This window comes from Flavobacterium chilense, assembly GCF_001602525.1.
GTDB lineage: Bacteria > Bacteroidota > Bacteroidia > Flavobacteriales > Flavobacteriaceae > Flavobacterium > Flavobacterium chilense.
The window spans coordinates 1-230,686 of record NZ_LSYT01000009.1 but is presented as its reverse complement, the minus strand read 5'-3'; the positions used below and the strand labels follow the sequence as shown (position 1 = coordinate 230,686).

Below are 230,686 nucleotides of genomic sequence, written 5' to 3'. Positions count from 1 at the left end.
AAGTAGTAAAAGGTTACGAAAATGCAGGAGCTTGCGGAATTTCTGTTTTAACCGACGGAAAATATTTTGGAGGTTCTCTTGACGATTTACTTTTAGCAAGAGCTTCAGTAAATATTCCGCTATTGCGAAAAGAATTTATTGTCGACGAATATCAGATTTTGGAAGCCAAAGCTTTTGGTGCCGATTTGATTTTATTGATTGCAGCCGTTTTAACCCGCGAAGAAATCAAATCATTATCTGAATTTGCAAAGAAATTAGGATTAGAAGTTTTATTGGAGGTGCACAATCAGGAAGAATTAGAAAAATCGATTATGCCAAGTTTAGATATGATTGGTGTAAACAATCGAAATCTAAAAACTTTTGAAGTAAGTCTTGATTTCAGCAAACAACTGGCTTCTCAGATTCCAAAAGATTTCGTAAAAGTTTCAGAAAGCGGAATTTCATCCATCGAAGCCATTTCAGAACTTAGACCTTACGGTTACAGCGGATTCTTAATTGGAGAAAACTTCATGAAAACAGACAACGCCGGACAAGCCGCAACAGAATTTATTAGTCAGCTTTAGGCTTTAAGCAATAAGCCTTCTTAACATTACTAATTTAGCCTAAAGCCTACAGCTTAAAGCTTAAAGCATTAAAAAAATGAAACTCAAAATATGCGGCATGAAATATCCTGAAAACATACTCGAAGTAGGAGCGCTCCTACCCGATTATATGGGATTTATTTTCTGGGAAAAATCCACGCGATATTTTAACGGAGTAATTCCGGAATTAATAGGAACAATCAAAAAAGTAGGTGTTTTTGTAAACCAAAGCCAGGAAGAAATTCTGGAGAAAGTTACAAAACACAACTTACAAGCAGTTCAGTTACACGGAAATGAGTCTGTTGATTTTTTATCAGAACTAAAAAGCAAACTTCCAAAAAAGGTCGAAATCATAAAAGTATTTTCTGCCGATGAAAATTTCGATTTTGAAGTAATCAAACCATTCGAATCGGTTTCAGATTTTTTCCTTTTTGATACTAAAGGAAAATTACCGGGTGGCAACGGAACCACTTTTGACTGGACGATATTAAAAAAATACAAATCTGATAAACCCTTTTTTTTAAGTGGCGGAATCGGAATCAATGAATTAAAAGCTATCGAAGAAATTTCAAAAACAAATCTTCCTATTTATGCTGTCGATATAAATAGTAAATTTGAAATCGAACCCGGGCTTAAAAACAAAAATCTATTTAGCAATTTCAAACGAAAATTTGATGTTGCCAACTTTTAAAATTGGAATAAAATGAATTTTAACGTTAACGAAAAAGGATATTACGGAGAATTTGGCGGGGCTTATATCCCTGAAATGCTCTATCCAAATGTAGAAGAATTACGCCAGAATTATTTAAAAATCACCAGCGAACCTGATTTTAAAGCCGAGTTTGATCAATTGCTAAAAAATTATGTTGGACGCCCGAGTCCGCTTTATTTTGCAAAACGCTTATCTGAAAAATACAATACAAAAGTCTACTTAAAAAGAGAAGACTTAAATCATACCGGAGCACATAAAGTCAACAACACAATCGGACAAATCCTTGTTGCCAGACGTTTAGGCAAAAAACGAATTATTGCTGAAACTGGTGCGGGTCAACACGGCGTGGCAACGGCAACGGTTTGTGCTTTAATGGGAATGGAATGTATCGTTTATATGGGCGAAATCGACATTGCCCGTCAGGCACCAAACGTAGCACGTATGAAGATGTTAGGTGCTGAGGTTCGTCCGGCACTTTCGGGTTCAAGAACTTTGAAAGATGCTACAAACGAAGCAATTAGAGATTGGATTAATAATCCGGTTGACACACATTATATTATTGGATCTGCGATTGGTCCACATCCCTATCCGGATATGGTAACACGTTTTCAAAGTGTAATTTCTGAAGAAATTAAATGGCAGTTAAAAGAAAAAGAAGGACGTGAAAATCCTGATTATGTTGTCGCTTGTATTGGTGGCGGAAGTAATGCTGCAGGAACCTATTATCACTTTTTACACGAACCTGAAGTTGGAATTATTGCCGTTGAAGCTGCAGGAAAAGGTGTTGATAGCGGTCATAGCGCCGCAACCAGCAAATTAGGAAAAGTAGGTGTTATTCACGGTTGCAAAACCCTTTTGATGCAAACACCAGACGGACAAATTACAGAACCGTATTCTATTTCTGCAGGATTAGATTATCCGGGAGTTGGTCCAATGCATGCACATTTGGCACAAACAGGACGCGGAGAATTTTTCTCAGTAACAGATGACGATGCGATGAATGCTGGTTTACAATTGACTAAATTAGAAGGAATTATTCCGGCGATTGAAAGTGCACACGCCTTTGCGGTTTTAGATCAGAAAAAATTTAAGCCTACTGATATTGTAGTAATAAGCCTTTCTGGTCGTGGAGATAAAGATTTAGACAATTATATCGATTATTTTAAATTATAAAATGAGTAATTTGGGCGTTCCCTTCGGTCGGGCTTTCGGCTAAATTCCCGATAAACAAAAACTACGGCTAAAAAGCCTTGTTTTTCTAAATCGGGAGATACCGCCTCAAACGAAGTTCACTGAACTCCATTAAAAAATAAGGTGACGTGAAGTAATCCCTAACGCAAAAAACAAACAACGAGAAAAATAGCAATTATGGAAAAATTATTTTCTTACGGAACATTAAGATCGAAACAAATTCAAATGCAGCTTTTTAATAAAGTTCTGTCTGGAACTCCTGACCAGCTGTTGGGTTATAAACTAAAAAGCCTGCAAATTGAAGAAGAATTTGGAATGGCAGATTATGTTGTAGCTGTACCCAGCGCAGATTCTTCAGATCCTATACACGGTGTTGCTTTTAATATTTCAGTTTCTGATTTAGCTAAAGTCGACACATTCGAATCTAATGCTTACAAAAGAGTTCAGGTCACATTAAAGTCCGGAACCGTAGCCTGGATTTATATAGAAAATAAATAACTTAACCTAAAATGATTCTAGCGGCAGCACAAACAAAACCAATCCGGGGAAATATCGAGGCTAATTTATCCGATCATTATAATCTGATCGAATTCGCTGTACAAAACGGAGCACAATTAATTGTTTTTCCTGAAATGTCGATTACGGGTTATGAAAGAGAAGATGCACAAAAGCTGGTTTTCAAAAAAGAGGATTCCCGTTTAGAACATTTGAAGAAACTGGCAGTCGAAAATAATATCATTATTATTGCCGGAGCCCCTATTCAAATAGAATCAGAATTGTTTATTGGTCAATTTATTATTACACCGGACAATTCCGTTTCTCTATATACAAAGCAATTTTTACACGAAGGCGAAGATGAGTTTTTTCAGTCTACTTTCGATTATAATCCAATGGTTGAAATTGAAAATCAGAAGATTTCTTTTGCGATTTGTGCCGATATCGATAATCCGTTGCATCCTGAAAACGCTTCAAAAAAAGAAACGGCTATTTATATCGCCAGTATTTTCTTTTCACCAAACGGAATTCCGAATGCGTATCGGGATTTACAAAATTATGCTCAAAAGTATAAAATGAATGTTTTGATGTCCAATTTTAGTGGTGAATCCTGGGGATCGCCTTCCGCAGGACAAAGTGCATTTTGGAACAACAAAGGAGAATTGATTGGACAAATGAATGACTCAGATTCAGGACTATTATTGATCCAAAATCAAAATAATAATTGGATTAGTAAGATTATAAAAAATAATGTCACAGATTAAAACAGATTTAATTAAAAAAAAATCTGTGTGAATCAGCTTAAATTAATTTAAATCTGCGTGAATAAATTTACGCTAATCGGTAAAATCTTTTATCCTGACTAGTATCGGGAGAGACAAAAAATAAAACTTAATAAATACCAGACAGGTTTTGAAAACGTGTTAGGATAAAAATAAAAATAATGAACAGAATAACTCAAAAATTACAAGAAGATAAAAAGATACTTTCTATTTATTTTTCTGCAGGATATCCTAATTTAAATGATACCGTTCAGATCATTCAGGATTTGGAGAAAAATGGTGTAGACTTAATCGAAATTGGTTTGCCTTTCAGTGATCCTTTGGCTGATGGACCAACAATTCAGGAAAGTTCTACACAGGCACTTCATAACGGAATGACCACTCAAATTCTTTTCGATCAGTTAAAGAACATCCGCGAAAGCGTAAAAATTCCGTTGATTATCATGGGGTATTTTAATCCGATGTTGCAATATGGTGTTGAAGCTTTTTGTGCTAAATGTGCCGAAATTGGTATCGACGGATTAATTATTCCGGATCTGCCTGTTGATGTTTATGCAGACGAATACAAAGCTATTTTTGAAAAACATGGTTTGATCAATGTATTTTTAATTACGCCACAAACTTCTGAAGAACGTATTCGTTTTATCGACAGTGTTTCAAACGGGTTTATTTATATGGTGAGTTCTGCAAGTGTTACAGGTTCTCAATCCGGTTTTGGAAATGTACAGGAAAGTTATTTTGAAAGAATTGCAAACATGAACCTGAAAAATCCACAGATTGTAGGCTTTGGAATTTCAAATAAAGAAACTTTTAATCAGGCTACAAAATTTGCTAAAGGAGCTATTATCGGAAGTGCTTTTATTAAACATTTGAGTGAGAATGGCAGCGAAAAAATTACAGAATTTGTTGGAGAGATTAGGTAGCTTTCTGCAATATTACATTTGATTTATCATTCTATCAAATAAAAAATATTTACAGGTTATGCCATAATATAAAGTCTTAACTCTTATCAATCTTGTAGCAGAGAATTCTCTTTTGTTTAAATAACAAGATTACAAAAAATAAAGCTGAAGTACTGTTTTTACAACAATACTTCGGCTTTTTTCATTTCTATAAAGCAGGTTCAAAAACCTAAATTCCTCCCAAAACAACTACACCGTTTTATGTTAATATTATGTTAAAATAAAATTAAACAACTGTTTAATTTAAACGCTTGTTTAATTTTGTACCCGATTAGAAACAATACCATGTCAAACTTCGAATTAAACGATAAAAAAATTCAGATTCTTGAGGTCGCTGAAAAGCTATTCTCTGAAAAAGGATTTGAAGGTACATCGATACGGGACATTTCCAAGGAGGCAAAAATCAACATTGCCATGGTTTCGTATTATTTTGGTTCAAAAGAAAGACTTCTGGAAGCTCTGATTTTCCACAAAACTGTTGATCTAAAACTCCAACTCGAAAATTTATTACAAGAAAGTATCGAACCTCTTGAAAAAGTCAATAAATTAATCGAAATTTACATTAACAGAATTTGCCTTAACAAAGGGATTTACAGGGTTTTACATTTTGAACTTTACAATAAAAAAAGAGAAAAAAGTCTGCAGGCTTTTACTGAGCTTAAAAAAGGAAATTTAAAATCAGTTGAAAGCATTATCAGGCAAGGACAATCTCAGGGAGTTTTTAGAACAGATATTAATATCCAGCTCATTACACCAACAATTATTGGAACCTTTTTTCACTTTCATATGAATCGCTCTTTCTTCGAAGAAATATTTGATTTAAAAACAGAAGAAATGTTTAACAATTACATTAAAAACGATCTTACAAAGCACATTCAACAAACTATAAAAGCGCTACTTGTTTATGAAAATTAGTCAATTAATGCTCTTTGGAGTATTCTTCATCGGAATATCTTCAATAGAAGCACAAGAAAAAACAAGTTTAACCTTAGACGAAGCCGTAAAAATGGCCTGGGAAAAAAGTAACGAAGTTACTCTTGCCAATACTAAGGTAAACACAAAAAAATACGAATTACAGGAAGTAAGAAACAATCAGTATCCGAACTTGAAAATTTCCGGACAATACCAACGATTGACAAAAGCTTCTATCGATATGCACAATAACGGTGATCAGGCAAGTGCTAATCCAATGCCATCTCCGGATCAGGCAATGCTTGGAATGGCAAATCTTAGTTTACCAATATTTGCAGGATTTAAAATTCAAAATAGCATTAAAGCTTCAGACAATTTATATGAAGCTGAAAGTTCTAATGCTGAAAAAACAAAAGAAGATGTTGCTTTACGCGTTATTACTTACTATACTGCTTTATACAAAGCACAAAAAACATTAGATCTTTTAAATGAAAATCAAAAACAGGCGAAACAGCGTGTTACTGATTTTACAGAATTAGAGAAAAATGGTATTATCCCAAGAAATGATTTATTGAAAGCGCAATTGTTAGTTTCAAAAACGCAATTATCTATTGATGAAGCTAATAACAATTTAAACAACATCAATTTCTATCTTACCACTTTACTAAAATTAGCTCCGGAAACGAAACTTCAGGTTAACGAAGCTGATTTTTTTAATCTCAAAACAACTAATGCTCCAACATCAGATATGTTAGCGTTAGAGAATAGAAAAGACTTAGAAGCAGTTCGTTTTCAACAAAAAGCGAGTGAAGCAAATGTGAAAATTGCAAAATCGGGCTACTACCCTTCTCTTTCATTATTAGGTGGTTATACGGCTTTGGATCTTAAAGACTTTATTACTGTAAAATATGCCATGAACTTTGGTGTTGGTTTATCTTACGATTTATCAGGAATTTTAAAAAACAGTGCCTCTGTAAAAGCTGCAGAAAGCAAAGCATTAGAGGTTAAAAATACTGAGGCTGTAATGACAGATCGTATAAAAGTTGAAGTTCAGAAATCTATTGAAGATTATGATCTTGCTATTAATCAAAGCGTGGTTTATGACGAAGCACTTCAGCAAGCATCTGAAAACTACCGCCTTGTAAAGGATAAATTCGATAACGGATTATCTGACACAAATGATTTGGTTGAAGCTGATGTGGAGCATTTAAGCGCCAAAATCAATACGGCTTTGTCTAAAGCAACTATCATTCAAAAATATTACGAATTACTTTCAGTATCAGGACAATTATCACAATCATTCAATCTTTCTAAAATATAATCGCTAGCTCTCATGGAAAAGAAAAAAACAAATACTAAATTCATCATTATACTAACCGTTTTGGTTTTAGTGGGCGGAACTTACGGAATAACAAAATACCTGCACTCTCAGGCTCATGAAGAAACGGATGATGCTCAAATTGAGAAAAAAATGAATCCAATTATTCCAAGAGTATCTGGATATATTAGTAAAGTGTATGTAAAAGATAATGACTTTGTAAAAAAAGGAGATACTCTTTTTACTATCGATAAAAGAGATTATCAGTTAAAAATCGACGAAGCAAATGCTGCCTTATTAGGTGCTGAAGGTCAATACGAGGCTGCAAAAGCAGATATTGGAAGTGCTAACGCAAGCATCTCAGTTTCTGATGCGCAAATGAAATCTGCAACAGGTTCTATTGAAAGTGCAAAAATCAGATTAAGACAAATTACAAACGATTACAACCGTTATAATAATTTGTACAAAACACATACCATTACAAAACAACAATATGAACAGGCTTTATCTGCAAAAGAAGAAGCTGAAAACCAGGTGCGTGTTTTACAAGATCAACAAAGAGCAAGTTCTTACCAAAAATCAGTAATTCAATCGAAATCAAAAGTTTCTGACAAACAAACTGAAGTAGCTTCTGCAAACATCAAAAAAGCAAAAACAATGTTAGATGTAGCACATTTAAATCTTAGCTATACTGTTGTAACTGCTGCAATTGATGGTCAGGTTTCTAAAGTTGATATTCAGCCGGGACAATTGGTTCAGCCGGGACAATCTTTATTCTACATCATCAACAATAATGAAGCGTGGGTAGTAGCTAACTTTAAAGAAACACAATTAAACAAAATGATTGTGGGACAAAAAGTAAGCTTAAAAGTAGATGCCTATCCAAACTACGAATTTAAAGGTACAGTAACTTCATTTTCTCCTGCTACAGGATCTCGTTTCTCTTTGTTACCACCGGATAATGCTACTGGTAACTTCGTAAAAACAATTCAAAGATTACCTGTAAAAATTAGCTTGGATGAATCTAACGATCCAGAAAAAGTAAAATTATTAAGACCAGGGATGAATGTTGATGTAGATGTACATTTAAAATAATATAATGACAGCAGTACAAGCAGACGACGACTTAGTAGAATACGGTTTCAGACGTGTGGTCATTACGATAACAGCAGTACTTTGTGCATTGCTGGAAATTGTAGACACTACGATTGTAAACGTAGCGCTAACAGACATGCGAGGTAGCCTGGGTGCTACTTTGACTGATGTGGCTTGGGTAATTACAGCATACGCAATCGCGAATGTTATTGTAATTCCGATGACGAGTTGGCTATCGCAACAATTTGGAAGACGTAATTATTTTGTGGCTTCTATCATAATATTTACAGTCTGCTCCTTTTTATGCGGTAACGCCACAAATATCTGGGAACTTGTAGCTTTCAGATTTGTACAAGGTATGGGTGGAGGTGCCTTACTGGTAACAGCCCAAACAATTATTACCGAAAGTTATCCCGTAGCAAAACGTGGTATGGCGCAGGCTATTTACGGAATGGGTGTAATTGTTGGTCCAACTTTGGGTCCCCCTTTGGGAGGGTATTTAGTAGATAATTATTCGTGGCCTTATATATTTTACATTAATATTCCGTTGGGAATTATCGCTACTATTTTAGCGCTTACTTTTGTAAGAAGTCCAAAATACGGTGAAAAATTAAAAGCAAATCAGGTTGACTGGTGGGGAATTATTTTATTGAGCGCCTTTATTGGATCTCTGCAATTCGTACTGGAACACGGACAACAAGATGACTGGTTTAACGATTCGACAATTGTAACACTAAGTGTTGTTACTGTTTTAGGATTAGTACTTTTTATCTGGAGAGAGCTTACATACAAACATCCAATTGTAAATTTAAGTGTTTTAAAAGACGGAAATTTAAGAATTGGTACTGTAATGTGTTTTATTCTTGGTTTCGGTTTATACGGATCAACTTTAATTATCCCAATCTACACGCAATCTATTTTAGGATGGACAGCAACAGATGCCGGGTTATTATTAATTCCGGGTTCGATTACAACTGCCATCATGATGCCTTTTGTTGGTAATATGATTCAAAAAGGAGTTCCGCAGGGATATATGGTTGGAGTAGGATTTTTAGTTTTCTTCTTCTTTACCTTTATGATGCAAACCCGCATGACTCCTGATACCGGTGTAGAACATATGTACTGGCCTTTGATTTTAAGAGGAATTGGTTTAGGATTACTATTTGTACCTATTACAACCCTTTCACTTTCAACATTAAAAGGAAAACACATTGGTGAAGGAGCTGCTTTTACCGGAATGATGAGACAATTAGGTGGTTCATTTGGTATTGCGATTATTACCACTTTTATTACCCGTTTGAGTCAGGAACACCGTGTAAATTTGCTAACCAATTTAGATCCTGCAAAATATGATGTTCAGCAGCGTATTGCAGGAATGCAAAGATCTTTTATGTCTAAAGGGTATTCTGCCGATGTTGCGCTTAAAAAAGCCTATCAGGCCATAGAATATTCTGTAATGAAACAAAGTACCGTAATGGCATACATGGATATTTTCATGTATTTAGGAATCATGTTTTTATGTTGTATCCCTATTATCCTTTTTATTAAGAAAGGAAAGAACAAGATTAGTGCAGCAGACGCAATGCATTAATAATAATAAATTTATAATACGCAGAAACGCCGAATTCTAAATGATGAATTCGGCGTTTATTTTTTTAAGCATTTTATTTAACCGCAAAGTGTGCAAAGATTTTATTCTTAAGATGTGATAAAATGCAAAGTTCGCAAAGCTTTGTCATAAAAACTTTGCGAACTTTACGTAAACCTTGCGACTTTGCGGTTAAAAAAAACTTAGCTTCTTAGTCTCTTAGAACCTCAGCACCTCAAAAAAACTATCTTGTAAAAACTAAATGATTCCCTTTAGAAAGATTGGCATCAAACTGATATCCTTCATAATTAAATCCTTTTAAGTCATCAATAGTTTCTGCATTGGTGTCGATGATATAACGTACCATCATTCCTCTTGCTTTTTTAGCAAAAAAACTAATCATTTTTAGTTTTCCGTCTTTGTAATCTTTAAAGTCGGGCGTAATTACAGGAACTTTCAAAGCCTTGACATCTACTGCCGAAAAATATTCGTTGCTCGCTAAATTTACAAATAACTCTCCTTTGGTCAATTCTTTATTTAAGGCTTTTGTAACAACAGGCTTCCAGAATTCATGTAGATTTTTATATTCACCAACCGGCATTTTTGTTCCCATTTCTAAACGGTAAGCCTGCATTAAATCAAGCGGTTTTAAAAGTCCATACAATCCTGATAAAATTCTGAGTTTATTCTGTAGAACTTCTAATTTTTCTAACGGAATTGTATAAGCATCTAAACCTGTATAAACATCTCCGTCAAAAGTATAAATCGCCGGACGTGCATTTTCTGGTGTAAAAGGAGTTTTCCATTCCTGATTTCGTTTCCAGTTCAAATCGGCTAGTTTGTCTGAAATCGACATTAATTCAGACAATTCAGATGGCTTTTTTTGTTTAACTACTTTATGAACCACTCTTGCTTCTTTTAAGAATGAAGGCTCAGTATATTCAGGAGTTGGTAATTCTTTTTCGAAATTTAATGACTTCGCTGGAGATATAACAATTTTCATGTGTGCTTTTTTCTATGTCTCAAAAATACAAATTGCATTTCTAAAAATTGATTATCGTAATTGATTTGTTTTATGAGGGTATAGTTTTTTTCGCCACGAATTCACGAATTTATTTTTTATAATCTTTGAGCATAATTTCGAATGAATTCGTGTAATTCATTACTCTAATATATCCGAAATGATTTAGATTAATTCGTGAATTCGTGGCGGAAAATTTAGATTATGTCAAAACCACGAATTATTTTTCATTCTTTGAATATAATTTCGAATAAATTCGCTTAATTCAACTTTGCTATTTTTTATTTTCATAAAATTCAATTGAAAAATTGTGAATTTACTCAAAAAAATAAGCTCTAGATTATAAAAGGCATTTTCTATGTTGTAAATTTGCAACCATAAAATTCCAAAAACATTTTCAATACAAAAATTGAAAGTTGTATTCTAAATAATAGCCACGAATTCACGAATTAACTTTTTAAAATTAATTAGAAAAATTCGTGAATTCGTGGCGGAAAAAAATTTAGATCATGACAAAAATTTTGTATCAGCTGGAAAGCTACCAGATAATGGGAATTTTATTTGATGTTCATAGAAACTTAGGTGGAGGCTTTTCTGAAATTGTGTACAAGGATGCTTTAGAATATGAATTTAAAAAAGTAAATATTCCATTTGAAAGAGAAAAAGAATATTTGGTTAATTATAAGGACATAATATTAAATCACAAATTTTATGCTGATTTTGTTTTGTTTGATAAAATTATACTTGAAATAAAATCAAGCGATTTTTTACATCCAAAACATATTTCGCAATGTCTTAATTATATAAAAGTTTCAAAAACGAATTTAGCAATTTTGGCAAACTTTAATTCTGTCTCACTTGAACACAAACGTATTATTTTATAAAAATTAGTGAATTCGTGGCTATACAAACAAATTATAAAACTGCTTTAGAAAATAAAATCTTCGATATCATTTCGAAAGCTTCTCAGGAACTCAACGTTGACAGCTATGTTATTGGCGGTTTTGTACGGGATTTACTTTTAAACAGAGGATCTAAAAAAGATATCGATGTCGTAGCAGTTGGCAGCGGAATCGAATTAGCACTTAAAGTTTCTGAGTTACTCCCAAACAAACCCAAAGTACAGGTTTTTAAAACTTATGGAACAGCTATGTTGCGTTTTGAAGATACTGATATTGAATTTGTCGGAGCACGAAAAGAGTCATATAATTTCGATAGCCGAAATCCTATTGTAGAAAACGGAACACTTCAGGATGATCAAAATCGTCGTGATTTTACGATCAATGCATTGGCGTTGTCTTTAAACCAAAACAATTTTGGAGATCTTCTCGATCCGTTTAACGGTTTAACCGATTTAGAAAATAAAACAATCAAAACACCTTTGGATCCGGATATTACCTATTCTGATGATCCTTTGAGAATGTTACGTGCCATTCGTTTTGCAACTCAGCTCAATTTTGAAATCGAAGAAAACTCACTAAATGCGATCACAAAAAACGCAGATCGTATCAAAATCATTTCGGGAGAAAGAATTGTAGACGAGTTAAACAAAATTCTTTCTACACCAAAACCTTCAACCGGATTTTTACTTTTATATCAAACAGGACTTTTAGACATTATTTTACCTGAACTAACAGCGCTGAATCAGGTTGAGGAAATCGAAGGGCATACTCATAAAAACAATTTTTACCATACGCTGGAAGTTGTTGACAATATTTGTCCAAACACAGATGATGTCTGGTTACGTTGGTCGGCTTTGTTACATGATATTGGAAAAGCACCAACAAAACGTTTCAACAAGAAACAAGGCTGGACTTTTCACGGACATGAGTTTTTAGGCGGAAAAATGGCCAAGAAGATATTCGAACGTCTGCATATGCCGTTAAATCATAAAATGAAGTTTGTGCAAAAAATGGTTATTATGAGTTCCCGTCCAATTGTTCTGGCACAGGATATTGTAACCGACAGCGCAGTTCGTCGTTTGGTTTTTGATGCCGGCGAAGATGTAGAGGATTTAATGACATTATGCGAAGCTGACATTACAACCAAAAATCCATCAAAATTCAAGAAATATCATAAAAACTTCGAAATCGTCCGCAAGAAAATTGTTGAAGTCGAAGAACGCGATCATGTTCGTAATTTTCAGCCGCCAATTTCAGGTGAAGAAATTATGGAAATATTCGATCTGAAACCTTCAAGAGAAATTGGCGTTTTAAAAGAAGCCGTAAAAGAAGCTATTTTAGAAGGTGATATTCCAAATGAATATCAGGCGGCTTATGATTTTGTGATCAAAAGAGCCGAAAAAATAGGCTTAAAAAAAGTAGAGAAATAAGTATTATTTAATAAAATGAAAAAAGAAAATAAATCAGTAATCATTTGGTTACTATCAGGTTGTGTTTTATTATTTTTAATGGTTGTTGTGGGAGGAATTACCCGACTGACAAATTCAGGTTTATCAATGACCGACTGGCATTTGGTTACCGACACATTTCCACCTTTAACCGATGCTAAATGGCAGGCCGCATTTGATGAGTATAAGAAGTTTCCTGAATACCAAAAAATTAATATTCACAACGATTTTCAATTGGCAGATTATAAATTTATTTATTTCTGGGAATGGTTTCACCGTTTTATTGGCAGAATCATCGGATTGGTTTTCTTTGTTCCTTTTGTTTATTTCTTAATTAGAAAAAAACTGGATCGTGAAACGATTAAAAAATGTATTGTTCTTTTGGCAATGGGAGCATTTCAGGGTTTTCTGGGTTGGTTTATGGTTCGTAGCGGGTTAATAGACAATCCTGATGTAAGTCACTTTAGACTTTCATTACACCTTACTTTCGCCTTTGTCACTTTTGCTTATACCTTATGGGTGGCACTGGATTTAATTTATCCGGAAAGAAATTATAATAAAATTGTTCCGCTTCGTAATATAGCACGTTTTGCTCTTGTGGCACTTTTAATTCAAATTATTTACGGTGGTTTTGTGGCAGGTTTAAATGCCGGATTAATTCACAATCACTGGCCATTAATGAGCGACGGACAATTTATCCACGATTCTGTTTTTATTGAGCAATCAACTTTAGTAAAAAACTTAATCGAAGGAAAAAGCGGTGTTCAGTTTGTACACAGAACTTTTGCTTATGTTGTTGTTGCTTTTATATTGTTCTTATATTATAAAAGCACTAAATTTTCGCTTAGCAGAACTCAAAAAAACGGAGTCAAAACTTTGGTTGTTTTTGTATTTATCCAGTTTGCATTAGGTGTTTTTACACTTTTATACAGTGTTCCTCTTGCTTTAGGATTAATTCATCAAATTATGGCTTTCTTCCTTTTGAGTGCCATGACTTTTACTTTACACCGTTTAAGCAAATAAAAAATAACTTTTATCAATAAAAAAATCCTTCAGTTGAAGGATTTTTTTATGTTTTATGGCGAACCCAAATCGGATTAATTTGTTAAAATTTAAATTAAGTAGTTTTTTTTACCCCAGCCAGGTTTTAAAATCCTGAACCTTTTCGCGGCTTACAATTACTTCATCTTCTTTATAAGTAGGCAAAATTACTTTTAAGCGAGAATTGGTATATACCTGAATTTCTTTTATTGCAGTAAGCGGAACAATGTACTTTCTGCTTACGCGAAAGAAATCCTTCATATCCAGCTCCTGTTCCAGAATTTCTAAAGTCGAGTCTATCAGATAATTTCGGTTATCAAAAGTATGAATATAAGTTCCTTTGTTCTCACTAAAGAAACATTCGATTTCATCTGTATTGATCACTTTGAGATGCTGCCCGATTTTAACGGTAAATCGCTTTTTATAATTCTTTTCGAAAGGATTTGACAGCATCTGGCGTATTTGCTCAAAATCAACCTGAAGATTTTGATTGCCGGAATCTGCTTTAGGAATTCGGGTTTTAAATTTTGTAACAGCTATTTCTAAATCATCTTCATCAATAGGTTTTAAAAGATAATCGATACTGTTTAATTTGAATGCTTTTAATGCATACTCATCATAAGCTGTGGTAAAAATAATAGCACTCTGAATATCTATTTTTTCAAAAATTTCAAACGATAAACCATCTGATAGCTGAATATCCAGAAAAATTAAATCCGGATGTTGATTATTACTAAACCAATGAACTGATTCTTCTACAGAATGCAGCATGGTTTCTACAGCAATATCCAGTTTTTCGAGTTTTCGCTGTAATAATCTCGCTGCAGGTTTTTCGTCTTCTATAATTAATGTGGTCATTTAATATGTTGCAAAAATTGAAAATTTCAGTCTAAAATTACTCCCATTTATTTTTATTTCCAGCATCCCTGTCCATATATTTTTGGATTTTCTTTTCTTCCCAATCTCTGCTAAAAAACACATCTGGTCCAAAAACTACAAACGCATGAATCAGTAAAGCTATTCCCCAATAAAATGCTGTTGAATAAATTTCCCAATTATTAAAACCTCTCACTACAAAATGACCATCTACTACATAAGGTCGATTAAGGCTGGATATAATGATGATAATATTCACCATAACATATACTCTTAAATGTGAATAAAAGCCTCTTATTTTTTTTACTTTTCTATAAGCAATTTCAAAGCTTTCATCATTTTTAAATTCGTGTCCATACTCTTCGTACATGCGTGTTCTACAACGTCCCATTTTATTTTAATTTAAAATTATTGCCATTTATTTCTGCTTTGTCTTTCTTTTTCCATCAATTCCTTGATTTTTTTTTCTTCCCAGTCTTTTCCAAGAACCGGAAATACTTTAAAAACTTTCAATCCATGAAAAACTACTCCAACTCCCCACCACATCAAAGGCCAATAAAACCATAAATGATTGGGTGATGTATATAGATTGATAAAAATCAGGACCACATTTACAGCAACAAATGCCGTTAAATTTCCGTAAAACCCTTTTATCTCCTCCACTCTTTTTTTTGCGAGATAATATTTGTCCTCTTCATTCAAATTTACTTCCATGATTACTCCCATTTTGTTTTTTTACTTTTTTTCTCCAGTATACTTTTCACTTTACGTTCTTCCCATTCTTCTCCAAAAATCCTGAATGATGCAAATATGTCAATTGCAGAAACTAAGAAGAAAACCGTCCAAATAGTCATTACAAACAGATTGATATATTTTAAAGGAAAGAAATTAAACGGAACTCCGAAATATTCCTTCAATATAAAAAAGATCACTCCTATAATGTAGACAAACATATGCGAATAAAAAGCCTTCAGTTTAACTACTTTTTTGCTTGCCAATTTTTGAAGTTCAAATTCCTCCAAACCATTATTAAAATTATTTTCCATGATTACTCCCAGGTTGTTTTTTTACCTTCTTTCTCTAAAATTTCTCTAATTTTCCTTTCTTCCCAGTCTTTATCAAAAAATGGCGGAAGGTTAAAAACTGTCAATCCGTGTAAAATCAATCCTATTCCCCAGCCCATCAAACACCAGATAAACCAAAGATATCCCGGAGAAGTCATAATATTCACCACTATCACAATTGGATTTACGAGAAGGTAAACCGTCAAATGTTCATAAAATTCTCTTATTTCTTTTACCTTTTTCTGTGCCTTATAATAACGTTCAGCTTCAGTATAATTTGGTTCCATATATGATTATTTCCAGTTTTTTTGATGCTTTTCTCTTTCCAGAATCTCTCTTATTTTTCGTTCTTCCCAATCTGAGCTATAACCAAAAACTTTAAAAGCATGCATTATAACTCCAAATCCCCAGCCTAAAGCCGAAAACCAAAACCACTGAAATCCAGGAGAATACCTCAAATTTATAAAAATTAAGAATGGAATCACACAACAATATGAAATTACATTTCCATAAAACCCTTTTAATTCTTCTACTCTTTTTTTAGCTCTGAAATAAGCTTTATTTTCATCGCTATATTCTGCACTTGTTTCCATAACTGTAACTTGTTTCGTTAAAATTGGAATTTTAACCGTGAAATTTTTCTCATTTTGTTCGATCACTACTTTTCTGTTGGTTACAATAGCATAACGATTAACAATGTTTTGTAAACCAACTCCTTGTCTGTCCTGTAAAACTTCTTTTTTCTGAAAATCGTTTTGTATTGCCAGATAATCTCCTTCAATAAAAATTCTGATATGCAATGGTTTTTGTTCACTCACCACATTATGCTTTACTGTGTTTTCGAGTAAAAGCTGCAATGATAACGGGACTACTTTTGCATCGGGGTTTATATCTGTTGTTGGCAATTCGTAAAACAAACTATTTTCGAAACGCATTTTCAGCAAATTCATATAGGTTTTAGCAAACGATAATTCATCTTCAACAGAAACGAGTTCTTTATCTTTTTGTTCTAAAACGTAGCGGTAAATTTTAGATAAAGAAGTTGTAAATCGTTGTGCATTATTCGGATTTTCTTCGATTAAAGAACTTAAAACATTTAAACTATTAAAGAGAAAATGTGGATCGATTTGATTTTTTAAACTTTCGAATTTAGCATTTGCTGTTCCTGCAATTATTTTTTGCTGTGTTACTTCAAATTTTGAGGCTTGTTTCCATTTTACCATAAAGCTTCTGGCTTGCAGGAAAGTTGAAACTCCCAGAGATAAAATGATATAGAAAACGTGGTTCCAAATCATTCTGTCGCTAAAAAACTTTTCTATCGGAAGTCCCTGAACCATTACAAAAATGATATAATTGATTCCCAGAACAGCCGGAACGGTATATAAAACTGTTACTAAAATTCCGTAATAGACTCTCAAATTAGTCTGCTCGAGCCAATCCCATTTGCGATCCAGAAGCACACTTAAGAAACCGTTTCCAAAACCAAGTCCGAAAGAATAAAGGCAACTTAAAAAGAATGTCAATAATACATTTTGAATCGTCAGATCGGCACCTAGAAAAGCAGAAAAGATAACTGTAAAGACCATAGAAATCTTGAAACATATTATTGTTCCACTTTTTAAATCAGCAAATGAATTTCTATAGTCTTCCATATTATACAGCTTATATCAGAGTTTTATTTTTTACAGTTTTTTTGCGTTTCAAGAGCTCTTTCTAATCCCCATTTAGGCGAAAAAGGAGTTGCTGGTTTAAAAGTAGCAAAAAGTTCAACAGCTTTATCAATTTGCGCACATAATGGTTTTGTATCTGCACCCGTCCATTTTGCACCACCAATCTGGTAATCAGCCTCACCAAAAACAATTCTTGGATTGTTTGGATCTATTGCTTTACCTTTTGCGTAAGTTTCCATTATTTTAGCTGAATATCTCATTCCGTTAGTCATTGGATCAGCCACAACCCAAGCCGTATAAATTAAAGCCTGCATCGCATAAAGTTCAGCGTTATTCTGATCTTTTATTAATTCTATATCCAATGCATCCTGAGCTTTAGTCAATAACAAATCAATTTTTGTTTTGTCTTTTTCACTAAATGCTGATGTAGTGTTGATTAAGGCTACATAATAATTTGGCAAATAACTTGTTTTGTCTGCCGCTGCAATTCTTTCGAACAATGCCGAAGCCTCAGTATTTTTCCCTTCTTTCCAAAGCCCAAAAGCTTTTCCCATTCCTTGCTCAAACTGCGTTTGTGCTGATAATAAACTGCAAATAAATAATGTAATCATTGTAATAGTCTTGGTCATGATTTCTTGTTTTTTAAGTTGTTAATTTTTTAAGTTACTAAAATTTTGAGATTCTAAATCTCTAAGTTTTGTTATTGATGATTAAAACTCTTTTTGTTTTAAGTTGCTAAGTATCTATTTTTTCCTTGTTGTTCAGAACCTTAGCATCTTATTATTGTATTTCAAAAGTATATTAGTTTTTACGCTTTAAAAATTAAATAATACTGAGTTGTTGATTTTGATGACTGAATTGTTTTTTTTAAGGTTCTAAGATTCTGAGTCGCTAAGGTCCTAAGCTTTTTTCTTAGCATCTTAGAACCTTAGTAACTTAGTATCTATAAATTTTTCAACTGATTCTCATTTTTATTCTGGCTGATTGTCCAGAAGAAGCCTACGAAGAAAAATCGGTCTGCGGTTGGTACAACAGCTTGTCTTTGGTAAACTCCGCTTGCATCCGGTACTCTGGCATAATCGTATCCAAAAACATTTTGAGTTCCTAATACATTTGAAACAGAGAAATACAGAATTTTTTGAGTGGTTAGTAAATATGCCCAGTTAAAGCTTAAATTGTTGTATGATTTTGTTTTTCCGTTCATAAATTGTGTCTGATTCGGGTCATTATATGGACGTCCGGAGCTGTAACTGTTTGTGAAACCAATTTGCGATCTCCAGTCTGTGATAAAATATTTAGTTACAACAGATAAACTATGGTTGGCAATAAAACTTGGAGTTGCCATGGTTGGATAATTCTTGTACAATCTTTCAGAATCGATATAAGAATATGAAATCCAATATTCTAAATTTTTATACAAATTGCTGTCTCTCCAATATAATTCTAATCCTTTTGCATAACCTGAGCCGTTGTTGTTGAAAACTGAATTGTATTGAATATCTCTTGTATTATACTCCACCAAATTGCTGTAATCTTTATAATAAAGATCTGCTCTAAAGATTTGTCCCGGTTTTGTAAACTGGTAATTCAAAATATAATGTCTTGCTTTTTCACTTTCAAACTGATGGTATTTAGAATACTTAATATAATCAACAACAGGAGTTTGAGAGAAATCACCATATGCAAAAGAAAGCTGGCTGGTTTTTGAAAATTTGTAGGCAATTGAAGCTCTTGGTGCAATTTTAGTTTCGTCTAATAAACTATTGTTAGAAAGTCTGAATCCTACTTTCATTGCCAGATTTTTTGAGAACAAAATATCTCCCTCTGTATAAAGAGCCGCGATATTAGAGTCGTAACCGTTTGCAACTTTTATCGAAACATTATCATTAAAGTTCTCATTGAATTTAGTAGCAAAATAATCTGCTCCAAACGATAATTTAAAATAGTTAGAAATATTTTTTCTCAATTTAAATTTTAGCTGAGCTGCATTTTCGTTACTATCGACGTCATTAATGTCGTATTTAAGTTTGTTTTTGCTATACCCGTAACTAATTCCTGTGGTAAGTTGCCAGCCGGTTCCAAAATCTCCTTTGTAAGACGCATTCAGATAAAAATTATTATTGTCTAAATCTGTTCTGATTGGATTTGCAAAATTTACGTTTTTCTGATTTAAGTCAAATTTTTCCGCATCAAAAGCAGCGTATAATTTAAAAATTCCTCTTTCAAAATGATAACGATAAACGGCTTCTCCCCCCAATGACTGATAAGGATTATTCCAGTCTACATTTTGAGGAATCAAAGCCTGATAAGGTGCCAGATTAACATAATTCGTATTGATACTAAACGAACTTTTTTTCCATTTTTGTGTATTTCCAACACCTAAACCTACAGACATTAAACCAATATCTGTTTTATTATGGTCTGCTTCATCTTGTGTGTTCAATAATAAAACGCTTGATAAGGCTTCACCATATTCAGCAGAATAACCTCCGGTAGAAAAAGAGATTCCGCTAAACAAAAAAGGAGAGAATCTGCTTCGTGTTGGCAAATTATTCGTAGTAGCACCGTAAGGTTGTGCTACACGAAGTCCATCAACAAAAGTCTGTGTTTCGCTGGCTTCACCTCCACGAACAAACAAACGTCCATCTTCACCAACAGTTTGGGTTCCCGGTAAAGTTTGCAAAGCAGCAATTATATTTCCTGCAGAACCCGCAGTGGTTACAATATCAAGAGGTTTTAAAACCGAAACTCTTGCTTTATCACCAGATTCTAATGTTCCGGCAGTAATTACAACCGCATCAAGCGCATTTACATTTTCTCTTAGTTTAACAGTCTGATCTTTAAAATTCGTTACATCAATTTCTTTTTTGAATGTTTCATAAAGTAAAAAACTCACTACTAATGTTTTGTTTCCTGTTTCAGATGTTTCAAAAGAAAAGTCTCCTGTTTCAGAACTTGTAGCTCCATCGTAAGTTCCGTCTATATAAATATTGGCTCCCGGAACCGGTTTTCCTTTTTGATCCAGAACTTTTCCGGAAATGACATTCTGGGCAAAAGTAAAAGTGCTTAGTAGTAATAAAATAAAAGTAATCTTGGTTTTCATGATATTGGTTTTTGATGGAGCAAATGTATTTTAACATTTCCTGTTAAAAAATATATAATAACCCAATTGTAGAATTTCGAGGATGAGTTGTAAAATACTTTATTTGTATATTAGCTTTTGAATTCCAAAATCATTGAATATGTCAGAAAGTAAAAGAGTTTCTAATCTGTATCAATCCATTTACAATGGAAATCCGTGGCTTGAAGTTACCTTGGCTCATACCTTAGAGAATGTAACGGCAGAACAGGCTTACAGAAAAATAAACCCAAAATTAAATACCATTTGGGAAATTGTCAATCATCTCATACAATGGAGAAGGAATATTTTAAGACGTGTTCAGGGCGAAACAATTATCACTCCGGATCATAATTATTTTGTACCGGTTCTGGATTCATCTGAAGCTGCCTGGGAACAATCACTTCAAAATCTGGCAAAATCACAAGAATTATGGAGTGCCTGTCTGAATGATTTTAATGATGCCGATTTCGAGAAAATAGATCAAAATAACAATCATAATTTTTATGAAGATATTCACGGAATCATTCAGCACGACGTTTATCATTTGGGACAAATTGTAATTTTGAAAAAACTTCTCTAAACGGTTGAAATGAAGAACATAGAGAAATTACAAAATTTACTTCCTTTAGGATACCTTTTTCTTATACTTTTAGGGATAACAAAAGAAAGCATATTCTATTATCAAATTGGAATAAACATTATTAGATATTCCTCTATTATGGATATTTTAATTAGTCCAATAGCGGCAGCTACTTCGCATCCTGTATTTTTTTTAACGATACTAATATTGTTTGTTTTTTATTATAATCTTCCTAAAATATTGCTCAGAAACGAAAATAAAAAGTGGATACATAATATTTTTGGTGTAAAAAGCAATCCTGAATTGCAAGCGTTATCAGAAAACGAAAGATTGGAATATTATAACACAACTTCAATAAAATCTCTTGGTGCTTTTTTAATCTCTGTTTTTTTAGGATATGGACTTGCCGACGGAAAATCGACATCTAACCAAATAAAAAACAATAAATTACACTATGATTACAAGTTAAATTACAGTGACGAAAAATCCGAAAACGTGTACATAATTGGCTCCAATACTTCCTACTATTTTTATACAACAGAAGGGAGTCCAATCATTAAAATTGCTCCTTTAGGAGCTATTAAGAATCTGGAATTAATAAAAAACAGAATGCTGGATCAATAACAATTAACCTGATTTTAAGATGAAAAAAATACTACTTTCAATTATAGCTCTTTTGCTATATAACTTTGGATTCTCACAGGAAAGTGAAACAAAATTTGATGAAAATCTGGCAAAGTCGCTACATGCCGATGATTATGGAATGAAGAAATATGTTTTTTGTCTTTTGAAATCAGGAACAAATACAACTGCTTCAAAAGAAGAATCTAAAAAATTGTTTGAAGGTCATATGGCAAATATTAATAAATTGGCGCAAGAAGGAAAACTGGTTGTTGCAGGACCTTTTATGAAGAATGATCGAAATTACCGTGGTATTTATATTTTTAATGTAGAAACAATCGAAGAAGCAAAAGCTCTCGTTGCCACAGATCCCGCTATAAAAGCCAACCTACTTGAAGCCGAATTAACGCCCTGGTATTCCAGCGCTGCTTTACAGGAGACTTCAAAAATTCATGAAAAAATTGCCAGGAAGAAAATGTAATACATTAATATGAAAACAGAAAAAGAAAAAATGATCAGTGGTGAGTATTATATTGCGGGTGATCCGGTTTTGGTAAAAGATCGCCGAAGAGCAAAAAATCTACTCCACCGATTAAATGTAACAGAATATCGCTTAACCAAAAAAGCAAAAGAAATTCTAAAAGAATTAATTCCAAACACAGGAAAAGGATTTTACATTGAGCCTCCGTTTCATTGTGATTATGGTTATAATATTTTTTGTGGTGAGAATGTTTATTTTAATGTAAACTGTGTTGTACTGGATTGTGCTCCTGTAAATATTGGATCGAATGTATTTATTGCTCCAAATGTTCAGATTTATACTGCCTCTCATCCGCTTGATGCAGAACTAAGAAAATCACTTGAAAATGCTTATCCGGTTACCATTGGAGACGACTGCTGGATTGGTGGAAATTCTGTTATCTGTCCGGGTGTAACCATTGGAAAAGGCTGTGTTATTGGAGCCGGATCTGTGGTAACAAAAGACATTCCGGAAAACTCGCTGGCAGTTGGAAATCCGGCAAAAGTAATTCGTAAATTAAATCAGGAACCTGAATCTAAATCATAATGCTTACCTTAAATAAAGTTCATCATATTGCTATTTTATGTTCTGATTATCAAAAATCAAAAGCTTTTTATACAGAAGTTTTGGGCTTAACCATTATCAGAGAAATTTACCGTGAAGAGCGTCAGTCTTATAAATTAGATTTGGCTTTGAATGGTATTTATGTAGTCGAATTGTTTTCGTTCCCCAATCCGCCGCAAAGACCTTCCAGACCTGAAGCTGTTGGACTGCGTCATTTGGCATTTGAAGTCATCAATTTAGAAGAAACAATTGCTTTTTTAGACACAAAAAATATCGAATCAGAGCCTATCAGAATCGATGAAACGACCGAAAAACGTTTCACCTTTATTGCTGATCCTGATTTATTGCCTATTGAGTTTTATGAAAGATAAGACGGAAAAGGTTAATCTCGCAAAGTCGCGAAGACGCAAAGCTTTTTTTAAGACACTGCCTAAAAAGATTTAAAGATTTATCTCTCGCAGATTGGGCAGATTATGGAGATTATTTCTTTTCCTTTTTTATCAAACCTGCTCAATCTGTCAAATTTGTGAGAACAAAAAACTTTGCGTCTTCGCACCTTTGTGGGAAAACCACAACTGAACGAATTTTCTTGTTTATATCGATTTTAACACACTAAATTAAAGATTTCCTATAAAAAACCGAATTTGATACTTAATTTTGTAATCCGCATAAAACAATGCGGCACTACAAATTTACTTCTGATGAACAAAACGGCGAAAATCAAAAAAAATCATCAATTCATTGTCCTTCAAAAATTAGTTATTGTTTCTGTTTTAATTGGCTTTCTTTCTGCCTTTTTAGGAATATCACTAAAAAAAATTACAGAGTATTACGAAGAAATCTTCTTTCATGAAGTTTCGGTTCACCCTTTATTTTATATCATTTTTCCGGTTTTCGGATTGTCTGTAATTTATTTTCTAAGACAATATCTTTTTAAGAAAAAAGAAAACAAAGGAATTAAAGAAGTATTTGAAAGCACAAAATCGAAATCAAAAAACCTGCCTTCTTATAAAATTCCGTCACATTTTATAAACGGATTAATTACGGTTGTTTTTGGTGGGTCAACAGGAATCGAAGTTTCAACTGTTGTAGCTACAGCAACCATTGGTTCAGTAGCTCATGAAAAAGAAAATGTCTTTCGTAAATATAAAACGGAACTAATATGTGCGGGAGTGGCTGCGGGAGTTACAGCCCTTTTTAGCAGTCCGATTGCAGGAATTTTATTTGCTTTCGAAGTTATTTCACGAAAAGTTACCCGTGCTTTTGTTATTTCAAATGTGATTGCGGTTTCGATTGCTTTTGGTTTGCTTTCAATTTTAAAAGAAGAACCTTTGTTTGCTGTTTCTATTACAACCTGGCATTTAAAAGCAATTCCATATTTTATTCTTCTTGGAATTTTAGCCGGAATGAACTCGGTTTACTTAACACGTTGTGTATTGTTTTTCAAATCACAATTCGGAAAAATAGATACGCATTATTACAAAATCATAATTGGATCTGCCATTTTAAGTATTTCACTATTTATTTTCCCTCAATTGTATGGAGAAGGTTATCATGCCATAAAAGGTATTTTTGGAAATTCGGCAGAAATTCCTTTAACTATAACACTGGCTTTGACTTTCATCGGAATTTTAATCCTGAAACCAATTGTAACTTCTGTAACCTTAGCTTCAGGCGGTGACGGTGGTGTTTTTGCTCCAAGTCTTTTTATTGGTGCATTTTTAGGATTATTACTGGCATCCATTTTAAATACCTTTTTTCAGGTTCATGTAATTCCGGTTAACTTTATGGTTATTGGGATGGCAGCTGTTCTGAGTGCCAGTATTCATGCTCCGTTTACGGCTATATTTTTAGTCTGCGGTTTAACAAATGATTATACCTTGTTTTTACCCATTCTTGTAGTATGCCTGATTTCAAAATATACTGCCAAAACAATTTATCCTTATACTGTATATAGTTATTCCCCAAGTTTAACAAAATAGAAAATGTTTCCGCTGTTGATTAAATTCGATTCAGCATAAAATACCACAACGAATATTAAAATACTTATGCCTGTTCAAAAAATAAAAAGAGGTTACCGCAAAACACGTTATATTCTTTATAAAGAAACCTTAATCAATTATAAAGAACATTTTTGGTCATTTCTAGGATCATTTGTTGGTATCGGAATTCTCTCTTATCTTGAATCCATCCATTTTAGAGGCAGCGATGTTGTTTATTTAATTGGTTCTTTTGGAGCTTCGAGTGTTTTAATTTATGGTATCATTCAAAGCCCGTTTTCCCAGCCCAGAAATTTGGTTGGAGGTCATTTAATTTCGGCCTTTATAGGTGTTACTGTAAATAAGCTCGTACCGGATATTGTCTGGATCTCTGCTCCTCTTGCTGTTTCTCTTTCTATTATTTTCATGCAGATTACCAAAACACTGCATCCGCCAGGTGGCGCAACTGCTCTTATTGCCGTTACAGGTTCAGCGCAAATAAAAGGTTTAGGCTATATGTATGTGATTTCGCCTGTATTAATTGGTGTTCTTATTTTACTTATAACTGCTTTAATCTTTAACAATATGACCTCAAGCAGAAGTTATCCAAGCCACAGTACATACCATAAACATTATCATAAAATACGAAAGCGATTAACCGGGAAGTAATGTCTTCATTTACGTTTCGCTTATCAGGCTGAGCGAAGTCGAAGCCCAATTTTAATTTGCCAGCCTTTGACTTCGGTCAGGATGACAATCGTATTTTTAAAGCTTATTTTTTTCTTCTTAAAATCTTTTCAACAAATCGTAATTCACAATTCGTATTTCATTTTTTATATTTTACCTTTGACCTCTCAATAAAAACAAAGATTATGGTTTATAAATTTAGAGTAATTCTAGACGCCGAAGAAGATATTTTTAGAGACATTGCAATTCTTGAAGACGATACTCTTGAGGATTTACACAATGCCATCTTCAACGCTTTTGGTTTTGACGGAATGGAAGTAGCTTCGTTTTATACTTGTGATGAAACATGGAACCAAGAAGACGAAATTCCGCTTTTTGATACTGGTGATGTTCCGGGTGAGCAAAGAACTATGGGCGATTATCCATTATCTTCGATCTTAGACAAGGAAAACACTAAAATTATCTATGTCTACGATTTTATCAATATGTGGACTTTCTTAGTTGAACTTGCTGCTATCGAAGAGCAATCTGTTGGAGCAATTTATCCGGAAACTTTATTCTCTCATGGAGAAATGCCAGACGAAGCTCTTGAAAAAAACTTCGAAGCAGATGATATGCACAACGATATCTACGGCGAATTTGAAGATGATCTGGATGAAGATGATCTGGATATGTTTGAAGGCGACGACAGCTTTGAAGATTACGGTTTTGAGGAGAATTGGAATTAGTTTTAAAGTTGCTAAGGTTCTGAGATACTAAGGTTCTAAGTTTTTTATATTGAAAGTTTTTTCTTATTTTTAGTTTTCGAAATTAAAAATATTAAACATGAGCAATTTTAGAAGTCTGCTTATATGGCAGAAATCAATGACCTTGACAACTAAGATTTATTTTTCAACAAACTCTTTTCCAAAAGAAGAAATTTTCGGATTAACTTCACAAATTAGACGTAGTTCAGTTTCTATTCCCAGCAATATTGCCGAAGGATTTGGACGAGAAAGCGATAAAGATCTTTTACGCTTTTTAAATATTTCTGTTGGGTCTTTATTTGAAATGCAGACTCAATTAGAAATCGCAAAAAATATATCGTATTTAAAAGAAGACGATTTTAATAACCTATATGAGGACAGCCGCGAAGTAGAAAGAATGTTAGTTTCTTTTATCAAAAAGATAAAAGACAGAAACTAAACCTTAGTATCTTAGCATCTTAGAACCTCAGCACCTAAAAAAAATGATCAACTTATTCAACACCCACATCGAGACGCTTGCGATACACCGCGTAGGAAACAAAAGCAGAAACGAAGCTATTTTTTTATCAGAACAGCCATTTAATCTAAATGATGAAATTGTGCCTCTGATAAAAGAGTACTTTTTTAAACCTTTTAGAGAAAAAGAAGAAAACTATTATCAGTTTGCACACGAAGTGGACTTGGATTACAACGATATGTTTAAATATGCTTCTGAGCTTTTTGATAATCCTGCGAATGCCCAGGAAATTTCAAAAAAAATCACCAGACACTTATATGAGCAGTCGAATCATCCGCACATTAAAAACGGAGAGGTTTATGTAACGTATCTGACCAACTTAAGTATTGATAATAATGTTGTTGATGCTATTGGAATTTTTAAAAGTGAGTTACAGGCTGACTTTTTACAATTTGAAGAAAAAGACAGCAACCTTGAAATGATTTTACAACAAGGAATCAACCTGAGTAAACTGGATAAAGGATGCTTAATTTTTAACTATAAAAAAGAAGAAGGATATAAAATCCTGACTGTAGACAGTAACCGTTACGATGCCCGTTATTGGTTAGAGCACTTTTTATCTGTTGATGCTTTTGAAGATGAAAACTTCATCACTAAAAAATATTTAAAATTCTGCCAAAACTTCGCAAAAGATGTGGTTTTACCAGCAGAAGACAAGAAAGAAGAAGTAATGTTCATGAACAGATCTGTGAATTATTTCGCTAAAAACGATCAGTTTGAAGAACAAAATTTCTTAAATGAAGTATTAGATAATCCTGACTTAATTCCTGAATTTAAAAACTATAAAGTTGATAAAGGAGAAAAATACAGCATCGAAGATGTAACCTCATTTCCAATTGCCAACTCAGCAGTTTCTGATGCCAGAAAATCGATTAAAAACGTAATTAATCTGGACACACACATTCAGATTAAAATGGATTTTATCAATCCTGAAAGTGCAGAAAAATTTGTTGAAAAAGGCTGGGATGAAGAAAAACAAATGTATTACTACTTAGTGTATTTCAATAAAGAAGAAAAAAGCTAAGAGTCATTCATTTTCTATTACTTACTTACTAAAACAAAAAATGGCAGTTACATCTTGTAATTGCCATTTTTTATTGGAATAGTTTCCACATTGCTATAAAATAGAGAATACTGCTTTTACAATATCATCATAAACCTGTTTATCTCTTTCTCCAGTGCGTGCCAAAACCCTAATTCCGGAATAATTGTTAAAAATAAACCGGGCTAAAACTCTTGCATCCTGCTGTTTTGAAATATGACCGGCTTCCTGCCCTTTCTTAACTGCATTAGTAAAAACTTCTTCCATTGTCTTACTGTTATCTTTTACAATTTTTGCAATTTCTTCATCATGCATCGCCAGTTCTACTGACGAATTGGTCATAAAACAGCCTTTTGTAATTCTGTCTTCCAAACTTTCTATAACAGCCTGTTTAAAAAGATCATGCAATGTTTTTTTGACATTTTCAGATTTCTCCAAAAGATCTTTTACTGCATCCTGCGCTTGTTTTTGGTAGCGCAACAGAGATTTTGAAAACAGTTTTTGCTTATCACCAAAAGTATCATACAAACTCGAACGGCTCAATCCTAAATGCGTTACCAAATCCTGAGCAGATGTTCCGTTGTAACCTTTATGCCAAAAAATTTCAATTGCTTTATCTAAAGCCTGCTCTTCATTAAATTCTTTCGTTCTAGCCATGATATCAAAATTAAATTTTAAACAAAGGTAATAATTTAACGGAACAATCGTTCCTGAATTAGTCAAAAAAATTATACAACCGCGTTTACAGTAAGTCCGCCATCAACCACGATTTCGGTTCCAGTAATAAATGATGAATCATCTGAAGCTAAAAACGCAACTGTTTTTGCAATTTCTGAAGATTGAGCAAAACGTTTCAACAGGATCTTTTCACCAAGAACAGTTCCAAATCCTTCAACTTCTTCTTTTTGTAAACCTAATTTTCCATAAAGCGGTGTTTCAACAGGACCAGGAGAAACAGCGTTTACCCTGATTTTTCTAGGTGCTAATTCTACTGCAAATACTTTATTAAAAGATAAAACTGCTGCTTTGCTTGCTGCATAAACACTTGAATTTGGCATTCCAACATGAGCATTTATAGAAGTATTAAAAATAATAGAAGCCCCGTCATTTAAAATTGGCAGTAATTTTTGAACAGTAAAATAAACGCCTTTAGTATTCACATTCATAATACTGTCATAATGATCTTCCGGAGCAGATTCCATCGGAGAAAAAGAGGCAATTCCGGCATTTAAGAATACGATATCAATTTTACCAAATTTTGCTTTTACTTCTTCTACCAAATGATCAATTGATTTTAAGTCTGATTGATCTGCAACAATTCCGGTAACGTTCAATTCCGTTTCGGCTTTCGCCAAAGCTTCTTTGTTTCTTCCTGTTACAATTACTTTTGCTCCTTTTGCGGCTAATTCAGCTGCGGCTGCATAACCAATTCCGCTGTTTCCACCTGTTACAATAGCTACTTTGTTTTCTAAATTTTTCATTTTATTTGTTTTTAAGTTATTGATTATTCAATTATTATGGTACAAAGATATAATAACGGAACGATCGTTCCGTTATTATTAATGTTAATATTTAGTTAAAATAACATTTTCATCAAAAAAGCGCCTGTTAATAAAGGATTTCATCTATTGAACCATAAACGAAAGAAATTACAAAATGTCAATGATTCTTAATTTATGCTTAATTTTGTAATCTAAAAACAAAAAACAGATGGATCGTCTTTTACACAACGAAAGTCCTTTCGAAACGATAATCTCCTTTCATAAATTAATTGAGTCATTTGAAGAAATTGCTTTATCTGATGTAGATTACCGCTCAAATTATGCCAAAGCTATTTTAAAAGAGGTCGAAGCATATCCGGAATTCAGAACCGGAATCAGTGATTACAGCACTATTAAAAACAATGCTGCTTTAATCAAAAATATAGTAGCTGACTTATTTCCTACTGCATTGACTAATAACGAAATAAAAGCGATTACAATTCCGTTTCAGAATCTATCTTTTAACTATACAGAGCGTTTTAAAAAAATACTAAAAAATGCCGGAGACGAATTCTATATGGAAATTCGTGATTTTGATGAGCATCAGTTTTATATCAACAATTGCTGTCTGATTCTCGCCATTTATTACAATCAGAAAATAGATTTCAATAAACCCTTTTTCTATGATATTCCGGATGAAGATGGCGTAGAAAAACATTATCGCATTCTTTATAATGCCGATTTTATGGAAATTACTCCAACTGAAAATGCCGTGCATTTAACTCAGGAAGATATTGACTTATTGATTGACAATTATAATGATATTACACTCTGGAAATCTAAATTCCCTAAAGGAAGCTGGATTTTAAAAGGTTTTGGAATTGTTTCTTTATTTGATGCCACTATAGAAAGTGCTATTTCAAATCTGAAAAGTAATTTACTGAAACCGGATGCCAAAACCGTGGCAACTGATGATATTATTACAAACATTTTTAAATCGATCTTTAAAATTTCTGATTTAAGAGTGGGGTTTATTATTTACAATCCGGAAGAAGAAAAATTTATAAGACCAGTTAAGTTTGACAATCAGCTGCAGAGTTTCTTACTGAAATCTGATCAGGAAGTTGATTGTAAAAATGCTTTTTTTGGATGTTCTTTTGAGAATCTTTTAGACAAAAAAGAGCCTTTGGTAATTTCGAATGTCAAAAAATTCATCGAAGAATCTACTAATAAAAGACTGGGTGAACATTTATTAAAACAAGGTATTCAAAGCTGTGTTTTTGCTCCGGTTATAAAAGACGGACATTTATTGGGTGTTGTTGAATTGGTTTCTGAAAATCCTCGAGAACTAAACAGCGTAAATGCCACAAAGCTCGAATTGATTTTACCTTATTTAACAGACACTATTGATCGCTACAATACAGATATGCAGCATCAGATTGAGGCTATTATTCAGCGGGAATATACTACGATTCACCCAAGTGTTTACTGGAAATTTAAAAAAGAATCTCAAAACTATTTTCAGAATATCAATCATACGAAAGATTATATTTTTAAAGAAATTGTCTTTAAGAATGTATTCCCGTTATACGGACAAATCGATATTAAGAGTTCATCTGAACATCGAAATGAAACGGTAAAAATTGATTTAAAAAATCAGCTTTCGGCTTTATTGGAAATCTTTAACAATCAGAAACCCAATTCAAATCTGGTTCTTTTAGAACAGAGAAAATTTGAACTGGAATCACTTCGAAATGAATTAGATTTTCCATTAAAGGCAGATACTGAACAGCATATTCAGCGTTATATCGAAGAAGAAATTCATCCGATATTAAAAAACACTAAAGAAAATGCTAAAAATCAAAAGCTGGAAGAATTGTACTTTGAAACTCTTGATGAAAAAACAGGCATGTTTTATCAGGAAAGAAAGAAATTCGACAATGCAATGTCTATTATCAATAAAAGGCTTGCTTCGGTTTTAGATAAAAAACAAGTTGAGGCACAACAAATCTATCCGCATTATTATGAGCGTTTTAAAACAGATGGTGTAGAGCACAATTTATATATTGGTGCTTCGATTTCGCCAACTAAACCATTTGATATTATGTATCTGCACAACTTGCGTTTATGGCAGTTGCAAACGTTATGCGAAATGGAATTAGAACATCATCAGCTAAAAGAATCACTGCCGTATGAATTGGACGTGACTTCATTGATTTTGGTTTTCAGTTCCCCGCTTTCTATTCGTTTCAGAATGGATGAAAAACGCTTTGATGTTGACGGAACTTATAATGCGAGATACGAAGTCGTGAAAAAACGAATCGACAAAGCGAACATTAAAGGAACTAATGAACGAATTACCGAAAAAGAAAAAATTACGATTGTTTATTCGCAAAACAGCGAAGAAGCAGAATATTTAAAATACATAAAATATTTGCAGCACACGAAAGTTCTTGAACCATCGATTGAACAATTTGAGGTCGAAGATCTTCAGGGTGTTTCCGGCTTAAGAGCAATTCGCGTAAAAGTGATTAATAATACCGGAAATCCAACGGCTAAAAAAATAACTTATCAGGATTTATTAGATGAGCTCAACTAAAAGTTGAGCTTTTTTTTAAACTAAATGTATTTCAACAGATAGGGATTAAATCGATTTAAATGCTATAACAAATGCAATTACGGTAATAATAATTCCCACCATAAAAAAGTTATACGCTATTCGTAGTAAATTGTATTTTCGCTGCAAAACCAATCCCAGATAATACAAATCTTTAATCATATTCGAATACAGATAATCGCGGTCTTTCATCATTTCGTTCATGGCCCAATCGTATTCTTCTAAAGGCATTTTATAGAAATTTCCAAAAAACAATAAATTAATCTTTTTGTTCTCAATATCTTCTCTTGTAAAAACTCCCGAAGTAACTTTTGGACGTGTAGAAAGGATAGCAAAAATTATGGTAATCACGCTTGACATTAGCATAATAAAAGTTGGAATGACCAAATGTGCATTTTTTGGACTGTCGAGTTTTGGAATAATCGAAGACAATGCAATCGAAATAATAATAGCATTTACAGACAATAAAATATTCGCTTTACTATCGGCAATTCCGCTTAAACGAGTGTGATTTCCAAGTGTAACACGAAATAATGTATCAACACCTCGATCCGGTTTTTCGATTTTTTCGTTCTTTTTATTTTCTTTTTCTATGGCTTCAGCAGCTTTCAATTCTTGTTTGTTGATTTTTTTCTGAATCAAAAGGAGGTTTTTTTCTTTTAATGGCTGCCATTTTTTTAAAGCATAATCAGTATAAAATCGATGTTTGTTCAATAAAAAATTCAGATTCTCTTTTGTCCATTCGGCATTAGAAAACGCAGCAATTCCGGTATTTTTGAGTTCAAGACGCAGTAATTCGCAGGTTGTAACATATTCTGTTCCCATCAAATGTGCATAATCTGCATCTTTTATAATTTTTTCCAAATGCGTTTTAGGCTCGTATTCTTTGGCTGTAGCCAAAATCAAATTCGAAACTTCTGCAATAAACTCTTCTGACTGGTCTTTTTTTCTTAAAAAATCAGCAGCAATTTTTACGCTTGTTTTTTCATGGTTTTCATAACCTTCAACATATCCGGTATCGTGAAACCAGGCTGCAACCAAAAGTGCCTGCTTATCATCGCCACTTACCTCTTCTTTTTTACACAGCTCTTTGACCGCAGTAACTACGGTTAAAGTATGGTTAAAATTATGGTAAGAATATAAACTAGAAAGTTTATCTTTGAGTAAATTACTGACGAAATCCTCGGATTGTTCTATTAGATTCATAAAGAATATTTTTATACCACTAAATTATGAAATTGTTTTTGGATAATCATTTTATTGCCAAGATTAAAAACTGTTGCTTAGCAATAACGACTATACTGCTCATCAATTCCTGTGCTACTCATAAGCCGCAATATGGAAAAAATGTTAGTGCCAACGAAACACAAAACGCAACAGACACCATAAAAATTGCCCATACTTTTTATCTTGTTGGCGATGCCGGAAATGCCGATGAAGAACAGGCACAGCAAACACTCGAACTTTTACACCAAAAGCTAAAAAAAGCGAACAAAAAATCGACCTTACTTTTTCTGGGTGATAATATTTATCCTAAAGGTTTTCCTGCTGATAAAAATGCAGAAGATGTTGCTTTGGCAGAAACAAAACTTACAAATCAATTAAAATTAGCCAAAGGTTTTAAAGGAAAAACAATTTTTATTCCGGGAAATCACGATTGGTACAGCGGTATCAAAGGCCTTGAACGTCAGGCTGACTTCGTGACTAAAAACCTGAATGATAAAAAAGCTTTTCTGCCAAGAAAATCCTGTGCGATCGAAGATGTAAAAATTGACAGTACCACTACTCTGGTTACAATTGACAGCGAATGGTTTCTGGAAGACTGGGACAATCATCCCACAATAAATGATAATTGCGACATTAAAACCAGAGAAGATTTTTTTGAGGAACTGGAAAGTATCTTAAATAAAAATCAGGAAAAAACGGTGGTTTTGGCCATTCACCATCCCTTATTAAGCAATGGAACACATGGCGGACAATTTTCTCTGGAAAAACAGTTATTTCCTTTAGAGAAAAAAATCCCACTTCCGGTAGTTGGGTCTTTTATTAATTTGTTGCGAAAAACATCTGGTGTGAGTCCGCAGGATCTTCAAAATAAGCAGTATACCATTTATGCAAAAAGAATTAAGACGCTTTTGCAAAAGCAGAAAAATGTAATTGTAGTTTCCGGACACGATCACAATTTGCAGTATATAAGTAAAGAAAATATTCAGCAGATTATCAGTGGTGCGGGATCAAAATCTGAAGCCGCCAGAGCTATAAATACATTTGATTTTTCATATGGAGGGAATGGTTATGTTACACTGACTTTGTTTAAAAGCGGTGATGCCAAAGTTTCTTTTTTTGGAAATGAAAACAATAAAGAAAAATTGCTTTTTGAACGTGAAATTATAAAAGCCAAAGAAATCAATTGGGCGGCGGATATTCCGAATAACTTTCCATCAAAAATTACAACTTCTATCTATTCAGAAAAAATGACGGATAAAAGTTGGTTTCATAAATTTCTTTTCGGGCAACATTACAGAAAATATTACAGCATGCCAATCGAGGTAAAAGTAGCAACTGTAGACACCTTAATGGGCGGTTTAAAACCTATTCGCGAAGGCGGAGGTCATCAGTCTGTTTCTTTAAGAATGTCTGATCCTAAAGGCCGCGAATATGTAATGCGTGCCATGAAAAAAAGCGCAACGGTATTTTTGCAATCGGTAGCTTTTAAAGATCAGTATGTTGTAAATGATTTTGAAAAAACGTATGCCGAAAACTTCTTGTTTGATTTTTACACTACCTCTCATCCTTATGCTCCTTTTGCAGTTGGAAATCTGGCTGATAAATTAGGAATCGCTCATACTAATCCGATTTTATATTATATCCCGAGACAAAATGGTTTGGGCGAGTTTAATGCAAGTTTTGGCGATCAGTTATATATGGTTGAAGAAAGACCTGCAGACAATCATCTTGATGGTAAAAACTTTGGAAATCCGGGCAACATAATTGGTACGGACGATATGATGAAGAATCTTCATAAGGATGAAAAATATGTAGTTGACGAAAAAGAGTATATCAAAGCACGTTTATTTGATATGTTAATTGGCGACTGGGACAGACATAGTGACCAATGGCGCTGGGCGGAATATAAAAAAGATGGTAAGGTCATTTACAAACCGATTCCGAGAGACAGAGATCAGGCATTTGTAAAATATGACGGAACGCTGCTTTCTATTTTAATGAATATTCCGGCGCTGCGACATATGCGTACTTTTAAGGATAAAATCGACAATGTAAAATGGCTTAACAGGGAACCTTATCCAATGGATTTGGCCTTTTTAAAAACTGCCGAAGAGAAAGACTGGGTTGAGCAGGCTAAATTTATTCAGGAAAATTTGTCTGACAGTGATATTGATGCAGCTTTTAAAAGTCTGCCTAAAGAAGTTCAGGATCAAACTATTGAAGAAATCAAAAGAAAGTTAAAAAGCAGAAAAAGAGAACTTCAAAAATATGCCATACGTTATTCTGATGTTTTAAGTAAAACGATTATGATTGCCGGAACAGACAAAAAAGACAAATTTGTGCTGAATCACAATCATAAAAAAGGCATTGAACTTCAGGTTTTCCGAATAAAAAAGGAAGGCGATGAATTGATTTATACTAAAAATATAAGCGATGCAAAAACCAGAAATTTGTGGATTTACGGTTTGGATGATAATGATGTTTTTGAGGTGAAAGGAGAGCAGAGATCTAAAATTAAAATTCGTTTAATTGGTGGTCAGAATAATGATACTTATAATATCGAAAACGGAAGAAAGGTGATTGTGTACGATTTTAAATCAAAGGAAAATACGTATAACTTAGATTCAAAAACACAAACACAACTCACGGATGATTATGATGTGAATTTATACAATTACGAAAAACCAAAATATAATGTGGTTTCCGGCCTTCCAAATATTGGTTACAATCCGGATGATGGTGTAAAACTTGGTGTTAACTTAAATTACACTGTAAACAATTTTAAACAAAACCCTTATACACAGCGACATGTTTTAAATGCTTTTTATTACTTTGCTACAGGCGGTTTAGAGTTTAATTATGCCGCTCATTTTCCGGGTTTATTGGGTAAATGGGTTATAGATGTTGAATCGCAATATACTACTCCTAATTTTGCTATGAATTATTTTGGTTACGGAAATGAAACTAAAAATAATGATGATGAATTTGGTATGGATTATAATCGTGTTCGTATTCGAAAATTTAATGTTTCCGGTGCTATCAGACATGTTGGACGATACGGAAGCGAGTTTAGTTTACAACCTATTTTTCAAAGGATGACAGTAGAGGAAACTGAAAACCGATTCATTAATATTCCCAATATTATAAATCCTGATGTTTTTGCTACTCAAAATTTTGGAGGTTTAAAATTAAAATATTCTTTTAGAAATTCTGATTTTGCAGCAAAACCAACTTTAGGAATGTATTTTATGATTGCGGGAACCTGGACTGCAAATTTAGACGAGACAAAACAGAATTTTCCAACACTGGAAAGTATATTAGGTTTTACGCATAAAATTGATCACAATGGAAAATTGGTTTTGGCGACTTACTTTAAAGGTAAAACAATCTTAAACAATAACTATCAGTTTTATCAGGGTGCTGCTCTGGGTGGCGATACTGATTTGCGTGGTTTTAGAAATGAGCGTTTTTTAGGTAATTCGTATTTTTCTCAAAGCTCAGATTTACGTTTAAGCCTTGGTAAAATCCAGCGTACTATTGCTCCTTTAACTTATGGAATTCTTGGTGGTTTTGATTACGGAAGAATCTGGCTTGACGGAGAAGATTCTAAAAAATGGCATCACGATTACGGCGGCGGACTTTGGCTAAATGCGATTAATGTGCTAACTGCCAGAATTTCTTATTTTAAATCTCCTGACGAAGTTGGAAGGGTTATTTTTGGAGCGGCTTATAGTTTTTAATTTTTTAAGATACTAAGGTACTGAGGTGCTAAGGTTCTAAGTTTTTTAGCCACGAATTCACGAATTTTAATTTAAAAATAATTTGTGAATTCGTGGCTAATCTTTTCTTAGCATCTCAGTATTTTAAATTCTTAGCGACTTAGAGCAAACTCATAAACGTTTCCTCCTATTTTATTTGACTTTTCGTCTGCAATTAGTAAAGTATTATTGTCTTTAAAAACAATAGCTTCTTTTTGTGAGAAATGATTCAGACTTATTTCGCTTTGTGAACCTTTATGAAATAAATCTCCTTTATAGCCTTTAAACACAACAATTTTATCGTGACTTAACAGTACTACTTTTTTTCCGTCGGGGCTAATTGTGGCACTTGTCAAAACACAATGATTGTAATTATCACAGGTTTTAAACTCTCCTATTCTAACCGCTTTTTGAGTACCGGCTGCATTTTTAATTTTGTAGATAAACGCTGTTCCGTCAAAACCTTTACTGCGGTTTTTCGTAAAAAGATAAAAATAACCATTCAGCTCAAAGAAACTTTCTACATCATAAAACAGTTCTTTTTTCTTTGGCGGAAATTCTGTTTGTTCCGGATATGAAAATGAGATTTTATATTCGGCAACAGCCTGATCTTTATTCAATTGATTTTTGGCGATTTTATAAATACACAGATCCTTGCGTTCATTATCATTATTTCCAAAATCTCCAATATAGATATTTTCATTTTTATCTTTTGTAATATCTTCCCAATCCACATTGGTAGCATTTGTAATGGTAATAGTTTTGGCAATTTTACCTTTAGCGTTTAAAGCATAAATTGCATTTTTATTTCCACTGTCTTCCAAAGTATAGATCATATTGGTTTCCGGGAAATAGGTAATTCCTGAAACTTCTTTTAATTTTTTCGGCAGCGAATAAAGCGTTTTAAAATTGGCATTTGATTGCTGCTGACAAGCTAATAGAACTATAGAAACGATTACTAAAAAAGATTTTTTCATAAGATTATATTTTTTCTTTTCAATTCTGTAAGTTAAGCTCATGTAAGAAGTTTCATTTTAATGAACTTATATAACTTATAGGCTGAAAACCTTTTTAAACTAAATTAGTATTTTTAAAATTACGGGTAATAAATTCGAAAGCGGCATGCATGATGTGTCCCATTGATCTGGCATTTTTAAATTTCATGTCATTAGTATATCGGTACAATTCCATTTTGAGCTGATTCAAATGTTCCTCTGTCGAAATTGTATCGTGGCACATAATATTCAGTAACTTTTTAACTCTGGTTTCGGCAGAATGTATACGTTTTGCCAAAATTGCTCTTTCTTCATCTTTATACTGAATAATAGAGCGCTCTTCCAGTTTCTCTTTTATAAGCTGAATCATCGGATAGTTTTCTTTGAAAAACTGTGGACGATATACTTTAAAATTTCCTTCATAACATTGCTGATCAAAATCGATTGGACGAATTTTATAGACTACCTGATCAAAATCGTGAATGGGAACAATAACATAATTATAGGCTCTCATGTCTCCCAAAAGCCTGATCATACAACGTTCGTTAAACTTAACAAACTCTTTGGCGATCTGTGCTTTCTCCATTTCGGTACATTTATCGAGTAAAGTATCCATAAAAACATCACCCGGAATTCCGATAATATGCTCTTCGATCAAAGTATCTTTATAAACCAGAAAGTTGATTTTATCCGGCGAGAGAATATCTTCTAATTCTAATCCGTAAATTCTTGATGCATCTGCTTTTTTAATATAAAAATGAACATAGTTGTCATTAAGAATATTTCGGACTTTAATTCGAAACGGTTTTGAATTTCCAAACGTGCAATAGTCAATTGCGTCAACATTCAGGAACTGAATAATCTCACTATTTCCATCAGAGTGCAAAAGTGAATATATTTTTTTCAGGTTTAGATCAATTTCATATCTCTCAAATTCGCTGTAATACACACGAATCCATAAAGTGTCTGTTTCATTTTTATCATAAACATTGACAGAACCGGAAAAACGCAATAAGTCATCATAGAATACAGATACTTTCGAAATTCGTTCGTATCGTTCTAAATAACTTAAAAGAGATTGCATTAAAGGATAAGATGGTTTTTTTAAAACCATTAAAGGTTCGCTCATTTTTGAATATCTTTATTACAAATTTACATTAAATAAAATTTAGCGTAACAATATTAAAGTTGAATCGTCATACTAAAAACTAAAACCAGAACGAATTTGGAAACCATTCTTACTATTGAAAATCTTCACAAAAGATACGGGCGCATTCAGGCGTTGAAAAATGTATCTTTTGAAATCCAAAAAGGCCGTGTTTATGGCATCTTAGGACCAAACGGAAGTGGAAAATCGACCACTTTAGGTATTGTATTAAATGTTGTAAATCGTACATCCGGAAGTTACAGCTGGTTTGGAGGACAAATACAAACACACGAAGCCTTAAAAAAAGTTGGCGCTATTATAGAAAGACCCAACTTTTATCCATACATGACTGCAGAAGAAAATCTGAAATTGGTTTGCAAAATAAAAAGCATCAACTATGCTAAAATCAATGAAAAACTGGATTTAGTAGGTTTGACCGAAAGAAAAGACAGCAAATTCAGTACTTTTTCTTTAGGTATGAAACAGCGTTTAGCAATTGCTTCGGCCTTACTAAATGACCCTGAAATTCTAATTTTAGATGAGCCAACCAATGGTTTAGATCCGCAGGGAATTCACCAGATTCGTGATATTATTAAAAAAATTGCTTCTCAGGGAACTACTATTTTACTGGCTTCGCATTTATTGGATGAAGTCGAAAAAGTATGTTCGCATGTAATTGTTTTACGAAAAGGTGAAATTTTATATTCAGGTTCTGTTGATGGAATGTCTGCTAATCACAGCTTTTTTGAAGTGATGGCAGATGATGTTCTTTCGCTAAAAAACATTCTGAGTTCGCATTCTGCTGTTGAAAAAGTGGTGGAAGAAGAAGGAAAAATTTTGGTTTATCTGACATCTGATTTATCTGCATCAGAGCTAAATCAGTTTTTATTTTCTAAAAACATTACACTGACCCATTTGGTTAAACGTAAAAACAGTTTAGAAGCCCAATTTTTAGAATTAACCAAAAATCGCTAAACCATGAAAAGACTTGTCTCTATAGAATTACAAAAAATCTGGAAAAACAAAGCCAGTCGTATATTAACCTTAACTTATTTTATTTTACTTTCTTTTATTGCCCTGATTGCTTCAATCAAATTTGAGTTTGGAATGGTTAAAATTCATTTTGCCGAAATGGGCATTTTTAACTTTCCTTATATCTGGCATTTCAACACGTATATTGCCAGTTTGCTGAAATTTTTCCTCGCTATTGTCATTGTTTCTATGATGGCAAATGAGTACAGTTATGGCACTTTAAAACAAAATCTAATTGATGGATTGAGCAAAAAAGAATTTATTTTATCCAAGTTCTTAACAGTAGTCCTTTTTTCTTTATGCTCTACTATTTTTGTTTTTGTCATGAGTTTAATTCTCGGATTATTCTTTTCATCTTATACTGAATTTGGAATTATCTTTTCGGAATTAAGTTATCTCTTAGCTTTCTTTGTCAAATTGGTTGGATTCTTCTCTTTCTGTTTATTCTTAGGAATTTTAATAAAACGTTCTGCTTTTGCTTTAGGTTTTCTTTTAGTATGGTTGTTTATTGAGTCGCTTTTAAAATTGCTTTTTGCATTTACCATTTTTCCAAATAGTGATAACGATAAATACTTTACGCAGTTTCTTCCATTAGAATCAATGAGTAACTTAATTGTAGAACCTTTTACAAGATTATCAGTTATAAAAAGCATTGGTAACCAAATGGGAGTACAAAACGTTAAAGATTACGGTGTACATCCTTTTAGTATTCTAATCGTTTTAGCCTGGACATTTTTATTCATATACTTTTCTTACAAGCTATTAGAAAAAAGAGATTTGTAGTATATTTGTGATACTATGAATTATTTTAAAGTCTCTTTAATTACTGTATTCATGTGCTTTTTTTCACTTGGACTAAAAGCACAGAATATTGTTGTAGATGCTACAAAAACACCCGAAGAATTAGTAAAAAACATTTTAATAAACAGTTCGTGTATCAATATCGAGACTGTTAATGCATCCGGAAATCCTGGCAGCTCAGGACAAAGTTATGCTTATTTTAATTCAGGAGGCGGCAGTTTTCCATTTTCTGACGGGATTGTATTGAGCACATCTCCCAGTAAATATGCAGCTGGTCCTTTTATTCAGGCAAACTCAATAGGCAATACAAGTAGTAACTGGCCGGGTGATGCTGACTTAAATAAAGCATTAAACAATCCTGTGAGCAGACAGGCTACGGTTTTAGAATTTGACTTCGTAGCATTAACAAATTCTATAAGTTTTAATTATGTTTTTGCTTCTAATGAATATCAAACCTATTACCCATGTGTGTATTCTGACGGATTTGCTTTTTTAATAAAAGAAGCCAATACGACTGATCCTTATAAAAATCTCGCCGTTTTACCCAATACTACAACACCGGTTTCTTCTACTACCGTTCATACCAAAATTAATCCGGTTTTTGCAAACGGAACCACCTATGCAGGATGTGAGGCTTCAAATGAGAATTTCTTTAATGGATACAACAATAGCACAAGTCCGATAAATTATGCCGGACAAACTGTCGTAATGAACGCTCATACTGATGTGGTACCAAATAAAACCTATCATTTAAAACTTGTTATTGCCGATGATCCAACAGGACAGTATAATTCTGCTGTTTTTATAGAAGCAGGAAGTTTTACTTCGACAATTAATTTTGGAGCTGATAAAACAATTGCAACCAATAATCCCGCATGTTTTGGAGAAAATATAACTTTAGATACTCATCTTGATAATACAAAATACACTTTTAAATGGTTAAAAAAGGATGCTTCTAATACTTATACTGAAATTATTCCTTTAGAAACCGGATCCAGTTATACCGTTCAATCAGCTGGAGATTATCGCGTCGAAGCCACTTTGGCAGGCACCACTTGTGTGGCTATTGGAATGATTAAAATTGAATATGCTCCTAAAATTCTCTCGACTGACACTACCATATTACAATGTGATAACGATACTGACGGGATTTCTGTTTTTAATTTAACAAAAGTAGATAATCTTATCAAAAACAATGTCACGACAATTTTAAACAAAGGCTACTACGAATCATTGGCTGATGCTCAGGCAAAAACAAATCCTATTTTAACTCCTGAAAAATACACAAACAAAACCTCAGGTCAGCTTGTTTATGCCAGGCTCGAAAATCAATATGGATGTTTTAAAATTGCCCAGGTAACATTGCAAATTTCAAATACCGTAATTCCGGATCAAAATCCCATTGTTACTTGTGATGGAGATAATATTCAGGATGGTTTATATCAATTTGACCTAAGTGCACAAGTTACACCACAAGTTGCTGCAGGTTTACCAGGTAGTCTGACCTTTAGCTATTATCTAAGTAGTGATGATGCTCTTAATGATGCTAATCCTCTGTCAAATATTTTTAAAAATACAACTCCGTTTAACCAGATTATTTACGTAAAAGCTACAAACGGACCGGATTGTTATGATATTACCCCAATTACATTAAAAGTAAACACTTTTGATCCGCCAAATTTTGAAGACGAAACAAGATATTTGTGTAAAAATGATGAGATTATTTTAAGTGTAGCTTCTGGTTATGATAAATATTTATGGGATGCAGGAAGTACAGATAATGCTATAACAGTCAATACTCCCGGTGATTATTCAGTATTGGTAACGGATACAAATGGTTGCCAAAAAACTAAAAAATATAAAGTGATTTTATCAGAACCTGCTGTAATAACAGATGCTGTTATAAATGATTTCTCTGGCGATGAAAATTCGGTTTTAATTAAATATACAGGAGTTGGTAATTATGAATTTTCATTAGATGGTACTGTTTATCAGGATGAACCTTTATTTAATGGTGTAAACCCGGGAATTTATACTGCTATTGCTCTCGATAAAAATGGTTGCGGATTATCTAACTCTTTTTCGGTTTATATTGCAGATTATCCTAGATTTTTTACTCCAAATGGAGATGGATATAATGATTTATGGGTTATAAAAAATGCTGATCACTTGCCCGATTTTAAAGTATTCATTTTTGACCGTTACGGAAAATTATTAAAACAAATGGATCAAAACAGTACAGGCTGGAACGGATTATTTAATAATCAGCAATTACCTTCTGATGATTATTGGTTTACGATAAACTTTGTAGATGGCAAAATTATTAAAGGTCATTTCAGTTTAAAAAGATAGTTTGTTTAAAGCACAAACACTAAATATCTATTGCTATTTTTCGATAAATTTTAGAGTTCAAAATTCAATTTTTCTCCTTTAAGAAGAAAAAAAACTTATTATTACAAAAAAAAACTAAAATAAAACCTATTTTGGCTTGAGCGTTTCAATTCATTAAAAAGCTACTAACCAAGCCAATGAAAAAAGTATTACATTTTATATTATTACTGTTTTGCACAGTAAATTGTTTTTCGCAGTTTAGCAAAACACATTATATCCCCCCATTAGTTTCAGTTGCCGGATTTGCCGAAGATCAGTATCTGTACATCTCAACTCCAAATGTCGCCAATGTCAATTTTAAAATCATTGCCAATGGCGGAAGTGTAATTACAGGAACTGTAAACAACACCAATCCTTATCGGTATTATATTGGAACAGGTCTTAATACACAATTATTTACACCTCTGAATAGTCTGGGAGTTGTAGCCAATCGCGGATATATTATTGAAGCTGAAGACTTAATTTATGTAAGCGCCAGAGTCAATGCCGGCCGAAACGAGCAAGGCGGCTATAACCATGCCGGAGGATTAGTATCTAAAGGAAACAGCGCGCTGGGCACTACTTTTAGATTAGGAGCAATGTTAAACCCGCTTTTTGATACAACATTATTGAATTTTGCTTCGATCATGGCTACAGAAAACGGAACTAAAGTAACCCTATCAGATATTCAAAACGGAACACAGCTTTTAGATGGAACTATTATTTCCGGGCCAATAACGGTAACCCTAAACAAAAACGAAAGTTATGTTCTCGCTTTAAAAAACTATAATAATATTACAAGTGTATCCAATAGTTCTAAAATGATTGGAGCATTGGTTGTCTCTGATAAACCTGTGGTAGTTAATTCTGGTTCGTTTGGAGGAAGCAACAGTATATTATTAGGGCAAGCTCAAAATGGTACTTTAAGCCCTGTGGGAAGAGATGTGGGTTTTGATCAAATTGTTTCATTAGAAAAAACAGGAAAAGAATACATTTTCATTAGAGGTCTTGGAACAGATGAATTAGAACGTGTTTTGCTAGTTGCACATTATAATAACACTGAAATTTTTCTTAATGGTTCTGCTACTCCATACAAAACACTCAATATTGGCGAATATATAGCTATAGATGGAAGTCTGTTTAATAATGGAAGTTTATACGTAAAAACATCTGCTAATGTATTTGCTTATCAAAGTATTGGAGGAAGCGAAAGTCCTGCTAACCAAAATTTATTTTTTGTCCCGCCTATAAATTGTGCTACACCAAATACAGTAGACAACATTCCTCAAATTCAATCTATTGGCAATAATACTTTTAATGGAGTTCTAAACATTGTGACTGAAACAGGTGCTACAGTCTTATTAAATAACAGCGCTATTAAGGCATCTCCCGTTGCAATTGATGGAACAACAGCATTTGTGCGTTATAACGTGGAAGCTTTATCCGGAAATATAGCAATCAAATCAACAAAACAGGTATATGTTTCATATTTTGGAACTAATGGAGCCGCAACTTATGGCGGTTATTATTCAGGTTTTGACCTAAAACCGGAGATTGTAAGTGGTAAAATCGCATTAACAGCTTCAGCATGCATTCCAAATGTATCACTAAAGATCAATTCTTTATCATCTTATGATACTTTTCAATGGTATAAAGACGATGTAATCATTCCAGGTGAAACCAAAAATAATTACACTCCTACCCAACCAGGTTTTTATCAGGTAAGAGGAAGTATTTCAGGCTGTTTGACTAATATTTTCTCAGACAAGATTCCGGTAAGCTTATGCCCAATTAATCTCGATAATGATTTAGTAAACGATAATATAGACATTGATTATGATAACGATGGTATAACAAACTGTACGGAATCTTATGGAGATATGGCAATAAATACCTCGAATCCAAATACAGGTACAGTAACAGTTGGAACTTATTCCAATTCATTTTCAGGTACTATTACTAATACAACACCTCCCGCCATAGCTCCTTTTGCCGGAAATGCAGATGGCAGTTTTGTTACTGAAGTTTTAGCCGGAAAAAGTTCTTCTGTAAGCTATACGCTGAATTTTGCAAAACCAATAAATCTTAGATTAGAATATGTTGCGACTGCAAATACAACTGATTTATTAAACTCAGATTCTGAGTACATAATCAACTCAGATGTTGACAAGACCATAACGGTTCTCAATCCCGATAATCAATTATTAATTGACACCAATTATGACGGAATTTACGAAAGTGGTGTTACGCAGTTCTCTTCTTTCGAAATTCGTTTCCGATTAAACGGAAGTGTTCCTTTGCCTGCCGGAACAGGTACATTTAAGTTTCAGTCTTATCAAACTCAGTCATTAAAAATCACACATAAAAATCTATTAGATACTGCAGATAATAAATCAACATTTAAACTTACCGCCACTTGTGTACCCAAAGATACTGATGGTGACGGAATTCCTGATCAGTTAGACTTAGACTCAGACAATGACGGCATACCGGATATAATTGAATCGCAATTAAAACCAATAGCCTTATCTAACACCGACACTAATCTGGATGGAATGGACGATATTTTTACGCCTTCTGCACCACCAATTGATACGGATAATGATGGTATTCCAAACTATCTTGACTTAGACAGTGACAATGATGGTATATATGATTTAACAGAATCAGGAAGTAATGCTCCGGATGTTAACAAAGACGGAATTATTGATGGAAATGCTTTTGGGATTAATGGATTAGCAGATTCTTTAGAAACAAGCCCTGATAGTGGTATCTTAAACTATACCGTTTCAGATTCTGATGGTGATGGTATAAAAAACCATACGGAAATTGATAGTGACAACGACGGTTGCAATGATGTTATAGAAGCTGGATTTACAGATCCAAATTTTGATGGTCAGTTAGGGAATATACCTGTTATTGTAACCCCCCGAGGAGTGGTGACAAGTGGAACCGATGGCTATACAACTCCTAACATGAATTACATTCATTTTGCTGCGCCAATTTTAACCACTAAACAACCCGAAAATCAAGCAGTTTGTGAATCACAAAAGGCGATTTTCAGCATCACATCAGATGCTGATACTTTTCAATGGCAGCTTTCTACTGATAACGGAAAGACATGGAATACATTGACTAATAATACAACTTATTCAGGAACAAATACTGCATCTATAACGATCCAAAAAGCAAACATTGCAATGAATGGTTACCTGTATCGTGTTCAATTAAACCGAAACAACAATGCCTGCGGATTAATCTCTTCTAACGTTGTAAAACTAAGTCTTTTTACTTTACCTGTTTTAAACTCTCCAATTACACTAGTGCAATGTGATGATGATACTGATGGGATTTCTAATTTTAATGTAACCGAGAAAAACAGTTTTATTTCTGCCAATTCAACCAGCGAAATATTTACTTATTATACTACTTTGGCAGGAGCAAACGTAAAAGATCCTGCTGTATTAATTTCAAATCCTCTTTCGTTTTCAAGCAGTAGCAATAAAAATATTTGGGCAAGAGTAGAGAATTCAAATGGATGTTTTTCTGTCGCTCAATTGAATCTGATAGTATCAACAACGCAAATTGATCCAAATTTTAAAAGATCATTTAGCGTTTGTGACGATTTTATTGATACCAACAATAATGACAAAGACGGAATTGCAACTTTTGATTTTAGTAGTGCAACAAACGATATTCAGGGCATGCTCCCTTCTTCTGGAGCAAATTATACTATAAAATATTATGCTACTGAAATTGATGCTTTCGCAGAAACCAATGCCATTACAAATCCTGCAAATTACAGAAATACAATACCTAATCAGCAAGAAATTTGGGTACGTGTTGATAGCAATCTGGACAATTCCTGTTTTGGATTAGGAGCATATATAAGTCTTAAAGTAAATCCAAAACCTGATATTGATACCAACACAAATCAAATTGCAGACAAATTAGTATGCTCAAATTTACCTTCTTTTTTTATACAGCTCGATGCAGGAATTATAGGTAATATCACTCCAAATACTTACACCTATATCTGGTCAAAAGACGGAAGTGTAATTCCCGGAGAGACAAGTGAAACCTTAGATGTAAATGAAGAAGGGAAATACACTGTAGAAGTCTTTACTAAAGACGAAAATAGTTGCAGCAGAACCCGGACTATTTCTGTAATTGCCTCAGATATTGCACATCTGGATTCTGTTTCTATCTCAGACTTATCAGATTACAACACTGTTCAGGCAAACGTTTCCGGTGCTGGAGATTATGAATACAGTATTGATGAGTCTAATGGCCCTTTTCAGCAATCTAATTTCTTTGATAATGTTCGTTCCGGCATTCATGAGCTTTATATTCATGATAAAAATGGTTGCGGAACAATTTCCAAAACTATAGCAGTACTCGGAATTCCTAAATTTTTCACACCCAATAATGATGGTTATAATGACTATTGGAACATACAGGGAGCAAATGATACTTTTAATTCAGGAGGCAAAATTCTTATTTTTGACCGATATGGCAAACTAATCAAGCAAATTACAACATCAGGCAATGGATGGGACGGAACATATGCAGGCAGTCCAATGCCCGCAGATGACTATTGGTATACTTTGAAACTGGAAGATGGTCGTGAAACAAAAGGTCATTTTAGCCTGAAAAGATAACTTCATCAAAACTCAAACACTAAACTTAAAAAGACAGCAAAAAAGAATCCCAAACTCCTTAATTGGAATTTGGGATTTTTTATATTGAAACTTAAAACGAATTAGATTTTAAATCTTTTTCTATCTGTTTCAGTTAAGTAAATCTTTCTTAAACGAATAGATTTTGGAGTAACCTCTACATATTCATCTTTTTGAATGTATTCTAAAGCTTCTTCAAGAGAGAAAATAATTGGTGGAATAATTCTGGCTTTATCATCATTTCCAGAAGAACGAACGTTAGATTGTTTTTTCTCTTTTGTTACGTTTACACACATATCATCACCACGAGAGTTTTCACCAATTACCTGACCTTCGTAAATTTCAGCATTTGGTTCAACAAAAAACTTACCACGATCTTGTAATTTATCGATAGAATAAGGAATAGCTTTTCCTTTTTCCATAGAAATTAATGAACCTTTGTTACGTCCGGCAATTTCTCCTTTGTAAGGCTCATACCCAATAAAACGGTGTGCCATAATAGCCTCACCAGCTGTAGCAGTAAGCAATTGATTTCTTAAACCAATAATTCCACGTGATGGAATATTAAATTTAATGATCATACGCTCACCCTTAGTTTCCATACTCAACATTTCTCCTTTACGGAAAGAAACAAACTCTACTGCTCTACCTGAAAGTGATTCTGGTAAATCGATTGTTAATTCCTCAATTGGCTCACATTTTTTACCATCAATTTCTTTGATGATAACTTGTGGCTGACCAATTTGTAACTCGTACCCTTCTCTTCTCATTGTTTCAATAAGAACAGATAAGTGAAGTACTCCACGACCAAAAACCATGAATTTATCTGCAGAATCAGTTTCACCTAACTTCATTGCTAAGTTTTTCTCTAATTCTTTTGTTAATCTTTCTCTAATATGACGAGAAGTTACAAATTTACCCTCTTTACCAAAGAAAGGAGAGTCATTGATTGTAAACAACATACTCATAGTAGGTTCGTCGATATCAATCGTTTTTAGACCTTCCGGATTTTCAAAATCAGCAATAGTATCACCAATTTCAAAACCTTCAACTCCAATGATTGCACAAATATCTCCGGCAATAACTTGTTCTACTTTTTTACGACCAAGCCCTTCAAAAGTATGAAGTTCTTTGATACGAGATTTAGATACAGTACCATCTCTTTTTACTAATGAGATTGGCATTCCTTCTTTAAGAACTCCTCTTTCAAGACGACCAATAGCAATACGACCTGTAAAAGCAGAGAAATCTAAAGATGTAATTAACATTTGTGGTGTTCCTTCAGAAACTTTAGGAGCAGGTACATTTTCAACAACCATATCCAATAATGCCTCAACATTATCAGTTACGTTTTCCCAATGATCAGACATCCAGTTGTTTTTAGCTGAACCATAAACGGTTGGGAAATCCAACTGCCATTCTTGAGCACCTAATTCAAACATTAAGTCAAAAACTTTTTCATGAACTTCTTCAGGAGTACAGTTTTCTTTATCTACCTTATTGATAACTACACATGGCTTAAGACCTAAGTCGATAGCTTTTTGTAATACAAAACGCGTTTGTGGCATTGGCCCTTCAAAAGCATCCACTAGCAAACATACACCATCGGCCATGTTCAATACACGTTCTACTTCACCTCCAAAATCGGCGTGACCAGGAGTGTCGATAATATTGATTTTTGTTCCTTTGTATTGAACTGATACGTTTTTAGAAGTAATAGTAATACCTCTTTCACGCTCTAAATCGTTATTATCAAGAATTAAATCACCTGTATTTTCGTTGTCACGAAATAATTGACAGTGATACATAATTTTATCAACCAAAGTGGTTTTACCGTGATCGACGTGGGCAATAATTGCAATATTTCTAATAGATTCCATCTGAGATTTTTAATGGGTGCAAAGGTACACTTTATTTTGATATAAAAAACGTTTCTGTGATAGTTTGCGTATAGACAAGTAATTAGTTCATTAAAGAGAACGTAAATTTAAGTGTAAAATGAACTTTTCTTATTGTTTAATTATAGTTAATTTAACTATATTTGAGTAATGAAAAGCAAAACTCTACAAATTACTCTGGTTTACATTATCATATCGTTATTTGTGGCAATTGTTTGCCACAAGTTGCTTATTACCCACTTTTCAAAGACCGAGTATTTTTTTATTTTCTTTCTAAAAGACATTTTTTTCATTTTCACTACTGCCCTATTTTTCAAATACATACTCTCTAAAAACGAAAAAAGAAACGTAGCCGTTTTCAAAAAATTAAAAGAGACAAACGAAGAAATTAAAGAATCTAACGAAAAATATGACATTGTTGCAAAAGCAACCAGCGACACAATTTGGGACTGGAAAATTCAGGAAGACAGCATAAACTGGAACAAAGGAATCGAAAGTGTTTTTGGCTACAATCCTTCAGAAGTAGGCAAGACCTCAAAATGGTGGTTTGACAAAATTCATCCCGAAGACAGCATCAGAATGTCTATTAAATTATATTCATTTATTGAGCAAAAAACCGAAAAATGGCAGGATCAATACCGTTTCAGGTGTGCCAACGGAACCTATAAATATGTTTTAGACCGTGGTTTTTTATTAAAGGACGAAAACGGAAGAGCCATTAGAATGATTGGAGCCATTCAGGACATTACCAAACAAAAAGAAGAAGAGCAACGTCTAAAACTTTTAGAAACGGTAATCACACAATCTAAAGATTCTATTTTAATTACAGAAGCCAATTCTGCAAATCGTAGAATTCCAAAAATAGTATATGTTAATCCTGCATTCTCCCAAATGTCAGGTTATATGTCAAATGAGATAATCGGAAAATCACCAAATATTTTCAAAGGGCCAAAATCAGACTCAGAAGAACTTAAAAAACTATTAAGAGCAATAAAAAATGAAGAAGAGTGCCTGATCGAAACTATAACCTACACTAAACAAAATGAGGAATATTGGGTTAGATTTTCCATGATTCCAATCTTCAACAGCGAAGGAGTCATTACCCACTGGATTTCAATACAAAGAGACATTACTGACGAAAAGAAATTAGAAACAGAAAAAGAGCATTTAATTCGCGAATTAACACAAAACAACAAAGACTTAAAACAATTCTCATATATCACTTCGCACAACTTACGTGCACCATTATCCAATTTAATCGGACTTTTAAATCTTATTGACGATATTCCGATCGACAATCCGGAACTGGAAGAAATCCTAAACGGGTTTACCAAATCTACGCATTTACTAAATGAAACCATAAATGACTTAGTAAAAGTCATCATCATAAAAGACAATCCTTCAATGCAAAAAGAAGAGGTTTCTTTACAAGAAGTATTCGAGAACGTATTTAACCAACTTTCCTTTCAAATCGAATTACACAAACCTATCATCAAATTAAAATTTGACAAGGTTCCTTTACTAAACACCAATAAAGCATACATAGAAAGCATTTTACTTAATCTGCTCACCAACTCTATAAAATACAAATCTGAAAATAGAAAATTAAAAATATCTATTATTGCAGAACAAATAGATCATAAAGCCATTTTAACCTTTAAAGACAACGGAATCGGGATTGATTTAGAAAGAAACCGTGATAAAGTTTTTGGACTATACCAAAGATTTCACAATTACCCGGACAGCAAAGGACTGGGATTATATCTGGTAAAATCACAAGTAGAAACCATGGGAGGAACAATTAGTATCGAAAGCGAAGTTAATAAAGGAACTACATTTACAATAACATTTAAAAATTAACACATCATGCTCGAGCAAATTCTATGCATTGACGATGATCCTATCACGTTAATGTTATGCAAAAAAGTAATTTCAAAATCATCTTTTTCAAAAGAAATTATTACAGCTCAAAATGGAGAAGAAGCACTCCATCATTTTAATACTTTAAAATACACAAACAGCAAAAACAAAGTAAACAAAAAACCAGAATTGATTTTTCTCGATTTAAACATGCCAGTTATGAGTGGCTGGGAATTTTTAGACCACTTTACTTCTCCGGATTATGCTGATTTTAATACCGCAACAAGCGTGATTGTACTCTCTTCAACAATAGACCCTGAAGATCTTGCCAAAGCAAAAAAATACCCTATTATAATAGATTTTCTTTCTAAACCAATCACACAGCCTATGCTGGAATATCTTAAAAAGAAGATCGATATTTTATAAAAAAACCAAATTCAAATCCCAATTTTAAAACCTCATATTTATTGGATATCATATTGAAATTTGAATTTTGATCTATTGAATCAATTACATCCAAACAAAAAAAAGTCCTCTAATAGAGGACTTTCTTGTATATTTTAGGAAATTGTAATTAATTACAATTTAGCAACATGTTTAGTTAATTTAGACTTCAAGTTAGAAGCTTTATTATCATGAATGATGTTCTTTTTAGCTAATTTATCAATCATAGAAATTACAGTTGATAATTTTGCTGTAGCATCAGCTTTATCAGTAGCTATTCTTAATGCTTTAATTGCATTACGAGTAGTTTTATGTTGATATCTGTTAAGAACTCTTCTTTTTTCGTTACTTCTGATTCTTTTTAATGCTGACTTATGATTTGCCATTTTGTTTTAATTTTAGATGTAATAATAATTATAAATACTAGTTAAAAAAGAAAAACCTCCCACAATTGTAAAACAATCACTTTGGTTTTAACTAATAAAACAAAAACCGAGACACCAATTTTTATTTTACAAAACTTATTTACAACTAATTTTGTAGTCTGTAAGGGAATCGAACCCCTGTTACCAGGACGAAAGCCTGGAGTCCTAACCCCTAGACGAACAGACCAATTTCTTCTAAGTTTTCTTCAATTTAGATGAAATTGAAATTGTAGTCCGTGGGGGAATCGAACCCCCCTTACCAGGATGAAAACCTGGCGTCCTAACCGATAGACGAACGGACCATTACATCAAGTTAAATAACTTAATTCGCAGAAAAAAAAGTAGTCCGTGGGGGAATCGAACCCCCCTTACCAGGATGAAAACCTGGCGTCCTAACCGATAGACGAACGGACCATGTGTTTCTCTAATGCGGATGCAAAGATACATCTATTTTTTAGTTGCACAATAGCTGATGCAATTTTTTTTATTTTTTTTTAATACGCCTTCGCAAAAAGCACTCGCTTTGATGAAGGATTACCAGTAAACACACAGCTTCCCGCCTCTTCTACAGCATCCAAAGGTATGCAACGAATGGTCGCTTTTGTCAGGTCTTTTATCTTCTCTTCAGTCTCCGCAGTTCCGTCCCAATGAGCCGAAATAAATCCTCCTTTACCTTCTAAAATTTCCTTAAACTCCTCAAAATTATTTACTTCAGTAATATGAGTATTACGATAATCTAATGCCTTATTAAATAAATCCGATTGAATCTGCTCTAATAAATCATTTACATAATTTACAATCCCGTCAGCAGCAACAACTTCTTTTGTCAAAGTATCACGTCTGGCAACCTCAAAAGTTCCATTTTCCAAATCTTTTGGACCAACTGCAATTCTAACAGGAACACCTTTTAATTCCCATTCAGCAAATTTAAACCCTGGTTTTTGAGTTGTTCTGTCATCATATTTAACAGAAATCTTAAGTTTTCTCAACTTAGCAGTCAATTCATTAACTGCGGTTGTGATTTGTACCAATTGTTCATCTGTTTTATGAATTGGAACAATTACAACCTGTATTGGCGCTAAATTTGGTGGCAATACCAATCCCTGATCATCAGAATGCGTCATTACCAAAGCCCCCATCAAACGGGTAGATACTCCCCAGGAAGTTCCCCAAACATGTTCCTGTTTCCCTTCTGCATTAGCAAATTTCACATCAAAGGCTTTAGCAAAATTTTGTCCTAAAAAGTGAGATGTTCCCGCCTGCAGAGCTTTTCCGTCCTGCATTAAAGCTTCAATACAATATGTTTCATCTGCTCCAGCAAAACGTTCCGTTTCGGTTTTAAAACCTTTTACCACAGGAATAGCCATGAAGTTCTCAGCAAAATCAGCATAAACATTCATCATTTTCTCTGATTCTTCCAGCGCCTCTGCTTTTGTAGCATGTGCTGTATGTCCTTCCTGCCACAAAAATTCCGCAGTTCTCAAAAACAAACGTGTACGCATTTCCCAACGAACCACATTAGCCCATTGATTAATCAATAAAGGTAAATCTCTATAAGACTGCACCCATCCTTTATATGTAGACCAGATAATAGCCTCACTGGTAGGACGCACAATAAGTTCTTCTTCTAATTTTGCATTTGGATCAACCATCAATTTCCCCGGTTTATCCGGATCATTCTTTAATCTGTAATGTGTCACAATAGCACATTCTTTTGCAAATCCTTCTGCATTTTTTTCTTCAGCCTCAAACATGCTCTTAGGCACGAATAAAGGAAAGTATGCGTTTTGATGTCCCGTTTCTTTAAACATTCGATCTAACTCAGCCTGCATTTTTTCCCAAATAGCATATCCGTATGGCTTAATTACCATACATCCTCTTACACCTGAATTTTCAGCTAGATCTGCTTTAACAACCAGTTCATTATACCATTTCGAATAATCTTCTGATCTTGTAGTGAGGTTCTTACTCATATTGAATAGTTTGGCACAAATTTTGTTTTAATAATTTTAACTAAATAGTTTGACAAAACTAACTATTTTTGTAATGTGCAACAATAAAAAACACCACAGATATGAAAACTTATGCTACTCTCCGCCAAAACTCAAGTCATTTTTACTTAATTGGATTATTGAGTTTTCTACTTGCATCATGTGGTTCTTACCAAAATACTTCCTATCATGATAATGACGGCGTATACGGTAACTCAACCCATAGATACACTCAGACAAATACCACAAACACAAACAATCAGTATAGAGACTATTTTAAATCGCTGCAAGACGACGATCAGCCTACAGAAATTTTTACTGATGTAGACAGTTATGGTAATTACGCCGTAAACGACAGCACACAAACTGTTAACACCTACCCTGCATGGGGAAGTGCCAATACGGATGTTTCTGTAAATGTTTATTCTGACCCATCTTGGTCCTGGGGATTAGGTTACGGTTTTGGATATCCTTATTATGGATACGGATGGGGTTACGGAGGCTACTGGGGTTATCCTGGCGGATACTGGGGAGCCGGATGGGGTTGGGGTTATCCAACCTGGGGTTATCCTGGATACTGGGGACCTGGTTACCGATACAACAACTACGCTTATAACTACGGAAGAAGAGGCTCTGCTTCTTACTATGGCGGAAGAAATTACGCTTACAACAGAGGATATACCAATGGCAGTTTTACAACAAACAGAAGTTACACTACCAGAAACTACGATTCAAACAGAAGCTATAACACAAATAGAAACTACACAACCAATAGACAAAGTGGATATTCTGATTTTAGAAGAAGCTCCAATACAAATGGAAGAACATACGATTCTTCCAGCCCAACTTTCACTAATAGAAGAAGTGCAGGTCAAGGACAAAACAACAGCTTTGACTATTCTAACAGAAGATCAGGCAACACCACAACAAGAAGCTACGATAATGGCAACTCAGGAAGAACTTACTCTCCTAGCCCATCACGTTCAATGAACAGTGGCGGTGGCGGCGGTGGAAGATCCTACAGCGGCGGCGGTGGCGACGGTGGCGGAAGATCATACGGCGGTGGCGGTGGCGGAGGAAGAAGATAATCACTTCTTCCCCCATACTTTCAAAAAATTATATTAAAAAACTATCCAAATGAAAAAAATATTCTTCCTACTTATTACAGGACTAACTGTTAGCGCCTCATATTCACAAGAAGTATCAGACGCTTTGCGTTACGCACAGGACAATTTGACCGGAACTGCAAGATTTAGAGCTATGAGCGGTGCTTTTGGAGCCGTTGGAGGAGATCTATCCTCTATAACTGTCAATCCGGCGGGTTCGGCCATATTTTCAAACAATCAGGTTGGAATAAGCCTTAGCAATCAAAATGTTAAAAACAATTCTAACTATTTTGGAACTCAGACTAACGACAAAGACAACTCATTTATTCTGAATCAGGCTGGCGGAGTATTTGTTTTTAAAGATCATAACCCAAACAATAACTGGAAAAAGATTGCACTTGGGATCTCGTATGAAAACACAAATAATTTTAACAACAATGTTTTTTCAGCAGGAACAAATCCAACAAACTCTATAGACAAATATTTCCTGGCTTATGCCAATGGAATTCCTTTAGGAGATATAACTCAAATTCCTTATAAAAGTCAATTTTATAATGAGCAGCAGGCTTATTTTGGATATAAGGGTTTTGTAATCAATCCTATATCAGACACCAACAACAATACACAATACACTTCAAACGTTCCTGCAGGTGGTAACTATTATCAGGAAAATGCCATTTATTCAAGAGGATACAATAGTAAATTAAGCTTCAATATTGCTACATCTTATAAAGACAGAATTTACTTAGGAGCTAACTTAAATGTTCATATTACTGACTTTAGACGTTCCAGCAGTTTTTACGAAGACAATAACAATCCTCTACAACCTACTGCAACCATATCGAATTTACGTTTCAATAATGAATTGTATACTTACGGAAATGGTTTTTCTTTTCAACTTGGAGCCATTGCTAAAGTTACAGAAGCATTCAGACTTGGTTTAGCTTACGAATCAAATACCTGGTATGAACTTTATGATGAAGTTTCACAAAGTCTTTATACCACTACACAAGCTGCCGGAGGACCGGAAAACTATGCAAATGTTAATCCTAACATTGTAAACGTATACGATTCTTATACTTTACAAACTCCTGCAAAAACCACTTTTAGTGCCGCTTATGTTTTTGGCAAATCCGGTTTAATTAGTGTTGATTACGCTATTAAGGACTACGCAAATACCAAGTTTAAACCAACGAGTGATGCTGGCTTTAGAGGTGTAAACAACGACATTAGCAATCAACTTACTAATACCGGAGAATTAAGAGTTGGAGCTGAATATAAAATAAAACAATTAAGTCTAAGAGGTGGTTATCGCTACGAAGGCAGTCCTTATAAAAACGGAACTACTCTTGGAGATTTAAATAGTTATTCCGGAGGTTTAGGCTATAATTTCGGAGCAACTAAATTAGACCTGGCTTATTCTTATTTAGAAAGAAAATCTAATCAGGGATTTTTTGCTACAGGTTTGACTGACGGAGCAAACATAACATCGAAACTAAACAATGTTACGTTGACCCTATTATTTGAATTGTAATTAAAATTAAATAGATTAATTGAAATTTCCGTCAGGTATTACTTGGCGGATTTTTTTTAGCCCTGATCGAAACGGCATCCTTTTGTGGCGGGGTTCGCCACAAAAGATATAGTGGAGAGCAGGAATAGCTTCATAAAAAACAGCTAAATGAAACCGAAATAAGCGGTGTTTGAATAAAAAAGTGTAATTTTGCACTCCAATTTATAAAAGTATGAGAACCAAGTCTTTAAAAAAGAACAAAATTAACGTAATCACTCTTGGGTGTTCGAAAAATGTATATGATAGTGAAGTGCTTATGGGACAACTTCGTGCCAGTGGTAAAGAAGTCACTCATGAAGCTACTGCCAAAGAAGAAGGAAACATTATCGTAATCAACACTTGTGGCTTTATTGACAATGCCAAAGCAGAGTCGGTAAACATGATTTTGGAATATGCTGATAAAAAAGACAAAGGATTAGTGGATAAGGTTTTTGTTACCGGATGTTTATCTGAGCGTTACAGACCTGATTTAGAAAAAGAGATTCCAAACGTAGATCAATATTTTGGTACTACCGAATTGCCTCAGTTATTAAAAGCTTTAGGCGCTGATTACAAACATGAATTATTAGGAGAACGTTTAACTACAACTCCTAAAAATTATGCTTATTTAAAAATTGCCGAAGGTTGCGACAGACCTTGCAGTTTTTGCGCTATCCCTTTAATGAGAGGTTCTCACATTTCGCAACCAATTGAAAAATTAGTTAAAGAAGCACAAGGTTTAGCTAAAAACGGGGTTAAAGAATTAATCCTGATTGCTCAGGATTTAACTTACTATGGACTTGACCTTTATAAGAAAAGAAATCTTGCCGAACTTTTGGAAGAATTAGCAAAAGTTGAAGGTATTGAATGGATTCGCTTGCATTATGCCTACCCAACCGGTTTCCCGATGGATGTTTTGGAATTAATGAAGCGTGAGCCTAAAATTTGTAACTATATAGATATTCCGTTGCAACATATTTCTGATTCTATTTTGAAATCAATGCGTCGTGGAACAACTCAGGCTAAAACAACTCAGTTATTGAAAGATTTTAGAGCTGCAGTTCCAGGAATGGCGATCAGAACTACTTTAATTGTTGGATACCCTGGCGAAACTCAGGAAGATTTTGAGATTTTGAAAGATTTTGTTCAGGAAATGAAATTTGACAGAATGGGATGTTTTGCTTATTCTCATGAAGAAAATACTCATGCTTATTTGCTTGAAGATAATGTTCCGGATGATGTAAAACAAGCCAGAGCAAACGAAATTATGGAATTACAATCTCAAATCTCATGGGATTTAAATCAGGAAAAAGTAGGACAGGTTTACAAATGTATCGTTGACAGAAAAGAAGGTGCTCATTTTGTGGGAAGAACTGAGTTTGATAGCCCTGATGTTGACAATGAAGTATTAATTGATGCCTCTAAACATTATGTAAAAACAGGTGAATTTGTTAATATAAGAATAATAGAGGCAACAGAATTTGATTTATACGGAGAACCTGCTTAAATTTACGCTAAACAATTATCAATTTTAGATAAAAAGACTTTTATGAAACCTATACAATCTTTATTTCTTTTGGTTTTTACCATATTCTGCTTTAATTCTGTTTCGGCTCAATACGGAAATGGATATAACAATGGTTATGGCGGCGGCGGTTATGGTGGTGGTTACGGAAACGGCGGCTACGGACGTGGCGGCGGAATGGGTATGGACAGAAGTATGATGGGAGGTCCTCAGGGAAACACCAGCAAGCCTAAAGAAATTCCTGTTGAAGAAACTGCAGCAAAAATTGTAGAACAAATGAAACCTGAGGTAAATCTTGATGAACTTCAAGCCATAGCAATTACTAACGTTTTAGCAGACAGCTTAAAAGAACAAGGGATTTTATTGAAAAACGAAGGCAGCAGTCAGGATCAAAAAATTGAGCAAATAAAAGCTTTAAGAGAAAGTACTACAAAAAAAATAACTGCTTTTTTAAATCCAGATCAAGTTACTAAGTACACTTCGTTTATGGAAAACTTTAAGGAAATTAAAAAACCTTCTAAGTCAAAAAAGAAAAAGGACTCTAAAGATTCTAAGGACGTAAAAGAAGTTAAAGAAGACACTGAAACAACAAAGATTCAGGAGTAATTACTTCAATTTTTTCTTTTTAAAATATAACTAACCATGGCAAAAAAACTTTTTTGTTATCTGATTCTGGCAATTATAATTAGTTCTTGCTCTACAAATCCTTACAAAAACACGGAAAAAGTTTACGACCAACAGCTTAAAACTTTAGAAAATCAAATTACAAGCAAAGAAGCACAGCCTATTCCGGCTGTAAGTCCTGTAATTATTGACACTTCTTATGCTGCACAATTGGGTATCGTAAAAGATACTTTGTCTAAAACCGGATCTACTTATTTATTAAATGGTGTAAATACAGAATGGATTGGAACTGTAAATTTCAACCTAAGAAAACCAAGTTTTATTATTATTCACCACACTGCTCAGGATTCTATTCAGCAAACCATAAAAACATTTACAAAGACAAAAACACAAGTAAGTGCTCATTATGTAATTTCTGAAAACGGAAAAGTGGTGCAAATGCTAAATGATTATTTAAGAGCATGGCATGCAGGAGCATCAACCTGGGGAAAAAATACTGATTTAAACTCTTCTTCTATTGGAATAGAACTTGACAATAATGGTTTTAAACCTTTTACAGAAGCTCAGATTAGCAGTTTGGTGGCTTTATTGACAAAACTAAAGAAAGACTATAACATACCTACTCAGAATATATTGGGTCACGCAGATATTGCTCCTGGTCGAAAACAAGATCCAAGCGCATTATTTCCGTGGAAAACATTAGCCGAAAAAGGATTCGGAATTTGGCCGGATGCTGTTTTAGAAGAAGCTCCTTTTGATTTTAAAATTGAACCTGCTTTGAGAATTATTGGCTACAATACCAAAAATCTTTCGGCAGCAATTCAGGCTTTTAAACTACATTACATCCAAACAGATACAACTGCTGTACTAGATCGAAAAACAATAGATACTATTTATTCGATTTATAAAAAGCAAATTCAATAAAAAACATTACAAAACAAAATATCAAACGCGTTTCTATAGCTTTAGAAATGCGTTTTTTTTATTTAGAAAAGTTTCAGGATGCAAATAACAGGAAAATGACGAGAACGTGACAATTACACAAATTAAAACATTAACCGCAGAGATCTAAGAAAGTCTAAAATGTCTTTGTCTTACGCAGATTAAAATGGGTTTAACTTCAGATTTAATAATGAATACCTACTTAAGTTTTTTTTAATCTTCACGAGAAAATAATTCGTTAATCTGAGACAAAAAATTAAGGTTCAAATAAAAAAGCTGCCGAAACATTAGCGTATTTCGACAGCTCCAAAAAAAAAAAAAAAAATATCAATCTTTATCTCTAGAAAGAGTATGTTGTAGCTATTAATCCGAAGAACGAACCTCCCGTTGGCGCAGCATCTTTATCCAAAAAGATATCTTCTGAAGCGGCATCGTATCTCAACTCTGGAATTATAGTCAATTTTCCGACTTTATAATTTAATGAAACAGTATTTGCAAAAATATTTGATCCTGTTAATGTTCCTAAACTTGCAGCAGCATCTTTAGCATCAAAATATTCCATTCTGTAAGCCAAACTCAAAGATGGCTTGAAAGCATAATTAGCATATCCTACTAATGAAAACCAGTCTCCATCCAAAGTACTATCGAAATCGTTTTTAGTTTTAGCATAAGTTGCATTAAAGCCTAAAGAAAAAGCATCTGTAATTGTTTTAGACGCTACAAAATCGATTTGTGTTTTATTCTCATCAGATGCAGGATTGCTGCTTCCTGAAGTAAAATTTAAATAAGCACTTCCGGTTTCGCCAATATATCCTAATTGCGCGATGTATGTTTTTTGTTTTGAACCGGCATCCATAGCTGATTTAAAATCAGTAGGATTTGTGATCCCAAACATAGCAGTAAACTTCCCTGAAGTATACTGAGCTTTTACACCGGTATTAAAGAATGGCCCATAAGAAAATGCATAAGACATGCTGTAATTTTTATTCCCTATTGCATCTAATACCTCATATCCTATATGTGTCCCGAAACTTCCTGCCACCACTTTAAACTTGTCTGTAATCTGATAGGTAAAAAACAATTGTTTAATTAAAAATTTTGCATTAATATCCTTGTCTGTTGTTTCATTATATGAAAATTCTCCTGCTCTTTTTCCGAAACCTAAATCTACAAAAACAGAGGCTTTCCCGAATGTGTGCCCTGCCTGAATAGAAGCCATTCCCAGTTCGAACGAATCTTGTGAGTTGGTAAAGCTCGTCAATCCATTCATTTGTTTTGAAAAATCATACTTGTAGTAAGCGTCTGCTGATCCTCCCCAAGTTGTTGCTGGCGAAACTGAACTCTCAGTATCATCTTGGGCAAAAGCAAAAGAACTCGTTAACATCGCGGCTAAAATGTGTACTACTTTTTTCATGGTTTAATTGGTTTTTAGTTATTAATTGATTCTGGTTAGTTAATCTTTTATATATGTATTGAAATACTATAAGTCACTTTTAAAACCTCATTTTTGCCTCTAAAACATCTTCATTTTCATTAGCGAATTTATTAACTTTTGTATGAGTAGAATAATTGAAAAGTGTTTTTTTGATGTTTTAAGGCAAGAATTACGGATTACAAAAATTAGAATAACAATAATCGTGATATGATATTAATACCGAATTATTTTTGAAAATTCAACAACCAATTTTAAGACAAAAAAGCACAAAAAACATATTTTAACTGTAAAACACCATTAAAAAAACATATAAAGAATCAAAAAACATATTTTAAAACAAATCATACCCCATAAAAAATAGGGGTTATTAAAAATTAAAACAAAAACACCATTAAACACAAAATTATCATTGAAAAGAAAAACACTAAAAACCAAGAACAAAAAATTCTTACAAAAACAAACAAAATAATAAGATCAAAAACAGGCTCTTAGAACTCCTCTCTTCTCTTTTTTATAAGTCTGTTTATGATTAAGTACAGACAAAAAAAGCCTGTTCAAAACTGAACAGGCTTATGTGCCAACAACGCAACTAATTCTAATTTTGTGTATTGTATTTTCTTAGAAACTCACGAACTTTAATACCGGATTCTTTAAGGTCTTCATCTTTCCATTTTCCCTCTGATTTTGCGGCTTTTTTAAGTATCGAACACGTTTCATCTTTATCTGAAACAGACCAGGTAATCCAGCTTAATTTTCGGGATTCCATCCAATCTATATATTCCTGCCAGGCTTTTATATTTAAAGGTCCATCGCCGGAAGCTTCCATACCGGCAGATTCTGATACAAAAATGGGTAAACCGCTTTTTATAGCTTCATCTGTTCGGTCTCTTAAATCTTTACCGTGCGTTGCAGCGTAAAAATGCATGGTATACATTATATTGTCAAATCCTCTAATCGGATCTTCTGCCGGACGATCAACATCCTGATCCCAATGCGGGGAACCTACTAAAATAATATTGTTTGGATCATTTTCTCTAATTACCGTTATGACTTCTTCGGCGTAAGCCTTAATCTCTGACCAGGATTCGTAATCAGGCTCATTAAATATCTCATAGATTACATTGGGGTATTTTGCATACTTTTTAGAAACCTCAGCAAAAAATTCTTTGGCTTCTTCTAAATTTATATTGTGACTGTGCCAATCTATTATAACATAGATATCTGATTTTATTGCGCCATTTACAACTGCTTCTATTTTCTCTTTCGAAAATTGAGGATCTTTATTATACGACATCTCCCCTAGTTCAATTCCCATTGCAGCTCGAACAACATTGCAGTTAAAATCCTTTTTTAGCCAACTCACTGCTTTTTCATTATAAAATCGCGGCCACATACTATGCCAGCCAAAACTCATACCTCGTAAAACAATTGGGTTATTATCTTTATCAACTAATTGAGTTCCCTGTACACTAAGCTGCCCATGTCGTTTTACAAATTGAGCATTTGACACCAAAAACATTAGTAATAAGATAAGCATAAGAAGTTTTCTTATCGTTTTCATAATCATTCCGTTTTGCGGGTTAATTTTAATGCAATCACATCATGAGGAGCAAGTTCAGAAATAAAATTCTTCCTGGTGTTTCCTGTTTCTTTATTTTTCCATAAATCTGTTATCTTAAAAACAGTACTATTAAAATCTGCCAAATAACCAAAATCAACATCTTTGATTGTATTTTTTTTCCAATCGAAATTGATTTTTTTAATCCTTTCACTTCTGTTTAAAAAAGTAATTGCCCAATTTCCATTTGATAAAGGTTTTACCCAAACTTCTAATCCGTCTTCTGCTGCATATTTAAATCCCTGAATCCCAATTTCATCCTGATTAACGGCAATTAATGCTGCATTGGTTAAAATCGCCAGTGTTTCTTTTGACATTTTTCTGAAATCATTACCGGCAATCAGCGGCGATGCCATCATACACCACATGGTAAAATGTGCCTTGTCTTCGGTATTCGTCATTCCGTCACCTACTTCCATCATATCAAAATCATTCCAATGATCGGGACCTGAATATTTACGGATGTCTTTGCGCATTTCTATAATTTTCATAAATCCCCAGGATGACCAGTTTCCTTGTTCATGTTTAAATTCACAATCAAAACAAGGATAAATATCTCCGGAAATTCGCCAAAGATTCCCAATTGGCTTTCCCCATTCCCATGGTTGATTATCTCCCCATTCACAAAGACTAAAAACAATTGGTTTTCCGGCAGTTTTCAGGGCGTTGCTCATTGTCGAATAGGCTTCTTTGGCAGTAATTCCCTGTGTATTGCACCAGTCATATTTTAAAAAATCGATTCCCAGTTTTGCATAAAAACGAGCATCCTGATATTCATAACCACGAGTTCCCGGATATCCGGCACAAGTTTGCGTTCCGGCACAATTGTAAAGCCCAAATTTTAAGCCTTTGCTGTGCACATAATCAATCACCGCTTTCATTCCGTTAGGAAATTTAACCGGATCAGGAACCAGATCTCCGTTTGCATCACGTTCTCTGGTCATCCAGCCATCATCAAGTACAATATAATTGTATCCTGCAGCTGCCATTCCTGATGACACCATGATATCTGCTGTTTCTTTTACTAATTTTTCATCAATATTAGTTTCGAAAGTATTCCATGAATTCCAGCCCATAGGCGGCGTCATTGCAAGTCCTTCAAATTTTCCGGCTGCCTGAGTATGTGTATTTCCCTGACTGAAACCTAAACCCGATATGCTTAAAACAATTACTAAAATGATTTTTTTCATTCTTAAAAATTCAATTTAATTATATTAAAAAAGTATTCCCTAATTGAGTGGATTAGGGAATACTTCAAACAAAACTCAAAACAGAATAACCTATTTCAATACAAATCCTATGTCATCAAACAACACAGTATTACCTCCGTCATTATTTGATTCCTGAAATGTAAGCATAGTAACACTTGCAGGATTTCCTAATTTACTTAACGGAATTTCCATATAAACCCAGGTAGTTGTAACCGGAATAACATAGTTTGCTCCTCCATTTACACTAAAATTAACCTGACCATTTTTTGATCCTTTAACAGCAATTCGCATTGCTTTATATCGTGTCATATCATAGTTAAAGCCCCAGTTTCCTCCATCCCAGGCATTAAATGTCCATTGCCATGATTTATTGCCCTGATAAGCATCTCCATCAAAATCAAAATTCACACCTTTGCCTGACCATGGTCCTCCCCATTCCATTCCGTACAATTTATCATCATATAATGCAGTTCCTATAGCTTCAAGTGAAGTTGCTGTACCGGATATATTGGTTACAGCAAGATTTCTATAGTTTGCATTTGCCGGTATTTTTACCACAATTTGTTCTAAGGTCGAAGATATTATGGTCACCGGAACGGCTGGTTCTGTAGCTGTTTTTGCCAATGTAACAATAGGATCCAGAAAATATTTACCTTTAATGGTTACCTCATCTCCTTCGGCACAATTTATAAAATTAAAGCCGCTAAATGTTGGTACCGGAGGTGCAACTTTAAAATCAAAAGTCGCTGTACCTCCTGCTGTTACTACTTTTAACTGATTTGAAGCATTGGCATATGGTGTATTTTCATCAATTAATACAACAATATCTGTATCTGTTACAAAAGTAGGTCTGAAATAAGTATCAAAATCATTGAAATAAACTTTTTGAGTAGACAAAAATCCTTTACCATGAATGATATAGTAATTTTTTGGATCTCCAATTGTAACAGGGGTTGACGGTAAAATTTTACCATCGGCATCATAACCTGAGCGTGATACTGATTCTATAACCGGTGCTCCGGTATATACTGAAGAAGCATCATCATTGGAGCATGAAGTAAAAAACATTAAAGCTAACATCCATGCCATACATGCTGCTAACGAAACCATTTTTATATTTTTCATATTTGTATTTTTAAAAATTATTTAAAAGTATATGGTGCTACTTCTGTCAATTTTGGATTTTTAATTAAATCATCTGCAGGATAAGGTAATAAAAGGTTTGTTGCAGAAATCGAAATATGCTTTTCTGTTACTTTATCTCCTCTGTTTTGCGCTTCTAATATTGCTTTTGCTTTTGCAAAAGGCAAACGTCCTAAATCAAAATAATAGTCTCCTTCGCAAGCCAATTCTGCACGTCTTTCTTTGAAAATATCATCAAAAGAGATGGATGCTTTAGCAGAAAGGCCAGCTCTTTTACGCACTGCATTAAATGATTTTAAAGCCATAGCATCTGTAGTACTTCCGGATTGTCCACCTAAAATCGCTTCGGCATGAATCAATAATAATTCAGCATAACGCATCATATAACTGTTCATACTGCTTTCTCCGTTAAACGGAGCATTGAATGGCCCTGTTATAGGTAAGTTCTGTTTTCCGATTACATACTTTTTCAATCCGGCTCCTGAGCTTTGCGCTTCATTTTCTACAGCAAATGTATATCCTAAGATTAATGGAGAATCTACATCAAGCGTTTTGGCATAAGTTAAATTTGGGTAATAATCTCCGGGCAGCATGAATGTTTCTATTCTTCGTTTATCTCCATTTTCGAAAACATTATGAATTAAATCCTGAGATGGTGCTATCTGACCTGAATAAGTTGTTTCTACCAATCTGTTTTCCGGAGCAAATAATGTGTTTGAAAAATTACCTTCAAAATAGGTTCCTGCACCTGTCCATTGCCATGAGAAGATAGACTCTTCATTATTATTATTTTTTTGAAGCCATAAGTCAGCAAACGATTTTGCAGGCAACTCTTCTCCGCCCAGCAATTTAAACTCACCGCTATTAATTACATCCTGAGCCATTGCTCTGGCCAGATCATATTTTTTTTCATACAAATATACTTTTGCCAAAAGGGCTTTAGCAGATCCGCTTGACACGTGTGCATTTGAAGCATAATCTGAACCTCTGTTTTTGCTTCGTAAATTAGCGATCGCAAACTTTAAATCATTTTCTATGAATTTATAAACATCTTCAACCGGATTACTTGGAATAACAAAGTTTTTAGAATAATCTGCATTGTTTTCAATAATTGGCACATTTCCCCATAATCTTACCAGAAAGAAATAAGAAAACGCTCTGATAAAATGGGATTCTCCCAGAGCATTATTTAAAGCTTCTTTACTAACATTTGGACCAACACTTTGAGGTAAATTGCTGATATAAGCATTTGAATTGGCAATAGCACCAAAACATGATCTCCAGGCATCCGAAATAAAAGCTTGCGAATTGGTATAACTCAAATCGGTAAATTTTCCAAAATCATTGTATTGACTGGCATACATATTACCTGAAATTACATCGGTAATACCGTAAAATGCTGATTTATTCATATTGAACCATACAATACCATATAAACCATTACTCGCATTATCCAGTTTTGTATCTGAGTCATAATAATTTCCTACTGTTGGTGCTCCTTCTGCCGGTACATCTAAAAAATCCTGAGAACAAGACGATGAGATTAACAATAGCAACGCCATAGCAATAGCACCGTTAATTTTTATTATATTTTTCATATTAATTCGTATTAAAATTCAACATTAAAACCAAAAGTTATTTGTCTCGGCGTTGGGTAACGTCCGTTATCAACACCAGACAACAATGCATCCTGATTAAAAGAACCTACTTCCGGATCATATCCTTTATATTTTGTAAACGTAAACAGGTTTTGTCCCGAAGCATAAAGTCTTAATCTTGATAATTTGATTTTTGAAATCATATCCAAAGGAAGAGAATATCCTAAGGTTACATTCTGAATTCTCAAATAAGATCCGTTCTCAATAAAACGGGTCGAAACCGCATTATTGATATCATCATAAGTTGATGGTCTTGGCAAGGAAGCATTTATGTTTGATGCAGAATAAAAATCAGCAGCTTCTGCTAAATAATTTGTTCCCAGGTTGCTGTTCATTGTACCAGATGCACGGGTTAAATTCATTAATTTATTTCCGGCAGTTCCCTGAACGAAAATAGATAAATCAACATTTTTGTATTTAAAGTTATTGGTGAATCCGTAAGTGAATTTTGGATTTGGATTTCCAATAGGCACCATATCTTTTAAATCAATTACACCGTCATTGTTTTGATCTTTATAAATAACATCTCCTTTTTGAAAACTAGGCAATAATGAGTTGGTTCCGTTTTTCAAAACCACTTTGTTACCAGAGGCATCAGTATGACCATAAGCCGTCAGATCAGCATCAGTTCTGTAAATTCCGATCGCTTCATACCCTATAAAAGAACCTATTGGTAAACCTTCCTGAGTTCTGGAAACCGTTACCGTATTATAAGCAAGTGTTCCCATTGTTTTTACAATATTCAGTCCTGCCATATTGGTAACTTCGTTTACATATTTGGTAAAGTTTACATTAGCATTCCACGAAAAATCTTTTGTAAACTGATTGGTATATCCAAGTGTAATCTCAATACCTTTATTTTGCATGCTTCCCAGATTAAAATAAGGAGGATTCACACCACCTTCATAATCTCCGCCACCGGAAAGGAAGTTGGGTAAAGGAACCTGATACAGGAAGTTTTTAGACACTTTTTTATATAAATCTACCGATGCTGTAAGCTTGTTTTGAAACAAATTGAAATCTAAACCTAAATTGGTCTGTTCCTGAGTTTCCCATTTCAAATCTTTGTTTGGCGTGTTAGAAGGCAAATAAGAAGTTCCCATTGTACTGTTGACCAAATGTAAATTAGAATCGTACAAATTATTACCAATCTGATTATTTCCTGTTTGTCCCCAGCCAAATCTTAATTTGATACCATCTACATATTTCTTTGTGCTTTCCATAAAAGCCTCATTCGAAAGCTTCCAGGAACCGCCTACCGAACTAAAAACACCCCATTTATTTCCAACGAAAAATTTTGAAGATCCATCAGTTCTCACTGCAGCCGAAACACTATACCTATCCGCATAATCATAAACAACCCTTCCTAAATAAGACGCCAGTGTTTGCGTTCCTGAATATACCCCACTCGTAACCGCTTTAGAAAGATCTGAAGCCGCAAGAGATTTATCGTTATTATCTTTATAACCATAACCTGTTATAGAATAACCTTCCCAATGCGCTCTGTTAGATTCTTGTACAGCTAAAATGGTAAAATTATGTTTGCCAATAGTATTTCTATAGGTAAGCATGTTTTTTAAGTTCCATGAGTTTCCGCTTGACGGATTGTAATATAAATTGGCATAGCTTTTTACGGCATTCCCTAATGAATACATTGGATCAAATCGTTGCCCTAAATTATCATAGATATATCCTCCTGCTTCAAAACGATATTCTAAACCCTTAAATAAATCGATTTGTGTATAGAAATTTCCTGAATAGTTTTTTCTCACCAAAGTATTAGATCCCAATAAAGAAGTCGCAACCGGATTAACAAAAGATGTTGCTCCTCCTGCCGGCGGTCCTGCAAAAGCTCCGGATAATTCTCTGACAGCCACATCCGGAGTCGCTAATAATGAAGTTGCAACCACTCCATTAAATTGTCCGTTCAAAGTTAGTTTTTCATCTGTAAGTGCCCCACTAATATTAACACCTACTTTGATGAATTTATTTACTTTGGCATCAACATTTGTTCTAAAATTATATCTTTTAAATCCTGACTCAATTACAATACCTTCCTGGTTTAATACGCCACCAGATATATAGTAGTTTATCCCTTCTTTACCACCGGAAAAAGACAATTGGTTTGATGTCATAATACCCGTTTCGTAAATTGCGTCCTGCCAGTCAGTTCCTTGTCCTAAAATTTCCGGATGTGCAAACTCAGGGCGTTTAGCAGTAGGATCATAAACATCTGCCAAAGCATTTTGATGAACCGCATATTGCTGCAAATTCATAGAATGTAATTTTTTAGGAAGATTGCTAATAGAATAAGAGTTTTCGAAAGATAATTTACCAGTACCTTTTTTACCCGATTTTGTAGTCACAATTACAACCCCGTTAGCACCACGCGAGCCATAAATAGCAGTTGCAGAAGCATCTTTCAGAATATCAATAGATTCAATATCACTAGGATTAATAAGAGCCAAAGGGCTTAAAGTAATATTTCCTGAATTAGAAAAGTTAGAATTTCCCGAAGCATTTCTGCCTGAAGTTGAAGAGTTACGCGCATCTCCGGAAATTGGCACACCATCAATTACATATAAAGGTTCGTTTGTACCTGTTAAAGACGAAACCCCTCTGATTTTTACCGAAACATTACTTCCCGGTTCTCCGGAATTACTGCTCACCACAACACCCGCAGCTTTACCCTGCAGCATCTGATCAAAAGAAACTACTTTTAAGTTTTCAATATCTTTTGAACTAATACTCGAAATCGCACTGTTGATGTCTTTTCTCTTTTGAGTTCCGTAACCAATTACAACTACATCTTTTAAATCTTCCGCATTTGTTTTTAATACTACATTAATAGTTTTATTGGTACTTACTGTGATTTTTTGCGTATTGAATCCGATAAACGAAAATACCAGGGTAGCATTTACAGGAACATCGATTGTATATTTACCATCAAAATCCGTTGAAACAGTTGTTTTTAGTCCCACAACCGAAATATTTGCTCCCGGAATCGATAATCCTTTTTCATCTGATACTGTTCCTGATATTTTTACCTGAGCCGTAATAAAATTACTCGTCAGTAACAAAAATAAAATCAAAGGAACCGCTTTGTGGTTAGCATTCCAATGAATGAAGTTAGTCATTAGTTTTTTCATAATAAATGTTTGGTTAGTTTAAATTCGTTATCATAATTCAAGTCATAAACAAGAGTGGTATTATTTTCTTAAATTATTTAACAAATCTATAACACAAGAAAACATTAAATCGATAGTATTATATCATTTAATGATAATATTTTTACTATACGACTTTAAAAAAACACATATCAAAATAAAAGCATGGAAAAATTGCAATATCCTCAAACAACACCTGCAAAACGACTTAAAAAAATAGATAAAAAATAACGAAACCGACAAAAAGCAATCGATTTCGTTAAAAATAATATTTGCTAGTGCAAAAAAAGTATCACTATAGAATACGTTTTAATCCTGAAAAATCTTCTCTGTACTGACTGGGAGTACAATTTTTTGTAGCCTTAAAACTACGATTGAAGTTTGCAATATTATTGAATCCGGATTTGAAAGCAACTTCAGAAACACTCATATCTTTTTCGACAAGCCAACGAGCTGCATACCCTATGCGAATATCATTTATATAATTGACAAACGTTTTTCCGGTTCGTTTTTTAATAAAACGATTAAAAGATATAATAGACATACTGGCAACATTGGCAACATCTTCAAGCGTGATTTTTTCAGCAAAATGTTTCTGTACATATTCATATACCAACTTCATTTTATCATAATCATCAAATGTGTCATAATCTACTGTATAAGTCGAAAGCAAACGCTGATTTCTGGAGTTAGCCAAATCATATAATAAAGAAGTAATTTCCAGAAAATAGTCCATACCATCTAATTTAGAAAGCCTTACCAGTCTTGGGGTTAATTCTTCGGCAATTTTTTTGGAGAATAAAATTCCATGAATCGAACGATTGAACATATCCCGAATTGGATTCATAATACGCCTTGCCAACAAAGATTCATGAAATAAATCATTATGAAACTGAATCGTTATTTCGTGTATTTTTTTATTGGTACACTTATTCAGTTCCCAGCCGTGATATAAATTTGGACCTATCAAAACCAATTCGACATTGTCAATTTCTTCAATATTATCACCAACAACACGTTTAACACCTTTACCGTTTAAAATAAAATTTATCTCAAATTCCGGATGATAATGCACCGGAAAATCAAAACTGTCTTTTACCCTGTCGAAAACCAAAAAACTATCACCAGCTGACAATGGAGCTATTTCTCTATAAAAATTTTTAGTACTGCTCATCTCTAAAAGCTATTTTAAGAAGTATTATTTTGTTTTTTTTATTGCAATAATATGATATATAATTGATAAAATAATATTAATTACAATATAAACATCCGATTATCTTTGAAAAATAGAATTATCATTTTTACAAAAACAACATTCATAATAAACATTAATCATTTTAAATGTAATATGTTTTTATAGTTTTGATAATTTTAATCCAAAAACAGTATTAAATTTTCGATCAGAAAACTACCTCTGTTTTGATTGTTGTTTCCTTTATAAAAAAAGTAAGTAGTACACTGATAAACAAGTATATTTATAATGAAAAAAAACATAATTGCACTTATAATTGCAGCACTTACCGGAATTTCATGTTCTGCCAAACCCCCAATCACTAATACTAATTTGTCACTTGCAGATAAAAAAGCAACACCAGAAACCGTTTCTCTATATAAAAAACTGAATCAATTAACTCAAAAAGGATATCTATTTGGACATCAGGACGATCTTGCTTATGGTGTAAAATGGAAATATGAAAGCGGCCGCAGTGATGTAAAAGAGGTTGTGGGTGATTATCCTGCTGTTTACGGTTGGGACATTGCCGGTTTAGAAAAAAATGACCTTACTAATATTGATGGTGTTCCGTTTGACAAAATGAAAAACTATATCCAGGAGGCCAATAAAAGAGGCGGAATCTCTACCATAAGCTGGCATTTTGACAATCCTGCAACCGGAAAAAATGCTTGGGACAATACCCCAAATTCCTTAAAAACCATATTGCCCGGTGGAGAAAACCATCAAAAATTTATTTCATGGTTAGATAAAGCCGCAGCCTTCTTTTTATCCTTAAAAGATCAAAAAGGAAAAAATATTCCGGTTCTCTTCAGACCGTATCACGAACTTACCGGAGGCTGGTTTTGGTGGGGAAAAGGAAATTGTACTGCTGATGAATTTAAAACCGCATGGAAATTCACTTTTGAATACCTGCAGAAAAAAGGAGTTCATAATTTAATTTATATTTACAACACAGGTAGTTTCAGCTCGAAACAAGATTTTCTGGCTAACTATCCCGGAGATGATTTTGCTGATATTTTAAGTTTTGATTCCTATCAGAATAACGATGATAAAGAAGGCAAAAAGTTTATAGCAGAAGTTCAAAATCAGCTAAAAAACATAAATGAAATTGGCATTGAAAAACATAAGTTAATTGCCATTGCTGAAGCCGGATACGAAGCAATTCCCGATCCAAAATGGTGGACAGGTACTTTATCCAAAGCCATTGGTGATTATAAAATTTCTTATGTTTTATTATGGAGAAACCATGGCTGGCAGGAAAAAGAACAAAAAATGCATTATTACGCGCCATATCCCGGTCAGATCAGTGAAAAAGATTTTGTAGAGTATTACAAACTGGATAAAACATTGTTCGAAAAAGACATTAGTAAAATTAAAAATTGAGAATTAAAAATTCGCCTAAATCCGCGTCATCTGCGTGCAAAAAAAATCAACACATAGAGACTTAAAATAATTGCCCAAATCTAAAATTACAATCCTTAAAAAAAGCCTAATGCACGACAAAATTAATTTAAAAGAAAAAATAGGTTACGGTCTTGGAGATGCTGCCTCATCCATGTTTTGGAAAATTTTCAGTATGTATCTGCTCTTTTTCTACACCGATGTTTTCGGGTTAGCTCCTGCCGTAGTGGGAACCATGTTTTTGATTACCCGAATCTGGGATTCCTGTTTTGATCCGATTGTAGGCATCATTGCCGACAGAACCAAAAGCAAATGGGGAAAATTCAGACCGTATCTTTTATGGGTTGCCGTGCCTTTTGCCGTAATTGGCATTATGACTTTTTACACACCGGATTTTGATGAAAAAGGAAAAATCATATATGCCTATGTAACTTATTCTTTAATGATGATGATTTATTCTTTAATCAACGTTCCGTATGCCTCGCTTTTAGGAGTAATGTCGTCTGACCGAAAAGAAAGAACCACTTTGTCTTCTTACAGAATGGTTTTTGCTTTTGGCGGAAGTCTTTTGGCGCTTTGGCTGATTGAACCTTTAGTCAATTATTTTGGCGGAAACTTAAATTCTAAAACGGGCTGGCTGACAACAATTGCCGTATTTGGAGTTATTACAACTGCTTTTTTCTGGGGCTGTTTTTTCTTTACCAAAGAAAGGGTAAAACCCATTTCTGATGAAAAAAACAATCTAAAAGAAGATTTAAAAGACTTGTTAAAAAACAAACCCTGGTGGATTTTATTGGGTGCCGGAATTGGTGCTTTGGTTTTCAATTCTATTCGTGACGGAGCTGCTGTTTATTATTTTAAATATTATGTAAGCAGTAGCGTAAATTTTGATTTTTCCCTTTTCGGAACCAGTTTTCATATGACACCTACCTCTATTTATTTGGTTTTAGGACAAGCAGCCAACATCATCGGAGTGATTGCGGCAACCCCAATTGCGAATAAAATTGGTAAAAAGAAAACCTTTTTGGGTGCTATGGCACTTGCCGCAATTTTGAGTTTGATTTTCTATTTGTTCGGAAAAGAAGATGTATTCCTCATTATGAGCTTTCAGGTTCTAATCAGTATTTGTGCCGGTTGCATTTTTCCTCTAATCTGGTCGATGTATGCTGATAGTGCCGATTATTCAGAATGGAAACAAGGCCGCAGAGCTACAGGGTTAGTTTTCTCTGCCTCTTCAATGTCGCAAAAATTTGGATGGACCATTGGAGGCGCCGGAGCCGGATGGCTTTTGGGATATTATGGCTTCAAAGCAAATGTTGAACAAACCGCCACAGCACAAAACGGAATTCAGTTAATGTTAAGTATACTTCCTGCCATCGCAGCCTTAATATCAGTCGCTTTTATTTTGTTCTATCCATTATCTGAGGAAAAACTTCAGATAATCGAACAGGATTTAAACGAAAAAAGAGATCAGCTCAATTAAAATAATACAGATACAGAAATCTATTTATATGACAACAATAGCCACTTCAACTACATTTCAGGATAGAAAAGTAGCCTTAGAAAAAGAACATAAAATACTGATCGAGCAAAAAAATGCTCCTCAGGATCATACCGGAAACGGGATATACGAACGCTACAAAAATCCTGTTGTTACAGCAGCTCACGTACCTTTGAACTGGCGTTTTGACCTGAACGAAAAAACCAATCCGTTTTTACAGGAACGAATTGGGATGAATGCCGCTTTTAATGCCGGCGCCATGAAATGGAACGAAAAATACCTTCTCGCAGTTCGTGTAGAAGGAATTGACAGAAAATCTTTTTTTGCTATAGCCGAAAGCCCAAACGGAGTAGATAATTTTAAGTTTTGGGACAAACCCTGCGTGATTCCACAAACCCAGGAACCGGACACAAATGTTTATGATATGCGCTTAATCCATCATGAAGATGGTTGGGTTTACGGAATTTTTTGTACCGAAAGAAAAGATCCAAAAGCTCCAAAAGGCGATACCAGTTCGGCAGTAGCCAATGCTGGAATCGTACGTTCTAAAGATTTAGTAAACTGGGAAAGATTACCGGATTTAATTTCGAATACAGGTCAACAACGTAATGTGGTTTTACATCCTGAGTTTGTAAACGGAAAATATGCTTTATACACACGCCCGCAGGATGGTTTTATTGATGTTGGAGCCGGTGGCGGAATTGGTCTTGGATATGTTGATGATATGACAAACCCTATTGTAAAAGACGAGAAAATTATTTTCGGCAAACAGTATCATACTATTTATGAATTAAAAAATGGCCTTGGCCCTGCTCCTATTAAAACTCCAAAAGGCTGGCTGCATCTGGCACACGGTGTTCGTAATACCGCTGCAGGTTTACGTTACACACTTTATATGTTTATGACCGATTTGAATGATATTGCCAAAGTAACACACGTTCCGGCAGGACATTTTATGGGGCCTGAAGGAATCGAAAGAGTGGGCGATGTATCGAATGTTCTCTTTTCAAACGGATGGATTGAGGATACTGACGGAACTGTATATATCTACTACGCTTCATCAGATACCAGAATGCATGTCGCCGTTTCCTCTGTAGAAAAACTAATAGATTATGTGATCAATACTCCGGCAGATACTTTTATTTCGGCAGGCTCAGTAAAAACTATTATCAGTCAAATCGAAAAAAACAACACCATATAATTCTCGTGTCTACAAAACTAAAGCAACTCAAAACAGAACTATCTGCAGAACTGGATTCCATTTTAAAATACTGGTCCAAAAATACCATCGATAAAGAAAATGGCGGTTTTATTGGGCAAATTGATTTTAACGAGCACATTATCGCCAATACTGAAAAAGGTTCTGTTTTGAATGCCCGAATTCTTTGGAGTTTTTCATCTGCTTATAAAGTAACTAAAAATGAGAATCATAAAAAGACCGCACAAAGAGCATTTGAGTTTCTTTCGGAGCATTTTTATGATCCTGAATTTGGAGGTTTATTTTGGAGTATCAATGCGGATAAGACACCAAAAGATACTAAGAATCAAATTTATGCCCTGGCGTTTGCCATTTACGGATTAACTGAATATTATGCTGTTTCTAAAGAAGACAAAGCTTTGGAAATAGCCAAAAATTTATATTTAAAGATTCAGGAACATAGTTATGACCCTGTAAACAAAGGTTATTTTGAAGCCTTAACACGAGATTGGCTGCCTATTGAAGATTTGCGTTTAAGCGATAAAGATGCCAACGAAAAAAAAACGATGAATACGCATTTGCATATCGTTGAGGCTTATGCAAATCTGTTTAAAGTCTGGAAAGACAAAAAACTTCAAAATGACATTATTGAATTATTAGAAACAATCGAAAAACATTTCATTAATACTAAAACCGGTCATTTAAGATTATTTTTTGATGAAAACTGGATCGAAAAACCAGATGTAATCTCATACGGACACGACATCGAAGCTGCCTGGCTTTTATTACAATGTGCCGAAATAGCTGAAGATAAAACGTTGATTGCCCATTATACCCAACACGCCATTCAGATGGCAGAAGTAACTCAGGAAGGATTAGATACTGATGGTGGTTTATGGTACGAATTTGATCCTGAAAAGCATGAATTAGTTGCCGAAAAACATTGGTGGGTTCAGGCAGAAGCCTTAATTGGTTTTTATAATGCCTATCAGTTAACTCAAGATGAAAACTATCTAAACATCGTTTTGAAAAACTGGGATTTTATAAAAAATTACATTCTGGACAAACAAAACGGCGAATGGTACTGGGGAATTAATCAGGACTATACGGCAATAAAAAAAGACAAAGCAGGTTTTTGGAAATGCCCGTACCATAACGGACGTGCTTGTCTGGAGCTTATTAACCGAATTAAAACGTAACCAAAAATGAAAACTACATTTCTAAAAACAGCATTTATAAGTCTGTTCGTTTTGGCACTTACAAACTGTTCATCAGACAAAGACACCAGCAATGTAATTATTGTTGATCCGCCTGTACAAGGAGATCCTCTAACGACAAAAAATGTGACAAATTATATGGTTGATGCCAATGCTACCAAAGAAACTGTAGCTTTATTTTACAATTTAAAAAGACTGGCACAAACCAAAATTGCTATTGGTCAACAGGACGCTTTTAATAGTTTTTATCAGGATAATGGCGGTGATGCTGACATCAAAAAAAATACAGGTTTTGATCCTGCACTTTTAGGTTCTGATTTTTTATTTATTACCGATAAAAACAATAACAACCAACCTGATAATTGGTTTTACCAGCAAGAGCAAAAAACGATCAGCGATGTAAAAACCGCTTATGCAAAAGGTATCATCAATACTTTTTCATGGCATTTGAGGGAACCAAACAAAGAAGATTCGTTTTATGCGTCTGACATGACTTCAGATCAAAAAGCAACGGCTTTCAGGAGTATTTTACCGGGCGGAGCAAATCACGAATGGTACAAGAAAAAACTCGATAAAATAGCCAGCGTACTCTTAAACTTAAAAGGTTCAAATGGAGAATTGATTCCGATAATTTTCAGGCCTTTCCACGAATTTGACGGAAGCTGGTTTTGGTGGGGCGCCAGTTTTTGCACTCCCGATGAATACAAACAAGGATATCAGTTTACGGTTGATTATTTAAAAAATACCAAAGGCGTTCATAATATTTTATATGCCTTTTCTCCTGACAACTCCTATACTACAGAAACCAATTATTTAAGCCGGTATCCGGGTGACAAATATGTTGATGTCCTTGGAATGGATAATTATGGAGATTTTGACAATCAAGGCACAACGGGTTCGGGCAGAGCCAATGCTAAACTAAAAATAATATCGGATCTGGCTAAAACCAAAGTAAAAATCACTGCTTTGACCGAAACCGGTTATCAGGTAACAAGTGCAAAAATGCCAATAACAGACTGGTTTTCGAATTATTTGTACAACGCATTAACATCAAACGACATTCAGGTAAGTTATGTTATGTTTTGGAATAATACGAAAGACGGATATTATGTTCCAAATGGTTCTGTTTCGAATGCAGCTGATTTTAAAACATTTACTGCAAAACCAAAATCGGCATTATTGAATTCATTACCAAAGATGTATGAATTGCCGAAATAACACAAAGCATATCATTGCCAGGAACGAAGCAACCGCATTAATACGAAACACATTGGTGAGTAAATACAAAGAGAAATTGCTTCGTTCCTCGCAATGACTTATAATAACAAATTATCCTAGCCCTGATAGAAGTGGAAATCCTTTTATTTTTTTCTTTAAAAAATAAAAGATTGAAACGGATAGCAGGATTAAGCTCCTAAAAAAATAAATAATGAAAAACAGATTTCTAATAACTCTTGTATGTACTTTGATTTTTGCTGTAATAACTTGTCAGGCACAGGAAAGAATTACGGTAAAAGGAACGCAATTTTACAAAGGCGATAAACCATATGCTTACATTGGAACCAACTATTGGTACGGAAGTTTACTGGCTTCTAAAAAAGTGGGTGACCGAAAAAGATTGCTTAGAGAGCTTGATTTATTGCAGAAAAACGGAATCGATAATTTAAGAATTCTGGTGGGTGGCGATGGCGGAAAATATGATTTTACCGTTCGTCCGGCGTTGCAATACGAACAGGGAAAGTATAATGAAGATTTGCTGGACGGACTGGATTTTTTGATTAACGAAATGAGCAAACGTAACATGTATGCCGTTTTGTATTTGACGAATAACTGGGAATGGTCTGGCGGAATGTCGCAATATTTAGAATGGAATGGCAAAGGCGCGATTCCGGTTCCGGCAATTCCACCCAATACCTGGCCGCAATTTATGTCGTATACCGAGCAATTTCATAGTTGTGAGCCTTGCATGAAAGCTTTAGAAAACCATGTGAAGTTTATTATGGGCAGAACCAACAACTATTCGAAAAAGAAATATACAGAAGATAATACGATTATGGCATGGCAGGTTGGGAATGAGCCCCGAACTTTTACACCGGAAAATGAGGCAAAATTTACGCTTTGGCTCAATAATATTGTTGATTTAATGAAAAGCCTCGACAAAAACCACTTGATTTCGACTGGTTCTGAAGGTAAAAATAGTTCGAATGATAGTATGGAAATTTTTGAGAGAACACATCGAAATCCGAATATCGATTATTTGACCATGCATATCTGGCCGAAAAACTGGAATTGGTTTAAAGCAGATAATGCCGAAAAAACATTACCAACAACGCTGGAAAATGCCGGAAAATATATTGACGATCATATTAAAGTGGCGAATAATTTAAAACGTCCGATAATTATTGAAGAATTTGGTTTACCCAGAGAAAATGAAAATTTACTGGCAACCTCAGCTGTAACAAACAGAGATATTTTTTACCGTTATATTTTTAGCAGAGTAGCTGAAAGCGTTAAAAGCAACGGACCATTACAAGCAGCAAATTTCTGGGGATTTGGCGGAGAAGGCAAAGCGGTTAACACAGATGGAAAATGGAATCCGGGCGATCCGTTAACCACAGATCCGCCACAGGAACCACAAGGCTTAAATTCTGTTTTTTCTACAGACAAATCGACTTTGGATATTGTAAAAAAATACAATAAAGAACTGAAAAAAAATTAAATCCTATAAGTGATATAAGTTCGTTTTAAAAAGGCTGCTTATAATTTCTAAACACATAGAAGTAGATTTTAAAAACTTAAATCTATAAAGATGCTGAAAAGAAAATAATGATTTTTCCACATAGTAATATGAGATTTATTTTGAGTGAAACATCTTTACTGCGATTTGTAAGCTATGTTTCTATGTGTTAAAAAAGAACATTATTTTTAAATGAACTTATATCACTTACATGGTAAAAAACTACAATATGAAAAAGCTATTTACTGGTCTTTGTCTTTTACTTTTGAATCTTTCTTTTGCGCAAAAGAAACAGGATTTTGTTTTAAAATCTCCTGATGGAAAAATTGAAGTTAAAATTGCCGTAAATGGCAAAATAAGCTGGTCTGTATCTCACGAAAAAGATTTAATTCTGGCTCCTTCGGCAATGTCAATGACTTTAGATCAAAATATCGTTTTAGGAGAACATGCTATAGTTTTTAGTTCAAAAAAAGAAAGTATTGATACCTCGTTCGATTCCCCTTTTTACAAAAAGAAATCGGTTCAAAACAAATACAATCAGCTGATTTTGAATTTCAAAAATGATTTCAGTATAGAATATCGTGCTTTTGATGATGGTGTTGCATATCGTTTTAGAACCCAAAAGAAAAAAGATATTACTGTAAAATCTGAAGAGGTGGTTTTGAATTTTGATCAGGATTACAGCACTTTAATGCCTTACGTTCGTGATTTACGAAACCCAAAAGATCCTTATATTTCTTCGTTTGAAGCGCATTACGAAAACAAAAAAATAAGTGAATTTGCTAAAGATACGCTGGCTTTTCTTCCGTTTTTAATTGATTATAAAAACCATAAAAAAGCAGTTTTTCTTGAAGCGAACCTGGAAGATTATCCAGGTTTATTTGTTACCAATAATAGTTCAAAATCTGGTTTTGAATCCCGATTTTCTAAATACCCTTTACAGGAAAAAAATGGCAGATTCAATAACATCAACCGATTAATTACCGAAAGAGCGGATTATTTGGTTCAAACAAAAGGAACGAGAACTTTCCCGTGGAGAATTCTCGTGATCTCTGAAAATGATGCCGGTTTAGCCAATAATGATATGGTACAGAAATTAGCTGAACCTTCTAAAATAAAAGATATTTCATGGATAAAACCCGGAAAAGTAGCCTGGGACTGGTGGAACGACTGGAATATTTACAATGTCGATTTTAAAGCCGGAATCAACACTCAAACCTATAAATACTATATTGATTTTGCCTCTAAAAATAAAGTTGAATATGTGGTTCTCGATGAAGGCTGGAGTCTGGAAGAGGATATTATGAAACATAACCCAAATGTAGATTTAGAAGCTTTAATCGCTTACGGAAAAGAAAGAAATGTCGGGATTATTTTATGGAGTTCCTGGATGGCTTTGACTAAAAACACTTCGGGTATTTTAAAAAATTATGCCAACTTGGGGATTAAAGGTTTTAAAGTCGATTTTTTAGATCGCGACGATGCCAAAATGGTAAATTCGGTTTATGATATTGCACAAAAAGCTGCTGATAATAAATTGCTTTTAGACTTTCATGGCATGTATAAGCCAACCGGAATTCAGAGAACTTTTCCGAACATCCTGAATTTTGAAGGTGTAAAAGGATTAGAAAATAATAAATGGACGCCGAATGATGATGTTCCGTTATACGACTGTACAATTCCGTTTATCAGAATGATGGCAGGACCAATGGATTATACTCCGGGCGCCATGCGAAATGCTACAAAAAGCGAATTCAAACCAAGCCATTCCAATCCGGTAAGTCAGGGAACGCGATGTCATCAATTAGCGCTTTATACTATTTTTGAAGCACCTTTGCAAATGATGGCAGACAGTCCGACAGCTTATATGAAGGAACAGGAAAGCACAGATTTTATAGCTAATGTTCCCACTACTTTTGATGAAACGGTTTCACTAAACGGAGAAGTTGGAAAATTCGTTTCGATTGCCAGAAGAAAAGGAAATGTTTGGTATTTAGGAGCAATCACCAACTGGGATTCCAGAGAAATTACGATTGATTTTTCATTTCTTGAAAAAGACAAAAAATTTAAAGCCGAAATTTTCTCAGACGGAATAAATGCTGATAAAGCTGCTGTTGATTATAAAAGAGAAATTACAGAGGTTGATTCAACAACGAAACGAACCTATCGATTGGCCAGTGGCGGCGGATTGGCGATGATTATAAAATAATTGAAGAAATCAGAAACCTAACAGGTTTTAAAAACCTGTTAGGTTTTCCTAAGATATTATTTTTTTAAAAGAATATAATTTCCTGTTTTTTCATCCTTTTTGACCATGTAATTTTCTTTTAATTTTATTGTCCAGCCATCTCCTTCGACTTCCTGATCGCTAATCTTAGTAGGAGCACTTACATTTATTTTATTCCAATTAGAACTCATTAAAGCTCCATTTTCAACAGTAAGAATTCCCCAATTATCATTTACTTTAATATTTGGATAAACAGTTCCTTTATCTTCAATTGGCAAAATATTTCTGGGATCAAAAGAGACATTCATATTTTCAAAATTTATAACTAAATGTGGCTGATCAATTAATTTTAATTTATAATTCTCTATTTGTTTCTTGATTATAGACTCTCTTATTTCTTCTTCATTAGAAATCAAACTTCCGTTATACTCTTTAGCATTTTTATCTACGGCAGCTTTTAAATCAGTTGGAGTTTTGATTTTTAGGTGCTGAAGAAAAAAGTCTGTCAAGTTTGTTTTAGAAGAAACTTCCTGATTCCAATACTGATCCTTTTCACTAAGTAAATACCCATACATTGGAATTGTAACATAGGCAAATGATCGCACAAAAGTTGGATTTTTTAAAAAAGCATCAGTTGTTGTAATAAAATGCTCTGCAATTCGCTTTTTATCCCTATTACTAACCATAAAGCCTGTATACTCCGCAATTCCTTCATTGAGTTCCAGATCATTTTCAATAACTTCAGATTGTGGAAAAAGAGAATTTCGATATTTTCGAAAAACAAATGCATTTGTCAAATGTCTTTTTTGTTCTTTTTGAGAATTAGCAATAACAGCTTTTTTTAGGGCTTCTAATTCCAGACGCAAATAAATTCTCCCTTCTTTAGAATCAAGATGATTACTTTCTTTGTTGTTTTGGATAAATCCTAAAGAAGATTGTTCCTTATGAAAAAGTTCATGTGCTAATAGATTAATCCTGTCATATTCATCCTTAGGAAGTGGCAGCATAATCATTGCCCAGATCTTATCATTCCATTTTACAGAGGTATTTGCAACGTTTATGTTCTCAGGTAGTTTACCAACATAGATATTACCTTGTGGTTTTAACTCATTCTTTGGGTCAGGTTGATTACTATAAACCTCACGAGTTTTGGTATCAACTAAAAGTATGCCTCCATACAAATCAACATTCCATAGCTTATATGCTTTTGATGTTTTGTTTTTAATTTCCTGAAAATAAAATGAAAGTTTATCAATCTTGCTTTGGTTTTCCTGCTGCCCTTGTGCTGCTATTGAAATAAGACAAATTAAAAATAATATTTTCTTTTTCATTATAATTTAAATTAAAGAATTACCGTATAAATATATTGAACCAGAATCAAAATGCTACTTATTCATCTACAACTTTAACTAAAAATTCAAAAAAAAGAAAAGATTCTTAAACTTGTCGGATTTAAATATCATAATGCAATATTCTACACGTATAAACACAAGATTTAGAAAAGACAAAAAATTCAAAGCCGAAATTTTTTCAGACGGAATAAATGCTAATAAAGTTGCTGTTGATTATAAAAGAGAAATTACAGAAGTTGATTCAACAACGAAACGAACCTATCGATTAGCCAGTGGCGGCGGATTGGCCATGATTATAAAATAAAAAACGGGCTAAAATTAGCCCGTTTTTTTATCTATCATTTTTCACGTTTTACAAAAATTTTTTTACACTAATATCTTTTCAATGGCATTCAGTTCATCTGGCGTAAACTCCAGACTTTGCAAACAATCAATGTTATTATTCAATTGTCGCACAGAACTCGCACCAATTAAAACCGATGTAATTCGTTTGTCTTTTTGTAACCATGCCAAAGCCATTTGTGCCAAAGACTGATTTCTATGCTGGGCAATTTCATTCAGCTGCACTAATTTCTGAATGCGTTCTGCCGTAACCTCATCTTCTTTCAAATGTCCGTTCGGATTATGCGCTCTGGAATTTTCCGGAATTCCGTTAAGATATTTATCTGTCAAAAGCCCTTGTGCCAAAGGCGAAAATGCGATACACCCTACTCCTTTTTCTTCCAGAACATCTAGTAAACCATTTTCTACCCAACGTTCTAACATCGAATATTTAGCCTGATGAATCAAACATGGTGTTCCTAATTGTTTCAATACATCAACCGCAACACGGGTTTGTTCTGCCGAATAATTACTGATTCCAACATACAAAGCTTTTCCGCTTCTTACGGCATAATCTAATGCCATCATGGTTTCTTCAATTGGCGTTTCCGGATCTGGACGATGCGAATAAAAAATATCTACATAATCAACTTTCATTCTCTTTAAACTCTGATCTAAACTTGACAGCAAATACTTGCGTGAACCCCAATCTCCATAAGGTCCGTCCCACATGGTATAACCGGCTTTTGTAGAAATTACAATTTCGTCGCGTAAATTTCCCTGAAAATTATGCCACAGGATTTTACCAAAATTAGTTTCTGCTGAACCCGGAACAGGGCCATAATTATTCGCTAAATCAAAATGGGTAATTCCTTTATCAAAAGCTTCTACGGCAATACTTTCGGCGTTATCAAAATTATCTACCGACCCGAAGTTGTGCCATAATCCTAAAGAAATTTCAGGTAATAATAACCCGCTTTTTCCGCATCTGTTGTATTTCATTATTTTAGTTTAATGGTTGAAGTTTTAATAGTTTTTAAAGGTAGAAAAAAATACTAAGTTTTGCCACGAAGGCGCTAAGACACAAATATTTTTATTTAAAAAAGAAATCACCACGAATTCACGAATTTTTAAACAATTAATTCGTGAATTCGTGGCAAAAAAAACTTAGCGCCTTCGTGGCAAAAAAACTATTCTTTTATCTCAAAACCACTTTGCAAACCTTTATCAGAACTTCCTCCAACCATGATTTTAAAAGTTCCCGGTTCTACCAAATAATTTCCTTCGTTATCGTAAAAACCAAGTTCTTTATCGGTTAAGGTAAACGTTACAGTCTTTGTTTCTCCCTTTTTCAAACTTACTAATTCAAAACCTTTTAGTTCTTTTATTGGACGAACAATGCTCGCATATTCATCATGAATATACAATTGTACCACTTCTTTTCCGTCATAATTTCCTGAGTTCGTGACAGCAACACTAACCTGAACATTTTCGTCTTTTGTGAAAGAAGTTTTATTTATTTTTAAATCCTTATAATCAAATTTGGTATAGCTTAATCCAAAACCAAACGGAAATTGAGGTGTTTTTTCTACATCCATATAATGCGACCAAAAAACATTTTTATCACTGTCAACAGGTCTTCCTGTACTGTATTTGTTATAATAAATGGGAACCTGACCTACATTTCTGGGAAATGACATTGGCAATTTTCCACTTGGGTTATAATCTCCGTATAAAACCTGAGCCACAGCATTTCCGGTTTGAGTTCCTAATTGCCAGGCTTCGACTATAGCCGGAACATGTTCTGCAGCCCAGGGAATACTCAACGGACGACCATTATTTAAAACTAAAACTACATTTGGGTTTACTTTATAAATTTCTTCTAATAATTCTTGTTGTAATCCCGGCAGATTAAGATCGGTTCTGCTTCTGCCCTCGCCGCTTTGAAATCCGTATTCTCCTAAAACCATTACCACAACATCAGCATTTTTTGCGGCTGTTTTTGCGGCTTCAAATCCGCTTTTGTCCGTGGTATTAAAAATAGTTTCGGTTAAAAATGTAGCTTTTTGCGAAAGTAAGTCGGCACCTTTTTCAAAAACCAACTGATTGTCTTTATACTGTTGCATACCTTCTAAAACCGAAACGGCTGTATTATCATCTGCAGCAATTCTCCAGCTTCCAAGCGGACTGTTTTTATCGTTTGCCAAAGCGCCAATCAAAGCAATTTTTTGTCCTGACTTTTTCAGCGGAAGCAAATTTTTATCATTCTTCAATAATACAATTGACTTTTTTGCCATATCCAGAACGCCATCATTATTGGCTTTACTGCCAACAACTGCTTTTTCTCGTTTTTCATCGCAATATCTGTAGGGATCTTCAAATAAACCTAATTCAAATTTTACACGAAGAATTCTGCGAACAGCATCATCCACTAAGGATTCTTTTACTTTTCCTTCCTTAACTAAATCTACCAATTTTGCCACATACAAATACGATTCCATATCCATATCAGAACCTGCAATTACGGCTTTTGCAGTCGCATCGGCTTCGTCTTTGGCATAACCATGAGCAATCATTTCCCGAATCGAAGCATAATCAGAAATTACAAAACCATCAAACTTCCATTTTCCTTTCAGGATATCTCTTTGCAGAAATATATTTCCTGTTGCCGGAATTCCGTTCAAAGTATTAAATGAATTCATAAACGTACGAACTCCCGCTTGCACAGTTGCTTCAAAAGGTGGTAAAACCGAATTATATAATTTCGAATTGCTGATATCTACTATATTATATTCTAATCCTGCCTCGACATAACCGTAAGCAGCAAAGTGTTTGGCGCAGGCTGCAATCGTATTTACTTTAGCCAAATCGGCAAGGGTTTCTCCCTGAAAACCATGAACTCTGGCAATGGCAATTTTACTTCCCAGATAAGGATCTTCTCCTGCACCTTCCATCACACGTCCCCAGCGCGCATCATTTGCGACATCTACATTTGGTCCAAAAGTCCAGTTAATTCCGGATGCCGAAGCTTCATCTGCTGCGATTGCCGCCGATTTTTTAATAGCTTCTAAATCCCAGCTTGCGGCTTCTGCCAGCGGAATCGGGCTTAACGTTTTATAACCATGAATGACATCAAAACCAATAATCAACGGAATCCCTAATCGTGTTTCTTCAACTGCAATTTTCTGGACTGCACGAACTTCTTTCACACCGCGAACCGTCAACATCGATCCCACCCAGCCTTTTCGTAAATGTTCGTATTTTAATTCGGCTGTTCCGCCTTTTGGAGCTGGTCCCGTAACATCCCAAAATCCGTTATATTGGTTCATCTGTCCTGCTTTTTCTTCCAGAGTCATCAAAGGCAGTAATAAATCGATTCGTTCTTCAATAGTTTTATTTTTATCCAGATATGGTTTTTTCTGTGCATTCATATTTCCAACTGTAAACAGGGCAAAAACCCCAATTGTTATTATTTTTTTATTTTTCATAAGTGGTTCGGTTAGTTTCATAATATGGGCGTGTCCCTCCGGGTCGGGCTATTCGTTTCAAGTCCTCGCACTTCCTTCGTCAGGCTGTGGGCTTTCCACTTCTATCCCTCACGCAAATCGTTTTCAAAAGAACCTTTTTCGATTTATAGCCACAATCTTGTCATTTCGACTGAAAGGAGAAATCGTACTCGGGATTCGACAAAGATTGGCGACATTTTGTGAGGAGTTTATAGTGTGATTTCTCCTTTCAGTCGAAATGACAAAACTTTGTGTATCTCACTTTGCGGGCTTCGACTCCGCTCAGTCTGACAAGCGAAAACAAAAAATCGACATTAATCTGTTCCATCAGTGAAAACCGTGGGCAAAAAAATCTTTCTTTTTGACTCTTTCTTCTTTAAAAATCTAAAATCCCTCTATTCCGTAATAAAACAGGAAGCGGGTAAATTTGCTTTATTAAATAAATATGACTGTATTGTATTTCCCCATGCAAAACGAACCTTTAGTGGTAACGGCACTTTTTTGCTGGTTAAAATCACCTGATTATTTTTTATGGAAGCTTCGGCAGGAAAGAAAATTCCATCGGCTCCGGCAATTTCAAACTGATCTGATTTTTTAGCTGAAAAATACAAACCATCTGCATAATCAAAAGAAACGATTGCTTTGTTTTTATCAATATTTAAAGCCGAAAAAAGCGGGCTATTTACCAGATTGGTATTGGTTTTATAAGTATGGGCTAAAGCCAGATTTGCCAGACGAATTCCAACTGATTTCTTATTTTTGGGATGAATATCAATCGTATCCGAAACATCGCTAATCACAACCATTCCGGTCTTTAGAACTTCGTTGAGCACTTTTCGTTGAGAATTTCTAACGGTAACATTGGAGAAATTGTTACTGCCTGTTTTGTATGGTGCAATTTGCACAAAGTAAAAAGGAAAATCATCTTTCCAGGCTTTTCTCCAGGACGTGATCAAAGCAGATAACGTTTTATCGTAAACCAGTGAACCTACATTCGATTCGCCCTGATACCAGAGTGTTCCTGCAATTTTAAATCCCGCAAACGGATAAATCATGGCATTGTAAGCACGTCCGGGCTGACGTGGTCCATATTCCTGTTCGTTTAGTTTTTTGGCATTTTCCAGTAAAACAGGATCATTTTGCACGACTTCTTCCGGCATCCAGATTTCAGCCGGAGTACCACCCCAATTAGACGAAATTAACCCAATTGGAACGTTTTTTAAATCTTCTCTTAAGCGTTTGGCAAAAAAGTAACCAATTGCGCTAAAGTATTTCATGGTTTCCGGAGTCGACTCTGTCCAGTTTCCTGATAGATTATTTTGTGGTGATGTTGCTGTTAATTTTGGAACGGTAAAAAATCGAATATTAGGATTTGTTGCATTTTTCATTTCTTCCTCTCCATTATCGATTCCCCAGCTTACAGACATTTCCATGTTAGATTGTCCGCCACAAACCCAAACTTCTCCAATCAGAATATTTTTGAGTACCACTTCGTTATATCCTTTTATCGAAATGGTGTAAGGTCCTCCCGCTTCAGGTGTTTTGATATGAAGTTCCCATTGCGCCTGATTATTGGCAACAACTTTATATTCCTGATTGTTCCAGCCCGACACTAATTTGATTTCTTCTTTTGGATTTGCCCAACCCCAAATTTTCACTTCAGAGTTGCGTTGTAAAACCATATTGTCGCCAAAAATATTCGGAAGCGTAACGTTTGCCATCATAGTACCGGAAATCATCAGAAAGAAAACAAACTTAAATATATTATTTTTCATTTAACAGCTTTTTTAAAAATGGCGCATATTCATCAGCCAGAACTTTATGATCTGCCACATCAGGATGTCCGGAACAACCTTTTGGGGTCATGGGTTTAAACTTAAAAATCAGGATCGTTTTATGGGTTTTATCCTTTGCGAAAGCGGCTTTTACTTTATTTAAACAATCTTCAAAAACAATCGCATTCTGTCCCTTTACCATTGGACTGTTTGTAATTACAATTTGTGCTTTCGGATTGTGTTGGTACAGCATTTTGATAAAGCCGATGTAGTTCGAAACATATTTTTCAGGATTAAATGGTAAACGTTCTTTTTTACCATCTCCACCGGAAAAATCATTGGTTCCCAAAGCAATACTGATAATATCAGGCTGAAAAGCAAAATCGTATTTTGGTTTGGAACTATCTTTAGTTAAATACAAATTCTGGTACACATCCGGCATTATAGCTTCGTCTTTGTTCTCATCGTTCCAGTTTCTGTACATTCCGATTCCGGAAACGGAACTCATCAGATAATCTACTCCAATTGCTCTGGAAAGTACTGGTCCGTAAGCATAATATCCGTTATGATGATCAAAATATTCTCCTTTATCACAAGGAACATCTGACGGATCGCTAGCTGCTCCACAAGTAATCGAATCACCAATAAATTCAATTTTCTTTTTCTTTTTTGAAGTAATCGAAGTTAATTTTGCTGTGGTTCCTGCAAATAAAATTCCGCCACTATGGGCTTCTGTAGTTTTATAAATTTCAAGTGTGTGTACTTTTTTATTTGAGGTCGTTTTTATGGGAAAAGATTGAGCAGCACCTTTTTCAATTCGCAATTTTCCAATATATTTCCCGTCCAGCACCAACGAAACATAATTATGATGCTCATAAGAATCAACACTTTGCAGAGAAACAGCACAGTTGTTTCCTGTAAAATTAAAAGATACAGAAGAAGCCGTTCCTATTAAGACAACAGTATTGTTTGCAAGTTTTTCAACCCGGCCCTGATAAAGAAAAGTATTGGTTTTGTTTTGTGAAGTCGAAACAACCGAAATCAGCAATAACAAAATTAAAAATGATATTTTTTTGAGAAACATAATTTATTTGTTAAAATATAAATGCGATTCACAAATATATCTGAAATAGAATATACAGAAAGATACTAAAATGTCAAAAAGCAATAAAAAAACACCAAAATGCAACTTCTATTTTCAATGCCCGGACTCCGTTTTAGAGCTTTGATGCCCAACTCTGTTTTGATATTCAAAAACAAGAGCCTATCTTTATAAATTAAACCTTACGTTACTTCTTAAAATGAAATTACCTCTTTATATACTACTTGCCATAACTATTTTATGCTCTTCGTTTACCCTGAAAAAGGAAATTACACCCAACATTAATCCTGTTGAACACCTTCAGGCTGGAATAGATCGGGATTCTGTTATTTTATATTCGAAGCAATATCTGGGAACGCCCTATTCATATGCCGGAAATGATCCTAAAAAGGGTTTTGACTGTTCGGGTTTTGTTAATTATGTTTTTAAACACTTTAATATTAGTTTACCGAGAAGTTCTGGTGGTTTCAAAAATGTAGGAACTGCAAAGTCAGCCGAAGATTTTAAAGTGGGAGATGTTTTAGTTTTTTACGGTTACCGAAATAAAAAGAATATTGGTCATGTTGGAATCATTTGTGAGGCTAATGGTATGCATTCAAAATTCATTCATGCTTCTTCCGGAAAAGCAGGAAGCGTCACCATTAGCGATTTAGATTCTGAACATTACAGCAAACGTTTTTATAAGTGTGTTGACGTACTGCCGTAATATTTTTTCTGCCAGGAAGTACACAAATTTTTCCGAATTAATTTTTTTACCATTTATAAATAAAAAATTTGTGCAATTCGTGACCAACCTTTCTTTATTCTTCCGTAAGCAGTTTTATCAGGCTTTCGTCTCTTTGATACACATCTTTATAAAAATTCAAATTTCCATCGCGATCTACCCAGGCAGTAAAATAGCCAATATAAACCGGAATTTTTATTTTTAAGGTATACCAGCTTTCTTTTCCGGCATGCATAGCTTTATCAATTCGTTCCGGAGTCCATTTTGGATCTTGTTTTAAAAGCTCAATTGCTAATTCTCTTGGTTTTCCTACGCGTACGCAACCGTGACTAAACGCTCTGTTTTCTCTTTCAAACAAACTTTTTGCCGGTGTATCATGCAAATAGATATTATTTGAATTTGGAAATAAAAACTTCACCAAACCAAGCGAGTTATTTTTACCCGGTAACTGACGAACAGCACCATTGTTCCATTCCAGATTTTTCTGGGCCAGATAGTTTTTATTTTTTACCATTCCGGGTTTGATCTCTTTGTTGATGATACTGGTAGGCACATTCCAATACGGACTAAAAACGATATTGCTCATCATTCCGCTAAAGATGACCGTTTGGGTCATTGCCTTTCCTACCACAACAGGCGACACAAAAGCGATTTGTCCATTACGAATAAGATACAATCTAAACTCCGGAATATTAACTTCTACATATTCTTTGCCTTTTTCGAGTTCAGGATCAATCCATCGACAGCGTTCCATGTTTGCAATAATGGTTTTGATTCGGTCTGAAACCGGAATATTCAATTCGGCAATATGTTCTGGTAAAATAATATTTTTCGGTGTTAATCCGTTATGCGATTCGTAGTTTTTTATTCCCTTTATCAAAACTGTATCACAAATATTGCTTTTATTATTTTCTTTCAGATCTCCGGTAATGTAAAGTCTTTCTCTAATTTGTCCAATTGCAGGAACAGAATCGCCTACTTTAAAACTTTTAAAACCTTCCGGAGTTTCAATGTTTTTCCAGCCTCCTTTTTTTTCAATTTCTCTATATTGATGTAATGCGTCGCGAAGTTTGTAATACTGACTGAACATTTTACTTTTCTTATCGTCGCTTATCGTGGCTTTTTTATAAATAGAATCTGAAAAGACCTGATAGTTTACCTTTTTTCGGGGTAAAAGCCATTGTAATGATTTAGTCGTTTTTTCGTCTACACCGGAAACTTTCTGTACATAATAGAAATACAAATTCGTAATCATCAAATCTGTATCTGCCTGTGATAATTTATTCTCGGTTATATGCTCAAAAATAGGATCTATTTTTTCATTGTATGGAAAATTAGCTTTCAACCCTTCCTGATCCAGTCCTTTGTATTTATTGAATAAAGTGTTCCCAAACTCTACTACTCCTTTGTTATCAAGCCACAATTGGGTCGATTTATTTTTTTTGTAAAGCGCCAAAACCTCAGCCTGAAATTTAATTAGTTTAGGATATGTTTGATAAAAGGCAGAAATTCCTGAGCTGTCAATTGAAATTTTAAGTTCCGGAACTACTTTTTCAGAAGTTTTTTTTGACTCTTCGTTGTTGTTTTCAGATTTCTTGTTACAGGAAACAGCAGCAAAAAGAAGAACAACAGCAACAAGCGGATACAAGGTTTTCATAGCTATTTTTTTAATAAAAATAGAAAAGTTTTAGTGAAAACAATTCATTTACAAAAAAAATAATATTGCCTTTATAATTGTCAAAAAACGTCTGGATTTTAAACTGATTTCAATGAACTAAAAAGCATAAAAAAAACTCCAGATACATTACATATCCGGAGTCTCTACTTTATAACCAACCTTTATTTTTAAATTACTGTTCCTTTTAAGGTAAGAACTTTTGGAGTGCTTTCTGCACTTGTTGTTACAGTAACTGTTTTTGTAAAACCTCCTTTATTTGCTGCGTTGTAAGTTGCTGTTACTTTTGCAGATTTACCAGGCAAAATTGGCTCTTTTGTGTAATCTGTTGCTGTACATCCGCAAGATCCCTGAACATTCGTAATTACAACTGCCGTTTTTCCTGTATTTTTGAATTCGTAAACAATTGCTTTTGGTGTTCCTTGTGGAATTTCACCTACATCAACAGTTTCTGCTTTCCAAACAATTGTAGAAGCTGCTGTTGCTTCAACTTTTGTTTCAGCAGTTAATGATTTTATTGGTGCAATTGCTGAAAAAGACATTAAGCTTAAAGCTAAGGCTAACATCGAAATTTTAATCATTTTCATAGTTATTTATTTTTAATGGTTTATAGTTCTAATTTTGTATTACAAAGATAATTCAGACAAATTCAAGTCGCTGTTAACCGCTTTCAAATCTTTGTTAACGACTTGTTAATGGGATTTTTTAACTATAATTTTGATTAATATTACACTCTAAAACACCACTTTCTTGAAAATAAATAAACTGAATAGTATTATCCTTCTGGGTCTTGTTGCCATTATAAGTATATTGGTGGCACAATTGCTTTGGACCAAAGAGGCTTTTACTTTAGAGCAAAAAAAACTGAGCCAGAAAGCTAATATTGCTTTACTGGAAGTGGCCAGAAAATTATATGAAGGAAAAGATCACGAATCATCCTGTCAGAATCCTGTTCAGAAAATTTCTAACGACTATTATATTGTAAACATTCAAAATGCTTTTGAACCGGATGTTTTAGAATTCTATTTGAGATCCGAGTTTAAAAAAATGAATATTACCACTGACTTTGAATATGCAGTGTACAATTGCCAGAGTGATGAAATGGTTTACGGTAAGTACATTTCGTTTTCTGAAAAAGAAAATACTAAAAAAACAGTGTATTTCCCAAAGCATAAAAATCTCGTATATTATTTTGCGGTTCGTTTTCCTAACGAGACTACTTATTTATTCAGTTCGATGCGTTTTTGGTTTGTACTTTCTATAGCGCTTATTTTTATTTTGTTGATTTATGTGTATTCGATTTTTACACTTTTACAGCAAAAGAAATATTCTGAACTGCAGCGTGATTTTATCAACAATATGACGCATGAGTTCAAAACGCCTTTATCTTCTATTTTAATTGCTTCGAAATATTTAATAGAGCAAAATCCGATTAAAGAAGATAAAAAACTGCATACTTACACTGATATTATTATCAATCAGAGTAATAAGCTAAATCATCATATTGAGAAGATTTTGAATATTTCCAAATCAGATTATGCGCCTTTGGAATTAAAAAAAGAAATGATTTTACTTGTTCCGATTATCAAGGAAACAATCGAAAACATACAGTTAAAATATCCTGATGCAAGCATCAAAATCGAAACACTTTCGACAGAATATCAAATCGAAACTGATGTTTTTCATTTTTCTAATTTAGTCTATAATTTACTGGATAATGCGGTTAAATATTGTACTGAAAAACCAGAAATTACGATTCGGATTTCAGTCGAAAATAATACTTTAAAACTGTTTTTTACTGATAACGGAATTGGAGTTTCTCCTAAAAATATTTCTTTTATTTTCGATAAATTCTATCGTGCGCAAAACGAAAAGAGCAACGAAGTAAATGGTTTTGGACTTGGTTTGTATTATGTAAAAGAAATTTGCAACTTGCATATCTGGAAAATAAAAGCCGAAAATAATACCGAAAAAGGCATCACTATAACTTTGTCAATTCCTTATAAAAAATGAAACAATTCAAAATACTTTACACCGAAGACGATGAAACCTTAGCCTTTTTGACCAAAGATAATCTGGAACAAAATAACTATGAGGTGATTCATTGCTGCGATGGAAAACTGGGCCTGGAAACCTTTAAAAAAGAAAATTTTGACATTTGTATTCTTGATATTATGATGCCCAAAATGGATGGTTTTGAATTGGCAACCGAGATTAGAAAAGCAAATATTGATATTCCGATTATTTTTCTTTCTGCTAAAACATTAAAAGAAGATCGTATAAAAGGTTTGCGTCTGGGTGCCGATGACTATTTGGTAAAGCCTTTCAGCATTGAAGAATTACTACTTAAGATTGAGATTTTCCTGAAACGTTCTCAAAAAAATACACCAATAGAAAAAGTGGTTTATGAAATTGGCAAGTATCAATTTGATATTAATAATTTTATTCTTTTTAATGATAGTGAAAAAATTAGCCTGACACAGCGTGAAGCCGAATTATTGAAATTATTTCTCGATAATAAAAATTCGGTTTTAAAAAGGGAACAGATTTTGACGTCACTTTGGGGAACAGATGATTATTTTATGGGAAGAAGCCTTGATGTTTTTATTTCGCGCTTACGTAAAATTTTAATTAACGAAAAGGGAATTTCTATCGAAAACCTGCACGGAATTGGGTTTAGATTTAGTATTGTGTAAATACAACAATCATTATTTTAAATAATAACAATTCTGCTAAAAATAGAGAATAATCTGTAAAACTACTTTTAAAAACTTTTGTATTTTTAATATCTAAATTCCTTCGATATGAAATTACATCATTTACGAAACGCCACTTTGGTGATCGAAACTGATACCGATGTTATATTGGTCGATCCTATGTTGGGAAAGAGAAAAACGATTCCGCCTTTTACTATTTTCAGATATAAGCCTAAAAGAAATCCGCTTGTGGCTTTGCCTAAAAACAGCAGGGATATTTTGAGCAGAGTTACCATTTGCCTGATCACACATTTGCATCCTGACCATATTGATAAAGCCGGAGAAGTTTTTTTAAGACGAAAAAGTATTCCGGTAATTTGTAATGCAAAAGATGAAAGTGCCTTAACAAAAAGAGGGCTAAATATTATTCAGAGTTTGAATTATTGGGAACCTCAGGACTTTTTAGGTGGAAAAATAACCGGAATTCCGGCTGTTCACGGCTACGGATTTATCGCAAAACTGATGGGAAATGTAATGGGTTTTCATATTGAATTGCCCAATCAAAAGTCGATTTATGTAAGTTCTGATACCATTTTTACAGAACATGTACAAAAAGTACTCATTGAGTTTAAACCTGAAATTGCTGTTGTCGCCTGCGGAACTGCAAGATTAGATTTTGGTCAGCCGCTGTTAATGCGAATGAACGACATTTTGAAGTTTGCTGCACTGGCTCCGGGCAAAGTTTTTGCCAACCATTTAGAAGCGTTAAACCACTGCCCAACAACAAGATCTGAACTAAGACTGGCGCTTTCCCAAAATAATCTTTCGGATAAAGTTGCTATTCCAAGTGACGGAACAAGTGTAGAATATTGATTTACAGAACTAATAAACCAAATTCCCGTAACGTATGAATTGGTTTTGAATACCAGAACAATTCAAAGTCTTCCAGCGTAGTTTCAAAATCAGTTTTGACTTCCTGAAAAGTATAATTCTTAGGGTTTGAAATCGAAATCCTGGTTAAGATCTCTACAAGCCATTCGCCTTGCTCTTTACTGGTCTGAATGCTGAAACTTTCTTTTTTATCGTGAAAAGTAAAAGTCATCATTTCCCAGGATCTTCCTTTTTTAGATTTTGTAAAGTGCTCTGCAAAAGGTTTCCCACCTAACCAGACTACTTTTGCATTTGGTTTGGTATTGAAATCATTTCCTTCGTCAAGGGCATTAAAAATAAAATCGGGATCTATTTTTGTTTTCGGAATTTTAAAATCAAACCAATCCTGCAATTCGTAATCAAAACAAATTCCGTGCATGAAATTAAAGAGGGATTTCTTTAATCCGAAACTAAATTTATCATGATTGATTCCTGTTGAATCCGTGTAATCAATATCATTATTGGCAAAAGTTCCAATTAATTCTGTTTTTTTGGTCACGCCAAATTTTTCCGGATATAATCCAACCGGGCTGTGTGCTGTCATTGCAAACTGATGCCAGAATCCTGATTGCAGAATTCCCGCTTCAAATAACTGACGTACCATTTCGAGACTATCAACCGTTTCCTGAATCGTTTGTGTTGGATATCCGTACATTAAATAAGCATGAACCATAATTCCGGCTTCAGTAAAATTTCGGGTTACTCTTGCCACTTGCTCGACTGTTACTCCTTTGTCAATTAATTTTAATAATCGGTCTGAAGCTACTTCCAATCCACCGGAAACGGCAATACAACCAGAAGCTTTTAGCAGTAAACATAAGTCTTTAGAAAAACTTTTTTCGAAACGAATGTTGGTCCACCAGGTTACGGCTAGTTTTCGGCGTAAAATTTCTAATGCCAGCGCACGCATTAATGCTGGCGGAGCGGCTTCGTCTACAAAATGGAATCCATTTTGTCCGGTTTGCAGCATCATATCTTCCATTCGGTCGCATAATAAATTGGCTGCAACCGGTTCATATACTTTAATATAATCTAATGAAATATCGCAAAAAGTGCATTTTCCCCAATAACAACCGTGCGCCATTGTGAGTTTATTCCAACGACCGTCACTCCACATTCTGTGCATTGGATTTACGATTTCGATTACCGAGATGTATTTATCCAAAGGTAAGTCTGAATAATCCGGCGTTCCAACCTGAGATTGTTTGTAATCGTGTTTTAAGGAATTGTTTTTATACACTACTTTTCCTTCTTCTAAAAGAAAGGTTCGTTTGTAACGCTGCTCGTCCCTCGACTCCGCTCGGGATGACAAATTATCAACAAGTTCTTCAATTGGTACTTCGCCATCATCTAGCGTAATAAAATCAAAGAACTCAAAAACACGGGCATCAGAAAGCGAACGCAATTCAGTATTTGGAAAACCTCCTCCCATCGAAATTTTAATTTCGGGATGATGTTGTTTAACCCATTGTGCACAACGAAAAGCGCTGTATAAATTTCCCGGAAAAGGGACCGAAATCAGAAAAAATGTAGGTTGAACCGTTTCGATTTTAGCTTTCAAAATAGAAATTAAAATCGCATCTATATAAGTTGGTTCTTGTTGTAAAGCCTCGTATAATTCATCAAAAGAATTGGCACTTCGTCCTAAACGTTCCGCATATCGGCTAAAGCCAAAATTTTCATCGACGCATTCTACAATAAAATCCGAAATATCTTCCAGATACAAAGTTGCCAGATGTTTTGCTTTATCCTGAGTTCCCATGGTTCCAAAAGCCCAATCGAGCTCTTCTAACTGTGCAAAACGGGAAGCTTCCGGCAGAAAATCTTCCTGACAAATTTGTAAAGCCAAAGTTGGATTTTTTCCCTGTAAAAACTGAATTACAGGATCAATGGTTTTGATGTATTCGTCCTGTAAAGCAAAAATACGTTTTGAGTTATCAGAAACCTCATCCCCCGACTCCGCTGGCGAAGACACATTTTCAAAAATATTTTCAGCATAACGAAACAAATCAACCAAGCCTTTCTTTGAAAACAGTTCCAAAATAACATCAATACCCAAATCAGCCTGAACTGATTCGATATTTTTGGTATTCAGAAATCCTTTTATATATGCTGTTGCCGGATACGGTGTATTCAGTTGTGTAAAAGGTGGCGTAATGACAAAAAGCTTCGTTTTCAAAGGGAATTATTTTTTGCAAAAATACAGGTTATTTAGTATTGTTTGACAAAGAAATAAGTCCCAATTATCAGGTTAAAATTATGAAATGCTTCAAACCACTATTTACTATGTAAAAACATACAAAAACTATTTAAAATTCACATTTTAAAGCTTAGTTTTTTAGCTATATTTGCCTACAAAATTTTTATTAATGAAGCTTAGAACTTTACTCTTATTTACCCTGTTTATCAAATGTGCTTGTATTTTTGCGCAGGAAATTAATCCGAATTCTTCCAATAATTTATTATTAGAAGATAAACATGGTCATCTAATTCAAGATTTGGAACAGCAAAAACAATTTTTAAAAATTAGGGAGGAAGAGATGAAAGCAGAAATGCTGAATCTAAAAAAAGTAATTTTGAGTTCAAAAGATGGAAATTCGACTTCAAAAACTGCAGCTACTCTTCAAGGAGTAGAAATGTGTACTAATGGAAGTTTTGAGCAATATGAAACTATAAACGGAAACAGTTATCTTAAAAATTTTCTATGCACAATAGGTGACCCTCCAGGTCCAACGCAATGCCGCTCGATTAGCAATACTGCCGATTCCTATATCAATCGCTATAATCCTAATAATATGAACATTATGGCAACTGGTGTTTCTGCAAATTTGGTTGACCCTTATATAGGAGACATTAAAGCATTTGATCAGTATGCTCTTAAAATTAATTATGAAAACTCCTCTACTTACGGTTCTATTGTTCAGGGCAAAAGGTTTAAAACAAATAATGAAAATTACTTAAAATTTAACTACAAAGCTGTATTACAAAGTGTATACGACAATAGTCACACTGACAATCAGGCTTTTGTAAAAGCACGAATTTTAGATAAAAATAAGGTAGTTGTCAGTGAGTTTTGTTTGGTCGGAGATGAAAAAAATTGCATTTTCAGCAAGGTTCCAAGTCAGTCTTCTGGTTATGTTACTTTATATACTTCCAATTGGCAATCAGGATTATTGGACATTTCATCTATTCCTAATTATGAAGAATTTACCGTTGAATTTATGGCTTCCAGATGTGGATTGGGCGGGCATTTTGGGTATATGTATGTTGATGATGTATGTATGTTACATTCCAATGAAAATATGCAAGGTTCTATAGAACTAGATCCTTTAAATAAAGTCTGCCCTAGTTTACCAATTTCAGTATGTGGCAGTTATACTATTCCTAATTCCGGAGGAATTTCTGCATCAGTAAAAAAAATCACTTTAAATGTTTACAACAACAATAATGTTTCTGTTTATAGTACATCAACTACTTCAAGCTTAGACACGACAAATAAAAGATTTTGTTTTACATTAAAAGCCAGTGATTTTCCAAATAGTACCAATGCCAATTATAATGTAGGTGTACAAGTAGATTATGACATTTCCGGGACTTCCTGTGCAGGCACCACATTTGATTCTGCCATAGATCCTGACGCAAATCCTGGCTGGGATATTTCTTTTTTGAATTGCTCTTCAAGTTGTACTATTAATGTAACGACTGCCAAAATATCTCAATGTGATGCAAATCGTGACGGAAGTGAAAATTTTGATTTGTCTACATTAAATTCTTTAGTAGTTCCTTCTACTACAGGTTTAAGTTTTAGTTATTTTAAAAATTACAACGAAGCAGAATCCAATTTGAATCCTATCACCAATTTTACAAGTTATCCAAGTTCAAGTGCTTCTATTTTTGTTAGAGTGAGCAGGGATGCTACCTGCTACAAAATAATTTCTGCCAATTTAGAAGTAAGAAATCCTACAGCAAATATTACAGGTATCCTAAATGTTTGCTCTGGAAGTACTGTATTAACTTCTTCTTCAGGAGCTTCATATTTATGGAATACCGGAGAAACAACACAAAGTATTACAGTAACTTCATTAGGCGATTATTCTGTTACTGTCAAAGATTCTTTTGGATGCACCAGCGATGCGAGTGTTACTATCGAACCAAGTCAAACTGCAGTTTCTCCCAGCTTACAAATTACACAGCCCTCTTGTTTTTCTACAACAGGAACAATAAAAGTAACTTCAACGGCATCGCAATATAGTTTTGATGATGGTGCAACCTGGAGCACAAGTAACACAAAAAGTAATTTATATCCTGGTACTTATTTAGTAAAAATAAAGACCGTAAATGGATGTACTTCTTATTCTCAAAGTGTAACTATCACGGCCGCTTCTACTTTATATCCAAATTACAATTATACCAATCCTCTATTTTGTGGAGACACCGGCAGCATTACAATTACAACTCCAGCTGCATATTATAGTTTTGATGATGGTGTCACTTGGGTGAATAATTCTGTTGCTAACAATCTTTTACCTGCAAATTATAAAATCCGTACCAAAGATTCACAAGGTTGTATTTCGTCGGCAAACAATGTACTCATCAGTAGTAATACACTGGAAACCCCAACTTTTACAACTGAATTACCTGCCTGTACTGTAAAAGGAAGTATTACCATTAATACTCTTTCGGATTTTTATACTTTTGATGGAGGAGCCACATGGGTTACAAACAACAAAATGAGCAATTTAAATGCCGGAAGCTATTCTATAGGAATTAAAAATGCTTTAGGTTGTACTTCTTATTATACCTATGCTTATTTAAATGACTTTAAAGATTTATACCCTTCGTATACAACTGAACAACCTCTTTGCGGAACCGATGGAAACATTACCATTACTACTGTAGCAGATTCGTATAGTTTTGATAATGGAGTAACCTGGACCAGCAATAATGTTAAAAGTCTACCTTTTGGAAGCTATCAGATAAAAATAAAAAACAGTGCGGGATGTATCAGCGCCGGCAATTATGTTTCTTTATCTCAGCCTTACCTGAGTTCGCCAATTATTAGTCTGGAACAGCCAAGCTGTGGCGTAAACGGAAAAATCACTGTTAACTCATTATCCGATTTTTACAGTTTCGACAATGGTACCACCTGGACCACTCTCAATTCTAAATCATTGCCTCCCGGTGCTTATACAATAATTGTAAAAAATAATCTTGGCTGTACTTCTTATCCAAGTGGTGTTTATTTAAACAATCCCAATTTAGACATTCCCGATTATACTGTTGTTCAGCCCACTTGTACGTCCCCGGGCAGCATTACAATAAATACAATTGCCAGTTTCTACAGTTTTGATGGAGGATATACGTGGGGAACTTCGCCTTCCTTATCAAATCTTAATTCTTATGGCTATTACAACATTGCTATAAAAAACAATTTAGGATGTGTTTCTTACAATGTCGGTGTTTCAATTAACAGCGTAAAGCTTCCTGAACCGGATTATACAGTTACCAATCCAAGTTGTGGAAATATTGGCAATATTACATTTAATACTACTGCAGATTATTACAGTATCGATTATGGTACCAACTGGAAAACAAGTAATGTTTTTAATAATTTAGGCCCGGGATCTTATTCCTTAATGATAAAAAAAGACAATTGTACATCCAATTCCATTTCCATTTATATGGATGACTCGAGGTTGGCACAGCCCAAATTAACCATCACTCAGCCAGGATGTGGAACAAAAGGCAGTATTAAAATTAATACTACTGCCAGCTCTTATAGTCTTGACGGAATAAATTGGGTTACAAATCCTGTTTTTTCAAATCTTTCAACAGGATATTATTATCCAAGAATTAAAGATGCCCAAGGTTGTATTTCTAACTCAGTATCAGTATCACTTCAGGATTATTACCTTCCAATTCCCACTTTTAAAATAACACAACCTGCTTGTGGAGTTGGAGGAAGCATAACCTTTACTTCAACTGAAGCACAATACAGTATAGATGGAGGTACAACCTGGAGTACTAATCCTGTATTTACTAATCTAAGTCCAAGCTCTTATTATTTATTAGTTAAAAATGCTTCTGGATGCACGTCTTCCCCTTACAGTGCATACACGAGCCTACAACAATATTATTTACCTAATCCCGATTTTACATTAATCCAACCAACATGTGGCGTCAACGGAAGTATTACCATTGCAACAGTAGCAAGTTCTTACAGCTTTGACAATGGCAATACCTGGACAACTAATCCGGTCCTTTCAGGACTTACTTCCGGTTATTATGCTATTATGATAAAAAATGCAACAGGTTGTAAATCCAATGGCCTATCAATTTACATCAATTCTTATTATCTTCCCAATCCAAATGTAAAAGTAGTACAACCCAGCTGTGGAAATGGAGGAAGCATTACTGTTACTACTCCTGCAGACAATTATAGTTTTGACGGAGGAAATACCTGGACAACAAATCCTATTTTACTAAATCCAACAAATTCGTCTTATAATGTACTCATTAAAAATGCAAAGGGTTGTAAATCACAATCCCAATATTTCTATATAAATAAGTATTATCTATCTTCACCAAATGTAACTACTATCCAGCCCACATGCAGTATTCCTACTGGGACTATAATAGTAAATTCTACTGCAGATCAATATAGTTTTGATGGAGGAATAACCTGGACCACAAATCCTATAAAGAAAAATTTAGCTGGTGGCTCTTACAATGTATTAATAAAAAATACTTTGGGATGTACCTCTTACAGCAGTTATACCTATATAAATACTCCTCCGGCAATTCCTGCTGCACCTGCTGTAAAGATAGTTCAACCTTCTTCGTGTAGTGCCACTGATGGCAGTATCACTATAACAACATCAGCCATAAGTTATAGTTTCAATGATGGAAACAGCTGGACAACAAGTCCTACGAAAATAAATGTTGGGGCTGGTACTTATGTTATTAAAATCAAAACAAACTCATATAGTTGCGAATCAGCAACAACTGTTGTTAACTTAAGTTCTGGTACTACGATTGCAGCTCCAAATTTTACCACAACTCAGCCAAATTGCAGCTCATCAAAAGGTTCAATTACCATTACAACAACTGCAGCAACTTATAGCTATGACAACGGATTAACCTATATTTTTTCTAATACAAAAACAGATCTTTCTCCGGGTACTTATTTCATAAAAATTAAAAATGCTGCGGGTTGTGTTTCAGATGCTGCTCCTGTTACAATTTCATCTTTATCAGCACTTCCGGCTCCTGACTTTAAAGCAATTCAACCCGATTGCAGCACTACTTATACAGGATCAATTGCAATTGATACTGCAGCCGATTTTTATAGTTTTGATAATGGAATCACGTTTGGGACATCTAATACCAAATCTAATTTATCTGCCGGAACCTACAATTTGATGGTTAAATATAATTCGGGTTGTATTTCTCTTGCGGCACCTGTAACTATACAAGCTGCACCTGTAACTCCTGAAACGCCACAAGTTGTAGTCACAAATCCAACTGGCTGTAATCAGGCTACAGGTAATATTGTAGTTTCTACGGTTTCGAATTTATATAGTTTTGATGATGGTCTCACCTGGACAACAAATTCTAAAGCGACTGATCTAATTCCTGGTACTTATTTTATCAAAATTAAAAATAGTACTGCAGGTTGTCCTTCGCTTTCTGCTAAAGCTACAATAAATCCTCTTTCAGATGTTATAACCACACCCAGTTATACAGTTTCTCAACCTATTAGTTGTACCAATCCTTTCGGAAATATCAAAATTACCAATATCGCTTCAAAATATAGTTTTGATAACGGAAAAACCTGGAGCACAAACTCAGATTCCGGAAATTTAGCTATTGGAAATTATATGATTAAGGTTCAAAACGCTACAGGATGTGAATCCGAAGTGGTTTCAATTAAAATAAACGCACCTCTAGATTATCCTAATGCTCCAACAATAAATCTTACGCAGCCTGATTGCTCTAATTTAAAAGGGCAGGTAACGATAACATCTACGGCTTCCCAATACAGTTTTGATGATGGTTTGACATGGACAACAGCTCAAATCTCAGAATACCTGACTCCGGGCGATTATAATATTAAAGTTAAAAACTCAGATGGCTGTATTTCTGAACCTACTAAAGCGGTAATAATTCCGTTTACCAATTTTCCAGCATTCCCGTCAGGTTCTAAGATTCAGAATTTTTGTATTGATGAAATTGCAACTTTAGAAAATATAAAACTAACAGGAACGGCAATTAAGTGGTATGATGCGGCAGTAAATGGAAACATTTTAACAGAAAGTACTTTGCTGGAAAGTCGTGTTTACTATGCAACCCAAACAATAAACAGCTGCGAAAGTCCGCGACTTGCTATAACAGTAAAAATTCAGGATACTCAAATTCCAATTGCTGATTCACCACAGGTATTTTGTATTCAAAAAAATGCTTCCATAAAAAACATCAATATTATGGGGCAAAATATAAAATGGTTTGAAAGTGCTTCTTCTGCTATTGTTCTGTCAGAATCGGCTCTTCTTGAAAACGGAATTACTTATTATGCTTCGCAAACTATCAATAGTTGTGAAAGTGACAGAATTCCTGTTGACATAAGTATACTGGGAGCAACAGTTGGCGATTGCATTAATTTTGTAGACGAGATTCCGTTTCCTAAATTCTTTACACCTAACAATGATGGTTATAATGATACCTGGACTATAGATTTTGTTTATTTAGCACCAAATTCAGTAATTAAAATATTTGACCGTTACGGAAAATTCATAAAAGAACTAACCTATAACACTTCCTGGGACGGAACCTACACCGGAAAAGATCTACCAGCTTCAGATTATTGGTTTACTGCTACCCGCTTTAACGGAAAAGAATTTAGAGGACATTTTAGTCTGAAACGATAAACATCAACATAAAAAAGTTCGCAAAAGCATAAAATCTTTGCGAACTTTTTATTTAGATATAGAACTACTTTTTAATCTCCCAAATATAATGCACCAATAGTGTCATTAGAATAAATATCACTTTTATCATCGTCAATAATGTATTTGTTTTATATATCTCCTTTCTTTTTCAAACTTTTATATTTTAAATAAGAATAAACTAAAGGGGCAGTTGCTATGCTCAAAACAATTACCAAAAATACTTTAGAGAAAACAGGGCTTTCAAAAATTAAGCTTCCTAAAACGATAACCAGACCCGCAATGAACCAAAGTTTTCCGGCAAAAACATGCGTAGTTTTCCACACCTCCGGATATTCTAAAGTCCATGGTGTCTTTATTCCTATAAAATAATTGGGTTGTATCACTTTGAAATAGTTTCCTAAAATCACAAACAAAGCACCCACTAGTGTAAAAACAAAACTTGGACTTGAAGAAGCCAGGTTTTTAGTACTATAGATAATAAACAAGGCTAAAAATGACATAAAAAGAACCATGATAAATTTAAGCTGATACAACTTCCCTCCCATCAATGACATTTTTTTCTTAGGATCAATCTTCGCAACAGCAGACATTATGATGTAAGTTAAAACGGGAAGCATAAAAAGCATTAGAATCAAGGTAAGTTTATTGCCCCACCTGTCTATTTCTCCTTTAGAATTCCAATGAATAGGAACAGTTTCCGGAAGGCTGTTCCAGATTAAAGCTAAGTAAACAAAAGGTGTCAAAACAATTCCAATAATAGGAAGTTCTTTTTTTAATTCCAGATTCATTTTTATTATTGTTTAAAGGTTAGTATCCATTGCAAGACATCTTCCATTATGGTGGTATTTATGGAATAAATAATGAATTGTCCGTTTTTTTCAGACGTTATTAAATCTGCTCGTTTTAGAATATCTAAATGATGAGAAATACTTGGTTTTGAAATATTAAAAGCATCAGCAATTTCGCCTGCAGACCTATCTTTTTCTTTTAAAAGATCTAAAATCTCTCTTCGTGTGGCATCATTTAATGCTTTAAAAATATCATTCATAAACATTTATATATTTAGACAAATATCTAAATACTTTTTAAACAAACAAAAAAAAACAGCAATTTTTTAATTGCTGCTTTTTTATATCAATAGAAATTAATTTAAAACTTATGTTCGTCTTTACTAATCACCAAAAGTGAAACTAAAGAAATAAATGCAGCTATTGTTAAGTACAAACCAACATAACTCACACTATATTTAGATGCCAGCCAAATGGCAATCATAGGTGCAAAAGCAGCACCAAGAATTCCTGCTAAATTAAAAGTTAAAGAAGCACCAGAATAACGAACATTTGTTGGAAACAACTCGGATAAAAAAGTTCCCAACGGACCATAAGTGAATCCCATCAAAGCCATTCCGATACAGGCAAAAGTGGTAACCAAAACAATGTTTCCTGAACTTAAAAAATAAGAAAAGAAAAATCCAAAAATTGCAATAGCTGCTGTAGCAGCAATAAGCATTTTACGACGGCCAATTTTATCTGCAACTACTGCTGAAACCGGAATAAAAATGGCGAAAAACAATACTGAAAACAACTGTATTAATAATCCGTCTCTTTTAACAATTCCTAAATCTGAAGTTGCCCAGCTTAATGTAAAAACCGTCATCAGGTAAAAAACCAAAAAGGTTGTAATAGCAGCAAACGTTCCAAAAATCAGTTGATTTTTATACGATTTCACAAGCTCCAAAAAAGGGACTTTAACTTCTTCCTGTTCTTTTTTAGAGTTTTCGAAAGAAGGCGTTTCAGTGATTTTTGTTCTAATATAAAACCCTACGATAACCAATAATGAACTTGCAATAAACGGAATTCTCCAGCCGTAATCCATAAAAGCCTCATTGCTCATAGAATCGGTTAACAATAAAAAAGTTCCGCCCGAAAGTAACAATCCAATTGGAGCACCCAATTGAGGAAACATTCCGTACCAGGCACGTTTGTGTGGCGGTGCATTTTCTATAGCCAATAAAACGGCTCCTCCCCACTCGCCTCCTAAACCAACACCTTGTCCAAATCTACAAAGCATTAATAATAACGGAGCAGCAACACCAATACTGGCATAACTTGGCAAAAATCCAATCGTCACAGTCGAAATTCCCATTGTCAATAAAGCGGCAACTAAAGTAAATTTACGTCCGATCTTATCTCCATAATGTCCAAAAAATGCTGAACCTAACGGACGGGATAGAAATGCAATTGAAAAAGTGGCTAAAGATTCCAGAGTCGCCATCGTCGAATCTGAACCGGGAAAAAATAATTGCGGAAAAACCAACACGGCTGCATTGGCATAAATATAAAAATCAAAAAATTCAATTGTAGTTCCAATCAAAGAACCAAAAAGAACATGTTTTAATGAGTTCTTCTTTTTCGGGTTAGTTTCCATGTAAAATAGATATATCTTTTTTTTGGTTACAAAAATATAGTTTCGTTATTAATATTTCACACTTAGAGCAATTAGTTTTAAAACTCTTCTGTATTTTTAACAAATTTGATGTGTTTTACATTTTAAACAACATCAATTCAATCAAAATTAAAAACCTGATTACAGGACGTTTAAAACAAAAAATAAAAATCAAATCATAAGCAATCGTTAAAACCGTTTTTAACTACATATTTTCATTAAATTTACAACTGTCAAAAATAAATTTAAAATTATGCCTACCGACTGTATCAGCTATCAAACTTCTGGATATTTCTCTAAATTGATACAAGATTATTTAGATCAAAAATCAGAATTAAAACCGCTGTACAACCATTTTCCAACATTAGAAAATTTCGAAAAGCAAATTGCTGAAAAAGCAAACAACTTTGATAATAATAACCGAACTCCTTTGGTTGCCTCTTTAAAAAGGCAGTATCAAAGCATCGAAATCTCAGATTCAACCAAACAAAACATTGAGCTTTTAGCACTCGAAAATACCTTTACCGTTACAACCGGACATCAGTTAAATTTATTTAGCGGACCGTTGTATTTCTTATATAAAATCATTTCGACCATTAATCTTACTAAGGAATTAAAATCGAAATATCCGTCATACAATTTTGTCCCAATTTATTGGATGGCGACAGAAGATCATGATTTTGAAGAAATCAATTATTTTAATTTTAAAGGAAAAAAATTCAGATGGAACAAAGAAAGTAACGGTCCGGTTGGCCGACTTTCAACAGAAGGTTTAGCTGAGTTTTTTGAGATCTATTCATTAGAATTAGGTTCAAGTACGAATGCCAATACTTTAAAAAAGCTTTTTGAAGATGCTTATTTAAAACACGATAATCTGGCGAATGCAACCCGATTTTTAGCCAACAGCTTATTTGCTAATTATGGTTTAGTTATCATAGATGCTGACGATGCCGATTTAAAACGTGCTTTTATTCCGTATGCAAAAGAAGAACTGGAAAAACAAACTTCATACAAAGCGGTTCAGGAAACGATTGAACAATTAAAAGAATATACGGTTCAGGTAAATCCGCGTGAGATTAATTTATTTTATATAGAAGATAATCTCCGTGAAAGAATCATTTTTGAAGAAGATAAGTACTTTGTAAACAACACAAAAATCTCATTTTCTAAAGAACAAATTCTTTCTGAATTAGAAAATCATCCTGAAAAATTCAGTCCAAATGTTATTATGCGCCCGCTTTATCAGGAAATTATTCTTCCAAATTTATGCTACATTGGCGGAGGCGGAGAAATTGCTTATTGGCTGGAATTAAAATCCTTTTTTGATGCTGTAAAAATTACTTTTCCAATGATTTTGGTTCGTAACTCTGTTCTTTTAGCAACCGAAAAACAAGCTAAAAAAGCAGATCAGTTGCAATTAAGCTGGGCAGATCTTTTTACGAAACAAGAAAATTTAATAAACACGATTACACATAAAATTTCTGCATTTCCAATTGATTTAACACCTCAAAAAGAAATATTGAAAACCCAATTTCAATATCTTTATGAATTAGCCAATCAAACTGATAAATCTTTTTCAGGAGCTGTAAAAGCCCAGGAAGTGAAGCAGACAAAAGGTCTTGAAAATTTAGAAAAACGTTTATTAAAAGCGCAAAAAAGAAAACTAAGTGATCAATTGCAGCGTATAACCGATTTACAATGCGAATTGTTCCCAAACAACAGCCTGCAGGAACGCCAAAGCAATTTTTCAGAATTTTATCTGGAAAAAGGCGAGCAGTTAGTGCCGCTTTTATTACAAAAACTGAAACCTTTAGAAATGAATTTTAACATCATAATAATATAAAAGTAAGTTACAAATTCACGAATTAATCAAATAAAAATTCGTGAATTCGTGGCTAAAAAAAAAATAAAATAATAATTTTTGAGAACCAAATAACCACCTATCTTCTCCAAATTATTATTTCAAACCAAATAGCGATTTTTAAAATTATTAACTAACCAATTTACCCAAAACCAATGGTAAAAGAACGCTTAATTTCGCTAGATGTCTTTCGTGGACTAACAATTTTATTAATGACAATTGTAAACAACCCCGGAGATTGGGGACATGTTTACCCGCCATTATTACACGCCGAATGGCACGGCTGCACACCAACTGATTTAGTATTTCCGTTTTTTATTTTTATAATGGGAGTCGCCGTTCCGCTTGCGATGCCTGATAAGTTTTATGACGGCACAACATTCAACAAAATTTTAGTCCGCTCTTTACGAATGCTCTGTTTAGGGATATTTTTCAACTTTTTTGGAAAAATCCAGTTATTCGGACTTGAAGGAATTCCGCTTTTAATTGGCAGACTTGCCATTACTATTGCTGTAGGTTATGCCTTAATGGGAAATTTCAGTTCAAAAATCAAAAACATTTTAGCATTTTCAATTCTGTTTATCTATCTGTTTCTGGCTTACAGCGGCATCGAAGCTTACAGCAATGTAAGGCTTCCCGGCGTTTTGCAACGAATTGCAATTGTCTATTTTGTAGTTTCACTTTTATATCTAAAAACCTCTCAGCGAACTCAAATCATTACCGGAATTGTTTTACTCTTAGGATACTGGGCAATCATGACTTTAATTCCCGTTCCCGGAATTGGCGAGGCAAATCTTGACAAAGGAACGAACCTTGCGTCCTGGCTTGACGGCATTTTATTAGAAGGACATATGTATCGCGGAACCGTAACCTGGGATCCGGAAGGAATTTTAAGCACTATACCGTCAATTGTAAACGGAATTATCGGTTTATTAATCGGACAGCTTTTACAAGCCAATACCATCAAAATCCTAAAAGCGCAAAAAATGGGTATCATTGGTACGATACTTATCTTTTTCGGCTTAATCTGGGATATTGTTTTTCCAATAAACAAATCAATCTGGACAAGCAGCTATGTTTTATACACTACAGGCTTAGCTACAGTATTTCTTACTGTTTTATACTACATAATCGACATTGCCCATTATAAAAAAGGATTCAAACTATTCTTAATCTGGGGCGTAAATCCTATGATTGTATTCTTTAGCTCGCAGATTATTCCGCAGGCTTTAGTCATGATCGAATTTCAAAAACCGCATAAAACCTCAGAAAAAATCAATTTATTAAATTACCTGTACAGTTTTTGGATCGCTCCATTTTTCAGTAACCCAATGACTGCTTCATTAGCCGGAGCGCTTGTTTATGTTTGTATCTGGACTTTTATTTTATGGATATTCTATAAAAACAAATTAATATTCAAAGTTTAAATTTATTAACCATATAAGTAATATAAGTTCATTTTAGAAATACGTTATGCTTTGTGGAGATATTCTGCACGCAGTATTTAAATGAACTTATATTACTTATATGGTTTAAAAAACTTTTCTTGACTAAAACATCATTCTACTATGTTTTAATTACGAATTAATTAAAAACAATTCATAAAAAAAGTATACTTTTGCACAAAATTTAATAAAATATAAAATGGCAACAAATAGAACTTTTACAATGATTAAACCAGATGCTGTTGCAAACGGACACATCGGAAATATCTTAGCAATGATCACTAATGGTGGTTTTAAAATCGTTTCATTAAAATTAACTCAATTAACTGTAGCTGATGCTAAAGCATTTTACGCAGTTCACGCAGAAAGACCTTTCTACGGAGAATTAGTTGAATTTATGTCACGCGGACCAATTGTTGCTGCAATTTTAGAAAAAGACAACGCAGTAGAAGATTTCAGAACTTTAATTGGAGCTACAAACCCGGCTGAAGCTGCTGAAGGAACTATTCGTAAAGCATACGCAACTTCTATTGGAGAAAATGCAGTTCACGGTTCTGACAGCGACGAAAATGCTGCTATCGAAGGTGCATTTCACTTTGCTGGTAGAGAGCAGTTTTAATTTATGATTTAGAGTTCAGATTTTAGATTGCTGAACTTTGTAAATAAAAAAATCCATTCGCTAAGCGAATGGATTTTTTTTGTGTTTATAACAAATGTCGATTAAAGTTTATCTGACTTTTTAACAATTTTCTCGATTTTTTCATCAAGATCTTTCAAAAGCTCTTCTAATGCACTTTCGCACATAGGTAATACTTTATCAAGACTTAAAACAGGAATTCCGCCTACAATTGTTCCAGTTTTCTTAGAGTTTGCTCCTTCAGAGAAAGCAAATACTTTTTTTCCTGTTTTATCGTACAAAGCGATTCTCGCATAAGCTTTCATTTTTACTGTTCCGGTTCCGCCAACAGCGAATCCTTTTACTACAGCAAAATGAATTTCTGTAAACAAAACACCATCGGCTACTTCTTTAAACATAGTAGAGGTCGCTACTTCATTTGCAGAACCATTCATTCCTTCATAAATATATTTATATCCGGGATAGTTAATAATAGTACCTTTTTCTCCGCCTTCTCTTGCAAATTTAGGAGTAAAAGCAATGTATTCCGGTTTCTGAGTCACTTCAGTCTCAGGAAGTAAATCAAACGGAAATTTTTTAGCATAATCATTAAAAAATGCATTGTGATATTTCTCTAAAATTGGAGAAAGATTAAAATTTGGATTATTTCCTAAATCAGCTATCGCAGCTAGTCCATTTAATCCTAATTCCGAAAGATCAATTGTTTTATCCGTATAGAACGAAACAACAGCAACTTTTTTCTTTTGTGAATAACTCGTTAAGGCAAATAATACAGTTAAAATGAGTAATACTTTTTTCATTGTTTTTTAATTGGTTTAAAATGTTAATTTTTCAAGCAGATCTTTAATAAAAAAAAACCTACTGCTCAAATATATTATAAAAAAAACACTTCCAAACCAGAAGTCTTAATTTATTTTTTAACATTAAAACGTATTTCAAAAATCTTAAAATATTTTATCGCAAAACCACATCTTTAACAACTTCACGCCCAAGCTCTTCATTAATCATTTTAACGATTTTAGATTTTCCGTGACTTAATTCCTCTCTTAAAACTGCTGATCCAAGTTCAACATAAAGCGTGCTTCCTTTCAAAATAACGTTTCTGGTATACGTATTTACACCATTCCCCATCAGTTGTCTCCATGCCTCTTTTACATCAATCTGATCCATTCCGGGCTGCAATTTATTCACCTGAATAATTTGTTGCAAAACGGCACCAATCGTACTTTCATTATTTAGTCTTTTTGCCATCGTTTAAAATATTTATAGGTGCAGCTTTTTTATAATGATACTCTTTATCCTGATTGTTTTTTACGACAAATTCTTTATCAGAAATCGAAATTAATTCCTCCGTCCAATTTGCATATTCAGTTTTATAATCCAGAAAAGCTTTCTTGTCTTTAAATCGAACTGATACATTTTCAAAGTTATCTCCCGTTAAAAAAGTTCCGTCAAGTTGAGGCATTACTTTCGTACGTGTTCCTTTATTGCCATTCATTTTAAAAAAATCAAAACTTTCATTCATTCCGTACTCCTTCTCCTCACCCTTATCAAAAACTACTTTTTCGATTTCCCAATATCCGTTTAATTTTGCAATATCTGCCGGTTTAATTTCCTGCTTGCAGCCCACAAACAAGAGCGACAAAACCAAAATCATAAAAGTGTTTTTCATAAGTACCTGAATTTTTATAAGGAGCTGAAACCTGCTGTCCGCTATATCTTTTGTGCCGAACACCGGCACAAAAGGATGCCGCTTCCATCAGGGCTGGGACATCGGTTTTCAAAAGATTTTTCTCGGACTACAAAGGTAAACTTATAATCATCATAAGAAACAAAAAATCACAAAACACTTTAAACTATTTTGCATATTTTTGGTCAAACCCCAAACCAAAACCAATAAACATGACCAAAACAATTTGCACAATCCTGACTGCTCTTTTACTCATGAGCTGCAGCAAAGATTCATCTGAACCAAATCCGGCTCCAACTCCTCAGGAAAGCATGTATTTTCCTCCGTTAACCGGAACAAATTGGGAAACAAAATCTATTACTGATTTAAAATGGAATCAAAATGCCGTTCAACCACTTTTGGACTATTTAGAACTTAAACACTCTAAATCGTTTATTATCTTAGTAAATGGCCGAATCGTTATGGAAAATTATTTTAACGGACATACAGCCTCAACAAACTGGTATTGGGCAAGTGCCGGAAAAACATTAACCTCTGCCTTAACCGGAATCGCACAACAGGAAAATTTACTAAATATAAATGACAAGGTCTCAAAATATCTTGGAACAGGCTGGACTAGCGAAACACTTGCAAAAGAAAACCTTATCACCTGCAAAAATCTCCTAACCATGACATCTGGACTTGACGATTCTACAGACGATGTAGATCCTGCCAGTTTAGTTTATAAAGCAGATGCCGGAACACGCTGGGCATATCACAATGTATATGTCAAACTACAAGATGTTGTTGCCAAAGCGAGCGGACAAACATGGGAGAACTATTTTAACAGTAAACTAAGAGACAAAATTGGCATGAACGGAACCTGGGTTCAACTTGGCGTTAACAGTGTCTACACCAGCACATCCAGAAACATGGCACGTTTTGGACTGCTAATGCTCAATAAAGGAAAATGGGACAATAATGTTATTCTTAACGAAACCTATTTTAATGAAGCCACTACAACTTCACAAAACATCAATTTAGGATACGGCTATTTATGGTGGCTAAACGGTAAAAGTTCTTATCATTTACCACAATCACAACTCACATTTCAGGGAAGTATAATTCCAACTGCACCAAATGATATGTTTATGGCTTTAGGAAAAAACGACCAGAAAATATATGTCGTTCCGAGTAAAAACATGGTAATTATCAGAATGGGAGACGCAGCGGACAATGTTAACTTAGCCTTGTCTGATTTTGATAAAGTGTTATGGGAGAAAATTAGCGCTTTATATCAATAAAGATTAAATTTTATAGCAACCGCCAGCCTTTGCCTTTTAAAAAGCTTTTACAATTATTGCAAAAATCTTTTTCCTCATCCAGTGGGTTTCCTCCTTCTGCATCCCGCATTAAACAAGTCTTTACTGCACAATGTGGCAAACCCGCTGTATGACCAAGTTCATGTAAAACTAATTTATAAAATTGTTGATTTTTATTTTTGACATGCAATCTAAAATCAGAAACAACACAGGCTTTTCCCGGACAATATCCCAAACCCATAACGCCCCAATCTTTAATTGTATTTTTAGTCGTACTAATATCAGAATGAGATAATCCAACAATTACAGAATCTTCACCAATAGTATTTTTAAGTTTTTTAATAATACTATCAGCACGGTATCTATTTCTAGGTTTATAAAATGAATTTTCAGGAAAAGAAATATTAGATCTTAAAACTACATTTGGATTTATAGTCTTAATTTCTACAAAAACTTTTTTAGCCTCTTCAGCTTTAAAGCTACCCAAAGGCTGAATAACAATTACTTTTTGATTCGATTTTTGAAAAATATTGACATTTTCATTGTTTCTATTTGTGCAAGAAATTATAACAAAAAGAAAAACCAGAAAATAGTATTTCATAATCAGAAATTCACAAGAATTATCGTTTAGTTCCTAATCTTCTTAGAACTCCCATAAAAAAGAAGAGTATCCCAAGAATTAATAAAACATAATAAAACGACAACGTTTTGTCTCTTAATACATTCGCTAAAACAAAACAGATAACGCTTCCAAAATAAAAAGCAAGAGGCGGTATATTTTTAAAAGAAGAAAAACTCATCAATCAATTATTTAAAGAAACTATCTACGAATTCATATTTATTAAAGACCTGTAAATCTTCGATTCCTTCGCCGACACCTATATATTTAACGGGAATTTGAAACTGATCTGAAATACCAATCACAACCCCGCCTTTTGCAGTTCCGTCTAATTTTGTTACAGCCAACGAAGTTACTTCGGTTGCAGCAGTAAATTGTTTTGCCTGCTCAAAAGCATTTTGACCTGTAGAACCGTCTAAAACTAAAAGCACATCATGAGGCGCATCTGCTACTACCTTTTGCATGACACGTTTCACTTTAGTAAGTTCGTTCATCAAATTGATTTTATTATGCAAACGTCCGGCAGTATCAATAATTACCACATCGGCATTTTGTGCTACTGCTGACTGCAAAGTATCAAAAGCTACAGATGCAGGGTCACTACCCATATTTTGTCTTACAATAGGCACATCTACACGATCTGCCCAAACTTGTAACTGGTCGATAGCAGCAGCACGAAAAGTATCTGCAGCTCCTAAAACCACTTTATATCCGGCTTTTTTAAACTGATAAGCCAGTTTACCAATTGTAGTTGTTTTTCCAACCCCGTTAACTCCAACAACCATTAAAACATATGGCTTTTTAGCTGCAGGAACTTCAAACTCGGTCGCTTCTCCTCTATTGGTTTCAGACAATAAAGCTGCAATTTCTTCACGAAGAATCTGATTCAGCTCGTCTGTTCCTAAATATTTGTCTTCAGCAACACGCTTTTCAATTCTCGAAATTATCTTTAGGGTTGTATTTACTCCAACATCAGAAGCAACAAGGATTTCTTCCAGATCATCCAGAACATCATCGTCAACTTTAGATTTTCCGGCAACGGCTTTGCTTAACTTTGAGAAAAAAGTAGTTTTTGATTTTTCAAGACCTTTGTCTAAAGTCTCTTTTTTATCAGTAGAAAATAATTTTTTAAAAAAACTCATTTTGATAGGTTGTTAGTTTTTTAGATTATTGCGATTTTACAATCTAAACAATCTTAATATTATTTAAAGATGAACAAAACGGCTGTTTTTCTCTAAATTTTAGACAAATATAAAAAATAAAAAAGCTACTTCCGAATGAAAGTAGCTTTTCTATATAATGTGATTGTAATTATTTCTTTTTCAAGAATTCATCAACCTCTTCAGGAGCCATAATAGATTCTACGAATGTATATGCACCAGTTTTAGGAGATTTTACCATTTTGATGGCTTTTGATAATCTCTTAGAAGATGTTTGTAACGATGCTACGGTTTTCTTTGCCATGATTCAAATGTTATTTGAAGTTTTTTATAAAACTCGAAATGGCAAAACCATTTGAGATTTACAAAAATCTCTAATTATTACTTAATTTCTTTGTGAACAGTTACGCGTTTCAAGATTGGATTAAATTTTTTAATCTCTAATCTATCCGGAGTATTTTTTTTGTTCTTAGTTGTAATATATCTAGAAGTTCCTGCAACACCAGAAGTCTTGTGTTCAGTACATTCTAAAATTACCTGGATTCTATTACCTTTCTTTGCCATCTTGCTATATATTTATTTAGGAAAAGATTATTTGATAAATCCTTCTGACTGTGCTTTTTTCAAAACAGCAGTGATTCCATTTTTATTAATTGTTTTTATCGTAGATGCTGCTACTCTAAGAGTAATCCATCTATCTTCTTCTGGAAGATAAAAACGCTTTTTAACTAAGTTTACAGAAAACTTTCTCTTAGTTTTGTTCATAGCGTGAGAAACGTTATTTCCTACCATCGCTCTTTTACCTGTAAGGTCACAAACTCTTGACATTATACTTATCTTTTATCGTTATTCAAAATCAGGGTGCAAAGAAAAGAAAAATAAACCATTGTAGCAAAAATTTATTGCACAATTTTTAAAATTTCTTTTTGTAATATTTCCAAACTCTTAATAGTTGCTCTATCTATCACTTTTTCACGCGGTTGTCCAAAGTTAAATTCTTCTACAATTACACCGTTTGGAGTAGCCAAAGCTATAAAAACAGCACCAATTTCAGCATCTGAATCACCTTTTGTTGGTCCGGCGTTCCCGGTTGTGGCAATTGCATAGTCTGTTTTAAGTATCTCTTTCACGTTCAAAGCCATAGCCGAAGCAACCTCTGCACTTACTACCGAAAACTGATCAACCAAATCTTGCGAGACACCGAGAACATTAACCTTCGCCTCTGTTGCATACGAAACCACACTGCCTTTAAAATAACCAGAAGCTCCGGGAACACCTGACAAAAGTGAAGCTATTTTTCCTCCCGTAAAACTTTCTGCGGTTGAAATCGTTTTGTTTTGTTTGGTCAAAATTTTACCAACAACAGATTCTATCGTTTCATTTTCTTCATAGCCTACTATAATATCATGAATTATAGCATCTAATGAACTTATATTATCTTCTATTACTTTTTCTAATTCTTCTTTATTTGTTCCCCGGGCAGTTAAACGCAGACGAACTCGTCCGGGATTTGGTAAATAAGCCAGTTTTATAAAATCCGGCAGGTTATTTTCCCAGTGTTCTATACGTTCTGCAACTAGGCTCTCGCCCTGACCGTAAGTCAAGACAGTTTTATGAATGATATACGGGCGTTTGTATTCGCGAATGATTTTTGGAATGATTTCCTCTTCGACCAAATATTTCATCTCGTACGGAACTCCCGGAAGCGAAACAAATACAGTGTTTTCTTTCTTCATCCACATTCCTGGCGCGGTTCCCATTTTATTATGCAAAATGGTACATTTTGACGGAACTAAAGCCTGATCTTTATTTAATTGAGAAATTGGTCTTTTATAAAAACCTTCAATCAATTCTGTTACATGCGCTAAAACGACTTCATCAACAATTAACTCATCTTCAAAATATTCGCAAAAAGTTTTCTTAGTAACATCGTCTTTTGTTGGCCCTAAACCACCTGTTACAATTACAACATCAACTTTGTTTTGTAATTGCGCAAAAGTGTCTAAAATATGTTTTTTATCGTCGCTTATTGAAATCATTTCATAAACTTCAACCCCAATCCGATCAAGTTCTTTAGCTATAAAATTGGAGTTTGTATCTACGATCTGACCAATTAATATTTCATCTCCAATAGTAACAATAGCTGCTTTCATATCAATATTTTTTTCTGTTATACTATTTTATTAGTTATTACAAAAGTAGGAATAGTAAGTAGATTTGGGAACAAAGAAGAAACATTCTTTATCAAAAAATAAAGTATTCTTAAAGAAAACTAAACCAGAAAAGAAATAAAAAACCTCCAAAATGATCTGTTTTATCAGCTCATTTTAAAGGATTTTAGAAAATTTATCAAAGCTTTTTACAAATCAAAATCTTTTTTGATCTCTTTAATCGCTTCTTTTACTTGTATTTTTATACTCTTAAAAGTTTCCATAATATCTTTTTTCTTCCCTTCTGTCTTTGTCCAGGCTTCGACTTGCAGAATTTCCTCAAAAGCAACATTTAACCCCATTAAGTCTAATGTAGGTTTTATTTTGTGTGCATAAGAATAAGCATATTTATGATCCTTTTTCTTAATTCCTTCTTTGATTTGTTTTAAATCTTCAGGAACTTCGGTAACAAATAATTTAAGAATCTCGTTTACAAATTCCGGATCATTGTCTGAAAGTGCATACACTTTTGAAAGGTTGTATTTTAAAGCCATTATTTTACTTGTATTCTGAATAATTTTTTATCTTCTAAAAAGCCTTCTAAAACATCATTTGGTTTTACAGCCGCAACACCTTCGGGAGTTCCCGTAAATATAATATCTCCAATTTTCAGGGTAAAAAATTGTGATACATATGAAACAAGCTCATCAATTTTCCAAAGCATCAGACTTGTATTTCCTTTTTGAACTGTTTTAGAATTATTTGTTAACTCAAATGTAAGATTCTCCATCGAAATAAAATCAGTTTTTGGTAAAAACTCTCCAATAACTGCAGAACCGTCAAAGGCTTTTGCTTTTTCCCAAGGCAATCCTTTTGACTTTAATTTATCTTGTAAATCTCTGGCAGTAAAATCAATACCTACACTTATTTCATCATAATACTTATGAGCAAACTTAGGTTCAATATACTTTCCTACCTTATTGATTTTAACAATTATTTCTATTTCGTGATGAATTTCTTCAGAAAATTCGGGGATTACAAACGGATGCTGCTTTAATAAAACTGCCGAATCAGGTTTCATGAAAACCACAGGCTCTGTTGGTCGCTCGTTTTTTAACTCTTCAATATGATTGGTATAATTTCTACCGATACAGATGATCTTCATTTCTTTATAAGTTACTAAGTTGCTAAGCCACAAAGACTCTAAGAAACTATGCAAAAAAAACTTAGCACCTTAGAACCTTAGCGACTCAGAACCTTATTTTGTATTTAACTTTCTTAATTTAATTGCCGTTAAAACCTTTTTTGTATACAGGGGAAAATCAGCGTTTTGAATCCAGCTAAAATATCCCGGTTCTGTTTCTAATACTTTCTCTACTTTGGCACCTTTATGTTTTCCAAAGGTAAAAATCTCTTCATTGTCCTGATCAAAAGCAATCATTCCGGCAAAATCAGCAATCTTTTTACGGGTCGTAAATTCAGATAATGATTTCATATCATTTTCTAATTCCGGATAACGATCCAATTGTGCTTTTAAAATTTCATAAGTCGCCATTGTATCTGCTTCTGCCGAGTGGGCATTTTCAAGACTTTTTCCGCAATAGAATTTTAAGGCTGCACTCAAAGTACGTTCTTCCATTTTATGAAAAATAGTCTGAACATCAACTGAAACTTTATTTTTCATATCGAAATCAACTCCGGCACGAAGCAATTCTTCAGCCAATAACGGAATATCAAAACGATCTGAATTAAATCCGCCCAGATCACTGTCTTTAATCATATTATGAACCTGAGGCGCCAGTTCTGCAAAAGTAGGTTCATTTGCTACTTTTTCATCAGTAATACCGTGAACAGCGGTAGTTTGTGGCGGAATTGGAATGGTAGGATTCACCAACCAGGTCTTACTTTCTTTATTTCCGTTTGGAAAAACTTTAAATATCGAAATTTCTACAATTCGATCTTTTCCGATATCAATTCCGGTTGTTTCAAGATCAAAAAAGCAAATTGGTTTGTTGAGTTTTAATTCCATTTTTAATTTTTATAAGATTACAAATGTAATTTTTAAAGCCGAATTTCCTCTTTTATTCTTGATTTTTTTAACCAAAAACTGAGTCGATTTTACGATTTTAACTTTTAAAATCACTCCAAAAGAAGGCTCTCACTTGTTTTCTTAACCTTTTCTTACAAAAGAAAAAGCCCGGAAAATCATTAAAATTTTCCGGGCCTGAATTTATTTTTAGCATGAATTAGAAATCTCTGTCTACATCAAAAGCTTCTAAATATTCTGCTACTCTTTTTACAAAACTTCCTCCTAATGCTCCATCAACAACTCTGTGATCATAAGAGTGCGACAAGAACATTTTTTGACGGATTCCGATAAAATCACCTTCAGGAGTTTCAATAACTGCCGGTACTTTACGAATAGCTCCAAGAGCTAAAATTCCAACTTGGGGCTGATTGATAATTGGCGTTCCAAAAACACTTCCAAAAGTTCCCACATTCGTAACTGTATAAGTTCCGCCTTGTGTATCGTCCGGTTTTAATTTTCCTGCTTTTGCACGGTTTCCTAAATCGTTTACCGCTTTTGCCATTCCAACTAAGTTTAGCTGATCTGCATTTTTAATTACAGGAACAATTAAGTTTCCGTTTGGTAAAGCAGCAGCCATTCCTAAATTTATATTTTTCTTTTTGATGATATAATCACCATCAACTGAGATATTCATTCCAGGGAAATCTTTCAGCGCTTTTGCAACTGCTTCCATCATAATTGGCGTAAAAGTCAGCTTCTCTCCTTCTCTTTTTTCAAAAGCGGTTTTAACTTTATCCCTCCATTTTACAATGTTGGTTACATCAACTTCTATAAAAGACTGAACGTGGGCTGATGTTTGTACCGAAGCTGTCATATATCCGGAAATCAGTTTACGCATTCTGTCCATTTCGATAATTTCATCACCTCCATTTACAGAAACCGGAACTGCCTGCTGGCTTTTTTGAACCGGAGCTGCCTGAACTACTGGTTCTACCACTTTTGGTGCAGTTACAGCAACTTTTGGAGTTTCAACAACACCTAATTTACGGTTTTCAATATATTTTAAGATATCTTCTTTTGTTACACGACCATCTTTTCCTGAACCTGCAATATTGTCTAATTCGGCAACAGAAACACCTTCTTCTTTGGCAATATTTTTTACTAATGGAGAAAAGAATTTATCTGATCCTGAAAAATCCTGTGGAGCCGCAACAGTTTCTTTAGCGGTTTCGATTGTTTTTTCAATTTCAGCAACTTCTGCCGGAGCAGCAACTTCTTCTGTTGCTTTTGCAGCTGGTGCATCACCCTCAGTTTCAATAATTGCAATAGTTTGTCCTACCTGAACCAAATCGTCTTTACCAAACAATTGTTCAACTAAAATTCCTGATACCTCGCTTGGTACTTCACTATCAACTTTATCAGTCGCAATTTCCAGTACAGCTTCATCAGCTTCAATTTTGTCTCCAACTTCTTTCAACCAGTTAGTAATAGTTGCTTCAGCGACACTCTCTCCCATTTTAGGAAGCTTTAATTCAAATCTTGCCATATTGTTAATCTAAAGGATGATTTTGATTTTCTGATTGCGAAATTACTGAATATTTTAAATATAAATTACACTTAATATAATTTTTTACTCAATTTTTATAATTTGCCCCCTGTCATTTCGGGAATTGCTTCCAATAATAAAATTTGTGTTTTTAGGGAAAATCTTAAAAGTAATGTTCTTATCTTTAAGAGTTTCTATGATTTTGATACATTTTTTGAATGAAACATACTGATTATCCAAAATAATCTCAACCTTTTTACCCTTAAAAATCAGGCACGAATTTACCATTTTTTCTTTTTTGAAATCGCAAAAGAGGACTTTATTTTTCAAAATAGAAGGTAATTTTTCAGACATTTTTTTATTTGAAGAGTAAAAAACGACTCTTTCCGGCGATGGTTTTGCCTTTGTTTTTCCCTGAAACATTTTTACAAAAGAGAAAAACCAAATACCGATTTGAATGAAAATTTCAAAAAACCAGGATTTTCTAAAATGCTTTTGATAGAAAAAACTCATCGCTTCCTGAAAACGTTTCATGTACTTTTCATCTTTTACAGTGCTTTCGCCTTTATAATGTAAAACGGTGGTTTCATGAAAATAATAATTTGCTTTTTGTTTCTGTAAAACACGATACGACAAATCGATATCATCAGCATACATAAAACATTTTTCATCAAAACCTTCAATTTCCAGATACAAATCGCGTTGCATGAGCATAAAAGCTCCTACTAAAATTGCTACTTTTCCTGTTTCATTTTGCCTCAGATGCTGGGCATAATATTGATTGAAAAGAGTCCATTTTGGAAAAATCTTGTACAAACCAAAAATCTTTGTAAACGCTACCCAGGGTGTTGGAATTCCGCGTTTACTTTCCGGCAAAAAATCTCCTGTACCGTCAATTAATTTACAGCCAATAATACCTAAATTGATTTGCCTTTCGGCGAAAGCCAAAACTTTTACAAAGGTATCTTCGGCAACAATGGTATCGGGATTTAAAATACAGATATATTTTCCGGTGGCTTGTTCAACTCCAATATTATTTCCTTTTGGAAAACCAAAATTGGTCTTATTCTCAATTAATTTTACGTTAGAGAATTTATTTTTCATCATCAGACAGCTCTCGTCTGACGAATTGTTATCGACAACAATAATTTCGGCATCAAGTGCCAAAATAGCTTCCTGAACACTTAAAACGCATTGTTCCAGAAAGTAACGTACATTATAATTAAGAATAATTACCGATAATTGCATGAAAAATAAAGGAATAGATTTTTGGGAAAGTTAGAAATTTTCGGCCAAACCTAGTCGTAATGACCAATCGTTTTTACTAAGCCCAAAATCGAGGACCAGATTGCTATTGTTTTGCTTGTTCCACTTAATCCTCAAACCGGTTCCAATGGCGGGATTCCATTTCTTAAAATCATAAGTATCTAATTTGGAAACCGAGGAAATATTGGTAAAAAAAACAGCGCCAATAAAACCATTTTTGGTAATATCAGTGCGATACTCCGTTTCAAAATAAATTAAAGCATTGCTTCTAAATCTGTTTCTGGTAAAACCGCGTCCTGTTCTGCCTTCGCGATCCCAGCCAATACTTGGTAAATCAAGATAATGAGGTTTTCCGCCAAAAGTAGACCAATAAAATGCTCTGGAAGCCAAAACTCTGTGTTTGTATTTACTAATGGAAAAGTATTTTCGGGCATCAAAATAAATCGACTTCCATTTATCACCATTTACACCACTGGTATTGATTCTGTAATCTGCTTCTATATATAAGCCCTGAGTGGGATTTACATTATTTTTTCTGGAATCATATAATCCCTGAATCGCGACTCCTAAAGAGTTTTCATCTGAAAAATCCCCATTCATGTATTTCGAATAATCAGTTTCATCGTCTATATATGATTCCTCCGAAATGTTTTGATAACTATCATACAACAATCCTAATCCCAGCCGAAAATCTCCAATTACTCTACGGGTTGCAAATTGATAGAAACGCCATTGCTGATAATCCAGCGTTGACATTTTTTGATCTGTATTATGTCCGCCTAAACCATAAGTAGGCTGTGGATATATCATATAACGATAATCTCCGATAAAATTCCAATTGTTATCTTTTGTATAAATATAGGTTTGAACAGGAAAAACGTATTGTTTGGTAAAACTAAAATAAGGCGAAAAAGAAACCTGTGACATTTTTGTGGTATTACTGTCTCCTAGATAAAAGGTTGTTAAAAAAGAAACCACTAATCCTGCATTTTTATTGGCATCTATTGGTACGGGAAGTAAGGAAAAAGCAATCTTTTTATCAGGATTTAATCTAACGGAATCATTTTTATGAAAAAGTTTATACAAAACATCTAAAATGTCTTTTTCTTTATTTACAACTGAGTCATTTTGTGCATAACAAAATGGCACTAAAAAAAAGAAAAACAAAACAATTATAGATTTTAGTCTTTTCATACCGTAAAGTTTTCAGGAACAATATCTTACAAATTTAAAATAAATTCACAATGAACGTTAGTTTTAGAAATAATAAAATGATGAAACTTATAACTGATTACAAAAAAGTATATTTTTGATTTGGAATAAAATTTCATTTTCATGAAGAATAAATCATTAATTCAAACTTCTTTTTTACTGTTATTATTTACGATTGGCATTTTTCTATTGGGTTTTACCCCGATTGACAAAGGCTTAAATTCAGGCAAAAATCTGGTCAAAAGCTCAACCTGGTATATTGCCGGTCCGACTATAGAGAATCAGGAAACTATTAATCAGGTTCGTCAGGAAAAGGGAATTATTAAAGTGACCGCAAAAGAGAATCCTGTTGGAGAAATTGAACTGAATGTTTTAATTACTGATTCTAATTCGAATGATGGCGCACCAACAAACTTATCGAATAGTTCTAAATTCGTAAGTATTACTTATAAATCATCGCATTTAATAAAATTACAAGCCCGTGAAGGAAATGAAGAAGGAAATGGTTGTGTACACGGAGGTTCACATCCAAGAGTAGATTTAGCCCCTTCGCCCAAAAAGTTTAGTACGATTAAAATTCTGTGGTCTGATTTTAAACAGGACGGATTACCAGATGGTAAACTTTTAAACATTCATAATCTTTGCAAATTCAATTTTGTGAATTACAATCCTGTTTCGGGAGCCTTTTTAGAAATAAAATCAGTTATTATTCCATCATAAAAATATGAACACAAGACTTTTGTTTTTACTTTTCGTTACTGTATTATTTACAAATTTCGGCTACAGCCAAAAAAAATCTACAACGCCAAAAACAGATATTAATGGGGTTTGGGAAGATATAAATCCCGGAGTTCAAAATGCGGTTGCTATTATATCGGAACAAAACGGAAAAGTTATTTTCTCGCATTATCTGGAATGGAAAGGACAAAAGTTTGTAGAAAGCGGTTCTGGAAAAAGAACTGGAAATACCATTGTTTATACCGTAAAGGTGACTTTACCCATTGAAGGCTGGGCAACTGCAGGAACACATACTCTAACATTATCTGAAGACGGCAATAAACTGGAAGGAACTTTTACAGACAATAAAAAAAGAAACGGACCGATTGCGTTTAAACGTGTGAGATAAAAACTTGTTTCAGGTTGTAATGAGAATATTTAACCGCAAAGTTTTTTGTTGTGGATTGCACTTATTAAAATCCAACTTGAAAAACTTTGCGGACTTTGCGTAGATCTTAGTGCTTTTTGTGGTTAAATTCTCACTACAAATGCAACTGAATCTTATACTTGTTGCATAATTTCATGACAAATAACATAATTGTCGAAAATATCAATGACCAGATAATTCCCGGAACTCCAACTCTGAAATACCCGGGAATAATATGAATATGAAATGCCTTGCAGAAATAATAAATTACACCGGGTAAAATGTAAATTAGTAAAGGATTTGCCGCTGCAGGCATAAAGAAATTACTCCATTTGGTTATTTTTTTCACTTCCATTAACCAATACAAAAAGTAGAATAATACGGTACAGATTGTTGCCGAAAACATGGTCCAGGATGGGGTTCCTTTTATTTTAGAAATTCCGTAATACGGTCTTAATAAATATCCTGCTACAAAAAACAGTATTGCAAAAACAACTACCGGCCAATTGATCTTAGCTGCTACTTTTCGGTCAAAAAACAATAGTGAAATTACTACTCCGGCAGACACTAATGCTGCGTGTGTTAAATGTCCGGCAATAAAATTAAACCACGGTAAATGCTGCAATGGAGCTCCTTCGGTTAGATTGATTGCGTTTGCTGCTACACAAACTACTAAAAAGACAATCATGGCTGCTAATCTTCCGCATACAATCCAATAGTAAACTACTGTAAAGAGGTAAGCCCAACCAATCAGCCCCAGAATTCCCCACCATTTTGGCGTTATTCCAATTTCTCCGGTATCTTCCTGAACATATAAAAAATACAGCGCGACTAATACTAACATTCCGCCATATTGAAGTGTGTATTTTAACCAGACCGGAAAATCTTTGGCATATTTATTCCAGATCGGAATTGGCATTGCATATGCTAAAAGTGCCCAGAAAACAGGTTGAATTATCATTTTTGAAGCGTCATAACCATATTCGGCATTGACCATAAAAACACCTATGATTATTAAAGCCAAAGCTCTTTTTAAAGTATGTGTCCAGATGGTTTTAGCACTATCTCCTTTAATTAATCTGGCATTAAAGGCAAACGGAACTGACATTCCGACAATAAATAAAAAAGCAGGAAAAACTACATCTACAAAGGTCATTGCATCAGCATCAGCAGGCATATGTCTCATCCATTGTGGCACCTCTTTGATACTGGCAAGTTCATTTACAAAAATCATAACAAAAATGGTAATTCCCCGCAAAGCATCAATAGAAATAATTCTTTGATTGTATAAGTTCTCTTTAATTTTCATAAATTTCTATGTTTTCAGCATTTCAAATATAATATAATTCTAAAATGTCAGGTTACATTTATTACATTTTATTTGTGATAATAATGCTGTCTATTTCTTTACTTTTGCCCTCATGTTATCATTTTTACAATCAAAACCGGTTTTAAAAGATCTAATTTCAGAGAATTATATCGACATTCATTCGCATCTGTTACCCGGAATAGATGATGGGGCAAAAAATGGCAATAGTAGTATCAGACTCGGAAAGGCTTTTCAGGATTTTGGCATTTCCCAATTTATTACAACTCCACATATTAACCATTATGTCTGGAATAATTCAGCCGAAACGATTATTGCCAAACATTCCGATACTAAAATTTTACTGGAAGAACATCATATAAAGATCCCTTTTCAGGCTGCTGCCGAATACTTTATTGATGACTGGTTTGAAAATCATTTTAAAAATGAAAAACTTCTGACATTAAAAGACAACTATGTTTTAGTCGAAATATCATATCAAAACCCTCCGCTGTATTTATATAAAACTTTGTTTGAATTACAAGTAGCAGGATACATTCCGGTTTTGGCGCATCCGGAGCGTTATCTATATTATCACAAAGATTTTGACGAATATGAAAAACTAAAAAAAGCGGGCTGTTTATTTCAGCTTAACTTATTAGCTATTGTGGGTTATTATGGCGAAAAAATCGCTAAGATAGCAGATGAACTTCTAAAAAAAGGAATGTATGACTTTACAGGAACAGATGTTCATCACAGCAATCATATTAAAGCTTTTGACCAAAAGATAAAAACAGGCAGTGTTGCTAATCTAAAGGAAGTTATTGCAAACAATCAGTTTTTTAAATTCTAATCGATTTGCTTAATACGCATTTTCTTCGCCTTTGAAAATATTGATGACTGTTCTTATAATAATTTTTATATCTAAAAGTAAACTCCAGTTTTCGATATACCAAATGTCATATTCTACACGGTTTTCCATGTCAATGAGTTCTTTTGTTTCTCCACGGAAACCATTTACTTGTGCCCAGCCTGTAATTCCGGGTTTTGCATATTGACGTACTAAATAATTATCAATCAAATCGCTGTATTCTTTAACAACATTTACCATATGCGGCCTTGGCCCTACAATAGACATATCTCCCCAAAAAACATTTATAAACTGCGGCAACTCATCTATACTTGTTTTGCGAATAAAGGCGCCAAACTTCGTAATACGGCTATCACCTCTTTCTGTAATTTTATGATTGGCCAGATCATTTATATACATACTTCTAAATTTTAGGCAAGTAAATGATCTTTTATCGCGACCGGCTCTTTCCTGTCTGAAAAAAACTGGTCCGGAAGATTCTAATTTAATAATCAGCATTATAATGGGAAACAACCACGGAAATATTAACAAAATAACTAAACCGGAGAAGCAAATATCAAACATCTTTTTCGCAAGTCTGTTTACGGCAAATTCCAAAGGTTCCGGACGAAACATTAGTACCGGGGTATTTTCATAAAAATTCACTTCGACCTTACTTGATTTGGTGTACAACTGAAAATCCGGAATAAACTTAATGCGTATCATGTTTTGCTCACAAATTAGCGTAAGCTCATTAATAATCTCAATATTATCGATATGAAGTGCTACATACATTTCATCTACCTTTTTTTCGGTAATAAACTTTCGGATAGATCCAAAACCTCCTAAAACCGAATCAGGATTAACAATAGAAGCATCTGTTTTTTCATCAAAAAAGCCTAGAAATTTATAGCCAAAAGTCAAATCTTTGGCGAGTATTTTACGTATTTTTTCTCCGGATTGATTTGCTCCTACAATAATAAACGTTTTAAAATTATAGCCTTCGGCTCTTATATATTTTAAAAGTTTCATCGACAAATAGCGGGTAATCATTAATAAGCCAAAGAAAATCAAATAGAATGAAAGCAACCGAAGCCTGGAAATATCAGTATATTTTAAATACACCACAAATACTGAAATTACAGCAGCATGAATTACTAATTTTCGAATGGTTCTGACCAATATGGATTCGATAGGTTCTACCCTGATACTTCGGTTAGAATCATTTTGAAGCAATAACACTATCCAGATTATAATTGCTAATAACGAAACTGTTTTTTCCTCTTTTGACAAGAGCATATCTAAGTTTCCAAATACTACTTGTGCAGATAAGATTGTTGCCAGATTTAACAACAACACATCTACCAGAACAAATAAAAGTTTAAAATAGCGCGAAAAACGGTAATGTGATAGTCTTTGTAAAATTTTCATATTGGGGTTATGCTTAATCTTAAAAATAAAATCTAACTTTTAAATTAGCACTGCAAAGTAGTATTTTAATTATATTTTCCAATACTATTTAGAATCTATTCTTTAAAAGTTTACTTTTATATTATGCAAATTTAATATTGCAGACCATGATTAAAAACACTTTATTCTTTTGCCTGATTGTATTTTCTGCTAATGCCCAGGTTACAGAATGTACAGATCCGCTTTCTAAAAATTATAATCCAAATGCTACGGTAAACAACGGAAGCTGTTTTTATAAAAATGTAAAATTAAAAACTGAATATTCTGTCAAACTAAGTGATTCTATCAAAGAAACTTCAGGATTAATTGCGTTTGATAATTTGTTATGGACACACAATGATGACCATGACCAAACAATTTACGGATTGGATTCATTGGGAAAAATTCGAAAAAAAATCATTTTAGATCAGGCTGTCAATCATGATTGGGAAGAAATCTCGCAAGACAACACTCATTTATATATTGGTGATTTTGGGAATAATTACAGCGGAAACCGAACGAATCTGAATATTCTAAAAATCGAAAAAAAGTCATTTTTGGAAGGAAAACCTGTTATCGAAACAATTTCTTTTCGCTATGCAGATCAAACTGATTTTTCTGCTCAAAAACCAAACAGCACTAACTTTGATTGCGAAGCTTTTATAGTTTTAAAAGACAGTATTTATTTGTTTACCAAACAATGGAAATCATCTAAAACGAGTATTTATGTTTTGCCTAATCTGGCCGGAAATCATGTTGCACAATTGAAAAACACACTTGATGTAAAAGGTCTGGTTACAGGAGCAACTTATGTCGAATCTAAAAAACGAATCGTTTTATGCGGTTATTCTAAAATAGGGAAACCTTTTTTGTATCTTTTATATGATTACCAAAATGCTGATTTTTTATCGGGAAACAAACGAAGAATAAACATTAAGCTTCCTTTTCATCAAATAGAAGGAATCGCCACTTTTGACGGTTTACATTATTATCTGAGCAACGAAGCACTGGTTCGAAAACCCGTTATAAATGTTCCGCAGCAGATTCATCGTTTTGATTTAAGTTTTTTATTGAATTCGCATATTCATCAATAAACTGAAATCGTATAAATAAAATAATTACTATGTGTTTTCACGAGTTTTAACCAAACAGCCAAATCCCGTGAAAACACATAGAATGCTTTTGGGTTATGGCAATTTAGATAGTAGTAAATTAAAATTACCAATTACCAGATCAGGTTCATCATTCATAATATAATGCCCCGATTTTGTTGTTGTAATGTGTGTAAAATCAGTAACTCCGTCTTTTAACAATTCATGTGCTTTAAACCATTTTTGTTTGTCTGATTCAGAAGTAGATGCATCGACTTTTAAGCTCGAAATTACAATTACAGGAATATTTGGCAAATGCGGAAGTGTTGCCATATACTGAGAATCTTCTATTAATTCTCTGGCTTCGCGTGCTGCACCAGAATCTGCTCCATAATTGGTCTTACAAGCATTATAAAGCATATCCTCCTCATCTTGTGAAAGTTGATTATAGTATTCGTGCGATGGATCTATAAATAATAATCCGGCAACTTTAGAAGGATTTTTAACGGCATAATCTCTAATAATCATTCCGCCAAGCGAATGTCCGATAAGAATAACTTTTCTTCCGTTTGAAAAATTATTAATCACAGTTTCCAGTTCACTTCTTAATTGATTTATGTTTCTTGGTTTTGAATCTTTTTCAGAATTTCCGTAACCGGCTCTGTCATATGTCAGGACATCTAACTTGGCGTTTAGTTTTATTGGTATTTTTTTTTCGTCCCAAACAGCATGTCCGTCTCCGAGTCCGGATTCAAAAACTACCAAATATTTTGAGTTGTGAATAATAGAATAGGCTGCCAATTTATGAGTTCCAACATCTACTTTTGTTTCTTTTAAAGTTTCAGTATTCTTATCACTGTCTTTATCGCAGGAAACGAATGTAAAGAATAAGCTTAGACCAATTTTTGCAATAATGTTTTTTGCTGATTTCATTTCTTATAAGATTAAAATTTTCAGCAAAAATCCCTTAAAAACAAAGGCTGGTCGTTCGGATTTATAAAGTAGAACCTATTTGTTTCTTATATTCTGACGGAGTTTGTCCGGTCACTTTTTTAAATGTAGTATTAAAAACCGTTTTTGAATTAAAGCCTACAGAAAATCCAATTCCCAATAAACTTAATCGATTCGTTTCAAGATCAGCCATTAGTTTTTTGGCTTCTTCAATACGGTATCGATTTATAAACTGATAAAAATTTTCATCAAATCCATTGTTGATTACATACGAAAGTATATGGGTAGAAATTTTCATCGAAGCTGCCAGTTTTACCAAACTTAAATCAAAGTCTAAAAAAGGTTTTTCGATTTCCATTAATTGCAATAAATTGCTTTTTTGTTCCTGTAACTCCTCATCTGTAAGCAATTCTTTTCGCTTTCCTTTCGGCAAAGTGGTTTCAACAATAATAGTTTCTATTTCTTCTTTCTCTTTTAAACTATAAGGAAAAATTTCTTTTTGTTTTTGCCAATAATACGTAATATAGAGAATACTTAAAAAGTAAATTAAACTGGTCAGAATATCAAAAGTTTTGTTTCCTTCGGATATTTGAAATACAATATCAAAAATCCAAAAAATCGTGATAAAAATAACACCGACAATAATATTTTTTAGCCATTTTAAATCCAGATTTTCAGAAGTAGAATTTAAAAGACGAATTGTTTTCTCATGCTTAATAATCTTTTTATAAGCCAGAAAACAATAAATAAAAACGTATAAGCTGAAAATAAAATTAAATATTGCTATCGTCTTTTGTACAATTTCAGGACTTATATCTTCAGGTTTAGTGTTATCATCTATTGCCCAGGACATAACAAGAAGAATAAAGACTAAGAAAGCAAAACTAAAATGCAGGTAATCAATTGCTTTCCATTTTCGAACAGGCTCAATATAATAGCAGACACTTAAATAAAATACCGGAGCAACAATAAAACTGGAGATGTTTATTAATTCATTCAAAATATCAGTTTCGCTTAATATTTTGCTGTCTATAATAACATTTTCGAGTAAGATCAAAAAAATGCAAAATATAAAACATCCAAACCAGCGATTGGCTTTTATATTAACCTTATTTTGGTTTACAAAAATTATAAATGTCAGTAAAAATGCTGCACCGCAAATTATCGCATTGAATATCGAATACATAAAACAATTTTGATCACAAATCTAAATAATTAAGTTTGTCTTATTCTGTAGAAAATGCATCTAAATTATTTTTAGCTCCCATTATTAGAAGCCATAAACAGGTTCCGATCTCGCCAAAAGTTGCCGGAAGCCTTATATAAGAAGATATTCCAAGTTTAGGATAATTAGTAAACAATGTATCTCCAAAAAAATCTATTAAATAACTTAAACAGCCAAGCATTAATAATATTCCTAAAAATTTTGGAATTATTCCTGACTTAAAAATTAAATATCCTAACGGAAAAAGCCAAAGCCCCCAAAATATCTGAACAACTAAATTTCCATAATCATATTGATTGAGATAAAACATTACAAGATCTTTATCTTGTCCTTCAGAACTAATTACAGAAAGTACTGCAAATTTATTCTGCATGTTTGCAAAAGAAATCGGAACACTTACAATTGCTAAAATTACCATATACAGAGCGTATGTTTTATGAACGGGTTTCAATAGTTTATACAAAACCAAAGGCAGAAACAAAAAGAAAATATAACAGATTAAACCACTTACAACACCAAGTCTAAAAAGCAACTCAGAGTTTGTAATATTGACAAAAGTTGCAGAAGCGTTGTTCCAGACTATTAATTTTGAAGGAACATATCCTAAACTAAAAATTCCGGTTATTACGACTACTAAATATAGCAACCCGGCAATTCTTCCTGTATTTCTAAACGATAATTTTGATTCTTGATCCATCTTTCTTATATCTTTTTAAAATTTAAATTTGTTTTGGCCATTTAAGTGCAGTCCAAAATATTACTGATGTAAGAATACTTTCTAATAATGCAAAAAATACATAAAAACTCCACCAGGGTGCAATTGAAGTAAATGCAATTAATAACATGATTGCGGTATAAAAAATTCCAAAAACAATATTCAGTACTCTGTTTATGTTTGGTTTTAAAACAACAGATGCAAAAATCATTAAAGCCGGAACTGCCATTAAGATTGCGGCAAGAAATAATTTCACAGGAGAATCAAGCAATGTTTCGCCAGTTATAAAATCTTCTACTTTTTTAGGAACATACAGAGAAAAGTAATCTCCATAAACATAGCAAAACATGACAGAAGTCCATAATGCGGCAAGTTTAATTTTAGTATTTATTTTAAAATCTTCTAATTTATTAGTATTATTTTCTTCCATACTCTTAATTTAATGATTAATTACCAAACTATTTTACAATTTGATAAGTCGACACCTTTCTTAAAATGTTACATCACAATCGGGTTTTAATTTACATCCTTACTGATCTTTCAATTCAAAATAAATCAGGAATATTACCACTTAAAAAGTCGTTTTTTTTCTCTGATTCAAAAAGCTATCTTTGCGCAATCTTTTTTTAGAATCTTAATTAATAAAAGCTGATTTTCAGCTAGAAATATCTTCATGAATTACTTATCTGTAGAAAATATATCAAAGTCATTTGGCGAAAGAGTCCTTTTTGACAATATCTCTTTTGGAATCAACAAAGACCAAAAAATCGCTTTTATTGCCAAAAATGGTTCCGGAAAAACCACCATTATGAGCATTATCAATGGCTTAGACGAGCCTGATACCGGACAAGTGGTTTTGAGAAAAGGAATCAGAATGGCGTTTCTTTCACAGGACAATAATTTGCAGGATGAGCTTACAATTGAAGAAAGTATTTTTGCTTCAGACAATGAAACCTTAAAGGTAATTGAAGCTTACGAAAAAGCGCTTGAAAACCCAAATGACGAAGAAGCGTATCAAAAAGCTTTCGACGCAATGGATCAGCATAATGCCTGGGATTTTGAAACGCAATACAAACAGATTTTATTTAAATTAAAACTGGAAGATTTTAAACTTAAAGTAAAAAATCTTTCGGGAGGACAAAAAAAACGTCTTTCTCTGGCTATCATCTTAATTAATCGCCCTGATTTATTGATCCTGGATGAGCCAACCAACCATTTAGATCTTGAAATGATCGAATGGCTTGAAAGTTATTTTACCAAAGAAAATATTACCTTGTTTATGGTAACACACGACCGTTTCTTTCTGGAGCGTGTTTGTAATGAAATTATCGAACTGGACAATGGTAAACTGTACCAATACAAAGGTAATTACTCGTATTATTTAGAGAAAAAAGAAGAACGAATTGCTTCTGAAAACTCCAGTATTGATAAAGCAAAAAATCTATTTGTAAAAGAATTAGAATGGATGCGCCGTCAGCCAAAAGCGAGAACAACCAAATCTAAATCCCGTCAGGATGATTTCTATCTAATTAAAGAAAAAGCCCAAAGCCGACGTAAAGAAAACAAGGTCGAACTTGAAATTAATATGGAAAGAATGGGAAGCAAAATTATTGAGCTTCATAAACTTTCTAAAAAATTTAAGGAAAAGGTTATTCTGGATAATTTCAGTTTTGATTTTCAGCGTGGCGAAAGAATTGGAATTATTGGTAAAAACGGAACCGGAAAATCTACTTTTTTAAATTTACTTACCGGAACAATTCCGCCGGACAGCGGCCGTGTTGTAAAAGGTGATACAATTAAAATTGGTTATTATACGCAAAGCGGAATCAACCCGAAACCAAATCAGCGTGTAATTGATATTATTAAAGAATACGGTGAATACATTCCGCTTACAAAAGGAAAAATTATTTCGGCTTCGCAATTGTTAGAGCGTTTTCTTTTTGATGCTAAAAAACAATACGATTATGTAGAAAAATTAAGCGGAGGAGAATTAAAACGTTTGTATTTATGTACCGTTTTAATTCAGAACCCAAACTTTTTAATTCTCGATGAGCCAACAAACGATTTAGATATTGTAACGTTAAATGTACTTGAAAGTTTTCTTTTAGATTATCCGGGATGTTTATTAGTTGTTTCGCACGACCGTTATTTCATGGATAAAATTGTCGATCACTTATTTGTTTTCAGAGGACAGGGCGAAATCGAAAATTTCCCTGGAAACTATTCTGATTTCAGAGCTTATGAGGACAGTGCAGATGTGGCTCAAAAAGAAGAAAATAAAGCGGAGAAAAAAGACTGGAAACAAAACAATCCAACCGGAAACTTAACTTTTAACGAACAAAAAGAATATCAGAAAATCGAAAGAGAAATCAAAGATTTAGAAATTGAGAAAACTAAAATCGAACAATTATTTTCTGATGGAAAAGTAGCAGATGCTGATATTGAGAAAAAAGCAAATGAACTGCAAAATATCATTAATAAAATAAATCAAAAGGAAGAACGCTGGTTTGAACTATCTGCTAAAATTGAAGGATAATTTTTCGTTCCGTTTTTAAACTTTTGAAACTAAAATCATATTTTTATATTTACAATCTCAAAAAACAAATACCACATGAAATACCTTTTATCAGCATTATTAGTATTTACTTTATTTACATCTTGTGTAAGTAATGAAAAAGAAGAGGAACAACCTGTAGAAGTTGATTATACTGCCCAAAACGAAAAAGAAATCACTGATTATATTGCAAAAAATAATTTAACTGCTCAAAAAACCAATTCCGGACTCTATTATGTTATTAATGAACCTGGTAGCGGAGCGCAGCCAACAGCAGCTTCAAATGTAACTGTTGCTTACAAAGGTTATTTTACAAGTGGAAAAGTTTTTGACCAAAGTAGTGCCCAGGGAATTGCTTTTGGATTAAATCAGGTAATTAAAGGCTGGACAGAAGGAATTCCTTATTTTAAAACAGGCGGAAGTGGAATTTTATTAATTCCGGCACATTTAGGATACGGAAGTTATACTTACAGTAGTATTCCGGCAGGTTCAGTACTTATTTTTGATGTTAAGCTAATATCGGTAAACAAATAATTATAAAAGCTAAAACAGTTTTAAAACTAGTTTATTGGCTAAAACAAAAAATGCTATTTCAAATACAATCCTATTTAAAATTTCTTTGGAACTCCAAAAACGAACATGGTGTACATTCTCCGTTTGTTTTTAATCTGTTGACAAAGTGTTTTTATGATAAAAAATCAAAACCGGAATATTCGATTTTAAAGAACTACAGAAAATCACTTATTGAAAATAACGATTTTATCGAAGTAATCGATTTTGGTGCCGGTTCGAAAGTTTTTAAATCAAACAAAAGACAAATCTCGAAGATTGCAAAAACAGCCGGAATTTCTCCAAAACGTGCTGAACTGTTGTTTAGAGTGACTCATTATTTTAAACCTGATTGTATTTTAGAAATAGGAACTTCTTTAGGTCTGGCTACTTCTGCCATGGCATTAGGCAATACAAATGCCAAAGTAATTACGCTCGAAGGTTGCCCAAACACAGGAAATCAATGTCAATTAGAATTGCAAAAATTCAATTTAAACAACGTTGAAAGTGTAATCTCAGAGTTTGAATCTTTTTTAGTTTCTGAAAACCTGCAATCTGCAACTTACAATTTAATATACTTTGATGGTAATCATTCTAAAAAAGCAACTTTAGCTTATTTTGAACTTTTATTACCAACAATCAACAACGATTCTGTCTGGATTTTTGATGATATTCATTGGTCACCAGAAATGGAAGAAGCCTGGGAAATCATAAAAAAACATCCAAAAGTAAAAGTCACTATCGATACTTTTCAATGGGGATTCGTGTTTTTTAGATACGAGCAGGAAAAAGAACACTTTGTAATTAGAGCATAAAATTACTGACCTTCTCTTTATATTTAAGCAAACGGATTAAGGCAAACCATACTAAATTTAGATATAATATCTGACAAAAAAAGATGTTTTATAAGATGTTTTTTTATCTTTGAAATTCAAACTTTTTAATACAGATAACTTTATCTTTGAACTTTCAGAAAAAAGACACTCATTATGGAACAGAAAATTCATCAGGGAAGAAACGTAAAACGCTTCAGAGAAATGCTTGGCATCAAACAGGAAGCACTTGCTTATGATTTGGGAGAAGACTGGAACCAGAAGAAAATTTCTATACTGGAACAGAAAGAGATAATTGAAGATAATCTCCTTAAACAAATCTCCAGTTCTTTGAGAATTCCTGTTGAAGCTTTTAAAAATTTTGATGAAGATAATGCAGTAAATGTGATTGCAAATACTTTTGGAGATAATGCCTGCGTTGGAAATCCTAATTCTACATTCAACTTCAATCCTATCGAAGAAATAAAAAAACTTCATGAAGAAAAAATTGCTTTATTTGAGCGTATGCTGAAAGAAAAAGATGAAATGATGACGAGACTTGAACAATTGATTAGCAAATAATTTTAGGGTCTACGAGAAAAATCCTTGTGCCAGCCCGGCATTTATGCTTTTTAAATACGAGCAGGAAAAAGAACACTTTGTTTTTCGGGTTTGGTATAAAAAACATAAAATCCTATTTTTATTACATTTGTTACTATTTCAAATTTTATGAATGCAATAAAAATCAATACGCCTTTACACTATCAAATAGCAGTAACTGAATTCATTTCAGACATTCCAAATGCTAATTGTGTTATTATTGCTTCTGCGACCGGAGTAAAAAAAAGTTACTACAATCATTTTGCAAAGTTTCTTTGTAGTCAGCACTACTCTGTTTTCACGTTTGATTACAGCGGAATTGGCGAATCGCAATCCGGACCACTTTCTAAACTGAATACAACAGCCTCAAATTGGGCAGAAAACGATTTTGAATCCGTCGTTAAATATGTTAAAGGTAAAAATACAAACAGCAAATTATTCATCATTACCCACAGCATTGGCGGTCAGCTTATTGGTTTAGTTCCTTCTAATGATCTATTTGATGGTATTATTATGGTTGTTTCACAATCCGGCAGCTGGGTGCACTGGAAAGGAATTGCAAGAATAAAAATGCAGCTTTTGTGGTATGTAATCATACCTGTTTTTACGAGGATCTTCAACTATTTACCTTCCAGTCATTTAACCCGAATGGAAGACTTACCAAAAGGAATGGCATTAGAATGGGCAAATTGGTGTAAAAAAGCCAACTATCATTTTGATGTCATTAAAAACACACAAGAGCGTTATAACAAAATAAAATGCAAAATTGTTTCTTACAGTATTGATCATGATTTTTATGCTACAGTATCAGCGGTAGACTGGATTGCATCAAAATTTAAAAACGCTCAGGTAACCCGGGTACATTTAAAAGCAAATGATTTTGGTGTTCAGGATATTGGCCATTTTGGCTTTTTCAAAACCAGATTTCAGGATACGATCTGGAAGCTCTTTTTACAGAATTTAAAAAACTTTGAAGAGTAATTTATACAAGATCAAATATTCTTTCTAAACAAAAAAAAGACAACCATTTCTGATTGTCTTTTAGTACTAATTCAATTTACTCAATTATTTTTTAGCTTCTTTGTTCTCTTCAGATTTAGCTCCCATTCTGTTAAGTGTATACATTGGCGCAAATTTTATTTTTAAACCTGCAATTTTTCTATTATCCTCAGCCGTAAGTCCTTCTTTTTCAACTGTGTTTTTTCGGCTGTCAAGGGCTTCGTACATGATTTTAATTTTATCCCAGTCTTCACGGGAATATTTATCTTTGTTATTCTCTACGGTATGAACAAATTGTTGGTACACACTATGAATATTTTTAGCGTTTACCCAATCAAAATTCATATCCTCGCCAATTTTTCCTTCACCAAATAAGGAATTTCTTAATTGTTGTTGTGGGCTTGGAGCCGGAGGGGCAAAAACGGTGGTCATTTTATCTTTAAACTCTTCGTACTTAACTTTACTTGTATTTATCTTTTCCGTTTCGGCAGCATTATCTTTAAGATCTGCAAGTGCCAGTTGTGCATTTGCGGCTCTTCTGTCATACTCAGCTTCAACGTTTTTCCAATCTGCTTTCAAATCGTCAGCTTTTACATTTTTAACAGAATCGACGTAGGTTATATAAGAGTCGATTGTTTTCTTCGCTTTTTCTTGTTTTTCATCTTTACACGATGTAAAGCCTAATACGATTATTGCAATTCCTGATATTAATTGTATATTTTTCATAATTCTGATTGTTAAAGATTAGATAACAAATATAGGTTAGAAACCTAAGTAACATATTACATAATTATCACTTTTAAAACATAAAAAACAATATAATTCAATAAAACACAAAAAACATTTAAATTATACAACAATATTCTAAAATTATAGAACAATTTTTTAATAGAAATTTCAATATTAAAAAAACAAATATTAAAACTTAAATCAATAATTAAGAACTTCAATTTGTAACATAAATCAATTTAATACTACTTACCTTTTATTGAAAAGTGTTTTGTACTTTTAAATCCAAAATTGTAAATAGAAATGGCAAATCCATTAATTAAAATAACTGACATCAAACGAGATTTTGTATTAGGTAACGAAATTGTTTATGTTTTAAAAGGAATTAATTTAGAAATCAACAAAGGAGAATACGTTGCCTTAATGGGACCTTCGGGATCTGGAAAATCAACTTTAATGAATTTATTGGGTTGTCTGGATACGCCAACTTCAGGGCGATATGTTTTAAACGGAAAAGATGTCAGCCAAATGAGAGATGATGAATTGGCGGGAATTCGGAACAAAGAAATTGGATTTGTATTTCAGACTTTCAATCTTTTACCCAGAACTACTGCTTTAGACAATGTGGCTCTGCCTATGATTTATGCAGGATATTCTAAATCAGACCGCCATGCAAGAGCGGTTGAGGTTTTAAAACAAGTAAATCTTGCAGACAGAATGGATCACCAGCCCAATCAGCTTTCAGGAGGACAACGCCAGCGTGTGGCAATTGCCCGTGCTTTGGTCAACAAACCTTCGATTATTCTTGCCGATGAACCAACGGGAAACCTGGACAGTAAAACTTCTGTAGAAATCATGAAGCTTTTTGGAGATATTCATGCACAGGGAAATACGGTAATCCTGGTAACCCACGAAGAAGATATTGCGGCTTATGCACATCGTGTTATTCGTTTGCGTGATGGTTTAATTGAAAGCGATACAACTAAATAGTTTAATCGTTTATTTGGTTAATTGTTTAATCGAAAAAGGAAAAACTCAGCATCTTAAAAGGCTTTAAATTTTACTCAAAAAAAAGAAATCTTAGAATCTTAGCAGCTCAGAACCTTAGCATCTTAAAAAAAATGAAAGTATATACCAAAACAGGAGATAAAGGAACAACCGCTCTTTTTGGAGGCACCCGTGTTCCTAAAGATCATATACGAATTGACAGTTATGGAACTGTCGACGAACTCAACTCTTATATAGGACTAATACGCGATCAGGAAATCGATGCGCATTACAAGACTATTTTAATCGAAATTCAGGATCGTCTTTTTACCGTTGGTGCTATTTTGGCTACACCACAGGAGAAAGAGGTTTTAAAGAACGGTGAACTTCGCTTAAAAAACCTGGGAATAATCGATTCTGATATCGAATTATTAGAAAACGAAATAGATAAAATGGAAGAAAGCCTTCCGCAAATGACTCATTTTGTTTTACCGGGCGGGCATCCAACCGTGTCACATTGTCATATAGCGCGTTGCATTTGCCGCAGAGCAGAGCGTTTGGCAGTACATTTAAGCCATAATGAACATGTTCCTGAAATAGCGATAATGTACTTAAACCGACTTTCTGACTACCTTTTTGTCTTGGCACGGAAGTTGTCCTCAGACTTAAAAGCGGATGAAGTAAAGTGGATTCCGAGGAAATAGGATTTTTGATTGGAGATTAATGATTTTTGATTGCAGATATTCACATATTTTAAGTATTCAAAAATCTAAAATCAATCATCTAAAATATACAATTAAGGGAACGTTCTTAAATTTTATTAAAATAAATCAAATTTTACTTGTCTTTTTCAGTAAAAAATTTATTTTTGCACAAACTAAACAGATAACAGATGTATTGGACATTAGAATTAGCATCTTATTTAAGTGATGCGCCATGGCCTGCTAACAAAGACGAACTTATTGACTACGCTATTAGAGCTGGTGCTCCATTAGAAGTAGTAGAAAACCTTCAGTCAATTGAAGACGAAGGAGAGATATATGAATCAATGGAAGAAATTTGGCCTGATTATCCAACAGACGAAGATTATCTTTGGAATGAGGATGAATATTAAAAAATAAACCAAAGGAAAAAGTCTCATCACCGAGGCTTTTTTTTTGGTTCAAATACACATTTACATAAAATAGAAATACAATAAATCATGAGTTTCATAAACAGTATTATTAAAGTCTTTGTAGGTGATAAGTCACAGAAAGATGTCAAAGCTTTACAGCCCTACTTAAATAAAATTAAAACATTCGAAACCAGCTTAATGGCTTTGTCTCACGACGAGTTAAGAGCCAGAACCGTATATTTTAAAGAAAGAATAAAAGAAGCCAGAGCTGATAAAGACGCTAAAATCGCTTCGCTTAAAGCCGAAGTAGAGAACATTGAAGACATCGACAAAAGAGAAGATCTTTATGATGCTATCGATACTCTTGAAAAAGAAGCATACGAAATCTCAGAAAAAACTTTGTTGGAAATTCTTCCTGAAGCTTTTTCTGTTGTTAAAGAAACGGCTCGTCGTTTCAAAGAAAATACTCATATCGAAGTTACTGCAACTCCAAAAGACCGTGAGTTTTCTGCAACAAAACCTTATATTACTATTGACGGCGAAAAATCTGTTTGGGCAAACAAATGGAATGCTGCCGGAAAAGACATTACCTGGGACATGATTCACTATGATGTTCAGTTAATTGGAGGAATGGTTTTGCACGAAGGTAAAGTTGCCGAAATGCAAACAGGAGAAGGTAAAACTTTGGTTGCAACATTACCACTTTACTTAAACGCTTTAACCGGAAACGGTGTTCACTTAGTAACAGTGAATGACTACCTGGCAAAACGTGATAGCACCTGGAAAGCTCCATTGTTCGAGTTTCACGGTTTATCTGTAGATTGTATCGACAATCACCAGCCAAGTACTGAGGCAAGAAAAAAAGCTTACGATGCTGATATCACTTACGGAACCAATAACGAATTTGGTTTTGACTACTTAAGAGATAACATGGCGCACTCTCCTAGCGATTTAGTGCAGAGAAAACACAATTATGCTATTGTCGATGAGGTCGATTCTGTATTAATTGATGATGCCAGAACACCACTTATTATTTCAGGTCCGGTTCCTCAGGGAGATCGTCATGAATTTAACGAGTTGAAACCAAAAATCGAAAACTTAGTTGCGCAACAACGTCAATTAGCAAATGGTTTCTTAGCCGAAGCTAAAAAATTAATCAAAGAAGGAAATACTAAAGAAGGTGGTTTCTTATTGTTAAGAGCATACAGAAGTTTACCTAAAAATAAAGCATTAATTAAATTTTTGAGTGAAGAAGGAATTAAACAATTACTTCAAAAAACCGAAAATCAATACATGCAGGATAACAATCGTGAAATGCATAAAGTTGATGAAGCTTTGTATTTTGTGATTGAAGAAAAAAACAATCAGGTAGAATTAACAGATAACGGTATCAAATACTTATCTGGAGATACTGATTCTGATTTCTTCGTTTTACCGGACATCGGAACAGAAATCGCTGCTATCGAAAAACAAAAACTGGATAAAGATGCTGAGGCAGAAGCCAAAGAAAGATTATTTCAGGATTTTGGAGTAAAAAGCGAGCGTATCCACACCCTTACACAGCTTTTAAAAGCATACGCCCTTTTCGAAAAAGACGTAGAATATGTGATCATGGACAACAAAATTATGATTGTCGATGAGCAAACAGGTCGTATCATGGATGGTCGTCGTTATTCTGACGGTCTTCACCAGGCGATTGAAGCTAAAGAAAACGTAAAAATCGAAGCTGCAACTCAAACTTTTGCTACTGTTACATTACAGAACTACTTTAGAATGTACAGTAAATTAGGAGGTATGACCGGAACAGCTGTTACAGAGGCCGGAGAGTTATGGCAGATTTACAAACTGGATGTGGTTGAAATTCCAACCAACCGTCCAATTGCAAGACACGATAAAGAAGATTATATCTACAAAACAACACGTGAAAAATTCAACGCTGTTATTGAAGACGTTACTGAGTTATCAAACGCAGGAAGACCAGTATTAATTGGAACAACTTCTGTAGAGATTTCAGAATTATTAAGCCGTATGCTTAAAATGAGAGGAATCACACACAACGTATTGAATGCTAAAATGCACAAGCAAGAGGCACAAATCGTAGAAGAAGCTGGTAAAGCCGGAGTTGTAACCATTGCAACAAACATGGCTGGTCGTGGTACCGATATTAAATTATCTCCAGAAGTAAAAGCTGCCGGAGGTTTAGCAATCGTTGGTACAGAGCGTCATGATTCACGTCGTGTCGACAGACAGTTACGTGGTCGTTCCGGACGTCAGGGAGATCCTGGTAGTTCTCAATTCTATGTTTCTCTTGAAGATAACTTAATGCGTTTATTTGGTTCTGAAAGAGTTGCTAAAGTAATGGACAGAATGGGATTACAGGAAGGTGAAGTAATTCAGCATTCTATGATGACCAAATCTATCGAACGTGCTCAGAAAAAAGTAGAAGAAAACAACTTTGGTGTTCGTAAACGTTTATTAGAATATGATGACGTTATGAACTCTCAGCGTGAAGTAGTTTACAAACGTCGTCGTCACGCTTTATTTGGTGAGCGTTTGAAACTGGATATTGCGAATATGCTTTATGATACCTGCGAATTAATCGTAAGTAATACTAAAGTAACAAATGATTTCAAAGCATTTGAATTTGATTTGATTCGTTATTTCTCTATCACTTCTCCTATTGCAGAAGCTGATTTCGTAAAATTATCTGATATTGAAATCACAGGAAAAGTATACAAAGAAGCTTTAGCGTTCTACACTGAAAAAACAGAACGTAGCGCAAGAGAAGCTTTCCCGATCATTAGAGGAGTTTACGAAGAGCCAAACAATCATTTTGAAAGAATTGTAGTTCCGTTTACTGACGGAATCAAAACTTTGAATGTTGTTACAGATCTTAAAAAAGCATACGAGAGCGAAGGAGCTCAGTTAATTGCAGATTTCGAGAAAAACATCACACTATCTATTGTCGATGAAGCCTGGAAAAAACACTTACGTAAAATGGACGAATTGAAACAATCTGTTCAATTAGCCGTTCACGAACAAAAAGATCCATTGCTTATTTACAAACTAGAAGCTTTTAACTTGTTTAGAGCGATGCTGGACAATGTAAATAAAGAAGTTATTTCATTCTTGTTTAAAGGTGATTTACCAGCTCAAAACGTACCTGAAATTCAGGAAGCAGTTGAAGTTCGTCAAAAAGAAAACTTCAAATTAAGCAAAGACGAAATCGTAAACAGCGAAGACATCAATCGTGAAGCCGGAGAAACGCAACAACGTCAGGTTACAGAAACCATTGTGAGAGATAATCCAAAAATCAATCGTAATGACAATGTTACCATTCAGGAAGTTGCTACTGGTAAAACAGAAACTATGAAGTACAAAAAAGCAGAAACTCTTTTAGCTTCAGGAGCCTGGGTTATTGTGAAAGAATAATTTCTAAATTTTAAACCTATATTTAAACCTGACAGGTTTTAAAAACCTGCTACGTTTATCACTTCAAAAATCCCTAATTGCATTTTGTAATTAGGGATTTTTTTATGTTAAATGACAAAAATCATCATGATTAAAAATAATAAAATGTATTTTTGCATTCGAAACAACGAAACAAGTCTTGAAGAGATTTTTTATCATAATATTATCCTGTATGCTTTTAGTGCCATCATTTGGCAGTTTCTTTGTTTATACTTCATTCAAATTAAATCAGGACGAAATAACAAGAACCATTTGTGTACAACGTAAGCTGGTTTATAATACGTGTAACGGTCGATGTGAACTTCAAAAAAGTTTAAAAAAATACGCCGACAACGAAAAAAAGATGCAAAACAACCTGAAAGAAAAAGCAGAGATTGTTTACATACAAAACACCTTTACAACAGAATTTAAATTAGTAGCACCTATTCAGTCTAAAGCAAAACTTTTTGCAGTTCTAAACGAAAAGCCTATTGCAGTTTCTATCGCTACTTTTCGCCCTCCATCCTATTTTATATAATTTTTTAAATCAGATTTCATTTTCATAATTGAAATCCAATTTTCATTGTTTCAAAATCAATGAAAACGCGTTTACGCATGTCTAAATTTAAAATCAAATTATATAAAATTCATAAAATGAAAAATACTTTATACAAAGCACTTGCTATTGTAGCACTTTCTATTGCTCTGACTTCATGTTCTAACGACGATAATCAGGAAGTTTCCGGAAACGGAAAAATTATCCTGGAATTTGATAATGCTTACGGAGCAAACGATCTTATTTTAAATACTCAGGGAAACAAAACCTCAAACAACGAAATTTTAAAGATAAGCACCATAAAATACATAATCAGTAATGTGGTTTTAACCAAAGCAGACGGAACTACTTTTACATATCCAAAAAGTAAAAGCTATTTTATTGCTGATGAAGCATCAACTGACGGCCATGAATTTGAACTTACAGACGTTCCGGCAGGAGATTATGTAAAAGTAAAATTTGGAGTTGGAGTTGATGAAGACCAATGGAAATTAGGCGCTTCAGGTCAGGGAGATTTTCTGGCTAAAGCCGATGCAGCAGGCATGATGTGGTCGTGGGCAGCAGGTTACAAATTTTTGGCTTTCGAAGGAACTTTTACATCTCCAACAGTTACAACTGCAACACCTTTCATGATTCATACAGGGAAAACCGGAACCGATTACAATTATACCGAAGTAACACTTGATATGCCTACAAAAGCTTTGGTACGTACTACTATTACCCCTGAGGTTCACTTAATTACTGATTTGTCTAAAATCATAGACGGAACAAACAAAATCAAACTTTCTGACAACAATGCAGGCGGAATGGGCGCAATGATTATGGGCGGAGCTAATTTGCCGTTAATTACCCAAAACATCAACGGCATGTTTAGAGTAGATCACGTACACAACGACTAAATTTATTTTAAGGAGCACAAAAGTCAGCATTCAATAGAAATATTGTCCCGCTGTCCGTTATATCTTTTATGCCAAACCCTGTCATAAAAGGATATCACTCCCATCGGGGCTAGATAAGAACTTTTGTGCTTCTAAAAAACCAAAGAAATCATGCAGAAAATAAAATATTTTCTATGGCTCATGATTCCGTTGTTGTGGAGCTGCTCTAATCAGGAGGACGAATATGTAAATATCCCGTTAGAATTTACTGTTCCGTCAAACTTTCCTGCTTTAGCGTATAACATAGCACAGAATCCGCCAACAGAAAAAGGATTTGAACTGGGAAAAAAACTGTTTTACGACGGACGTTTAGCGTCTGATGGAGTCGTTTCCTGCGGTTTTTGTCATATTCAGGCGAATGCATTTACACATCACGGACACACTGTAAGCCATGGTGTAGACAATGCACAAGGAACAAGAAACACACCATCTATTCAAAATCTGGCTTATCAAACCGTATTTATGTACGACGGAGCCGCAGATCATTTAGACTTACAGCCGCTTATTCCGCTTAAGAGCGTTATCGAAATGAATGGCGATCTGAATGCTATTCTAAAAATGATGAAAGCCGACAAAGAGTACCAAAAATTATTTGGACAGGCTTTTGACGATGGCGCGATTACAACCGAAAACATGCTAAAAGCACTTTCGCAATTTATGGTTATGGTAACCTCATCAAACTCCCGATTTGATAAATACAGACGCCATGAAACCGGTGGCACTTTAACTGCTGATGAATTGGCAGGATATGATTTATTTAAATCTAAATGTGCTTCATGTCATGCTACAGATTTACAAACTGATAATTCATTTCGCAATAATGGTTTAGCAGTAAATCCAATGGTAAATGATGTTGGGCGTTATAAAGTGACGGAACTGGCAAGTGATTATTATAAATTTAAAGTACCCAGTTTACGAAATGTAGAAGTTTCCGGACCTTATATGCACGATGGAAGATTTGGAACTCTGGAAGGTGTTTTGGATCATTATGAAAGTGGCATAGAAAATTCGGCAACCTTAGATCCGATATTAAAACAGAATGGAAAATTAGGAATTTCACTTTCTGAAACAGACAAAAAACAAATAATAGCTTTCCTGAAAACGTTAACCGATCAACAATATCTTACGGATAAACGTTTTTCAGAATATTAACACTTTTGCCACTCCCGATAGCTGTCTGGGGTAGCAAAAAATAAAATTATAATGAAAACCGGAGTCTTAGCCCCGATTGAAGTGAAAAGCCTTTTTGAAAAAAGACCTTATTTTTTCTGAGTTTATTAAGCGACCAGCGGAAGCTGAATAAACTTATGGAAAAATGGGATTTTGAGAAAAGCTTGCAACGGAAAGCGGGATTAGCTCCTAAAAAAAATAAAAATGAAAAAAATAATAGTAATGTTCGCCCTTTTGGCTGGTTTTTCGGCCTTTAGTTTCACAGTAAAAGATAGTGTTTCAGTTTTTACCTTTCAGCGTCTGGCTATGATGGAAGATTTTGACTGTGACGCTTGTGGTTGTTCGGCTAGTGGAGGAAGTATGGGGTTTAGCTCAATGCTGAACAATAATTTTGTGGGTTTGAGATACTTTAAACAAAGCTACACCAGTCGTGACGGGATTTTTGCCAATTCACCATGGATTGATGAAAATTTTAATACCATCCAGGCCTGGGCACGTATTCCTGTTACTGAGAAAGTTCAGATTTCGACCCTCGTTCCATATCATTTTCATGAACGACAACTTACTGCCGGAACTCAAAGTATTGAAGGTTTAGGAGATATCACCATTATGGGACTTTATACTATTTATGAAACTAAAAAAGACAGTACTTTTTTGTCTCATAAATTAAATATTGGAGGTGGAGTCAAAATACCTACAGGAAAGTTTAAAGAGACAAATAATCTGGGAACAATCAACCAGAGTTTTCAGTTAGGAACCGGAAGCTGGGATTTTCCGTTGGTTACTGAATATGTGATCAAACATAAAAATCTGGGATTAAACACAACTTTAAATTACATTTTTAAAACAGAAAACAGTAAAAATTACCAATACGGAGATCAGTTTAATTATGCCGGAACATTTTTTTACTTATTTGATTTAAAGTCGGTTCAGATTGTTCCGCAAGCTGGTTTAGCCGGCGAAATGTATCAAACTAACAAACAGCACAATCTTGATTTACCCAATACAGCCGGAGATATTTTGTTTGGAAAATTTGGTATAGAAGCAGGAAAAGATAAATTTTCGGTTGGTGTAAACGCTATGTTGCCTATTAGTCAAAATTTGTCAAATGGAAACATGGAAGCCAATTACAGATGGAGTATTAATTTGAATTATACTTTGTAAAAGGTTCTGAGTCTTTTTAGGTTCAGAGGTACAAAGGTTCAAAGCTGCAAAGGTATCTTTAGTTGTTAGATAATTAAAAAACTTAGTCCCTTAGAACCTCAGCTTCTTAGAATCTCTAAAAAAAATACTAATCCCCAATTGCTTTGGTAATTGGGGATTTTCTATATTTGATAACTAATAAAACCTTTACAAGAAAAGATTGAAAAAAAATATTCGGTTTTCATTGCTATTAATCTGGACCATCCTTTTTAGTTATTTCTTTGTTTTAATGTTACAGCTCACGTGGCAGTATGTTCCATTAAAAAAAGATGCTGCTTTTCTTCAAATCAAACAGACAGAAGTTTCTGAAATTCCGTTTTATATAACTTTCTTTTACATTCATGTCTATTCGGCAATTTTTGTTTTACTCGCCGGATTCTTCCAGTTCAGTGCTGTTCTTTTAAAAAAATATCCTGTAGCACATCGAAATATTGGGAAATTTTATGTCCTGACAGTGCTTTTTTTAAGTGCACCTTCAGGATTGTTTATTGGGCTTTTTGCCAATGGCGGACTTTACTCTAAAATCTCATTTGTTACATTGTCGATTCTGTGGTTTTACTTTACTATCAAGGGTTTTACGGCGATAAAAAACAAAAATATCACAAAGCACAAAGCATTTATGTTGCGAAGTTTTGCCCTAACCTTTTCTGCTGTCACATTACGTTTCTGGAAAGTCATTCTTGTATATTTGTTTCATCCTTCACCAATGGATCTGTATCAGATTATTGCCTGGCTGGGCTGGATTCCTAATTTATTAATCGCTGAATATTATCTCTATAATCAATTAAAAAAATGAAACACCTTTTTTGTTTATTAGTATCAATACTGCTATTTTCCTGTAATTCGAAAGAAAATAAAATCGTAAAAAGCAGTACCGAAGATCTGCCAAAAGAAATTAGAACAGATTTATACGGTTCATACGTTGGTGATTTTACTATTTTAGAACGCGATACCAGCAGACCTGCAAAAGAAAATTACATCAATAAGATCAATATTGTTATTAAAAAAATTACAGATACTGAAGTGACTGGACAAAGTATTGTTGCCGGTAATAGCAGACCACTTACAGGTACAATGACCACAAAAGGAAATACGGTTCTTTTTATACTTAAAGAACCGGGCGATGATAAAAATGATGGCGTTTTTGATTTTGAAATAAAAAATGATAACCTTTTAGTTGGAACCTGGACTGCCAATAATCTAAAAAAAGAAGTTACCAAAAGAAAATTTGAACTTACTAAAAAAGAATTTAAATATGATCCTAATGTGATGCTTCCGGAAGAAGGAATGTATATCGATTATGAAAATCCAAAAGAGGAACAAGTAACTGATTCAGAAAATGAAGACGGCACAGAAGCAGATAAAGGAACCGAAACCTATATGGAAACTGTATACAGAGCAGCATCAGAAAGTATTGTGACCATAAATTCATCTACAAAAAAATTAAAAGAATCGGATTTAAAAAATTTAAAGAAAATTGATTTAGAGATTCTAAGAAATACCATTTTTGCAAGACACGGACTAACATTTAAAACCAAAACAGTTCGTCAGTTTTTTGATAGTGTGGAGTGGTATATTCCTGTTTCAGACAATGTAAACGATGAATTAACCGCAGTCGAAAAAGAAAACATTGTATTATTAAAACGTTTTGAAAAATACGCCGAAGACAATTACGATTCGTTTGGAAGGTAATTTTTAATTTTTCAGCCCCGAATTCACGAATATTTTAATAAATATTCGTGAATTCGGGGCTGACTTTTTAAGTTCAGTAGCAAGAATATTATTTAGGATTCTCCTGATAATAACGTGCTTCGATTCTCTTAATATCTTTAATTGAATTTTTAGCCCAAACCAGACGCTTCTCCAGTATTTCTTCGTCTGACAAATGCCAGTCTATGTCTGAATTTCGCAATCTGTTAGTTAGGTTTTGAATGATGATGGCTGCAGAAACAGAAATATTTAAACTTTCTGTAAAGCCTACCATTGGTATTTTTAAGAAACCATCTGCTTTTTCAAGGATTTCAGGTGAAAGTCCGTCTTTTTCAGTTCCAAAAAATAAGGCGCTTGGTTTTGTGATATCAAAATCCTGAATCATACAATCGTTTTCATGTGGTGTAGTTGCAATAATTTGATATCCTTTATTGCGTAAAGATGAGATACAGGCGTCTACGGTATCAAATCTGTTGATATCTACCCACTTTTGCGCCCCCAAAGCAATCTCTTTATCGATTCTTTTTCCAAAACGCTGCTCAATAATATTAAGTTCCTGAATTCCAAAAACCTCACAACTGCGCATTACTGCGCTTGTATTATGCATCTGAAAAACATCTTCGACTGCAATAGTAAAATGTTTCGTACGGTTTTCTAATACTTTTAGAAATTTTTCTTTACGGTTGTCTGTCAATATGTTTTCAAGGAAAGCGAGGTAATCTAAATCAATCATTTTAATATTTTATTTTGAGGCAAAAATACATCATAAATAAAACAGAATGAAAAAATCATCCCAATTTTCAACTTTCTACATATTCAATCAGGTTGTTATTTAACTTTTCGTGTAGCTTATTAACCTTTGTAAAATCTATTTCTAAAGCTTCGTTTTTATAAACATCACCAGTAAAAACGGCATTTTTATCTTTTGAATGGCTTTTAAGGCGATCATACATTTTATTCTGTTCATTACCGGAATAGTCAGCAGCAATAAAAGACAAAAATCTTTCTATAACCTGATTCATACCATCATTATAATTAAGGATTACTACATTTTTATCACTCTCATAAAAATCAATAAATCCCTGGAAATACTTTTCTAATACCAATGCACCATATTGCCAAAAGCTTATTTGATTAATTTCTTCTGTCGAAATTCCAAAAACTGCTGCAGGCAACAGATTAGGAACCATGTGCATTCCTGCCATTTTTTGATGAGATTTTAAAACCTCTGTCGGATTTCTGTAAAGCAGTGCAAACGGAATTTCAGGAAAAAGTGATCTTAAGTACGAAGCTTTAAAAATATGCCAGGCATCTAGTTTGATAATAAGATGCTTTTGCTCCAGAAATCGTTTTTGACCTAATATTTGTAATGTCGATTTTAAAAGAACACTTTTTTGATCTTCAGTAAAAAGTTCACTTCTTAAAATCTGATCAATAACAGGTGCTTCAGAAATCATTATATTTTCTGATGTTGTTGCTAATGATTGACTCAGCATGGTAGAACCACATCGTGATACATGAAAAACCAACGATCTTAATTCGACTGACTCTAATTGTACAGACCAATCAATAAGATTTTCTACAGTGCTTACTATTTTAAATCTACTTGAATTATAAGAATGACTTTTACAAATTGCTATTGTTTCATCAAAAAACGGTTCGGCGTATTCATTATCAGATAAATAAATCCATTCAAAATAAACCTCCTGATCGTTTTCTATTAGTTTATAAGGAATCCAATTTAAAAGCGGATGATTGTTATTTTTCATTATGTATATTTTATTGGGCTAATAAATCTGCAATAATTTTAGCACTTGTTTCAGATGGATTAAGAGAAAGTTCGGCAATAATTTGCTGTTTTACTTTATCTGTATAATTATTTTGTTTTGTCGTCAGATTGATATCAAATCCCATTTTACTGAATAGTTCATCAGACCAATCGTTTCTGACACAATCCAGCGTAAGATGAATACGTGGTTTGTAGCTTCTGTTTTCTACACTATGCGGAAGCTGAAAATTAGCATACCAGCATTCACCCATTTCCATAGGAACGCGTTTTTTATCTACATAGAAAAACACTTCAGAGTTTGTTATAATGGGTACATGAATTCTAAAAAAACCATCTTCGTAAGAAGTATCATTATCAACATGTTCTTTAATTTCGCTTTGCGGATCAAGTCTGAGCAATCTTACGGCTTCTTTGTCACACTGAAACCAATCCATAATTTCCTTAAAATAATGGCAGCGGTCAAGCAAATTGGTATTCGTATATTCTTTGTCCGGAAACGATAAAATATCAGTCGTTAATCCAGAATGTGACCGTAGAGAAATACTGGTCCAATTGCCTTCGTATCTATTGGTATTAAAATGAGGTGTCCATAAATCATTTTCGCAGATTACTAAATCTTTATGCAATTTATCGATAGAAAAGGAAACCGGAAGTTTACAGGAAGAAGGATTCATACCATATAAAGAATTAAGTTAGTTTACAAGCCAGATGTATCAAACTGTCTGAGTTAAATTGTCGATTATGAAATGATATAATTTATTTGTTGAAAAAGAAACTGTTTCAGAATCCGTTTTCAGGACTAGATCAGTATTGACCGGAGTTTCGAAAACATCGCTTATTCCCGTAAAATTATTGATCTTATTATGATCATGATCCGGAAGCAATGCTTTTTTGTAAAGCCCTTTTGGATCTCGTTGTATTAGATTATCAAGGGCACAATCTAAAAATACAGTTCGTACAAACTTATATTCTCTTATCTCGTTTCTCAGATTCTCATACGGATTGATCACAGACATTAAAACTATAGTATCAGAATCGACAAAATTTTGTCCCACCTTAAAAAGCCGTCTTACGTTCTCGCAACGGTCTTCTTTAGAAAATCCGAGATCTTTACAAATAGTTGCACGATACACATCTCCGTCAACAACTTCGGCTCTGTACCCATTCTCTACTAACAAAGAACGAACATTTTCTGCCAGGGTCGTTTTTCCTGAGCCTGATAATCCTGTAAACTGAATTAAAATCATTATAAAGTCCTTTTATTTTACTCCACATTAAAATTAAAAAATTTGCAGGATTCTAACAATAAGTATAATTACGCTTTTATTGATGATTAAAAATTATTTAAATCATAATAAGTCCTGCTTTTTTATAAAATCAGATTTGTAAATCACTATTTTTATCTTTTAATTGTAGTAGCATGAAAAAGAAACTTGTTGTATTGACCGGCGCCGGAATTAGTGCCGAAAGCGGAATTAAAACTTTCCGTGACAGTGATGGTTTATGGGAAGGTCATGATGTAATGGAAGTTGCCACTCCCGAAGGCTGGCGTAAAAATCAGGAATTGGTTTTAGACTTTTACAACAAAAGACGTCAACAGCTCAAAGAGGTAAAACCTAATTTAGGACATTATATTTTAGCCGAACTGGAACAGCATTTTGATGTATATATTATTACTCAAAATGTTGATGATTTACACGAACGTGCCGGAAGTACAAAAATTCTTCATTTACATGGTGAATTACTAAAAGCAAGAAGTACACAAAACAAAGATTTAATTCTGGACTGGCAGGATGATTTATTTACTGGTGATCTGGATAAAAACGGACATCAGCTACGACCTCATATTGTTTGGTTTGGCGAAGATGTCCCGGCTTTAGAACGTGCAATCGAAATTACTGAAGATGCTGATTATTTTGCCGTAATTGGAACTTCTTTACAGGTATATCCCGCTGCAGGCCTGATTTCGTATACCTACAGTACAACTCCGGTTTTTTACATTGATCCAAAGCCAATTTCAATTCCGCATATTCAGAATAAAGTCGGGGTGATTGCAAAAGTTGCTTCAGAAGGTGTGGCAGAATTAAGAGACAGATTATTTGAAACAGAAAAAATTTCATGATATTCGAAAGCTGGTTACAACAATTATCGCAGTTTAATCTATTGGTACTATTCATTTTCTTTCTGGCAGAAAATGCAATACTAATTTTTCTTTCGGTACTATTAGGAAAATTAATAGAATATGAAAACACCAAACTTCTCAAAAAAGACCGGAAATGGATTTTTTCAACTCTTATTTGCAATACATTCATCACACTTTTAGGATACAAATTGTATGAGTTTGGAATCATCAAAATAGATTTTACACCTTCAATCCTGAATATCCTGTTAGATACATTACTGTTGATTGTGGTAATGGATTTCTTTATGTTTTGTTTTCATTATCTGGTGCATCATTTAAAATGGTTTTATGCCATTCACCAACTGCATCATACTCATGTTGAAACCAGTGTTTACAGCCTGTATGTACTTCATCCGATAGAAACATTAGGCTTTGGCCTGATATGGTTAACTTCGATTACGGTATTGCATTTTAATTTCATCAGCATTATCATATATCTTATATTAAACCTGTCGTATGGAATCTTCGGGCATTTAAAAACAGATTTATTTCCTGATTTTTGGTACCAAAGCAAAATTACCAAATGGATTTCAACCACGAAATTTCATGCTGATCACCATAAAAACGAATCCCATAATTTTGGTTTTTATTTTACGATCTGGGATAAAATTTTTAAAACAAGAATTTAATTTATTAGTTTCTACCATAATAACGCTTCGGTAATTTTCAGAAGTTTTAACAATAGCTTATATTTGCACCTTTCGAAAAAACAACATAACAATGACTACTCTAAACGAACTGAATGCTATATCACCAATTGACGGAAGATATAGAAGTAAAACCCTTTCATTAGCACCATTTTTCTCTGAAGAAGCTTTAATCAAATACCGTGTATTAGTTGAAGTCGAATATTTTATTGCTTTGTGCGAAGTTCCTTTACCACAACTTAAAGGTGTAGATTCAAATTTATTTGACAGCTTACGTAACATCTATAAAAATTTCTCTACCGAAGATGCTCTTTGGATTAAAGAAACGGAAAAAGTAACCAATCACGACGTAAAAGCGGTGGAATACTTTATCAAAGATGCTTTTGAAAAATTAGGTTTATCTCAGTACAAAGAGTTTATTCACTTTGGGTTAACGTCTCAGGATATTAACAATACTGCGATTCCGCTTTCTACAAAAGAAGCGTTTGAGCAGGTTTATATGCCTTCTTTAATTGCTTTAATTTCAAAATTGAAAGAATTAAGTGTCGAATGGGCAGCTATTCCAATGTTGGCACGTACGCACGGACAACCTGCATCTCCTACTCGTTTGGGTAAAGAAATTTTGGTTTTCGTAGAGCGTTTAGAAGAGCAAATGCGTTTGTTGTTTAATATTCCTTTTGCTGCAAAATTTGGTGGAGCTACAGGAAACTACAACGCGCATCATGTAGCATATCCACAAATTGACTGGAAACAATTTGGGAATAAATTTGTTGAAACAGATTTAGGTTTACATCACTCATTTCCAACTACTCAAATTGAACATTATGATCATTTTGCGGCATTTTTTGATGCTTTAAAAAGAATCAATACCATCATTATCGATTTAGATCGTGATATCTGGACGTATGTTTCGATGGATTATTTTAAACAAAAAATCAAAGCCGGAGAAATTGGATCTTCTGCAATGCCACATAAAGTAAACCCGATTGATTTTGAAAACTCTGAAGGAAATTTAGGAATTGCGAATGCTATTTTTGAACATTTAGCTGCTAAATTACCGGTTTCAAGATTACAGCGTGATTTAACAGACAGTACTGTTTTACGTAATATTGGAGTGCCAATGGGACATACTATTATTGCTTTTGAAGCATCTCTAAAAGGTTTGAACAAATTGCTTTTGAATGAAAGTAAATTTGCTGAAGATTTAGAGAAAAACTGGGCAGTAGTTGCTGAGGCTATTCAGACTATTTTGCGTCGTGAAGCATATCCAAATCCATATGAAGCATTAAAAGGTTTAACCAGAACCAATGAAGCAATCGATAAAAAAGCAATTCATAATTTCATTGCTACTTTAGAGGTTTCTGATGAAATCAGAGCCGAATTATTAGCAATAACTCCTGCTAATTACGTGGGAATTTAAAGAAAACCTAAAATATTTTATCAAAAAAAGCTATCTTTATCGATAGCTTTTTTTATTTACAAATCTTGTTAATAAATGAGCCTGAATTGCATTCAAAAAACTTATTGCTCAAAACAATAGCTATTTGAAATAAAACCTGCAATACAAAAACAAATAAACCCCTGAACAAAAAAATACCACCTTATGATTGCCTTAAACGCCGCTGCAGAAACTACACACCACTTGCAACCTCTCATTAGCGACTTAGGTTTAATCCTGATGACGGCAGGAATTGCTGTCTTATTATTTAAGAAACTAAAACAACCTCTGGTTTTAGGTTATTTGATTGCAGGATTTTTAGCCGGAAACCATTTTGACTTTTTTCCTTCAATCACAGACATGAAAAGTGTTGAAGTCTGGGCAGAAATTGGGGTAATCTTTTTATTGTTTAGTTTAGGACTCGAATTTAGTTTCAAGAAACTCATGAAAGTGGGCGGAACATCCTCTATAACAGCCATAACCCAAATCCTTTTTATGACCCTCATTGGGTATTGTGTCGGGCAATGGATGGGATGGGCCAAAATGGACAGTATTTTTCTTGGCGCTACACTTTCTATCTCGTCTACGACTATTATTATTCGTGCCTTTGATGAACTCGGTGTTAAAGGAAAAAAGTTTGCCGGAATTGTATTTGGTGCCTTAATTGTTGAAGATATTGTAGCCATCTTAATGCTGGTTTTATTATCTACAATTGCAGTAAGCGATCAGGTTTCGGGCGGAGCTTTATTGCAATCCGTTTTAAAATTAGTGTTCTTTCTAATTATATGGTTTTTAGGCGGAATCTTTATTATTCCAACAATTCTAAAAAAAGCAAAACACCTTTTGACAGATGAAATGTTATTGATTATTTCATTGGCACTTTGTTTAATGATGGTTATGTTTGCTGCCAATGTAGGCTTCTCACCTGCCCTTGGTGCTTTTATCATGGGATCTATTATTGCAGAAACTACTCAGGCAGAAAAAATAGAACATTTGATTCAGCCGGTAAAAGATCTCTTTGGTGCTGTTTTCTTTGTATCTGTCGGAATGTTGATTAATCCGGAAACGTTGATTACTTATGCACTTCCTGTTGCATTAATAACATTGCTGACTATTTTTGGAAAAGCATTTAGTTCTTCCATCGGAGCATTATTATCCGGACAGCCTTTAAAACAATCTGTTCAGACCGGAATGAGTTTGGCACAAATTGGTGAGTTCTCTTTTATTATTGCCACTCTTGGAATGACACTTAAAGTAACCAGCGATTTTTTATATCCCATAATTGTTGCCGTATCAGCAATCACCACATTTACAACTCCGTTTTTAATCAAATACTCTGATCCGTTTTCCGGATATTTAGAACAAAAACTACCTAAAAAATGGATTAAAAACATCAACCGTTATAGTGTGAATGCACAAGCGATAAAATCTGTAAGCACCTGGCAAATTGTACTTCGTGCTTCTATCACACAAATCATATTGCACACTATTATTATTACCGCTATTATTTTATTATCATCAAAATTTGTAGCGCCTTTGGTTGCTGATACCCGTTTTGGAAATACTTTGGCTGCCCTGATTACTTTGGTTGTCATTGCTCCGTTTTTATGGGCACTTTCCTTACGACGTGTAAAAGTTGCAGAAGTGGATGAATTATGGGAAGAACGAAAATACCGTGGTGCAATTTTAATGCTTATTTTAATTAGAATGAGCCTTGGATTATTTTTCGTTGGTTTCTTATTGAATATTTTCTTCTCTCCTTTAGTGGCTTTTGTTGCCTTAATCATTGCGATTGGAGTGTATCAATTATTCCCTAAAAAATTAAACGAACAATATCATAAAATCGAAAATCACTTTTTAAAAAATCTAAACGATCGCGAAAACAAAAAAATCGACCGAAGATATGCCAATTTAATGCCTTGGGACGGTCACATGTCTATTTTTGATATTGGAAAAGAATCTAATCTTGCTGGAAAAACTTTAGAAGAATTACGAATCAGAGAGAATATGGGAATCAATATTGCTTTTATCAGGCGTGGTGAAATTACCATCTCGATTCCAACCAAAAATGAACGTTTATTTCCGGGTGACGAAATTTGTGTTATTGGTACCGATGAGCAAATTACGCAGTTTACCAATTATTTACAAAATCAGGTTGAAGCTGCGAAAAACGTAGATGAATCTGAAATCGTATTGCGTCAATTAGAGATTTCGAATGAACAGTTTGTCCAAAAAAGGATTGGTCAGTTTAGAGAAAAAACAGGCGGACTTGTTGTGGGAATTGAACGAAACGGTAATCGTATTTTAAATCCGGAATCTCATATAATCCTGGAAAAAAATGATATTATCTGGGTGGTTGGTGACAAAAAACGAATGAACGAATTAACCAAAAAGAGCGTTAATATACCTATGTAAACTTACTAAAGTGCTAAGTTTCTAAGCTTTTTAAGAGATCAACTCTTAGCATCTTAGAAACTTAGTCGCTTAGAATCTTATTTATTTGGCTGCGGAGTCATTCTCAAATAAGGTTTAATCGGAGTGTGTCCTTTTGGAAATTTCGCCGGAATATCGCTATCCGGAACAGCAGGCGTAATCACTACATCTTCTCCGTCTTTCCAGTTGGCCGGAGTTGCTACACTATAATTAGCTGTTAATTGCAAACTATCAATAACACGAAGCAACTCTTCAAAATTTCTTCCGGTTGAAGCAGGATACGTTAAAGTCAGTTTTATTTTTTTATCCGGTCCAATCACAAAAACAGAACGAACTGTAAATTTCTCACTCGCATTTGGATGCAACATATCGTATAACGTTGCGATTTTTTTATCCTCATCAGCAATTATCGGGAAATTAACTGTTGTATTTTGGGTTTCGTTAATATCTTTAATCCATTCTTTATGAGATTCAAGACCATCAACGCTCAAAGCAATTACTTTTGTATTTCTTTTTTTAAATTCCGGAACATAATTAGCAACTGTTCCTAATTCAGTGGTACAAACAGGGGTAAAATCTGCAGGATGCGAAAATAAAACTCCCCAGGAATCTCCTAACCATTCATGAAATTGGATTGGTCCTTCGGTTGTTTCTGCATGAAAATCTGGAGCGATATCTCCTAATCTTAATGTTGACATAATAATATATTTTTTAGTTCATCTAAAATTAGTCAAAAAAGGTATAAGGAAAACATGGATTTTTTAAAAATAAGTTAAAATTCTATATTTTCTATCGAATTACTATTTAAACTCAAATTAAGCTCACCACAAAATACCAAATAGCAAGGGTTACAAACGAAATTGGGATTCCAAAACCAATCATCATACTGCTTAACTTTGGCTTTAAGCCATAAGTCGAAGCTAAGATTGCACCTGTTATCATGGGTGCCATAGCGGTTTCCATAATAGTTATTTTAATGGGCTCAGAATGTTGATTAAAAATAAAAACATATAAAATCAAAATAACAAAAGGCGTTAGTATAAGCCTAAAGAAAAGTCCAAGCCTCAGAAATTTCCAATGCTGGCTTCTTTGGTCAAAAGTAAGCTGTAATCCTACTGACAGCAAAGCTAATGGCGTAACCAAACTTCCAACTTTCAGTAAAACCGATTGAACATTGATCTCTAAATCGTATTGAAAAACATTCAGCAAACAGGCTACAACAAAAGTAATAAAGGGCGGAAAAAAGATTATTTTTTTGAAAATGCTAAAACCATCAGGACTTCCTTTTGAATAAAAAGCAGCAACAAAAACACCCAAAGTCGAAACTACAACAAAAGTTCCGGGCTGATCAACCAAAATAGCCGTTTCTAAACCTTTTTTTCCAAATAAAGCTTCGATAATAGGATATCCCAAAAAAGAAGAATTGCTTAATCCGGCAGTTAGAATCAAACAACCTATAAGTTTGTTTGACCAGCCTAATCGTCGTCCTAAAAAATGAAAAAAGATAAAAGCCAGTAAAAAAGCAATCCAGCCTGCCAATATGGGAAACAGCAATTCATTACTCCATTTTATTTTTGGAATATGGTATAAAGTGATTGCCGGAAGACAAATATAAATCACAATCTTGTTTAGAACCTTGTAGATATGTGTTGGAAATTGCTTTATACGTTGCAAAATCAAACCTAAGGCAAGAAAGAAAAATATAAGGATAAAGTTGTTCATGGCGCTAAAAGCATCAAAAATAAGTTATTATTGAAATGCAGGATTTAAAATGATTACAGATTTTACTTTCCGTAATCTTTCTTTAATTTTCTCATTAACAATCTCACTCCGTTTACAGTTGCTTCATTAAAAGAATTTGTAAAAATGATATACCCAATAAATTTTTTTCGATCGATCGAGGCAATAGTATAATACGTTCCCGCAGTTCCGGAATGGGTCGAAAAATCCTGATTGTTTTCGTAACTATTAAACCATCCTAACGAATAACCTTCGATTGCTTTATGAATAAAGGTATAAGTATTTGCTTTTAGATAATTATCCTGTCCCTGAAGCCCCTTAATATTAAGCTGAATAAATTTGATATAATCTGTCAGTTTGATATTGATATCACCGGCCGGTTCTGTAAAATCTAAATGATAATCTGTGTTTGAAGGAACGGGACTCAGTTTATTATTTTCGAAAAAATGTCCCCAGGTATCTTTTACTTTCAAATTTTCCGGCCAGGACAATTGAACATCCAGCTTCAAATCTTTATTAAAAACTTTATCAATCAATTTTTCCCAACTTGTTCCGGTCACTTTTTCAACCATCATGGTAGCAAGTGTATATCCGGCATTTGAATACACATATTGATGTTCTGAGTCCGGTTTAGCCGGATCTAATGTTAATACAAATTGCCCAAACTGATTTCTTTTTTCCTGATGTGTTCCCGTAAAATTTGGAACCGCAGGATCATTTTCTCCCTGAAAAGGCTGAATTAAAGCTTGGTGAGATAATAGTTGTTCAAGTGTTATGCCGTAATATTCCGGTTTTGAAGTTTTTTTTAAATCCGGAAATATATCAAAAAATTTAGTGTTCCATTTTAATTTTCCTTTTTCAACATATCTGGCAATCATAAAAGCCGTCATTGCTTTTGTATTTGAACCAATATGAAAGCGATCGTTTAAAGTAGCAGGATCTGTTAAATAGGTCGAATGTAATCCTGATGTATTAATCTCTAAAGTCTTATTGCCAGTAACTACAGCATAACTTAATTCCGGTATACCGCTTGCTACACGAATTGAATCTGCATATTGTGCATGATTCTGTGCATAGATACAGGTTAACAAACCATAGAAAAAGATAAGTGCTAATTTAAATTTCATTGTAATCAATTGAAAGTGTTACTAATCAAATACAAATCTAGCATTTATAAAAAACAAGTATGTTTTTAAGATGTTTTATTTTAGGGCTTCTGCCCCACTTTTTCCAAAAAATTAATTTTTAGTTAAAATCTTTTTTTATTCTCCCTATCCTCACTACATTTGTAACATATTTTATTACAGTATGATTTCAGGTAAGTTTGCCATAACGATTCACATTTTGACTTTACTGACAAAATTCCCAAATGATTATTTATCATCTGAGTATATTGCCGGAAGCATTAATCTGAATCCTGTTTTGGTCCGAAAAGAAATTGCCAATCTAAAAGCCAATCATATTGTAGAAAGTAAAGAAGGAAAAAATGGCGGTACAAAACTGGCTGTCGATCCTTCGAAAATTACATTAAAAGAAATATTTGAGATGACTTTTGAATCGATTAATCTAGGATATGCAAAAAATCAGCCTAATCCTGATTGTCCGGTTGGTAAAAGAATCAATCAAAATCTAAGTTCTTTATATGCTGATATGAATCAAAAAGTTAGTTTACAATTAGAAGGTATTTCATTGGAAGATTTTTCTAATCAATTCTAAAACTATTTTTTTATACAAAACTGTAACATTTTTTATTACTAATTAAAATTATATATTATGAAAATTGCAATTATTGGAGCAACGGGATTTGTTGGCTCAGCCATTTTAAACGAATTAACAAACAGAAATCATGACATTACTGCTATTGCAAGAAACCCAAAAGACACATCGAATGTAAACTGGAAAAGTGCTGACATTTTTAATGTAGAAGCATTGGCAGAAATCTTAAAAGGAAACGATGTTGTTATTAATGCTTATAATTCAGGTTGGACAAACCCTAATATTTATGATGATTTTATTGCAGGATCTAAAGCGATTCAGGAAGCAGTAAAAAAATCTGGTGTTAAACGTTTTATTACTATTGGTGGTGCAGGAAGTTTGTTTGTTGCCCCTGGTTTACAAGCAGTAGATACTCCTGATTTCCCAAAAGAATATCATGCTGGTGCAACTGCCGCAAGAGATTATTTAAATATTTTGAAAGAAGAAAAAGAATTGGATTGGGCGTTTTTTAGTCCGGCTTTCGAAATGCATCAGGGAATTACAACAGGTAGAACCGGAAAATATCGTTTAGGATTAGAGCATCCGGTTTTTAATGACGAACAAAGAAGTATTCTTTCTGTAGAAGATTTAGCAGTTGTTATCGCTGAAGAGGCAGAAAATGCAAAACATCACCAAGTTCGTTTTACTGCGGCTTATTAAAACACTAATTTCACAGATTTTCACGAATTAAACTTTTAAGGATAAAATCAAGATCTGTTTCTTATGCCAATTTGTATGGCAAAAACAAATCTTTTTTTTCAGGAGCTAATCCCGCTATACGTTACAATCTTTTGTGCCGAACCACGGCACAAAAGGATTTCCACTTCTATCGGGGCTAGACATTCGTTTTCATAATGATATTTTTGTTTAGTTTGTCTTTTCGAACGAGAGATAAAAATTTGTGCTAATTCGTGGAATTAGTGTTCTATTCACAAAACAGTTTCAAAAGGATTAATTGTCTTTTTGAAACTGTTTTTGTTTTCTGTACTTTTACAGTACCAAAAAGTACATTTTGTCAGCTTCAAAAAAACAATCCAGCAGTTTACAAGAAAAAGCCGGAATTTCGCCTCCCGAAATCACCAATATTTCTGCCATCAATCAAATTAAAATAAACAGAAGACAACAACCTTCTGCTGATGAATTGATTAGTGGAATATTAAACGGAAACAGAACGGCTTTGAGTCGTGCGATTACTCTGGTCGAAAGCACAAATCCTGAACATATTACAAAAGCCAATGATGTGATTAATGGCTGTTTGCCTCACGCCAATAAATCAATCCGAATAGGAATTACAGGCGTTCCCGGCGTTGGAAAAAGTACTTTTATTGAAGCTTTTGGAAGTTTTTTGACTCAATTAGGCAAAAAGGTTGCTGTTCTGGCGGTTGATCCAAGCAGTTCTCTTTCGCACGGAAGTATTTTAGGTGACAAAACGCGTATGGAAGAATTGGTAAAAGATGAAAATGCTTTTATCAGACCTAGTGCTTCCGGAGATACTTTGGGTGGTGTTGCCCGCAAAACACGCGAATCGATTATTTTATGTGAAGCAGCTGGTTTTGATACTATTATTATCGAAACTGTTGGTGTTGGCCAAAGCGAAACTGCGGTTCATAGTATGGTTGATTTTTTTTTATTGCTCAAAATATCCGGTGCCGGCGATGAGCTTCAGGGCATTAAACGTGGTATTATGGAAATGGCAGATGCTATTGTCATCAACAAAGCAGATGGAGATAATATCAAAAAAGCCAATCAAGCGAAACTGGAATTCAACAGGGCTTTGCATTTATTCCCTCCCAAAAAATCAAACTGGCAGCCAAAAGTTACCACTTGCAGTGCCATTACAAAAGATGGTATTTTAGAAATCTGGGAAACTATTGCTGCTTATCTGGAACAAACCAATATTTCAGGTTATTTTAATGAAAACAGAAAAGATCAAAATCATTTCTGGATGATGGAAACGATTAATGAACAACTCAAATTGAATTTTTACAATCAGCCGGCGATTATTGGGCAATTGGCACAAATAAAAAAGGCGGTGCAAAATGATGAAATATCACCTTTTGCAGCCGCTCAGTTTTTATTGAATGAATATAAAAAACAACTTTTAATTCCCTAAAGCTATTTTAAAGTTTGCTTTATTTTACATCAATTGCAATTGTATAAGCCTCTTCACTTTCTTGAATAGGGTATTTTCCGGGAATTAGAATATCTGAATTGAACTTTAAAGCTTTAACTATTTCCGGAGCTAAAATTTGGCCTTCAGGTATTACGTAAACTCCATTTCTTACTAAATCTTTATGATGCTCCGGAGTCAAAGCACTTTTTTGAATTGTCATAACAAATTTTTCTTTTACATTGTCAATACGTACTGGTGTTCCGGTAGCATCTGGCTTAAAAAGACTAAGGTAGTACCATTTAAAAGTATAAATATCATAACAGAAACCTTCTGGTTGACTACAATCAACATTATGTGATCCCCAATTTCGAACAATAAATGAATATTGATAATATATTCTTTTAGTATTTGGTGGATTTTGCTGATCTGTTTGTGATACTTCAGCATTTTGATTTGCACTAGGTTCCTGGCTGCAGCTCATAAAAAAAACTGTAAACACAAAAACTAACATTACTTTTAACACTTCAGATTTTTTTAATTTTTTTGGTAGTAAATTTTTCATAATAAATAAAATTTAATTGATCCCTACTCTATCACAGGCTTTTCAGGTTACGCCTTTTGGTTTATTATAGATCAATTAGAATTATTTTTTGTTACCCGTCTTTTTTTTTTAAAATCAGAATTATCACATTTATTTCATTATTACTAATTTAAACTGTCAGCATAAATCTATATTTTTAAAACAAAAAAGCTGTTAAGTCTGAAATTTCAGACTTAACAGCTTTTTTTAAAATGAACTGAAAATTATTTTTTTGTACCTCTAAGCTTATACTTATTCTCTTTATATAAATTTCCTGCTGTAATTACGTGCGCCAAAGCATCTTTTGCTAATTCTTCATTTAATTTGACCGGAATTAATGTTGTATCGTTTTTAATTTCGAATTGCAGCGGTTTCAAATTAGGCTGCATAATTACGACCTGATTTTCTACTCTGAAAGCATTGATATCATTAAACTGCATGATCGATCTTCCTTGTGTTTTTGGATCTAGTTTGTTTAAATTTCTTCCTACCATTGGGGTTTCAAACGGAAGTCCTAAATAACTTAACAAGGTTGGCGGAATATCTATCTGACTAGCCAGTTTACTGTACGAAACTCCTTTTGGAACTCCTGGTCCCATTATTAAAGCCGGAATATGGAATTTATTAATTGGCACTAAATTCTTTCCGTAAGTTCTTGTATTATGATCTGCGATTACAATGAAAATGGTATTTTTAAAATAAGGCTCTTTTTTTGCCATTTCGAAGAATTTTCCAATCGAAAAATCGGCATATTTCATGGCATTATTTACAGTTGCCGGTTTTGCATCATAAGGTTTGATTCTTCCCGCAGGATATTCAAACGGTTCATGATTTGAAGTTGAGAACATCAAAGAGAAGAAAGGTTTATCGCCTTTTGCCTTAAAGTAATTATTGGCTTTGGTTACCAAATCTTCATCAGAATAACCCCAGGTTCCTTTAAAAGCATATTTGTTTCCATCTGATTCAAAATCTTCCTGATCTACAATATCCTGAAAACCGTTTCCGTTGAAAAACGAAGCCATATTATCAAAATTTGCCATTCCGCCATAAATGAAACTGGTTTCATAACCTTTTTGTTTTAAAGCTTCGGCAAGTGTGAAAAATCCTTGTTGTGAGTTTCCTAATTTTACTACACTCTCTGACGGAGAGGGCAAAAATCCGGTTACAACCGCTTCAATTCCACGAACGCTTCTTGTTCCGGTACAATATAAATTGGTAAACAATAAACCTTCTTTCGATAATTTATCAAATTCTGGTGTTAATGGTTTTCCTCCTAAAATTCCAACATATTCAGCTCCTAAACTTTCCTGCAGAAAAATTACCAAATTGTAAGGTTTCTTCAAAAGTGTATCAGGTTGTTCTACATGCAAAAACGGAATTTTGGCATCGGTAAAATCATTTGGTCCGGCAATCATGTATTTTTTAACACGGGCGATTGCTTCGGCTTCATCCATTTTACCATACATTTTGGTGTTCCCTTCATTTTTAATGGAATAGGCAGCGAATGCTACTGTATAAAATGAGTTTAACCCTAAAGTATTGGTTAACTGATCTGTTGAAAAAACAGCGTTACTGGCATTGATTGGACGTTTTGAAGTAAGACTTGAACGTGCTCCAAAAAACAATAAAAATGCTATTAATGGAAAAAGTATTAATTTGAATTTGTATTCGGCACTTGTTGTATGAAAATATTTTTTTCCTTTTTTAAGGGCAAAATATAAAACTACACCTAATATTAAAAAAGTCACGATGATAGAAGTCAGATAACTTTTTAAAAGCATTCCAACTACTTCTTTAGGATAAATTAAATAATCTAAGAATATTTTATTAGGACGTGTATCGTATTGTTTTACAAAATCCGGTGTTGCTAATTCTACAAAAAGAATCAGAAACAGGAACAGAAAACTATAAATAACCAAAAAATTGTTGGTAAACTTCAACCATTTATTTGGCAGGAAAGTAATTAAAACTGCCGGCAGAAAAGACATATAACACAATAATATCAAATCCATTCGAAGTCCGATTGGAAAAATATACCAGAAATTTGGTGTTTCTACTACTCTGTCTTTAAAAAGAAAAAATAAAAAGATTCGGCTTAAAGTAGTAATTAGCAATCCAATTGCTATAAAATTAAAAATGGGTTTTAAAAAACTTAATTTCTTCATTTGAAAAATTTAGAACGTGAAAAACTTAAAATGACTACTCTTCGTAACGATTAATTTCACGATCGTAAAATTCGTTTGCCAAAATAATTAAACCTTCCATTTCAGCATTCAGTTCTGCTTCATCAAGATCTTCGGCTTCTTCCATAAATTCAACCTCATCGTCTTTTAGGTTGATGATAAATCTTGGATAATCAAGGTGAATGATAAAAATATCATCCGGGAAGTCAGTATTGTCTCCGAGTAAAAATTTAGGTAATTCCATTTTTATTTATTTATAATTTTGTTTTTACTTTTTTGCCACAGACTAAAAGAACTAAAAAGTTTTATCAGCTGTGCGAATCCACTTCATCTCTGTGGCTGCTTTATTTTATTTTTTTCAAATTTAACTATTTGAAAATGAATTATTGATTAATTTTTTGGTCAGGAAATGAAAGCGGATATATAATAACAGAGCTGCAGAGGTTAATCCTGCCAAGAGTCCGATCCATACACCTTGTGCCTTTAACTCAGTATATTCGGCTAAATAATAAGAGATTGGAAAACCAATTACCCAATAAGCAACAAACGTAATATACATTGGTACTTTTACATCCTGCAATCCGCGTAGAGCTCCCAGAACAACAACCTGAATTCCGTCAGAAATTTGAAAAACTGCAGCTATTAAAAGCAATTTTGATGCAATACCAATTACTTCGCTATTGTCCAGAACCTGCCCGCTATTTTCCATATTCAGAAAGATATGCGGCAGAAAATTATGAAAAGCCACAAACAAAATGGCAAAAACAGTTTCGATGATAATGGCTAATAAAAAGATTGAACGGGCTACAACAATTAAGTTTTTATAATCCTGTAAACCTCTTTGATTGCTTACGCGGATCATCGAAGTTACACTTAATCCCATGGCAAACATAAAAGTCAGAGAAGCCAGACTCAACGCAATTTGATTGGCTGCCTGACTGGTTTTACCAATATTACCACAAAGCCAGATTGAAGCTGTAAACAATACCACTTCAAAAAGCATTTGCATTGCTGATGGAAATCCTATACTTATAATTTTTTTTATGGTTTCTTTTTTGATCTCATCAAAGCTGAAATTTTTGAAAAAACGTTTTAAATCATTTCTTCGTGACAGCATAATGTGCATGAACATTACCAGAAATATTCTTGAAATTACGGTTCCAAGTGCTGCACCGATAATTCCCATTTTTGGAAAAATCCAGATTCCGTATATCAGGACATAATTAATTCCCACATGAAGTACATTGGCCATTATCATGGCATACATCGAATATTTTGTCATCGACATTCCGTCAGCAAATTGTTTATATCCCTGGTACATAATTAACGGAATCAGTGAGAAAGCAACCCAGTCTAAATAGGGTTTTGCCAGTTTAATTACATCGGCTGGTTGTTTCAGTAACTCCATTATAGGCTTTGCCAGGACAATAATACCGAAAAGCATTAAACCTAAAATAATACACAAAAACAATCCGTGATGAAAAGCAGAACGAATTTTAGAATCGTTTTTCTCAGCATCACCTTCGGCTACAATGGGCGTAATGGCTGTAGAGAAACCAATTCCAAGTGACATTGCGATAAAAATCATGCTGTTTCCCAATGAAACTGCTGCCAGTTCAGTACTTCCTAATTTTCCTACCATTATATTATCGACAATACCAATTAAGGTATGTCCAACCATTCCTAATATAATAGGATAAGCTAATCTTAAATTATATGAAAACTCTTTGGTGTACTGCTTTAAATTCACTGTTATTCTTTTTAGTCGGCAAAGATAATCAGAAGCTTTGGATTCTTTGATATTATTAAAAACATAAGCAAACATTAAGTCGTTTTTTGGCTAACCCTAATATTATATAACAATTTTTAAAAATTATATAACAAGTGCCAAAGGCCTCTCTTTTACTTTTACAATATTAATAATTCAAAAATATTGTCATGAGAAAATTACAAATGATATGCCTAGCTGCTTTCGCATTTTTATACGCCAATACAACTTTCGCTCAAGACAGTGAAGTAAAAAATTATAACCAGGGTTTCAGATTAGGCTTTGGTCTTAATGGTGGAATACCAACTGACAATGATTACAGATGGTCACTTGGTGGAGATGTTCGTTTACAATATGATTTGTCTAAAAAAACATCGTTGACCTTAACTACAGGTTTTACAAACCTGTTTATGAAAAATCAAAATGGAGTTGATGTAAAAGATCTAGGTTTTATTCCGGCAAAAGCAGGTTTTAAAGCTTTTATCTGGGAAGATCAATTTTATGTTTTAGGTGAAGTAGGTGCTGGTTTTGCTGTTACAAACGGTTATGACGACACTACTTTTTTATGGGCGCCGGGAATTGGATACGCCAACAAATACATTGACATTAGTGTCCGTTATGAGGACTACAACAAATTCAAAACCAATCAGGTGGCTTTACGTTTAGCCTATGGTTTTGACTTATAGAAAAAGAGGGTTTATTTTATTTTTTTGTTTTTGGTATGAGCCCGACAGAACGCATAGTCTGTCGGGTTTTGTTTTTTTATACTATCATTGAAACATTAAAAGTTAGTTAATTCTTAATATATCTGTTTTTCATTTTTTATTTAAAATTCATAAAATTTATAAAAAATAGTTTATTTAATCGAATCTTTTTTTAGTGCACTTAGATAGGCATCTATTATCTTTTTCTGCGAATCTACATATTCCTTTTCGTAAATAAGATTAATACTGTCCGTCTCTTTTTCTTGTTTAAAAAACTTTGGGGAAGTCGCTTTCATGGTGTAATTCCACATAAGATTCATGTCATTCAAATAATGATTACGAACATAAATAATTCCGTTTTCTTCAATATAAGGCTGGCCTGAACGAGTTAGAACCCACCTTATACTCTTATAATAATTTGGAGAAACTTCATTTGGTTCTGCAAATTTGTAAAGATCATTGTCAAAAAATATTAATTGGCGGGTATAATTTTCTTGTACCAAAATTACAGGACGAAGTTTAACATACCTGTTTTGCCAATAAAAATAAGAGGCTAACAAAAGAATTAGAACTATTCCTCCTATACATACTTTCTTTTTCATTTTTCTACTTTAATTTTAGGCTTAAATCTCTTGCAGAGTTAAACTGAAAGGTTTTATTAAAATTTTGTTTCCATTCACTTCTCATCTCAAATGGTTTTGCACCACAATATTTCTCAACTAACAAAGCGTCTGAATCTCCAATATTTCCAAAACCATAAATATAAGCAGATGCTCCTTTATGCCAATCATATCTATCATTCCAGGAATGAATTATTTCACCAGACAGAATATAATTATTATTCTTTTTTGTAATTTTAAAACTGCATTTTGAACTTAATGTACTATTACCGCTCGCATAATATAATTCTCCAAAAATCCCTGCTCTTACTAGTTTGTCATAATAGGTTGAAAAATGCTTCGCTTTTTCTTCTACCAGAGTTAACAGAAAAAGTCCAAATTTAGAGTCCTCATCTTTTTCAAAACGTTCAATATTTACATTTTCAGCAGCAATAACTTCCCTTTGTTTTCTTAACCAGTTAAAATCGATATTCTTTGTAGACCCCGTACCATCCAGCCACCATTGTAGATTATCTGCCGCCATATTAAAATTTCGTTCTCTCGCTTTTTCAATCATTTTAATGTAATTTGCTTTAAGCATTAAAGCCTTTTCTTTTCCACTTAATTGCAAATATAGAGTTCTTGCTTTTAAACTTCCTGCCTCTCCCCAAAATGGATCTCCAAATAGATTCGTATATTCTGAAGATGTTAAATCGTTTTTTATTCTAAATTCAAATGAGCTTGTATTCATATATTTAGTTTTACAGTGCTTATAATTTTGCTTTAAATATAAGAAAAGCTTTATAATTAATTATTTTTAATTCATCAAAAAAACATACACTTCAGCATATTAAATACTATTTCTGTTTTTATAAAAATAGAAATCCTTGATATTACAATCCCTGCAGACTTTTTAGAAATTGTCGGGTTTTGTTTTTTTATACCATTGGTCAAAACAGAAGTACCATTAGTCAAATGATTTTTTAAGATTGATTTAGAACGCGGTAATTCGCAGAAAAATTAATTAAATCATGAGCAAAAAAAATCTTTATCTCCCACAGCTTTTTCTTTTTTTACTGGTTACTATTGCTGCCAGATCACAATCCGGAATTTCAGGTGAATTCAAAGTCGATTATGTCCCTTTTTCTAAATATGTCCGACCAATGGACAGTACCAAAACTAACGCCGAAAGCAATTTCAAGAGAGCTCAGATTGCTTTTGAAGTTCCGCTTTCTATAGAAATGGACAAATACAATCATCCCAGGCTTTGGTCCGTTTTTCTAAATGGAAGTTATGCCAGAATGGAAAACAAAAATTATGAAATTGAGTCTCTCCCTGTAGATTTTCAAGGCGGATTTCCTAATGAACTTCTAAATGCACAAGTTGGCGTTAAACATTTGCGTTCGATCTCTTCGTCCTGGTCGTTATTAGTTATGGCTTCTGTTGGCGTTTATACAGATATGGTCGAAATTAACAAAGATGATGTGCTGATTCAGGGTGGTGTTCTTTTTATTAAACAATTCAATCCTAATCTGGCTTTGGGTGTAGGACCTGTTTTAACAAATAGTTTTGGTGTGCCAATGGTGCTTCCGGGAATTTACTTTAATTGGGAATCTAAAGGAGCTTTACATTTTAAAGTTACTTTTCCTGAAGGTTTAGAACTAGGTTACAGAATGTCTGATACTTTTGACTTAAAGGCGGTTGTAGAATTAAGTGGTATGACAGCCGAAACTAAAGTCAGAAACAAGTCAATGTTATTGGGTTACCAGCAAATTATCGCAGGTTTAAGACCTCAGCTTAAGTTTGGCGAACACTGGACATTAGAGCCTACTGCCGGAACTACTTTACTTCGCAGTTTCTCGACTACTAATCGAAAAATCAAAGATATTTTTAAAGAAAAAGAAATGGCAGATCCAAGATTTACCACAACTTTTTATGGAGCAATAGCTCTAAAATGGAAATTCTAGAGCTATCTGCTTAATAAGTTTTTATAGACTACCTCTTTCAATAATGCCTCACGGCGTGTTCTTGAAATAGGTAGTTCTTGTCCTTTTACAAACAATCGTCCCCCGGAAACAGAATCGATATGGGTAATATTGACCAGAAAGGATTTATGAATTCTGAAGAAAATTTCTGCTGGAAGTGTTTCTTCTAATGAAATCATGGTTTGATGAATCACTATAACTTTATCTTTAAAATGAAGTTTAGCGTAATTCTGCATTCCTTCAATATATAAAATATCTACCCAGGAAATTTTCTGAAATCCTTCTTCCTGACGCACATATAAATATGGATCTAATTGATTTTGTTTTGGAGATTGTATCATTTGATGCCATTGTTTTGCTTTTAAACAAGCCTGATAAAATCTTTGAAACGTAATAGGTTTCAGTAAATAATCAACTACCTGCAAACGATATCCGTCTAAAGCATGTTCAGAATAGGCTGTCGTAAAAATAACCAAAGGCGGATTATCTAAAGATTCCAGAAATTCTAATCCGGAGAGGTAAGGCATATTGATATCCAAAAATAATAAATCAACTTGTTTTTCCTGAACGTACGAAGTCGCTTCTAATGCCGAAGCACAAGTACCAATAACCTCTATAAAATCAATTTTAGAGACAAAATCTACGATTCCGTTTCTTGCAATAGGTTCATCGTCGATAACAAGGCATTTCATATTCATATTCATATTCATATTCGTGTTTTTGTTTAAAGTTTGGTTCTCAGTGTTTGAAAAAGTTTCATACAGATTTTTCGATTTTTTTCTTTTAAAATCCTTTTGCCCCTTATAATCTGTGGTTAAAAATTTAACCACAAAGGTCACTAAGCAACAGATTAAAATTCGTGCTATTCGTGTCTAAAAAATCATTTTAAATCCAAAATCACTGTAACTGTAAAATCTGAATCTGTTTTTTCTATAGTCAGCTGATGTTTTTCAGGATACTGAATCGCCAGTCTTTTCTTTACATTTTCAAGCCCTAATCCCTGACTTTTAGATGGAATTTTATATTGTTCTGTGTATGAGTTTTCTATTTTAAACTTCAATTGTTTGTTTTCCTGCTTACATGATAAATGCACATATCCTTTTTGATTTGGAAGTCGGGAAACATGTTTAAAGGCATTTTCGATCAGCGGTACCAAAAGCAACGGTACGATCTGAAGTTGTCCGTCTTCGATATTCCATTTGCTTTTTACTTCCAGTTCATTTCCCCAGCGGGTTTCTTCAACGGCAATTAAATCTTTGAGGTATTTTATTTCAAGGTGTAATGGTACATATTCTTTATTGCATTCGTACAATTGATATCTCAAAATATCTGAAAACTGAACCAATAAAACTGAAGCCAATTGAACATTACTCTGCATTAGAATATGAATATGATTCAGTATATTAAACATCAAATGCGGATTAATCTGATCCTGCAAAATCTTAATTTGCGCTTCAAGATGTACTTGCTGTAATTGCGCATGATTTCTTTCGATGACATTATGCTCCTGATAGAATCGAAGTCCGCAGGCAGTACCGCAAATTAAAATCGCTGATGGAACATTGCCGTAAAATCGTGACCACAAAAAATGAAGAGAATCCACATCTGCTTCTTCAGGATAGGCTTTGTTTCTCATAGCCGAATCTGAAAAAACGATATAAATCAATGACAGGCAAAATGCCAAAAGCAGTACAACAATAACGCTTTGTACCGCAAACCAGTTCATTTTATTTTGCTTTAGGGCTTTGGGCAGTATAACATCACTTAAAATGTGAGCTAAAACGGCAGAACAAAACAAAACTAAAACAGCCTGAATCGTAGCTGTTAAAAAATCGTAATCTTCGATCATCTGTGCCCAGATTGTCATATCTAATAAACTCCAAAAAAAGACTAAAAATATCCAATGCCTATTTTTATAATTTGTAACCATCACAATAGTTTATAAGAAAATTTATATTCAAAATTAACCCTATATTTTTTAAAGGAACAGCAAAGAACCAAAAAGATTCTTTGCTGTATATAAGGTGAAACGATAAAATGTAATGTTATAAGAAAAAATAGCCTACCCCAACATTAAACGAATTGGGTTTAGAATTAAAATCTTTACTCACATTATTTAATCCGCCCTGATAAGTTAAGTCAATCGTAAATTTCCAAACCTCAACTCCTGCTCCAACCTGATAACCAATATTAAATTTATCGAATTTGGTATAAGCATTTTTTAACTGGTTCAGCGACGAGAAATTTTCATCTAAAATATACGAGTAAACCCCGCCTCCAAAAACCCGAACATTGAGAGCAGCTAGATCAACTACTTTATAACCTATAACCAAAGGCATTTCGATACTTCTCCATTTTGCATTTTTAGTTCCGGCTGTAGTTGTTTTTTCAATTTCTGAAGACTTCTCGCTATACAGGATTTCATTTTGAATATAGAATCTTTTATAATCAAATCGTGCCATAACGCCACCGAAATAGCCTACAGCATATTTTGAATTAAAACCATCCGAAACCGGTAATTCAGAATAATTAGATCCGCCTTTTATACCAATATGAATTGGAAATGCGGATTGTGCATTTACTTTAGAAGTAATTAATCCCAATAAAAAAACGGTAAGCAACAATAGTAATTTGTACATGTTCATGATAATAGTTTTTATTAATTTGATGCAAAGGAGCACAAACCTCAAACGCTATTAAAATTAGTTTGATGAACTACATTTTTGTTTTGACCAATGGAATAATACAACATTTTTTAGCCACGAATTTTACAAATCTTCACGAAATAATTTGTGAAAATCTGTGAAATTCGTGGCTAACTTCTTTTCTCTATTCTCTATTCTCTATTCTCTAAATATTTACTATCCGTCAGAGTCCTCATAAAAGCGATCAATTGTTTTTTCTCTTTATCAGATAAGTTCAGTTTGTCTTCTGGTAAAGTTTGGTTTGGGACATCGAATCCTAAACCTAATCCTCCGCCCTGATCATAAAAATCAATTACTTCTTCCAGCGTTTTATAAACACCATTATGCATGTATGGCGCTGTTAACTCTATATTTCTGATGGTTGGTGTTTTAAAAGAGTTTTTATGAATCGCGGCTTGTGTTATAATAAACTTGCCCAAATCTCCATCGAGTTTTTTATTTTTATTGGGAGTTCCTAAAATCTCACTTTCAGATCTGTCGAAATTTGGCGGAACCGTTCCGTTTGTAAGCGGAATAAAATGGCAGGTTGCACATTTGGCTTTTCCTGCAAACAAATTAAATCCGGCTTTTTCATCTGCAGTAAAGGCGGTTTTATTTTGCATATAACCATCAAACTTAGCATCATAATGACTTAACGAGCGAATGTAAGACGCCAGAGCATTTTTGATTTCAAATTCGTTTATTGCTCCTTTAGGAAATGCTTTTTTGAACTCTTTTACATAGTCCTGGTTTTTCTGAATAGCCAAAGCCGATTTCTCGAGAGATCCGTGCATTTCGTTTTCATTTTTAATAACTGCGACAGCCTGATCTTCAAGATAGCTTACCCGCGAATCTGCAAAAAACACACGCTGAAAAGCAATATTCGTTAAAGTTGGTGTATTACGCTGAATCATTGATTTTCCGTCTAATGCAACTGCTCTTTCCAATCCATCAGTAAAAGCTTTCTCCGCATGATGGCAAGAAGCACAGGAACGTGTATTGTTTCCTGATAAAACCGGATCATTGAATAACTTTTTTCCTAAAGCAATTTTTTCGGATGTTGTTTGATAATCGGGAAAACCGGAAAATGCTTCGGGATCAAAAGCATCCTTATCAAATAATGTTTCTGCTGTTACTTTTAAACCGCGTTGTTCTTTCATTAACGGAATTCCTAATTCGGTTTGCGTTTTAAAAAGTCCTTTACTCAACGGATTTAAAATTTCTTTGATGAAATACGCCCGATCAAAAGCATTAAAATTGGTATTCGTTTTTAAATACTTTTTTCCTTTTTCTAAAATCTGAAGTGTTTCTTTTGAATTTGAAACCGTTTTATTTTCGAGATAAACATTATAGTATTTTTCGATGGTTTCTAAAGATACCAAGGCTTCAGGAAGTGAGTTCAGAACAACCGGAGAATCAAAACCTGTAATTCCCAGCGTAATAATTCTGTAGACTTCTAATCTCATGGCATCAAAAACATGTGCATCAGTTAGTTCATTCGAATTTGAAACTTTTTCTAACCGAATTAAATTTGCTGATAAAACACCTAATTCCTGAAGGAGTTCTTTTTTATTTTTTTTATCATATTTCGGAAAAACCAATTCTTCAATAACCTGGAATCCTTCGGGCTGAACCGTTATATTATCGTTTTCTTCAAACTCAGGTATGGCAGGTCCGTTGATCGATTTAGAAACTGCAGGCGAATAATACTCACTTATCATTTCGACCTTTTTATATCCCTGATGTGCTTCCAGAAATTGTCGCTGAATTTGGGCTTCGGCAGAATCTGATTGTACAGAATATTTCAGTTTGGCTACTTTTTCAATTAGTAAAGTAATATCAGCCTTAAACAATTCATTTATTTCCTGATGTTTGTTTTTTTTCTGACAGCCCAGTAATGCCAACAGAAACAACAAACAATATATTTTTTTCATGATGTAGTTACGATTAAAAAGAGGAATATTTAGAAAAACAGAAACCACTACCTCAAATTGAAATAGTGGATAACTGTTTTGTAATGACTTAAAGGTTTATCTCGCCAAACCTTTAATTACTACGATTTGACTTGCCTGTTCTTCTTTAGGGCGGTTTGTACCACCATCAGGGCTTTTATATCTTTCTCCAGTCCAGGTATGTGGCTGTATGCTTAACATAAAAGTATCCGGAATACCAACCTGATCAGATACATCGATCAAAGCACCATATTCCCAATCACCAAATTTTGATAATTTACCTACGTTGTATTTTGCAGCATCTGCCTGAGTACGACGGTGATCTAATTCTAAAACAACTTTTAAGTCTTTTGTTGCAATATTGTATTGGTAGATATAAGCATCGTGTGTTTCGTCACCATATCCGTTAGCATCTTCCTGAACATAAACATAGTTTTTAGTTACACAAATGTTATCCGGATTTTGAAATTTACCCGCAATTCCAGAACGGTTATCTCCATCAAGAATTACTTCAAGAGTTCCTTTTAACGGGTCAGCAGCATCAAGGTTTAATCTGTACACTCTACCATATTTTGTTCTTGAAGCATCTGCATTTGTTCCTGTGATATCTTGTCCTGTTACGTTAAAATACAATTCGCGATCTGCATTATCGCCACCTTTACGGTAATCTAAATCTTCTACACGACCAAATTTAATCGCTTTAAGAGTATTTACAGACGCATTGATTTGAGCACCAGTTAAAGTAGTATGATTGTCAATTTTTACAAAAGAAACCGGATATGTTTTACTAACTTCCATATCTTTTTCTCTTTGGTTATCGTCATTTCTTTTTAGCATATACAAAGAACCTCCGGTTAAATCACCCACAGTATTCGATACATACATAAACACCTGTCCTCCGTAAGTTCCTGAGTCATCATCACCAATTACTACAACAGTTTTTCCTTTGTAAGCCGTAGAACGTAATGGCAAAGCATTCTCTGCACTTAAACGACCAAAACCTGCCAGCTCTTTAGATACTGATGCTGTTCCTGCACTTCCGTAAGGATCTAATGCATGAGTACGGGACTCTTCGCCAGATTCTCCACAAGTTAAATAAACCGGTCCAAAACCATGTTCTGCCTGTGTTGCCATTGTAGCACCACACAATCTCCAGGTTCCTCCGCTTGAGTTTAGTAAATACTCTCCTTTTGTAGGTTTAAATGTTTTGTCCAGTGTAATTCTTGAAACCGCAAAGTTGTCTTCGTTGTTTACCAGAAAAGTAAAAGTTCCGTCAGTGTTTTTTAGTAAACCTGAACCATCAGCAGAACCTCCAAAAACAAATTTCGGACTATCTGCAAAAACATCATCTGAACTAAAAAGAGAATAGATTTTCAAACTCTCAAAACCTGCTTGTGCTTTTACTAAGCTTGGTGTTACTGATTGGTCTTTCAATACAACACTTGTTGGTTCTGCTTCGTCTTTTGAATCGTTATTACAAGATGTAATCAACGAACCTAACATGATTAGGGGTAGAATAATTCGTTTCATGAGTTAAAAATTGGTTTTATTTTTTTTACAAAGTAAATCCCTACTCTTTAACTTAAAATCACTTTGATATTATCAAAAAAACAAGAGATGTAACACAAATACGAAATTATTCAGAAAAAAATTAACATTAAATTAGTAATACAAAATACTCATAAACTTACAATAACATTCAAACAAAAAAAAGAGCCTTACTTTAAGACTCTTTATTTAACTGTTCTTTATAAGCCTCAAAATTGGCTTTTATTTTATCATCAAGCTCCGGCTCTTTAATATCTGTATGTTTTTGCATTTCTTCCCAGATAATTTTGGCTACAATATAACGTGCCATTTCTTTATCATCTGCAGGAATCACATACCATGGCGCATGTTCTGTTGATGTTTTATTTATTGCCTCTTCATAATATTCCTGATATTGATCCCAATATCCGCGCTCTTTTAAATCGTTGGGCGAAAATTTCCAATTGTGTTTTTCTTCTTCCAAACGGCGTAATAAACGCTGACGTTGTTCTTCTTTGCTCAAATGCAGAAAAAACTTCATGACAATCGTTCCGTTTTCTGCAATATGGCTTTCAAAGTTATTGATTTGTTCAATTCTTTTCTTCCAGAATTTTGGTGTAATATCGTCAACCGAATTGATTCCCGGTAAGTTCTCCGCCAAAATAAATTCAGGATGCACCCGTGTTACCAAAACGTTTTCATAATGCGTACGGTTAAAAATTGCAAACTTTCCTTTTTCCGGCAATGCAATATAATGTCTCCACAAATAATCATGTTCTAATTCACTCGAATTGGGCGTTTTAAAACTATGCACTACTACTCCACGCGGATTAAACTCTTTAAAAACTTCCTTAATCAGACTGTCTTTTCCCGAAGTATCCATTCCTTGCAGGCAAATCAAAACCGCATATTTGTTGTGTGCATACATCACATCCTGCAAATCGCTCAATTTTGCCTGAACTTTATCGAGTTTCTCTTCTTTTTCGTCATCATCTGCTTTTACATTTAGTAAAGTCGGAATCTTTGATAATTTTATTTTATCTGTAACTTTAAAATCATTTGGATCAATAGATTTCATAATTTCTGAATTTTTATAATAGTAAATATACTAATTTTACGAAGCATATTCCTGCTATTCATTGCAATACTTTTTCAATAAATTGCTTTTTTCCAAAGCCATAACAAGAGCTTCCGCTGGTCGCTTTGTTTTGTCAGGAAAAAATACAATTTCTTTTCAAAGCATTTTCATTACTATCAGGGCTGGTCATTGGTTTTTCAAAAGAACTTATAAAAATTAAAAAACAGTATAATGCCACGACATACATTCCTTTTATTTTTTTTGTTCTTAACTTTTACGGGCAATTCACAAACTCATCCAAAAGCGAATATTGATGAATTAGTTTCTGATTTTATTGCAACTCAAAAAATCGATACTCTGATCCTTTATAAAAAAATTACTCCCGAACGTCCGATAATTATTGTAGAACCTTCCTCAGATGAAAAAGAAACCTGTTTTGATGATTTAGTCAATCCTCCTGTATATGTTTTTTGGAAAAAAGAAGGCCTTTTTTTTGTAACAAAAATTAATTATTGCCACGAGTATACTATATTAACAGCCGAAGACACTTCTTTTTGGGAAATATATTTTTCGAATAAAGCAGTTATCGACAAAGAGAAAGTAAAGTATTTCCAATATATAAGCCCTAAAAAATCAAAATACACTATCGGCATCGGGAATTCGACATTGCAGAAATTAAGTATGATAATAAATGGAAATAAAACAGAAAAATTATTCGATATATTTGATTTACAAAAAGAAAGCGATGGGTTGATAAATATCAACTATAAAAGTAACAATAGCCTAAAAAGTAAAAAAATTATAGACATTCTCGAAAGGATAACTTCAGAAGCAGAAAAAAACAATTCATTTAAAAAGATAAAGTCACGATAATAAAAAGACTTTAAAGCAACATTCATGGAAAAATTCACCTTAGAAATATTATTTCAAATCATCGGAATCGGATCAGCATCAGGATTATTTTTCAATAACAATTCACTTTATATTATTAGTGATAACAGCGGATTTTTATACGAATATAACATGCAGAATCAGCAATTAAACCAACATGCTTTAATTGACAATCCAACACAAAATATACCCAAAAACCTAAAACCGGATTTTGAATCCCTGACCAATCATAATGATACTTTGTATGTTTTTGGTTCCGGTTCTACCGAAAACCGAAATAAAATGATCGAGTTTGATCTTAAATCTAAAACCGTTTTACAAAAAAACAATCTGGTTGATTTGTATGGTTTAATGCAAAGTTTTGGCGAAATAAAACCCGAAGATTTTAATCTCGAAGGTTCTATTTTCGATGGAGAAAACTGGTATTTGTTCAATCGCGGAAATGGAGTTTCAAACAAAAACACCATTTTTACCATTCATGCCAAAAGTCTGGGAGAAGAATTTGCCCTGGTTGCGACCAATTATAAACTTCCAAAAATAAAAGGAGTTCGCTCCAGTTTTACCGATGCTATTTTAGTCGAAGACAAAATCTATTTCCTTTCCACCGCCGAAGATACCAAATCAACTTATGACGATGGCGAAATTCTGGGAAGCTTTATTGGACGAATAGATCTGAAAACCATGAAAATCGATTTTACGCAAAAAATAACCTCAACCAATAAATTTGAAGGTTTAACTTTCTATAAAAAAGAAAACAACAAAATTGAATTTTTGCTTTGCGAAGATAATGATACGGACATTCTCGAAACAAAGATTTTTAAATTGACACTGCCCGTTAAGTAATTCTTTGCGAGACTTTGCGTTGTCTTTGTGAATCTTTGTGGTAAAACTATAACACAAAGATTCACAAAGACTACACAGAGATACACAAAGATTAGTTCAATGAAGTTTCTGAAAGAGATACATTATTATATATGTGCAATAAAACCTCAGAAGCTTTGAACCTTTGCAACTTTGCAACTTTTAACCTTAAAAAAAATTTCATACTCGTCCCAACCTTTTTTTCTTTTTGCCCCTCTTTAGTATAAAGACAACAATTGTGATAAACGAAACGCTAATTTCTAACTGCAAAAAAATGAACCGTGATGCTCAGCGTCAGGTTTATGAGTATATGGCTCCAAAGCTGTATCGCCTTTGCAAACGCTACTTAAAGAAGGAAGAAGAAATTGAAGAAGCTATGGCTGACGCTTTCTATACCATATTTACAAAACTGGAACAACTCAAAGAAGTTTTAGCTTTTGAGGCATGGGCTCGAAAAATAACGGTTAACCATTGTTTGGCAACCATCAAGAAAAACACCAATTTTAACATGTATCTTGATGATGTCAAATTGCTTTCGCAACCTTTTACTGATGAAATCAATGCATTAGAAGAAGAAGATTTACTCAATTTACTAAACCATATTCCGGAAGGCTGTAAAACTGTTTTTAACCTTTTTGTTATCGAAGGTTTTGCACACAAAGAAATAGCCGACATGCTGAGCATTTCTGAAGGCACATCAAAATCACAATTGAATGCCGCTAAAACCAAGCTAAAGGATTTAGTAAATAAATTGTATTACCAAAAAGCAAAATAGTCATGGACAATCAGGATAAAATATTTAATAAATTTAAAGAAGCCGCACACCATTCGGAATCGAAAGATTTTCCGGGAATGGATAAAGTCTGGTCTCGTGTTGAAGAAAAACTCGATAAAAAAGAAGATAAAAAAGCAATTTCGTTATGGAAAAAAATTGCCATTGCAGCTTCTCTTTTATTACTGATTTCGATAGGATCACAATTTCTAAAATCAGACAAAACAACTTCTGATCCTAAAGTTGTGGTGAATAAAGACTCGAAAGAAAACATTCAGAACGCTGAAACAGAAAAAAATAATCCCGTTGTTTCTTCAGACACAGTAATTGTTTCAAAAACTGAAGCTGTCAAAATTCTAAACAGACAAATACAACAGCAACAAAATGTGGCCCTGAACCAGGCGAAAGACTCTCTTATTCCGGCACAAGCCTTTTCTGTTCCTCCCGCAAAAATTGCTGCCGAAATTACTGCTCCAGTGTCAGTACAACCTTCATATGCTGTTGAAGAAGAAAACAGCATCTTAAAAGATAAAGCCCTTCAAAATTATGGTTCATACCAAACAGGAAGAGAATCAGCAAAAGTTGCTTATGCAGATCAACATGCGCCAATGGCTAAAAAAAGTGCTCCTCTTATTGTTTTAAACGGAAACCCTATTTCTCATAGTAATGATGAGAAAAGAGATAAAATGATGCAGGCAGAACTTCCTAATTTACAACCAGAAAATGTAGATTCATTAGTTGTACTGGATGCGCCATTGTATATTATTGACGGCATTTATTACTCTGAAAATGATTTATTTGGCACCAATCCAACAAGTCCGTATGCCCCTTTAAACAAACAGGAAATTAAAACCATTACTGTACTTCAGGATTTAGAAGCTACCTCAAAATATGGCGAAAAAGGCAAAAAAGGTGTTGTCATTATTACTACTAAAACAGGAAAACCGGCTCCTAAAAAATAGCTAAAAAACAAATTTTTAATTTAAAACTTATTATCATGAAAAGTCTAAAACTTATTTCATCAGCCATTGCTATGCTTATATGTTTCGTAACCATGGCACAGGAAAAAACAATTACCGGAACCGTTACAGACCAAACTCATCAGGCTCTTCCGGGCGTTAGCATTACGATTCAAAAATCAAACAAATCAACACAAACAGATTTTGACGGAAAATATTCCATCAAGGCGCAAACCGGAGATGTTTTAGTTTTTAGCTTTATCGGGATGAATAATGAAAGTGTTACGGTTAAAGAATCAAGTGTAATCAATATCATCATGACGGATAACAGTCCTCAATTACAAGAAGTTGTGGTTGTAGGTTATGGAATTTCGAAAAAACAAATAAAAACTAGTGCTGCAACAAAGGTTCGGGGTAGAGTTGCCGGTGTACAAGTTCAAAATAACAGTAGATATCTTGCAGCTCCAAGTCCAGCTGTAGCGATAAGAGGAACTGAATCCATTTCTGCTAAAAATGAACCTTTGTATATCATTGACGGAATTCCTGTAAAAGCAAAACAATTTGCTAAAATTAATCCAAATGATATTCAGGAGGTAAAAGTTTTAAAAGACTCAACAGCCACTTCTATTTATGGAAGCAGAGCCTCAAACGGAGTTGTGGTTATCGACACCAAAAACGGAATGTATAAAAATCTTACAGAGAAAGAACTTAATACAATCCTGAAAAATGCAAGCCCTGTTCAGCCTGTTGAACCAAATCAGGAAGATTATAATACTTTGGTAGAAAATGTTTTCGAAAGTCCAAAAACAGCACCGCTTTCTACATTTTCTATAGATGTAGACAATGCTTCTTATACAAATGTGAGACGTTTTTTAAACAACGGTCAGCAAGTTCCAAAAGATGCGGTACGTGTAGAAGAAATGGTTAATTTTTTCAAATACACTTATCCACAGCCAAAAGACGGAAATCCGTTTTCGATCAATACTCAACTAAGCGATTCTCCATGGAATTCTAAAAACAAAATACTTAAGATTGGTTTACAGGGAAAAAACATTCCAACAGAAAATTTACCGGCTTCTAATCTCGTATTCTTAATCGATGTTTCTGGTTCTATGAGCGATATTAATAAATTACCCTTGCTGAAACAATCCCTGAAAATTTTAGTAAATGAATTACGCGAAAAAGATAAAGTAGCAATTGTAGTGTATGCCGGAGCAGCCGGTTTAGTTCTTCCCCCAACTTCCGGAAATGATAAAAAAACAATCAATGAAGCTTTAGAAAAATTAGATGCCGGAGGAAGCACAGCCGGAGGAGCCGGAATTGAACTGGCTTATAAAATTGCTGCCGAAAATTTTATCAAAAACGGAAACAACAGAGTTATTCTTGCCACTGATGGTGATTTTAATGTAGGTGATACTTCTGACTCAGATATGGAAAAATTAATTGAACAAAAAAGAAAAACGGGAGTTTTCCTGACTTGTCTGGGGTATGGAATGGGAAATTATAAAGACAGCAAAATGGAAACCTTAGCAGATAAAGGAAATGGAAATTACGCCTATATCGATAACATTCAGGAAGCAAATCGTTTTTTAGGAAAAGAATTTAAAGGTTCTATGTTTGCAATTGCCAAAGATGTAAAAATACAAATCGAATTTAATCCTGAGCAAATTCAGGCATACCGATTAATTGGATATGAAAACAGAAAACTGCGTCCTGAAGATTTTAAAAATGATGCCATAGACGCAGGAGAATTAGGAAGCAATCATACTGTTACGGCTTTATATGAAATTATTCCCACGGGAGTTAAAAGTGATTATCTTGGTCAACAGCCAGATGATTTAAAATATACAAAAGTCAAAGAAAACAGTAATAAATACACCAATGAATTGGCTACTATAAAATTCCGTTATAAAAAACCGGATGGCAACAAAAGCATCGAAATGGTAGAAACTATAGACAACAAATCTATTCCTTTAGAAAATGCTTCTGATGATTTTAAATTTAGCACTGCTGTCGCCTGGTTTGGATTGAAATTAAGGGATTCTAAGTTTATTGAAGATAAATCTTCTGATGCTATTTTGAAACTGGCGAAACAAGGTGCTTCAAATGATGCCGAAGGTTATAAAGCAGAATTTATTCGACTGATTGAAACTTCAAAATTCGATTATTAACCAATATTTATTTACATTTGACATCCGTTTGAAAATCGTTCAAAACGTATTCAGTCTAAATATTTATAAATCAATATCAACCCAATTTCATGAATCCCATTTTAAATCAGAATTTATTTCTTGTAAAAGAACATATTGGAATGTTTAAAGCCGCTAACAATTATGACATTTATAGTCCTGAAAACAATCAGATTATAATGAATTGCAGAGAAAACAATCTGGGCTTTTTTACCAAAGTGATGCGTTTTACAGATTATAAAAGAATGACGCCTTTTAATATTGAAATTACAACCGCTTCCGGCGAAAAATTAATTTCTGTAAAACGTGGCATTGCCTGGCTTCGTTCGACAGTTGAGGTATTTGATGAAAAAGACCGTTTGATAGGAACATTCAAACAAAAGCTTTTATCTATTGGAGGAAAATTTGAAATTCTGGATAAAAACGAAAAACCAATTGCAATGCTTCAGGGAAAATGGACAGGATGGGATTTTAAATTTACTTACGAGAACAAACAGCTGGCACAGGTAAACAAAAAATGGGCAGGAATAGGCAAAGAGTTTTTTACAAGTGCAGACAATTATGTACTTCAAATAGAAGAAACTGTAGCAGAAGATAGTCCGTTAAGACAATTAATTCTTGCCGCTGTCATGTGTATTGATATGGTTCTAAAAGAATAAAAAAGTTGTTAAACTTAGATTAAGAAAATACCTCAAAGCATCATTTTAGTTTACAAAAGCTTTATTTTTGTAAGACTTAAAATGATGCTTTCTGCATTTCTAAAAACACAATCATGACCGACTTAAAAAATAAAAATGCACTTATTACAGGTGCCGGAAAAGGAATTGGAAAAGCCGTTGCCATTGCATTGGCAAAAGAAGGTGTAAACCTTATTTTAGTTTCCAGAACTAAAAGTGATATTGATCAACTGGCAGAAGAAACTGCAAAATTTGGTGTAAAAACTTTGGCTTTGTCTGCTGACGTTTCTGATATCAACTCTATAAATTCTGCTGTAGAAAAAGCTATTGCCGAATTTAAAAGTATCGATATTTTAATCAATAGCGCCGGAATTGCTTCTTTTGGAAAATTCTTAGAATTAGAGCCTGAAGCCTGGGAAAGAATTATTCAGGTAAATTTAATGGGAACATATTACACTACTCGTGCCGTTATTCCAAATATGATCGAAAGACAAACCGGAGATATTATCAATATTTCATCAACTGCAGGATTAAACGGAAATGCACTAACAAGTGCTTACAGTGCCTCAAAATTTGCGGTTTTAGGTTTAACCGATTCTTTGATGCAGGAAATGAGAAAACACAATATTCGTGTTACGGCTTTAACACCAAGTACTGTGGCTACTGACATGGCAAAAGACTTAAACTTAACTGACGGAAATCCGGAAAAAGTAATGCAGTCTGAAGATATGGCAGATTTAATTATTGCACAGTTAAAATTAAACCGAAGAGTATTTATCAAAAACAGCAGCATTTGGTCTACTAATCCTTAAAATTTTAAATCTCAATTTTTAAAAGTTCCAAATTCTATTTTGCAAAGCAATTGGAATTTGGAATTTAAATATTGGCATTTTAAAAAAACAATTATGATGGAACAATATTTAAGACAATTAATTGCCATAGAATTTACCGATAAGAAAGAACTTTTTACAGGGTTTCTTATTGACTATTCTGATGAATGGATTTTACTACGAAATAATCCGGTGGATTTTATTCTGGATGGTTTTGTAATTCTGAAGAACAAAAATATCGAAGCCGTTCACAGAGATCATGATTTAGCTTTTACAGAAAAAGTAATTCGCCTGAAAGGTTTAAAAACAAATGCCGAAGATATTATTCCGATAAGGGATTTGTCTTCGATCATAAATTATATTACCAATAAGTATGAGATATTTCAGATTGCCAAAAAATCGGCAAAATCAGCTTATCTGGGCAAACTGATTGCATTAACTGATGAGGAATTAACTATTGATTTCCTTGATACAAAAGGTCAGTTTGGTGGTGGATTAAGTTTCAATCCGGAAAAAATCAGAGTAATTGAATTTGATACCGATTATATTAATTCTTTGAAACTGGTTATTCTGGAAAATAAAAAGTAAAAACATGTACAAACCTATCATTTTATCCGTATTATTTCTCTTGGCTTCCTGCTCTCAAAAAAGCAAATCCGAGAATAAAAATCCCGAAATTTCAAAAAAAGATTCTGTTTCCTTGCCAGTTCCAACAAAAACGCCGCAGTCAGAAAAAACATCTAAACTTTTGGTTGGTGAAAAAATTGAAGGTGATTTTGATGGTGATGGAAAAAATGAATTAGCCACAGTTACAAAAACAAAGGAAGGAAAAGGAAATCCGATAGAAGACGGAACTCCAGACGAATACACAATTTCTTTTAGTAATTCATTACTAAAACCAATTATTATTGGTTGTTGTGATGCTCAATTAATTAATGAAGGAGATTTAAATAATGATGGAAAAGATGAATTTTCAGTTTTTCAGGCTCCAATGAATGGATGTACATATTCTATGACTACTTATTCTTTAAAAGATTCAAACTGGAAACAAATTATAGAACCATTTTTAATTTCAACTGGTTGTGATACGGTTACGCCAGAAGACTTGCAAAAACGAATTTTTATTGAAAATAAAACTGTTTTTAAAATGGAAACAGATCCTAACGATGAAAATTTAAAATTAGTTAGAAAAAAAATTGATTTAAAATAATACTGTCATCTAAAACAAAGGATAATTGAGTTTGATGCCAATATATAAATTCTTTGAAACTGGTAATTTATTGGGATCAGAAGTAAAATTTTATTTAAAACAGAAAAGCCCTTTTAATAAAGGGCTTTTCTGTCTTTATGTTTTATGCTTCTGCTAATTTATTGATAAACTCTAAACGAACACTTCCGTCTTCATCAATTTTAGTCAGATTTATTTCTTGCAGTGTATTGACTAATTCAGGGTTCCATGGTGTTTTTACTTTTACGTAGTTTTCAGTAAAACCATGAATGTATCCTTCTTTATTTTCTCCTTCAAACAAAACTGTTCTGTTTGAGCCTAATTGGCTTTCGTAAAAAGCACGACGTTTCTTTACTGATAATCCGCGTAACATTTTGCTGCGTTTTGCTCTTACACTTGCCGGAACTACGCCTGGCATATTGGCTGCCTCTGTATTATCTCTTTCAGAATAAGTGAAAACATGCAAATACGAAATATCCATTTCGTTCAGGAAATGATACGTTTCTAAAAAGTGCTCATCGGTTTCACCCGGAAATCCAACAATTACATCAACACCAATACAAGCATGTGGCATTACTTCCCGAATTTTATTTACTCGTTCTGTATAAACTTCACGTAAATAACGACGTTTCATTAATTTTAAAATATCATTACTTCCGGATTGCAACGGAATATGAAAATGAGGCACAAAAGTTCTGCTTTTAGAAACAAACTCAATCGTTTCATTTCGCAATAAATTAGGTTCAATTGATGAAATTCGCAAACGCTCAATTCCATCTACTGTATCTAAAGCCTGAACTAAATCCAGAAATGTATGTTCGTGTTTTTTATTTCCAAATTCTCCTTTTCCGTAATCTCCAATGTTCACTCCGGTTAAAACAATTTCTTTAATGTTCTGAGCCGAAATTTCTTTGGCGTTTTGCAATACGTTTTCTAAAGCATCACTTCTCGAAATTCCTCTTGCTAACGGAATTGTACAATAGGTACATTTATAATCGCAGCCATCCTGAACTTTCAAAAAAGCACGGGTACGGTCTCCGATAGAATAACTACCAACATAAAAATCAGCTTCGGCAATTTCGCAGGAGTGAACTTCACCCATATCGTTTTTGCTTAAATCATTAATATAATCAGTAATTTTAAATTTTTCTGTTGCTCCCAAAACCAAATCAACACCATCAACAGCTGCTAATTCTTCAGGTTTTAATTGTGCATAACAACCTACTGCAGCCACAAAAGCTTTATCATTAAGTTTCATTGCTTTTTTTACCACCTGCTTAAACTGCTTATCTGCATTTTCTGTAACCGAACAGGTATTGATAACATATATATCGGCAACTTCTTCAAAATCGACACGATCAAAACCTTCATCATTAAAGTTTCGCGCAATTGTAGAAGTCTCTGAAAAATTCAGTTTGCAGCCAAGCGTATAAAAAGCAACTTTTTTTCTATTTTCCATGGGAATAAACTACGTTTTAAGTAGTAAGATATTATATTTACATCTCTTTTAAAGAGTTTGCAAATTTACATACAATATTCTTTAAAATAAAATCAATAATACACTACATATCAATATTTTGCATGAAACCTGTATTTCATCCAATTCTAAAAAACAAAAAAATTAACCAAACAGGCAATGAATAATTTTTATCTGTAAAAAATAAAGTGCGATTTCAATAAGAATTAAACGACAAAATCATCGATTAAATACAAATATCACCGATTAAGTGCATTTTTTTTAGCTTTAAATTCAATTTTTCTTACATTTAACTTTGTTAAGACCTTTTTTCGAAGTAATTTCACTTCGTCAAAAAATCATATTTAAAAATTATATTATTTAAATGATAAATACCACATAACAATTTTGATTTTCCCTCGTTATGTTGTTGTTTTGTTATTATAAAAAATGGGAATGCCGAAAACCAGAAAGAGTAGGCAAAAATTAAAAATTAAAACTCCATATGAAAGCATTTTTACCCACAATCTGCTTAATGTTCTTAACCTTTTTTAGCTCTCAGGCGCAAACTGCTGCACCGGCTGCTAATCCATTTCCATCTATTAGTACATTGACAACTTGGGCGAGCTTAAACTCTCAATCTCAATTTGATATTGCAATTCGTGCGGTTGGATTTAAATTTGAAGTTAAAGAACCGGGTGAAGGCTCTACAGCTTACACTTATATTCGTAAAGTAACAGTTAACGAGGTAAACTATACTGACAGAATTGTATACAGAATTACTAATAATAATTCAGCAAGTATCATTTCTCTGGTTACAGCTTCTACTGATTTGGTGAGTTTGTATACGCCACAATTATCGACTTTCAAAAACAACAATTGTAAAACTGAAATGTCTAAAGACAAAAACACAACCTGCACTTGTTACGAAAGCGCTAATTTTGCTATCGATCTTTGCGACGAACGTGTAAAATTGACAATGGGTGACGGAAATAAATATTTTGTTTCTGTAGCTAAAAAATAATTTCTATTATTTCATTATACTAGAAACTTCGAGTTGTTTTCCAAATCTTTGTAAATCTTGAATGAGTTGAGTTTACTAAGATTTGGAACGCATTTCTTAGGGTTTTACAGGTTTGGATTCTTTAATTCGTACCAAACTTCTAATTCTTCTTCATACTGAAAAGAATTAACGTAACGCAAACCCAGCTTTTCTAAAATTTTTCTGGAATCTTCATTTCCGGCATCTGCATAAGCGTACAATGCCTCTACCTTCATCACATTAAAAGCATAATCTACAAAAGCTTTTCCGGCTTCGGTAGCATATCCTTTTCCCCAGTGTTTTTCGATGAAACGATATCCTATTTCATAAAAATCTTTATGATTATTAATTTCATCAGTAATAAACTTTATACCGGACCAGCCTAGAAATTCATTTGTTTCTTTTAAGATAACTGCCCAGCGTCCAGTTCCAAAATCTTTATATTGCTGTTGAACAAACTTAATATAAGCATGACTTTCGTCGATATGTTTTACAGGTTTGTTGCCCAAAAAAAGATGTACTTTGGGATTAGAATCCAATTCGAACATACCTTCTGCATCAGAAGGAAGTAATTCTCTTAAAAGCAAACGTTCTGTTTCAATTGGATCTTTCATAGAATATTAATTTAAAATATAACGCTGTACAACTTCAGCAACTCCATCATCATTATTAGACGCTACAATTACATTTGCCTTATCACGCAATTCTGGTGTTACATTATCAACCCAAACTCCCAATCCGGCATATTCAATCATAGTTAAATCATTTCCTGCATTTCCTACGGCAATAATTTCGCTTTGATGAATATTTAGCTTTTCGGCTAAAAGTTTCAAACTGGCAGCTTTATCGATTCCGTTTTGGGCAGCTTCCAGAAAAAATGGTTTCGACATTGCAATACTTAAATGTGGCATTGCCTCTTTTAAGTCCTGCTCTAATTCTTTTAAATAAGTTGGTTCTGCCAACAAAATACATTTTACTGCCGGTTTTTGAACTGCAGCTTTAAAATCCGGTACTTTATGGTGTTGCAATCCCGTAATTTCTTTCTCGATTTCGATATATTCTGAATCTGTTTCGCTTACAATTTCTCCATCCAGATAAGTGATAATATGTGTTTTCTTTTTAACACTATAATCATACAGATCATGAATTTGTTCTGGTGTTAAAGATTGTTCAAACAACACTAAATCATCTTTTACAGTACTGATTACTGCACCATTGAACGAAATAATATAAGAATCGTACAAGTCGAGTTTCAATTCTTTGGCATAGGCTGTCATTGCTGATGTTGGCCTGCCCGAAGCCAAAACTACATGAACTCCTTTTGCCTGCGCTTCAAGAAGCATTTTTTTATTTAAATCTGAAATTTTATGATCGTCTGTCAACAAGGTATCATCCATGTCGAGCACTAACATTTTGTATGGCATGTTTTTTTTAGTTTTCAGCTACAGTTTGTCATAGTATTACTTAATAACTACGACGGCAAACTGCAACGATTTACTGCATTTAGATACTCATTCTGAAATTTTCAATAACCGGATTTGCCTTTGCAAAATCAGTTTCCTGAATAAATACTTCAACAGCTAAATCTGAACCTCCAAAACCACCTAATCTCGCCGATTGAATGTTATCTTTTTTTACCGTTTCTACTCCGGCTTCTTCTAATCTTTCCTGTAAAGCAATTGCTAAAACTTCGCTTCCTGAGTACACCTTCATTAATCCCATGACATTCTATTTTTATTATTATTTAATTTTTACTGTAATATTTTTTTTAACTCATTCTGAAAATCATTGTTTTCGTTCATTCCAATATGATCCTGATCTTTCAACGGATAAAAATGAGCATTCTCTTTTAAGAGTTGTTTTAACCGAACCGAATTTTCATAAGGAATTAATTGATCTTTCATTCCGTGAAAGATATAAACCGGAGCCTTTATTTTGGGCAGATATTCATAGGTTTCCAAACTGAATTTTTTCATGAAATTTGGAAAAAACGGCACTTTGCTGCTCGATAATGCTGTAAAACTATAATACGGCGATTGCAGTATTAATGCTTTCGGTTTATTTTTGGATGCTAAAATAGTGGCAAGCCCTGAACCAATAGAATAACCTGCTATAATGATTTTATTTTCAGGATATTTTTTAGTAAATGCTTTATAAACAATTGAAACATCTTTATTTAACTGTTCTTCATTTTCGATCTCACCTTCACTTTTCCCAAAACTTCTGTAATCTAAAATAAAGATATCATATCCTAAGCGAGTATAAATTCCCGCTATTTTTCCCCAGGTTTCCAGTGTTCCCGCATTTCCGTGGAGATAAAATACTAATCCTTTTGAATTTTCTGCTTTAAACAGCAAACCATTCAGTTTCACACCATCAAATGATTTAATGTTTACTTCTTCAAACTTTTGATGATATTCAAATTTATAATCTTCAGGAAGTTTTGCTCCCTGAAAAACCATTCCAACCTGATTGAAATAAACGTAGAAAACAACAATTACATAAATAACAACAAAAAAAGCCAAAAGCACGATTGTCAAAAATTTAAGCGTTTTCAATATTTCCATAAACAAATTATAATTTCGTTTCAGGTTACAGTCATAGTTTTGGTCAACTTTAAGAACTCAAACTATAATCCGGAACTAATTATTTATTCTTCTTCCTGAATTTCGTCGTCTTCTTCATCAAGCTCTTCTTCTCCTTCTTCATCCATATCGAATAAATAAGGCTCAAGCATCATTTTATCTGCCAGGATTTCGATACGTTCTGTCAAAGTTTCAGCAAAAATAATACGTTGTGTTTTAGCAATACTGTTGGAGATACGCATGATTTTAGTTTCATGACGCAATTTCAAAATAGGATCTGCATCATCGATTATAAACATTTTTAAACGGTTTACATTGTAACCCGCTGTTGTAAACATATCGCTTAGTTTGTTTGGCGTACCAATTAAAACATCAATTCCTGTTGAAACATAGTTTTTATCATAGTCCATATCGCCTTTGTCATGAACACCGTAAACTTCCAGATTGGTATATTTTCCGTATTTTTCGAAAAGTGCTTCCATCTCTAAAACTTTTGTTTTGTCTTCAACAAAAATCAAAGCTCGGGGTGATTCTTCGGTTTGACCTGCCAATTGCTGAATTACATTCAGCACAATGGTAGTTGATTTTCCGCTTCCTTCCGGAGAAATAATAATACAGTCTGCACCACTTTTTATGGTCGAGAAAGTTTCCTGTTGTAATACATTTGCTTCCGTTAATCCATTCTCAATTAAAGCGTCCTGTAACTTTTCGTTTATTTTTTTTAATTTCATCTTTTTATGCTTTAAGCTTTAGGCAATAAGCCTGGAGCAAAAATTATTTATTCTGTTTAATAGCCTAAAGCTTAACGCTTAAAGTCTATTGCGCAAAGTTTACTTGCTTGCAAACATCTTCACATCGGTTTCTGAAATTTCGTTTCCTCCCAGAATAATCAATCTTTCGACTACATTTCGAAGTTCACGAATATTTCCTGTCCAATCGTATTCCTGCAATAATTTTATAGCCTGAGGTGAAAACACTTTTACAGCATTTCCTTGTTCTGAAGCTATTTTTTCGGTAAAATGTGTAATCAAAGCCGGAATATCATCACGTCTTTCATTTAATGGCGGAACTTTAATTAAAATTACAGCCAAACGATGGTATAAATCTTCACGAAAACGACCTTCGGCAATTTCTGTTTTTAAGTCTTTGTTGGTTGCAGCCACAACACGAACATCAACTTTAATATCTTTTTCGGCACCTACTCTTGTAATCATACTTTCCTGCAAAGCACGCAACACTTTGGCTTGCGCCGAAAGGCTCATGTCTCCAATTTCATCAAGAAAAATGGTCCCTTTGTCAGCAGCTTCAAACTTTCCGGCACGATCTTTCACTGCCGAGGTAAAAGCACCTTTTACGTGACCAAACAATTCACTTTCGATTAGTTCACTTGGAATTGCAGCACAGTTTACTTCGATTAAAGGAAAATTAGAACGTTCACTTTTTTCATGTAACTGATGTGCTACTAATTCTTTTCCGGTTCCGTTTGGTCCAGTAATTAAAACTCTGGCTTCGGTTTGAGCAACTTTATCAATCATTACTTTAATATGATTGATGGCTTCGCTTTCTCCTACCATTTCGTAGTTTTTGCTAACTTTTTTCTTTAAGATTTTATTCTCAACTACCAGTTGTTTTTTATCCAAAGCATTACGAACTGTATTTAATAAACGATTTAAATCTGGTGGTTTTGAGATATAATCAAAAGCTCCTAATCGCATAGTATGAATAGCCGTTTCCATATCACCGTGACCGGAAATCATGACCATCGGAATTTCGGGCTTTATTTTTTTTGCCTCTTCCAAAACCTCAACACCGTCCATTTTTGGCATTTTGATATCGCACAAAACCAAATCGTAATCGTTGTTTTTTATTTTTTCAAGCCCGACAACTCCATCTTCAGCTTCATCAACCTGATACGTATCATTTTCTTCTGATAAAATTTTTACCAAAACTCTTCTGATCGCTGCTTCGTCTTCTACAATTAGTATTTTACTCATTCTTTTCTTAAGGTTCAAAGTTGCAAAGGTTCAGAGGTACAAAGTTCAAAATCTTTGTCACAATAACACCTTTTAACCTGTTATTAGTAATATATTTTCATGCTATTTGTATAGTCTTAAAGTAGTTTATTCTAAGCTACAAACATTAAAAAAACCTTTGAATCTTTGTAACTCTGAACCTTTGCCTCTATACAAATTAATATTTAAGCCATCTATATAATTCTTTCCAAGTTGGTTTTTTTCCGTACATTAAAATACCTACACGATAAATTTTGGCAGCAAACCAAACCACAAGGAAAAAGGTTGCAAACAATAATGATACCGAAATCGCGATTTGCCACCATGGCACTCCAAACGGAATACGCATTAACATTACAATTGGCGATGTAAGCGGAATCATGGAAAATACAACTGCAATAGTTCCGTGAGGATCATTGACAACGGTAAAGAACCCAATATAAACGCTTAAAATAAGCGGCATAATAATAGGCAGCAAAAATTGTTGCGAGTCGGTTTGATTATCAACCGCTGCTCCAATTGCGGCATAGAATGAACTGTACAGGAAATATCCGCCAATAAAATAAACCACAAAACCAATTATAATACTCGCAATTGGCAAGTTCCATAACTCAGCAATATACATTTGCGCAGAACCTGAAAGTTCATGTTGTGCCGATTGCATTAATTCTGGTGAAATTCTGGCTGTTGGCCCAACATTTACACCAAAAAATGCTGATGCTGCAAACATTAATCCGAGACCAATAATTGCCCAGATCATAAATTGCAGAATTCCCGCCAGTGATGTCCCAACAATTTTACCAATCATTAACTGAAATGGTTTTACTGATGAGATAATGATTTCGATGATTCGGTTTGTTTTTTCTTCGATCACACTTCTCATCACCATGTTTCCATAAATGATAATAAACATCATAATCAGATAACCAAATGCACCTCCAATTCCAATTTTTATTTCATTTAATCCTTTTAAGCTTTCTTCTCCCGAAGCTTTAACCAAATGAATATTTACAGTTGCCTGCGCTTTTTTAATTGCCAGAGTATCCAGCCTGGCTTTTTCTAAATTTATTTTGGTGATTTTTTCTGCTATAACACGTTGTGTTTTTTCTATAAAAGAAATACTTGGACTGCTATTAGAAATAAATTCAATTTTTTTCTCCAGATCCCTGAAGTCATTTGTTTTTGGAATAACAATTAAACCGCTGAAATTTTCTTTGGTAATACTGTCTTTCAACGATTTTACCTCTATTTCAGAAAGGTTCAGAAATTTGTATTCGCTATCTTTTTTATTCTGCTTTAAAAAGTCATTAGCAAATAAACCCGTTTCATCATGAATTGCAATTCGTTTTGTTTCGGCTTTCATTGAACTCAGATAACCAATAAATCCTGCAATTGCCACAAACAATAGCGGACTCAAAAAGGTCATGACAACGAAAGACTTATTGCGGACTTTTGCAATAAATTCTCTTTTTATAATTAATGAAATTATACTCATTTATTTTAGATTGTTAGATTTTTAAACTTCTTAGATTGTTAGATTTTTTTGATTTCCAGTTTAATCTAAAAATCCAAGAAGTCTAACGATCTAAAGATCTATCCTGTTACTGTTTGAATAAAAATATCGTTTACACTTGGAATTTTTTCAACAAAGTGGGTAACCTGTCCTCTTTGTGTCAAAATATGCAATAACTCATTTGAAGTTGCATTTCCAATTTGTATTTCTAATTTCAAATCATCGTTTAAAGATTTAAAATTTGCCGGCGAAACGGTAAATTTTTGTGTAATGTCGTACATTAACCCTTCAACATTACTGGTCAGGATTCCAACCTCAAAACTGTTGGTTCTAAACTGACGTTTTACATCAACAAGTTTTCCTTCTATTAATTTATTTGATTGGTGAATTAAAGCAATATTTTCGCAAAGTTCCTCTACACTTTCCATTCTGTGTGTCGAGAAAATAATCGTTGATCCTTGTTCTTTCAGCGCTAAAATTTCGTCTTTGATAATATTGGCATTTACTGGGTCAAATCCGGAGAAAGGCTCATCTAGAATCAGTAATTTCGGTTTGTGCAGCACACAAACTACAAACTGAATTTTTTGCGCCATTCCTTTAGAAAGTTCCTGGATTTTTTTATTCCACCAGCCTTGTATTCCTAAACGATCAAACCAGTAATCTAATTGTTTTTTGGCTTCGGTTTTAGAAAGTCCTTTCATTTGTGCCAGATACAAACATTGTTCACCTACTTTCATCGAACTGTACAAACCTCTTTCTTCCGGAAGATAGCCAATAGTCTGCACATGTTTGGGCTGTAGTTTTTCTCCATCCAAAATTACTTCTCCGCTATCCGGTAATGTAATTTGATTTATAATTCTGATAAGGGAAGTTTTTCCTGCTCCATTTGGACCTAATAATCCATAAATACTACCTTTTGGCACATTTAATGAAACTTCGTTAAGCGCTACATAATCACCGTATTGTTTTACGACTTTATGTACTTCTAGTAAGTTGCTCATGCTATTTTTAGAATTTTCTGCGTTGGTTTGACCATTGTGGCCACGCGCCTGTAAAAGTAAATAATTCGAAGCGAATCTTGATACAATTACGCAAAAAACCCATTCTAAATTTATATTAGAATGGGTTTTGAAATTTATTTGTTCTTTTTAGAAAAAGTCCGGCTTATGAAAACATATCTTTTACTTTCTCAAAAAATGATTTTTCTGATTTTTCAGGACTTGGAACAAAGTGCTCATCATTTAATGCATTTTCAAAAAATTGTTTTTGCTCTTTGTTCAGTGTTTTTGGTGTCCATACGTTTACGTGAACCAGCAAATCTCCACTTCCGTAACCGTTTATACTTGGAATACCTTTTCCTTTTAATCTTAATATTTTTCCGGATTGAATTCCTTCTTCCAGTTTGATACGAACTTTTCCGTTAATAGCTTCAATATCTTTTGATGATCCTAATACTGCTTCAGGGAAACTGATGTATAAATCATAATGGATGTTTTCACCTTCACGTTTCAAAAATTCGTGTTCTAATTCTTCAATTGCTACAATTAAATCTCCTGGAATACTATTTCCAGGTGCATCGTTTCCTTTGTTAGAAACTTTTAACTGCATACCATCTACTACACCAGCCGGGATTTTGATAGAAACTGTTTCATCTTCTACCACCATTCCCTGAGCATCTGCCTCAGAAGGTTTTTTATCTAAAATCTGACCAGAACCACCACAAGTAGGGCATGTAGATGCAGATTGCATTCTTCCTAAAATGGTATTGGTTACACGCATTACCTGACCCTGACCATTACAAGTGGTACAAGTTTTATAGGTTACGCCTTTAGCCTGAACTTTACGTTTTACTTTTACTTTTTTCTCAACACCATTTGCAATTTCTTCTAAAGTTAATTTTACTTTAATTCGAAGATTGCTTCCTTTAGAACGACGAGGGCCTCCGCCACCGCCTCCACCGAAACCGCCAAATCCGCCACCAAAAATGTCACCAAACTGGCTGAAAATATCATCCATATTCATACCACCATGACCGCCGCCAAATCCGCCGGAACCGTCAAATGCCTGATGTCCGTATTGATCGTATTTCGCTTTTTTGTTCGGATCACTTAAAACTTCATAAGCTTCTGCTGCAAGTTTAAAGTTTTCTTCTGCCTCTTTGTCGCCTGGATTTTTATCCGGGTGATATTTAAGCGCACTTTTGCGGTAAGCTTTTTTTATTTCGGCAGCATCAGCATTCTTTGAAATGCCTAGTATTTCGTAAAAATCTTTTTTCATAATGAGGTTAAATTGCTTCGCCAGTTCACTAGCGCTCGAGTCCAAATCTTAAAAATTCCAAAATCCAAAAAATGCACTTGAAATTTATGTTTGCATTTTTTAGTTTCCGATAACCACTTTAGGGAAACGAATAATTTTGTCTCCTAATTTGTAGCCTTTTTCAATAACATCAACAATTTTCCCTTTTAATTTCTCAGACGGAGCCGGAATTTGAGTAATTGCCTCAGCAAAATCAGCATTAAAAGCATCACCTGCTCTTACTTCAACTTGCTCTAAACCTTTTGCGGTTAAAGTACTTTTTAACTTTTCATGGATTAACTCCACTCCTTTAGTTAAATTTTCATCTTCAGATTTGTTGATTTCTACAATCGCTCTGTCAAAATCATCCAAAACAGGAAGCATGGCTAACAAAACTTCTTGGTTGGCTGTTTTAAACAAATCGATACGCTCTTTTGAAGTTCTTTTTTTGTAATTTTCAAATTCAGCAAATAATCTCAAAAACTTATCTTTTTCTTTTGCCAAGTCTTGAGCCAATTGCTCTTCAACACTTAATTCTTCAACAATTAACTGCTCACCGTTGGCATTGTTTTCTAACGTTACATCATCTAATTCCTGATCGAATTCTGTATTTTCCGTAGTCATATTACTTTTATTTTTAAAAATATTCTTAAACTTCATTTTTTTATTCTTTCTATTGGATTGCAAAAGTACTGCCAAATCTTATAAAATGTCAAATTGTCACTTTATTAAAACTGAGCTGTTTAAAAAGCAAAAGTAACCTTTTAAAATTTAGTATAATTTTAAGACTATTACGTTTTAGTTTATTTTATCTTTGATAGCGTAAAACATAAATCATTACCACCAAAATTGAATTTAAGGGTTGGCTCCGGCCTCAAAATAATTATTAATTCAAATTTACCTTATATTAAAAAAAGCTTCGCCTTATAGAGACGAAGCTTTTTTTTTATGCTTTAATCATCTTTAATGCATTAATGACAAAACCTGAACAGCAAAAAAATTAATACAAAGAACGCAAAGTTTTTTACTCTTAAGCTTTATAAAAAGACAAAGTTCGCAAAGCTTTGTATTACTATAGCTTTGCGAACTTTGTGCTTTTGAAAATATTCTTAGATAAAAATCCTTGCGTACTTTATGGTAAAAAATATTTTTTTTGCACGGGCGGAGGGATTCGAACCCCCATCAACGGTTTTGGAGACCGCTATTCTACCCTTGAACTACGCCCGTAACTTAAGGTCGGCAAATTAAAAGTTTTTTTTCTTCTCTGACAACTATTTCATGCAGAGATTTTAAAAGAAACCCCTTTAAATTCGGGGAACTTGAAGCAAAAACTTTTATTCCAGACAGTTAGCCTCGTAAAGTATTTTTTAATATTTCACGCAGATTTAAAAAGATTCAGGCAGATTAAAGCCGATTTCTTCAATATAAAAATCAAATTTAATCTGCCTAATCTGCCTGAAATAGAAAAATCTTTTAAAACTGTGCAATCTTTGGGCAAAACTTCCACTTCAAAAAGTTAGCCCAACAAAGCATTTTTCAAACCTTCGAAATCTACTGCGATTTGCTCTCCTGAAACCAGATTTTTAAGCGAATAAGTCTTTGAAGCAATTTCCTGATCTCCTGCAATTACTGCAAACGGAATCATACGCTTATCTGCATACTGAAATTGTTTTCCTACTTTTACATTATCAGGATATAACTCTACTTTTATATTTTCTCTTCTTAATTGCTGAATGGCTTGTGATGCATACAAAGCTTCTTTATCTCCATAATTGATAAATAAAGCTTTTGAAGTCGCTGCAACAGTATCAGGAAACAATTTTAATTCTTCTAATACATCATAAATACGATCTAAACCAAAAGAAATTCCAACACCACTCATATTTTTTAAACCAAAAATACCCGTCAAATCGTCGTATCTTCCGCCACCGCCAATAGAACCTATCGAAACGGTTTTAGGCGCTGCTACTTCAAAAATAGCTCCTGTATAATAATTTAATCCACGAGCCAGTGTCACATCCAGATCCAATATTGCTGTTGACAAGCCTAAAGTTGCCACATTGTCACAAATAAATTTAAGTTCCTCTACTCCTTTCATTCCTTCTTCAGATTCTGCCAACAAATCTGAAAGCTGACTGATTTTATCTGAAAATGTTCCGGAGAAACTAAAAAGCGGCTGAACTTTTACCAACGCATCTTCAGAAATACCTTTTTCGATCATTTCTTTCTTAACGCCATCTTCTCCTATTTTATCCAGCTTATCTAAGGCAACCGTAAAATCAATCAATTTATCCGAAGCGCCAATTACTTCTGCAATTCCTGATAATATCTTTCTGTTATTGATTTTAATGGTAACACCTTCTAAACCCAGAGAAGTAAAAACTGTATCGTATAATTGCACTAATTCTACTTCCTGCCATAATGATTTTGAACCCACCACATCGGCATCACATTGAAAAAATTCTCTGTAACGACTTTTTTGCGGACGATCTGCTCTCCAAACCGGCTGGATCTGGTATCTTTTAAAAGGAAACTCGATTTCGTTTTGATGTTGTACTACGTATCTCGCAAACGGAACGGTTAAATCGTAACGTAAAGCTTTTTCTGAAATTTTTCCGGTAAATTTATTCAGTTCAATTCTCTGACTCAAATCAATTGTTTCAGCAGAATTAACCTGAAGCGCCTCGATAGATTCCGGTATTTCAATTTTATTATTTTTATCAAAGAAAAAGTTACCCGAGTTCAATATTTTAAAAATCAAACGATCTCCTTCTTCTCCATATTTCCCCATTAAGGTATCTGAATTCTCAAATGAAGGTGTTTCGATTGGCTGAAAACCAAATTTCTCGAAATTACTTTTTATAGTCTGAATGATATATTGACGTTTTGACACCTCTGCAGGCGAAAAATCTCTTGTTCCTTTTGGTATGCTCGGTTTTGAAGCCATTCTTTTAGATTATTAGATTTTAGATTTTATATTATTAGACTTCTTTTTACTGAAATCTTATATTTAAAAACCTTTTTGAATTATAATTTATTTAGAATATTAGATTTCTCTTCATTCTATTCGTCTGCAAATATCTTATTTTTTAAAATAAATAATAGCTCTTCGAAAACAAACTTGTAACAAAAAACGTATTTTCGTGACAAATTGGTCATGATGCTAAAATTATTTAAAGAAAATATCCGAATTGCTTTTGGTTCTATCAAAACACAATTATTGCGAACCATTCTTACTGTAGTAATTATCGCGATCGGAATTACGGCTTTGGTTGGAATTCTAACTGTTGTAACCGCTCTTGAAAATACGGTTTCGACCAATTTTGCTTCTATGGGAGCCAACACTTTCAATATCAATCAATACGAAAACACGCTTAAAAATCGTGGCGGAAATGAACGTGAAGTAATTAATCCAATCATTTCGTATCCGGAAGCTGTTGCTTTTAAAAACAAATACAAATATCCTTTTACCGAAACTTCTCTTTCGTTTACAGCAACATCAAAGGCCGAAGTTAAATATTTAGACGCCAAAACAGATCCGGAAATTACCATTACAGGTGTCGATGAACATTTTATTAATAATTCCGGTTTAGAAACTACTTCCGGGCGTTCTTTTAATCAATTTGACATTGATAACAACACCTATTCCTGCATTGTAGGATCTGATTTTGAAAAAGGCTTACTAAAAGATGTAAATCCGATTGACAAAGTGATTTCGATTCGTGGCGCACGTTTTAAAGTCATTGGGGTTTTAAAAGAAAAAGGATCCACTTTTGGTCATAGTCAGGATTTACGTGTTTTGATTCCAATACAAGTAGCACGTTCTTTATTTACGGCTCCAAATATCAACTATACCATTAGTGTAATGGTTTCTAAAAAAGAACTTCTGGACGAAGCCATAGACAATGCAACAAGCACCATGCGACGTGTTCGAAAATTAAGTCCGGTTCGTGATAATAATTTTGGGATTGGCCGAAGCGACGATTTGATTAACAGAATTCTGGGAATTACAAAATATCTAGGCTGGGCTTCCTGGATTATTTCTATCATCACAATTTTAGGATCTTCGATCGCCTTAATGAATATTATGATTGTATCGGTTACAGAACGTACTCGCGAAATTGGAGTAAGAAAAGCCCTGGGTGCAACAAAAGTTACCATTTCTGTCCAGTTTTTTATCGAAACTTTACTGATTGGTCAAATTGGTGGATTGGTTGGAATTGTATTGGGAATCCTGGTAGGTTTTGCTTTTGCTGCAGCTATGAAATTTGCTTTTGTGATTCCGTGGATGGCCATTTTTGCTGCTTTTGGAACCAGTTTTGCGGTTGCCATTGTTTCTGGTTTGTATCCGGCAATAAAAGCATCTAAGTTAGATCCTATTGAAGCTTTACGTTATGAATAATTATTGAATTTTTAGTCGCAGTCTTGCTATCAGAAGAAAGATTGCGACTAAAAACTAAACAATCCCTTTCATCATACGGTCATTGTCGTAAATATCTTTTCGCAATTCAATATCCTTAAAATCCATTTGCTCTAACAAATCATTCATTTCCCTCCCTAAGTATTGATTGATTTCAAAATACAACTGTCCGTTCTCCAGGAGATTTTTCTGCGCCAATGTTGCTATTTTTCTATAAAAAACCAAAGCATCGTTGTCTTCTACAAAAAGTGCCAAATGCGGTTCATAATCTAAAACATTCTTTTTGATTTCTTCTTTTTCTAAATTCCGTACATAAGGCGGATTTGAAACGATAATATCAAAATCAGATTTTAATGCGTCTTCTTCCAGTATATTCAACAATAAAAAAGTAACATCAACTCTATTGTTTACAGCATTTCTTTTGGCTGTTTCTAATGCCTTTTTAGAAACATCTAAAGCATATACCTGTGCATTTGGAAGATTTTTAGCCAATGAAATTGCAATACAGCCACTTCCTGTACCAATGTCTAAAATCTTTATTTTTTTAGAACCTCCGAGCTTGGAGTTTTCCTTTATAATCCATTCAACCAGCTCTTCTGTTTCAGGCCTCGGAATCAAAACGTTTTCGTTTACCTCAAAATCCAATCCGTAAAAATTAGTTTTGCCTAACAGGTATTGAATGGGAACTTCTTTTTTTAGTTGGGCCAATAATGAATCCCACAAAACAAAATCACTTTCTGAAAAAGCTAATTCATGATTTAATGCCAGATCAATTTGCCGCAATTGATGCTTGTCTTCTAAAATTAAATAGAAAAAACTCTCCGCTTCGTACGCATCGTAAAAAGGTGACAATTCTTTAATAAACTGAGTACGATATTGTTTAATTTTCATTTTTTTTATATCTCTTATTAGAAAAAGATTTGATTAGCAATCAAACTGAACTGCTATTTCTGAAACTTTTTTTATGACATCTCCATTTTTAGCTTTTGACGAAAGAAACAAGATTACACGTTCTTCTTCATAATCTCTATTGGCACCAAATACAAAATCCAGCTTTCCGTCTCCATCAATATCTCCTGCAAAGAGCAATACTACAAATGTATCGTTAAACGCTTCTTCTGTTAAAAGCAGTTCTTCTTTAGAATTTCCTGATTTTAGATAAAGCTTATAATGTTCTACTTTCTTGTAAACTTCCTGTTTATCTCCATCTGTATAAACTTTTTCTTCAGAAAGAACTTTTCCTTCGCCCCTTAAAACATAATCGATATTGTTAAAGTTTAATGTTATTTTTTCTTTAGGCCAGATTTTATCTTTACTTATTTTTAAAGATTTTATTTTTCCGGTTTTCAAATCCGTATTGTCCAGATAAATAATGGTTTTATTAATGGGAAGAATTGACACTAATGAATCTCCTGAACAATCATCAAATCCTTTATCAATTTTAAAACCGGCTTTTCCTAAATAATAAGATCCGTTTTCTTCATACAAAGCCATCCAGTTTTCAGTTAATTCTAAAGCGGGATTTTTACCTTCATAACTCCTGTAACTTCTTGGCAACAGAATATCAAAGTCATTTTTAAACTCTTCATCAGAAGTTTTCTCATTAACAGAAACCGAATCTTTTGCAGAAGACTGCTTGACAATATCTGCTTTTTTATCTGTTTTCTTTTCCTGAGTTTTGTTACAAGAACATAAAACTGAAACCAAAACAATTCCAAGAATAATTTTTTTCATAAGCTTATAAAACTTTTAGCATCCAAACCGGACAAGAACTGTGCCCGGTATTTCCTAATGGGGCATCTAAATATTCGAATCCTGATTTTTTGTATAATTTTTGAGCAGAATGCATAAAAGGCATCGTTTCTATATAGCATTTCACAAATCCAAAATCTCTGGCTTTATCCAGACATATTTTCATCATTTCGCTTCCAATTCCTAAACCACGCGTTTCAGGCAAGAAATACATTTTTTGCAATTCGCAAATTTCCGGATCTCCGTTTTCTAAAGGAGCAATTCCGCAACAACCTACAATTTTATGATCAGCTTCAACCACAAAATAAGCAGCTTTGGGCTTGTTGTATTCTTCAAACATAAAATCTAAATACGGATCTTCGTATGCCGTACCTACTTTTGGGATTTCCATTTCATCAAAAACCGATCGTATTAATTGAGCAACCGCTCCATTATCATCTTTTTCAATTTTTCTGATAGTCCAGTTTTTCATATTCTAATTTCATTATATCCTCACAAAAATAAAAATACTTTTTCGATAGTTTTATAACTATTTGGATTGTTTCATAACATTTCTGAGAACTTTCGACAGAAAACTCAAAAATAATTACTTTTGCAGGGTGAATACACATGAAAAATATATCAGACGATGCATTGAACTTGCGCAAAACGGTTTTGGAACAACTTATCCAAATCCAATGGTAGGAAGTGTAATTATTTATGAAGGTAAAATTATTGGCGAAGGGTGGCACAAAAAGGCAGGAGAACCTCATGCCGAAGTAAATGCAGTAAGATCTGTAAAAGATAAATCGCTTTTAAAAAAAGCTACTATTTATGTTAGCCTGGAACCTTGCAGTCATTTTGGAAAAACACCTCCCTGCTGTGATCTTATTATAGCGAATGAAATTCCAAATGTAGTGGTTGGAACTGTAGATCCCAATGAAAAAGTAGCAGGAAACGGCATTAAGAAACTAATTGCAGCTGGTGCAAATGTAATTGTAGGTGTTTTAGAAAAAGAATGTAATGAACTTAATAAACGCTTTTTTACTTTTCATCAAAAAAAGCGACCTTATATTATCCTTAAATGGGCCGAAAGCCAGGACGGTTTTTTAGCTCCTGAAAAGGAGTCTAATCAGGAACGAAAACCTGTTTGGATTACCAATACCTATTCGAGACAATTGGTGCATAAATGGCGAAGCGAAGAACAAGCCATTTTAGCAGGCACACAAACTGTTATCGATGATAATCCAAAACTGAATACCAGAGACTGGTCAGGAACCAATCCTGTAAGAGTTGTTTTAGATCAGAATAACCGTATTTCTAAAGACAGTTTTATTTTTGACAACAGTGTAAAAACGATTGTATTTACAAAATCTGAAACTGCTATTTCGACAGAAAACACTATCTTTGAAGTAATTGATTTTAAACAAAATATAATTCCGCAAATTTTGACTGTTTTGTATCAAAATCAAATTCAATCAGTCATTATTGAAGGCGGATTACAAACTTTACAAACTTTTATTGATCAAAATCTTTGGGATGAAGCCCGAATTTTTGTTGGTAAAACTATTTTCAAAAAAGGAATACAAGCTCCGATAATTCAAAAGAAAAACGTAACCAGAACTTACATTCAAAGCGACGAATTAATTAATATTAGAAATCATGATTGATACTATAATTTTTGACTTTGGAGATATTTTTATCAATTTAGACAAACAAGCTACCATTTCAGGACTACAGAAATTAGGTCTTAAAGAATGGAGTCCAGCATTGGACCGCCTGAACCTTTTGTTTGAAACCGGAGATATTTCGCATGATGATTTTTTGACTGGTTTTCAAAAAGAAATCCCAAATGCTTCTATCGAAGAGATCCTGGAAGCATGGAATGCAATTTTAGCCGATTTCCCTTTGTACCGATTAGAGTTCCTGCAAATGCTTTCAAAAAAATATCGCTTGTTTTTATTAAGCAACACAGACTCTATTCATATTGAAACTTTCGAAAACAAAACCGGTATTTCGTTTTACAGCGATTTTTACCAATGCTTTGAAAAAGTTTATTTTTCTTTTGAGATTGGAATGCGAAAACCAAATACAGAAGTTTTTCAATACCTAATTAATAAACATGAATTATCTCCAAAACGTACTTTGTTTGTAGATGATAAAAAAGAAAACACAGATTCTGCTGCAGCTTTAGGTTTTCATGTATGGAACTTACAAGTAGGCCAGGAAGATGTAGTAGACTTATTTGAAAAAAAATTACTTTAAACAATACTTTTGGAATACAACGATACTTACCAAACCATTGCTTTTGAATCTGAAGAAGTCCTTTTTAAAGAAAAAGGAAGTAAATTCTTTGGCTACGCATTTCCTATAGAAAGTGAAGACGAGGTAAAACCTATTATAGAAAACTTAAAAAAACAACATCCTCATGCCGTTCACTATTGTTACGCCTATCAATTAGGAACAGCTCCAAAAATATCCTATCGCGCCAATGATGACGGCGAACCAAGCAATACTGCCGGAGCCCCTATTTATGGACAAATACAATCTTTTGGCATAACAAACGTTCTGGTTGTTGTGGTTCGGATTTTTGGCGGAATTAAATTAGGTGTTGGCGGATTAATCACTGCTTATAAAACAACAGCACAAATGACGCTTGAAATTTGTGAAATCATCGAAAAAACAATCGATGTTCACTTTTTAATCTCTTTTGATTATAAAAACATGAACAAAGTGATGCGCGTTATTAAAGAAAAAAAACTCGAAATTATTTCTCAGGAAATGCAGATTAACGAGGATTCTGGTCTTCCGGTTGGTATAATAAAGACCAAAACACGAAAAAAAAATGCCGAATTAATATTCGACATTTTTGATTTAATGTTTGAAATCGACATTAAAATTATATAAATTGACATTAAAACCTGTCGCATTTTAACAATTATACCAGTGTTTTAAATAATTCTAAAATATAATCCGGAGGTGCAGTTGGTCGACCTGTTTTTAACGATACAAATACTAAAATAAACACTGCAGTTGTTAATAACTCATTCGCCTCGTTATAAATCGCGCAGTCAAATTCGATCTTCACTGAGGATTGACTTTTGAAAGTAGTATGAATTGTAAGAAGCTCATCGTAACGAGCAGATTTTTTATAATTTATTTGCATAGAAACAATAGGCAATCCAATACCGCTTTCTTCCATGCTTTTATACGAAACCCCTTTATTTCTAAGCCATTCAACGCGTCCTATCTCAAAATAAGGAACGTAATTTCCGTGATAAACAACTCCCATTTGATCCGTTTCTGAGTAACGAACGCGTACTTGAGTTTGATGATTTTTCATTAATTATGTATTAAAAAAATTTAACTTTTAAAAGTTCACTTACAACTTTTTTTTATAAAATTTGAGCCTAAAATATTTTTTTTTAAAGAAATTTGTTCACATATTTGTTATCCCGAAATACGGAATAAAATTGCTCCTTTTTTATTAGGAGAATCTTTATCAATAATATAAAAATTTATTTGAATCTATGACTAAAACTGCTCAATCGGTATGGGAAAACTGTTTGTCCTTTATAAAAGACAATATTCAAGACCAGGCATACAAAACTTGGTTTGAACCAATCAAATCAGTTGAGCTAACCGACAACGCGTTATACATTCAAGTACCTAGTAAATTTTTCTACGAATGGTTAGAAGAACACTACGTTAAATTATTGAAAGTTGCACTTACCAAAGAACTGGGAAAAAATGCAAAGTTACTCTATAAAATTAAAATGGAGAACACTTATGGCAATAAACAACCATTTACTGAGCAATTACCAAGTTCGAACAGAGTACCAATGAAACCTCAAGAGGTTGATGCTCCGTTTAAAAACCTAAATCCTGAACTAAAAAATCCGTTTGTAATTCCGGGAATCAGAAATTTAAAAATCGAATCACAGTTAAACCCTAACTACAGTTTTGATAATTTCTTAGAAGGAGATTCAAACCGTTTAGCCCGTTCTGCCGGTATGGCTGTTGCCAATAAACCAGGAGGAACATCATTTAATCCGTTGTTGATTTTTGGTGGAGTTGGTTTAGGAAAAACACACTTAGCACACGCTATAGGTGTAGAAGTTAAAGATAAATACCCTGAAAAGACGGTTTTATATATTTCTGCCGAGATTTTCACACAACAATATATTGATTCGGTTAAAAAGAACAATCGTAACGATTTCATTCACTTTTACCAATTAATCGACGTTTTGATTATTGATGATGTTCAGTTTTTATCTGGAAAATCAGGAACTCAGGACGTATTTTTCCACATTTTCAACTACTTGCACCAAAACGGTAAACAGGTAATTCTAACTTCAGACAAAGCTCCTGTTGATATGCAGGATATCGAGCAACGTTTGTTATCCCGTTTTAAATGGGGATTATCTGCAGAGTTACACCAGCCAGATTACGAAACCAGAATTTCGATCTTAAAAAATATCCTATATCGTGATGGTGTTGAAATGCCAGAAGATATTATTGAATACGTTGCCCGCAACATTAAATCTAATGTTAGAGAACTTGAAGGTGCTATCATCTCATTAATTGCTCAATCTTCTTTCAATAAAAAAGAGGTTACAATTGAACTGGCAAAAAGCGTTGTAGAGAAATTTGTTAAAAACGTTAAGAGAGAAATCTCTATCGATTATATTCAAAAAATTGTATCCGATTATTTTCAGTTGGATATTGAAACACTTCAGTCTAAAACCAGAAAAAGGCACGTTGTTCAGGCAAGACAATTGGCTATGTTTTTTGCAAAGAAATTTACTAAAGCTTCTTTGGCAAACATTGGTTCACAAATTGGAGACCGCGATCACGCTACCGTATTACATGCTTGTAAAACCGTTGACAATTTAGTTTCTACAGACAAACAATTCAAAAAATTTGTCGAAGACATCAACAAAAAACTAACGCTATAAACGCGAATCATGCCAGTAAAAATTTTAATGGTTTGTTTAGGTAACATTTGCAGGTCACCTTTAGCCGAAGGCATTTTAGCATCAAAATTACCTCAGGATAAATTTAGCATTGATTCTGCCGGAACCGGATCATGGCATGTAGGTCATGCACCTGACAAACGTTCAATTGCAGTTGCCCGAAAAAACGGCTTAAGCATTGATAATCAAAAAGGCAGACAATTTAAAACTTCTGATTTCGACGATTTTGATTACATCTACGTTATGGATAATTCTAATTATCGCGACGTAATTCAGCTGGCCAAAACTCAGGAGCATAAAAACAAAGTTTCCCTTATTCTAAATGAATTATTTCCCGGTGAAAATGTAGATGTACCGGATCCTTATTTTGGAGCAGCAAACGGTTTTGATAATGTATACGAAATGTTAGATGAAGTTGCCGAAATCATTGCTCAAAAACTCATCAAAAAGCATTCATAATTTAGCTTGTATTTCAGTTATTGGATTCAATAATTGAGATACATTTTTGTTTTTAAACTATAAAATATCACAAAATGAAACTTCCAGGAAAATTATATCTAATTCCAACAACAATGGGCGAAAGCGATCCAATGGACGTTTTACCACAAACTGTAAAAAGAAGTATTGATTTTATAGATTATTATATTGTTGAAAATGAAAAAACAGCCAGAAAATCTATAAAAGCAGTTTCTCCTGAGAAAAAACAATCAGAACTAATACTTTTTACCTTAAACAAACGTACTGAACCAAGCGAACATCTTGACTTTATCAAACCATTATTAGAAGGCAAAAATGTTGGCTTAATGAGCGAAGCGGGTTGTCCCGGAGTTGCTGATCCTGGCGCTGTAATTGTAAAACTGGCACATGAAAAAGGTATTCAGGTAATACCATTAGTTGGACCTTCTTCTATCTTATTAGCGATGATGGCTTCCGGAATGAATGGACAAAGCTTTACCTTCAACGGATATTTACCCATTGATAAAGATGAGAAAAAATCGGCATTAAAACATTTTGAGAAATTATCTCAGGATAAAAATCAATCTCAGATTTTTATAGAAACTCCATACAGAAACAATAAATTGGTTGAAGATATTTTGCAAATTGTAAATCCTTCGACTCACCTTTGTATTGCAACTGATATTACTCTACCAACAGAATTCATTAAAACAATGCGTGTTGCAGATTGGAAAAAATTAAAAGTTGATTTACATAACAGACCAACGATTTTTATTATTCATAAAATGTAAAAAACATCATTTATGAAAAAAATATTTTATCCAATTTTAATTGCAGTTTGTTTCACTCAATGTATTTCTTCTCCTGATACTAAAAAAGTATCAAAAAACCCGAATACAGAACAAAATGTCACTACCACTAATGAAGATAAAAAGGCTGTTTCAGAAATAAATACCAGCACAGACGATAGTGAAATTCAAATCAAGGAAGACAACACAATCTACAATATTGACTCGATAGATGTAAAACCTGATTTTCCAGGAGGAATAAAAAAACTTCAAAAATTCCTTAGGCAAAACACTAAATATCCCGAAGAAGAACTTCAGGTAAAAGGAACAGTCGATGTTAATTTTATAGTTGAAAAAGACGGCAAGCTTAGTGATATAAAATTCACCAAAGATGAAGGTTACGGGACAGGAAAGGAAGCAATTCGTGTTCTGACAAAATGCCCAAAATGGATCCCTGGAATACATAATCAAGCACCTGTAAGAGTTCGCTATAATTTAACAATACCAATAGATGTATATTATGATGAGTAAACTTCCAAACGTAACCACCAGCATTTTCACAGTAATGTCTAAAATGGCAGCTGAACATAATGCGATAAATCTTTCACAAGGATTTCCGAACTTTCCTGTAGACGAAAGATTAACTGATATTATTGCGAGATTATCCAAAGAAAACGTACATCAATATACACCAATGGCAGGTTTCCCGCCTTTGATGAATCAAATTGCAAAACTGGTTCAGAGTTCATACAACAGAACTATTCTTCCCGAAACAGAGATTTTGGTTACTGCAGGCGCAACTCAAGGAATTTTCACTACGATTTTAGCTTTGGTAAAAACCGGGGACGAAGTTATTATTCTGGATCCGAGTTATGATTCATACGAATCTCCTGTTTTATTATGCAATGCAAAACCAGTTCGTGTTGCCCTAAATGATGATTATACTCCAAATTGGGAAACGATTGAAAAAGCATGTTCATCAAAAACCAAGATGATAATCATAAACAATCCGCATAATCCAACAGGAAAAATTTTAACGGAATCTGATTTTCTTCAATTAGAAAAATTACTTTCTAAATTTCCTGACATTCTCGTTTTATCAGATGAAGTCTATGAATATATTACTTTCGAAGAAAAACATATTTCGGCTCATACCAAAGATTTCCTTTTAAACCGTTGCATAATGGTTTCTTCTTTCGGAAAATCATTTCATATTACAGGCTGGAAAATTGGTTATACCGTTGCTCCTGAACATTTGATGAAAGAAATTAAAAAAGTACATCAGTTTCTGGTTTTCAGCGTTAACAGTATTTCTCAAGCTGCCATAAGCGAATATTTAGATGTTGTAGATGTCAATCTTTTAGGAAAATTCTATCAGGAAAAACGAGATTACTTTCAAAAACTACTTCAAAACAGTTCATTCGAATTAAAACCTTGTGAGGGAACTTACTTTCAGGTGGCTTCTTATGCCAATATTTCAAACGATGACGATGTTACTTTTTGTAAAAAACTCATTATAGATCATGGCGTTGCCGCGATTCCAATTTCTACTTTTTATTCTGATCATAAAGACCAAAGATTAATTCGTTTTTGTTTTGCAAAAGACAATTTTACTTTAGAATCAGCAACAAAAAAATTATGTGATATATAAAGTTTATTAAAATTTTATAACATTATTATGCGTGCATCCTATTTATTTAATTAATATTGTAATAAAAAAGAGAAAAATATGAGCTATACAGATAAAATGTTGAGAGATGACGCTTTAAAAGGTAAGGTCATTGTCGTTACAGGCGGCGGAAGTGGTTTAGGAAAAGCAATGACTAAATATTTCTTAGAATTAGGTGCTCAGGTAGCTATTACTTCAAGAGATTTAGAAAAGCTAAAAAACACTGCTACAGAACTTGAAACAGAAACAGGAGGCAAATGTTTACCGCTTCAATGTGACGTTCGTCATTATGAAGAAGTAGAAAACATGCTTCAGGAAGTTTTAAAAACTTTTGGCAAAGTTGATGTTTTATTAAACAATGCTGCCGGAAATTTCATTTCTCCTACAGAACGTTTATCTGCCAATGCATTTGATACTGTTATAGATATCGTATTAAAAGGTTCTAAAAACTGTACTCTGGCTTTTGGAAAACACTGGATCGACAGCAAACAAACATCAGCTACTATTTTAAATATTGTAACTACTTATGCCTGGACAGGATCTGCTTATGTGGTACCAAGCGCAACTGCAAAAGCAGGAGTTTTGGCCATGACACGTAGTCTTGCTGTAGAATGGGCAAAATACGGAATTCGTTCTAATGCCATCGCTCCGGGACCATTCCCGACAAAAGGAGCCTGGGACAGATTATTACCGGGAGATCTTTCTGAAAAGTTCGACATGGCAAAAAAAGTTCCTTTAAAACGTGTAGGTGATCATCAGGAATTAGCCAATCTTGCGGCTTATTTAGTTTCTGATTTTTCAGCTTATGTAAATGGTGATGTGATTACTATTGATGGTGGCGAATGGCTAAAAGGTGCCGGACAATTCAACTTACTGGAAGCAATCCCGGAAGAGCTTTGGGATCAGCTGGAAATGATGATAAAAGCTAAAAAGAATAAATAATTTTACGTGCTTACTAAATTCAGAATATTTTATTAAAACTATACTGATTGCGCGAAATCCCGAAAGTACTGCTTTCGGGATTTTTTTATGTTTTTGCCATATAAGTAATATAATTTCAACGAAGTAATGAATTGCTTAAACATCTGTTTGCTTAAATTTACTTCTATCACTTATCTGGTTTAAATACGTTAATATGCTTACACAATTCAGTTAAATTATTATTTTTGCCGAACAAATATATAACATCAAATTTTATGCTCATTATTGGACTTGCAGGAGGAACAGGAAGTGGAAAAACTACAGTAGTACATCAAATCATGAACGAATTGCCGGATACTGAAGTTGGGGTAATTTCTCAGGATTCGTATTATAAAGAAACAACCAATTTGTCTTTTGACGAAAGAGCATTAATAAATTTCGATCATCCGCGTGCCATTGATTTTGAATTATTGGTAAAGCATCTTAAGGCTTTAAAAGCAGGCGAAACAATAGATCAGCCGGTTTATTCGTTTATACAACATAACAGAACTGACGATACGGTATCAACACACCCAAGAAAGGTAATGATTGTGGAAGGAATCTTAATTTTAACGAATCCGGAATTACGCGAACTTTTTGACATTAAAATATATGTTCATGCTGATTCTGACGAAAGATTAATTCGTCGTTTAAAAAGAGATATTTCTGAACGCGGACGTGATATTGATGAGGTTTTAACACGTTATCAAAACACATTAAAACCTATGCATGAGCAATTTATAGAACCATCAAAAGCTTTTGCAGACATTATTATTCCAAATGACAAATACAACACGGTAGCAATTGATGTTGTTCGTGCAGTAATTAATCAACGTATTTCATAATATTTATTGTAAATTTAACTCATATTTCTAGTTACATTTAAGAAAAATCTGTTGCAAAACAATGAAACGATTTATTTTTTACATTTTATTACTTTTTGTATTGGGATGCACAAGATATAAATCCTTCAGTAATAAATATTTTAGTCTTACTGTACCTAATGAGTTTATAATTGATTCTATTAATCTGGGAGAATATAATTTGACCAAATTTCCTGATCGTCAATTAATTTCAAAAGGAGACTCAGACATTTATTCCTTTTCTTTTTACTCAAATAAGAAAAATTTCAGGGAAAGAAAAGGAGTTACTATTAGTAACAGCATAATTGAAAATAAGGACAACAAAGATTATAAAAAAGTTATTTTGAAAGAGATCAGAAAACAAAACAAGTTTTTTTCTCAGGGGAATAACAAAAATTATGAGATTGTTGTCCCATTAAAAGATACTGTAATTAAAAACCGAAAATATTCCTATTTTTTATATCAATATGATTACTCAAATAATACTGAGATCGACACTATAAAAAAAGGGAGATTATTCATTGAAAGAAATGAAAAAATTCATGATCTTGATTTAAAATTTGACAGCAAGGATAATTCATCAATGCAAAAGCAATTCAATGAATTATTATCGATAGTTGAAACTATAAAATTTAAAAAATAACGGATTAAACTAAAACTAAGAGAATGACAAATCCATATAAAGACAAACGATGGTTTAAATTCCTGAGCAATAAGTATGTTTGGGTATTGCTTTTTTTTGTGGTCTGGATGTTATTTTTAGACAATTATTCTTATTTTGATCACCGTTTTTTAGACCATCAAATCAATGAGTTGCAGGATAATAAAAAATATTTCCAAAAAGAGATCAAAAAAGACGAAGAGCAAATCAAGCAGCTCAAAAATCCTGAACAAATAGAAAAATATGCCCGCGAAAAGTACTTTATGAAAAAAGACAGCGAAGATATTTACATCATTCAATTTGAAGGAGACACCATTCAAGATAAAGAATAACCAGAAAAAATACCCAATGGCTACTAACCTATTCGACAATTTTAGTCCAATTTCATCCAAACAATGGAAACAAAAAATTCAGTTTGAATTAGATGGAGCTGATTATAACGAAACTGTAATTTGGAATTCTCCGGAAGATATTCAGGTTAAACCATTTTATCACAGAGATGAATTTTCAAAAGCTGCAACTGTAAAAACAGAGGTTTCAAACTTTAAAATTTGCCAAAACATTTTTGTACACGATATCGATAAATCGATTCAAAGAGCAATTAACACTATTGAAAGAGGTGCTGAAAGTTTGCGTTTTACTATTCAGAACGAAAAAACTGATATTCAAAAATTATTAGAAAAACTTCCTTTAGAAAACAGAATCGTTTACTTTAATTTGACTTTTATTTCAATCGATTTCGTAAAATTACTGGACACAATTTCTATCCGGAAAAAAGCCGTTTTTTATTGCAATATTGATCCTATTGGTTATTTCGCAAAAGAAGGAAACTGGTTTACAACCTCTGATAAAAATAATTTTGAAACGCTAGAAAACATTTCAAAAGCCACAACCAACCTTCCATTATTAAGCGTTGATTTAGGATTATACCAAAATGCAGGTGCTAACATTACGCAGCAAATTGCTTATAGTTTAGCGCACGCAAATGAGTATCTGAACCGTTTACCATCTATTACAAAACCAATTGTTTTTCAAATTTCAGTTGGAACAAATTATTTCTTTGAAATTGCAAAACTTCGTGCTTTACGAATGCTTTTTAAAATAATTGCCGCTGAATATAATCCGGACATAACCTGTCATTTTTTAGTAACACCTACTAAACGTAATAAAACGATTTACGATTATAATGTTAATATGCTGCGTACTACTACAGAATGTATGTCGGCCATTTTAGGAGGCGCTGATGCTGTTGCAAATTTACCTTATGATTCCTTATATCATAAAGACAATGAATTTGGCGACAGAATTGCACGAAATCAATTATTGATTTTAAAACATGAAAGTTATTTTGACAAAGTCAACAATCCTTCAGATGGAAGTTATTATATCGAAAGTCTGACCATGCAACTGGCAGAAAAAAGTTTAAATTTATTCAAAGATATTGAAGCTAATGGTGGTTTCCTGAAGCTTTTAAACGATGGAATAATCAAAAAGAAAATTCAGGAAAGTGCCGCAAAAGAACAAGAATTATTCGATTCTAAAAAAGAAGTATTATTAGGGACAAATAAATACCCTAATAAAGAAGACAAAATGAAACATGACCTCGAATTGTTTCCGTTTGTGAAAATAAAACCGAGAAAAACATTAATTACACCCATAATAGAAAAAAGACTTGCTGAAAAACTGGAACAAGAACGACTGGAACTTGAATAACTTTTTTCTAAGTAATTAAATATAATCTACTCAAATGAGTACTTCTATGATAAGAAAAGACCTAAAACATATAAATTTAGAAGTTAAAAGTCATGAGTCAGGCAAACAAACTCATCACTCAAATTCTACAACTCAAAACTTCACTACAGCTGAAGGGATTGAGCTTAAAAAAAACTATTCTGAAAAAGACATAGAGGATTTAGAGTTTCTGGATTTTGGAGCAGGATTTGCACCAAATCTTCGCGGACCATACGCTACAATGTACGTAAGACGTCCGTGGACCATTCGTCAATATGCCGGATTCTCAACTGCCGAAGAAAGTAATGCTTTTTACAGAAGAAATTTAGCTGCCGGACAAAAAGGACTTTCTATTGCTTTTGACTTGCCTACACATCGTGGTTATGATTCTGATCACGAAAGAGTGGTTGGCGATGTTGGAAAAGCCGGAGTTGCGATCGATTCTGTCGAAGACATGAAAGTATTGTTTAATCAGATCCCGTTGGATGAAATGTCAGTATCCATGACTATGAATGGAGCTGTTTTACCTATTATGGCATTTTATATAGTTGCTGCCGAAGAACAAGGAGTAGCTTTAGGAAAATTATCAGGAACCATTCAAAATGACATTTTAAAAGAGTTTATGGTGCGTAATACCTATATTTATCCACCAACACCTTCGATGAAAATCATTGCAGATATATTTGAATTTACGAGCAAAAAAATGCCCAAATTCAATTCTATTTCTATTTCAGGATATCATATGCAGGAAGCGGGAGCAACCGCAGATATTGAATTGGCTTACACATTAGCAGATGGTTTAGAATATATCAGAACCGGATTATCAACCGGAATGACAATTGATGAATTTGCTCCTCGCCTTTCTTTCTTTTGGGCCATTGGAATGAACCATTTCATGGAAATTGCCAAAATGAGAGCCGGTCGAATGATTTGGGCAAAACTAATTCAGCAGTTTAATCCAAAAAGTGATAAATCTTTAGCATTAAGAACGCATTGCCAGACTAGTGGTTGGAGTTTAACAGAGCAAGATCCTTTTAACAATGTAGCCAGAACGTGTATTGAAGCCACTGCAGCTGCTTTTGGCGGAACTCAGTCTTTACACACCAATGCACTTGATGAAGCTATTGCTTTACCAACTGATTTTTCGGCTAGAATTGCCCGTAACACACAGATATTTTTACAGGAAGAAACTAAAATCACAAAAACAGTAGATCCATGGGCTGGTAGTTATTATGTTGAGAGTCTGACCAATGAAATTCTGGAAAACACCTGGAAACTAATTGAAGAGGTGGAAGAATTAGGCGGAATGACAAAAGCTATCGAAGCAGGAATCCCTAAACTAAGAATTGAGGAAGCTGCAGCCCGAAAACAAGCCCGAATTGATAGTGGTCAGGATATTATTGTGGGTGTAAATCAATTTAGGTTAGAAAAAGAAGATCCGTTGCATATTTTGGATGTGGATAACCAAATGGTCCGTAAGCAACAAATTGAAAGACTTCAATCTATAAAAGCAAACAGAGATACTGATAAAGTAAATCAATCACTCGAAAAATTAATTCTTTGTGCTAAAACCGGTCAGGGAAACTTATTAGAAATTGCCGTTGAGGCTGCCCGAAACAGGGCTACTTTAGGCGAGATAAGTGATGCTCTTGAAAGTATCTTTGGCAGATTCAAAGCACAAATTAAATCCTTTAGCGGTGTGTATAGTGCAGCAATAAAAAATGACGAGTATTTTGAGAAAGCAAAACAACTGGCAGATGTTTTTGCTAAACAGGAAGGAAGACGTCCGAGGATTATGATTGCCAAAATGGGACAAGACGGACATGATCGTGGCGCAAAAGTAGTAGCAACAGGTTATGCTGATGTTGGCTTTGATGTTGACATTGGTCCACTTTTCCAAACTCCTGCCGAAGCAGCAAAACAAGCGGTAGAGAATGATGTACATATACTAGGTGTTTCATCATTGGCTGCAGGTCATAAAACATTAGTTCCACAAGTTATTGAAGAACTAAAAAAACACGGACGAGAAGATATTATGGTAATTGTTGGCGGTGTAATTCCGGCTCAGGATTATCAGTTTCTATTTGATGCCGGAGCAGTAGCCGTATTTGGTCCCGGAACCAAAATCAGCGAAGCGGCTATCAAAATTTTAGAAATCCTCATTGATTAAAAAGCATAAAAAAATCCCGAATAAATCGGGATTTTTTTATGCTTTGTCACTCTTTAATCTTCTATTGTAGCATTATTATCTGCTTCAATATGTGATAAATCATAACCACCAAAATCTCTCATGTAACTTTTTAATGAAGTTCCATAGGCATCTCTAAAATGTCTACTTCCATTGTTTTTGAAAAAGTTTTTGACTGAACCAGCTCCTCCAAGATGTGCAGCAGCTAAAATACCCGATTCGGTAATTTGAACACCATTGATAATTTTTCCTTCATACCTTTCGATTTCATTGCGTAAAATCCATTTATTTTTGGATAATAAAGCAACAAATGCTTTTTCTTGTAAGGCAGGATCTTTTAAAAAGGCTTTGTCATTATGAATACCAACCGATCGTAAGGCTTGAGGGCCAAATTGATATTTTCCCATATAACCAAGTGAATTTACCAATCGGTATTTTCCTTGAGACTCTTTAAAAGCAACCGCTTCTTTGAAGCTTATAAGGCGCTTTTCTGTAAATATGACATTTACTTTTTTTAATTCAGGATAATCATCCTCTTTTTGCGATGGAAATAAGTATTCGGATCCATCTGTTTTTTCTATTAAAAACCAAGGTTTGGTTTCCAGATTAAAGGGTTTAAAACCCAAACTTAAAAATGTAATAATAACGATCAAACTCGCATAAAAATACCACTTCTTTATCATAAATTGTTTTTCTTCAAAACGCTGTCACCTTTTTGAAATTTCTACGGTGCAAAGATAACAAATACAAAACAATGCTATAAATCAACACTTTACAAGTTTGTAAGAATTTCAAAATCCTGCTTTAGCCCTTTACTCATGCAGTATTCCAGCGCTTAACCTCAGTCTCTATTTTGCTTTAAAAGTCTAAAAAAACAAACAAAAAAAAAGTCACTTTTATCATTTTTTTATCAAATATGTTAAAATAAGAAGATAAAACCTACACATATTTTTAATTTTATACACGATTTTAAATTTCAATTTTAAAAGATTCAGATAATTTTTAGAAGAAAAAACTAAAATTAGATTTCATTTCATGTTCATTTTCAAAAAACGTATTCTTAAAAATTTTAAAAAAAAAAATCAATTTTAAGACTTTAAAAAATACAATTCATTTTAGAATTTAATAGTTGTTTCTCTTCTAATCATTTTTACAAATTATGGCATTAAATTAAACGATCGGGAAAATAAAAAAACCGCAGCTAATTTTGCTGCGGTTTTTAGTTTTTTATTCTGCTTTTAGAATAGAAAAGTTATCTTGTTACGCCCTGGCTGGCAATCCAGTCTGAATATTTTTTTGCGTTTACATTATGTTCTGCTAAAGTCGAAGCAAATTCATGGTATCCGAAACGGTCAACACTGGCACAAAAATAAATGTAATCGTTTTTCTCCGGATTTAAAACTGCCTCAAGTGCAGTAATATCCGGCATCGCGATTGGTCCCGGAGGAAGTCCAATATTCACATATGTATTATATGGAGATTTCATTACCAAATCGTTATAGAATACTCTTTTTATAACCTGATCAAAATTATTGTCTCTTAATTTTAAGGCATAAATAACGGTTGGATCTGCCTGTAATGGCATTTCTAAACGCAGACGATTTAAATATACTCCGGCAATACGCGGACGCTCGTCCTTTTTTACTGACTCTTTATGAACAATAGATGCTAAAATAGTAGCCTGAACCGGAGTTAAACCTTGTTTTTTGGCTTTTTCAATTCTTTCAGGTGTCCAGAAATTATGATATTCCTTGATCATTTTATCGCGAAACTTCTCTGCAGAAGTATTCCAATAAATTTCATAGGTATTTGGAATAAACATGGCAAACACATTCTCTTCATTAAAACCATTTGCTTCCAGAAAAGCAGGATCTTTGAATGCTTTCATTAATGATAAACTATCCGCTTCTATTTCTGAACCTACTCTTCCTGCAAAATTCTCTAAACGTTCCTGATTATTAAAAGCCAATTTTACGGGAACATTTGAGCGCATAGCACGAACCAAATCGATATTATTCATGTCTTTTTTAAGCAAAAAACGACCTGATTTTACATTTTCAGGATAATTTCTTTTGCTTGCCACCATTTCAAAATTGTCAAAATTCTTGATGTAAGGTTCTAATATTTTTTTGACATCAGTATAATTAGCGCCTGTTGGAACATATACGTACAATTCTTTTTCTTCGAATTTGGTATTGGCACTGAATATTTTATTAATTAAAATAAATCCGTAGATCATTAAAACAGAGATTACGGCAACAGCAGTTATTGTAATGATTTTTTTTAATTTCAAAATTATAAGTTTAAATGTTTTTATTGATTAATTGAAAAATAGCTTCATCATAATAGTGGTTACGAAGTAAAATCCAATCTTTTTTAATTCCTATTTTCTCAAAACCAAATTTAGTAAAAAGAGCTATACTTGCTTCATTATTTGTACTAATATTTGCATAAAGCTGATGAAGATTTAAATTTAAAAAAGAATAGTTTATAAGTAATTCTAATGCCTCAGAGCCAATATTTTGCCCTCGCATCTCGTCTTTTTGAATTACAATACCAACTCCTGCCCTGTTGTTTTTGGGATCAAATTCAAATAAATCAATTAATCCGATAGCCGGAAAATCTTCATCCTGGCAAATTGCTAATCGCAATTGTTTTGCTTCATAAATATCCTGTTGTGCGTTTTCGAGATATTGCCGAATCAAAAATCTACTATAAGGTGTTTGTGTATTACTAACCTCCCAAATATTCTCATCATTCTCCATGGCATATACAAACTCTAAATCATTAGGTTCTAAAGCACGAAGATAAATCGTATCCCCTTTGAGTGTTATCATTTTGAAATTTTAGATTGCTGATTTTAGATTTCTATTGTTCCTTTAAAAACAAATTTGGCTGGTCCGGTCAAAAAAACATTTGTAAAATGATCTCCTGATTTATCAAAAGAAACGACTAATTTTCCTCCTTCAACGTTTAAGTTAATTGAGGTTTTATCTGTTTGTCCAATAGCATTCATTGCAATTGCTACAGCTGTTGCTCCGGTTCCGCACGCCAGGGTTTCATCTTCTACACCTCTTTCGTAGGTACGTAATGAAAAAGTACTGTCATCTACTTTTTTTACAAAATTGACATTACTTCCTTTTTCTCCATATAATGCTCCGTAACGAATGGCAGCTCCATTTTCTTTTACTTTATAGTGTTCCAGATCATCAACAATCTGAACATGATGTGGCGAACCCGTATTTAAAAATGTATAGGAATCCTTTTTTTGAACTTCATCAACATCAATCATTTGTAATGAAACGATAGCATCATCTCCAACTGAAGCATGATGTAAACCATCTGTTGCTATAAAAGTCGTTTTGTTTTCAATTACTCCTAACTGATTAGCAAAAGCGACCAGACAACGTCCGCCATTTCCACACATTGAACTCTGATTTCCATCTGAATTATAATACACCATTCTAAAATCAGTTTCGGTATCATTTTCTAACAAAATAAGTCCATCAGCTCCAATGCCAAATCGTCTGTCACATAAGCGTTCAATTAATTTAACATTGTCCTTTGGAAAGAAACCTAAACGGTTATCAATCATTACAAAATCATTTCCGGTTCCCTGATATTTATAAAATTCTATTTGCATTTTTTCTTCGTTAATTACTACAAAAGTACGAACAAATAATTAATGAAATGTTAATCAATGTTAAAGAGCGTTAAACCATTTTATTCGTTAATTTTTTGAATTATTTTTACATTAAATAACTTAAACATAAATTATAATCATGAAAAGACTTTCAACCTTATTTTTAGTTTCACTACTAAGTGGCGCTACTACCCTTGGTGCTTACAAGTTATTATTCGAAAGCAACCATTCTTTTTTTGGTAGAGAAAATTCTGTTGTTACCCTTGCCCCAAATTCATTTGGAAGAAATGTAGCGTTATCTGCTGAGACAGTCGATTTTACAGCTGCTGCAGATAAAACTATTCACACTGTTGTTCACGTAAAAAATGTCTCGCGACGAACTGTTACTAATCCTATGCTGGAATTTTTCTATGGCTATGGTGGCCAACAGCAACAGGAACAGGTTGGAACGGGATCCGGAGTTATAATTTCTGAAGACGGATATATTGTAACCAACAATCACGTAATTAAAGATGCTACTGAGATTGAAATCACATTAAACAATAAAAAATCATATAAAGCAAAATTAATAGGTACTGATTCTAAAATGGATATCGCTTTACTAAAAATCGATGCCGATGAAAAATTACCTTATACTGCTTTTGCCAATTCTGATTCTGTTAAGATTGGTGAGTGGGTTTTGGCAGTTGGAAACCCATATAATTTAACATCAACAGTAACTGCCGGAATTGTTTCGGCGAAAGCCAGAAATCTGGACACAAACGGAATTCAGTCTTTTATTCAGACTGATGCTGCCGTAAATCCGGGAAATAGTGGTGGTGCATTGGTTAATACAAGAGGAGAATTAATTGGTATTAATACCATGATTTCATCTATGACCGGTTCTTATGTTGGATATTCTTTTGCTGTTCCTTCTAATATTGCCCGAAAAATTATCGAGGACATTATGGAATTTGGAAATGTTCAAAGAGGAATTTTGGGTGTAGAAGGTGGAGAATTAAACAGTACTGCTTCAAAAGAATTAGGCGTTACTGAAACGCAAGGATTTTATATTAGTAAAGTTTCTAAAAACTCAGGAGCCGAAAAAGCCGGACTTGGAAAAGGAGATATTATTGTAAAACTTGATGACCAGAATATTGCAACGTATGCAGATCTTTCGGGTTACATTAATACTAAACGACCAAATGATGTTGTTAAAGTAACCTATATTAAGGATGGTAAAACGAAAACTGTTCCAGTAACTTTAAGCAAAAATGAATTTTACAGCACTGAATTTAAAGGAATCGAATTAGAGAATATTGATGCTGTTGATAAAAAGAAATTCAGAATTGATTACGGAGTAAAAATCAAAAATATCAACAATGAGAATTTGATGCAATATCAAAGTGAATTGCAAGGCAACATAATCCTTAGTATTGATAATGTAAAAGCAACTAATATTGAAACTGTTTCTAAGCTTTTAAACAAAAAAGATGAAGGACAAAGTGTACGACTTGAAATGATCAATAAAAATGGAGAAATTCTTAGAATTATTATCTAAAACTAACCCTAATTTATAATGACAATTTTTCGGTCTTAAATAAATGAAAACTGTTTATTAAAACCGAAAACTTAAAAATTAGCCATCTTAGAAATAAGGTGGCTTTTTTATTTTCTTATCAAAAAAAGAGTTTAAGTTTTGTTCTCAGGAACGCTCTTTTTATTTCATATAATGAAAATGTTTTTTTTGTACGAGTTTCAAAAATAAATCATAAAACAGTTTACGAAATCGATTGAAATGGGTACTTTTGCGCAAAATTTAAAAATATCTGTTTATTTATTTTTTCAATTTAATCAATTATGAGTAAAAAATCTTTGTACCAAAAAGAGGTATCATTACAAGTCGACCGAAGAAGAGCTGGTGTCGAATTAATTAAAGTCATAAGCGATTTATGGTATGACAAGTCTATCGAAATGGTTTTATTTAAGAACCAATTATTAGATAAAAATGTCAGCGATATTATCAATTTACACCAATATGCCGGTGAATTTGTAGGCAAGCCAATCACTATTTTTGATTCGGTTGAAATCGCAAAAGTTGTTTTATCACTCGATCTTCCGCCTGCTAAAATAGATCTTGGAAAACTGACTTACGAATATCGTCTGGAAGATGAGAAATATCCGGATGCACGATATTTTGTAATTGACAAATTGAAAAAAGCAAAATCCTCAGAAGAAATTCAGCCAAAAGATGTAGTGTTATATGGTTTTGGAAGAATTGGACGTTTATTAGCGAGAGAATTAATGTCTAAAACTGGAAAAGGAAATCAATTACGCTTAAGAGCAATTGTAACCCGTGACAAAAATGATGCATCTACTTTAGAGAAACGAGCTTCTTTACTGCGATATGATTCAATTCACGGAGATTTTCAAGGATCTGTAATTGCCGATCCAAAAAACAATGCACTAATCATAAACGGAACAACTGTTCATGTTATCGCAGCAAATGCTCCTGAAGAAATCGACTATACACAATACGGAATTAATGATTCATTGGTAATAGATAATACAGGCGCTTTTACAACCGAGGAAGCTTTAAAAAGACATTTAACCTCAAAAGGTGTAAGCAAAGTTCTGCTCACGGCACCCGGAAAAGGAATCCCAAATATTGTTCATGGGGTAAATCATAACGAATATAATCCCGATGAAGTAGATATTTTTTCTGCTGCATCATGTACTACAAATGCCATAACACCGGTTTTAAAAGCTATCGAAGATACTTTAGGCGTTGTAAAAGGTCATTTAGAAACAATTCATGCCTATACAAACGATCAAAATCTGGTTGACAATATGCATAGAAAGTACCGTCGTGGAAGAGCTGCTGCTTTAAACATGGTTATTACTGAAACAGGCGCCGGAAGTGCTGTTGCAAAAGCATTGCCATCATTAGAAGGTAAACTAACTTCAAATGCTATTAGAGTTCCTGTACCAAATGGATCTTTGGTGGTATTAAATTTAGAAGTTAAAAAAGTAACTTCTCTGGCTGCTATCAACAAAATCATGAAAAAATATGCTCTTGAAGGCGAACTGGTAGAGCAAATAAAATATTCCCTGAACAATGAACTGGTTTCATCTGATATTGTAGGCACATCAGCCCCTTCGATCTATGATAGTAATGCGACCATTGTATCTAAAGACGGGAAAAATATTGTACTTTATATTTGGTATGATAATGAATACGGATATAGTCATCAAGTAATTCGTCTCGCAAAATATATTGCTAAAGTAAGACGTTTTACTTATTATTAATATAAAACCAAAACACACTAACCAATGTTTTAAAACCATCAGGATTTCCTGGTGGTTTTATTGTTTTAAATAGGCAAAACTGTTGTACTCTTTACTTCAGAAATTACAAAAACAGTATTTATTAAAGACACTTCGGGTAATACCGATAATTTTTTCTGATGAAAATGATGATAACTTTCCATGTCCGGAATGATAATTTTAAGCATATAATCAAAATTACCCGAAACATAATTACATTCTACAACTTCAGGCAAATTCAATATTGACTGATTGAATCCTTCAGACGTATCATAAGTCTGTTTTGTTAAGGTAACCTGACAATAAACCGTTAAATTATTTCCCAGTTTTTTCTTGTTCAAAATCGATACATACTTCTCAATAACACCTTCCTTTTCAAGCCGTTTCACCCGATCATGAACAGGCGTTAAAGAGAGGTTTATTTTATTTGCAATATCCTTTAATGTATAGTGCGCATTTTCCTGCAAAAGTCGTAAGATTTTTTTGTCAATTTCATCTAAAGCCATAACGAAAACGTTTTCTGTGATTACTAAAACTTAGTCATTTTTTCTCTTTTAAGAATCTTAATTGCCTTGAAAAAGAATATTTTTCTGTAAAAGTATTAAATAAAATAATATTTTCTTATTTATCAGCGCTTAATCCATAATATATTCGCTATCTGTAGTTTTGTATAACAATTTAATAAAAACAAAAAAACAACAACAAAATGATAATAGGTGTTCCAAAGGAAATAAAAAACAATGAAAACCGTGTGGCATTAACTCCTGCAGGTGTTTCTGAAATGAAAAAACATGGTCATACAGTATACGTACAAGCTACTGCCGGTTTAGGAAGTGGTTTCGCAGATGAAGAATATGCACAAGCTGGTGCTGTAGTTTTACCAACTATTGAAGAAGTTTATGCAATTGCAGAAATGATCATTAAAGTAAAAGAACCAATTGCATCTGAATATCCATTAATCAAAAAAGATCAATTGTTATTTACTTATTTCCACTTTGCTTCATCAGAGCCATTAACTCACGCAATGCTTGAAAAAGGTGCTGTATGTTTAGCTTATGAAACAGTTGAAAAAACAGACCGTAGTTTACCTTTATTAGTTCCAATGTCAGAAGTTGCAGGTCGTATGGCTATCCAACAAGGAGCAAAATATCTTGAAAAACCATTAAAAGGAAGAGGAATTCTTTTAGGTGGTGTTCCAGGTGTTCCGCCAGCTAAAGTATTAGTATTAGGTGGAGGAATCGTAGGAACTCAGGCTGCAAAAATGGCTGCTGGTTTAGGAGCTCAGGTAACTATTATGGATTTAAGCTTGCCACGTTTACGTCAATTAGATGATATCATGCCAGCAAATGTAAATACAGAAATGTCTAATCATTATAATATTACAAGAGCAATTAAAGATGCTGATTTAATTGTTGGAGCAGTTTTAATTCCAGGAGCAAAAGCACCTCACTTAATTACACGTGATATGCTTAAATTAATGCGTCCGGGAACTGTTGTTGTTGACGTTGCAGTTGACCAAGGTGGATGTATTGAAACTTGTACTCCTACAACTCACGAAAACCCAACTTTTATCATTGATGATATCGTACACTATTGTGTAGCAAATATGCCAGGTGCAGTTCCTTATACATCAACTTTAGCTTTGACTAATGCTACTTTACCATATGCTGTACAATTAGCTAACAAAGGATGGGAAAAAGCTTGTAATGAAAATGAAGAATTGAAAAAAGGATTAAACATTGCTAACGGAAAAATCCTTTACAAAGGAGTTGCTGAAGCTTGGAATCTTCCTTTCAATGAAGAATTAGTGTTAGCAAACGCATAGTGTTAACATTAAAATAAGTGCTTACTAAAACACTATCAAAAGGCTTTTCTTAATTGAAAAGTCTTTTTTTTTACTATAACAAAAAGCCTGTCATAAAAATTATGACAGGCTTTTCTATTTATTCTATTTTGATGAATTACTTTTCGTCTAAAACTTCTTGCAGAACTTTTGCTTCAGTTCCATTAGGGAAAGTAACTTTAATCTTTTGTGCTATTGTTGGAGCAATTTCAGTGATCGCTTTTTTATCATAAGACTCTCCTTTTTTAATATGCCATCCGTAAAAAATAGCGGGTACATGAGTATCATAACTATAAGGCGTACCGTGTGATGTACCTGTAGTAGAATATTCTATATCACCAGGTTTGTCTATAATTACTAAATCACCATTCTGAGTTACATCATAACCTTTGGCTACAAAATTTAAATAATAATCATTTCCGGAATTAGCCAAAATTTCCTCCTCAGTATATACTTTTTTAACTTGTGGCTGAGAAATTAAAAAGTCTTTGAAAGCTTGTTTCACTTTTACTAAATCTAAGCTCTTATCTTTTATAATTTGTTTATTGAAGAAAACATTAAAGTTTGAATAATTCTGGATTAAATCAACACCAAACGTCTTTGTAGAGAAATCCTGTAAACTTTTCTTAACATCTTTTGATGGATAATTATCAACATTATATTTTCTATCTTTCAAATAAATTACATTTTCTGCTCCAGCATGATCCGCAGTTAAAAAAAGTAGATAATTATCTTTCCCAACAGTTTTATCCAAATAATTTAAAAAGTCAGCAATAGTTTGATCTAATCTTAAATAAGTATCCTGAAGTTCCATTGAACGAGGTCCTAATAAATGCCCCACATAATCTGTAGAAGAGAAACTAACTGTTAGGAAATCTGTAATATTATCTTTTCCTAGTTCTTCTTTCTCAATAGCTTTCATTGCAAATTCAGCTAATAAATCATTCCCATAAGGAGTAGCTCTTAGAATTCCTGCGTCATTTTTCTCATACATCTTCTTTAAATCGTAAGGGAAAACAGGTGCAGCGCTTCCGTATAGTTTGCCCTCATATGGATTATTATCCGGTAAACTTTCATTATATGTAGAAACTGGTTTATACAAGTCCCAACCTTTATTAATGTATGGCATATAATGTTTCTCATTATTAAACTGAGTAACCCATTCCGGTAATTTATCTCCATAAAAAGTACTAGAAATAAAAGCCCCGGTTTTGCTATACCAAAAAGCCCAATTTGCGAAATGACCTGCTGGCAAAATTGCACCACGATCTTTAAGACTTAAACCTATAACTTTTCCGGCAAAATTAGTAGCCATTCTTACTTCATCAGTAATAGTAGTGCTTTGTAAATTTTTAGGCGACATTGCTCCTTCTTCTGCTGTACCATCTCCAACTGTTTTCACGCCGGCATCATCAGTGCAATACATTTCTTTTCCAAGTGTTCTGCTAAACCATTCATTCCCAACAATTCCGTGTGTTGCAGGTGTAGTACCCGTGTAAATCGAAGCATGCCCTGGAGCTGTATAAGTTGGCATATAATTATAATGCATATTCTGAAAAGTATATCCATTATTCATTAATCTCTTGAATCCGTTAGGCGAAAAATCATCTGAAAACCGATATAAATATTCCATTTTCATCTGATCTACCACAATACCTACTACCAACTTAGGGCGCTGCTGAGCACTTAAATTTGAGATAACAAACAATGTCAACAATACAATACTTTTTTTCATACTTAAAATTATAATATTTAATACAAAAATACAGATTCACATTTAGATAGACTAACTCACCATAATTTAAAACCGAGAAATGATTATAATTTAACAGAAATTGTTACAGAAAATTACACAGGAATTTATTTTTAGAGTTTCCTTCTGTGTTATACTCTTTACTAAATCTTTTGCAAATTAGTTTTAGAATAGGTTTCCCTGGAGATTTAAGTAGTCGTAAAAAGGATATTTCCTGGATTCCTAACACAGCCTGAGTTTTTTTGAGTAGATTTTTTAATGAAATCATTTTAAAACAAAAAAAATCCTCATCAAATAAATGATGAGGATTCTTAAAAGAAAGGCGACGACATACTCTCCCACATAACTGCAGTACCATCTGCGCAGGCGGGCTTAACTACTCTGTTCGGGATGGGAAGAGGTGAGCCCCGCCGCAATAACCACCTTAAGGTTTTTAGTCTAAAGTCACAAGTCTTAAAGTTTAAAAGTCTTTTGACTTTACCA

207 protein-coding genes, 4 tRNA genes and 1 rRNA gene (1 of these 212 cut by a window edge) are annotated in these 230,686 nt (G+C 33.6%); 109 read left to right on the top strand and 103 right to left on the bottom strand.

Annotated elements, in window-relative coordinates:
• The 10 genes from trpC to A4F88_RS20225 all read left to right on the top strand — a co-directional run.
• Window positions 1-563: the 3' portion of an indole-3-glycerol phosphate synthase TrpC gene (gene trpC, locus A4F88_RS20270; RefSeq protein ID WP_068844582.1), read on the top strand. It extends 217 nt beyond the left edge of the window; the window shows 563 of its 780 coding nt (coding positions 218-780); its start codon lies beyond the left edge, outside the window; the stop codon is at window positions 561-563.
• 76 nt (window positions 564-639) lie between these two features.
• Window positions 640-1,272 carry a phosphoribosylanthranilate isomerase gene (locus tag A4F88_RS20265; protein ID WP_068844581.1) on the top strand — a complete coding sequence of 211 codons (633 nt, stop codon included), beginning with the start codon at window positions 640-642 and terminating at the stop codon, window positions 1,270-1,272.
• 12 nt (window positions 1,273-1,284) lie between these two features.
• A complete protein-coding gene (gene trpB, locus A4F88_RS20260; protein WP_068844580.1) occupies window positions 1,285-2,466 on the top strand; it encodes a tryptophan synthase subunit beta in 1,182 nt (393 codons plus the stop codon).
• A 195-nt stretch (window positions 2,467-2,661) separates the two neighbouring features.
• A complete protein-coding gene (locus tag A4F88_RS20255; protein ID WP_068844579.1) occupies window positions 2,662-2,982 on the top strand; it encodes a gamma-glutamylcyclotransferase family protein in 321 nt (106 codons plus the stop codon).
• Window positions 2,983-2,993: 11 nt separating this feature from the next.
• A complete protein-coding gene (locus A4F88_RS20250) occupies window positions 2,994-3,743 on the top strand; it encodes a carbon-nitrogen hydrolase family protein (RefSeq protein WP_068844578.1) in 750 nt (249 codons plus the stop codon).
• Window positions 3,744-3,922: 179 nt separating this feature from the next.
• Window positions 3,923-4,684, top strand: a complete 762-nt coding sequence (gene trpA, locus A4F88_RS20245) for a tryptophan synthase subunit alpha (protein WP_068844577.1) — start codon at window positions 3,923-3,925, stop codon at window positions 4,682-4,684.
• A gap of 324 nt (window positions 4,685-5,008) precedes the next feature.
• Window positions 5,009-5,638 carry a TetR/AcrR family transcriptional regulator gene (locus A4F88_RS20240; protein WP_068844576.1) on the top strand — a complete coding sequence of 210 codons (630 nt, stop codon included), beginning with the start codon at window positions 5,009-5,011 and terminating at the stop codon, window positions 5,636-5,638.
• Window positions 5,628-6,956 carry a TolC family protein gene (locus A4F88_RS20235; protein ID WP_068844575.1) on the top strand — a complete coding sequence of 443 codons (1,329 nt, stop codon included), beginning with the start codon at window positions 5,628-5,630 and terminating at the stop codon, window positions 6,954-6,956. Before A4F88_RS20240 ends, A4F88_RS20235 begins: the two co-directional genes overlap by 11 nt.
• Window positions 6,957-6,968: 12 nt before the next feature.
• Complete coding sequence (locus tag A4F88_RS20230; protein ID WP_068844574.1) at window positions 6,969-8,048, top strand: HlyD family secretion protein; 1,080 nt, start codon at window positions 6,969-6,971, stop codon at window positions 8,046-8,048.
• A 4-nt stretch (window positions 8,049-8,052) separates the two neighbouring features.
• Complete coding sequence (locus A4F88_RS20225) at window positions 8,053-9,639, top strand: MDR family MFS transporter (RefSeq protein WP_068844573.1); 1,587 nt, start codon at window positions 8,053-8,055, stop codon at window positions 9,637-9,639.
• Window positions 9,640-9,880: 241 nt separating this feature from the next.
• Here the strand turns inward: A4F88_RS20225 and yaaA are convergent, their stop codons facing one another.
• Complete coding sequence (gene yaaA / locus A4F88_RS20220; protein WP_068844572.1) at window positions 9,881-10,639, bottom strand: peroxide stress protein YaaA; 759 nt, start codon at window positions 10,637-10,639, stop codon at window positions 9,881-9,883.
• Window positions 10,640-11,166: 527 nt separating this feature from the next.
• Between yaaA and A4F88_RS20215 the strand changes: the two genes are divergently transcribed.
• From A4F88_RS20215 to A4F88_RS20205, 3 genes are read left to right on the top strand one after another with little or no spacing between them, the layout of a single operon-like run.
• On the top strand, window positions 11,167-11,541 hold the full coding sequence (locus tag A4F88_RS20215; protein ID WP_068844571.1) for a GxxExxY protein: 375 nt from the start codon (window positions 11,167-11,169) through the stop codon (window positions 11,539-11,541).
• Window positions 11,542-11,555: 14 nt separating this feature from the next.
• Complete coding sequence (locus A4F88_RS20210; RefSeq protein ID WP_068844570.1) at window positions 11,556-12,989, top strand: CCA tRNA nucleotidyltransferase; 1,434 nt, start codon at window positions 11,556-11,558, stop codon at window positions 12,987-12,989.
• A 15-nt stretch (window positions 12,990-13,004) separates the two neighbouring features.
• Window positions 13,005-14,030 carry a COX15/CtaA family protein gene (locus tag A4F88_RS20205; protein ID WP_068844569.1) on the top strand — a complete coding sequence of 342 codons (1,026 nt, stop codon included), beginning with the start codon at window positions 13,005-13,007 and terminating at the stop codon, window positions 14,028-14,030.
• 108 nt (window positions 14,031-14,138) lie between these two features.
• Here the strand turns inward: A4F88_RS20205 and A4F88_RS20200 are convergent, their stop codons facing one another.
• The 8 genes from A4F88_RS20200 to A4F88_RS20165 form a co-directional block, all read right to left on the bottom strand.
• Window positions 14,139-14,906, bottom strand: a complete 768-nt coding sequence (locus A4F88_RS20200; RefSeq protein WP_068844568.1) for a LytR/AlgR family response regulator transcription factor — start codon at window positions 14,904-14,906, stop codon at window positions 14,139-14,141.
• Between the two features lie 37 nt (window positions 14,907-14,943).
• Entirely contained in the window at window positions 14,944-15,315 is a 372-nt protein-coding gene (locus tag A4F88_RS20195) for a 2TM domain-containing protein (protein ID WP_068844567.1), read from the bottom strand.
• Window positions 15,316-15,332: 17 nt separating this feature from the next.
• Window positions 15,333-15,638, bottom strand: coding sequence for a 2TM domain-containing protein (locus tag A4F88_RS20190; protein ID WP_245179181.1), 306 nt, complete (start codon window positions 15,636-15,638; stop codon window positions 15,333-15,335).
• A 2-nt stretch (window positions 15,639-15,640) separates the two neighbouring features.
• Window positions 15,641-15,970, bottom strand: a complete 330-nt coding sequence (locus A4F88_RS20185; RefSeq protein ID WP_068844565.1) for a 2TM domain-containing protein — start codon at window positions 15,968-15,970, stop codon at window positions 15,641-15,643.
• 2 nt (window positions 15,971-15,972) lie between these two features.
• On the bottom strand, window positions 15,973-16,275 hold the full coding sequence (locus A4F88_RS20180; protein ID WP_068844564.1) for a 2TM domain-containing protein: 303 nt from the start codon (window positions 16,273-16,275) through the stop codon (window positions 15,973-15,975).
• A 6-nt stretch (window positions 16,276-16,281) separates the two neighbouring features.
• Window positions 16,282-17,640 carry a 2TM domain-containing protein gene (locus tag A4F88_RS20175; RefSeq protein WP_068844563.1) on the bottom strand — a complete coding sequence of 453 codons (1,359 nt, stop codon included), beginning with the start codon at window positions 17,638-17,640 and terminating at the stop codon, window positions 16,282-16,284.
• A gap of 23 nt (window positions 17,641-17,663) precedes the next feature.
• Window positions 17,664-18,287 carry a hypothetical protein gene (locus A4F88_RS20170; RefSeq protein ID WP_068844562.1) on the bottom strand — a complete coding sequence of 208 codons (624 nt, stop codon included), beginning with the start codon at window positions 18,285-18,287 and terminating at the stop codon, window positions 17,664-17,666.
• Window positions 18,288-18,601: 314 nt separating this feature from the next.
• Window positions 18,602-20,761, bottom strand: coding sequence for a TonB-dependent receptor (locus tag A4F88_RS20165; protein ID WP_068844561.1), 2,160 nt, complete (start codon window positions 20,759-20,761; stop codon window positions 18,602-18,604).
• A 139-nt stretch (window positions 20,762-20,900) separates the two neighbouring features.
• On the opposite strand from A4F88_RS20165, the gene A4F88_RS20160 reads away from it, so the two are divergent.
• From A4F88_RS20160 to A4F88_RS20115, 10 genes are all read left to right on the top strand, one after another.
• On the top strand, window positions 20,901-21,359 hold the full coding sequence (locus A4F88_RS20160) for a DinB family protein (protein ID WP_068844560.1): 459 nt from the start codon (window positions 20,901-20,903) through the stop codon (window positions 21,357-21,359).
• Window positions 21,360-21,368: 9 nt separating this feature from the next.
• On the top strand, window positions 21,369-21,983 hold the full coding sequence (locus A4F88_RS20155; RefSeq protein ID WP_068844559.1) for a hypothetical protein: 615 nt from the start codon (window positions 21,369-21,371) through the stop codon (window positions 21,981-21,983).
• A 19-nt stretch (window positions 21,984-22,002) separates the two neighbouring features.
• Entirely contained in the window at window positions 22,003-22,461 is a 459-nt protein-coding gene (locus A4F88_RS20150; protein WP_068844558.1) for a YciI family protein, read from the top strand.
• A 9-nt stretch (window positions 22,462-22,470) separates the two neighbouring features.
• Window positions 22,471-23,046, top strand: a complete 576-nt coding sequence (locus tag A4F88_RS20145) for a sugar O-acetyltransferase (protein WP_068844557.1) — start codon at window positions 22,471-22,473, stop codon at window positions 23,044-23,046.
• On the top strand, window positions 23,046-23,435 hold the full coding sequence (gene gloA2 / locus A4F88_RS20140; protein ID WP_068844556.1) for an SMU1112c/YaeR family gloxylase I-like metalloprotein: 390 nt from the start codon (window positions 23,046-23,048) through the stop codon (window positions 23,433-23,435). The genes A4F88_RS20145 and gloA2 overlap by 1 nt, the downstream gene beginning before the upstream one ends.
• A gap of 330 nt (window positions 23,436-23,765) precedes the next feature.
• Window positions 23,766-25,046, top strand: coding sequence for a chloride channel protein (locus A4F88_RS20135; RefSeq protein WP_068844555.1), 1,281 nt, complete (start codon window positions 23,766-23,768; stop codon window positions 25,044-25,046).
• Between the two features lie 66 nt (window positions 25,047-25,112).
• Complete coding sequence (locus tag A4F88_RS20130; RefSeq protein WP_068844554.1) at window positions 25,113-25,712, top strand: HPP family protein; 600 nt, start codon at window positions 25,113-25,115, stop codon at window positions 25,710-25,712.
• Between the two features lie 203 nt (window positions 25,713-25,915).
• Entirely contained in the window at window positions 25,916-26,458 is a 543-nt protein-coding gene (locus A4F88_RS20125) for an IS1096 element passenger TnpR family protein (RefSeq protein WP_068844657.1), read from the top strand.
• A 97-nt stretch (window positions 26,459-26,555) separates the two neighbouring features.
• Complete coding sequence (locus tag A4F88_RS20120) at window positions 26,556-26,915, top strand: four helix bundle protein (RefSeq protein WP_068844553.1); 360 nt, start codon at window positions 26,556-26,558, stop codon at window positions 26,913-26,915.
• 43 nt (window positions 26,916-26,958) lie between these two features.
• Complete coding sequence (locus A4F88_RS20115) at window positions 26,959-28,017, top strand: nucleoid-associated protein (RefSeq protein WP_068844552.1); 1,059 nt, start codon at window positions 26,959-26,961, stop codon at window positions 28,015-28,017.
• 93 nt (window positions 28,018-28,110) lie between these two features.
• Here the strand turns inward: A4F88_RS20115 and A4F88_RS20110 are convergent, their stop codons facing one another.
• On the bottom strand, window positions 28,111-28,692 hold the full coding sequence (locus A4F88_RS20110; protein ID WP_068844551.1) for a TetR/AcrR family transcriptional regulator: 582 nt from the start codon (window positions 28,690-28,692) through the stop codon (window positions 28,111-28,113).
• Between the two features lie 71 nt (window positions 28,693-28,763).
• Window positions 28,764-29,516 (bottom strand): SDR family oxidoreductase, encoded by a 753-nt coding sequence (locus A4F88_RS20105; RefSeq protein ID WP_068844550.1) that lies wholly within the window; start codon window positions 29,514-29,516, stop codon window positions 28,764-28,766.
• A gap of 229 nt (window positions 29,517-29,745) precedes the next feature.
• Between A4F88_RS20105 and A4F88_RS20100 the strand changes: the two genes are divergently transcribed.
• A complete protein-coding gene (locus A4F88_RS20100) occupies window positions 29,746-32,115 on the top strand; it encodes a GAF domain-containing protein (protein ID WP_068844549.1) in 2,370 nt (789 codons plus the stop codon).
• 45 nt (window positions 32,116-32,160) lie between these two features.
• On the opposite strand, the gene A4F88_RS20095 is transcribed toward A4F88_RS20100, so the two are convergent.
• Entirely contained in the window at window positions 32,161-33,339 is a 1,179-nt protein-coding gene (locus A4F88_RS20095) for a Pycsar system effector family protein (protein WP_068844548.1), read from the bottom strand.
• 26 nt (window positions 33,340-33,365) lie between these two features.
• Between A4F88_RS20095 and A4F88_RS20090 the strand changes: the two genes are divergently transcribed.
• Entirely contained in the window at window positions 33,366-37,100 is a 3,735-nt protein-coding gene (locus A4F88_RS20090; RefSeq protein WP_068844547.1) for a metallophosphoesterase, read from the top strand.
• A 131-nt stretch (window positions 37,101-37,231) separates the two neighbouring features.
• Here the strand turns inward: A4F88_RS20090 and A4F88_RS20085 are convergent, their stop codons facing one another.
• Together A4F88_RS20085 and A4F88_RS20080 are read right to left on the bottom strand one after the other, a co-directional pair.
• Window positions 37,232-38,095: an SdiA-regulated domain-containing protein gene (locus A4F88_RS20085; protein WP_068844656.1), complete on the bottom strand. Its 864-nt coding sequence runs from the start codon at window positions 38,093-38,095 to the stop codon at window positions 37,232-37,234.
• Window positions 38,096-38,189: 94 nt separating this feature from the next.
• Window positions 38,190-39,242 (bottom strand): hypothetical protein, encoded by a 1,053-nt coding sequence (locus tag A4F88_RS20080; RefSeq protein ID WP_068844546.1) that lies wholly within the window; start codon window positions 39,240-39,242, stop codon window positions 38,190-38,192.
• 96 nt (window positions 39,243-39,338) lie between these two features.
• Here A4F88_RS20080 and A4F88_RS20075 point away from each other — a divergent pair, with 96 nt between their 5' ends.
• From A4F88_RS20075 to A4F88_RS20060, 4 genes are all read left to right on the top strand, one after another.
• A complete protein-coding gene (locus A4F88_RS20075; protein ID WP_068844545.1) occupies window positions 39,339-40,235 on the top strand; it encodes an ABC transporter ATP-binding protein in 897 nt (298 codons plus the stop codon).
• A 3-nt stretch (window positions 40,236-40,238) separates the two neighbouring features.
• Window positions 40,239-41,075: an ABC transporter permease gene (locus tag A4F88_RS20070; RefSeq protein ID WP_068844544.1), complete on the top strand. Its 837-nt coding sequence runs from the start codon at window positions 40,239-40,241 to the stop codon at window positions 41,073-41,075.
• 51 nt (window positions 41,076-41,126) lie between these two features.
• Window positions 41,127-43,445, top strand: a complete 2,319-nt coding sequence (locus A4F88_RS20065) for a T9SS type B sorting domain-containing protein (RefSeq protein ID WP_245179180.1) — start codon at window positions 41,127-41,129, stop codon at window positions 43,443-43,445.
• Between the two features lie 176 nt (window positions 43,446-43,621).
• Complete coding sequence (locus tag A4F88_RS20060; RefSeq protein WP_068844542.1) at window positions 43,622-48,124, top strand: T9SS type B sorting domain-containing protein; 4,503 nt, start codon at window positions 43,622-43,624, stop codon at window positions 48,122-48,124.
• Between the two features lie 101 nt (window positions 48,125-48,225).
• Here the strand turns inward: A4F88_RS20060 and typA are convergent, their stop codons facing one another.
• Window positions 48,226-50,022 (bottom strand): translational GTPase TypA, encoded by a 1,797-nt coding sequence (gene typA, locus A4F88_RS20055; protein ID WP_068844541.1) that lies wholly within the window; start codon window positions 50,020-50,022, stop codon window positions 48,226-48,228.
• A gap of 168 nt (window positions 50,023-50,190) precedes the next feature.
• Here typA and A4F88_RS20050 point away from each other — a divergent pair, with 168 nt between their 5' ends.
• Entirely contained in the window at window positions 50,191-51,900 is a 1,710-nt protein-coding gene (locus A4F88_RS20050; RefSeq protein WP_068844540.1) for a PAS domain-containing sensor histidine kinase, read from the top strand.
• 6 nt (window positions 51,901-51,906) lie between these two features.
• The gene (locus tag A4F88_RS20045; protein ID WP_068844539.1) at window positions 51,907-52,326 is read left to right on the top strand and encodes a response regulator; all 420 of its coding nucleotides are present in this window, start codon (window positions 51,907-51,909) and stop codon (window positions 52,324-52,326) included.
• Window positions 52,327-52,478: 152 nt separating this feature from the next.
• Here the strand turns inward: A4F88_RS20045 and rpsT are convergent, their stop codons facing one another.
• From rpsT to proS, 5 genes are all read right to left on the bottom strand, one after another.
• The gene (gene rpsT, locus A4F88_RS20040) at window positions 52,479-52,730 is read right to left on the bottom strand and encodes a 30S ribosomal protein S20 (RefSeq protein ID WP_068844538.1); all 252 of its coding nucleotides are present in this window, start codon (window positions 52,728-52,730) and stop codon (window positions 52,479-52,481) included.
• A 154-nt stretch (window positions 52,731-52,884) separates the two neighbouring features.
• Window positions 52,885-52,956: transfer RNA gene (locus tag A4F88_RS20035), tRNA-Glu, on the bottom strand.
• Window positions 52,957-52,999: 43 nt separating this feature from the next.
• Window positions 53,000-53,071, bottom strand: a tRNA-Glu gene (locus A4F88_RS20030).
• Window positions 53,072-53,111: 40 nt separating this feature from the next.
• Window positions 53,112-53,183 (bottom strand) — tRNA-Glu (locus tag A4F88_RS20025).
• 80 nt (window positions 53,184-53,263) lie between these two features.
• Window positions 53,264-54,742: a proline--tRNA ligase gene (gene proS / locus A4F88_RS20020; protein WP_068844537.1), complete on the bottom strand. Its 1,479-nt coding sequence runs from the start codon at window positions 54,740-54,742 to the stop codon at window positions 53,264-53,266.
• A 101-nt stretch (window positions 54,743-54,843) separates the two neighbouring features.
• On the opposite strand from proS, the gene A4F88_RS20015 reads away from it, so the two are divergent.
• The 5 genes from A4F88_RS20015 (at window position 54,844) to A4F88_RS19995 (ending at window position 60,491) form a co-directional block, all read left to right on the top strand.
• Window positions 54,844-55,848, top strand: a complete 1,005-nt coding sequence (locus A4F88_RS20015) for a hypothetical protein (protein ID WP_068844536.1) — start codon at window positions 54,844-54,846, stop codon at window positions 55,846-55,848.
• Window positions 55,849-55,897: 49 nt separating this feature from the next.
• Window positions 55,898-57,400, top strand: coding sequence for an OmpP1/FadL family transporter (locus tag A4F88_RS20010; protein ID WP_068844535.1), 1,503 nt, complete (start codon window positions 55,898-55,900; stop codon window positions 57,398-57,400).
• 211 nt (window positions 57,401-57,611) lie between these two features.
• On the top strand, window positions 57,612-58,925 hold the full coding sequence (gene rimO, locus A4F88_RS20005) for a 30S ribosomal protein S12 methylthiotransferase RimO (RefSeq protein ID WP_068844534.1): 1,314 nt from the start codon (window positions 57,612-57,614) through the stop codon (window positions 58,923-58,925).
• 42 nt (window positions 58,926-58,967) lie between these two features.
• Window positions 58,968-59,549: a hypothetical protein gene (locus A4F88_RS20000; RefSeq protein ID WP_068844533.1), complete on the top strand. Its 582-nt coding sequence runs from the start codon at window positions 58,968-58,970 to the stop codon at window positions 59,547-59,549.
• A gap of 36 nt (window positions 59,550-59,585) precedes the next feature.
• Window positions 59,586-60,491: an N-acetylmuramoyl-L-alanine amidase gene (locus A4F88_RS19995; protein ID WP_068844532.1), complete on the top strand. Its 906-nt coding sequence runs from the start codon at window positions 59,586-59,588 to the stop codon at window positions 60,489-60,491.
• A gap of 358 nt (window positions 60,492-60,849) precedes the next feature.
• Here A4F88_RS19995 and A4F88_RS19990 read toward each other — a convergent pair whose 3' ends face one another.
• The 7 genes from A4F88_RS19990 to A4F88_RS19960 form a co-directional block, all read right to left on the bottom strand.
• A complete protein-coding gene (locus tag A4F88_RS19990; RefSeq protein WP_068844531.1) occupies window positions 60,850-61,923 on the bottom strand; it encodes an outer membrane beta-barrel protein in 1,074 nt (357 codons plus the stop codon).
• A 616-nt stretch (window positions 61,924-62,539) separates the two neighbouring features.
• Window positions 62,540-63,505, bottom strand: a complete 966-nt coding sequence (locus tag A4F88_RS19985; RefSeq protein WP_082815824.1) for a glycoside hydrolase family 5 protein — start codon at window positions 63,503-63,505, stop codon at window positions 62,540-62,542.
• Between the two features lie 2 nt (window positions 63,506-63,507).
• Complete coding sequence (locus tag A4F88_RS19980; protein ID WP_068844529.1) at window positions 63,508-64,752, bottom strand: glycoside hydrolase family 27 protein; 1,245 nt, start codon at window positions 64,750-64,752, stop codon at window positions 63,508-63,510.
• A gap of 90 nt (window positions 64,753-64,842) precedes the next feature.
• Window positions 64,843-65,898, bottom strand: a complete 1,056-nt coding sequence (locus A4F88_RS19975; protein WP_068844528.1) for a hypothetical protein — start codon at window positions 65,896-65,898, stop codon at window positions 64,843-64,845.
• A gap of 17 nt (window positions 65,899-65,915) precedes the next feature.
• Window positions 65,916-67,514 (bottom strand): RagB/SusD family nutrient uptake outer membrane protein, encoded by a 1,599-nt coding sequence (locus tag A4F88_RS19970; protein ID WP_068844527.1) that lies wholly within the window; start codon window positions 67,512-67,514, stop codon window positions 65,916-65,918.
• A gap of 11 nt (window positions 67,515-67,525) precedes the next feature.
• Window positions 67,526-70,723 carry a SusC/RagA family TonB-linked outer membrane protein gene (locus A4F88_RS19965; protein ID WP_068844526.1) on the bottom strand — a complete coding sequence of 1,066 codons (3,198 nt, stop codon included), beginning with the start codon at window positions 70,721-70,723 and terminating at the stop codon, window positions 67,526-67,528.
• 313 nt (window positions 70,724-71,036) lie between these two features.
• Complete coding sequence (locus tag A4F88_RS19960) at window positions 71,037-71,915, bottom strand: AraC family transcriptional regulator (protein WP_068844525.1); 879 nt, start codon at window positions 71,913-71,915, stop codon at window positions 71,037-71,039.
• A gap of 306 nt (window positions 71,916-72,221) precedes the next feature.
• Here A4F88_RS19960 and A4F88_RS19955 point away from each other — a divergent pair, with 306 nt between their 5' ends.
• From A4F88_RS19955 to A4F88_RS19925, 7 genes are all read left to right on the top strand, one after another.
• Window positions 72,222-73,358, top strand: coding sequence for a glycoside hydrolase family 26 protein (locus A4F88_RS19955; protein WP_068844524.1), 1,137 nt, complete (start codon window positions 72,222-72,224; stop codon window positions 73,356-73,358).
• 109 nt (window positions 73,359-73,467) lie between these two features.
• Entirely contained in the window at window positions 73,468-74,859 is a 1,392-nt protein-coding gene (locus tag A4F88_RS19950; RefSeq protein ID WP_068844523.1) for an MFS transporter, read from the top strand.
• Window positions 74,860-74,887: 28 nt separating this feature from the next.
• Entirely contained in the window at window positions 74,888-76,078 is a 1,191-nt protein-coding gene (locus A4F88_RS19945) for a glycoside hydrolase family 130 protein (protein WP_068844522.1), read from the top strand.
• Window positions 76,079-76,083: 5 nt separating this feature from the next.
• On the top strand, window positions 76,084-77,274 hold the full coding sequence (locus A4F88_RS19940) for an AGE family epimerase/isomerase (RefSeq protein ID WP_068844521.1): 1,191 nt from the start codon (window positions 76,084-76,086) through the stop codon (window positions 77,272-77,274).
• 6 nt (window positions 77,275-77,280) lie between these two features.
• Window positions 77,281-78,510, top strand: a complete 1,230-nt coding sequence (locus A4F88_RS19935) for a glycoside hydrolase family 26 protein (RefSeq protein WP_082815820.1) — start codon at window positions 77,281-77,283, stop codon at window positions 78,508-78,510.
• A 211-nt stretch (window positions 78,511-78,721) separates the two neighbouring features.
• Complete coding sequence (locus tag A4F88_RS19930) at window positions 78,722-80,011, top strand: glycoside hydrolase 5 family protein (protein ID WP_068844520.1); 1,290 nt, start codon at window positions 78,722-78,724, stop codon at window positions 80,009-80,011.
• 247 nt (window positions 80,012-80,258) lie between these two features.
• Window positions 80,259-82,238 (top strand): retaining alpha-galactosidase, encoded by a 1,980-nt coding sequence (locus A4F88_RS19925; RefSeq protein ID WP_068844654.1) that lies wholly within the window; start codon window positions 80,259-80,261, stop codon window positions 82,236-82,238.
• A gap of 56 nt (window positions 82,239-82,294) precedes the next feature.
• On the opposite strand, the gene A4F88_RS19920 is transcribed toward A4F88_RS19925, so the two are convergent.
• A complete protein-coding gene (locus A4F88_RS19920) occupies window positions 82,295-83,587 on the bottom strand; it encodes a hypothetical protein (protein ID WP_068844519.1) in 1,293 nt (430 codons plus the stop codon).
• A gap of 133 nt (window positions 83,588-83,720) precedes the next feature.
• On the opposite strand from A4F88_RS19920, the gene A4F88_RS19915 reads away from it, so the two are divergent.
• Window positions 83,721-83,912 (top strand): glycoside hydrolase family 97 C-terminal domain-containing protein, encoded by a 192-nt coding sequence (locus A4F88_RS19915; RefSeq protein ID WP_068844518.1) that lies wholly within the window; start codon window positions 83,721-83,723, stop codon window positions 83,910-83,912.
• A gap of 62 nt (window positions 83,913-83,974) precedes the next feature.
• On the opposite strand, the gene A4F88_RS19910 is transcribed toward A4F88_RS19915, so the two are convergent.
• The 4 genes from A4F88_RS19910 to A4F88_RS19895 form a co-directional block, all read right to left on the bottom strand.
• The gene (locus tag A4F88_RS19910; RefSeq protein ID WP_068844517.1) at window positions 83,975-84,931 is read right to left on the bottom strand and encodes an aldo/keto reductase; all 957 of its coding nucleotides are present in this window, start codon (window positions 84,929-84,931) and stop codon (window positions 83,975-83,977) included.
• Window positions 84,932-85,119: 188 nt separating this feature from the next.
• The gene (gene bglX / locus A4F88_RS19905; protein WP_068844653.1) at window positions 85,120-87,417 is read right to left on the bottom strand and encodes a beta-glucosidase BglX; all 2,298 of its coding nucleotides are present in this window, start codon (window positions 87,415-87,417) and stop codon (window positions 85,120-85,122) included.
• A 413-nt stretch (window positions 87,418-87,830) separates the two neighbouring features.
• Window positions 87,831-89,210, bottom strand: a complete 1,380-nt coding sequence (locus A4F88_RS19900; protein WP_068844516.1) for a sialate O-acetylesterase — start codon at window positions 89,208-89,210, stop codon at window positions 87,831-87,833.
• The gene (locus A4F88_RS19895) at window positions 89,200-90,294 is read right to left on the bottom strand and encodes an SGNH/GDSL hydrolase family protein (protein ID WP_068844515.1); all 1,095 of its coding nucleotides are present in this window, start codon (window positions 90,292-90,294) and stop codon (window positions 89,200-89,202) included. Before A4F88_RS19895 ends, A4F88_RS19900 begins: the two co-directional genes overlap by 11 nt.
• A gap of 217 nt (window positions 90,295-90,511) precedes the next feature.
• Here A4F88_RS19895 and A4F88_RS19890 point away from each other — a divergent pair, with 217 nt between their 5' ends.
• Window positions 90,512-91,018, top strand: a complete 507-nt coding sequence (locus A4F88_RS19890; protein WP_068844514.1) for a C40 family peptidase — start codon at window positions 90,512-90,514, stop codon at window positions 91,016-91,018.
• Between the two features lie 94 nt (window positions 91,019-91,112).
• Here the strand turns inward: A4F88_RS19890 and A4F88_RS19885 are convergent, their stop codons facing one another.
• Both A4F88_RS19885 and A4F88_RS19880 read right to left on the bottom strand, forming a co-directional pair.
• Window positions 91,113-92,693, bottom strand: coding sequence for a L,D-transpeptidase family protein (locus A4F88_RS19885; RefSeq protein ID WP_068844513.1), 1,581 nt, complete (start codon window positions 92,691-92,693; stop codon window positions 91,113-91,115).
• Between the two features lie 188 nt (window positions 92,694-92,881).
• Window positions 92,882-93,298, bottom strand: a complete 417-nt coding sequence (locus A4F88_RS19880) for a DUF1573 domain-containing protein (RefSeq protein WP_068844512.1) — start codon at window positions 93,296-93,298, stop codon at window positions 92,882-92,884.
• 163 nt (window positions 93,299-93,461) lie between these two features.
• On the opposite strand from A4F88_RS19880, the gene A4F88_RS19875 reads away from it, so the two are divergent.
• The 3 genes from A4F88_RS19875 (at window position 93,462) to A4F88_RS19865 (ending at window position 96,280) form a co-directional block, all read left to right on the top strand.
• Window positions 93,462-94,724 (top strand): sensor histidine kinase, encoded by a 1,263-nt coding sequence (locus A4F88_RS19875; RefSeq protein WP_068844511.1) that lies wholly within the window; start codon window positions 93,462-93,464, stop codon window positions 94,722-94,724.
• Window positions 94,721-95,407 (top strand): response regulator transcription factor, encoded by a 687-nt coding sequence (locus A4F88_RS19870; RefSeq protein WP_068844510.1) that lies wholly within the window; start codon window positions 94,721-94,723, stop codon window positions 95,405-95,407. Before A4F88_RS19875 ends, A4F88_RS19870 begins: the two co-directional genes overlap by 4 nt.
• A 108-nt stretch (window positions 95,408-95,515) precedes the next feature.
• Window positions 95,516-96,280 carry an MBL fold metallo-hydrolase gene (locus A4F88_RS19865; protein ID WP_068844509.1) on the top strand — a complete coding sequence of 255 codons (765 nt, stop codon included), beginning with the start codon at window positions 95,516-95,518 and terminating at the stop codon, window positions 96,278-96,280.
• A gap of 1 nt (window position 96,281) precedes the next feature.
• On the opposite strand, the gene A4F88_RS19860 is transcribed toward A4F88_RS19865, so the two are convergent.
• On the bottom strand, window positions 96,282-98,516 hold the full coding sequence (locus A4F88_RS19860; protein ID WP_068844508.1) for a B12-binding domain-containing radical SAM protein: 2,235 nt from the start codon (window positions 98,514-98,516) through the stop codon (window positions 96,282-96,284).
• Between the two features lie 190 nt (window positions 98,517-98,706).
• Here A4F88_RS19860 and A4F88_RS19855 point away from each other — a divergent pair, with 190 nt between their 5' ends.
• Complete coding sequence (locus tag A4F88_RS19855) at window positions 98,707-105,264, top strand: T9SS type B sorting domain-containing protein (protein ID WP_068844507.1); 6,558 nt, start codon at window positions 98,707-98,709, stop codon at window positions 105,262-105,264.
• 149 nt (window positions 105,265-105,413) lie between these two features.
• Here A4F88_RS19855 and A4F88_RS19850 read toward each other — a convergent pair whose 3' ends face one another.
• The 3 genes from A4F88_RS19850 to A4F88_RS19840 form a co-directional block, all read right to left on the bottom strand.
• A complete protein-coding gene (locus A4F88_RS19850; protein WP_068844506.1) occupies window positions 105,414-106,073 on the bottom strand; it encodes an SdpI family protein in 660 nt (219 codons plus the stop codon).
• 5 nt (window positions 106,074-106,078) lie between these two features.
• On the bottom strand, window positions 106,079-106,333 hold the full coding sequence (locus tag A4F88_RS19845; RefSeq protein ID WP_068844505.1) for an autorepressor SdpR family transcription factor: 255 nt from the start codon (window positions 106,331-106,333) through the stop codon (window positions 106,079-106,081).
• A 101-nt stretch (window positions 106,334-106,434) separates the two neighbouring features.
• Window positions 106,435-107,712, bottom strand: coding sequence for an MFS transporter (locus A4F88_RS19840; protein ID WP_068844504.1), 1,278 nt, complete (start codon window positions 107,710-107,712; stop codon window positions 106,435-106,437).
• A 271-nt stretch (window positions 107,713-107,983) separates the two neighbouring features.
• Here A4F88_RS19840 and bshC point away from each other — a divergent pair, with 271 nt between their 5' ends.
• From bshC to A4F88_RS19825, 3 genes are all read left to right on the top strand, one after another.
• The gene (gene bshC / locus A4F88_RS19835) at window positions 107,984-109,573 is read left to right on the top strand and encodes a bacillithiol biosynthesis cysteine-adding enzyme BshC (RefSeq protein ID WP_068844503.1); all 1,590 of its coding nucleotides are present in this window, start codon (window positions 107,984-107,986) and stop codon (window positions 109,571-109,573) included.
• 173 nt (window positions 109,574-109,746) lie between these two features.
• Entirely contained in the window at window positions 109,747-111,018 is a 1,272-nt protein-coding gene (locus tag A4F88_RS19830; protein WP_068844502.1) for an acyltransferase family protein, read from the top strand.
• A 217-nt stretch (window positions 111,019-111,235) separates the two neighbouring features.
• On the top strand, window positions 111,236-111,655 hold the full coding sequence (locus A4F88_RS19825) for a nucleoside-diphosphate kinase (RefSeq protein ID WP_031456090.1): 420 nt from the start codon (window positions 111,236-111,238) through the stop codon (window positions 111,653-111,655).
• A gap of 101 nt (window positions 111,656-111,756) precedes the next feature.
• Here the strand turns inward: A4F88_RS19825 and A4F88_RS19820 are convergent, their stop codons facing one another.
• From A4F88_RS19820 to A4F88_RS19810, 3 genes are all read right to left on the bottom strand, one after another.
• The gene (locus A4F88_RS19820; RefSeq protein ID WP_068844501.1) at window positions 111,757-112,473 is read right to left on the bottom strand and encodes a hypothetical protein; all 717 of its coding nucleotides are present in this window, start codon (window positions 112,471-112,473) and stop codon (window positions 111,757-111,759) included.
• 154 nt (window positions 112,474-112,627) lie between these two features.
• Complete coding sequence (locus tag A4F88_RS19815) at window positions 112,628-112,924, bottom strand: DciA family protein (protein ID WP_068844500.1); 297 nt, start codon at window positions 112,922-112,924, stop codon at window positions 112,628-112,630.
• Complete coding sequence (locus A4F88_RS19810; protein WP_068844499.1) at window positions 112,905-113,345, bottom strand: hypothetical protein; 441 nt, start codon at window positions 113,343-113,345, stop codon at window positions 112,905-112,907. The genes A4F88_RS19815 and A4F88_RS19810 overlap by 20 nt, the downstream gene beginning before the upstream one ends.
• Before the next feature lie 230 nt (window positions 113,346-113,575).
• Here A4F88_RS19810 and A4F88_RS19805 point away from each other — a divergent pair, with 230 nt between their 5' ends.
• Window positions 113,576-114,646 carry a serine hydrolase domain-containing protein gene (locus A4F88_RS19805; protein WP_068844652.1) on the top strand — a complete coding sequence of 357 codons (1,071 nt, stop codon included), beginning with the start codon at window positions 113,576-113,578 and terminating at the stop codon, window positions 114,644-114,646.
• A gap of 10 nt (window positions 114,647-114,656) precedes the next feature.
• On the opposite strand, the gene A4F88_RS19800 is transcribed toward A4F88_RS19805, so the two are convergent.
• The 12 genes from A4F88_RS19800 to A4F88_RS19745 form a co-directional block, all read right to left on the bottom strand.
• Window positions 114,657-115,265, bottom strand: coding sequence for a Zn-dependent protease (locus tag A4F88_RS19800; protein WP_068844498.1), 609 nt, complete (start codon window positions 115,263-115,265; stop codon window positions 114,657-114,659).
• A 206-nt stretch (window positions 115,266-115,471) separates the two neighbouring features.
• The gene (gene ftsY, locus A4F88_RS19795; protein WP_068844497.1) at window positions 115,472-116,425 is read right to left on the bottom strand and encodes a signal recognition particle-docking protein FtsY; all 954 of its coding nucleotides are present in this window, start codon (window positions 116,423-116,425) and stop codon (window positions 115,472-115,474) included.
• Between the two features lie 169 nt (window positions 116,426-116,594).
• The gene (locus tag A4F88_RS19790; RefSeq protein WP_008468081.1) at window positions 116,595-116,747 is read right to left on the bottom strand and encodes a DUF4295 domain-containing protein; all 153 of its coding nucleotides are present in this window, start codon (window positions 116,745-116,747) and stop codon (window positions 116,595-116,597) included.
• A 77-nt stretch (window positions 116,748-116,824) separates the two neighbouring features.
• Window positions 116,825-117,007, bottom strand: coding sequence for a 50S ribosomal protein L33 (rpmG, locus tag A4F88_RS19785; protein ID WP_017495179.1), 183 nt, complete (start codon window positions 117,005-117,007; stop codon window positions 116,825-116,827).
• 27 nt (window positions 117,008-117,034) lie between these two features.
• Window positions 117,035-117,271 (bottom strand): 50S ribosomal protein L28, encoded by a 237-nt coding sequence (rpmB, locus tag A4F88_RS19780; protein ID WP_008468080.1) that lies wholly within the window; start codon window positions 117,269-117,271, stop codon window positions 117,035-117,037.
• Window positions 117,272-117,342: 71 nt separating this feature from the next.
• Complete coding sequence (locus A4F88_RS19775; protein WP_068844496.1) at window positions 117,343-118,596, bottom strand: CinA family nicotinamide mononucleotide deamidase-related protein; 1,254 nt, start codon at window positions 118,594-118,596, stop codon at window positions 117,343-117,345.
• 206 nt (window positions 118,597-118,802) lie between these two features.
• Window positions 118,803-119,147, bottom strand: coding sequence for an Hpt domain-containing protein (locus tag A4F88_RS19770; RefSeq protein WP_068844495.1), 345 nt, complete (start codon window positions 119,145-119,147; stop codon window positions 118,803-118,805).
• On the bottom strand, window positions 119,147-119,758 hold the full coding sequence (locus tag A4F88_RS19765; RefSeq protein ID WP_068844494.1) for a fumarylacetoacetate hydrolase family protein: 612 nt from the start codon (window positions 119,756-119,758) through the stop codon (window positions 119,147-119,149). Before A4F88_RS19765 ends, A4F88_RS19770 begins: the two co-directional genes overlap by 1 nt.
• A 93-nt stretch (window positions 119,759-119,851) precedes the next feature.
• Complete coding sequence (locus A4F88_RS19760) at window positions 119,852-120,622, bottom strand: 3'-5' exonuclease (protein ID WP_068844493.1); 771 nt, start codon at window positions 120,620-120,622, stop codon at window positions 119,852-119,854.
• Between the two features lie 217 nt (window positions 120,623-120,839).
• The gene (locus A4F88_RS19755; RefSeq protein WP_068844492.1) at window positions 120,840-122,168 is read right to left on the bottom strand and encodes a dihydrolipoamide acetyltransferase family protein; all 1,329 of its coding nucleotides are present in this window, start codon (window positions 122,166-122,168) and stop codon (window positions 120,840-120,842) included.
• An 84-nt stretch (window positions 122,169-122,252) separates the two neighbouring features.
• A complete protein-coding gene (locus A4F88_RS19750; RefSeq protein WP_068844491.1) occupies window positions 122,253-123,416 on the bottom strand; it encodes a glycosyltransferase family 2 protein in 1,164 nt (387 codons plus the stop codon).
• A 30-nt stretch (window positions 123,417-123,446) separates the two neighbouring features.
• A complete protein-coding gene (locus A4F88_RS19745; RefSeq protein ID WP_068844490.1) occupies window positions 123,447-124,628 on the bottom strand; it encodes a BamA/TamA family outer membrane protein in 1,182 nt (393 codons plus the stop codon).
• 141 nt (window positions 124,629-124,769) lie between these two features.
• Between A4F88_RS19745 and A4F88_RS19740 the strand changes: the two genes are divergently transcribed.
• Together A4F88_RS19740 and A4F88_RS19735 are read left to right on the top strand one after the other, a co-directional pair.
• A complete protein-coding gene (locus A4F88_RS19740) occupies window positions 124,770-125,366 on the top strand; it encodes a hypothetical protein (protein WP_068844489.1) in 597 nt (198 codons plus the stop codon).
• A 4-nt stretch (window positions 125,367-125,370) separates the two neighbouring features.
• The gene (locus tag A4F88_RS19735; RefSeq protein ID WP_068844488.1) at window positions 125,371-125,772 is read left to right on the top strand and encodes a hypothetical protein; all 402 of its coding nucleotides are present in this window, start codon (window positions 125,371-125,373) and stop codon (window positions 125,770-125,772) included.
• Between the two features lie 133 nt (window positions 125,773-125,905).
• Here A4F88_RS19735 and A4F88_RS19730 read toward each other — a convergent pair whose 3' ends face one another.
• A complete protein-coding gene (locus A4F88_RS19730) occupies window positions 125,906-127,099 on the bottom strand; it encodes a DUF5009 domain-containing protein (RefSeq protein WP_068844487.1) in 1,194 nt (397 codons plus the stop codon).
• Between the two features lie 112 nt (window positions 127,100-127,211).
• Between A4F88_RS19730 and A4F88_RS19725 the strand changes: the two genes are divergently transcribed.
• Window positions 127,212-127,949, top strand: a complete 738-nt coding sequence (locus A4F88_RS19725; RefSeq protein ID WP_068844486.1) for a tyrosine-protein phosphatase — start codon at window positions 127,212-127,214, stop codon at window positions 127,947-127,949.
• 9 nt (window positions 127,950-127,958) lie between these two features.
• On the opposite strand, the gene A4F88_RS19720 is transcribed toward A4F88_RS19725, so the two are convergent.
• Window positions 127,959-129,377: an undecaprenyl-phosphate glucose phosphotransferase gene (locus A4F88_RS19720; protein ID WP_068844485.1), complete on the bottom strand. Its 1,419-nt coding sequence runs from the start codon at window positions 129,375-129,377 to the stop codon at window positions 127,959-127,961.
• Window positions 129,378-129,523: 146 nt separating this feature from the next.
• Here A4F88_RS19720 and A4F88_RS19715 point away from each other — a divergent pair, with 146 nt between their 5' ends.
• Window positions 129,524-130,489 carry a hypothetical protein gene (locus A4F88_RS19715; protein WP_068844484.1) on the top strand — a complete coding sequence of 322 codons (966 nt, stop codon included), beginning with the start codon at window positions 129,524-129,526 and terminating at the stop codon, window positions 130,487-130,489.
• Window positions 130,490-130,582: 93 nt separating this feature from the next.
• On the opposite strand, the gene A4F88_RS19710 is transcribed toward A4F88_RS19715, so the two are convergent.
• The 4 genes from A4F88_RS19710 to A4F88_RS19695 form a co-directional block, all read right to left on the bottom strand.
• The gene (locus A4F88_RS19710; protein WP_068844483.1) at window positions 130,583-131,419 is read right to left on the bottom strand and encodes an alpha/beta fold hydrolase; all 837 of its coding nucleotides are present in this window, start codon (window positions 131,417-131,419) and stop codon (window positions 130,583-130,585) included.
• Between the two features lie 61 nt (window positions 131,420-131,480).
• Window positions 131,481-132,623 carry a helix-turn-helix domain-containing protein gene (locus tag A4F88_RS19705; RefSeq protein WP_068844482.1) on the bottom strand — a complete coding sequence of 381 codons (1,143 nt, stop codon included), beginning with the start codon at window positions 132,621-132,623 and terminating at the stop codon, window positions 131,481-131,483.
• 40 nt (window positions 132,624-132,663) lie between these two features.
• Window positions 132,664-133,359, bottom strand: a complete 696-nt coding sequence (locus tag A4F88_RS19700; protein ID WP_068844481.1) for a DUF4386 domain-containing protein — start codon at window positions 133,357-133,359, stop codon at window positions 132,664-132,666.
• A 22-nt stretch (window positions 133,360-133,381) separates the two neighbouring features.
• Window positions 133,382-133,807: a DUF6326 family protein gene (locus A4F88_RS19695; RefSeq protein WP_068844480.1), complete on the bottom strand. Its 426-nt coding sequence runs from the start codon at window positions 133,805-133,807 to the stop codon at window positions 133,382-133,384.
• Window positions 133,808-134,050: 243 nt separating this feature from the next.
• Here A4F88_RS19695 and A4F88_RS19690 point away from each other — a divergent pair, with 243 nt between their 5' ends.
• The 5 genes from A4F88_RS19690 to A4F88_RS19670 all read left to right on the top strand — a co-directional run bounded on the left by A4F88_RS19690 (window position 134,051) and on the right by A4F88_RS19670 (window position 138,873).
• Window positions 134,051-135,913: an ABC-F family ATP-binding cassette domain-containing protein gene (locus A4F88_RS19690; RefSeq protein WP_068844479.1), complete on the top strand. Its 1,863-nt coding sequence runs from the start codon at window positions 134,051-134,053 to the stop codon at window positions 135,911-135,913.
• A gap of 75 nt (window positions 135,914-135,988) precedes the next feature.
• Complete coding sequence (locus A4F88_RS19685; protein WP_068844478.1) at window positions 135,989-136,465, top strand: FKBP-type peptidyl-prolyl cis-trans isomerase; 477 nt, start codon at window positions 135,989-135,991, stop codon at window positions 136,463-136,465.
• A gap of 50 nt (window positions 136,466-136,515) precedes the next feature.
• Window positions 136,516-137,295 (top strand): O-methyltransferase, encoded by a 780-nt coding sequence (locus A4F88_RS19680; protein WP_068844477.1) that lies wholly within the window; start codon window positions 136,516-136,518, stop codon window positions 137,293-137,295.
• Window positions 137,296-137,469: 174 nt separating this feature from the next.
• The gene (locus tag A4F88_RS19675) at window positions 137,470-137,874 is read left to right on the top strand and encodes a helix-turn-helix domain-containing protein (RefSeq protein WP_068844476.1); all 405 of its coding nucleotides are present in this window, start codon (window positions 137,470-137,472) and stop codon (window positions 137,872-137,874) included.
• Window positions 137,875-138,021: 147 nt separating this feature from the next.
• Window positions 138,022-138,873, top strand: coding sequence for an alpha/beta hydrolase family protein (locus tag A4F88_RS19670; protein WP_082815819.1), 852 nt, complete (start codon window positions 138,022-138,024; stop codon window positions 138,871-138,873).
• 84 nt (window positions 138,874-138,957) lie between these two features.
• Here the strand turns inward: A4F88_RS19670 and A4F88_RS19665 are convergent, their stop codons facing one another.
• Complete coding sequence (locus tag A4F88_RS19665; RefSeq protein WP_068844474.1) at window positions 138,958-139,617, bottom strand: DUF6565 domain-containing protein; 660 nt, start codon at window positions 139,615-139,617, stop codon at window positions 138,958-138,960.
• Between the two features lie 306 nt (window positions 139,618-139,923).
• Here A4F88_RS19665 and A4F88_RS19660 point away from each other — a divergent pair, with 306 nt between their 5' ends.
• From A4F88_RS19660 to A4F88_RS19615, 10 genes are all read left to right on the top strand, one after another.
• Complete coding sequence (locus tag A4F88_RS19660) at window positions 139,924-140,610, top strand: ABC transporter ATP-binding protein (protein WP_068844473.1); 687 nt, start codon at window positions 139,924-139,926, stop codon at window positions 140,608-140,610.
• A gap of 131 nt (window positions 140,611-140,741) precedes the next feature.
• Window positions 140,742-141,311 carry a cob(I)yrinic acid a,c-diamide adenosyltransferase gene (locus A4F88_RS19655; protein WP_068844472.1) on the top strand — a complete coding sequence of 190 codons (570 nt, stop codon included), beginning with the start codon at window positions 140,742-140,744 and terminating at the stop codon, window positions 141,309-141,311.
• 188 nt (window positions 141,312-141,499) lie between these two features.
• Window positions 141,500-141,721, top strand: a complete 222-nt coding sequence (locus A4F88_RS19650) for a DUF2795 domain-containing protein (RefSeq protein WP_007138072.1) — start codon at window positions 141,500-141,502, stop codon at window positions 141,719-141,721.
• Window positions 141,722-141,808: 87 nt separating this feature from the next.
• Window positions 141,809-145,153, top strand: a complete 3,345-nt coding sequence (gene secA, locus A4F88_RS19645) for a preprotein translocase subunit SecA (protein ID WP_068844471.1) — start codon at window positions 141,809-141,811, stop codon at window positions 145,151-145,153.
• A gap of 211 nt (window positions 145,154-145,364) precedes the next feature.
• Window positions 145,365-145,709 (top strand): hypothetical protein, encoded by a 345-nt coding sequence (locus A4F88_RS19640; protein WP_068844470.1) that lies wholly within the window; start codon window positions 145,365-145,367, stop codon window positions 145,707-145,709.
• A gap of 116 nt (window positions 145,710-145,825) precedes the next feature.
• On the top strand, window positions 145,826-146,626 hold the full coding sequence (locus A4F88_RS19635; protein ID WP_068844651.1) for an MbnP family protein: 801 nt from the start codon (window positions 145,826-145,828) through the stop codon (window positions 146,624-146,626).
• Between the two features lie 150 nt (window positions 146,627-146,776).
• On the top strand, window positions 146,777-147,817 hold the full coding sequence (locus tag A4F88_RS19630; protein ID WP_068844469.1) for a cytochrome-c peroxidase: 1,041 nt from the start codon (window positions 146,777-146,779) through the stop codon (window positions 147,815-147,817).
• A 222-nt stretch (window positions 147,818-148,039) separates the two neighbouring features.
• Window positions 148,040-148,999 (top strand): transporter family protein, encoded by a 960-nt coding sequence (locus A4F88_RS19625; protein WP_068844468.1) that lies wholly within the window; start codon window positions 148,040-148,042, stop codon window positions 148,997-148,999.
• Between the two features lie 199 nt (window positions 149,000-149,198).
• Entirely contained in the window at window positions 149,199-149,834 is a 636-nt protein-coding gene (locus tag A4F88_RS19620; protein WP_068844467.1) for a DUF2306 domain-containing protein, read from the top strand.
• Window positions 149,831-150,730: a YARHG domain-containing protein gene (locus tag A4F88_RS19615; protein ID WP_082815817.1), complete on the top strand. Its 900-nt coding sequence runs from the start codon at window positions 149,831-149,833 to the stop codon at window positions 150,728-150,730. The genes A4F88_RS19620 and A4F88_RS19615 overlap by 4 nt, the downstream gene beginning before the upstream one ends.
• An 88-nt stretch (window positions 150,731-150,818) precedes the next feature.
• On the opposite strand, the gene A4F88_RS19610 is transcribed toward A4F88_RS19615, so the two are convergent.
• From A4F88_RS19610 to cysC, 4 genes are all read right to left on the bottom strand, one after another.
• Window positions 150,819-151,481: a TrmH family RNA methyltransferase gene (locus A4F88_RS19610; protein WP_068844465.1), complete on the bottom strand. Its 663-nt coding sequence runs from the start codon at window positions 151,479-151,481 to the stop codon at window positions 150,819-150,821.
• A gap of 67 nt (window positions 151,482-151,548) precedes the next feature.
• Window positions 151,549-152,517 (bottom strand): hypothetical protein, encoded by a 969-nt coding sequence (locus A4F88_RS19605; RefSeq protein ID WP_068844464.1) that lies wholly within the window; start codon window positions 152,515-152,517, stop codon window positions 151,549-151,551.
• 10 nt (window positions 152,518-152,527) lie between these two features.
• Window positions 152,528-153,211, bottom strand: a complete 684-nt coding sequence (locus A4F88_RS19600; RefSeq protein WP_068844463.1) for an aspartyl/asparaginyl beta-hydroxylase domain-containing protein — start codon at window positions 153,209-153,211, stop codon at window positions 152,528-152,530.
• A 39-nt stretch (window positions 153,212-153,250) separates the two neighbouring features.
• Complete coding sequence (cysC, locus tag A4F88_RS19595) at window positions 153,251-153,784, bottom strand: adenylyl-sulfate kinase (protein ID WP_068844462.1); 534 nt, start codon at window positions 153,782-153,784, stop codon at window positions 153,251-153,253.
• Between the two features lie 173 nt (window positions 153,785-153,957).
• Between cysC and A4F88_RS19590 the strand changes: the two genes are divergently transcribed.
• The 4 genes from A4F88_RS19590 to A4F88_RS19575 all read left to right on the top strand — a co-directional run bounded on the left by A4F88_RS19590 (window position 153,958) and on the right by A4F88_RS19575 (window position 159,219).
• A complete protein-coding gene (locus A4F88_RS19590; protein ID WP_068844461.1) occupies window positions 153,958-154,659 on the top strand; it encodes an SIR2 family NAD-dependent protein deacylase in 702 nt (233 codons plus the stop codon).
• Window positions 154,656-155,348 (top strand): sterol desaturase family protein, encoded by a 693-nt coding sequence (locus A4F88_RS19585; protein ID WP_068844460.1) that lies wholly within the window; start codon window positions 154,656-154,658, stop codon window positions 155,346-155,348. The genes A4F88_RS19590 and A4F88_RS19585 overlap by 4 nt, the downstream gene beginning before the upstream one ends.
• A gap of 91 nt (window positions 155,349-155,439) precedes the next feature.
• Complete coding sequence (gene purB, locus A4F88_RS19580) at window positions 155,440-156,786, top strand: adenylosuccinate lyase (protein ID WP_068844459.1); 1,347 nt, start codon at window positions 155,440-155,442, stop codon at window positions 156,784-156,786.
• Between the two features lie 183 nt (window positions 156,787-156,969).
• Complete coding sequence (locus A4F88_RS19575) at window positions 156,970-159,219, top strand: cation:proton antiporter domain-containing protein (protein WP_068844458.1); 2,250 nt, start codon at window positions 156,970-156,972, stop codon at window positions 159,217-159,219.
• Between the two features lie 77 nt (window positions 159,220-159,296).
• Here the strand turns inward: A4F88_RS19575 and A4F88_RS19570 are convergent, their stop codons facing one another.
• The 3 genes from A4F88_RS19570 to A4F88_RS19560 form a co-directional block, all read right to left on the bottom strand.
• Window positions 159,297-159,935 carry a peroxiredoxin gene (locus A4F88_RS19570; RefSeq protein ID WP_068844457.1) on the bottom strand — a complete coding sequence of 213 codons (639 nt, stop codon included), beginning with the start codon at window positions 159,933-159,935 and terminating at the stop codon, window positions 159,297-159,299.
• A gap of 112 nt (window positions 159,936-160,047) precedes the next feature.
• Complete coding sequence (locus tag A4F88_RS19565; RefSeq protein ID WP_068844456.1) at window positions 160,048-160,959, bottom strand: AEC family transporter; 912 nt, start codon at window positions 160,957-160,959, stop codon at window positions 160,048-160,050.
• Between the two features lie 62 nt (window positions 160,960-161,021).
• A complete protein-coding gene (locus tag A4F88_RS19560) occupies window positions 161,022-162,104 on the bottom strand; it encodes a serine hydrolase domain-containing protein (protein WP_068844455.1) in 1,083 nt (360 codons plus the stop codon).
• Window positions 162,105-162,285: 181 nt separating this feature from the next.
• Here A4F88_RS19560 and A4F88_RS19555 point away from each other — a divergent pair, with 181 nt between their 5' ends.
• From A4F88_RS19555 to meaB, 3 genes are all read left to right on the top strand, one after another.
• Window positions 162,286-162,693, top strand: a complete 408-nt coding sequence (locus A4F88_RS19555; protein WP_068844454.1) for an Rrf2 family transcriptional regulator — start codon at window positions 162,286-162,288, stop codon at window positions 162,691-162,693.
• A 57-nt stretch (window positions 162,694-162,750) separates the two neighbouring features.
• Window positions 162,751-163,392, top strand: a complete 642-nt coding sequence (locus A4F88_RS19550) for an NAD(P)-dependent oxidoreductase (protein WP_068844453.1) — start codon at window positions 162,751-162,753, stop codon at window positions 163,390-163,392.
• A 352-nt stretch (window positions 163,393-163,744) separates the two neighbouring features.
• Entirely contained in the window at window positions 163,745-164,845 is a 1,101-nt protein-coding gene (gene meaB, locus A4F88_RS19545; RefSeq protein ID WP_068844452.1) for a methylmalonyl Co-A mutase-associated GTPase MeaB, read from the top strand.
• Window positions 164,846-164,864: 19 nt separating this feature from the next.
• Here the strand turns inward: meaB and A4F88_RS19540 are convergent, their stop codons facing one another.
• The 4 genes from A4F88_RS19540 to A4F88_RS19525 all read right to left on the bottom strand — a co-directional run bounded on the left by A4F88_RS19540 (window position 164,865) and on the right by A4F88_RS19525 (window position 169,358).
• Window positions 164,865-165,407 carry a hypothetical protein gene (locus tag A4F88_RS19540; protein WP_245179179.1) on the bottom strand — a complete coding sequence of 181 codons (543 nt, stop codon included), beginning with the start codon at window positions 165,405-165,407 and terminating at the stop codon, window positions 164,865-164,867.
• Window positions 165,408-165,649: 242 nt separating this feature from the next.
• Entirely contained in the window at window positions 165,650-167,590 is a 1,941-nt protein-coding gene (locus tag A4F88_RS19535) for an LTA synthase family protein (protein ID WP_068844451.1), read from the bottom strand.
• A gap of 34 nt (window positions 167,591-167,624) precedes the next feature.
• Window positions 167,625-167,852 carry a hypothetical protein gene (locus tag A4F88_RS19530; RefSeq protein ID WP_068844450.1) on the bottom strand — a complete coding sequence of 76 codons (228 nt, stop codon included), beginning with the start codon at window positions 167,850-167,852 and terminating at the stop codon, window positions 167,625-167,627.
• Window positions 167,853-167,972: 120 nt separating this feature from the next.
• Window positions 167,973-169,358, bottom strand: coding sequence for an MATE family efflux transporter (locus A4F88_RS19525; protein WP_068844649.1), 1,386 nt, complete (start codon window positions 169,356-169,358; stop codon window positions 167,973-167,975).
• Between the two features lie 188 nt (window positions 169,359-169,546).
• Here A4F88_RS19525 and A4F88_RS19520 point away from each other — a divergent pair, with 188 nt between their 5' ends.
• Entirely contained in the window at window positions 169,547-170,062 is a 516-nt protein-coding gene (locus A4F88_RS19520; RefSeq protein WP_068844449.1) for a hypothetical protein, read from the top strand.
• A gap of 170 nt (window positions 170,063-170,232) precedes the next feature.
• Here A4F88_RS19520 and A4F88_RS19515 read toward each other — a convergent pair whose 3' ends face one another.
• A complete protein-coding gene (locus A4F88_RS19515; protein ID WP_068844448.1) occupies window positions 170,233-170,682 on the bottom strand; it encodes a hypothetical protein in 450 nt (149 codons plus the stop codon).
• 4 nt (window positions 170,683-170,686) lie between these two features.
• A complete protein-coding gene (locus A4F88_RS19510; protein ID WP_068844447.1) occupies window positions 170,687-171,430 on the bottom strand; it encodes a hypothetical protein in 744 nt (247 codons plus the stop codon).
• Between the two features lie 280 nt (window positions 171,431-171,710).
• Here A4F88_RS19510 and A4F88_RS19505 point away from each other — a divergent pair, with 280 nt between their 5' ends.
• Window positions 171,711-172,646 carry a DUF6268 family outer membrane beta-barrel protein gene (locus A4F88_RS19505; protein WP_068844446.1) on the top strand — a complete coding sequence of 312 codons (936 nt, stop codon included), beginning with the start codon at window positions 171,711-171,713 and terminating at the stop codon, window positions 172,644-172,646.
• A 2-nt stretch (window positions 172,647-172,648) separates the two neighbouring features.
• Here the strand turns inward: A4F88_RS19505 and A4F88_RS19500 are convergent, their stop codons facing one another.
• The 6 genes from A4F88_RS19500 to A4F88_RS19475 form a co-directional block, all read right to left on the bottom strand.
• Complete coding sequence (locus tag A4F88_RS19500; protein ID WP_068844648.1) at window positions 172,649-173,374, bottom strand: LytR/AlgR family response regulator transcription factor; 726 nt, start codon at window positions 173,372-173,374, stop codon at window positions 172,649-172,651.
• A gap of 170 nt (window positions 173,375-173,544) precedes the next feature.
• Window positions 173,545-174,531, bottom strand: coding sequence for a sensor histidine kinase (locus A4F88_RS19495; protein WP_082815823.1), 987 nt, complete (start codon window positions 174,529-174,531; stop codon window positions 173,545-173,547).
• Window positions 174,532-174,709: 178 nt separating this feature from the next.
• On the bottom strand, window positions 174,710-175,309 hold the full coding sequence (locus tag A4F88_RS19490) for a porin family protein (protein WP_082815816.1): 600 nt from the start codon (window positions 175,307-175,309) through the stop codon (window positions 174,710-174,712).
• 191 nt (window positions 175,310-175,500) lie between these two features.
• Window positions 175,501-177,282: a cytochrome-c peroxidase gene (locus tag A4F88_RS19485; RefSeq protein WP_068844443.1), complete on the bottom strand. Its 1,782-nt coding sequence runs from the start codon at window positions 177,280-177,282 to the stop codon at window positions 175,501-175,503.
• Window positions 177,283-177,378: 96 nt separating this feature from the next.
• Entirely contained in the window at window positions 177,379-178,830 is a 1,452-nt protein-coding gene (locus A4F88_RS19480; protein ID WP_143155067.1) for a PhoX family protein, read from the bottom strand.
• Between the two features lie 193 nt (window positions 178,831-179,023).
• Window positions 179,024-179,905, bottom strand: a complete 882-nt coding sequence (locus A4F88_RS19475) for a PPK2 family polyphosphate kinase (RefSeq protein WP_068844441.1) — start codon at window positions 179,903-179,905, stop codon at window positions 179,024-179,026.
• A 231-nt stretch (window positions 179,906-180,136) separates the two neighbouring features.
• Between A4F88_RS19475 and A4F88_RS19470 the strand changes: the two genes are divergently transcribed.
• From A4F88_RS19470 to A4F88_RS19430, 9 genes are all read left to right on the top strand, one after another.
• Window positions 180,137-180,778: a hypothetical protein gene (locus A4F88_RS19470; protein ID WP_068844440.1), complete on the top strand. Its 642-nt coding sequence runs from the start codon at window positions 180,137-180,139 to the stop codon at window positions 180,776-180,778.
• A gap of 24 nt (window positions 180,779-180,802) precedes the next feature.
• Window positions 180,803-181,639, top strand: a complete 837-nt coding sequence (locus A4F88_RS19465; protein ID WP_068844439.1) for a DUF6929 family protein — start codon at window positions 180,803-180,805, stop codon at window positions 181,637-181,639.
• 292 nt (window positions 181,640-181,931) lie between these two features.
• Window positions 181,932-182,432: an RNA polymerase sigma factor gene (locus A4F88_RS19460; RefSeq protein WP_068844647.1), complete on the top strand. Its 501-nt coding sequence runs from the start codon at window positions 181,932-181,934 to the stop codon at window positions 182,430-182,432.
• Window positions 182,433-182,434: 2 nt separating this feature from the next.
• Window positions 182,435-183,391 carry a hypothetical protein gene (locus A4F88_RS19455; protein ID WP_068844438.1) on the top strand — a complete coding sequence of 319 codons (957 nt, stop codon included), beginning with the start codon at window positions 182,435-182,437 and terminating at the stop codon, window positions 183,389-183,391.
• A 35-nt stretch (window positions 183,392-183,426) separates the two neighbouring features.
• Window positions 183,427-185,559, top strand: coding sequence for a vWA domain-containing protein (locus A4F88_RS19450; RefSeq protein WP_068844437.1), 2,133 nt, complete (start codon window positions 183,427-183,429; stop codon window positions 185,557-185,559).
• Between the two features lie 89 nt (window positions 185,560-185,648).
• Complete coding sequence (locus A4F88_RS19445; RefSeq protein WP_068844436.1) at window positions 185,649-186,236, top strand: LURP-one-related family protein; 588 nt, start codon at window positions 185,649-185,651, stop codon at window positions 186,234-186,236.
• Between the two features lie 113 nt (window positions 186,237-186,349).
• Window positions 186,350-187,066 carry a 3-ketoacyl-ACP reductase gene (locus tag A4F88_RS19440; RefSeq protein WP_068844435.1) on the top strand — a complete coding sequence of 239 codons (717 nt, stop codon included), beginning with the start codon at window positions 186,350-186,352 and terminating at the stop codon, window positions 187,064-187,066.
• A gap of 96 nt (window positions 187,067-187,162) precedes the next feature.
• A complete protein-coding gene (locus tag A4F88_RS19435) occupies window positions 187,163-187,672 on the top strand; it encodes a hypothetical protein (RefSeq protein WP_068844646.1) in 510 nt (169 codons plus the stop codon).
• A 4-nt stretch (window positions 187,673-187,676) separates the two neighbouring features.
• On the top strand, window positions 187,677-188,294 hold the full coding sequence (locus tag A4F88_RS19430) for a hypothetical protein (RefSeq protein ID WP_068844434.1): 618 nt from the start codon (window positions 187,677-187,679) through the stop codon (window positions 188,292-188,294).
• 142 nt (window positions 188,295-188,436) lie between these two features.
• Here the strand turns inward: A4F88_RS19430 and mtaB are convergent, their stop codons facing one another.
• Window positions 188,437-189,771, bottom strand: coding sequence for a tRNA (N(6)-L-threonylcarbamoyladenosine(37)-C(2))-methylthiotransferase MtaB (gene mtaB / locus A4F88_RS19425; RefSeq protein ID WP_068844433.1), 1,335 nt, complete (start codon window positions 189,769-189,771; stop codon window positions 188,437-188,439).
• Between the two features lie 502 nt (window positions 189,772-190,273).
• Between mtaB and A4F88_RS19420 the strand changes: the two genes are divergently transcribed.
• Window positions 190,274-190,792: a hypothetical protein gene (locus tag A4F88_RS19420; protein ID WP_068844432.1), complete on the top strand. Its 519-nt coding sequence runs from the start codon at window positions 190,274-190,276 to the stop codon at window positions 190,790-190,792.
• 104 nt (window positions 190,793-190,896) lie between these two features.
• On the opposite strand, the gene A4F88_RS19415 is transcribed toward A4F88_RS19420, so the two are convergent.
• The 12 genes from A4F88_RS19415 to hisS all read right to left on the bottom strand — a co-directional run bounded on the left by A4F88_RS19415 (window position 190,897) and on the right by hisS (window position 202,162).
• Window positions 190,897-191,424 (bottom strand): GNAT family N-acetyltransferase, encoded by a 528-nt coding sequence (locus A4F88_RS19415; protein WP_068844431.1) that lies wholly within the window; start codon window positions 191,422-191,424, stop codon window positions 190,897-190,899.
• Window positions 191,425-191,430: 6 nt separating this feature from the next.
• The gene (locus A4F88_RS19410) at window positions 191,431-192,234 is read right to left on the bottom strand and encodes a Cof-type HAD-IIB family hydrolase (RefSeq protein ID WP_068844430.1); all 804 of its coding nucleotides are present in this window, start codon (window positions 192,232-192,234) and stop codon (window positions 191,431-191,433) included.
• Between the two features lie 79 nt (window positions 192,235-192,313).
• On the bottom strand, window positions 192,314-192,532 hold the full coding sequence (locus A4F88_RS19405) for a putative signal transducing protein (protein WP_068844429.1): 219 nt from the start codon (window positions 192,530-192,532) through the stop codon (window positions 192,314-192,316).
• Window positions 192,533-192,561: 29 nt separating this feature from the next.
• The gene (locus A4F88_RS19400) at window positions 192,562-193,377 is read right to left on the bottom strand and encodes an alpha/beta hydrolase (RefSeq protein WP_068844428.1); all 816 of its coding nucleotides are present in this window, start codon (window positions 193,375-193,377) and stop codon (window positions 192,562-192,564) included.
• An 83-nt stretch (window positions 193,378-193,460) separates the two neighbouring features.
• Window positions 193,461-194,126 carry a DEAD/DEAH box helicase gene (locus A4F88_RS19395; RefSeq protein ID WP_068844427.1) on the bottom strand — a complete coding sequence of 222 codons (666 nt, stop codon included), beginning with the start codon at window positions 194,124-194,126 and terminating at the stop codon, window positions 193,461-193,463.
• Between the two features lie 99 nt (window positions 194,127-194,225).
• Window positions 194,226-195,389, bottom strand: coding sequence for a sigma-54-dependent transcriptional regulator (locus A4F88_RS19390; RefSeq protein WP_068844426.1), 1,164 nt, complete (start codon window positions 195,387-195,389; stop codon window positions 194,226-194,228).
• Between the two features lie 196 nt (window positions 195,390-195,585).
• Window positions 195,586-196,902: an ABC transporter permease gene (locus A4F88_RS19385; protein WP_068844425.1), complete on the bottom strand. Its 1,317-nt coding sequence runs from the start codon at window positions 196,900-196,902 to the stop codon at window positions 195,586-195,588.
• A 98-nt stretch (window positions 196,903-197,000) separates the two neighbouring features.
• Complete coding sequence (locus A4F88_RS19380) at window positions 197,001-197,921, bottom strand: ABC transporter ATP-binding protein (protein ID WP_068844424.1); 921 nt, start codon at window positions 197,919-197,921, stop codon at window positions 197,001-197,003.
• A 163-nt stretch (window positions 197,922-198,084) separates the two neighbouring features.
• Window positions 198,085-199,197 carry a molecular chaperone DnaJ gene (gene dnaJ, locus A4F88_RS19375; protein WP_068844423.1) on the bottom strand — a complete coding sequence of 371 codons (1,113 nt, stop codon included), beginning with the start codon at window positions 199,195-199,197 and terminating at the stop codon, window positions 198,085-198,087.
• A gap of 99 nt (window positions 199,198-199,296) precedes the next feature.
• Window positions 199,297-199,875 carry a nucleotide exchange factor GrpE gene (locus A4F88_RS19370; protein WP_068844422.1) on the bottom strand — a complete coding sequence of 193 codons (579 nt, stop codon included), beginning with the start codon at window positions 199,873-199,875 and terminating at the stop codon, window positions 199,297-199,299.
• A 496-nt stretch (window positions 199,876-200,371) separates the two neighbouring features.
• Window positions 200,372-200,442, bottom strand: a tRNA-Trp gene (locus tag A4F88_RS19365).
• 289 nt (window positions 200,443-200,731) lie between these two features.
• Window positions 200,732-202,162, bottom strand: a complete 1,431-nt coding sequence (gene hisS / locus A4F88_RS19355) for a histidine--tRNA ligase (RefSeq protein ID WP_068844420.1) — start codon at window positions 202,160-202,162, stop codon at window positions 200,732-200,734.
• Window positions 202,163-202,372: 210 nt separating this feature from the next.
• Here hisS and A4F88_RS19350 point away from each other — a divergent pair, with 210 nt between their 5' ends.
• The gene (locus A4F88_RS19350; protein ID WP_068844419.1) at window positions 202,373-203,617 is read left to right on the top strand and encodes an ABC transporter permease; all 1,245 of its coding nucleotides are present in this window, start codon (window positions 202,373-202,375) and stop codon (window positions 203,615-203,617) included.
• A 54-nt stretch (window positions 203,618-203,671) separates the two neighbouring features.
• Here A4F88_RS19350 and prmC read toward each other — a convergent pair whose 3' ends face one another.
• The 3 genes from prmC to A4F88_RS19335 are packed head-to-tail and all read right to left on the bottom strand — an operon-like array spanning window position 203,672 to window position 205,859.
• Window positions 203,672-204,526, bottom strand: a complete 855-nt coding sequence (gene prmC / locus A4F88_RS19345) for a peptide chain release factor N(5)-glutamine methyltransferase (RefSeq protein WP_068844418.1) — start codon at window positions 204,524-204,526, stop codon at window positions 203,672-203,674.
• Window positions 204,527-204,559: 33 nt separating this feature from the next.
• Window positions 204,560-205,369, bottom strand: coding sequence for a hypothetical protein (locus A4F88_RS19340; protein ID WP_068844417.1), 810 nt, complete (start codon window positions 205,367-205,369; stop codon window positions 204,560-204,562).
• 4 nt (window positions 205,370-205,373) lie between these two features.
• Window positions 205,374-205,859: a GNAT family N-acetyltransferase gene (locus tag A4F88_RS19335; RefSeq protein ID WP_068844416.1), complete on the bottom strand. Its 486-nt coding sequence runs from the start codon at window positions 205,857-205,859 to the stop codon at window positions 205,374-205,376.
• A 127-nt stretch (window positions 205,860-205,986) separates the two neighbouring features.
• Here A4F88_RS19335 and ribD point away from each other — a divergent pair, with 127 nt between their 5' ends.
• From ribD to A4F88_RS19320, 3 genes are read left to right on the top strand one after another with little or no spacing between them, the layout of a single operon-like run.
• Window positions 205,987-207,036 (top strand): bifunctional diaminohydroxyphosphoribosylaminopyrimidine deaminase/5-amino-6-(5-phosphoribosylamino)uracil reductase RibD, encoded by a 1,050-nt coding sequence (ribD, locus tag A4F88_RS19330; protein WP_068844415.1) that lies wholly within the window; start codon window positions 205,987-205,989, stop codon window positions 207,034-207,036.
• On the top strand, window positions 207,029-207,631 hold the full coding sequence (locus tag A4F88_RS19325; protein WP_068844414.1) for an HAD family hydrolase: 603 nt from the start codon (window positions 207,029-207,031) through the stop codon (window positions 207,629-207,631). Before ribD ends, A4F88_RS19325 begins: the two co-directional genes overlap by 8 nt.
• A 9-nt stretch (window positions 207,632-207,640) precedes the next feature.
• Entirely contained in the window at window positions 207,641-208,273 is a 633-nt protein-coding gene (locus A4F88_RS19320) for an IMPACT family protein (RefSeq protein WP_068844413.1), read from the top strand.
• Between the two features lie 31 nt (window positions 208,274-208,304).
• On the opposite strand, the gene A4F88_RS19315 is transcribed toward A4F88_RS19320, so the two are convergent.
• Window positions 208,305-208,709: an acyl-CoA thioesterase gene (locus tag A4F88_RS19315; protein WP_068844412.1), complete on the bottom strand. Its 405-nt coding sequence runs from the start codon at window positions 208,707-208,709 to the stop codon at window positions 208,305-208,307.
• Window positions 208,710-208,896: 187 nt separating this feature from the next.
• Here A4F88_RS19315 and dnaA point away from each other — a divergent pair, with 187 nt between their 5' ends.
• The 11 genes from dnaA (at window position 208,897) to scpA (ending at window position 219,640) form a co-directional block, all read left to right on the top strand.
• Window positions 208,897-210,324 carry a chromosomal replication initiator protein DnaA gene (dnaA, locus tag A4F88_RS19310; RefSeq protein ID WP_065451227.1) on the top strand — a complete coding sequence of 476 codons (1,428 nt, stop codon included), beginning with the start codon at window positions 208,897-208,899 and terminating at the stop codon, window positions 210,322-210,324.
• A gap of 9 nt (window positions 210,325-210,333) precedes the next feature.
• On the top strand, window positions 210,334-210,801 hold the full coding sequence (locus A4F88_RS19305; RefSeq protein WP_068844411.1) for a low molecular weight protein-tyrosine-phosphatase: 468 nt from the start codon (window positions 210,334-210,336) through the stop codon (window positions 210,799-210,801).
• Between the two features lie 74 nt (window positions 210,802-210,875).
• A complete protein-coding gene (locus A4F88_RS19300) occupies window positions 210,876-211,589 on the top strand; it encodes an SAM-dependent methyltransferase (protein ID WP_068844410.1) in 714 nt (237 codons plus the stop codon).
• Window positions 211,590-211,601: 12 nt separating this feature from the next.
• The gene (locus tag A4F88_RS19295; protein ID WP_068844409.1) at window positions 211,602-212,117 is read left to right on the top strand and encodes an energy transducer TonB; all 516 of its coding nucleotides are present in this window, start codon (window positions 211,602-211,604) and stop codon (window positions 212,115-212,117) included.
• Window positions 212,110-213,237 (top strand): methionine aminotransferase, encoded by a 1,128-nt coding sequence (locus A4F88_RS19290; RefSeq protein ID WP_068844645.1) that lies wholly within the window; start codon window positions 212,110-212,112, stop codon window positions 213,235-213,237. The genes A4F88_RS19295 and A4F88_RS19290 overlap by 8 nt, the downstream gene beginning before the upstream one ends.
• 78 nt (window positions 213,238-213,315) lie before the next feature.
• Window positions 213,316-214,197: an SDR family oxidoreductase gene (locus tag A4F88_RS19285; protein WP_068844408.1), complete on the top strand. Its 882-nt coding sequence runs from the start codon at window positions 213,316-213,318 to the stop codon at window positions 214,195-214,197.
• Between the two features lie 254 nt (window positions 214,198-214,451).
• A complete protein-coding gene (gene udk, locus A4F88_RS19280; RefSeq protein WP_068844407.1) occupies window positions 214,452-215,060 on the top strand; it encodes a uridine kinase in 609 nt (202 codons plus the stop codon).
• Window positions 215,061-215,121: 61 nt separating this feature from the next.
• Entirely contained in the window at window positions 215,122-215,721 is a 600-nt protein-coding gene (locus A4F88_RS19275; RefSeq protein ID WP_068844406.1) for a hypothetical protein, read from the top strand.
• Between the two features lie 23 nt (window positions 215,722-215,744).
• Complete coding sequence (locus A4F88_RS19270; protein ID WP_068844405.1) at window positions 215,745-216,071, top strand: FtsB family cell division protein; 327 nt, start codon at window positions 215,745-215,747, stop codon at window positions 216,069-216,071.
• Window positions 216,072-216,087: 16 nt separating this feature from the next.
• Window positions 216,088-217,452 carry a methylmalonyl-CoA mutase subunit beta gene (locus A4F88_RS19265; protein ID WP_068844404.1) on the top strand — a complete coding sequence of 455 codons (1,365 nt, stop codon included), beginning with the start codon at window positions 216,088-216,090 and terminating at the stop codon, window positions 217,450-217,452.
• A gap of 46 nt (window positions 217,453-217,498) precedes the next feature.
• Complete coding sequence (gene scpA, locus A4F88_RS19260; RefSeq protein WP_068844644.1) at window positions 217,499-219,640, top strand: methylmalonyl-CoA mutase; 2,142 nt, start codon at window positions 217,499-217,501, stop codon at window positions 219,638-219,640.
• 53 nt (window positions 219,641-219,693) lie between these two features.
• Here scpA and A4F88_RS19255 read toward each other — a convergent pair whose 3' ends face one another.
• The 4 genes from A4F88_RS19255 to dapF all read right to left on the bottom strand — a co-directional run bounded on the left by A4F88_RS19255 (window position 219,694) and on the right by dapF (window position 223,301).
• Window positions 219,694-220,341, bottom strand: a complete 648-nt coding sequence (locus tag A4F88_RS19255; protein WP_068844403.1) for a peptidoglycan-binding protein LysM — start codon at window positions 220,339-220,341, stop codon at window positions 219,694-219,696.
• Window positions 220,342-220,910: 569 nt separating this feature from the next.
• Window positions 220,911-221,951, bottom strand: a complete 1,041-nt coding sequence (mltG, locus tag A4F88_RS19250; RefSeq protein WP_068844402.1) for an endolytic transglycosylase MltG — start codon at window positions 221,949-221,951, stop codon at window positions 220,911-220,913.
• Between the two features lie 10 nt (window positions 221,952-221,961).
• Window positions 221,962-222,495, bottom strand: a complete 534-nt coding sequence (locus A4F88_RS19245) for a GNAT family N-acetyltransferase (RefSeq protein WP_068844401.1) — start codon at window positions 222,493-222,495, stop codon at window positions 221,962-221,964.
• 23 nt (window positions 222,496-222,518) lie between these two features.
• On the bottom strand, window positions 222,519-223,301 hold the full coding sequence (gene dapF / locus A4F88_RS19240; RefSeq protein WP_068844400.1) for a diaminopimelate epimerase: 783 nt from the start codon (window positions 223,299-223,301) through the stop codon (window positions 222,519-222,521).
• A 139-nt stretch (window positions 223,302-223,440) separates the two neighbouring features.
• On the opposite strand from dapF, the gene A4F88_RS19235 reads away from it, so the two are divergent.
• The gene (locus tag A4F88_RS19235; RefSeq protein WP_068844399.1) at window positions 223,441-224,841 is read left to right on the top strand and encodes a trypsin-like peptidase domain-containing protein; all 1,401 of its coding nucleotides are present in this window, start codon (window positions 223,441-223,443) and stop codon (window positions 224,839-224,841) included.
• Window positions 224,842-225,140: 299 nt separating this feature from the next.
• Window positions 225,141-226,589 (top strand): glyceraldehyde-3-phosphate dehydrogenase, encoded by a 1,449-nt coding sequence (locus A4F88_RS19230; protein WP_068844398.1) that lies wholly within the window; start codon window positions 225,141-225,143, stop codon window positions 226,587-226,589.
• Window positions 226,590-226,654: 65 nt separating this feature from the next.
• Here A4F88_RS19230 and A4F88_RS19225 read toward each other — a convergent pair whose 3' ends face one another.
• Complete coding sequence (locus tag A4F88_RS19225) at window positions 226,655-227,113, bottom strand: Lrp/AsnC family transcriptional regulator (protein ID WP_068844397.1); 459 nt, start codon at window positions 227,111-227,113, stop codon at window positions 226,655-226,657.
• A 200-nt stretch (window positions 227,114-227,313) separates the two neighbouring features.
• Here A4F88_RS19225 and ald point away from each other — a divergent pair, with 200 nt between their 5' ends.
• The gene (gene ald / locus A4F88_RS19220; protein WP_068844396.1) at window positions 227,314-228,432 is read left to right on the top strand and encodes an alanine dehydrogenase; all 1,119 of its coding nucleotides are present in this window, start codon (window positions 227,314-227,316) and stop codon (window positions 228,430-228,432) included.
• 136 nt (window positions 228,433-228,568) lie between these two features.
• Here the strand turns inward: ald and pafA are convergent, their stop codons facing one another.
• Both pafA and rrf read right to left on the bottom strand, forming a co-directional pair.
• Window positions 228,569-230,185, bottom strand: coding sequence for an alkaline phosphatase PafA (gene pafA, locus A4F88_RS19215; protein ID WP_068844395.1), 1,617 nt, complete (start codon window positions 230,183-230,185; stop codon window positions 228,569-228,571).
• 335 nt (window positions 230,186-230,520) lie between these two features.
• Window positions 230,521-230,630: ribosomal RNA gene (gene rrf / locus A4F88_RS19210) — 5S ribosomal RNA — on the bottom strand.
• Window positions 230,631-230,686: the final 56 nt, after the last annotated feature.

Bases quoted from the DNA above. Each gene is read 5' to 3' on its own strand.
- A4F88_RS20265 (WP_068844581.1), top strand. From the start codon at position 640: ATGAAACTCAAAATATGCGGCATGAAATATCCTGAAAACATACTCGAA.
- trpB (WP_068844580.1), top strand. From the start codon at position 1,285: ATGAATTTTAACGTTAACGAAAAAGGATATTACGGAGAATTTGGCGGG.
- A4F88_RS20255 (WP_068844579.1), top strand. From the start codon at position 2,662: ATGGAAAAATTATTTTCTTACGGAACATTAAGATCGAAACAAATTCAA.
- A4F88_RS20250 (WP_068844578.1), top strand. From the start codon at position 2,994: ATGATTCTAGCGGCAGCACAAACAAAACCAATCCGGGGAAATATCGAG.
- trpA (WP_068844577.1), top strand. From the start codon at position 3,923: ATGAACAGAATAACTCAAAAATTACAAGAAGATAAAAAGATACTTTCT.
- A4F88_RS20240 (WP_068844576.1), top strand. From the start codon at position 5,009: ATGTCAAACTTCGAATTAAACGATAAAAAAATTCAGATTCTTGAGGTC.
- A4F88_RS20235 (WP_068844575.1), top strand. From the start codon at position 5,628: ATGAAAATTAGTCAATTAATGCTCTTTGGAGTATTCTTCATCGGAATA.
- A4F88_RS20230 (WP_068844574.1), top strand. From the start codon at position 6,969: ATGGAAAAGAAAAAAACAAATACTAAATTCATCATTATACTAACCGTT.
- A4F88_RS20225 (WP_068844573.1), top strand. From the start codon at position 8,053: ATGACAGCAGTACAAGCAGACGACGACTTAGTAGAATACGGTTTCAGA.
- yaaA (WP_068844572.1), bottom strand. From the start codon at position 10,639: ATGAAAATTGTTATATCTCCAGCGAAGTCATTAAATTTCGAAAAAGAA.
- A4F88_RS20215 (WP_068844571.1), top strand. From the start codon at position 11,167: ATGACAAAAATTTTGTATCAGCTGGAAAGCTACCAGATAATGGGAATT.
- A4F88_RS20205 (WP_068844569.1), top strand. From the start codon at position 13,005: ATGAAAAAAGAAAATAAATCAGTAATCATTTGGTTACTATCAGGTTGT.
- A4F88_RS20200 (WP_068844568.1), bottom strand. From the start codon at position 14,906: ATGACCACATTAATTATAGAAGACGAAAAACCTGCAGCGAGATTATTA.
- A4F88_RS20195 (WP_068844567.1), bottom strand. From the start codon at position 15,315: ATGGGACGTTGTAGAACACGCATGTACGAAGAGTATGGACACGAATTT.
- A4F88_RS20190 (WP_245179181.1), bottom strand. From the start codon at position 15,638: ATGGAAGTAAATTTGAATGAAGAGGACAAATATTATCTCGCAAAAAAA.
- A4F88_RS20185 (WP_068844565.1), bottom strand. From the start codon at position 15,970: ATGGAAAATAATTTTAATAATGGTTTGGAGGAATTTGAACTTCAAAAA.
- A4F88_RS20180 (WP_068844564.1), bottom strand. From the start codon at position 16,275: ATGGAACCAAATTATACTGAAGCTGAACGTTATTATAAGGCACAGAAA.
- A4F88_RS20175 (WP_068844563.1), bottom strand. From the start codon at position 17,640: ATGGAAGACTATAGAAATTCATTTGCTGATTTAAAAAGTGGAACAATA.
- A4F88_RS20170 (WP_068844562.1), bottom strand. From the start codon at position 18,287: ATGACCAAGACTATTACAATGATTACATTATTTATTTGCAGTTTATTA.
- A4F88_RS20165 (WP_068844561.1), bottom strand. From the start codon at position 20,761: ATGAAAACCAAGATTACTTTTATTTTATTACTACTAAGCACTTTTACT.
- A4F88_RS20160 (WP_068844560.1), top strand. From the start codon at position 20,901: ATGTCAGAAAGTAAAAGAGTTTCTAATCTGTATCAATCCATTTACAAT.
- A4F88_RS20155 (WP_068844559.1), top strand. From the start codon at position 21,369: ATGAAGAACATAGAGAAATTACAAAATTTACTTCCTTTAGGATACCTT.
- A4F88_RS20150 (WP_068844558.1), top strand. From the start codon at position 22,003: ATGAAAAAAATACTACTTTCAATTATAGCTCTTTTGCTATATAACTTT.
- A4F88_RS20145 (WP_068844557.1), top strand. From the start codon at position 22,471: ATGAAAACAGAAAAAGAAAAAATGATCAGTGGTGAGTATTATATTGCG.
- gloA2 (WP_068844556.1), top strand. From the start codon at position 23,046: ATGCTTACCTTAAATAAAGTTCATCATATTGCTATTTTATGTTCTGAT.
- A4F88_RS20135 (WP_068844555.1), top strand. From the start codon at position 23,766: ATGAACAAAACGGCGAAAATCAAAAAAAATCATCAATTCATTGTCCTT.
- A4F88_RS20130 (WP_068844554.1), top strand. From the start codon at position 25,113: ATGCCTGTTCAAAAAATAAAAAGAGGTTACCGCAAAACACGTTATATT.
- A4F88_RS20125 (WP_068844657.1), top strand. From the start codon at position 25,916: ATGGTTTATAAATTTAGAGTAATTCTAGACGCCGAAGAAGATATTTTT.
- A4F88_RS20120 (WP_068844553.1), top strand. From the start codon at position 26,556: ATGAGCAATTTTAGAAGTCTGCTTATATGGCAGAAATCAATGACCTTG.
- A4F88_RS20115 (WP_068844552.1), top strand. From the start codon at position 26,959: ATGATCAACTTATTCAACACCCACATCGAGACGCTTGCGATACACCGC.
- A4F88_RS20110 (WP_068844551.1), bottom strand. From the start codon at position 28,692: ATGGCTAGAACGAAAGAATTTAATGAAGAGCAGGCTTTAGATAAAGCA.
- A4F88_RS20105 (WP_068844550.1), bottom strand. From the start codon at position 29,516: ATGAAAAATTTAGAAAACAAAGTAGCTATTGTAACAGGTGGAAACAGC.
- A4F88_RS20100 (WP_068844549.1), top strand. From the start codon at position 29,746: ATGGATCGTCTTTTACACAACGAAAGTCCTTTCGAAACGATAATCTCC.
- A4F88_RS20095 (WP_068844548.1), bottom strand. From the start codon at position 33,339: ATGAATCTAATAGAACAATCCGAGGATTTCGTCAGTAATTTACTCAAA.
- A4F88_RS20090 (WP_068844547.1), top strand. From the start codon at position 33,366: ATGAAATTGTTTTTGGATAATCATTTTATTGCCAAGATTAAAAACTGT.
- A4F88_RS20085 (WP_068844656.1), bottom strand. From the start codon at position 38,095: ATGAAAAAATCTTTTTTAGTAATCGTTTCTATAGTTCTATTAGCTTGT.
- A4F88_RS20080 (WP_068844546.1), bottom strand. From the start codon at position 39,242: ATGAGCGAACCTTTAATGGTTTTAAAAAAACCATCTTATCCTTTAATG.
- A4F88_RS20070 (WP_068844544.1), top strand. From the start codon at position 40,239: ATGAAAAGACTTGTCTCTATAGAATTACAAAAAATCTGGAAAAACAAA.
- A4F88_RS20065 (WP_245179180.1), top strand. From the start codon at position 41,127: ATGTGCTTTTTTTCACTTGGACTAAAAGCACAGAATATTGTTGTAGAT.
- A4F88_RS20060 (WP_068844542.1), top strand. From the start codon at position 43,622: ATGAAAAAAGTATTACATTTTATATTATTACTGTTTTGCACAGTAAAT.
- typA (WP_068844541.1), bottom strand. From the start codon at position 50,022: ATGGAATCTATTAGAAATATTGCAATTATTGCCCACGTCGATCACGGT.
- A4F88_RS20050 (WP_068844540.1), top strand. From the start codon at position 50,191: ATGAAAAGCAAAACTCTACAAATTACTCTGGTTTACATTATCATATCG.
- A4F88_RS20045 (WP_068844539.1), top strand. From the start codon at position 51,907: ATGCTCGAGCAAATTCTATGCATTGACGATGATCCTATCACGTTAATG.
- rpsT (WP_068844538.1), bottom strand. From the start codon at position 52,730: ATGGCAAATCATAAGTCAGCATTAAAAAGAATCAGAAGTAACGAAAAA.
- proS (WP_068844537.1), bottom strand. From the start codon at position 54,742: ATGAGTAAGAACCTCACTACAAGATCAGAAGATTATTCGAAATGGTAT.
- A4F88_RS20015 (WP_068844536.1), top strand. From the start codon at position 54,844: ATGAAAACTTATGCTACTCTCCGCCAAAACTCAAGTCATTTTTACTTA.
- A4F88_RS20010 (WP_068844535.1), top strand. From the start codon at position 55,898: ATGAAAAAAATATTCTTCCTACTTATTACAGGACTAACTGTTAGCGCC.
- rimO (WP_068844534.1), top strand. From the start codon at position 57,612: ATGAGAACCAAGTCTTTAAAAAAGAACAAAATTAACGTAATCACTCTT.
- A4F88_RS20000 (WP_068844533.1), top strand. From the start codon at position 58,968: ATGAAACCTATACAATCTTTATTTCTTTTGGTTTTTACCATATTCTGC.
- A4F88_RS19995 (WP_068844532.1), top strand. From the start codon at position 59,586: ATGGCAAAAAAACTTTTTTGTTATCTGATTCTGGCAATTATAATTAGT.
- A4F88_RS19990 (WP_068844531.1), bottom strand. From the start codon at position 61,923: ATGAAAAAAGTAGTACACATTTTAGCCGCGATGTTAACGAGTTCTTTT.
- A4F88_RS19985 (WP_082815824.1), bottom strand. From the start codon at position 63,505: ATGAAAACGATAAGAAAACTTCTTATGCTTATCTTATTACTAATGTTT.
- A4F88_RS19980 (WP_068844529.1), bottom strand. From the start codon at position 64,752: ATGAAAAAAATCATTTTAGTAATTGTTTTAAGCATATCGGGTTTAGGT.
- A4F88_RS19975 (WP_068844528.1), bottom strand. From the start codon at position 65,898: ATGAAAAATATAAAAATGGTTTCGTTAGCAGCATGTATGGCATGGATG.
- A4F88_RS19970 (WP_068844527.1), bottom strand. From the start codon at position 67,514: ATGAAAAATATAATAAAAATTAACGGTGCTATTGCTATGGCGTTGCTA.
- A4F88_RS19965 (WP_068844526.1), bottom strand. From the start codon at position 70,723: ATGAAAAAACTAATGACTAACTTCATTCATTGGAATGCTAACCACAAA.
- A4F88_RS19960 (WP_068844525.1), bottom strand. From the start codon at position 71,915: ATGAGCAGTACTAAAAATTTTTATAGAGAAATAGCTCCATTGTCAGCT.
- A4F88_RS19955 (WP_068844524.1), top strand. From the start codon at position 72,222: ATGAAAAAAAACATAATTGCACTTATAATTGCAGCACTTACCGGAATT.
- A4F88_RS19950 (WP_068844523.1), top strand. From the start codon at position 73,468: ATGCACGACAAAATTAATTTAAAAGAAAAAATAGGTTACGGTCTTGGA.
- A4F88_RS19945 (WP_068844522.1), top strand. From the start codon at position 74,888: ATGACAACAATAGCCACTTCAACTACATTTCAGGATAGAAAAGTAGCC.
- A4F88_RS19935 (WP_082815820.1), top strand. From the start codon at position 77,281: ATGAAAACTACATTTCTAAAAACAGCATTTATAAGTCTGTTCGTTTTG.
- A4F88_RS19930 (WP_068844520.1), top strand. From the start codon at position 78,722: ATGAAAAACAGATTTCTAATAACTCTTGTATGTACTTTGATTTTTGCT.
- A4F88_RS19925 (WP_068844654.1), top strand. From the start codon at position 80,259: ATGAAAAAGCTATTTACTGGTCTTTGTCTTTTACTTTTGAATCTTTCT.
- A4F88_RS19920 (WP_068844519.1), bottom strand. From the start codon at position 83,587: ATGAAAAAGAAAATATTATTTTTAATTTGTCTTATTTCAATAGCAGCA.
- A4F88_RS19915 (WP_068844518.1), top strand. From the start codon at position 83,721: ATGCAATATTCTACACGTATAAACACAAGATTTAGAAAAGACAAAAAA.
- A4F88_RS19910 (WP_068844517.1), bottom strand. From the start codon at position 84,931: ATGAAATACAACAGATGCGGAAAAAGCGGGTTATTATTACCTGAAATT.
- bglX (WP_068844653.1), bottom strand. From the start codon at position 87,417: ATGAAAAATAAAAAAATAATAACAATTGGGGTTTTTGCCCTGTTTACA.
- A4F88_RS19900 (WP_068844516.1), bottom strand. From the start codon at position 89,210: ATGAAAAATAATATATTTAAGTTTGTTTTCTTTCTGATGATTTCCGGT.
- A4F88_RS19895 (WP_068844515.1), bottom strand. From the start codon at position 90,294: ATGTTTCTCAAAAAAATATCATTTTTAATTTTGTTATTGCTGATTTCG.
- A4F88_RS19890 (WP_068844514.1), top strand. From the start codon at position 90,512: ATGAAATTACCTCTTTATATACTACTTGCCATAACTATTTTATGCTCT.
- A4F88_RS19885 (WP_068844513.1), bottom strand. From the start codon at position 92,693: ATGAAAACCTTGTATCCGCTTGTTGCTGTTGTTCTTCTTTTTGCTGCT.
- A4F88_RS19880 (WP_068844512.1), bottom strand. From the start codon at position 93,298: ATGAAAATGATTAAAATTTCGATGTTAGCCTTAGCTTTAAGCTTAATG.
- A4F88_RS19870 (WP_068844510.1), top strand. From the start codon at position 94,721: ATGAAACAATTCAAAATACTTTACACCGAAGACGATGAAACCTTAGCC.
- A4F88_RS19865 (WP_068844509.1), top strand. From the start codon at position 95,516: ATGAAATTACATCATTTACGAAACGCCACTTTGGTGATCGAAACTGAT.
- A4F88_RS19855 (WP_068844507.1), top strand. From the start codon at position 98,707: ATGAAGCTTAGAACTTTACTCTTATTTACCCTGTTTATCAAATGTGCT.
- A4F88_RS19850 (WP_068844506.1), bottom strand. From the start codon at position 106,073: ATGAATCTGGAATTAAAAAAAGAACTTCCTATTATTGGAATTGTTTTG.
- A4F88_RS19845 (WP_068844505.1), bottom strand. From the start codon at position 106,333: ATGAATGATATTTTTAAAGCATTAAATGATGCCACACGAAGAGAGATT.
- A4F88_RS19840 (WP_068844504.1), bottom strand. From the start codon at position 107,712: ATGGAAACTAACCCGAAAAAGAAGAACTCATTAAAACATGTTCTTTTT.
- bshC (WP_068844503.1), top strand. From the start codon at position 107,984: ATGCCTACCGACTGTATCAGCTATCAAACTTCTGGATATTTCTCTAAA.
- A4F88_RS19830 (WP_068844502.1), top strand. From the start codon at position 109,747: ATGGTAAAAGAACGCTTAATTTCGCTAGATGTCTTTCGTGGACTAACA.
- A4F88_RS19825 (WP_031456090.1), top strand. From the start codon at position 111,236: ATGGCAACAAATAGAACTTTTACAATGATTAAACCAGATGCTGTTGCA.
- A4F88_RS19820 (WP_068844501.1), bottom strand. From the start codon at position 112,473: ATGAAAAAAGTATTACTCATTTTAACTGTATTATTTGCCTTAACGAGT.
- A4F88_RS19815 (WP_068844500.1), bottom strand. From the start codon at position 112,924: ATGGCAAAAAGACTAAATAATGAAAGTACGATTGGTGCCGTTTTGCAA.
- A4F88_RS19810 (WP_068844499.1), bottom strand. From the start codon at position 113,345: ATGAAAAACACTTTTATGATTTTGGTTTTGTCGCTCTTGTTTGTGGGC.
- A4F88_RS19805 (WP_068844652.1), top strand. From the start codon at position 113,576: ATGACCAAAACAATTTGCACAATCCTGACTGCTCTTTTACTCATGAGC.
- A4F88_RS19800 (WP_068844498.1), bottom strand. From the start codon at position 115,265: ATGAAATACTATTTTCTGGTTTTTCTTTTTGTTATAATTTCTTGCACA.
- ftsY (WP_068844497.1), bottom strand. From the start codon at position 116,425: ATGAGTTTTTTTAAAAAATTATTTTCTACTGATAAAAAAGAGACTTTA.
- A4F88_RS19790 (WP_008468081.1), bottom strand. From the start codon at position 116,747: ATGGCAAAGAAAACCGTAGCATCGTTACAAACATCTTCTAAGAGATTA.
- rpmG (WP_017495179.1), bottom strand. From the start codon at position 117,007: ATGGCAAAGAAAGGTAATAGAATCCAGGTAATTTTAGAATGTACTGAA.
- rpmB (WP_008468080.1), bottom strand. From the start codon at position 117,271: ATGTCAAGAGTTTGTGACCTTACAGGTAAAAGAGCGATGGTAGGAAAT.
- A4F88_RS19775 (WP_068844496.1), bottom strand. From the start codon at position 118,596: ATGAAAGCAGCTATTGTTACTATTGGAGATGAAATATTAATTGGTCAG.
- A4F88_RS19770 (WP_068844495.1), bottom strand. From the start codon at position 119,147: ATGGCTTTAAAATACAACCTTTCAAAAGTGTATGCACTTTCAGACAAT.
- A4F88_RS19765 (WP_068844494.1), bottom strand. From the start codon at position 119,758: ATGAAGATCATCTGTATCGGTAGAAATTATACCAATCATATTGAAGAG.
- A4F88_RS19760 (WP_068844493.1), bottom strand. From the start codon at position 120,622: ATGGAATTAAAACTCAACAAACCAATTTGCTTTTTTGATCTTGAAACA.
- A4F88_RS19755 (WP_068844492.1), bottom strand. From the start codon at position 122,168: ATGGCAAGATTTGAATTAAAGCTTCCTAAAATGGGAGAGAGTGTCGCT.
- A4F88_RS19750 (WP_068844491.1), bottom strand. From the start codon at position 123,416: ATGCAATTATCGGTAATTATTCTTAATTATAATGTACGTTACTTTCTG.
- A4F88_RS19745 (WP_068844490.1), bottom strand. From the start codon at position 124,628: ATGAAAAGACTAAAATCTATAATTGTTTTGTTTTTCTTTTTTTTAGTG.
- A4F88_RS19740 (WP_068844489.1), top strand. From the start codon at position 124,770: ATGAAGAATAAATCATTAATTCAAACTTCTTTTTTACTGTTATTATTT.
- A4F88_RS19735 (WP_068844488.1), top strand. From the start codon at position 125,371: ATGAACACAAGACTTTTGTTTTTACTTTTCGTTACTGTATTATTTACA.
- A4F88_RS19730 (WP_068844487.1), bottom strand. From the start codon at position 127,099: ATGAAAATTAAAGAGAACTTATACAATCAAAGAATTATTTCTATTGAT.
- A4F88_RS19725 (WP_068844486.1), top strand. From the start codon at position 127,212: ATGTTATCATTTTTACAATCAAAACCGGTTTTAAAAGATCTAATTTCA.
- A4F88_RS19720 (WP_068844485.1), bottom strand. From the start codon at position 129,377: ATGAAAATTTTACAAAGACTATCACATTACCGTTTTTCGCGCTATTTT.
- A4F88_RS19715 (WP_068844484.1), top strand. From the start codon at position 129,524: ATGATTAAAAACACTTTATTCTTTTGCCTGATTGTATTTTCTGCTAAT.
- A4F88_RS19710 (WP_068844483.1), bottom strand. From the start codon at position 131,419: ATGAAATCAGCAAAAAACATTATTGCAAAAATTGGTCTAAGCTTATTC.
- A4F88_RS19705 (WP_068844482.1), bottom strand. From the start codon at position 132,623: ATGTATTCGATATTCAATGCGATAATTTGCGGTGCAGCATTTTTACTG.
- A4F88_RS19700 (WP_068844481.1), bottom strand. From the start codon at position 133,359: ATGGATCAAGAATCAAAATTATCGTTTAGAAATACAGGAAGAATTGCC.
- A4F88_RS19695 (WP_068844480.1), bottom strand. From the start codon at position 133,807: ATGGAAGAAAATAATACTAATAAATTAGAAGATTTTAAAATAAATACT.
- A4F88_RS19690 (WP_068844479.1), top strand. From the start codon at position 134,051: ATGAATTACTTATCTGTAGAAAATATATCAAAGTCATTTGGCGAAAGA.
- A4F88_RS19685 (WP_068844478.1), top strand. From the start codon at position 135,989: ATGAAATACCTTTTATCAGCATTATTAGTATTTACTTTATTTACATCT.
- A4F88_RS19680 (WP_068844477.1), top strand. From the start codon at position 136,516: ATGCTATTTCAAATACAATCCTATTTAAAATTTCTTTGGAACTCCAAA.
- A4F88_RS19675 (WP_068844476.1), top strand. From the start codon at position 137,470: ATGGAACAGAAAATTCATCAGGGAAGAAACGTAAAACGCTTCAGAGAA.
- A4F88_RS19670 (WP_082815819.1), top strand. From the start codon at position 138,022: ATGAATGCAATAAAAATCAATACGCCTTTACACTATCAAATAGCAGTA.
- A4F88_RS19665 (WP_068844474.1), bottom strand. From the start codon at position 139,617: ATGAAAAATATACAATTAATATCAGGAATTGCAATAATCGTATTAGGC.
- A4F88_RS19660 (WP_068844473.1), top strand. From the start codon at position 139,924: ATGGCAAATCCATTAATTAAAATAACTGACATCAAACGAGATTTTGTA.
- A4F88_RS19655 (WP_068844472.1), top strand. From the start codon at position 140,742: ATGAAAGTATATACCAAAACAGGAGATAAAGGAACAACCGCTCTTTTT.
- A4F88_RS19650 (WP_007138072.1), top strand. From the start codon at position 141,500: ATGTATTGGACATTAGAATTAGCATCTTATTTAAGTGATGCGCCATGG.
- secA (WP_068844471.1), top strand. From the start codon at position 141,809: ATGAGTTTCATAAACAGTATTATTAAAGTCTTTGTAGGTGATAAGTCA.
- A4F88_RS19640 (WP_068844470.1), top strand. From the start codon at position 145,365: ATGCTTTTAGTGCCATCATTTGGCAGTTTCTTTGTTTATACTTCATTC.
- A4F88_RS19635 (WP_068844651.1), top strand. From the start codon at position 145,826: ATGAAAAATACTTTATACAAAGCACTTGCTATTGTAGCACTTTCTATT.
- A4F88_RS19630 (WP_068844469.1), top strand. From the start codon at position 146,777: ATGCAGAAAATAAAATATTTTCTATGGCTCATGATTCCGTTGTTGTGG.
- A4F88_RS19625 (WP_068844468.1), top strand. From the start codon at position 148,040: ATGAAAAAAATAATAGTAATGTTCGCCCTTTTGGCTGGTTTTTCGGCC.
- A4F88_RS19615 (WP_082815817.1), top strand. From the start codon at position 149,831: ATGAAACACCTTTTTTGTTTATTAGTATCAATACTGCTATTTTCCTGT.
- A4F88_RS19610 (WP_068844465.1), bottom strand. From the start codon at position 151,481: ATGATTGATTTAGATTACCTCGCTTTCCTTGAAAACATATTGACAGAC.
- A4F88_RS19605 (WP_068844464.1), bottom strand. From the start codon at position 152,517: ATGAAAAATAACAATCATCCGCTTTTAAATTGGATTCCTTATAAACTA.
- A4F88_RS19600 (WP_068844463.1), bottom strand. From the start codon at position 153,211: ATGAATCCTTCTTCCTGTAAACTTCCGGTTTCCTTTTCTATCGATAAA.
- cysC (WP_068844462.1), bottom strand. From the start codon at position 153,784: ATGATTTTAATTCAGTTTACAGGATTATCAGGCTCAGGAAAAACGACC.
- A4F88_RS19590 (WP_068844461.1), top strand. From the start codon at position 153,958: ATGAAAAAGAAACTTGTTGTATTGACCGGCGCCGGAATTAGTGCCGAA.
- A4F88_RS19585 (WP_068844460.1), top strand. From the start codon at position 154,656: ATGATATTCGAAAGCTGGTTACAACAATTATCGCAGTTTAATCTATTG.
- purB (WP_068844459.1), top strand. From the start codon at position 155,440: ATGACTACTCTAAACGAACTGAATGCTATATCACCAATTGACGGAAGA.
- A4F88_RS19575 (WP_068844458.1), top strand. From the start codon at position 156,970: ATGATTGCCTTAAACGCCGCTGCAGAAACTACACACCACTTGCAACCT.
- A4F88_RS19570 (WP_068844457.1), bottom strand. From the start codon at position 159,935: ATGTCAACATTAAGATTAGGAGATATCGCTCCAGATTTTCATGCAGAA.
- A4F88_RS19565 (WP_068844456.1), bottom strand. From the start codon at position 160,959: ATGAACAACTTTATCCTTATATTTTTCTTTCTTGCCTTAGGTTTGATT.
- A4F88_RS19560 (WP_068844455.1), bottom strand. From the start codon at position 162,104: ATGAAATTTAAATTAGCACTTATCTTTTTCTATGGTTTGTTAACCTGT.
- A4F88_RS19555 (WP_068844454.1), top strand. From the start codon at position 162,286: ATGATTTCAGGTAAGTTTGCCATAACGATTCACATTTTGACTTTACTG.
- A4F88_RS19550 (WP_068844453.1), top strand. From the start codon at position 162,751: ATGAAAATTGCAATTATTGGAGCAACGGGATTTGTTGGCTCAGCCATT.
- A4F88_RS19540 (WP_245179179.1), bottom strand. From the start codon at position 165,407: ATGAAAAATTTACTACCAAAAAAATTAAAAAAATCTGAAGTGTTAAAA.
- A4F88_RS19535 (WP_068844451.1), bottom strand. From the start codon at position 167,590: ATGAAGAAATTAAGTTTTTTAAAACCCATTTTTAATTTTATAGCAATT.
- A4F88_RS19530 (WP_068844450.1), bottom strand. From the start codon at position 167,852: ATGGAATTACCTAAATTTTTACTCGGAGACAATACTGACTTCCCGGAT.
- A4F88_RS19520 (WP_068844449.1), top strand. From the start codon at position 169,547: ATGAGAAAATTACAAATGATATGCCTAGCTGCTTTCGCATTTTTATAC.
- A4F88_RS19515 (WP_068844448.1), bottom strand. From the start codon at position 170,682: ATGAAAAAGAAAGTATGTATAGGAGGAATAGTTCTAATTCTTTTGTTA.
- A4F88_RS19510 (WP_068844447.1), bottom strand. From the start codon at position 171,430: ATGAATACAAGCTCATTTGAATTTAGAATAAAAAACGATTTAACATCT.
- A4F88_RS19505 (WP_068844446.1), top strand. From the start codon at position 171,711: ATGAGCAAAAAAAATCTTTATCTCCCACAGCTTTTTCTTTTTTTACTG.
- A4F88_RS19500 (WP_068844648.1), bottom strand. From the start codon at position 173,374: ATGAATATGAATATGAATATGAAATGCCTTGTTATCGACGATGAACCT.
- A4F88_RS19495 (WP_082815823.1), bottom strand. From the start codon at position 174,531: ATGACAATCTGGGCACAGATGATCGAAGATTACGATTTTTTAACAGCT.
- A4F88_RS19490 (WP_082815816.1), bottom strand. From the start codon at position 175,309: ATGAACATGTACAAATTACTATTGTTGCTTACCGTTTTTTTATTGGGA.
- A4F88_RS19485 (WP_068844443.1), bottom strand. From the start codon at position 177,282: ATGAAAAAAATATATTGTTTGTTGTTTCTGTTGGCATTACTGGGCTGT.
- A4F88_RS19480 (WP_143155067.1), bottom strand. From the start codon at position 178,830: ATGAAACGAATTATTCTACCCCTAATCATGTTAGGTTCGTTGATTACA.
- A4F88_RS19475 (WP_068844441.1), bottom strand. From the start codon at position 179,905: ATGAAATCTATTGATCCAAATGATTTTAAAGTTACAGATAAAATAAAA.
- A4F88_RS19470 (WP_068844440.1), top strand. From the start codon at position 180,137: ATGCCACGACATACATTCCTTTTATTTTTTTTGTTCTTAACTTTTACG.
- A4F88_RS19465 (WP_068844439.1), top strand. From the start codon at position 180,803: ATGGAAAAATTCACCTTAGAAATATTATTTCAAATCATCGGAATCGGA.
- A4F88_RS19460 (WP_068844647.1), top strand. From the start codon at position 181,932: ATGAACCGTGATGCTCAGCGTCAGGTTTATGAGTATATGGCTCCAAAG.
- A4F88_RS19455 (WP_068844438.1), top strand. From the start codon at position 182,435: ATGGACAATCAGGATAAAATATTTAATAAATTTAAAGAAGCCGCACAC.
- A4F88_RS19450 (WP_068844437.1), top strand. From the start codon at position 183,427: ATGAAAAGTCTAAAACTTATTTCATCAGCCATTGCTATGCTTATATGT.
- A4F88_RS19445 (WP_068844436.1), top strand. From the start codon at position 185,649: ATGAATCCCATTTTAAATCAGAATTTATTTCTTGTAAAAGAACATATT.
- A4F88_RS19440 (WP_068844435.1), top strand. From the start codon at position 186,350: ATGACCGACTTAAAAAATAAAAATGCACTTATTACAGGTGCCGGAAAA.
- A4F88_RS19435 (WP_068844646.1), top strand. From the start codon at position 187,163: ATGGAACAATATTTAAGACAATTAATTGCCATAGAATTTACCGATAAG.
- A4F88_RS19430 (WP_068844434.1), top strand. From the start codon at position 187,677: ATGTACAAACCTATCATTTTATCCGTATTATTTCTCTTGGCTTCCTGC.
- mtaB (WP_068844433.1), bottom strand. From the start codon at position 189,771: ATGGAAAATAGAAAAAAAGTTGCTTTTTATACGCTTGGCTGCAAACTG.
- A4F88_RS19420 (WP_068844432.1), top strand. From the start codon at position 190,274: ATGAAAGCATTTTTACCCACAATCTGCTTAATGTTCTTAACCTTTTTT.
- A4F88_RS19415 (WP_068844431.1), bottom strand. From the start codon at position 191,424: ATGAAAGATCCAATTGAAACAGAACGTTTGCTTTTAAGAGAATTACTT.
- A4F88_RS19410 (WP_068844430.1), bottom strand. From the start codon at position 192,234: ATGCCATACAAAATGTTAGTGCTCGACATGGATGATACCTTGTTGACA.
- A4F88_RS19405 (WP_068844429.1), bottom strand. From the start codon at position 192,532: ATGGGATTAATGAAGGTGTACTCAGGAAGCGAAGTTTTAGCAATTGCT.
- A4F88_RS19400 (WP_068844428.1), bottom strand. From the start codon at position 193,377: ATGGAAATATTGAAAACGCTTAAATTTTTGACAATCGTGCTTTTGGCT.
- A4F88_RS19395 (WP_068844427.1), bottom strand. From the start codon at position 194,126: ATGAAATTAAAAAAAATAAACGAAAAGTTACAGGACGCTTTAATTGAG.
- A4F88_RS19390 (WP_068844426.1), bottom strand. From the start codon at position 195,389: ATGAGTAAAATACTAATTGTAGAAGACGAAGCAGCGATCAGAAGAGTT.
- A4F88_RS19385 (WP_068844425.1), bottom strand. From the start codon at position 196,902: ATGAGTATAATTTCATTAATTATAAAAAGAGAATTTATTGCAAAAGTC.
- A4F88_RS19380 (WP_068844424.1), bottom strand. From the start codon at position 197,921: ATGAGCAACTTACTAGAAGTACATAAAGTCGTAAAACAATACGGTGAT.
- dnaJ (WP_068844423.1), bottom strand. From the start codon at position 199,197: ATGAAAAAAGATTTTTACGAAATACTAGGCATTTCAAAGAATGCTGAT.
- A4F88_RS19370 (WP_068844422.1), bottom strand. From the start codon at position 199,875: ATGAAGTTTAAGAATATTTTTAAAAATAAAAGTAATATGACTACGGAA.
- hisS (WP_068844420.1), bottom strand. From the start codon at position 202,162: ATGGCTTCAAAACCGAGCATACCAAAAGGAACAAGAGATTTTTCGCCT.
- A4F88_RS19350 (WP_068844419.1), top strand. From the start codon at position 202,373: ATGATGCTAAAATTATTTAAAGAAAATATCCGAATTGCTTTTGGTTCT.
- prmC (WP_068844418.1), bottom strand. From the start codon at position 204,526: ATGAAAATTAAACAATATCGTACTCAGTTTATTAAAGAATTGTCACCT.
- A4F88_RS19340 (WP_068844417.1), bottom strand. From the start codon at position 205,369: ATGAAAAAAATTATTCTTGGAATTGTTTTGGTTTCAGTTTTATGTTCT.
- A4F88_RS19335 (WP_068844416.1), bottom strand. From the start codon at position 205,859: ATGAAAAACTGGACTATCAGAAAAATTGAAAAAGATGATAATGGAGCG.
- A4F88_RS19325 (WP_068844414.1), top strand. From the start codon at position 207,029: ATGATTGATACTATAATTTTTGACTTTGGAGATATTTTTATCAATTTA.
- A4F88_RS19315 (WP_068844412.1), bottom strand. From the start codon at position 208,709: ATGAAAAATCATCAAACTCAAGTACGCGTTCGTTACTCAGAAACGGAT.
- dnaA (WP_065451227.1), top strand. From the start codon at position 208,897: ATGACTAAAACTGCTCAATCGGTATGGGAAAACTGTTTGTCCTTTATA.
- A4F88_RS19305 (WP_068844411.1), top strand. From the start codon at position 210,334: ATGCCAGTAAAAATTTTAATGGTTTGTTTAGGTAACATTTGCAGGTCA.
- A4F88_RS19300 (WP_068844410.1), top strand. From the start codon at position 210,876: ATGAAACTTCCAGGAAAATTATATCTAATTCCAACAACAATGGGCGAA.
- A4F88_RS19295 (WP_068844409.1), top strand. From the start codon at position 211,602: ATGAAAAAAATATTTTATCCAATTTTAATTGCAGTTTGTTTCACTCAA.
- A4F88_RS19290 (WP_068844645.1), top strand. From the start codon at position 212,110: ATGAGTAAACTTCCAAACGTAACCACCAGCATTTTCACAGTAATGTCT.
- A4F88_RS19285 (WP_068844408.1), top strand. From the start codon at position 213,316: ATGAGCTATACAGATAAAATGTTGAGAGATGACGCTTTAAAAGGTAAG.
- udk (WP_068844407.1), top strand. From the start codon at position 214,452: ATGCTCATTATTGGACTTGCAGGAGGAACAGGAAGTGGAAAAACTACA.
- A4F88_RS19275 (WP_068844406.1), top strand. From the start codon at position 215,122: ATGAAACGATTTATTTTTTACATTTTATTACTTTTTGTATTGGGATGC.
- A4F88_RS19270 (WP_068844405.1), top strand. From the start codon at position 215,745: ATGACAAATCCATATAAAGACAAACGATGGTTTAAATTCCTGAGCAAT.
- A4F88_RS19265 (WP_068844404.1), top strand. From the start codon at position 216,088: ATGGCTACTAACCTATTCGACAATTTTAGTCCAATTTCATCCAAACAA.
- scpA (WP_068844644.1), top strand. From the start codon at position 217,499: ATGATAAGAAAAGACCTAAAACATATAAATTTAGAAGTTAAAAGTCAT.
- A4F88_RS19255 (WP_068844403.1), bottom strand. From the start codon at position 220,341: ATGATAAAGAAGTGGTATTTTTATGCGAGTTTGATCGTTATTATTACA.
- A4F88_RS19245 (WP_068844401.1), bottom strand. From the start codon at position 222,495: ATGATAACACTCAAAGGGGATACGATTTATCTTCGTGCTTTAGAACCT.
- dapF (WP_068844400.1), bottom strand. From the start codon at position 223,301: ATGCAAATAGAATTTTATAAATATCAGGGAACCGGAAATGATTTTGTA.
- A4F88_RS19235 (WP_068844399.1), top strand. From the start codon at position 223,441: ATGAAAAGACTTTCAACCTTATTTTTAGTTTCACTACTAAGTGGCGCT.
- A4F88_RS19230 (WP_068844398.1), top strand. From the start codon at position 225,141: ATGAGTAAAAAATCTTTGTACCAAAAAGAGGTATCATTACAAGTCGAC.
- A4F88_RS19225 (WP_068844397.1), bottom strand. From the start codon at position 227,113: ATGGCTTTAGATGAAATTGACAAAAAAATCTTACGACTTTTGCAGGAA.
- ald (WP_068844396.1), top strand. From the start codon at position 227,314: ATGATAATAGGTGTTCCAAAGGAAATAAAAAACAATGAAAACCGTGTG.
- pafA (WP_068844395.1), bottom strand. From the start codon at position 230,185: ATGAAAAAAAGTATTGTATTGTTGACATTGTTTGTTATCTCAAATTTA.